Source organism: Kribbella pratensis (assembly GCF_004366075.1).
Classification (GTDB): domain Bacteria; phylum Actinomycetota; class Actinomycetes; order Propionibacteriales; family Kribbellaceae; genus Kribbella; species Kribbella pratensis.
Map to the genome: position 1 here is coordinate 2,657,840 of NZ_SODU01000001.1, position 226,813 is coordinate 2,884,652.

The following is a 226,813-nucleotide window of genomic DNA, read 5'->3' on the forward strand; positions in this document are numbered from 1 at the left end:
TCCGCATCCGCGTGATCGCGCCCTCCAGCAGCGCCGGCGGTACGTCGAGGTCGACCAGACCGATCCGCCCGAAACACCCCCGCCAGCCGGGCGGGTCCGTGGACTCGGCGACCTCGGCGACCGCGAGCGCGCTGTCGGTGCCGACCGGGCCGCCCATGAACAGCACCCCGGGCTCGTCGACCGCGGACGACCAGTTCGGCAGCACCTGCCCCACGGACAGGTCGGCGGCGCGGTTCACCACCACCCCGAGCGCGCCGTCGTCGTCGTGATCCAGCAGCAGGATCACCGACCGGCGGAAGGGCGGCTCGTCGAGCAACGGCGTGGCCACCAGCAGCGAACCGGTCAGGGTCGAGGCCGTCATACCCCCATCATGGCGTACGACGGCCCACCCGGCTCGGCCCGTACCTGGCCAGCCAGGCCCCCAGCGCGACCCCGGCCACGTCGGCGAGCGCGTCGAACGGATCGCCGTCGCGCCGCGGCAGCAGCCAATGCTGCACCAGTTCGCTGACGACCGCGTTCGCGACCAGGGCCCCGAGCAACCAGCGGGCCGGCAGCCCGACCTTCGTCCCGGTGAACGCGACCGCCGCGAACAGGAAGCAGTGCGCGACCTTGTCGATCTGCGGGATCCCCACGTGCGGACCCGCCTCGCGCGGCGCGTAGACGCCGTACAGCTGCAACGCCACCGCCGCGACGAAGGCGATCCGCCAGGCCCAGACCCGCACCCGCGAGCCGGTGTCCGCCGAAACCGTTCCGGTCACAGAGTCACTCACAGCGCCAGTCACAGTGCCGGGGTGTCGTCCGGGAAGCTCTCGTGCGCGGGGGCCTTGCCGCCGGCCGCGTCGCGGACGGCGTGCGCGACGCGCGTGTGCACCTCCGGGTGGAAGACGCTCGGCACGATGTAGTCGGCGTTCAGCTCGTCGTCGGTGACGACACTGGCCAGGGCCTTCGCCGCAGCCAGTTCCATGTCGATCGACACCTTCGACGACTGCGCGTCGAGCAGACCGCGGAAGACACCGGGGAAGACCAGCACGTTGTTGATCTGGTTCGGGAAGTCGCTGCGTCCGGTCGCCACCACGGCCGCGTGCTCGTGCGCCGCGGCCGGGTCGACCTCCGGGTCCGGGTTGGCCAGCGCGAAGACGATCGCGTCCTTGTTCATGGTGGCGATGTCGGCGCCGTTCAGGATGTTCGGCGCGGAGACGCCGATGAACACGTCCGCCCCGCTCAGCGCGCCCTTCAGGTCACCGCTGTACTTCGCCGCGTTGGTGTTCTCCGCGATCCAGCGCAGCTCCGGCGACAGGCCCTCGCGCTCCGGGTGGATGACACCTCCGATGTCGGCGACGCAGGTGTCCTTGACGCCGGCCTTGATCAGCAGCTTCAGGATCGCCGTACCGGCCGCGCCCGCGCCGGACAGCACGATCCGCACGGCACCGATGTCCTTGCCGACCACCCGCAGCGCGTTGTAGAGCGCCGCCAGCACCACGACCGCCGTACCGTGCTGGTCGTCGTGGAAGACCGGGATGTCGAGCTCCTCGCGCAGCCGGGCCTCGATCTCGAAGCAGCGCGGCGCGGAGATGTCCTCCAGGTTGATCCCGGCGAAGCCCGGCGCGATCGCCTTCACGATCGAGACGATCTCGTCCGGGTCCTGGGTGTCCAGGCACAGCGGCCAGGCGTCGATCCCGGCGAACCGCTTGAACAGCGCGGCCTTGCCCTCCATCACCGGCAGCGCGGCCTTCGGGCCGATATTGCCCAGGCCCAGTACGGCGGAACCGTCCGTGACGACCGCGACGCTGTTGCGCTTGATCGTCAGCCGGCGCGCGTCGTCCGGGTTGGCCGCGATCGCCAGGCAGACCCGCGCGACACCCGGCGTGTAGATCATCGACAGGTCGTCACGGTTGCGGATCGGGTGCTTGGCCTCCATCGAGATCTTGCCGCCGAGGTGCATCAGGAAGGTCCGGTCCGACACCCGGCCGATCTCGACGCCCGGTACGGCGCGCATCGCCTCGACCAGGCGGCCGGCGTGCTCGGTGTCGGCCGCGGCGCAGGTGACGTCGATCCGCAGCCGCTCGTGGCCGGACGCGGTCACGTCGAGCGCGGTGACCAGACCGCCGGCCTGCTCGACCGCGGTCGTCAGCTTGCTCACCGTCGAGCCACCCGCGGGCACCTCGAGGCGAACGGTGATGGAGTACGAAACACTCGGCAAGGCAGTCACGCGGGTGATCCTCTCATGTCACTGGTAATGCCCGGAGGTTCCGTAAGTAAAGTGCATGACAGAGCTCTGGGTAATCCATTACTCGACCGGTTACTGTTCCGTCAGGAAGGGAGCCAGAGTGCCGACTGTCAGCGACGTGGCCGCGCGCGCCGGGGTGTCGACGGCGACCGTGTCGCGGGCGCTGAACGGCAAGCCGACCGTCGATCCGGACCTCGCCGCGCGGGTGCGGCAAGCGGCCGACGAGCTCGGGTACCAGCCGAACGGCCCGGCCCGGAACCTGCGCCGCCAGGAGGCCGCGGTCGTGGCGCTGATCATCTCGGACGTGGAGAACCCGTTCTTCACCGCGATCGCGCGCGGGGTCGAGGACGTCGCGCACGAGGTCGGGTACTCCGTGGTGCTCTGCAACTCCGACGAGAGCGTGGAGAAGGAGAACCGCTACCTCGACATCGCCATCCAGGAACGGGTCGCGGGCGTCATCCTGTCCCCGAGCGGCCCGACGTCCACGGTCGCGAAACTGGCGGCGCGCGGTACGGCGTACGTCGCAGTGGACCGGCCGCTGCCCGGACAGGACAGTGACGTCGTCCTGGTCGACACCCGGCTCGCGGCCCGCGAGGCGACCGCCCATTTGATTGCCCAAGGCTACGAACGGATCGGCTGCGTCACCGGACCGGCCGGCGTACGGACGGCCGACGACCGCCTCGCCGGGTACCGCGACGCCCTCAAGGCTGCGCGCCGCCGTACGTCGAAGCTCGTCCGGCGGACCGAGTACAAGGCCGCCGGGGCGCACCGGGCCGCCCTCGACCTCCTCGCCCAGCCCGAACCGCCGGACGCGCTCCTGATCGCGAACAGCGCGATGGCGGTCGGTGTCCTGCAAGCCCTGCAGGAGCGTGGTGTGCGCCCCGGCCGCGACGTCGGGCTGGTCGCCTTCGACGACGCCCCCTGGGCCGCCCTCGTCGACCCGCCGCTGTCCGTGGTCGCGCAACCGGCGTACGAGCTAGGCGCCGTCGCCGCCCGCCTCCTCCTCGCGCGCATCGCCGACCCCGCCCGCCCACCAACCGCAACCACCCTCGGCGCCCGCCTCATCAAGCGAGCGAGCTCCCGCCGCCCCTGACCCACCCCAAACCAGTTCGGGGCGGCGAACCGCCCGATTTAGGCGGGCAAACCTCCCCAAACCAATTTGGGGAGGCCAACCACCCGATTTAGGCGGGCAAACCTCCCCAAACCAATTTGGGGAGGCCAACCACCCGACTTAGGCGGGCAAACCTCCCCAAACCAATTTGGGGAGGCCAACCACCCGACTTGGGCGGGCAAACCTCCCCAAACCAGTTTGGGGAGGTTGTCGAGGGGTGGGTCAGCCGGTCGGGTTTTCCTCGGCGTAGATCTTGGCCGCGTTGGAGGCGTCGATGAGGCGCGTGGGGAGGATCTGGGACTTCTCGATGGTGCCGCAGTCGACCAGGATCTTCTTGGCGGCGGCGATCGCTTCCTTGCCGTTCGTCGGGTACGTGAAGGTGGCGGACAGCCGGCCCTGTTCGACGGCCTTGATACCGCCGGACGGGATCGGCAGCGCGTCGATGCCGGTGAACTTCATCTCCTTCTCGCGGCCGACCGCCTTCGCGGCCAGGTACGCGCCCTCGGCCATCGGGTCGTTGTGCGAGTACACGACGTCGATCTTCGGGTTCGCCTTCAGCAGCGCGTCCATCTGCGCCTGCCCCTTCTCCCGCAGCCAGTCGCCACTCGCGCTCGCGATCACCTTGACCTTCGGGTTGCCCTTGATCCCCTCGACGAATCCCTCGTGCCGTTCGGCCTGCGGCGTCGCGCCGGCCAGCCCCTTGAGCTCGACCACGTTCCCGCCCTGCGGCAGCAGCTTCTCGGCGATGTACTTGCCTGCCTCGCGCCCGATCTGCACGTTGTCGCCGCCGATGAACCCGGTGTAGGCGTCGCCCTCGACCTTCCGGTCCAGCACGATCACCGGGATGCCCTTGTCGTAGGCCTTCTTCACCACCGCGGTCAGCGGCTTCGCCTCGTTCGGGCTGATGATCAGCAGGTCGATCTGCTGGGTGATGTAGTTCTCCACGTCCGCGACCTGCTTGGCGTTGTCCTGCGCCGCGTCCGCGAACTTCACGTCGAACTGCGGCACGTCCTTCGCCGCGGCCCGGATGTCGTCGTCCATCCGCTGCCGGTACGGCTCGGCGACGTTCGCCTGGCTCATCCCGATCGTGTACTTGCCGTCGGTGCCCTTGCAGGACTTGGACGACCCCGGCGACGCACTGCCCGAGGTCCGTTCGCTGGTCGTCCCGCAACCGGCCAGCACGAGTGCGGCCATGACAAACGGAGCCGCTGCGGCCAGGGAGATTCGTACAGAGCGCATGACGAAGCCTTCCTTACGAGGTGGGGCGGAGTCGCTGCAGCGCGGCGGCGGCAACGATCACCAGGCCCTTGATCAGGAGCTGGATGTTGGAGTCGATGTTGTTCAGGGCAAGGATGTTGTTCAGTACGCCGAGCAGCAGCGCACCCGCTACCGTTCCGGCGACCGAACCACGGCCGCCCGCCAGGCTGGTGCCACCGATCACCACCGCGGCGATCGCGTCCAGCTCGTAGCCGATGCCGTCGTTCGGGCTGCCCTGGTTGAGCTGGACGGCGTGCACGATGCCGGCCAGCGAGGCGAGCAGTCCGCAGATCGCGAACACCGCGATCTTGACCCGGACCACGGGTACGCCGGACAACCGTGCGGCCTTCTCGTTGCCGCCGACGGCGTACAGGTGCCGGGAGAACGCACTGACCCGGAGGAACACCACCGCGGCGATCGCGACCACCGCGAAGATGATCACCGGGATCGGCACCAGGCCGCCGAAGGTGCGTTCACCGAGCAGCGCGAACGAGGTCGGCGCCTCCTTGGGACCGTCGCCGTACGCGATCGCGACGCCCTGGCCGCCGGACCAGATCCGGGCCAGGCCGCGGGCTATCTGCAGGCCCGCGAGCGTGACGATGAACGACTGGATCCCGATCATCGCGGTCGCGACACCCTGCAGGGCACCGAAGACCAGGCCGATCGCCAGCACCAGCACGACCGACGGCAGGAAGCCCCAGTCGTTCTCGACCATCAGGACGGCGGACCCGACCGCGGCGAGCCCGAGCACCGCGCCGACCGAGAGGTCGATCCCGCCGATCAGGATCACGAACGTCATCCCGACCGCGATGATCCCGATCTCGGAGACCGCGCGGACCACGTTCGCCAGGTTGTCCGCGCTGACGAACAGAATCTCGCCGTTCTTGCGCGGCGAGAAGATGATCGCCGCGACGAAGACCGCGATCAGCCCGAACACGCTCTGGAACCGGAACAGCGTGGCGGCCACCCCGCCGGACGACTGGGCCACCGGGGTCGCCGCCCCGACGGTCCCGTCCGGGATCTTGTCCTGTACGTCGGTCACTGCGCTCCTCCGGAACCGTCGAAAGCCTCTTCGAACACTTCGCCCTGTCCCATCGCCGCCGCGAGCAGATCGCCCTCGCCGGAGTCCGCCGTACTGAAGGACGCGACGTCGCGGCCGTCCCGCAGTACGACGACGCGGTCGCAGACCCCGACCAGCTCGGGAAGCTCCGACGACGCCAGCAGTACGCCGAGGCCCTGCGCCGCGAGTTCACCGAGCAACCGATAGATCTCCGCCTTCGCGCCGACATCGACGCCCCGCGTGGGCTCGTCGAGAAGCAGCAGCTTGGGCTCGGTGAGCAGCATCCGGCCGAACACGACCTTCTGCTGGTTCCCACCGGACAACGTGCCGACCTCGTCCTGCAGGCGGCCGAACTTCAGCCGCAGCCGATCGGCCATCCGCACCGACGCGGTTCGCTCCATCCGGCGCGCGATCACCCCGAGCCGGCCGTACGACGGGAGACTCGAGACGACCGTGTTGGCGAGGATCGAGTGGAACAGCACGAGCCCCGACGCGCGCCGGTCCTCCGGGACGAATCCGATGCCGTGGGCCAGCGCCTGACGCGGCCCGCGTGGTCGGATCGGCTTGCCCTGCAGGAGAACCCGGCCCGTGCGGGTGCCGCCGGGCGCGACGCCGTACAGGGTCTCGAGGAGTTCGGTGCGGCCCGCGCCGAGCAGGCCGGCGAGGCCGACGATCTCGCCGGAGCGGACGGTCAGCGAGATCCCGTCGGGGTCGCGGCGGCCTGGACGTGGGCGGCGGGCCTTGAGGCTCAGGTTCTCGACGCGGAGCAGTTCGTCGCCGGTGTCGGTGTCGGGGGTCGTGAACATGGTCTGCACCGGACGGCCGACCATTGCCTGGACGACTTCCGCCGTACTGAGTTTGCGCGGGTCGAAGCTGGTGACGATCTTGCCGTTGCGGAGGACGGTCGCACGGTCGGCGACCTTGGCGATCTCCTCCATCCGGTGCGAGATGTAGACGATGCCGACGCCGCTGCTCCGCAGTTCGCGGATCACGTCGAAGAGCCGCTCGACCTCGGAGCTGGTGAGCGCGGAGGTCGGCTCGTCCATGATCAGCACCCGGGCGTCGAGCGAGATCGCCTTCGCGATCGTGACGAGTTGCTGCTCGCCTACGCGGAGCTCGCCGACCGGCCGGCGCGGGTCGAGGCTGACACCGCTGCGGTCGAGGAGCTCGCGGGCCTCGCGTTCCATCCGGCGGCGGTCGACCGTGCGCAGCGTCGTCCGTAGTTCGCGACCGAGGAAGATGTTGTCCGCGACCGACAGGCCGGGGACCAGGTCGAGCTCCTGGTGGATCATCGCGATCCCCGCGGCCTGCGCGTCGGTCGGGCCGCTGAACCGCACCGGGGTGCCGTTGATCGCGATGCTGCCCGCGTACTCCGTGACGTCGCCGGAGAGGATCTTCATCAGCGTGCTCTTGCCGGCGCCGTTCTCGCCGAGCAGGGCGTGCACCTCGCCGGCGCCGAGCACGAAGTCCACCTCGTGACACGCCTGCACCCCGCCGTACCGCTTCCCGATCGCAGCCATCCTGACAAGGTCGGCCATCACATCTCCGATCGGGCGAGTAATCGATTTCCCGGACGCTAGACCGCGCCCCTCCGACCCGTCAACCCCTTACCGCGTCAACGGTAAGAACCGTGACCCAGCTTCGGTGCCGAACGGGTGGGAGGGGCAGCTGTTCGATCTGGATGGAAAGGTGTCAGCTTCCGGACACGCTCACCTTGGCGAAGAGCGGGCGGCCGCTCGGGGGCATCACGAAGCCCTGGACGCGGGAACGGACGGCGGAGTTGGAGGCCAGTTCGGCGGGGAAGATCCCGACGGCGTCGTCCCAGATCGTCTGGCCGGCCTGCTGGTAGAGCTTGGGACGGGCCGCTTGGTCGACCGATGAGCGGGCGTCGAGCAGGAGCTTGTCGAGCGCCGGATTGCAGTAGCCGTTGCGCTTGGCAGTGCACACGTAAAGGCGGGCCAGTGTGTAGTCGGCGTCACCAGTGCCGGTCACGTTGGTCTGCAGGTTCATGTCCCAGTTCAGCTTGCCGAAGTCCTCGAGCCACTGCGCACGTTCCTTCTCCAGCGGCTTGACCGTGACGCCGATCTTCGCCCAGTCCGAGATCATCGCCTGCGCCAGCGCCCGGATGTTCGGCCCGCCTTCGAGCGGCCACTGCATCGACGTGGTGAACCCGTTCGGGTAGCCGGCCTCGGTGAGCAGCTGCTTCGCTTTCGCCGGGTCATAGGTGTACGGCGAGAGCTTGGGCGCACCGATCACACCCTGGGCCAGCGGCGCCTGTGCGACCGACGCGAGATCGCCGAAGAGGTCCTTCACGGTGCCTTCGAGGTTGAGCGCGTGCCACATCGCCTGCCGGACCCGCTTGTCGTTGAACGGTTTCCGGTTGGAGTTGAACCAGTCGAAGTAGTACGTCCAGCTGGGCGTCGTCTCGTACTTGATCTGGTCGCTGCCCTTGACCGACCCGACCTGGTCGGGCGGGATCTGCGTCAGTACGTCGACCTCGCCGTTCTCCAGCCCGGTGATCCGCCCGGCGACCTCCGGGATGTTCACGAACTCGAGCTTGCTCAGCTTCGGCGCGCCGTCCCAGTACGTCGGGTTCGCGGCCAGCTCGAGCTTCTCGTCGGGCTTGAACGAGGAGACCGTGAACGGCCCGGTCCCGATCGGCTTGGTGAAGAACCCGTCGGTGTTGATCTTTCCGGCCGGCCCGATGAACAGCAGCGTCAGCGAACTCAGCAACGTGCCGAGCGGCTTGCTGGTCTTCACCGTGACGGTCTGGTCGTCGGTGGCCGCGAACGACGTCACCGTCGAGTAGAGCGGTACGAGCGGGCCGTCGAGCTTCTTGTGCCGTTCGTACGACGCCACCACGTCCTTCGCGGTGAACGGCGTACCGTCGGAGAACTTCACGCCGGAGCGGAGTTCGAACACCCACGTGTTCGGGTCCGGGTTCTCCCACGAGGTGGCCAGGACCGGGACGATCCTGCCGTCGTCGACGCGGACCAGCGGCTCCATGATCTGCTGGATCGCGGTCTGCACCGCCTCCTCGCCGGCGTACTTGTGGGTGTCCAGCGACACCGGGAACATCGCCGGCGCGTACCGCAGGACCTGCTCGCCGCTGCTCGGTTCACTGGCCGGCGAGCACGCGGCCACACCTAGGGTGACGGCGACCAGCGCCGCCACAGGTCCTAATCGCTTCCTCAGCACAGGGGTTCTCCTCAGAGCGTGTAGGTGGCGACGACCGGGTAGTGGTCGGAGGGGGCGCGGCCGTCGTGGAAGAAGTCGACGACCTCGCTGGACCGGGCGGCGAGTGGGCCGCGGGCGAAGATCCAGTCGATCGCCTTGGGTGGTGAGGCGAGCGGTGACAGCCGGGTCCGGATCGGACCGGTCGCGACCGTCGGCACGACCGGATGGGTCACCGGTGAGTGCCGGCCGAGGGCGGTGAAACTGTCCAGGAACCCGGCGTTCCCGAGCTCCCACTGCGGTGGGCCGATGTCGTTGATGTCGACGGTGAACAGGCAGGCGCCGTCGCCGGCCAATCGTTCGAGGGCCTCCCCGATCGCGCGGGCCTGGGCGATCCGGCGGTTGACGTGATCGGTCCGCTCGTCGGAGTGGCCGGGCCAGGTGAGGTGCGCCGTACTGAAGATCAGCTCGGTGTCGTCGGGCGTGCGCAGCCGGACCCAGAACAGGTGCGCGTCGGGCGAGAGGATGCCGACGTCCTCGGCCCCGTGCTCGACGTACGTGAACAGGTCACGTCGCCACCACAGGTTGCTCTGGGTCTCCCAGCCTGCGGTCCCGTCGATGCGGTCGTGGTCGGGCAGGACGTCGTCGAGCAGCTTGCGAGTCGCCGGCCGGAGCTCCTGTACGGCGAGCAGGTCGGGCGGCCGCGTCGTGAAGAGGCTCGCGATCGCGTCCCGGCGCTGGTCGAGATAGAACTCGGACCACAGGTTGTAGGTCATCGCCACGAAGGTGAAAGTCATCGGTCCATCCCGGTCGGCACGTTGTACGACGTGAGTCCGTCGAGCCGGAGGGTGGTGAGCGAGCAGTTCCCCGGCGGATCCAGCAACATCTCGTCCCCCGCCGGCAGCCCGAGCGCCGACGCCGCCGCGACGCGAATCGGTCCACCGTGCGTCACCACCAGCACCCGCCGTACGCCGGACCTCGTGATGTCCTGCGCCGCTTCCCACACACGTGCTCGCAACTGCCGGAAGGTCTCGCCGCCCCCGCGAGCAACGTCCTCACCACGCGCGAAGGCCTCGACGACGTCCGGCTCCTCGGCAGCGACGTCCGCGATCATCCGCCCGCCCCACGTCCCGACGTCGATCTCTCGCCATCGCCTGTCGACGCGGACCTCGAGGTGATCCTGGCTGTCCAGGTAGGGCTGCAACGTCTCAGTCACCCGCTGCAGGTCGCTCGCGACAATCGCGTCGAACTCGAACGACTGCAGGTATTCCGCGGCCTGCTTCGCCTGCTGCCGGCCGAGTGCACTCAGGCCCGTACCTTGCTGACCTTGGTAGCGGTGCTCGGCATTCCATACCGACTCGCCATGGCGGAGGAGAACCAGTTCGGTCACGAGACGGCTCCTTCCAGTTCGGCGGCGAAGTGGCACGCAGCGGGGTGCAGGTCGAGGCGGGTGATCAGCTCGGGAACGTCGTGCGCGCAGCGGTCCATGGCCTTCCAGCAGCGGGTCCGGAAACCGCACCCGGACGGCGGATCAGCGGGCGACGGCACATCGCCGCCGATGATGATCTGCTCGCGGGCCGGCTTGTCCCACGGCTTCGGATCCGGCACCGCGGACAACAGCGCCTGCGTGTACGGGTGCAACGGCCGGGTGAACAGCTCGTCCTGGGACGCGGTCTCGACGATCCGCCCGAGGTACATCACCGCGACGCGGTCGGAGATGTGCCGTACGACGGACAGGTCGTGGGCGATGAACAGATACGCGAGCCCGAGGTCGCGGCGCAGATCGTCGAGCAGGTTGAGGACCTGTGCCTGCACCGACACGTCCAGTGCGGAGACCGCTTCGTCGCAGATCACCAGCTTCGGGCGGAGCGCGAGCGCGCGGGCGATGCCGATGCGCTGCCGTTGCCCGCCGGAGAACTGGTGCGGGTACCGCTCCGCGTGGTCGGGGTTGAGACCGACCCGCTCGAGCAGGTCGCGGACCTCGGCGCGGTGCCGGTTCCGGGGTACGACGTCGGGGTGGATCTGCCAGGCCTCGGCGATGATCTGCTCGACGGTCGCGCGCGGGTTGAGCGACGCGTACGGGTCCTGGAAGATCATCTGCAGCTGCCGGCGGACCCGGCGCATCGATGCCTTGGGCAACGAGGTCAGCTCGTCACCGTCGAAGACGATGCTCCCCGACTGCGCCTTCTCCAGCCCGATGATGGTCCGCGCGACGGTCGACTTCCCCGACCCCGACTCCCCTACCAGCCCCAGCGTCCCACCGGCCGGGATGTCGAAGGAGACGCCCGCGACAGCTTGGATCTGCCCGACGATACGCCGGAGCACAGCCGACCGCATGGGGAACGAGGTCTGCAGGTCACGCACCGAAAGCAAGGGAGACTCAGTGGACATCGGTGAGGACTCCTTCCGGGTGGTGGCAGGCGGCCTGGTGGGTGCTGGGGCGGTCGGGCAACTGACGGAGAACGGGCTCGACCTCGGCGCACTGTTCGTCGGCGTACCGGCAGCGGGGGCGGAACGAGCAGCCGGAGGGCAGGGCCAGCAGGTCGGGTGGTGAACCCTGGATGGGGACGAGGCGCTCGCGCGGGCCTTCGAGCTCGGGGATCGACGCCATCAAGCCGGAGGTGTACGGGTGGCCGCTGTGTTCGTAGACCTCGCGCAGCGGGCCGGTCTCGACGACGCGTCCGGCGTACATCAGGATCACCCGGTCGGCCACGCCGGCGACGACGCCGAGGTCGTGGGTGATCAGGACCAGCGACATGCCTTCCTCGGCCTGCAGCCGGGCGAGGAGGTCCATGATCTGCGCCTGGACCGTGACGTCCAGCGCGGTCGTCGGCTCGTCCGCGATCAGCAGCCGCGGCGACAACGCGAGCGCCATCGCGATCATCACCCGCTGCCGCATCCCGCCGGAGAACTGATGTGGGTAATCGTCCAGCCGTTTGGAGGCGGCCGGGATCCCGACCCGCTTCATCAGGTCCAACGCGGCGGCCCGTGCCTCCCGGCGAGAGGCGCCACGATGCCGGCGGAACATCTCGCCGATCTGCGCACCGACCCGGAACACCGGGTTCAGCGAGCTCAACGGGTCCTGGAAGACCATCGCGATCTCCCGCCCGCGCAGGCCTTTCGCGACACCCGGTGCGAGCAGGTCGCGGTCGTCGTACGTGATCGACCCACCGCACACCCGGCCGGCCGGTTTCGGCACGATCCCCATCACGGCCTGTGCGGTGACGCTCTTGCCGCTGCCCGATTCGCCGAGCAGGGCAACGGTTTCACCGGCGCCGACCTCGAACGACGCCCCGTCGACGGCCGTCACCACTCCACCAGAGGTGGCGAACTCGACCCGCAGGTCGCGCACACTCAGCAGCGCCATCACAGACTCCTCAGCCGTGGGTCGTAGCGGTCGCGGAGGGCGTCACCGAGGACGCCGAGCGAGATCACCAGGAAGGCCAGCGCGATGCCTGGGATCGTCGAGATCCACCACGCGTCGGCGAGATAGTTGCGTCCGTTCGCGATCGTCACACCCCAACTGGGTGTCGAAGCCGGCGTACCGAGACCGAGGAAGCTCAGCGACGCCTCGGCCAGGATCACGTGACCGATCTCGACCGTCGCCACGACCAGCACCGGCGCGACACACGCCGGCAGCACGCAACGGGTGATCAGCCGCCAGGTCCCGGCCCCCAACGTCCGCGACGCATCGACGAATTCCCGCCGCCGCGTCGCCAGCGCCTGCCCGCGAGCAACCCGCGCGAACGTCACCCAGTTCGCCACCGCGAGCACGATCACCACGTTCACCACCGACGGACCGAGAAGCGCGGCGATGAAGATCGCCAGCAGGATCGACGGGAACGCCAACTGGATGTCCGCGAGCCGCATCAGTACGCCGTCCAGCCAGCCGCCGAAGTACCCCGCGGCGAGACCGATGGTCACGCCAATGGTCCCGGCCAGCACCAGCGTCGCCAGACCGACCGCGATCGAGATCCTTGCCCCTTGCAACATCTGCGCGAACAGGTCCTGCCCGACCTGGTCGGTGCCGAAGATCGCGAACGACCCGTCGGACAACCGGGTGAACGGCGGCTTCAGCCGGTCCGCGGTCCGGGTGTCGACCGGGTTGTACCGGAACAGCCACGGCCCGATCGCCGCGGCCACGACGTACACCGCGATCACCGCGAACCCGAACCGGATCCGGGCCGACCCGGCCCGGGTACGACGGCGCGCGGCCACCGGAGCCGCCAAGGAAATCCCTGCATCCCTCGCTTCGCTCGGGGTGGGGAAGGAAGTCATCGTTCAGTCACCAGCCAGACGGACCCGCGGGTCCAGGAAGCCGTACAAGAGGTCCACGAGCAGATTGATCAGCACGAAGATCGTTGCCACCAGCAAGATCGAGGCCTGGACGACGCCGTAGTCGCGGCGCCCGATCGAGTCGATCAGCAACCGCCCGACCCCCGGCCAGGCGAACACCGTCTCGACGATCACCGTGCCGCCGAGCAACGCGCCGAACTGCAGGCCGACGACGGTCACGATCGGGATCAGCGCGTTCCGCATCGCGTGCACGAGGACGACGATCGCCTCGCTGAGACCCTTCGCGCGCGCGGTCTGCACGTAGCCCTCGTGCACGACCTCGAGCAGTCCACTGCGTGTCAGCCGCACCAGGATCGCCAGGAACGGCAACGCCAGCGTGATCGTCGGCAGCACCAGATGCGCCCAGGACCCCGAGCCCGCACTCGGCAGCACCTTCAGCCCGCGGGCGAACACCAGGATCAGCACGATCCCCAGCCAGAACGACGGTGTCGACTGGCCCATCAGCGAGAACACCGAGATCGCCCGGTCCACCCAGCTGTGCGCCCGCAACGCCGCGATCACACCGAGCGGCAGACCGATCAGCAACGACAGCAGCAACGCGGTCGTCGCGAGCTGGATGGTGGCCGGAACCCGTTGCAGTACAAGGCTCATCGAGTCCGCGTTCAGCCGGAAGGACTCGCCGAAGTCCAGATGCACGACGTTCGCCAGGTACGTCGCGTACTGCTGGATCAGCGACTGGTCGAGCCCGAGTTGCGCCCGCAAGGCCGCCACCTGCGCCTGGTCCGCATCGGGCCCGAGCATGATGTACGCCGGGTCGCCGGGCACGAGCCGCAGTACGACGAAGATGATCGTGACCGCGCCCCACAGCACGAAGAGCGAGAAGAACAACCGCCGGACGACGTACGCCCCCATCAGACGCCGCTCCGCAGTACGGAGACCACGCGCCGGACCTCGTCGACAGAGCCGGGCTGGACGAGTTCGGCGCCCAGCGCGCCGGCGCATGAGCCGTCGGGTCCCCGCACCGGCACGGCGACCATCCGCGGGAGCGAGGCGACCGGCCGGGAGTTGTGCGCGAAGCCCGACACCCGGATGCGCTGCAGCGTGTCGAGGAGATCGGGCGTGCCCGTCACCTGGTCGGCGGGAAGCCCCGACAAGTAGGCCCGGCCGAGAGCGCTGCGATGCAGCGAAACGGCGTGGCCCGGCTGAACGCGGAGACTGCCGGACGACGCCGGGGTGCCGCTCGGCCCGCCCTGCGGCCGAGCGCCACGCACTCCGCCGTGCGTGCCGGCGCCCGCGACTGCTGCTACCTGCAGCACCGTCCCGCCGGTCTTCGATAGCGGCTTCGCCAGCACGACCAGCCGACCGAGGCGGTCGCCGAGGTCGGTCAGCGTGTGCTCGGGACCCACGCGGCGCTGCGACGTCAGGCGGAGCGCGGCGAGGCCGTCGCGGGCCGTGTAGCGGTGGTCGTCGACGCGGTCGGCCAGGCCGTGGGCGCAGAACGTGGCGAGGATGCGGTGCACGGTGCTCTTGTGCAGGCCGACGGTGACGGCCAGCTCGGTCACTCCGTACGCGCGGTCCTCGCGGTTGAGCTCGGCCAGGACGGTGAGGGCACGGCTCAGCGACTGCATTGGTGCCTCCCGGCGGAATCAGAGGGAAGCTACCGTGAACGTTAACGGTAGCGTTAATGCACCGTAGAAGTGTGGGATTTACGTGTCAATAGACCACCGTTGCTGAGGATGAAACGGCCCGTTGACGGTCAATTCCCGTGAACGTTAACTTCACACCACATCCACCTAACCCGCCCTGGGAGGCACTGCGTGACGACATCCGACGTGCGCGCCGCGCTACTGTCCGCCGATCCCCGGCTGTCCAAGTTCTCACCGTTGCCGCGGATCCTGGCCTTCGACGAGTTCGACAGCGGGACGCACGGCTGGACCGAGCTGCTCGGCAACTACAACGGCCGCGGCGACCTCAGCACGGTCGACGACCACATGCGCGACTTCCGGCCGCCACAACTGTCGGCCTGCAACTTCTTCGACATCGGTACGCACGGAGCGCTCAGCGGCACGTACGCGCTCAAGCTCGCCACCCGCCCGTACAAGGGCCACACAGCGGTCGCGATCCGCCGGCTCACGATGAGCGGCCGCGGCCTCGTCCAGCTCGAGACGTACTTCGCCTTCAAGTCCGAGGCGACCCTCGGGGGCGGCGCCGAGCTGGACAACTTCGGCGACGTCCAGTGGGACGGCAACACCCACCCGTCCGAGGCGCAGTTCGGTGCGTTCACCGTCGCCACCGACCTGTGCGGTGACGGCGGCCTGCGCTACCACACGGTCGCGCGCTACCAGAACACCGACCTGGACAACCACTTCACCCGGCAGTGGATGGCACCGACCGTCCCCGAGCCCACGCCGCGCGAGCACTTCGAGGGCAAGGTGAAGCTGGAGTACGCCGCCGACTTCACCGCGCCGAACCCGGAGGACTGGCATGCGTTCGGCGAGCCGCAGGAGCTCTGCTACAACGAGGTCCCGACGAAGGTGAACTGGCACTACCTGCGCTGGCTGATCGACACCGACAAGCGGCGCAATGTGGAGCTGCAGGTCAACGACCGGGTGATGGACATGCGCGACGTCCCGGTTCCGCCGTACGAGGAACGCTACGAGACGCTCGAGAACCTGCTGAACTTCTACTTCTCGGTCCGCACGCACAGCTCGGTGCGCAACTTCCTCTTCCTCGACTCCGTCCTCATCTCGGTTGATTGGTAGGCCCATGCGACAGTCCATGACGGCGGTGCTGGAACGCGACACGACGTTCGACACCCGCTTCGCGACCGAGCCCTACGAGGTCGCCTGGGCCGGTGAGGCGCGCTGGTTCGTGCAGCACGTCGGCGGCGACGGTACGGCGACGTACGTCACCCAGGTCTCCCCCGACGGGCTCACCTGGTGCGACCTGGACGACCTGGGACATGTGGTCGAGCCCGGCGCACTGGTGAGCTGGCCGGCCACCGGGTTCGGTCACTGGCTGCGGCTTCGCGCTAAGGTCGAAGGCTCGGTGCAGGTACGGATCCACCTGGCCGTGAAGGCGTAAGAGAGGTTCGGATGACGGAGGGCCCACGGCCGCGGCCGACGTTGCGGGACATCGCGACGGCGCTCGGCCTGTCGGTGAACACCGTGTCGCGCGCGCTCGGCGACAAGGACAGCGTCAGCGCGAGCACGCGAGCCGCCGTCCAGGCCGAGGCCGCGCGGATCGGGTACGTCCCGAACACGCTGGCGCGGTCACTGGTGCTCGGCTCCGCGATGACACTGGGCCTCGTCATCACGAACCCCTCGAACCCGTTCTACGCGCAGCTGATCAGCAGCATCGAGCTCCGGGTCCGCGCCCAGGGGTACTCGTTGCTGCTGCTCGTCACCGACGAGAGCGTGGAGAACGAGCAGCGCGCCACCGAGGCGTTGCTGCGCTCCGCGGTCGACGGCGCCGTGGTCGTACCGGTGCAAGCCGAGTGGGACCACTGGCGCCGCGTCCGGGACAGCGGGATCCCACTGGTGTTCGTCAACCGTGACGTGCCCGAGCTCGACTGCGACATGGTCGGAGTCGACTACGAACGCGGGTCGTACGAGGCCACCAGCCACCTGATCGCGGGCGGTGCGCGCCGCCTGCTCCTGTTGGAAGAAGACCTGCCGATCACCACCACGGCCGACCGGATCACAGGATTCCGCCGAGCCATGGCCGACGGCGGGCTCGAGGTCTCCGACGACCTGATCCGCACGGTCCCGACGCGACGGTACGACTCGTTGGCGCTGCCCTGGCAGCCGGAGGAGGCGTACCGTTTCGCGCAGTCGCTCGCCCTGCCGGACGCGATCGTCACCGGCAACGACTACTTCGCGCTCGGCCTGCTCCGGATCCTCGCCGAACGCGGCCTGCAGGTCCCGCGCGACCTGGCGATCACCGGGTACGGCGACCACCCCTACGCGGCGTACCTGCAGACGCCTCTCACCAGTGTCCGGCTGCCGGCCGCCGAGGTCGGTACGACGGCAGTTGACCTGCTCCTGCAACGGCTGAAGCGGGATGCGAACGAGCGCCCGCGCAAGACGCTGATCCGTCCGGAGCTGGTGGTTCGCGCGTCTACTCGGACTCCAGCCAGGCTCTGACCGACTCGTTGTGCTCGCCGAGCCGCGGCGGCGGGAGGTGGGTCTCGCGCGCACCGGCGTACTGGTTGTCGTCGAAGCGCAACGGCGGGCCGGGGAGCTGGATGGCACCAAGCGTCGGGTGCTGGACGTCGATCAGCAGCCCTTGTGAGCGGGTCTGCTCCCAGTCGTACACCTGCTGGAAGTCGCGGACCTTGCCGGCCGGGATCCCCTTGTCCGCAAGGCGTTGCAGCCACACGTCGGCGTGATCGGTGGCGAACGCTCCCTCGATCGCGGCCGTCAGTTCGTCGCGGTGTGCGACCCGCTGGGAATTCGTGGCGAAGCGCTCGTCGGCCGGGTCGAGTGCCACGATCGGCGCGAACAACCGCCAGAGGCCTTCGCTGCCGATCGCGACCTGCACGATGTCGTCCTGGGTCCGATAGAGCCCGTACGGCGCGATTTGCGCGTGATGATTGCCGACGCGTTCGGGCAGCTCGTGGGCGACCGTCCACTTCGTGCCGTGGAACGCGTGCACGCCGACGACCGAGGCGAGCAGGCTGGTCCGGACGACCCGGCCCTTGCCGGTGATCGATCGCTCGTGGAGTGCGGCCAGGGCGCCGTACGCGCCGTACATCCCGGCCAGCAGGTCGGCGATCGGGGGGCCGACCTTCGTCGGCTCGGTCTCGCCGGTGATGCTCATCAGGCCGCCCTCGCCCTGGGCGATCTGGTCGTACCCGGCGCGGCCGCCCTCCGGGCCGTCGTGCCCGAACCCGGTGATCGACAGGATCACCAGGCCGGGGTTGAGCTCGTGCAGCCGGTCAACCGGGAACCCGAGCCGGTCCAGCACACCCGGCCGGAAGTTCTCGATCAGGACGTCGGCCCTGCGGACCAGCTTGGTCAGGAACTCCTTGCCCTCGTCCGACTTCAGGTCGGCGGTCACCGATTCCTTGTTGCGGTTCGCCGACAGGTAGTACGTCGACTCGCCGTCCACGAACGGCGGCCCCCAGCCGCGGCTGTCGTCGCCGCCGTTCGGTGTCTCGACCTTGATCACCCGCGCCCCGAGATCCCCCAGCATCATCGCCGCATGCGGCCCGGCCAGCGCACGGGTCAGATCCACCACGACGACGTCCGAGAGAAGGTTCTGCACGAGGTCGAGGGTAGGCGAGACAGCGGCGGCCGGCAGTGACGCCGTTCTCACCCGGGCGGCTCGACGACGCTGCGAACGGCGGCCAGCAACGCTGAGCGGTGCTCGCTCAGGCGCCGGGCGGACGAGGCTTCGTCCTCGACCGCGGCACGCAGCCCCGCCGGCGCACTCAACCAGCTCTCGGTCATCCGCAGCACGATCGCGAACAGGTCCGCGGCCGGGATGTCGGCGCGCAGCCTGCCGTCGCGCTGCGCCGCGGCGACCACGTCGAGACGTTCGCGATAACTGGCCAGCTCCGCGTCGGTCGGTTCGGCGCGTTCGAACGCGCGCCAAATGGCGATCCGCCTGGCTTCCGGATTGGCCAGCACGTAGTCGAACCGGCTCGCGGCGAACTGCGTGAGGTCGCCGTCCTCGAGCGGTACGGCCTTGACGACCGCCTGCGCCTGGTCGTCCACGACCGCGTCGAACAAGGCGTCCTTGTCGCCGAAGTACACGTAGATCAGGCGCTTGTTGACACCCGCGCGGTCGGCGATCCGGTCGATCCGGGCACCCGCGAGCCCGTACTCCGCGAACTCCTCCGTCGCGGCGCGCAACAGCAACGCCTTCGTGGCCGCTGCATCGCGTGGGCGCCGGGTGCTGCGGTCGGACATGTAGCTCACCCTCTCATCCAGGTCAGGCACCGACGACGGCGGTCAACTCGTCCAGCCGCCGGGCGCCGTCGATCGCGCGTTCGACGACGGTGCGCGCCTGGTTACCGAGGGCGTCGACGGCACCGCTGAACAGCTGCATGTCAAGGAGTTCGAGCGGTTGCAGGTGGTGCACGTTCTCCGAGGTGATCGAGGGACCGATGGCTTGCAGGGCGAAGCTGGTCGCCGATCCGGAGCGCAGTACGTCGAGCAGCGGCCGGGTCGGCAACTCGAGGGACCGCGCCAGATCGAGCACCTCGATGACGTTTTGGTGGTTCATCATCATCAGGGCGTTGTTGAACAGCTTGCCGTACTGCCCCGAGCGGGCCGGGCCGACGTGGATGACCTCCTTGGAGAAGGTCCGGAAGACCGGAGTCAGGCGCTCGACGACCTGCGTCCGGCCGCCGACGATCGTGGTGAGCTGCCGCGCCAAGGCGACGGCGCGGCCGCCACTGACCGGGGCATCCAGCACCTCGACGCCGTACGGTTCGGCGAGCCGGGCGAGCTCGCGCGCTGCTTGCGGCAGACCGGTGCCGTGATTGACCAGGACAGCGCCGCGACGCATGTTCTCCAGCAGGCGACCCTCGACCGCGACCTGGAGGTTGTCGGAGTCCTCGCGGAGGCACAGCCCGACGATGTCGCTGACCGCCGCCAGCTCGGAAACGCTCGAGTGGGTTGTGAAAGCGTGGCCTTCCAAGGCCATCAGCGACTCGGGGCGCCGCGCCCAGACGTGCAGCGGATAGCCGCCGTCGGCGATCGCCTGCGCGATCGGGGCGCCCTGGTCGCCGAATCCGATGAAGCCGACCGTGGGCTTGTTGTCAGACATTGCAGATCCCCCTACCACGCCAGCTTGCCGGCAGCGTCGAAGAACTCGCCGCTCGGTCCGTCCGGAGCGACCTGCGCCAGCCTGACGATGACCTCGGCGCCTTGCTCGACGGTCTGAGTCCCGGCGTGGTGGTTCAGGTCGGTGGCCGTGAAGCCTGGGTCGGCGGCGTTGATCCGGACGCCTGGGAACGCCTTCGCGTACTGCACCGTGACCATGTTGACAGCGGCCTTCGAGGCCGGGTACTCGACACCCGGGTAGAAGTGCGACGGCGACTGCTGGTCCACGAGGTCGCGCACCAGGGAGAGGCCACTGCTGACGTTGACGACAACGGGAGCCGCGGAGCGCTGCAGCAGCGGCAGAAAGGCGTGCAGCGTCCGGACCTGACCGAACACGTTGGTCTCGAACACGGTGCGCATGCTGTCGGCTGTTACGTCGCCGACGGCGAGGAAACCGCCGTCGTCCGCGCGCGGCTCGATGCCGGCGTTGTTGACCAGCACGTCGAGACCTCCGTCGGCCTCGACGGACTTGGCCGCGGCCTCGACGGACGCGTCGTCGGTCACGTCGATCTGGACGAACCGGGCCCCGAGGGCTTCGGCGGCGGTGCGGCCGCGCTCGGCGTCGCGGGCGCCGACGTACACGGTGTGTCCGGCGGCGATCAACCGGCGGGCCGTCTCGAAGCCGATGCCCTTGTTCGCGCCGGTGATCAGGATGGTGGACATGATCTACTCCGTTCGATGAAGTAACTAACTGGATATATACAGCATGCACCGCGCACGGAAGTAAGTCAACAGTTAGTTACATGTGCGCCGGCGCTCTCGATCGAACCACTCACGGTTTCCGGACGTGTCCCGACCAGGGGGACGACCGAGCACCCCATGGACCAGGAGGAATCATGTCCGTACGCACGACCATCGCGGCCACGGCCGCCGTTCTCGCGGCAGCTGCCTTCGGGATGCCGGCCGCGAGCGCCGCACCGGCCATCCCGCTGAACGGCGGGCAGGAGGCCGCGGCCGCCGACCCGGACGGCCACGGGTTCTTCACCTACACCATCGAGGGCACCACGTTCTGCTGGACCCTGAGCTGGCACGACATCGAGCCCGCCACGGCCGCACACGTCCACCTCGCCCCGCGCAACGTCGCCGGACCGGTCGTCATCCCGCTGTCCGTGGCCGCGAACCCCGGATCGGGTTGCACCCCGATCAGTGCCGACCTCGCCGCCGGCATCACCGCCGACCCGAAGGCGTACTACGTCAACATCCACACCGCGACGTTCCCGGCAGGCGCCATCCGCGGCCAGCTGAAGTAGCTCAGCTCACCTTGCGGGCCAGGGACGCGAGCCGATGGGTCACGTCCCTGGGCCGCTCCTGCATGAGCATGTGACCGGCGCCCGGGTAGATCCACAGGCGTGCGCTCGGGAGCTCTGCGGCGATGCGGTTTGCGTGCCGCGGCGGGAGGAGGCGGTCGCGGGTGCCGTGCATGATCTCGACCGGCAGTTGGTCGAGCACTTTCAGCGCGTGTCCGCGATCGTGCTCCAGCATCGTCTCGAAGAATCCGCCGTACGACGCCCCGGGCACCACAGCCAGGTCCGCCATGAACAGCTCGACCTCGGCCGGATCCGGGTTCTTCCCGAACACCACCCGTCGTAGAGCCGGCCGTTGCAGGGCGGCGGCGAGAACCGCGGCACCGTGCGCCGCGCCGGCGACGCGCCCTCGATCGGCCAGCTCCGCCGCACGCGCTTCCGCCGCGGCCACACGCGCCTCCGCCTCGGCGGCACGGGCTTGCGCTCGGCGCGCGTCGCGGCGATCGATTCTTTTACCGACCGCGTTCAGCACGCGTGGTGCGATCCGGGTGGCTGCGGGGTCGAACCTCGCGGGGAGGCCGAGGGCGCCTTCGGTCAGGCGGCCCGAGGTGGTGCTGACGAGGGCCGCCGCGCGGATGCGGGAGCCGAAGAGTTCCGGGTGCCGGTCGGCGGCCGCCATCAGGGTCATGCCACCCATCGAGTGCCCGGCGTACACGACCGGGCCGTCGCCGACGACCTCGTCGAGGACCGTGACCAGGTCGTCGGCCAGCTGATCGAGCCGCGTCGTACCGGCAGGCGCAGCGTCCGAACGACCGTGTCCGCGATGGTCGTACGTGACGACCCGCACGGCATCCGGCCCGAGGATCTGCGGCAGGCCCTCCACCTGGTTGTGCCAGGAGCGCGTCGAGCAGGTCCACCCGTGCACGAGCAGCACCGTCACCGGCGCGTCGGCCGGCCCGGTCATCTCGACGTTCAGCCGTACTCCGTCCGCGGTCGTCACCCCGGACCGCTCCAACTGGATCGTCACGCAGTCTCCCGTTCCCGTTCGCCGGCGGCGAGATGAGCCGCCCGCATCCGTCCGCCGCGGGCGCCGCGCCCGACCAGCCAGGCGATCCCGATCACCTCGAGCAGCCCGACGACCGCGAGCAGCGCGTAGCCGGCGTTCCACATCCATCGTGGCACGTCGGTCCGTTCCTCGCGGCGCAGCGTCTGCTGTTCGTTCACGAACTCGACCGTCTGCCCGTTCGACACCTGGATCGCGGGCTTCGCGATCGCCAGGTCCTCCGGCGCGTACACCCAGGCCGCCACCATGTCCCGCGGCCCCTGGTGCAGCCGGATCATCGACTTCCACTTCCCGTACATCGGCAGCGGGTCCGCCGACCGGTACGTGCCGTCGGCAACCTTCTGCATCGGGTGGTACACCAGCCCGCCGCCCTGCCAGGCAAGCGCCTCGAACCAGCGCGCCCCGTCGACATGGGCCGCCGCGTCAGCAGGCGTGAGCGTGATGGTGACGTACGCCGTCGGCTCGGCCCCCGTGGCCACCCGCTCCAACGACACGACCCCGGACACACCCGCATCCGCTGTCCGCGGCACGCAGAAGAACACCGTCGCCACCACCGCGACCAGTCCGACCGCACCCAGTTGATGAGTACGCCGGACCGCGACCGGGCGGATGTGCTTGATCCCGATCGCGCGCTCCTCGCCGGCCACCTCGGCGTATCGGGTCGCGAGCCAGGCCCCGACCAGGCCGGCGCCGGCTCCGACGATCACGCCGTACCCGATCGCGGACGGCAGCATCGACGACGGCCACGCGATCGGCATCCAGACCTGGCTCCAGGCGTACTCCGCGACCACGCCGACGGTCCCGATCAGGACCCCGGAGACGAGCCCCAGCCGGAAGCGGTTCTTGTTGCCGAGGGCAAACGCCACGACCTCGACCAGCAGTGCCTCGACGATCAGCAACGGGAAATGCCCGACGATCTCACCGAGCGGCTCGGCGACCGCCCACGCGATGCCGCCGCGGATCACCAGGTACACGGCCAAGGCGGCGAACGTCGTCCCGGGACCGCGGCGCGCCCGCAGGATCGTGAACGCCATCGCCGAGCCGAACACGATCAGCAGCGGCTGGAGGATCAGCGGGAACTGCGGTACGCCGTAGTTGAACTCGGTGCTGAACAGGTCCCACGCGATCAGCAGTGCGCCGACCGACACGAGCTCCTGGAACAGCCGGCGCTTGTTGATACCCATCAGTTGCTCGACCTCGGCGATCGCCAGCAGCCGCGCGAAGATCGAGAAGACCACGCCTCCGATCATCAGCAGGTGCGTCGGCCCCCAGAGCGTGACGTCCTCACCGAACAGGTGGTGCCAGACGTCGTCGAGCGGGAACCCGACCAGCGCGAACGTGCCGCAGACCGTGATCAGCGCGGCGCTGCACGGGATCCGCCAGCCCTTGGTGAGCTTGATGGTCCTGGCCGGCAGTGGCTTCCGCGCGAGTGCGATCGGCAGTACGCCGGAGACGATCACACCGAGGATCCCGAAGAAGATCGGGTAGTGCGCCGGCGTCCCGAACGGTCCGGTGTCGCGGCCCTTGTCGATGTGCACCGCGATGTCCCACCAGACCCCGAACGCGCAGGCAAGCAGCGAGACCGCGTGCAGGTACGGCGTGAGCGCGGCCCATCGGGGGACTCCGTCCAGTCTCCCGATGGTGTCCGCGAACCTGCCTACCAGCGTGACGCGGCCGGTGCGTTCGCGCCACAACAGCCCGGCGAGTGCGACGTACAGCAGCCCGACCACGCCGGTGACGATGGCGATCTGGTCGAACGTCGCCGTACCGGTGGTCGCCAGCGGGATGACCATGGGACTCCTTCGGGACACTGCGTCGTTTCCAACACAGAGTATGCGCCATGGGTGATGTTACATCAGCTATGTAACGTGAAGTCTGGAAGACTGTCAAGGGTGGATGCACAGGACGAGGAGCTCACCGTCGACCAGCTCGCCGCGAAGGTGGGCATGACGGTGCGGAACGTACGCGCGTACGCCGGGCGCGGCCTGATCCCGCCGCCGCGGCTGGTCGGCCGGACCGGGTACTACGGCCAGGACCACGTCGCCCGGCTGACGCTCGTCCGCGAACTGCTCGCCAAGGGGTACACGCTGGCCGCGGTCGAGCGGATGCTGGGCGAACTGCCCGACGGCGCGATGGCGCTCGGTGTCTTCGAAACCCTGGTGAATCCGTGGACCCCGGCCGAGCCGGAGGTGCTCGACGAGTTCCAACTGGCCGAGCGGGCCGGCGTACCGCACGATCCCGCGGTGATCGAGCGGCTGGTCGAGCTCGGGATCGCCGAGCGGCTGGACGACGGGCGGCTCCGGATCGCGAACTCGGACCTGCTGCGGACAGGCCTCGAGGTGATCAAGCTCGGCGTACCGATGCAGGCGATCTTCGAGATGCTGCCGAAGCTCTTCGCGCAGGCCGACGCGGTCGCCAAGACGTACGTCGAACTGTTCCGCTCGACCGTCTGGCGCGACTTCACCAACGCCGGCATGCCTACGGAGGGATGGCCCGAGATCCAGCGCACGCTCGAGGGCATCATCCCGCTGGCCGGACAGGCGCTGGTCGCGGCGTTCCGGGAGGCGATGTCCCGCGAGATCGAGATCGTCGCCTACGAAGAGCTCGGACTCGACCCGAAGACGCTGCCCTCGACCGGCTAGACGCTACCGGCGCTCACTCGCCCAGTCATCCACTCTGCGCAGACGTTCGACTCGGTCGGCGAGGTTCTCGGCGGTGATCTGTCCGTCGACGTACCGCCCGTACCAGTGCACGAAACTTGTTGCCTCGCGCATCAGTTCGAGCTCGCGGAGCGCGGACAGCTCCGCATCCGTCAGCGGGAACGCGTCGAGGAACCCGCGCTGGAACGCCGCACTCGGGTGGCCGACCTCACCGAAGAAGAACCGGCCGACCGCGAGATCCATCGCCCGGAAGCCGAGGCCCGCGGACTCGAAGTCCAGGATCGCGGTGACCCGGCCGCCGGCCATCAGCACGTTCGTCATCGCGAAATCGCCGTGGATGATCTGCCGCGGCAGGTCGGACCGCGGGCCGATGCCGGTGAGGATCCGGGCGACGTCGTCCCGGTCCTCCGCGGACACGCCGTCGATGACCCGATCGATGCTCGGCACCCGCGGGTGGACGGTGGTCAGGTCGCCGTCCCACACGAACGGCGGCGGCAGCTCGGCCGGGTCAAGCCGAGCGAGTGCATGGTCCAACTCGGCCAGTGCACGTCCGCACGCCTCCGCGCTCGCGGTATCGCCGCGCACCGGGTGCTCGCCGGGGATGCGGCGACTCAGACTCGCCAGGACCGTCTGGCCGTTGAGTTCGCCACGTAGTGCGGTTTCTCCGTCAGCGGGCACGGGCGCCGGTACGGCGAAGGACAGTCCGCTCAAGGCCCGCAGTACCGCATGCTCGTACGTTGGAGCGATCGCATTGCGGTGGATGCGCAGCACGAACTCGTCGCCGACGTAGTACCCGGTGTTGTTCGTGCCTTCGGTGAGCGGGCGTACGTCGTACGCCTGAAGTCCCCAGCGCTTCAGCAGACTGTCCACCCCTGCATCCTCCCTGAGGGAAGGTCCGGGGGCAGATAGGTAATCCTCCGCATGCCTGAACCGGTCCTCATGCGCGAGCGTATAGCTACCAGGACACACCAGGCAGGAGGAAGAGGATGCGCCAGATCCAGATCCGCCGGCGGCCCCGCACCACCACGACCCGTCGGCAGACTCAGACCCTCGATCTCCGGACCCCGTCCGGACGTCCCCTGCCGTTCTGAAAGCTGACTGCAATGAAACTCCGACTGCATGTCCACCGCGTCCGCTCCGGCGGCTGGTGTGCCGACATCGACGACGACAACGACCGGCAGCCCGACGACCCCTACTGGTGCGTCGACGCGTGGCCGACCCTCGAGTCCGCCCTCGCCGCCGGCTGCGCCAGGCTCGCCGAACTGTCCCGCACGACCGCCCCGTCCCGCGTCAGCGGGTACTACGAACCGGCTCTGGCCGCCTGAACCAACGGGGATTGAGGCCCGGCGAACCGCAGGGGGTTTGCCGGGCCTCACTTACTTATTCCCCGGGTGAGGTCCTATTTCTTGGTGAGGTCGCGCCGGTCGGGAAGATCACCTAGATCGGAGTTCCAGTCGTCCTCGTCGTCGGGGAGGTTCGCGTCGTTGCGGCGGGCGATGCGGACGAAGGCGAGGATCAGCAGGATCGGGCCGAGGACCATCGCGGTCTCGGGAATCCCGCCCAGGTGCAGCGTGATCATTTCGCCGATCATGACGCCGTCACCAGAGCGATTCCGCCGGCCGTGAAGGCGACCATCGCGGCCAGCATCGGGTACTGCGCCCTGCGCAACTGCCGGCGCCGGAACAGCTCGGCAGCGCGATCATGCGCGGACACGACCCCGAGTACGTGCCCGAGCACGATCGCACCGATCTGGACCCCCGCGATCAGCCCGGTCCCGAGGAACGCGTAGTCGATCCGGGTACCGCTCGTCCCGAGCAGGTCCCAACCGCGCCCGAACGGGTCGGATGCGAGCAGCCAGCCCTCCTGACCCTGGAACATCGCGAACGAGAAGTAGTGCGCGACGGCGTACCCGATCGCGATCGGCACCAGCGAGTGCGCGAACGCACCCGGCAACCCGGCGGGACCAATTGCGGCAGGTCGGATCTGCGCCGCGCCGGTTGCCCGTGCGGCCAGCAGGAAGAGGGCCGTCACGATCGCGACCGCGGCGATCAACCCCGACGTGTACACAGGGATGTGGCCCAGCGCACCTGTCAGCCGCGTCCACACCGACCAGCGGGAGATTCCGTCGAAGGCCGTCGACCCGAGCAGCAGACACAGCAGCCCGACGATTCCCGGCTGCTGCGGCATCGTCGCGAGTCCGGCGAGCGGATTCCGCAGTTCGAGCCGGCCACTCGCGCCGCGGCCGAGAGGGCTCAGTCGGCCGAGCGTCTCGGCATACACCTCGAAGCTGTCCCCGATTGCGAACCAGGACGGGCCGTAAACGATGCCTGCGGCAACATTCAGGACGGCGTACGTCGTGGTGAAGATCGCGACCACCCGCGGGTCGGAGCCTTCCGGGTACACCAGTTCGAGCCAGAGGAAGCCGGCCAGACCGGCCACTGCAGGCCAGTACGCGATCCCGTGCGGGAGGGGCCGGTACGACGTACGCCGTACCAGGCCCGCGATCGTCCGCAACGGGTTCGCCAGCCGCCAGATCGGTCCGCAGAGCAGCGAGAGCGGGATGATGCCGACCCAGATCCAGACATACAGCCAGGTCGGCGCCGGGTTCAGGGACGGCTCGGGGTTGCCTAACCATGCGGCCCCGAGCAGGAGTGCCAGCGCCGCTAGCCCGGCCAGCTTCAGTACGACGCGCGTCGCCGGGTGGTCGACGATCCGGGTCAGGACCTGGAGCGGCCGGCCCACGGCCCGCTCGAACCGCGGGCGCGACCAGAACGCGGCGAGCGCGAAGAACGACACCGCGACGGCGGCGCCGGCGGAGTAGATCGCCAGCCACAACGGCACCGGCAGGTCCCCTCGACCGCCGATCCCATGCAGTGGCAGCACCGCGTACTCCGATCCACCGGACTATTCGACCGATTGAATGTAACACGACTGATGTCACATAGCGAGGGTCTGATATTCGGCGGGATCGAAGCGCCGGGTGAGCTGCCGGAACCGGAACGTGAACGACGGCCACAGGGTCGTGTTGCGTCCCTCCGAGTCCAGGTACCAACTGGTGCAGCCGCCGCGGGTCCAGATCGTGTTCCGCATCGACGATCGGACCCCGGCGACGAACGCGCGCTGCACATCCCGCCGTACCTCGACCTCTCGCAACCCCTGGGCATCCATGGTCTTGAGCGCGTCGAGGATGTACGCGATCTGGGACTCGATCATGAACACCATCGAGCTGTGCCCGAGACCGGTGTTCGGGCCGATCAGCATGAAGAAGTTCGGGAAGCCGGCGATCGCCGTACCGAGATGAGCCTCCATGCCGTCGGCCCACGCCTCGCGCAGCGAGACACCGTCGCGACCGTGCACCATGTCCATCACCGGCAGGTCCGTGACCTTGAAACCGGTGCCGTAGATGATCGTGTCGACCTCGTGCTTCACGCCCTCGGTCGTGACGATGCCGGTCGGCGTCACCTCGGCGATCCCGTCGGTGACCACCTCGACGTTCGGCCGCGCCAGCGCCGGGTAGTAGTCGTCGGAGATCAGCACGCGCTTGCAGCCGAGGGTGAAGTCCGGCGTCAGCTTGGCCCGCAGCAGCGGGTCGCGGACCTGGTGCGCGAGGTGCGTCTCGGCGATCTTCTGCGCCTGCTTCATGATCGCGGGCAGCTTGGTGAACCCGAGCACCATCGACTCGCGACCCCAGTAGATCCCGGCCCGGACAGCCTTCTGCACCAGCGGGAACCGCCGGTAGATCGCCTTCTCCGCAGCGGTGATCTTGCGGTCGGGTCGCGGCATCACCCACGGCGGCGTCCGCTGGAACAGATGCAGTTCCTCGACCTCGGGCTGGATCGCCGGCACGAACTGGATCGCCGACGCGCCGGTCCCGATCACGGCGACCTTGCGACCGCTGAGGTTCAGGTCGTGATTCCAGCGCGCCGAGTGGAACACCTCGCCCTCGAAGTCCTCGATCCCGGGCAGCTTCGGGTACGACGGTTCCGCCAGCGGACCCATCCCGGACAGCAGGATGTCCGCGGTGAACGTCTGCTGGTTCGTGGTGATCTGCCAGGCGCCGTCCACCCAGCGCGCGGATTCGACCGTGTTGCCGAAGCGGATGTGCGGGCGCACGCCGTACGACTCGGTGACGTTCCGCAGGTAGTCCTCGATCTCGGGCTGCGGCGAGAACGTCGACGACCAGTCAGGGTTCGGGGCGAACGAGAACGAGTACAGGTGCGACGGCACGTCACACCGGCAGCCCGGGTACGTGTTGTCCCGCCAGGTGCCGCCGACGTCCTCGGCGCGCTCCAGTACGACGAAGTCGTCGTACCCGGCCTGCTTCAGCCGGACCGCCATCCCGATGCCCGCGAACCCGGTGCCGATCACCACGATCCGATGCCGCTCGCTCATGCGGTTTCTCCAGCCCGTCGGTAGTTACTCGTGCGGAACTTACTCGTAGTAAGTTACTCGGAGTCAGTTAGACTGCGCAAGTGACCTCGACCACTGTTCCCCCGGGCCCGCCGAAGCGCCGTCGCGACCGGGCCGCGCGGGAACGGGAGATCCTCGAGGCGGCCGAGCGGATCTTCGGCGAGCGCGGGTACCAGGGCACGTCGATGGACGACGTCGCCGCGCAGGTCGGGGTGTCGAAACCGCTGATCTACCAGTACTACGGCTCGAAGGACGGCCTGTTCCTCGCCTGTCTCGCCCGGCTCCGCGGCCAACTCCTGGACACCGTCGCCGACGCGGTGCTGGCGGCGCCGGACGCCGAGGACGCCCTGTACGCCGGGTTCCTGGCCTGGTTCCGTTTCCTCGATGAGCATCCGCAGGCGTGGTCCGTCCTGGTCGACGAGGGCATGCTGAGCGCCGGCCCCGCCGCGGAAGCCACCGACGAGGTCCGCGCGGCCTTCATCGAACTGATCGCCACGATGGTCCGGATGAACCTCCCCGCCGGTCGCCCCGTCGACGACGACGAGGTCCAGATCGTTGCCCAGAGCATCTCCGGCGCCACCGAACGCCTCGCCATCTGGCGCACCCGCGCCGCCACGCCGCCCACCCCCGAAAAGGTCGCGCGTACCCTCCAAGACCTCCTCTGGCAGGGCCTCCACACCCTCAAGACCACTTGATCACTGGCGACCGCGTCGAGGATCCGGCCGTGGCTCCGACGTACCCGGCAACTCGACGAAAGGATCCTCAGATGCCCAAGGTGTACGCGCAGGCGTCGGTCTCGTTGGACGGTTTCATCGCCGGCCCGAACGGAACCGGCTTCGACCGTCTGTTCGCCTGGTGCACCGCTGGAGACGTCGAAACCCCGACCAGCCAGCCCGACCGGCTGACGTACCGCACGAACGCAGCCACCGCCGCCTACCTCCGCGACCTGCTCGAAGGCACCGGCGCGCTCGTCGTCGGCCGCCGCCTCTTCGATGCCACCAATGGCTGGAACGGCTCACACCCACTCGGCAAACCCGTCTTCGTCGTCACCCACGAACCACCCACCGACTGGGTCGACACCGATACGCCGTACACCTTCGTCACCGACGGCGTCACCGCAGCCATCGCCCAGGCGCAGTCCGCCGCTGGCTCACTCGACGTCGGCGTCGGGCCCGGCACAACGGTCGTCCAGGCGCTCGACGCCGGGCTCCTCGACGAACTCCGCCTCGACCTCGTCCCCACTACCCTGGGCTCCGGCACCGCCATGCTCGAAGGCCTCACCAAGTCACACACCTTCGCCGACCCCCAAATCATCAACGGAACCGGCGTCACCCACCTCATCTACAAACTTCCCTGACCCCGGGTGTCGGATCGGGGTCGAGGAGGTCGTAGTAGTGGTGAGGCGCCGCCGAAGGCGCCCACCAAACAGGGAGAACAACATGACCGCCAGCTACACCTTCGACATCTTCTCGAGCCTGGACGGCTACTCGAACAGCAGGACGTTCGGTGGCTACTTCGGGAAGCAAGGTCCGGAGTTTCTCGAGCACCGCTTCAACCAGTTCGGTGAGGAGCAGCGGCTGGTCCTCGGAGCCAACACCTTTCGGGGGATGGCGGCGATGCTGGCCTCGAGCTCCGAAGGGTCCGAGGTCCGGGACCCATGGGTGACCCGAATGCGGAACCTGCCGACAACGGTGGTGTCGAACACCCTCGAAGGACCACTCGACTGGCCGGACGCCACTGTCCTGAACGGCGACCCCATCGAAGCCATCGCCCGTCTCAAGAAAGAGTCGGACGTACCGCTGCGCTCCCACGGCAGCCTGACCCTGAACCGCGCCCTCCTGGCCGCCGGCCTAGTCGACCGCGTCCAGGTCACGATCTTCCCCGTGATCACCGGCCAGAGCGGCCTGGGCCGCATCTTCGACAACACACCCGACCTCGACCTGCAACTGATCGAATCCCACACCCTCGACGACAACACCCAAGAACTCACCTACCGCCCCACCCTCCACCCCTAATCCCACCACCCCACCCCACCCGCCTCTGACCAACAGGCGCAAACCCCCAACGCCAGCAGACGCCAACCCCGAACGCCACCACAACCACCACCACGCCAGACAGCGAATCCGCCAACAGAACCACACACCAGACCGCCGGTCCGCCGGTCCCCCGACACAACCGCCACCACATCCACCGCCAAACGCGCCGAGCTCGCGAACATCACCACAACCCACCACACCAGACAGCGCGTCCCCCGACACAACCGACCACCGCACCCACCGCCACACACGAAGAGCGTCGCGAAGAGCACTACAACCCACCACCCACACCAGACAGCGGATCCGCCGACACGACCGACCACACCGGACAGCGGGTTCGCCGACACAGCCGCCCACCACACCCACTGCCGCACACGGCGGGCTCGCGAAGGTCGGCACATGTGACCACCGGACCGGCCGCGACGGTGACAGCCGATGGCCGGAGTCACCACCCTGGGCCGCGACGCCGGCAACCACCCGGGACATACTGGGCTGGCTGGCAGCCGCACCTCGGCAACTAGCGCGACGGTGAACCCGTCCTACCGCTGATCGGTCAACTCGACCTCAACGACGACCAGCACCCCGACCGGCTCCGGCGGCCCCGCTGCCCTGTGTCGGCGTTCTGCTTGCCGCTCTACTTGCCGCTCTACTTGCCGCTCTGCTTGCCGCTCTACTTGCCGCTGTGCTTGCCGTTCTGCTTGGCGAGATCGGGTGACCGGTTATCGATGGCGGCATTCAGCCGCATCATCCGCCCGCGGATCTGGCCAGCTCGTGACGACCCACAGGGCGTCACAGAGGCACGCGTCCGGCGCAGCCGGGTCTGCGCCGCATGTACCGCTTGACAGCCAGCGCTAGCCGCAGCCAGCCACGCATCCTGTTCGTTCAGCGCCGGGTGGGCTGGTGTTTGCTTTCAGCAACGTTCTTTGACCACGGTCAGGCGCATCGGGGCGGCTGCCGTGGCTCAGCTGGCTTCGGCGGTATCGCCCCATGGGTCGAACGGCCTGACTTCGGCGGTATCGCCCCATGGGTCAAACGGCCTGGCTTCGGCGGTATCGCCCCATGGGTCGAACGGCGTCCTGTCCGAGGCGCGACGCGCCGACTCCTCCCTACGTTCGGCCGGAGGGTCGTCGCCCCAGATCGCCAGGTACGTCGCGTCGCGTGAGCCACTGGCTGATGAGTCGCAGACCCGTGCCCCTCCGGCCCGCGGGTGACTGCCCCGCGACTCGCCGGGCGCTGAGTGATCGGCTCGCGAAGTCTCGGGCAACAGGCGATCGGCCACCGAGTCCCCGCCCGGCGACGAATCCGCCGACGAATCGTTCGGCTGTAGGTTGCCGGTCGGTGAGTGGTCGCCCCGTGAGCGATCAGCGCGCGTGCCCTCGGGCGCTAGATGATCAGCACGCGCATGGTTAGCCCATGAATGTTCGGCTGGTGAGTCTTCAGGCAACAGGCGATTAACCCGCGACGCGCCAGGCGGTGAATTGTCGGGCGTGGAGCGCTCCCCCGGCGGTTCGAGGACCCGGGAGGCGGCCTCCGGAAAGGCCGAGGACGTGGGTCGCTCACCCGACGGCTTGTATACCCGGGACGCGGCCTCTGGTAGACGCGAGGGCATGGGGTGTTCACCCGTTGGTTCGTGTGCCCGGGAGGCGTCGTCCGACGGCCCTGAGGGCGTGGGGTACTCACCTGGCGGGCCGGGTGCCCAGGGTGCGTCATCCGGTGGTTCGTGTGTCCAGGAGGCGTCGTCCGATGGACCTCCAGACGTCGGGTACTCACCCGGCCGCCCGGGTGCCCAGGGTGCGTCATCCGGCGGTTCGTGTGTCCAGGAGGCATCGTCCGATGGACCCGCAGGCGTGGCGTGATCACCCGGCGACTCGTTTACCCGGAAGGGGTCGTCCGGGAGGCCCGCAGGCGTGGGGTGATCACCCGGCGACTCGTTTACCCGGAAGGGGTCGTCCGGGAGGCCCGCAGGCGTGGGGTGATCACCCGGCGACTCGTTTGCCCGGAAGGGGTCGTCCGGGAGGCCCGCAGGCGTGGGGTGATCACCCGGTGGCTTGGGTGCTCCGGATGCGTGGGCCGGTGGTTTGTGTGGGTGGCGGGGTGGTGGGTCGGCCCAGGTGGGTCTGGTGACGTGGACTTGGCCGTTGGTGATGGTGATGGTCCAGTGGCCGTGGTGCAGGTCGGTGTGGTCGCGGCGGCAGACCAGGGCGAGGTTGTCGAGCTTGGTGTGGCCGCCGTCGATCCAGGAGATCAGATGATGTGCGTCGCACATGACCGGTGGCGCGTTGCAGATGACGCAGCCGCGGTCGCGGGTGTTGAGGGCGCGGCGGAGGGCTTTGGTGACGAGGCGTTCGCGGCGGCCGACGTCGAGGGGTTCGGAGTTGGAGCCGAGCACGATCGGGATGACGTTGGCGTCGCAGGCGAGGCGGCGGATGGTGGCGGCGGACAGCCCGTTGCTGTAGACGGTGTGCCCGATCGCATCGGCGGTGGCCGCCTTCAGGTCTTCCAGGTCGATCGTGACCGTGAGGTTCGCCTTCGCCCCGAACCCGGGCACCACGTCACCACCCACACCAGCCACCGCACCAGCACTCGCACCACCGCTCGGACCTGCTACGACACCAGCAGCGACACCGGCAGCGACACCAGGCTGTTGGCCGTCTCCTGCAGCAGCACCCGAGCCATCATCCGCGCGAACGTCCGCGCCACTCGGCGCGTCGACCGTCGTCTCCGCCGTCGAGGCTTGCGCCATGGAGCCTGTCTCTGTTGAACCAGTGTCTGTGGAGCCAGCGGACCCGGAACCAGCCTCGGTGGAATCGGTCGCGATGGAGTCAGCCGTCGGGGAGGCAGCCTGCGGGGAGCTGGCTGGTTTGTTGGTGGGGCGGGGCATGGTGGGTGAGGGGGTGCCGGCGTCCAGGGCGGTGGCGGCGAGGGTCAATGTGGTGGTGAGGGCGTCGGCTTGGCGTTTTTCGCGGGAGCGGGGGTCTCGCTCGCCGTCGAGGGTTTTGTGGGGGCGGGCGCCGGTGACGATCAGGGTGCGGAACAGTTCGGCGTTCTCGTTGGCAAGGTAGCCCTTGAACTTCACGCCGCGGTCGGCGGTCGTCAGGGTGAGGGATTCGCGGGCGGCCGCCTTGTGTTCTTCGGGTTCGGGGCCGTCGGTGTCGAGGATGTCGCGGGATTGTTCGGCGGCCTTGCGCAGGTCGGTCGGACACAGGTGCCGGGCGAGGCGGACGAGTTCTTGTTCGGCGAACTCCAGATCGGCCACCGGCACCGTCGTCGGCACCTTTTCCAGCGCGGTGACGATTGCTTCGGCTTGTGCCGGCCGCAACACCACCTCAGGAATCTCCCCGTCCCGGTCGTCTGCCACATCGGCCACATCGGGGAGGGCGGCGGTGACGGCCGGGTACTTGGGGAGTGCGCGGGCCAGGCGGACGTCGCGGTAGGCGCGGGAGTGGTCGAGGCGGTAGCGGAACTCCAGGTACTGCACCATGTCACGCGCACCGACCCGTTCGGCATACCCGGAGGAGTCCATCGCCGCGACCAGCCGCAACCGGCGCGTCTCAAGCCGCGCCAACTCGGCATCGGCCTCGTCGAGAGCACGCGCCAACTCCGCATCGCTCAGCAACTCGGCCGGCTTGTCCGTATCGAGAGCACACGCCAGTTCGGCGTCGCTCATCAACTCGGCCGGCTTGTCCATGTAGCAAAGCCTAGACACCGCCACCGACAATTTCCGAAGCCAGATCCCCTTGTTTCCAAGGGATTCTGTTATCCACAGATCTCCACCGGCCCTTGCGCGGAAGGCAGCTAGTGTGCAGTGAAGTCGGTGAGGATGTCGGCGACCGAGGCCTGGCCGTTGGGGAGGGTGTCAGGGAAACGGCCCATGTAGTAAGGGATTGCGATGATCACGAGGGAGAGCGCCCAGCCGCGGGCGCGGAGCCAGGTGGCATTGTCGACCTCGAGCGCTTCGCGGTAGGCCTTTCTGGACTCGCCTTCGAAGATCCACCACGCGGGCAGTACGTCGCCTGCAGGGTCGGCGGCGCGCGCCGTGGCGAAGTCGATCACTGCCGAAAGCTTGCTGTCAGCAACTAGCAAATTGCCCGACATCAGATCGCCGTGGATCCACCTCGGCGTACCGTCCCAGGTGTCGGCCGCCAGGGACTCCTCCCACGCTGCCAACACGCGCTCGGTGTCGAAGTGCTCACGCAGCTCGTCCAGCGCCACGCGGAACATTTCGTCCCGCGGTGCCAGCGGCGTACCGCGGCTGAACGGATCGTCGTCCGGGACCGGTGCGCCGGTCGTGTCGACTTCTCGCAGAGTCCGGACGAAACCGGCCAGATCGTGCGCGGCCTGCGTTCTGTCGACAGGCTCCGGTGCGAATGGTGCCCCAGGCAACCAACGGTATACGCCCCAGGTGAAGGGATAGACCTCTGACGGCTGACCGAGTTCGAGTGGTTCCGGAATCGGCAGCGAGACGTACGGCGCCAGGCGTGGCATCCAGGTCAGATCCATCTCGACCTGCCCCTGGTTCCGCGACGTCCTCGGCAAGCGAACCGACAGATCGTCGCCCACGCGGAAGGTCACGTTGTCGGTGCCCGACCGCTCGACCACCCGCACCGGCAGCCCTGCCCAGCGCGGGAACTGCTCCGCCAGCAGTCGCTCTACCACCGCGGAGTCGATTTCCACCTCGTCGTCATGCAGCTTCGGAACACCCGTCACGGCGCGACCCTCACACCCGGACGACGCACGGTCAACCGATTTCGAGCGGCGCGCGTGCGCGAGAATGATTCCATGACGAGTCCCCCGCTCCCCGAGGCGTGGCAGCGCGCCGAGGTTCCCCCGCTGCCGGCCATCGGACCTGAGGTCGTCGACGAGTTCGCCCGTACGATCTACGGCCGTACGCCGGAAGGTGGGCGACTGACCGAGCTGGTATTGCGTTCGCGGGAGAACGGCGTCCTCGACGGGGCAGCCGACCGCTTGCGTCACCACGCGGTGATCGCCTGCCCACTGGGCGACCTCGAACTCGACACCGTCACCCACCTCCCGGCCGGAGCGAGCGCCGAACACCCCGTACCGGTCGTCGTCGCCCTCAACTTCAAGAGCGACGAGGTGCCCTCCGCGAAGGTGATGAAGGCCGGGTACGCCGTACTAGCGGTCGACTACCAACAGATCGAGCCCGACGACCCGGCACCGCCCGCACCCGGCGTACGCGCGCTGTTCCCAACCCAAACGACCGAGTCGACCGAGACGACCGAGACAAGCGATACAACCGAGCCATGGGGAGCGGTCGCGGCCTGGGCGTGGGGACTGTCCCGCCTCCTCGACATCGCGGACGGAATCGAAGGCGTGGATCCCGCGGAGCCGGTCGTGCTCGGGCATTCCCGGCTGGGCAAGGCCGCGCTGTGGGCGGGGGCGCAGGACGAGCGGTTCGCGGTCACGGTCGCCAACGGGTCCGGTTGCTGCGGCGCGTCGTTGTTCCGGCATCCGGGTGGCGAGGACATCGCCGCGATCACCACGAAGTTCCCGCACTGGTTCGTCCCGTCGTTCTCGACGTACGCCGGTAACGAGAGCAGCCTGCCCGTGGATCAGCACCAGCTGCTCGCGAGCATCGCCTCGCGCCGCGTGTACGTCGCCAGCGCCGAGGACGACGCGTGGGCCGACCCGGTCGGCGAGTACCTGGCCGTGGTCGCCGCCCGGCCGGCCTTCGGCCCGAACGGCATCGGCTACCACGTCCGCCCCGGCACCCACGATCTCCTCGAAGAGGACTGGCTGCACGCCCTGGCCTTCGCGAAACGGTGACTCCCGTCAGTTCCCGAACAGCTCGTGGATGGCGGCTTCCTGGTCGTCGGTCAGGTCGGTGTGGATGAGCTTGGCCCGGAGTCCGGTCCTCCGGAAGGTTTCGCGGACCTTGTCCGCCACCTCGTCGCTGGACAGCAGGAACAGCGCCGACGTCCCCGGCGTGACCTGGGCGCGTACCTCCTTGATGAAGTCGTCGTCGATCCCGACGTCGATCAGGGAGCCCGCCACCGCTCCGGCCGCCGCGCCGATCGCAGCTCCCGCCCAGGGCATCAGGAAGATCGTTCCGAACAGCATCCCCCAGAACATCCCACCGACCGCTCCCGGACCGGTCATGTTCCGCACCTGCCGGGTCCGCGGCCGCCGCTTCTCCGGCTGCCACGACACCGAGGCCGCGTCATGGATCCGGATCAGCTTCTGCTTCGCCAGACTCTCCAACGTGCCGATCGCCTGGTTGGCCCCGTCCCAGGTCTCGAACTTCCACACCGTCAACGTCGCCATCGCACCGCTCTCCTCGCGCCCATCCGCCGACTCCCGCGTAGCGCGTGCCTGCTGGGGTACGCCGATCCGCACCCGAACCCCCGCCGCCAGTCCACCCCGCGTCCGCCGCACACCGACCCTGCCGTGCACGATTCCCGCCGCACCGCGCGCTCCAGTACCCACGTCACCCACCCCGATCGCAATCCCTGCCTCAACACTTCACTGGACGCTCCCTCTCACCCGTCAGTTGCCGACTTTCTCCCCAGATCACGAGTCCACCACCGCAAGCCATCCGGTGCCAGGTCTCACCCGCACCCGGCTGACGGATGTCATGGGTGGGTCGTGACGAGCGATCCAGGGGTGCGACGGCCCGCTTCAGCAGGCTCTAGGTATGACGACAACGACTGCGGTCAGCCTGCGGGGTGTGACCAAGAAGTATGCGGATGTGCAGGCCGTCGCCGGGGTGGATCTGACCATCCGGGCCGGTGAGGTGGTGGCGTTGCTGGGGCCGAACGGCGCCGGTAAGTCGACCACGATCGAGATGCTGCTCGGCCTGGTGAAGCCGGACCAGGGCACGGTGCAGGTGTACGGCGGTACGCCGACCGACGCGATCGCCCAGGGGCAGGTCGGCGTGATGCTGCAGAGCGGCGGGATCATCGAGGACGCCAAGGTCGGCGAACTCCTGAACCTGGTGGCCGGACTGCACAACGACCCGATGCCGGTCGAGGAGGCACTCGAGCGGGCCGGGATCGCCGACCTCACCAAGCGGACCATGAAGGGTCTGTCCGGCGGCCAGAAGCAGCGGGTGCGGTTCGCGATGGCGATCATCCCGCAGCCCGACCTGATCGTGCTGGACGAGCCGACGACCGGTATGGACGTCGAGTCCCGTCGCGACTTCTGGGCGTCGATGCACGCCGAGACCGCCCGCGGCCGCACGGTGCTGTTCGCGACCCACTATCTCGAAGAGGCGGATTCGTACGCCGACCGCGTGGTGCTGATGCGCAACGGCAAGGTCGTTGCCGACGGCACCGCCGCGCAGATCAAGGCGAGCGTCTCCGGCCGGACCATCCGCGCCACGATCCCCGGCGCCGATCTGGCCGCGCTCGCCTCGCTGCCCGGCGTACGCAACGTCGAGACGCGCGGCGATGTGGTCCTGCTGCAGTGCGCCGACTCCGACAGCACGCTTCGGCACCTGCTGGGCAACACCAAGGCCCACGACATCGAAGTCACCTCGGCCGACCTCGAGGACGCGGTCCTCGCGATCACCGACCAGAACAAGGCCGACCAGAACAAGGCACAGGAGACCCTGGCATGAACCGCGACTACCTGATCTTCGACATCCGCCGCACCCTGCGGAACCGGCGGGTGCTGATCTTCTCGATCCTGATGCCGCTGGTGCTGTTCCTGATCTTCGGCCTGACGATCCCGCAGGACGCCAACGAGGCCGGGATCTCCGCGATCGCGTACGTGATGGTCAGTATGGCGATGTTCGGCTCGATGTCCGCGGCGATGAGCAGCGGCGGCGTGATCGCGGCCGAACGCGACGGCGGCTGGAACCGGACGCTGCGGCTGACCCCGCTGAAGCCGCAGGCGTACGTCGTGAACAAGGTCATCCTGAGCCTGCTACTGGCGGTCCCGCCGCTGCTGGTCGTGTTCGTCACCGGCATGGTGTTCGGGCACGTGCACCTGAGCGCCACCCAGTGGCTGACGGTCGCGCTGGTGTCGTGGCTCGGCGCGCTGCCGTTCGCGGCGATCGGCCTGGTCATCGGGTACATCGCGAAGCCGGACAGCGTGCAGCCGATCACCGGCCTGAGCACGATGCTGATCGCGGCCTTCGGCGGCCTGTGGCTGCCGGTCGACCAGATGCCGTCGATCATGAAGCACATCGCCCAAGTCACGCCGGCGTACTGGACCGGCCAGACCTCGCGGAGTGCGCTGACGGCGAGCGGCGTGGACACCCACGCGCTGCTGGTGGTGATCGGCTGGACCGTCGTCCTCGGGCTCATCGGACTCCGCCGGTACCGCGCGGACACCGCCCGCGCCTGAACCACCCGTGACTGAGCAACCGGGCGATAGCGTGACCACCGTGAAGACTTCGCCGACCCTGATGGACGCGCTCGCCGAGCGCGGAGGCCGCCCAGGACCTGGGCGGTGGGGCTGGCTGGCCGCCGGGGTCTGGCTGTTCTACCTGAACCAGCCGTTCGAGGAGATCATCCACCGGGAGGGGACGACCCGGGTCCTCGGGCTGGTCACGCTCGCTCTCTTCGGACTGTCGTACCTCGGGTTCTTCGGGTGGATCCGCTGGGTCGGCATCGGCCCCCAGGGCATGCCGACCTGGCAGCGCCTGGCCTACCTCGGCGGGATGCTCGCGCTGAGCCTCCTGCTGCTGCCCTCGGCGGGTCAGCAGGCGCTGACCTGCCTGGTGTACATCTCCGCGGTCGCGATGATGGCGCTCGACCTGCGGATCGCGATCGGCGTCGTCGCGCTGCTGCTCGGCGGCGTCGAGTTGGCGATGCGGGTGGTGCCGGGCTGGACCGACAACGGCAGCTTCGGCTTCGCGATCTTCCTCGGCGCCTTGGCCGTGTTCGGCATGCGGCGGGCGATCCAGCGCAGTATCGAGCTGACCGCGGCGCGCAAGGACATGGCCGAGCTGGCCGTGCAGGAGGAGCGGAACCGGTTCGCCCGCGACCTGCACGACATCCTCGGCCACTCGCTCACCGTCATCACAGTGAAGGCGGAGCTGGCCGGCAAGCTGATCGAGGCGAACCCGGAGCGGGCGGCCGCCGAGGTCGCGGACGTCGAGAGCCTGGCGCGGGCCGCGCTGGCCGACGTACGGGCCGCTGTCGCCGGGTACCGCGAGCTGAGCCTGGCCGGTGAGCTCGTCTCCGCGCGGGCCGCGCTGCAGGCCGCGGAGATCAAGGCGGACCTGCCGACCACGGTCGACGAAGTACCGGAGGAGAACCGCGAACTGTTCGCCTGGGTGGTGCGGGAAGGCGTCACGAACGTCGTACGGCACTCCGGCGCGAAGCGCTGCACGATCCGGATCACGGCGGCGCAGATCGAAGTACTCGACGACGGCAAGGGGCCGACGCCGGGCGGACGCACGTCGGGCCACGGGCTGATCGGGCTCCGGGAACGGGCGGACCAGGCCGACGCGTATGTGCAGGTCGGCGAGGCACCCGGCGGCGGGTTCCGGCTGGCCGTGAAGGTCGGCCTGTGAGGATGGGGTTGTGACCATCCGACTGCTGATCGCCGACGACCAGGCGCTGGTGCGCGGTGCCCTCGCCGCCCTGCTCGACCTCGAGCCCGACCTGGAGGTCGTGTCCGAGGTCGGCCGCGGTGACGAGGTGATCGAGGCCGCGAGGAACGCCCGGCCGGACGTCGCGCTCCTCGACGTGGAGATGCCCGGGCTGGACGGCATCGAGGCGGCCGCCGCGCTGCGGACCGCCGTACCAGGGGTGCGGGTGCTGATGGTGACCACGTTCGGCCGGCCCGGGTACCTGCGGCGCGCGATGGAGGCCGGCGCGGCCGGGTTCGTCGTCAAGGACACGCCCGCGACTCAGCTGGCGGACGCCGTACGGCGGGTGCATCAGGGGCTCCGCGTGGTCGACCCGTCGCTCGCCGCCGAGACCCTGGTGGCCGGGACCAGCCCGCTGACGGGCCGCGAGTCCGACGTACTGCGGGCCGCCCGGGAGGGAGGCACCGTCGCCGACATCGCCAAGGAACTGCACCTGTCCGAAGGCACCGTACGCAACCACCTCTCCGCCGCCATCGGCAAGACCGGCGCCCGCACCCGAGCCGAAGCCGCCCGCATCGCCCTCGACAACGGCTGGTTGTAGCCGGTCTCTACCTCTAGGGTTGACCCCAGGGGAGGGATCTGTGATGTCGATCGAGGATTTCAGTGTGCGGGGTCGGTTGGCGGACACGGGTGAGGGGATTACGCCCGACGAGCTGCAACTGGCGGCGCGGAACCACGGGATGCCGCTGGAGGGGCTGCGGTACGACGTGACTCCGCCGGGACTGCACTACGTGCTGGTGCATTACGACATCCCCGCAACGAACGCGGGCGACTGGCTGCTGAGCGTGGACGGGTGCGTCGAGCAACCGTTGGCGTTCGGGCTGACCGAGTTGCGCGCGATGGGACGCCGTACGGTCCGCGTCACGTTGGAGTGCGCCGGCAACGGCCGGGCGACGCTGCAGCCGCGGCCGATCAGTCAGCCGTGGTTGTCGGAGGCGGTCGGTACGGCGGAGTGGACGGGCGTGCTGTTGTCCGATCTGCTCCGGCTGGCCGGGCTGCGCTCCGACGCCGTGGATGTGGTCTTCACCGGCGCCGACCACGGTGTGGAGCGCGGCGTCGAACAGGACTACCAGCGTGGGCTGTCGGTGGAGGAGGCGATCGACTCCGGCGCGCTCGTCGCGTGGGAGATGAACGGTGCGCCGCTGCCGCCGCAGCACGGGTATCCGTTGCGTCTCGTCGTACCCGGTTGGTACGGGATGGCGAGCGTGAAGTGGCTGCGGTCGATCGAGGTCATCGACCACACGTTCGACGGGTTCCAGAACGCGGTCGCGTACCGGATCCGCACGGACGCCGACGACCAAGGTGTCGCGGTCACCCGGATCGAGCCGCGGGCGCTGCTGATCCCACCCGGTTTCCCGGACTTCATGAGTCGCCACCGCTTCGTTGCCGCCGGCCCCGTTCCGTTGTTCGGCCGGGCCTGGTCCGGCTGGGCGCCGATCGAGCGGGTCGAGGTCAGCACCGACGCCGGCGTGAACTGGCACGAGGCCACGTTGGGTGCCCCTGGCAACGAAGACGAGCTGGCCTGGCGCGGTTTCGCCTACGACTGGGAGGCGACACCCGGCGAGCACGTCCTCACCGTCCGCGCCTACGACGCCAGCGGCCGCGAACAACCCATCGAGGCACCGTGGAACCGCGGCGGCTTCAGCAACAACACCGCCCAGCGCATCACGGTCCTCGTCACCTGATCCGGTCACCTGAAACCCGCGTGTCGTTCGCGTGTTCCGGCGTACCGCAGTCACATTCTGGAGACGTACACGGTTCTCACTTCCAGGAGTGATGCGGTGAACGCCAACCAGCTGCACGCGCGGGTCTTCCGAACAGCCGGCGAGTGGTACGCCGATGTCGACGACGAGCTCGATCCACAACCGGACAACCCGGTCTGGTGGGGCTCGTACCCCACCCAGCCGGCCGCTATCGAAGCCGCCTGCACCCACCTCGCGGAGCTCCAGCAAGCGTCCTAGAAAAAGAACAGGGCAACCACCGCGGCCCCGGCGAGCGCGCCGAGCACGAAGAGCGCGTAGACGTACCAGTGCACCGTCCAGTCGGCGTCGGCGGCGAGTACGTTCGACGGGTCGTCCGGGTCGATCTGCACATCGAGCCGATCGCCTACTGCGGGGAGCGGCTCGAGCTGGTCGGCGCCGTCGATCTCCACCGTCGACCCGTCGCCGGGATGGGTCACGGTGATCGTGACGTCGTGGTTCTTCGACCACTTGTCGACGTGGACCGACAGCACTACGGCCGACCGCACCGGAGCCGAGCGCGCGACCTGCTGCTCGTGGCGGGCATCCGCGATCCCGAGCGGGGCGATCGCGAAACAGCCCAGCACCAGCACACCGCCCACGATCGGCCGGACACCACCGCCTAGCCGGCCGAGCCAGCTGAACCGGCCGAGCCAGTCGGGCCGACCGCGGCCCGCTCGCCGATGCCTGCCGCCGTCCGCCGGGCTCTCGCTCTCGCCCTCGACCAGCCGCGCCTGGGCCGCCTCGCGTGCCTCGGCAAGATCGCGTTCGCGGGCACGTTCGCGGCGGCGCTGGGTGCGTTTGCTCGGCTGCTCGAGGCGGCTCCACCAGGCGAACTGTTCGACGAGGAAGCGGGCGGGGTAGCAGGCCCCGCCCGCGATCGCGGCGCACACGAGCGGGTTGTTGTAGAAGAAACTCGGGCGGGTCAGCCAGCCGAGGAAGTACAACCCGCCGCCGACCGTGCCGAAGAACAGCAGCAACAGGAGCAGCTGCCGGCCGTGGAGGTCGTCGTCGGGGTCGGTCACCGGAACATCATGTGCGATGGACGCAGCTCGGCGCCGCGCGGTTTCATTCCGGTTCGTTGTGCGAGTCGCCACCGACCCGGTACGGCGTCGTCACGCCCTCGTACATGAGGTGGGTCATCAGGCCTTCGGAGGCGTGGGGGAGGTTGTGGCAGTGGTCCATCCAGAGGCCGGGATTGTCGGCGACGAAGGCGATCTCGTAGGTCTCCTTGTTGCCGACCTCGAGGGTGTCGACCCACCACGGTGAACCGGTCGCCGCGATGCCGTTGCGAGACAGGACGACGGCGTGGTGGCCGTGCAGGTGCATGGGGTGGGCCTGCCCGCTGGTGTTGGAGATCTTCATCCGGACCACGTCCCCCTCGGCGACCATGTACATCGGCACGTCGGGGAACTTGTGGCCGTTGATCGTCCACCACAACCCCGGCATACCGTCCAGGAACCCCGGCCGCCGCCCGATCCGGTACTCGAAGTTCCGGTCCGCCTTCGCCGGGTCGAACCCGATCGGCGCCGGCGTCCCGTACTTCAGCAGATCGACACTGTCACCCGGCAGGTCACCGCCCGGTGGCTCGGCGCCCGCGGGCCCGATCCCGAGCGACAACGCCGACGTACCGGCCACCAGCCGCATCCCGCCCGCCGGGACCACCGCCTCGAGATCCACACGTCCACCAGCAGGCAGCGGATAGGCAGCCGTCACGGCCGTCGGCCCGTGGACGTCGCGACCGTCGACGGCAACCACCCTGTACGGCGTCCCGATCAGCCCGACCCGCAGGATCGCGTTGTCGGTGTTGATCACCCGCACGCGCGCCGTCGTACCGGCGGGCACGTCGGCCCGCCCGGTCCCGGTGCGCCCGTTGATCGTCCGTTTCCCGTCGTACGTGTGGATCGCGGCCACCACCTCGCCAGGTGAAGGAGACGCGATCACGATCGGGCCGAACAGACCGCCCTTGACCTCGTCGCTCGACACCTGATGCGAGTGGTACCAGTACGTCCCCGCCTCCGGCGCCTTGAACCGGTACACATGCTTCCCACCCACCGGTACGGCGTCCTGCGTCACCCCGGCGACCCCGTCCTCGGCATTCGGTACGTCGATCCCGTGCCAGTGCAACGTGGCGCCGTCCTTCACGGACTCGTTCACGAACGTGACCTGCACCAGATCGCCCACCCGCGCGCGGATCAACGGCCCGGGCGACGTCCCGTTCACCGTGTACCCGTCGATCGTCTCGCCCGACGCGAGCTGGAACTTCTGCTTCCGCGCCACGAGCGTCACGTCCACGTTCGGCGTACCCGTCTTGGGCCCCGCCAGGTCGTCGACGCTCATGCCCGGGTGATGGTGCTCGTGGTCCATCGACGGTCCGCCGCCGTGGTCGGCGTACCCCATCTCCGCCGGGTTGTACTCCCCCGGGACCAGGCTGGTCGCCCAGAGGTACCCGAGCGGTACGAGTACCGCCAGGGTCACCCCGAGAGCGACCAGCCGGCCCCATCGACGGTTCTTGACGTCAGCCACTGGTCACAGGCTGATTCGGTACGACGGCCCGTCGCGCACCCGCACTCGCCACACCGGCGATCGCGAGCCCGTTGATCCCGTGCAGCACGCCCAGCGCCGGAAGCCCGAAGGACACCACGGCGAGCAGGAACTGCACGACCACCAGACCGACTACGATCCCGGCCAGCACGCGGCCACGCGGTACGTCGGTCAGGAACGACACGATCAGGAACACCAGCGCGAGCAGCGCGATCACCGAACCGGCGATGCTGTGGTAGCTCTGCCCGAAGTTGCTGTAGTCGGCACCGATCGAGGTGCCGTCGTCGGCGTCCTTCGCGATCGTGAACCCGGCCAGCGCGATCGAGGCGACCTGCAGCACGACCGCGATCGCGATCAGCATCCCCACGACCCGGTACACGTTCCTCATGCCCGCCCCTCCATCCGGCGCTTCCGCACGAACAGGACCGCGGCCACGATCAGCAGGAGCGGCAGGACGGGCGGATGCCCACCGATCACCGTGCAGCCGATCGACAGCATCACCGCGGCCACACCCAGCAGGATGAGCAACGGGAACGGAATGCGGCCCAGCGGCCCGCGAGCCGCCCACTGAGGCCGCTGACCGCCGGCACCCGGCCCACTGGTCGCTCCACGCCAACCCGCGCCCGATGCCCCGCCCGGTCCCGCCGCTCCCGCTGCGTTCTCCGGTGCGGTCCACGGCGGCCGCCGCCAGCCCCACGGACCGGCCCAGCCCTCGTTGTCGTCACCGGTCGTGGCCTGGTGTGCTCCCGGCAGGTCCGCGAACAGACCCTCCAGGTCGGCGCCGGTCCTCGCCTTCAGCGCCCGCTCGACGCGCTCGGAGTGTTCGTCCGCGCTCAGCCGGCCGGCTTCGTAATGCTCGCCCAGACGCCTGACGGCGTCCTCACGCTCACTGTCGCCGATACGGATCGATCCGCCCGGCCTCTCGTCGTTCATGACACTCCTCGGTGCTCGTAGTTCTTCCAACGGCACCAAGACTGTCTTTCAAACCGCTTTCACCGCGTCGCCTCAGCGGCGACACCTCCCCTACCCCCGGAGGAGCACACTGCACCGCTGGACGCAGTACGACGTACTCCCCCGGGCGTAGACCAGCCCAGGGTGAACCCCTAAGCGTTGGCGGAGAGGATCTTGTTCACATCGTTGTTGGCCTTGCTCAGCGAAGCGGGATCGGCCTCGAAGGACATCACCGCGTCCATCGCCGGTGTCATCACCGCGGTCACGTCCGCGGCGTTCGGGTTGGCCGGGTACGGGAAGACGTCACCGGCCTCGACCGGCTCGAGGAACGGTGTCACGTCCCAACCGCTCTTCGCGAACGCCGCCTTCGCCGCCGGCATACTCGCCGCCACTGCCGGGAACACCACGCCCGCCTTGGCGACGATGTCCTGGGCGGTCTGCGACCCGAGGAACTTCACCCAGGCCCAGGACGCATCCCGCCGGGTGGTTCCGGCCCAGATGGTGTCCGCGAGCCCGTTCATCATCGACATCCGCTTCCCGATCGGTCCGATCGGCAACCGCGCGAGCTTCGTCTTCACCTGCTTCAGCGTCCCGTACGTCCCGAGCATCCAGGAGCCGTTCGGGGTGATCGCGTACTTCCCCGCACCGAAGGAGGTCGTCACGTCCACCCCGGACTTCGCCTGCGCGTACGTCGGCATGTACCCCTTGGTGATGAGCCCGCGCCACCACCCGATGGTCTCGGTGAACTTCGGGTCGCCGTAGAAGAACTTCGTCCCCCACGGTTCGCCCTCGGAGTACTTCCAGCCGTTGCTCGCGGCGTACCAACTCCAACTGGTCTGCCCGTCGCCACCGCCGGCGTCGGCGTACCCGAGCCCGTAGACCTTCACGTTGTTCTTGTCGAACCCGGGTTGGTCACCGCGACGCCCCTTGGAGTCGACCGTGAGCCGCCGGACGATCTGCTCGAACGTGCCGCCGTCCTGCGGGTTCCACGTCATCGAGTTGAGCTGCTCGGGACTGATCCCGGCCGCCTCGGTGAGCGCGCTGTTGTAGAAGTAGACCTCGGTGTCCCAGTCCTTCGGCAGGCCGTACCGCTTGCCGTCGGCCCCGATCCAGCGGTCCGCCAGACCCTTCTGGTAGATGCTCAGATCGACGTTGTCCCTGGCAACGTAGTCGTCGATCGGCAGCACCTGACCCTTGTCCGCGAACAGCGGGTACTTCGACGAGTGCCCGGTGAACACGTCCGGCGCGGTGTCCGAGATGAACCCGGTCACGAGCTTCGACCAGTAGTCGTTCCACCCGTACTGCTCGATCTTCACCGAGTACTGCGGGTTCTGTTCGTGGAACACCTTGGCGCACTCGGTGTACATCGGCAGCTGCGCGGAGTCCCACAGCCAGTAGATGATCTCGCCGTCGCCACGCGCCGCGGCGCCGTTGTTGCAGGCGGCAACAGCCGGTACGGCGAGCGCGGCCAGTCCTGTCTTCAGCAGGGTCCTTCGTGAGAGGTTCATCATTTGATCCCGGAGAAGCCGATGGAATTGGTGATCCGCTTGGCGAACGCGAGGAACAGGATGATCATCGGCAGCGCCGCGATCAGCGTGGCCGCCATCAGCCCGGCCCAGTCCGGACCGCCCTGCGGCGTCTGCGACCGGAACACGCCCAGCGCGACCGTCAGCACCCGCACGTTCTCCTGCTGACCGACGAGCAACGGCCAGAAGTAGTCGTTCCAGGAGTTGATGTAGGTCAGGATCGCCAGCGTCGTGATCGGCGCGGCGCTCATCGGGATGATCAGCCCGAAGAAGATCCGCCGGTGCCCGGCACCGTCGATCATCGCCGCCTCCTCGAGCTCCCGGTTGATGCTGAGGAAGAACTGCCGGAGGAAGAAGATCGCGAACGGCGTCATGAACGCACCCGGCAGGATGATGCCGGCGAAGCTGTTCAGCAGCCCGAGGTTCTTGATCAGCACGAAGTTCGGCAGCGTGGTGAAGATCGGCGGCACCATCAGCGCGGCCAGAAACAACGCGAACACCTTGTCCCGGCCGGGCCAGCGCAGCCGGGCGAACGCGTACGCCGCCATCGCGCTGAAGAACACCTGGCACACCGTCGTGATGGTTGCCACCACCAACGAGTTGCGCAGGTACAGCCAGAAGTTCACGGCCGCGCCGGAGCCGCCCTGTGCCTGCGCCTCCTCGATCGACGACAGTCCGAGCACCCGCTTGAACGCGCCGAGCGTGGTCTCCACGGGCAACAGCGAATCCGGGTGACCGGGCAGCTGCGTGTTGTCCGAGAACGCCGTACGCAGCATCCAGTAGAACGGGAACAGGGTGACGATCAACAAGATGAACAACAGGACCCAGGCGACCGTACGCCCGACACTCACCTGCCGCCTCATGCGAGATCACTCTCCTTCGCCCGCAGCAGCCGCAACTGGAGCAGCGACACGACCGCGAGGATCGCGAACAGCACCAGCGCCATCGCCGACGCGTACCCGAAGTCGAACCGGGTGAACGCCCGTTCGTAGATGTAGTAGTAGATGACCCGGGTCGCGTTGATCGGACCGCCCTGCGTGGTCACGGCGACCGTGTCGAAGATCTGGAACGACCCGATCATGGTGACCACCAGGACCATCACCAGAACGGGCCGCAGCAGCGGCAGCGTGATCCGCCAGAACGTCTTCCACTCGGTCGACCCGTCCACCTCGGCGGCCTCGTAGACGTACGCCGGGATGGTCTGCAGCCCCGCGAACACGAGCAGCGCGGTGTACCCCATGTGCCGCCAGACGTTGATCCCCGCGACCGTCGGGATCGCCCAGTGGGAGTCGCCGAAGAACGCCACCGGGTCGATTCCGACCCAGCCCAGGAACGTGTTCACGACGCCGACCTGCACGTCGAGCATCCAGTACCAGACCAGCGCGACGACGACGTTCGCGACCAGGTACGGCGCGAGAATGACGGCGCGGACCGTGATCGACTTCGTCAACCGGTACATCAGCATCGCGATCCCGACCGCCAGCACGGTCTGCACCCCGATGTTGATCACGACGTACTCGACCGTGACCCCGAGCGCGTTCCAGAAGAAGCTGTCCTGGATCATCCGCTCGTAGTTGGCCAGACCGTTGAACTTCGGCGCCGAGAGCAGGCTGTATTCGGTGAAGCTCAGGTACGCGCCGCGCAGTGTCGGCCAGATGTAGAACACGACGAACCCGAGGGTCGCCGGGGCCAGGAAGATCATCGCGACCTTCAGGTCCCCCAGGCGTCGCCGTTTCCCTGGTGGTGCTGCGGAGACCCCGTGACTTCGTTTCCTGGTAGGTGGTGCGTTGGTGGTGGCGGTCACGGGGATCTCCTTCTCTGTCCGGCGGTCGGACGGCCTTATCCGATCGCTGTCACGTCCAGCAAGATCGCGCTCTCGGGCCATTGAGCAGGCATGAGTACTCCGACCGAGGCGAGCGTGGCGCCGTTCAGTTCCACGCTTCCACCGTCGGCCAACCATGCCGTCGACCGCGACTCCGGCCCGGGTGTCGCGACCTTGCTGATCCGGTACGTCCGCTGCGGGTCCAGTCCGGGCAGCCGCACCCGGCCGACGGCCGAGGTCACCGACTGCGCGACCTGTACGACGCTGAACACGCCACGAGAACCGTCCTGGGCCACGACGCCGTGGACGAGCACGTCCTCCGGCCCGCGGTCGGCGCGGACAACCGTCCCGGTGTGCAACAGCGGTCGCAACTCCTTGTGCAGGGCGACCCAGCCTTTGAGTTCCTGGCGTTCCTCGGGGGTGGCCGACGCGATGTCCCACTCGATGCCGAAGTGGCCGAACAGCGCGGTGATCGCGCGGAACGACAGCGTCTGGGTGCGGCCGGTGGTGTGCGCCCGCGGCGGGCCGACGTGGCAGCCGATCAGCTCCGGCGGCAGCAGGAGCTGCGTGTAGCGCTGGATGGTCTGCCGCTCGAGCGCATCGTTGCTGTCACTGCCCCAGATCCGGTCGGTGCGCTCCAGGATGCCGAGGTCGACCCGCGCGCCGCCGGACGAGCAGGACTCGATCTCCAGCCCCGGGTGCCGGCGCTTCAGCTCGTCGATCAGCCGGTACACCGCCACGGTCTGCTCGTGAATGCCCGCCGTACCCGTGTGCTGGTTGCCGCCGTCAACGAAGTCGCGGTTGTGGTCCCACTTCAGGTACGCGATGTCGTACTCGCTGAGGATGCTGTCCAACCGCTCGAGGATGTAGTCGTACGCCTCCGGGACGCCCAGGTTCAGGCCCTGCTGGTGGCGTGCGGTCGGCGGCATCCGGTTGCCGGTCGCGAGGATCCAGTCCGGGTGCTCGCGTGCCAGGTCCGAGTCCGGGTTCACCATCTCGGGCTCGACCCACAGGCCGAACTGCAGGCCGAGGCCCTTCACGTGGTCCACCAGCGGGTGCAGGCCCTTCGGCCAGATTCCCTCGTCGACGTACCAGTCACCGAGGCCGGCGTGGTCGTCGCGGCGGCCGCGGAACCAGCCGTCGTCCAGGACGAACCGCTCGGCCCCGACCTCGGCGGCCGCGTTCGCAAGCGCCTTCAGCTTGTCCAGGTCGAGGTCGAAGTACACGGCCTCCCAGGTGTTCAGTACGACGGGACGCTCGGTCTTCGGGTGGTTGGGACGCGCGCGCAGGAAGTCGTGGAAGCGGTGCGAGACCTGGTCGAGGCCGACGCCGTACGAGCCGTAGATCCACGGCGTGCTGTAGGCGCCGGCGGGCTCGAGGCGACCTTCGCCCGGGAGGAGCAGTTCGCCGCCGCCGATCACGCCGTACCCACTCATGCCGCGCTCGGCATAGGTTCGGTGGTTGCCGCTCCAGGCGGTGTGCACGGCCCAGATCTCGCCGGCGCGGAAGCCGAAGCCGGGGGTGCCGGCGAGCAGCAACAGGGTCGCGTCGGCGCCGGTGCGGCCACGGCGGTTGTCGCGAATGTGGGCGCCCTGCGTGAACGCGTGCCGCTGCGGGTGCCGCTCGCCGATGTGCCGGCCCGTCATGTCGAGCAGCTCGGTCGCCTCGGTCGGCACCGGCAGCGCGAGGTACAGCCCGTCGACCGTGTACGGCGTCTCGCCGGTGTTGGTCAGGTCGGCCTTGCTCCGCACCAGACCCGAGTCCGTCAGCTCGACGGTGAGCCGGAGCTCGAGCCCGGCCTCGCTGTCCGAGGCGTCGATCTGCACGGTGGTGTCGGTCTGGGCGACGCTGTTCAGGGTGAAGCTCGCCGAGAAGTCCTGACCGTCGCGGTGGCCGTTCAGGCCGGGGAGGCCGAACCAGCCGGCCGAGTATTCGGGCACGATCGCGATCGGACGGTTCTCGTCCAGGCCACTGCCTTCCTGGACCGCGCCCGCGCCACGGCGCAGTTCCAGCAGAGCGTTCTCGGTCAGCTCACCGAGGTCCGCACCCCAGTGCAGGACGGACGGAAGGGCCGGACCGGAGCAGTCGAGCACCAGGCTGACGCCACCGGCGCGGAGCTGCAGAATCTCGATGTTCGACACTGTTGATTCACTCTGCTTTCTGATTGATTTCAGGACGGAACTATTTACCCCGTCAGGCCGGTTGTCAATGCTTCACGAAGTTAAGTAAATACCCTAGAGCGTTACAACGAGGGAAAGGGTGAGATCAGCGGCCGAGCCGGGCCTTGAGGAGCAGCTCGTGCAGTCCAGGCTCGGCGGACGGCCGGTCCGGCAGGTCGCTCGCTGCCTCCGCTTCGTCCAGCACTTTCTGTAGCTCCAGTACGTCCGTGGCAAGCCGCTCGAAGGTCGGCCCTTCGAGGGGCGCATGCTCGGCCTCGGCCTTCGCCGCCATCAACTCCGGCAGGTACGACGGTCCGCCCGGAAGCTCCCGCAGATCCGCCTGGACCACACCGGTCCGCATCAGGTTGATGCCCGTCAGCAGCACCCGGAACGTGTAGAGCAGTGGCTTCAGCTCACGCTTCTTCTCGAAGAACTCCCACTGGGTGCGCGCGAACCCGCGGTAGTGGTGCGCGTGCCACCTGGTGATGCAGCCCTTGGCGAGCGCGACGAGCTCGGCGTGTTCCGGCGTACTGACGACGACGAGCGGTGACAGGACCTGTTCGAGGACGTAGCCGTTGCGGCGGAGCATCAGGCGGGCGAACTTGGCCAGGTCGTGAGTGACCAGATCGACCTCGGCCTCGTTCTCGAACCAGGTACGGTCCAGGGTCTCCGGTCCGTGACGCAGGCCGACCACCTCGGCGGCCGGCAGCACGTGTACGCCGCGCAGGTCGACGTCGGAGTCGCGGGACGGAAAGCCGTACAGGTGGGCGCCGGAGACTGTTGCGAAGAGCAACGGGTACGGCTGCTCCCCCATGATGGTTCGGAGCTCGGTGTAGTCGAGTTGCCGCATGTCACGTGTCACCGAGACTCCTCTGTCGGACGGACCGGAGCCAGGTGTCGACGGTTGCGACGTCTGGCGTTGCCGGGAGGACTGTGTGCTGCAGTGCCTTGTCGAGTTCCTCGTGGAGGTTGAGGCGCCAGCGCTCGACCTCGTCCCACGGCAGTTCACCGCGCTTGACGGCGAGGAGGCGTTCGCGGTGCGGGCCGACGTCGACGACTAGCGTTGCTTCGAGCAACAGTTCGCGGGCCGAGAGCAGCAGCCGGATCAGGTGCATGACGTGCTTCCACTTCGGCGTACCGTCGCGGCGGAAGTCGGTTTCGAGCTTCTTGAACTGGCTGAGCACGTAGCCGGAGTACGTCTGGTAGGCCAGTTGGGACAGGAACGCAGTACGGAGTCCGACGAGCTCCTCACCGAGGGGCGTCTGGCGGACGACGAGGGGTGAGTGCAGGACCTCGAGGAGGTTCGGGTTGGACCTCAGCGCGAGTTCGCAGAAGCGCTCGACCTCCCACGAGAACCACTCCGGCTCCGGACCGTCGACGTGCGTCGGCGGTTTCGCGAGCGACCAGAAGGCCTCGGTCGGGGCGACGTACACACCACGCGTGTCGGTATCCGACTCGTCGGTGTCCAGGCCGAAGGCGCGTGACCCGACGACCGCGGCGTAGATCGTGTGCTCGCGGACGAGTCGGTCGCCGTCCGGCTGGTCGAGTTCGATCGCCTCGTCCTGGTACGCCGTCCGCAGGCTGAGCTGATCGCGCCGGGCCAGGGTCTGGCGACCGTCCACGAGGCGCACCGTGTACCGGCCGTCCGGGGTCACGCCGGCGACCCGCCCGGTCGCCCCACGCTGCGCCGTACCGCCCCGATCGTCGGGCGCCGCAACCCGAACCACCACCTGCGTACCCACCGGCAACTGCGGACCCTGAACACCCACCCGCCCCATGCTGCCCGACCCACGGGCCACGCCACCATCCACACTCGCCCCATCCGCGCCGGCCGAGCCCGGACGCCCAGGCCATCACAATTGCGCCGCCCGAGCCCATCCCCGCGTGGCGGACCCGGCCGCGGCCAATTGTGATGGCCTGGGCGTTCAGCATTCTCTTGACAAATTTTCCTGTCAAGTGGAGATTGAGGGGATGCTGCGGTACGTCGAGGAGCCCGAGAAGGTGCGGTTGGCGTTGTCGCCGATCCGGCGGAGGCTGCTCGAACTGCTGCGGGAGCCGTCGTCGGCGACCCAGCTCGCGGCCGCGCTCGACCTGCCGCGGCAGCGCGTGAACTACCACCTTCGCGAACTGGAGAAGGCCGGCCTGCTCGAGCTCGTCGAGGAGCGCCGACGGCGCGGATTCACCGAGCGGATCCTGCGCGCGTCGGCCGATCTGGTCGTCGATCCGGGCGTCATGGGCCGCGCGTTCACGCAGATCCAGGACCAGTACGCCGCCGAGCACCTGATCGAGGTCGCCGCGGGCACGGTGCGGGACGTCGCGCGGATGCAGACCGCGGCCGACGCGGACGGGAAGCGGCTGCTGACGTTCACGCTCGAGACCGAGGTGCGGTTCGCGGAGCCGGGCGACGTGCACCGGTTCACCGACGCGTTGACCGCCGCGATGCAGCAGGTGGTCGAGGAGTTCGACAGCGAGGGCGGGCGGCCGTACCGGCTGATCGCCGGCGGACATCCCGCACCGCGCCGTACCGAGGGAGAGACATGAAGATCGTGGTGACGGTGGCCGCCCCGGTGGAAACGGTGTGGGACGCGCTGCGGAACAAGGAGAAGATCCGGCACTGGCACGGCTGGGAGTACGAAGGCGGTCTCGACGAAGAGATCGACCTCATCTACTTCACCGAGACCGTCGAGGACGGTACGACGCTGCGGCTCGGAAACGGCGACGAGTTCGCCGTCGAGGCGGTCGAGGGTGGATCCCGCATCACGCTGACCCGCGCGCCACTGGGCGCCGACCCCGAGTGGGACGCGTATTACGACGACGTCACCGAGGGCTGGATCACGTTCCTCCACCAACTCCGCTTCGCCGTCGAACGGCACCCGGGCGATCCCCGCCGTACCTTGTTCTACTCGGGTACCGGCGCCGTCTCCCCCGTCGACGAACTGCGGATTCCGGCCGGCGACGCATTCGACCTCGACCTGATCGGCGAGGACGTCAAGTGCGAGGTCTGGTACCGCTCCGACCATCAGCTCGGTCTCACGGTAGATGCCTGGGGCAACGGCCTGCTGGTGCTCAGCCACGTACCGCCCGGCGATCAGAAGCCGGAGGGCGCCACGATGGCGATCCTGTCGGTGTACGGCGACACCGACCGCGGCGAGCTCGAGACCCGCTGGCGCGCATGGTGGACCGAACGCTACCCACAGGAACTCAAGCTTCCCGAGTGACAAGGCCGGCCGCCGCACCCCCGAAGGTGCGGCGGCCGGGTTCTCTTCAGTGCGTCAGCTCAGGTTCAGGCCCGTGTCGTCGATGACGAACGAGGTCTGCAGCGAGCTGTCCTCGGTGCCGGTGAAGCTGATCGACACCGTCTGGCCGGCGAACGACGAAAGGTTGAACGACTTGAGCGAGTAGCCGCTCGCCTTGTTCAGGTTCGAGTACGTCGCCAGCGTGGTCGAGCCCGCCTTCACCGTCAGCTTGTCGTACTGCGTCGACGAAGTGGTCTCCGCAGAGTCGATGTGCAGGTAGAAGGAGAGCGTTGCCGAGCAACCGGCCGGGATCGCGACCGACTGGCTCAGCGTGTCGGTGTGGGTCGAGCCGTAGCCGTCCAGCCAGGCCTTCCAGGTGCCGCTGCGCGCGGGCTGGGAGGTGCTGTTGTCGATCACTCCGGACGACGCCGACCACGGCGCCGCCGTACCGGTCTCGAAGCCCGGGTTGCCGAGCTTCTGGCCGGAGCAGCCGCCGGTGCCGCCGATGGTGAAGGTGAACGACGTGCTGCCCGAGCCGCCGGCACTCGCGGTCGCCGTCGCAGTGACGTTGAACGTGCCGCTCGCGGTCGGCGTACCGGACACGGTGCCGGTCGACGAGCCGATGGTGATGCCGGCCGGCAGACCGGACGCCGACCAGGTGTACGGCGCGGTGCCGCCGGACGCGGTGAGCGTGAACGGCGAGATCGCCGTACCGACCGTGCCGGTCTTGTTGCCCGGGTTCGTGACCGTGACACCACCCGACGTGGAGCAGGTCGGGTCGGCCGTCTGAGCCGGCACGCTGACCGCGTCCCAGGCCGCCTTCACGGTGTTGAACTCGGTGCAGCTGCCCGGGTACAGGTTCTTGGCCGCGGTCAGCGTCCAGGTCCGGTACTTCAGGTACGAGCTGCTGCTGGTCTTCATCAGCATCGCGTTGTACATGATCCGGATCGCCTTCTGGATGCCGATCCCGGTCACGGTCGAGCTGTTGCAGGTCGGGCTCGACGGGGAGCCGTTGCTGCCCTGCGAGAGCAGGTAGAACCAGTGGTTGCCCGGACCGGCGGCCGCGTGCACCTCGGTGCCCGGGATCGAGCTCGAGTAGCAGTTCGGGTCGCCGAGCGCCGACGGGTTGTACATGTTGCGGATCGGGCCCTGGCCGACCAGGTTGACCTCTTCACCGACCAGGAAGTCCGGCGGGTCGTACGACGCCGACTGGTTGCTGTAGTACTCGGTGGCCGCGCCGAACGTGTCGGCGACGAACTCCTGGGTGCCGCTGCCGGAGATGCCACCCGGCGTGTGGTCGTCGATCCCGTGACCCATCTCGTGGGCCAGGACGTCGATCGAGCCGATCCAGCCGCCGGCCGTGTTGTGACCGATCTGCACCTGCGAGCCGTCGTAGTACGCGTTCTCGTCGTTCAGGCCGACACGGATCGGCCAGGCGCCGCCGTTACCGTCCATGCCGTTGCGGCCGAGCCAGTCGGTCAGCATCTTCTTCTCGGTCTGGGCGGCGAACAGCGCGTCCACGCAGCCGGTTTCCTTGTTGGTCGCCGTACCGTTGCCCCAGTTGTCGTCCGGACCGGAGAACGTGGTGTTGTTCGCCGCGTCCTGGCAGGACAGGTTGGTGGTGTTGGGGTCCTTCATCGAGTACGTACTGCCGGACAGGGTGGTGTCCAGGTGGACCGGGTTCGGGCCGCTGTACGCCGCCGTACCGTTGCCGGCCATCACGTGTTCCTTGGTACCGAGCACCTTGCCGCTCTGCGCGTCGACGTACACCGACAGACTCGACGGGTCGTGGCCGTTGCTGCCGCTGACCCGCGACTGCCACACGAGCTTCGGGGTGCCGTTCAGGGCGTAGACGGCGAGCGTCGGCGTGGTCGCCGAGTCGACCTTCTTGAGCTGCGTCTTCGCCGTCTTCTGCGCGGCCGCGGGGGTCACCTTCGCGGTCGTCGACAGCTCCGGTACGGCGGTGGTCTGGGCGACCGAGGTGTACTTCACGGCACCCTTCGCATCGGTGACCACGACGAAGTCACCACCGACGACCGGGAGGCCCTTGTACGAACGCTCGTACGGAACGTACTGCAGACCGGACTGCTCCGAGATCACCGGCTTCGCGGTGAACTTGTCGTCCTTCGAGGCGTGCAGGGCGCTCGGGCGCCCCGCCACGAGGGAGGAAGCGGAGTCGGCGGCGAACGCCTTCGACTGCGCCTGTGAGGGCCGCGGCGGAGGCGCCGCACCCGTCGCCGCGCCGGCCGACGAACCGAACCCGGCGAGTGCTGCCGCGGCGAGGCCGGTCACCCCGAGAACGACCGCAACTTTGCGGGAACGCTGAAACAAGACCATGGATGTGGTCCCTTCGCGATGTGGTGCTTGGGCGGGTTGCGCCTCGCCGGACTGCAGGCGGTGCACCACTCCGCCTGGAACCTCCGGCCTACCCATCGGCACGGCTGTCCGGAAGACCCCTTTCCATCCAGCCCCGATAGATCGCGCGGACGGACACTATGTCCGCACCCCCACCCGGGCAAGGCGCTGTCGTGCCGTTGGCACCCCCAAGACAACTGACCGCGTTGTCATCACTACTAAGCGCTGACAAACCCTCCCGAATCCTGAGATTCATCACGCCCGCAGCCGGGATGTGGTGGGTGGGGTGAGGAGGTCATCGCGGACCGTGATGGGGGCGGGTGAGAGGTGCGTCGCGGATCGTGGGGGTGCTGAGCGGTTGCGTCGCGGATCGTGGTGGGGGTGGTGAGCGGTTGCGTCGCGGATCGTGGTGGGGGTAGGTGAGCGGTGCGTCGCGGACCGTGGTGGGAGGTCGGTGAGCGGGTTGTCGCGGAGGGTGGCGGCGTTGCGGTGGGGTGGGACTGCTGGTGGTCTGGGGCTGGTCCGAATGGCAGAATCGCCCAGACGGGTTGGCTGCCGCGGGGTGCGACACCCCGGCGGCGGAACCGGATCGCGATCAGGACGACGCCGGCTGGGGTGTGAGTGGAAACCGAATTCGTGCTGTCGCTCGGCGAACAGCAGTGGACGCTGCAGGCCGGGACCGACACGATCACCATCGGCCGCGCCTCCAACGCCGACATCCGGCTGCAGGCGGACGACCAGATCTCCCGCATCCACGCCCGCCTGAACCGCGACGGCGGCACCTGGACCCTCCACGACGAGTCCCGCAACGGCACCGGCCTCAACGGCCGCCGCCTCACCGCCCCCACTCCCCTCACCAACGGCGACCGAATCCAAATCGGCCGCTCGGTCCTCACCTTCCACAAATCCACCACCCCCAGCCCCCACTCCACAGACACGCCCCCCACCGCACCCCCGGCACCTCCCGCCGCCTCCGCCCCGGCGTCCGAGCCGCCACCAGCCGCACCCTCTCCTGCACCCCCGCAGGCGGACCCCACACGGGAACCCGAGGCGCCGTACGCCGACCCACCACGTCCACCCGAGTACGCCGCCCCCACCTCAGTCACCCCGGACGAACCGAACCCGTTCCCCCCACCCAACCAACCCCCCACCACCAACTCCCTCCAGACAGCCCCGCCCCCCGCAGCCAGCCCATTCGCGCAAAACGAGCAACTGCACGCCCCCAGCCCGTTCGCGCAGAACGAGCAACCGCACGCCACCAGCCCCTTTGCGCAAGACGAGCAACCGCACCCCGCCAGCCCGTTCACGCAGAACGAGCAGGCACACGCCACCAGCCCCTTTGCGCAGGACCAGCAGCCGCACCCCGCCAGCCCGTTCACGCAAGAAGACCAAGCGCACGCCGCTGGGCCGTTCGCACAGAACGAGCAACCGCACCCCGCCAGCCCCTTCGCGCAAGACGAGCAGGCACACACCTCCAGCCCTTTCGCGCAGGACCAGCAACCGCACCCCGCCAGCCCCTTTGCGCAGGACCAGCAGGCACACGCCGCCAGCCCGTTCACGCAGGACCAGCAGGCACACGCCGCCAGCCCGTTCACGCAGGACCAGCAGGCACACGCCGCCGGGCCGTTCGCGCAGGATGAGCAGTCGGCCGCTGCCGGGCCGTTTGTGTCGGGTGAGGTGGTATCCGGTGACGGCCGCCCGTTTGAGCCTGAGGGTAGGCAGGGGGCGGATGTCGATGAGTACATGGTGGGCGCAGAGGCTGGTGGGTCTGGGGCTGCGGGCGTGGTTCCTGGGTTTGAGGGGGGAACCTGGGCGGCCTATCCGTCGGCGGACAACCCGGAGCCGGTGCGGTCGCCGGCGGAGATCTCCGCCCAGATCGATCAGTCGGAAGCGAACTGGAACCCATCCGCCGGCTGGCCCGACCCGACCGATCGGCGGGCGTCGACCGCGGACCAGTTGCCCGGCGCGGACGACCGGCTCCCGAGGTCGGAACGACGCTTGCCCGGCGCGGACCATCGACTCCCCCGCTCGGAGCGGTTGCCCGGGTCGGAACGGTTGCCCGGGTCGGAACGGTTGCCCGGGTCGGAACGGTTGCCCGGGTCGGAACGGTTGCCCGGAGCGGAGCGCCGTACAGCCGACAGCGATGACGCCGTGGGGACGGTGCGGTTGTCGCGGGTGCTGATCGTGGCCGGGGCCGTGATCGTGCTCGGGATGGTTGTGAACCTGATCGTCACGTTCCTCGCCGACGGCCCCGGCGGCGTGCTCAGGTGGTTGGTCGCGCCGGGTATCGCGCTCGTGGCAGCGATGGTCCTGGCGCTGCTCGATGCGGCAGCCCCGAAGGACCACCGGCCGGGCCGTCTCACCGTGTCGGTTCTCGTCGCGATCGCCGTGGTGCTCGTCGGCGTCGGGATCGGCGGGTTCGCGCTGACGGCGGGCGCGCAGTACGTCGGCGGCTACCTGACGGGCAACGAGACCGGCGAAGACCGGCTGATCAAACCGGTCTCGAAGCCCGGCACGGGTGTCACGATGACCGTCGAGAACGTCACGTACACGAGCCATTTCACGCGCGTCGAGGTCAAGCTCGTCAACACCGCCAAGGAAGCGATCACGGTTCCGATCGACGGTACGACGTTCACCGCCGCCGACGGTACCGCCCTGCGCGCCGACCCCGGCCGCAGCTCCTGGCCGAAGCGGATCGCGACCGGCGGCACCGAACACGGCACGCTCACGTTCAAGGGTCACCTCCCGGACAGCGCCACCACGGCAGTGCTCACGTTCAAGTCCGGCAGCACGTCCTTCGCCATCTCCAATATCGCCCTGAGCAACTGACCTCGAGCACCCTCCCGGCCGACTTACATCGAAAATTGATATAGTCGCCGTAACCCACCGCCGCGGTGGGCCCGGAGGGAGCGGCGGCATGCTGGACGTCGACCGGTTGACCACGGTCATCGAGGACTTCAACACGATCTTCATCCGCCTCCCGTCGGTCCGCCGGCTCAACTTCTCGGCGCTCTCGGTCCTGCACACGCTCCACCGGCGCGGGCCGTTGCGGCTCACCGACCTGCTGGCGACCGAGCAGCTGAAGCAACCCGCCCTGACCAGCCTGATCGCGAAACTCGAGCAGGACGGCCTCGTCCAGCGCCGCCCCGACCCCGCCGACGGCCGCGCCAGCCTGCTCTCCCTGACCCACACCGGCCAGGAGCTCGTCCGATCCCGGCACACGAACCGGGTCGCGAAACTGACCGCGCTCGTCGAGCAACTCACTCCCGACGAGCGCGCAGTACTCGCAGGCTCGATCGACGTACTCCACCGCCTGACCGAACTCGCTGAGGACACCCCATGATCCCCACCCCCATCGTCGTACCCGACGAGGTTCTCGACGACCTCCGCCGCCGCCTGCGTGCGACGAAGTGGCCGCGCGACGCCGGCAACGACGACGGCTTCTACGGCGTACGACGTACCCGCCTGCAACCGCTCGTCGAGTACTGGGCGGACGGTTTCGACTGGCGCGCCGCCGAGAAGGCGATCAACGCGTACGACCACTACCGCGTCGACGTCGGCGACGTACCGGTGCACTTCCTGCGCCGGCCGGGCATCGGCCCGCGGCCGATCCCGCTGATCCTGAGTCACGGCTGGCCGTGGACGTTCTGGCACTGGTCGAAGGTGATCGACCGGCTCGCCGACCCCGCGTCGTACGGCGGTGATCCGGCCGACGCGTTCGACGTGATCGTCCCGTCGCTGCCCGGGTTCGGCTTCTCGACGCCGACCCGGCCGGACATGAACTTCTGGAAGATGGCCGACGTCTGGCACGAGCTGATGACGGGCGTCCTCGGATTCCCGAAGTACGCCGCGGCCGGCTGTGACGTCGGCGCGCTGGTGACGGGGCAGCTCGGCCACAAGTACGCCGATGAGCTCTACGGGATCCACATCGGGTCGGCGCTGAAACTCACGTTCTTCAACGGCGACCGCGGCTGGGACCTGAGCGGCGGCAACCCGATCCCGGAAGGGCTGCCGCCCGCGATCCACGCCCGCATCATCGAGCTCGAACGCCGCTTCGCCGCGCACCTCGCCACGCACGTCCTCGACCCGAGCACCCTCGCCTTCGGGCTCGCCGACTCCCCCGCCGGCATGCTCGCGTGGATCCTGGAACGCTGGCAGAGCTGGTCGGAGGGCGACGAGGCGTTCACCGACGACGACCTGCTCACCCACGCGACGATCTACTGGGCGGGCAACGCGATCGACACTTCGATCCGCACGTACGCCAACAACAACCGCTACCCGTGGACTCCGTCCCACGACCGTACGCCGGTGATCGAGGCCCCGACCGGCATCACTTTCGTCGGCCACGAGGACCCGCCCGGCGTGCACACTCCCGAGGAACGCGTACAGAACTTCCTCGCGAGCGACCGCGCCGCCTGGTACAACCACACCAACATCACCGCCCACCCCAACGGCGGGCACTTCATCCCGTGGGAGCTCCCCACCGAGTGGACCGATGACCTCCGGCGAACGTTCCGTCCCTTGCGCTGATCCGGCCTGGCTTGACCTCGACGTACGGTGGAGATCGTGCAGACGATTCTGATCACCGGTGCGACAGATGGCCTGGGGCGCGAACTGGCACTCCGACTGGGTACGGCGGGAGCTCGCGTACTGATCCACGGACGGGACGCGGCCCGCGCCGAACGTGTGCGGGCCGATATCCGCGCCGCGGGCGGTCCCGAACCAGAGATCCTGCTGGCCGATCTGGCTGATCTCCACCATGTCGACAAGCTTGCCGACAGCATCGACAGCGAACTCGACGTGCTGGTCAACAATGCGGGCATCGGCGGCGGCAGGCCCGGTACGGGGCGTGAGGTGAGTGCCGACGGCATCGAACTGAGATTCGCGGTCAACTACCTCGCCGGCTACCACCTGACGCGGCGCCTGCTCCCGCAACTGGCGCCCACCGGCCGGATCGTCAACGTGGCGTCGGCCGGTCAGCAGGCGATCGACTTCGAGGATCCGATGATGGAGCGCGGCTGGGACGGGTTCTCGGCGTACCAGCGGAGCAAGCTGGCGCAGATCATGTTCACCATCGACCTCGCCGCGGAACAGTCCGTCGTGGTCAATGCGTTGCACCCGGCAACGTTCATGGCCACCACGATGGTGACCGAGAGCGGCGTCAGCCCGATCAGCAGCGTCGCCGAGGGCGCCGACGCGACGATGCGCCTGATCACCGCACCGGACGTGCCGACCGGACGCTACTTCAACGGCCTCCGCGAGGCCCGCGCCAACGAGCAGGCGTACGACGCCCGCGCCCGCGAACGCCTCCGCACCCTCTCGGACAACCTCATCACAACCGCCCTCCGGTAAGCATCAGCGCCGGAAGAACTCGGTGGTTGTGGGGTCGGCCGGGAGGTAGGTTTCGACGGCGATCTCCTCGAGGGTGATGTCGAAGGCGGCGCCGAACGTGGTGACGGTGCTGAGGAACGCGAGGTCGAGGCCGCGGTGCTGAATGTGGATCGGGAGTGCGATGTCGGCGGGGTCTGGCGGCGTGGTGTCGACGGGGCCGTGGGCAACGAGTTCGTCGTACAGCTGATGGAGTTCGGGGTCACCGGAGGCCGCGGCCTGGCGGGCGAGGCGGGGCAGGAGGTACCCGCGAACCTGCTCCAGATTGCGGATCCGGGACGCCAGACCGTCCGGGTGCAGGCCGAGGCGCATCAGGTTGATCGGTGCTGTGAGCAACTTCTTGTCAACACCGGCCAGGAAGACGTTGAAGGAGTCGTTCGCGAGCAGGAGGTTCCAGCGGCGGTCGACGGCGACGGCCGGGTACGGCGCGTGCGCCCGGACGAACTGTTCGAGGGCCGCGCGGACCCGCGTCATGTCCGGGTCGTCCAGCGGCATCTGCCGGTACACGGGAGCGTGGCCGGCCGCGACCAGGAGCCGGTTGCGTTCCCGCAGCGGCACGTCGAGCTGCTCGGCGAGGTGCAGCACCATCGCACTGCTCGGAATCGTCCGCCCGGTCTCGACGAAACTCACGTGCCGCGACGACACGTCCGCCTGGATCGCGAGGTCGAGCTGACTCAACTTCCTCCGCCGCCGCCACTCCCGCAACAGCTCGCCCACCGGCCTGTCGTCATTCACAGCTCGAGTATCCAGGGCCGCGCCATGACACGTCAGGTAATCGACAGCGCCGCAGCGGCCGGCGCATCGTCGTACGCATGACGATCAAGCAGCTCACCCTGCACGCCTTCCAGGAATTCGCCAACGGCAACCTCGAACCGCTCCGCCCGCTCCTGCACGAGAACTTCGTCGAGCACAGCCCCGGCAACCCCTCCGGCCGCGACGCCTTCCTCGAGTTCATCGCCCAGGCCCCGGTCGCCGGCGCCGAGCTCGCCCTCCAACGCGTGATCGCCGACGAAACCCACGTAGTCGTCCACTACCTGATGACCACCCCCGAAACCACCCAGGCCGTGGTCGACATCTGGCGCTTCGAGAACAACCAGATCGTCGAACACTGGGACGTCGTACAACCCACGTGACTCCACGAGGCTAGCGGTCGTGCAGCGTGTCGTGGTGGTGGCGTTCGCCGCGGACCAGGTGCAGGCGGAGCTCCTGGGCGATCGTGTCCGGCGCATTCTCGTCGGGCGCGTTGTGGTCCAGGTCCGGGAGGATCCGGAACTCGGCGTTGGGCATGATCGTGGCGAGGCGCGGCAGTACGCCGGTCAGGTACGCGGGCGACCTGGCCCCACCGAGGAGCAGTGTCCTCGACGCGATCCCGGCGTACCGGCTGCCGTCGGAGTCGAGGCGGAGGATCTCCGCGATCTCGCCGGGCGTCGTCGGCATCATGTCACGCGTCTCGCGACTGCCGGGTCCGCGGACGAGCAGCAAGGAGATTGCCCACAGCAAAGGTACGGCGCGGAACGGCAACAGGTCCGTGCCTTTGAGGAACGTCGTCATCGCGGCAACGCGCCGGCCTGCGTCGAGTTGCCGCGTGAACCCGCCCAGCCAACTCCCGTCGAACGACCCGTCGATACTCACGCCCGGCTCGTATGCGATCAACGCATCCAACTGCCGCCGCAAACCCACATGCAGCGCGACCAGCCCGCCATAACTGTGCCCGAACGCCACCCGCGCGCCCGTCTGCTCGAGCACCGCGAGTACGTCGTCGACATCGGTCTCCACGCTGTACGCCGGACCTCGCGCCGCACTCGCCCCACGCCCACGCCGCTCGATCACATGCACCGTGTGAGCCCCGGAGAGCCCTCGCGCCAACGCCTCGTAGTGATGTGCTCGCCGGTTGTTCCCCGGCACCACGACAAGCCCCGGCCCGGTCCCCGTGGTCAACACCTGAATCCCCGAGACCAGCTGCCGCCGCCAAACGTCCGCGTCCTGCATCGCCGCCCCCTCCTTCGATCACGCCCCTAGACTCCCCAACGCCGCTGACACCGCTCTGTCTTCCCGCTGGCACGCGAAAACTCGGGCATCTGGACGCGAGGCGCCGTGAAGTGGTCGTGAAACGACGAAGTGCCTGGTCGGTGTTGCTCTGACCAGGCACTTCTCGAGGGGTGGAGGTGGCGGGAATCGAACCCGCGTCCTTCGGCGTCGCTTCAAGGCTTCTCCGGGCGCAGTCTGAATGGCGCTTTTCTCAGCCCCAGCGTTTGTACAGACATCTCGCTGACAGGCTCAGTCACTGTAAATGTCCCGTGCTAACCCCGTGACCGGGCTAGCAAAGCAAGCTCTCTAGATGAGGCCAGGAACCGGGGCGAGAGCATCCCCGGGCTGACCGCTTCTTTAGGTGCTCAGGCCGTCAGGCGGCGAGAGCGAAGCTACTGCGCTTGGAATCGGCAGTTATTGGTTTCCAGAGATCGTTAACGAGATAACCCTGGATCCTCGGCCCGCTTCCCTTGGAACGTACGTCCAAAGTCGAAACCGTTCACCCCCTGTTGAGTTGTCAAACTCCCACCCGTACCGCGGTGGAAGCTCCACACTATCAAGTCCAACAAGCCGCTCGCACCTCACATTCCCCCCGCGGGACCTACTTGATCAGGCGCAGGGTGAACGGATAGCGGAACTTGCTGCCCGCCGCGGTGGCCAGGCCGCCGATGCCGGTCAGGAGGAACCAGAGGATCCCGAGCACCGGGAACAGGAACGACAGGAACCCGTGGGTGAAGCCGGTCGCGATCCCCAGCAGCGCGAACGCCCCGAACGCGGTCAGCTGGAAGTTCAGCGCCTCGACGGCGTGCCGGCGTACGGCGGGGTTCTTCTGGCCGGCCGTCGCGACGACCAGGGCCGGGCCGACGAACGACGTCGGGTACCCGAGCCAGTGCGCGATCGTGCCCATCCCGCGCCCGTCGCCACGGTAGGTCTGCAGCGGCGCCGGCCGGGTGAAGGCGGCCGGGGCGAACGTCGGGACCGGGCGGGAGACCAGCCCGTCGAACGAGCTGTTCAGCTCGGCCCGGGTCCGTGCCTTCAGGGCCTTCTCCAAACGGAGGTCGAACTCCATGTGGTCGAGGCGCCCGTCGGCGTACATTTCCTTGAGGATCTCGACGGCCCGGTCCCGCTGCGCCGTCGTCACCAGCAGCTCTGAAGTGGACATGCTTCCACTGTGCGCGCCACCGGCCTCGCACCCCATCGGGTTCGCCCCGGATGCACCCCTGACCGGACCCGGAAGGCCCGGCTACTGGCGTCTGCGGTCCGACAGGGCGCGTTGGGCCTCGCGATTGGCCTGACGCTCGGCGAGAGCGTGGCGTTTGTCGTAGTCCTTCTTGCCGCGGCCGGTGGCGAGCTCGACCTTCGCGTAGCCGTCCTTGAAGTACAGCGACAGCGGGATCAGCGACACCCCTTGCTGCTCGACCTCGCGGATCAGTTTCTGTACTTCGTCCTTGTGCAGCAGCAGCTTCCGCGTACGGCGGGGCTCGTGGTTCGTCCACGTGCCGTGTTTGTACTCCGGGATGTGCATGCCCTGCAGCCAGAGTTCGTTCCCGCGGACGGCGGCGAACGCGTCGACGAGGGAGGCCCGGCCCTGCCGGAGGGACTTGACCTCGGTCCCCGTCAGCACCAGCCCGGCCTCCACCACGTCCTCGATGTGGTAGTCGTGTCGCGCCTTACGGTTCTGCGCGATCGGCTTCTCCCGGCCGGACTGTTTCACCATCCAGCCAGTATCTCAGACCGTCTACAACCACTTCATCGGATTAACCACGCGGCCGTCCTGGTAGACCATGAAGTGCAGGTGGCAACCGGTGGAGTAGCCCGTGGTCCCGGCGTACCCGATGATCTCGCCCCTTCGGACGCGTTCACCGACGCCGGCCTTGTACCGCGACAGGTGGTTGTAGACGGTGGTGATCGACGATCCGCCCATCACACCGTGTGAAACGAACAGACGATTTCCGTAGCCACCGTTGTAGTACTTGTCCGACACCACCCCGTCGGCCGCGGCGCGGATCGGCGTACCGCACGGAGCGCGGAAGTCGGTCCCGTCGTGCAGCTTCCAGTAGTGCAGAACCGGGTGAAAACGCATTCCGTACGGCGACGTGATGTAGCTGCTGACCGGGTAGGCCAGCCGCCCGCCGCCGGACGACGGCGGATCGTCCGGAATGTTCCGCGGTTTCCGGTGCTCCTTGCGCGCCTTCGCCCGCTCCGCCTTCTCGGCTGCCGCCTTCCGGCGCGCTGCGGCCGCCTTCTCGGCCTTCGCCCGCGCGATCAGGAGCTGTTCGACCCGGTTCCGCTCACGCAGCAGCGAGTTGTACTGCGCCAGCTCGGCGTTCTTCTCCTTCTCGGCGGCCTTGAACGCGGTCAGCTTGACCTTCGCGATGGCCGCGGCCTCGGCACGGTCGGCCGCGACCTGCTTGGTCAGCTCCGTGACCCGCTTGACCGTTGCGGCGGCCTCGGCGCGAGCGACCTCGGACTCCTTCTCCGCGGCCGCGACCTTGACCCGCTTGCTGGCGAGCTGCGCCTGCGCGTTGTTCAGGTTGGTGATCGCATTGCTCTGGATGCCGAACACGTTCCGCTGGACCTGCATCCCGGTCGCGATATCGGCCGGGGCGGCACCCCGCAGCGCGATCGACAGGCCCACCAGGCCGTTCTGCTGCTGGTACGCCGACCGTACGGCGCGACCCGCGACAGCCCGCTTCTCCGCGATCAGCTTCTCGCCGGCCTCGACGTCGGACACCGCCGTACGCAACGCCGCCTCGGCCGCGGCGAGCTTGCCCGCGGCGACCGCGTCGGCGGCCTTCGCGGCGGCGAGCTGCCCCTGCGCGGCGGCGTACCGGACCTGGACGGCCTGGTACTTCACGACGGCTTGGTTGTACGCGGCAACGGACTTGCCGAGCTGGTCGGACGCGTCGTCGAGATCAGCCTTCTGCTGACCGAGCTGCGCGTCGAGTTGCTTCTTCTTGGCGACTGGATCCGGCGGTTTCGCCTCCGCGGACGGAGTGGACGGAACCGCGGCCAGGACACCGGCGGACAGGGACAGGACAAGGCAGCAAGCGGCGACCGCCGTCTGCCGGCCCGGCGGTCGCTTGCGTGATCGCTGGTACGGCGCGGTGGAGGTGCCGGTGCTGTCGTCTCGCTTGATGCTCCCCCGCTCGCGCGGGTTCGCACCGGGGAAGTGCGGGACCACAGGTCGACCCCTTGCTCTGGATGAAATTGTGCGGTACGGGAGTGACTGCTGTTACTCCTGTTACTGCACGATAGGTCACCCGGGTCAGACTTTGAGGTATTTCCGCGTTGTCAGGAATGTCGGGATGACGGCCAGGACCAGGCCGACCACGACCATGATCAGCGTGGCGCGGAAGGTTTCGGTCGCGCCGACCCACTGCCAGACGCGGAACGTCTCCTGGGCCCGCTGCATGACCACGAAGTACACGCCGACCCACAAGGTGCCGCAGGCAAAGACCGCGCCGATCAGGGCCGCCAGCACCGCTTCCAGGAGGAACGGTAGCTGGATGTAGAAGTTCGAGGCGCCCACCAGGCGCATGATGCCTATCTCCCGTCTCCGGGCGTACGCCGCCAGCCGGATCGTGTTGGAGATCTGCATCAGAGCCGCGACCAGCAGCAAGCCGGCCGAGATCAGCGCCCCGACCTGCAAGCCGTTGAGGGCCTTGAACAGTGGATCGAGGTACTGGCGAAGGTCCTGGACGGTGTCGACGCCGGGGAGGCCGGCGACGGCGCTGACCAGGTTCTGATAGCGCGTCGGATCTCGGAGCTTGACCCGGAAGGACTCCTGCATCTGGTCCTCGGTGACCGTGCTGACGATCGGCGAGTCCTTGTACAGCTTCTTGAACGACTCGAACGCTTCCTTCTTCGACTCCGAGAACACGCCGTCGGGGGCGGTGTCCGGGTTCGTCTGGATGACCTGCTGGATCCGGTTCTTCTGCTCCTGGGTCACCTCGGCGCCGGAGCAGCCGCGGCCGCCGGAGTCCTTGGTGCACAGGAACACCGAGATCTGGATCTTGTCGTACCAGTTCCCCTTCATCAGGTCGACCTGCTCGCGGGCGAGCAGCGCGCTGCCGAACAGCGACAGCGAGACCCAGATGGTCACGACGACCGCGATCGTCATCGAGAGGTTCCGCTTCAGACCGATCCCGAGGTCGGAGAGGATGTAGTTCAAGCGCATCAGTCAGTCAGTCCCCTGGTCAGTGCTGGTAGCCGTAGACGCCGCGCGACTCGTCGCGGACGACATGGCCGTTCTCCAGCTCGATCACGCGCTTGCGCATCTGGTCGACGATCGAGACGTCGTGGGTGGCCATCACCACGGTCGTCCCGGTCCGGTTGATCCGGTCCAGCAGCTTCATGATGCCGACCGACGTACCGGGGTCGAGGTTTCCGGTGGGCTCGTCGGCGATCAGGATCATCGGCCGGTTCACGAACGCGCGGGCGATCGCGACGCGCTGCTGCTCGCCGCCGGACAGCTCGTCCGGCATCCGGTCCTCCTTGCCGTCCAGACCGACCAGCTCGAGGACCTCGGGCACCGTCTTGCGGATGTGCGCGCGAGGCTTGCCGATCACCTGCAGCGCGAACGCCACGTTCTCGGCCACGGTCTTGTTCGGCAGCAGCCGGAAGTCCTGGAACACGGTGCCGATCTGGCGCCGCATCTGCGGGATCCGCCAGCTGGCCAGCCGGTTCAGATCCTTGCCGGCGACCATGATGTGACCTCTGGTCGTCCGGTGCTCACGCAGGACCAGACGGAGGAACGTCGACTTGCCGGACCCGGAGGTTCCGACCAGGAAGACGAACTCGCCCTTCTCGATCTCGACGTTGACGTTCAGCAGAGCGGCCTTGGACTGGCCCTCGTACGTCTTGGACACATTCTCGAAGCGGATCACGGGTTCATCCGGCCGTGGTCGGGAACAGGGAGCGACGCGACGGTAACCACGAAGTGCACCGTACGCCACCGGAGCGGCCGGCGATCAGTCTAGGCGCTCCACGGCGTGCCGCCGACCAGACGTGCCGGTCCGTACACCCGCGTCCGATACCCGGTGCGTTTGAAACAGCCGTACGAGAAGGTCAGGCTGGGGACGGGCTCGGCGTGCCGTTGCCGTTGTCGGGGCGGGCGCCGGCTATGCGGGCTACGCCGGCGTCGGGTTTGCGGCCGGCGCGGCGGGCGGCCTCGACGTGCAACCGGGCCAGCTCGACAGCCTGGCGCGAGACCTTCACGGTCTTCTTCTCAGCCATGGTCACTGTCTCCCTCGACGACCTCGATGTCGGTGTCCGCGATATCAGCGTACGCGGACGCGCCGATGCGGTCGATCGCTACGGCGGCGGTCAGCGCGGCGACCAGATCGTAGTCCTCGGGTTGTAACAGCTCCGACCTCATCAGTGAACGCAGCGTCACAACACCGGCGTCCGTCCCGGCGTCCTCGCCCTCGAGAATCTGCTCCACGGCCCACCGGACCATCCGCATGGTCTCCTCACGGTGCCGCCAGGTGTCGAGCTCGCGGTCGGACTTCCGCGTCAGGTACGCCCCCAGGGACACGCCACCGAGCGCGAGCAGCGGACTCAGAACCGTCATCACCACCCCGACGATCGAGATCCAGGTAGGGATCACGGACACACCCCGACGCTCATACCCGTCCTCCCAATTCCGTGGTCTTGACCGGTCGATGATGCTACGAAGGAGCATTCCACCCACCACCGACATACCAGGATGACAAGGGGCGGTGTCACCGTGACGGACGAGCAGGACCGCTACGACGTGTTCGTGCAGGGGACGGTGTTCCTCGACATCGTCATGACCGGTCTGGCGTCCGCCCCGACCACCGGTACGGAGATCTTCGCCGAGGGCATGGGATCGTGCCCGGGCGGTGTCGCGAACTTCGCGATCGCGGCCGCGCGGCTCGGACTGCAGACAGGACTCGCGTCGGTCTTCGGTGACGACGCGTACGCCGACTTCTGCTGGCGGACCCTCGCGGACCAGGAGGGCGTGGACCTGTCGCACTCGCGGCGGATCGGCCACTGGCACTCGCCGGTCACGGTGTCGATGTCGATCGACCGGGACCGGGCGATGGTCACGCACGCGCACGAGGCGCCGGGCGATCCGAGCAAACTGGTGGGGCCAGGCCTGAAGACGCGGTCCGCGATCGTGCCGGTGGCGGAGGAGCTGCCGGGCTGGACGGTCGAGGCGCGGCAGTCCGGTGCGCTGTTGTTCGGCGACGTCGGCTGGGATCCGACCGACGAGTGGTCGCCCGCGGTGCTCGACGTACTCGAAGGGTTCCACGCGTTCACGCCGAACGCGGGTGAGGCGATGGCCTACACCCGCACCGACACCCCCAAGGCCGCGCTGCACAAGCTGGCCGACCGCGTACCGCTCGCGGTGGTGACGAACGGCGCGGACGGCGTACTGGCGATCGACTCGGCGACCGGTGAGGAGGAGCAGGTGCCGGCGCTGCCGGTGCGTTCGTACGACCCGACCGGCGCCGGCGACGTGTTCCTCGCCTCACTCGTGCTCGGCACGCTCCGCGGCTGGCCGCTCGCCCACCGCCTGGCGTTCAGCAACCTGTGCGCCGGCCTCTCGGTCCAGCACTTCGGCGGCTCCCTCGCGGCGCCCGGCTGGGGCGACATCATCGACTGGGTGCGCGACCACAGCCGGCACCGCCCCGGCGACGTCGACCCCGCCGTACTCCAGCACTACGCCTTCATCGGCGACGTCCTCCCGGCCGGTCCCGTCCCGATCGTCCGTCGGGCCTCAGCCACGATCGCGCGCCTGTCGGACGCCTGACGCGCCTACCGTCACCGCGACCAGGACGAGCAGTACGCCGCCGCCCAGGAAGCCCCAGGACGGCGCGGCATGTTCGAGCACCAGCCCGGCGGTCGCCGATCCGGCGGCCGAGCCGAGGTTGTTGGCGGTGTTGATCCAGGTGCTCGCCTCGGTCCGTTGGTACGGCGGAGTGACGTCGTCGGCGGCCAGGTACGAGACCACGAACAGCGGGGCTACTGCGGCACCGGCAAAGCCCAACACACTCCCGAGCACGACCAGGTCGGTCACGAACGACGCCGCGAGCAGTCCGGCGGCCAGTACGGCGATCAGCCCGCCGAGATGGGTCGACCAGGACCGGGTATGACGCCGGCGCGCCCAGAGCATCCCGCCGATCACACTGCCCGCCGCGATCGCTGCCTCGACGTACCCGGCCGCTCCGGGACGTCCCGCGTGCTGCGCGACACCTGCCACGCAGACGTACGCCGCGCTGATCCCGGACGCCGTGACCGTGATGACGAGCAGGATCCGTCGCAGACCGGGGATCACCAACGGCCCCAACGGATGCCGAGTGGGCGCCGACGCTGACGTCGAGGTCGTCACCGGACTCGTCACCATCGCGAACGTGCCGACGACCATCACGGCGGCCGAGCAGCCGAGCGCGGCTGGTGCGGATACGAGACCGATCAGGGTGCCTGCGATCAGTGGCCCGCCGAGGAACAGGCACTCCTCGGAGACCGCGTCGAGAGCGTACGCGCGTTCCTTCAGCACAGAGCCCTCGGTGAGCAGTCGCCAGTTCGACCGCATCGACGGCCCCAACGGCGGCGCCAGCAACCCGGTCGCGCCGACGAGGAGCAGTACGGCGGCATCCGGCGTACCGAATGCTGCGATGGCGACCAGACCGGCGGATGCACCGAGTGCGAGGGGTGGCAGGACGCGGCGCTGGCTGTAGCGGTCGACGAGCCGCGCTTTGTACGGCATCGACAACGAGGCGAACCCGAACACCGCGACCGCGGCGCCGGCCGTGGCGAAGGAACGGGTGGACTGCTGGACGGTGAAGAGCAAAGACAACGGGAGCAGACCGTACGACAGCCGGCCGAGCAACGCAGGCACGAATGTGCGCAGCGCCGACGGCAGCAGCAGCAGGACGTCACGGTAGCTCCCGGCACGAGTTGTGCCGGACACGAGAATTCTCCTAGAGAGACGGGATGAGGCTCGATACCACGCAAGGCGTGGGAGCCGTCTCTAGTCACGGGGGGAGAACATGCGGGCGAGCCTACAGCTCGTTCTCGGCGGCTGGAAATGTCGGCTTACTGGGCTCCACCGGTCGTAGGGTCTGGGGTGGTGCGCGGGCTGTGGGACCGCGCTGGACGGAGAGGTGCAGGCGATGACGATCAGTCGGCGGCAGGTACTCGGGCTCGGGACCGGACTGGCTGCGATGGCCGTGGCGGGATGCGGGTCGAACTCCGGGCGGCCGTCGTCCGGTGGGTCGGACGGGTCGAAGCCGGCGCTGCAGCAGTGGTACCACCAGTACGGCGAGGCGGGCACGCAGCAGGCGGTGGAGAAGTACGCGAAGGCGTACCCGGATGCGACCGTGACGATCCAGTGGTCGCCGGGTGACTACGAGAAGAAGGCCGCGACTGCGCTGCTCACCGACCAGGGCCCGGACGTGTTCGAGTACCCGAACGGGCCCACGATCGACATGATCAAGGGCAAGCAGGTCGTCGAGCTGACCGATCTGCTGGGCGATGCGAAGAGCGACTTCAACGGTGCGCTGCTCGAGCGGATGTCGTACCAGGGCAAGCTGTACGGGATCCCGCAGGTGATCGACATGCAGCTGCTCGTGTACCGCAAGAGCCTGCTGAGCGCGGCCGGCGTACAGCCGCCGCAGACCGTCGACGAACTGCTCGCCGCCGCGAAGAAGCTCACCAACAACAAGACCAAGGGGCTGTTCGTCGGCAACGACGGCGGCGTCGGCGTGCTCGGCGGGCCGGCGCTCTGGTCGGCCGGTGTCGACTACCTGACCAAGGACAACCAGTTCGGTTTCGACGACCCGGCCGCGTTCGAGTCGCTGCGCAAACTGCGGGAGTTCTGGACGTCGAAGGTGTTGTTGCTCGGGGCACCGACCGACTGGTCCGACCCGGCCGCGTTCACGCAGGGCCTGACCGCAATGCAGTTCACCGGCCTGTGGACGCTCCCCGTGATCGAGAAGGCGCTGCCCGGCGACTACGGCGTACTCCCCTGGCCGAAGCTGAACGCCACCACCGGCGCGCCGAGTGTCCCGGTCGGGGCGTACGGCGCCTGCGTGAACGCCAAGTCGAAGAACCTCGACGCCGCGAAGAAGTTCGCCAAGTGGCTGTGGGTGGACCAGACCGACGACCAGCTCGACTTCGCGCAGGCGTACGGCTTCCACGTACCCGCCCGCAAGAGCCTGTCGGAGAAGGCGGACAAGCTGAAATCCGGCCCGGCCGCGGACGCCGTCAAGCTGCTGAACGAGAACGGCCGCCCGCAGAACCCGATGCTCTGGTCGCCGAAGGCCAGCTCGGCGTACTCCGACGCGCTGAACAAGATCATCCGCAGCGGCGCCGACCCGGCCGCGGAGATCAAGACCGTCAAGTCGGTCACCGAGGCCGAACTCAAGCGCATCACCGGCTGACACGACAAGGCCGCGGCCCCACACCGTTCGGTGCGGGGCCGCGGCTGCGCCGGCTCAGACGACCTTGACGTACTCCGCCTGCTGACCCTTCGGGCCCTGGGCGATGTCGAACTCGACGCGCTGGTTCTCCTCGAGGCTACGGAAGCCGTCGGTCTGGATGGCGGAGAAGTGGACGAACACGTCCGCACCGCCCCCGTCGACGGTGATGAAGCCGAAGCCCTTGTCGGCGTTGAACCATTTCACAGTTCCCTGTGCCATGTTGTTGCTCCTTCGTGGAGATGGGTGCGCACCGCGGACGCGGTGGGCCCGGCCGTTGTCGCACCGGCGGCAGACCATCTCTCGCGAGGAAAGATCGGGATAAACCACAGCTACTAAAACTTGACCTACCCCATAGAACCACGAACTCGCAGGATTCATTCCCTCGGGCTGCGCCGGGCGTGGCAGGGTGGGGCACATGGCGACCCTGCAACCGCTGACCGACGACGACCGCGAGCTGATCGAGCTGGCCCGCCGGACGGTCGACGCGAACACCGACGGACCCGACGGCGTCTACACGATGGGCGCCGCGGTCCGCGGTGCCGACGGCCGGATGTACGCCGGTATCAACCTGTACCACTTCACCGGCGGCCCCTGCGCCGAACTGGTCGCCCTCGGCCGCGCCCGCGCCGACGGGGCCCGCGAGCTCACCACCATCGTGGCCGTAGGCAACGAAGGCCGTGGCGTGGTCGCGCCGTGCGGCCGCGACCGCCAGATCCTCGTCGACTACCACCCCACGATCCGCGTCATCCTGCCGACTGAGGACGGTCCTGCCTCGGCCCTGGCCACCGACCTCCTACCCGGCGCCTACCGCTGGACCCCTTGAAAAGCTGGGATGATGTCCTTGCCGTACGACGCCAGGGTTTCCTCCTTGGCGTCATGCTGGAGGTAGAGGGCGAACTGGTCGACGCCGAGTTCCTTCAGTTCGGCCAGCCGGGCGAGGTGGTTCTCGACAGGGCCGAGGATGCAGAACCGGTCCACGACCTCGTCCGGCACGAAGTCGGTGTGGGTGTTCCCGGCGCGCCCGTGCTCGGCGTAGTCGTATCCCTTGCGCCCCTCGATGTAGTCGGTCAGCGCCTGCGGCACGGCGCCTGACGTCCCGTACCGCGCGACGATGTCCGCGACGTGGTTCCCGACCATCCCGCCGAACCAGCGGGTCTGTTCGCGTTGGTGATCCAGGTCGTCCCCGACGTACGCCGGTGCCGCGACGCAGAACTTGATCGCCATCGGATCGCGGCCGGCCTGTTCCGCGGACCGTCGTACCGCGGTGATCATCCACTCCGCGATGTCCGGATCGGCCAGCTGCAGGATGTACCCGTCGCCGACCTCGCCGGTGGCCTTGAGCGCGCGTGGGCCGTACGCCGCGACCCACACGTCGAGCGCGCCGTCGTCGACCCACGCGAACTTCAGCTGCTGCCCGCGGTACTCGACGGTCTCGCCGCGTGCCAGGGATCGCACGACTTCGACGCACTGCTTCATCTCCGCGATCGTCCCCGGCTGCGCGCCGAGCGTCCGCAACGCCGAGTCCCCGCGCCCGATCCCGCAGATCGTCCGGTTGCCGAACATCTCGTTCAAGGTGGCGAACTGGGACGCGATCACCGTCCAGTCCCGCGTTCCCGGATTCGTCACCATCGGCCCGACGATCACGCGGCGCGTGGCCGCGAGAATCTGGCTGTAGATCACGAACGGCTCCTGCCAGAGCAGGTGCGAGTCGAACGTCCACACGTACGAGAACCCGGCGTCCTCCGCCTTCCGGGCCAGCTCCACGACCGTGGACGCGGGCGGATCACACTGAAACACCACACCGAAGTCCACGTCATCCCCCTACATGAGATAAGACGACAGGCCGCGCTTCAGGAACTTGCCCCGGCCTTTCCGGCCATGGTAGTTGCCGTCAGCCACGATCACCTCGCCGCGGGACACGACGGTGCCCACCCGGCCCTTGATCTCGACCCCTTCGTACGCCGAGTGGTCCATGTTCATGTGGTGCGTCTCGACGCCGATCCGCGTCGTACCGTTCGGGTCGTAGATCACCAGGTCGGCGTCCGATCCCGGCTGCACGATCCCCTTCTGCGGATACAGCCCGAACATCCGGGCCGGCGTGGTCGCGATCGTCTCCACCCAGCGCTCCAGCGACAGCTTCCCGTCCACCACACCCTGGAACACCAGGTCGACGCGGTGCTCGACGCCGCCGATCCCGTTCGGGATCTTGGAGAAGTCGCCGAGCCCGAGTTCCTTCTGGTCCTTCATGCAGAACGGGCAGTGGTCGGTCGACACGATCGCGAGCTCGTTGTTCCGCAGGCCCTTCCACAGATCCCGCTGGTGCGGCTCGTGCTTGCTGCGCAGCGGCGTCGAGCAGACCCATTTCGCGCCCTCGAACCCGGGCGCCCCGAGCTGGTCCTCGAGTGTCAGGTACAGGTACTGCGGGCAGGTCTCGGCGAACACGTTGCGGCCCGCGTGCCGCGCCTCGGCGACCTTCTCGAGCGCCTGGCTCGCGGACAGGTGGACGATGTACAGCGGGCAGTCCTGCGCGACCTCGGCGAGCGCGATCGCGCGGTTCGTCGCCTCCGCCTCGAGCGCGGCCGGGCGGGTGATGCCGTGGTAGATCGGGTCGGTCTGGCCCTTGGCGAGCGCCTGCTGCACGAGGACGTCGATCGCGATGCCGTTCTCGGCGTGCATCATGATCATCGCGCCGTTCTCGCGCGCGGTCTGCATCGCGCGGAGGATCTGCCCGTCGTCGGAGTAGAAGACGCCCGGGTAGGCCATGAACAGCTTGAAACTCGTGATGCCCTCGTCGGCAACCAGCTGGTCCATCGCCTTCAGCGCGTCGGCGTCGACACCGCCGAGGATCATGTGGAACGCGTAGTCGATGTGGCACTCGCCCTCGGCCTTCGCATGCCACGCGGCGAGCCCGTCCTGCACGACCTCGCCGGTACGTTGGACCGCGAAGTCGATGATCGTCGTGGTCCCGCCGTACGCCGCCGCCCGCGTGCCGGTGTCGAACGTGTCGCTGGCCGCGGTGCCGCCGAACGGCAACTCCATGTGCGTGTGCGCGTCGATCCCGCCCGGAATCACATACTTGCCGGAGGCATCGAGTACCTCGTCGACCGTGATCGTCGGGCTGAACGACGGATCGAGGACCGCGACGATCTTCTCGCCCTCGATCAGCACGTCCGCGACCCGGGTCCCGGTCGGTCCGACGACGGTTCCACCCTTGACGAGCAAAGACATCTACGCCACTCCCCTTTGAGCGGTCGGCATTTACGGTTTCGTCAGGTCTCCGTACGCGTCGGGCCGGCGGTCGCGGTAGAACTGCCAGCGGTCCCGGACGGTGTCCAGCAGGCCGAGGTCCAGATCGCGGACGATCAGCTCCGGATCGTGGTCGTGCCCGACGTCGCCGACGAACTTCCCCTCCGGGTCGACGAAGTACGACGTACCGTAGAAGTCGTTGTCGCCGAACTCGGACTCGATGCCGACCCGGTTGATCGCGCCGATGAAGTACTCGTTCGCGACCGCGGAGGCCGGCTGCTCGAGCTTCCACAGGTACGCCGACAGTCCGCGGCTGGTCGCCGACGGGTTGAAGACGATCTTCGCGCCGGCCAGGCCGAGCGCCCGCCAGCCCTCGGGGAAGTGCCGGTCGTAGCAGATGTAGACGCCGATCCGGCCGACCGCGGTGTCGAAGATCGGATACCCGAGGTTGCCCGGCCGGAAGTAGAACTTCTCCCAGAAACCCTTCACCTGCGGGATGTGGTTCTTCCGGTACTTGCCCAGATAGGTGCCGTCGGCATCGATGACCGCGGCGGTGTTGTACAGCACGCCCGGCTGCTCCTGCTCGTACACCGGGAGCACCATCACCATCCCGAGCTCCTGCGCCAGCGCGGCGAACCGCTCGGTGGTCGGGCCTGGCACGGATTCGGCGTACTCGTAGTACTCGGCGTCCTGTTTCTGGCAGAAGTACGGCCCATAGAACAACTCCTGGAAACAGATCACCTTCGCACCCGCAGCGGCCGCCTGCCGCGCGTAGTCCTCGTGCACCTTGATCATGGACTCCTTGTCACCCGTCCACGACGTCTGAACGAGCGCAGCCCTGACAACCTCCGCCACAAGACCTCCCCAAGTAGAGGTCCCATGCTCCATCCGCCCAGCCCACCCGTCAACGGATACCGGAGATCGCGGTCAGAACGTGAAGGTGCGTGGTTCGGCTGGGAGGACGTGGCCGCCTACGGTGGCGTGGGTCGGGGGATCGTAGGTCGTGTAGAGGTGGGAGCCGGCGCCCTGGATCACGTGGAGGTTGCGGGCGAGTTGGGCGGTTAGTTGGGTGACCGCGGAGCCGGTGGCCTCGTCTTCGGTCACGTTCATTGCGGGGGCGAAGGCTCGGGCTCGGATGATGCCGGCGGGTTCGTCCTGCCAGGACCAGAGGAAGGTGTGGCCGGCGGTGTACGTGGTGGGGTCGGCGGCCAGGACCTCCTCGGGTGAGGAGAGTTGGCGCCAGTCCCAGGGGCTGCCCCAGGTCGTGTCGGCTCGGACGGCGAAGAGGTCGCCGGAGCGGGTGACGGGGATCGGGCCGGCGGGGACGTGCAGGGTGTCGACCGGGTGGCCGTGGGCGTGGAGCCAGGCGGCGGCGCCGACGTTGGGGTGGCCGGCGAAGGCCATCTCGCGGGTGGCGGTATAGATACGGAGCGTACCGGTGGCGGCGTCGTCGACGTACACCGTCTCGCTGTAGCCGAGCTCGGCGGCCACGCGCTGCCGGTCGCGCTCGCCGACGAGGCGGCCGTCGACGATGCCCAGTGGGTTGCCGAACCGGCCGTCCGGGTCGGTGAAGACCCTGACGACCTCGACTCTCAGGTCGGTCAAGTCAGAGAACGGCGATCGCGGCGATGATCGCGATCAGCAGCACCGCGCCACCGACGATCGCCAGGACCCGGCCGTTGACCTTCGGTTCGCTGGTGGCCTCGGCCTGGCCCTCGTTGACGAAGGCGCGGAACATCTGCGTGTTCGCGCCCGGGTCCTGCTCGTTCTCCACGTTCTGCGGGACGTTCTGGTCAGCCATGGCCCAAGACCCTACCTGCCGCCGCTGCGCACCCAGCAGACCGCCCGCCGAAGTCTCACACAGACCTGATGTACCATTTGGTACATGCGCTTCGATCACTCCAGCACGATCCAGGCACCGGCCGACCGGGTCTGGGAGGTTTTCAGCGACGTCGAGCGGTGGCCCGACTGGACCCCGACCGTCGATTCCGTCGAGCGGCTGGACGCGGGCCGGATCCACGTCGGCGCCCGCACCCGGATCCGCCAGCCCAAGCTCCCGGCCGCCGTCTGGGAGGTGACCGAGCTCAAGGAGGGCGAGTACTTCGAATGGGTCTCGAAGGCCCCCGGGATCAAGACCACCGGCGGCCACCGCGTCATCAGCACGCCGGAAGGAACCGTCGCGACCGCGACCATCGTCCAGGAGGGCCCGCTCGGCTGGCTCTTCGGCCGGCTCTACGCGAAGCTCACCCGGGACTACATCGCCACGGAGACCGCCAAGCTGAAGGAAGTCAGTGAGTCGAGCAAGCCTGCTGGGTGAGGCGGTTGAGCATTTCGCGAAGAACGGGATCGGGGACGCGAGCCTGCGCAGTATCGCGACCTCGATCGGCACCAGTCACCGGATGCTGATCTACCACTTCGGTTCCCGCGAGGGCCTGCTCGCCGAGGTGGTCCGCACGGTCGAGCAACAGCAACGCGACCTCCTCGCCGACCTGAGCGAGTCGCAGCGACCGATCGCGGAGCAGGCCGAGGAGTTCTGGCGCCGCGTCACCGAGGCCGCGCTCGTCTACGGTCCGCTGTTCTTCGAGCTCAGCGCGCACGCGATGCAGGACCTGCCGCACACCGAGTCCCTCAAGGCCGACCTGATCAACGTCTGGCTGCCGCCGTTGATCGAGCTCTGCGTACGTGCGGGCCTCCCGCCGGCCGAGGCCCCGGCGTACGCGCGGCTCGGTCTGGCCGCCTCGCGCGGCCTGCTCTTCGATCTCTTGCTGACCGGCGATCGCGCGGGCGTCGACGAGGCGTCCGCGCTGCTCAACCGGCTGTTCACGCTCCCGGTTCAGTAGGCCTCTCGACCCGGCCCGCCACGATCGGCAGCCGCGAGTCCCGCAGTACGGCGATGAACGCGAACGGCCTGTCCAACGTGAGCTCCAGGCGACGCTCCTGCCGGGTGACCATCGCGGCCCGAGTCATCGCGACAGCGGTCACCGCGGCAGCCTCGAACCCGGTCGCGAAGAACCGCGCGAGCACCTTCTGCTTCGCCTGCCCGACCTGGAGCGGCGTCGGGCTGAGCGCGCTGAAATGCCCGTGCGCCCCCGGGTCCGACGTAACCGCTGTCAGCCCGAACAGCTCACGGGACGCGAGCAGATCGTGCTCGACCTCGATGCTGAACGACGGCAGCGACACCTTCACCTCCGGCCGCGACGCAGTGGTCCGCCCGATCCGCAACCCCGGCCCGGGGTCGTCCTCAGAGATGAGCTGACTTCCAGGTACGCCGTCCGTGGGCCGAGACGCAGCGTCCAGCAGCCGCGGGAGTACGTCGTCACCGTCGCCGATCCCCAGCAGTACGTCGACATCCTCGTCGCCGCGCACCGTGACCACGGTCAGGTCGTCGTACCGCCGTACCGAATCCAGGTCGGAATCCGTGCGCTCGAGCCAGTGCCACGAACCGGACCACGGACCGGCGGCGACCCGACGGATCTGTTCGGTGAACGGGCGGACCCAGGTGGTGCGGAGCAGCAGCGCCGAGGCGAGGACGAGCATCATGTCGCCGTCGAGGTCCACCGGCAGCTCGCGGATCAGGTCGTCGGTGTGCTCGGCGGCCCAGGCGTCGAGTTTCGCCTTGTCGACGGCCGGGTTGCCGGTCAGCAGGCCGACGAGCGGCGCGGGCATCACGCTGTCGAACGATTCGGCGAGCTTGAGCTGCTCGCTGACCCACACGCCGAGCGCGGCGTTCAGGTCGGCGGAGGCTTCGATCGTCTCGATCAGGCGGATCGCGTCGGTGGCCCCGGTCGAGGGGTCCACGCCGGCGGCTGCGGCGAGTTCGGCGCGGCCGGGCTCGTCGGCGCCGCTCGCGAGGATCGCCAGCAGCGGCCAGAGGCCGAGGCCGGCCACGACGGTGTTCTCCGCCGGCAGTGTCCGGGCCCAGCGGGTGGTGAGGTCATTGACTGCGCGCACCACGTCGGCATCCATGTCCCCAGCCTGCCACGCACGGACGCCCAGGCCATCACAATCGCCCCCGACACCGCCCGCTGAGCGTGCATCCGACGGCGAGCCGCGGATTGTGATGGCCTGGGCGTCCGGACCCGACACGCGACATGACTGTGATTTTCATTTCCAGGCGATTTCTGCCAGCATTCCGCCCATGACAACGGCCGAGCAGCACACCGCGGAGTCGCCTGAGTCGTCTGAGTCGTCTGAGTCGTCTGAATCCTCGGAGTCGCCTGGCTCGTCGATCGCGTTCACGGCGACGCTGGTGCTGCTGGTCGGTGCGGCGTTGTTCGGGCGGCGGGTCTTCGCCGGCTGGTTCACCGACGACGGGATCCGGACCTGGGCGACGATGTTCGTCGGCGTGACCGTGCAGGCGCTGCCGTTCCTGGTGCTCGGCGTACTGCTCTCGGCCGCCCTCACCGCGTTCGTCCCGGCGTCGTTCTTCGCGAAGGCCCTCCCGAAGCATCCCGCCCTCGCCGTACCGGTGGCCAGCGCGTCCGGGGTCGTGCTCCCGGGCTGCGAGTGCGCCTCGGTCCCGGTGTCCGCGGCGTTGATGAACCGCGGCGTCACCCCGGCCGCGGCGATCGCGTTCCTGCTGTCCGCGCCGGCGATCAACCCGGTCGTACTGGCTTCGACCGCGGTGGCGTTCCCGGGTCAGCCGAAGGTGGTGGTCGCCCGCGCAGTGACCTCGCTCGCGGTATCGATGATCCTCGGCTGGCTGTGGCTGCTGACCGGCAAGGGCGGGTCGTGGCTGAAGATGCCGAAGAACCGGCACGCGCACGACGACCCCAAGTTCGACGTGTTCCGGTCCGCGATGCTCCACGACTTCCTGCACGCCGGCGGGTTCCTGGTGGTCGGCGCGGCGGCCGCGGCCACGTTGAACGTCGTCGTCCCGCGGGCCTGGCTCGATCACGTCGCCGGGAATCTCCTGCTGTCGGTGGTGATCCTCGGGCTGCTCGCCGTACTGCTGGCGATCTGTTCCGAGGCGGACGCGTTCGTGGCGGCGAGCCTGACGCAGTTCTCCCTCACCGCGCGGCTCGCGTTCATGGTGGTCGGCCCGATCGTCGACGTGAAGCTGATCGCCTTGCAGACCGGAACGTTCGGCCCGAAGTTCGCCGTACGTTTCGCACCCGCCACCTTCGTGGTCGCCCTCCTCGCCAGCCTGCTGATCGGATGGTGGTTGTTTTGAAGCGCAACGTTGCCGGGTTGGTGATTGTGTTCGTCGGGGCTGCGATGGTGCAGCTCACGACGTCCGGGACGTACTTGCGGTACGTGAAACCCGGGATGCGGTGGATGCTGCTCGCGGCCGGTGTCGTGCTGATCGCGCTCGCGGTGACCGATGTGGTCGTGCGGTCCCGCCAGACCCATGACCACGGTCTGCCCCGCGCCGCCTGGCTGCTCCTCGTCCCGGTCTTCGCGCTGCTCGTCGTGGATCCGCCCGCGCTCGGTGCGGATGCCGCACAACGGCAGTCACCGGTCGCCGCGAAACCGGCCAAACCGGCCGAGCCGCAGGGCAACGCGTACTGGGGTGACGAGTCGCACGGCCCCAAGCCCATCGCGGTCCGCGACTACTCGGTCTGGGCGGTGTGGGAGAAGGAGACGATGCAGGGCCGGTCGTTCCAGCTGACCGGTTTCGTCACGCCGGCGAAGAACGGCGTCTGGTACGTGACCCGTATCGGCCTGACCTGCTGCGTCGCGGACGGTACGGCGTTCATGGTCGAGGCACGCGGTCACGCCGCGCCGCCGAAGAACCAATGGATCATGGTGACCGGCAAGTGGGCCGAGCCGACCAAGCGCGTCGACGGTGACGTCGCCGCGCTCACGGTCGACACGGTCAAACCGGTCACCGCGCCGGTCAACCCCTACGAGTAGTTCACCCAACCCGCAACGACGGGCACACCGGTCGGTCGATGTACGGCGATGAAGCCGAACGGCCGCTCGAGGTTCACGTACAGCGACTTGGCGCCCAACGCCGCGCCCGCGGCCATGGCCATCGCGGTGACCGCGGCCGCCTCGAATCCGGTCGCCGAGAAGCGCGCCATCACCGCCTGTCGCGCCTGGCCGATCGCCAACGGCTGCGGGCTCAGCCCCGGGAAGTGCCCGCTGCTCGCGTCCGACGCCGACGCCAGCCCGAACACCTCGGGATGCTGCAGCAGATCATGCTCCGCCTCGATCTCGAAGTACGGCATCGACAGTACGACGGTCGGCTGCATGGACTCGATGACCTCAACACCGGGCGCCGACCGCTCCGCGGCGAGCACCTCGGAGCCGCACACCCCTTCCCCGTCGAGCTCCAACGCAGCGGACAGAACAGACGCACGCCCACCATCACCGACCACGAGCCGTACGTCGAACTCGCCGGTGCCGCGCACTGTCACCACGGTCAACGGACCCGCCGCGCTGTCGTGCACCCGCAAGCTGTCGAGGTCCGTATCCGCCCGGCTCAACCACCGCCGATCGTTTCGCGGGTACTCGTCGAACGGCAACGCCCACTCCGTCTTCAGCACCAATGCCGACGCGAGCACCAGCAACACCTCAGGCGTGAGCTGGACCGGCATCCGCTGGAGCAGCCCGTCCGTCTGCTCGACCACCCACGCGTCGAGTGCGGCGCGATCGGTCAGCGTCCCGCGCACCTCCGGCGGCAGGAACCGGTCCACGCCGGGCTGCAGCTCGACCTCCGGTCGCGTCCACAGCCCCAGCGCCATCCGAAGCTCGGGAGCCTCCAGCAGACCGCCGTACCGTCCGCCCGCGGCCTCGGCCAGCTCGGTGTGAGCAGGCTCGTCCGCGACCTCGGCCAGCATCGCGAGCAACGGCTGGACGCCGAGACCGGAGATCACGGTGCTGTCCTCGCCGGGCAGTTCGGCGATCCATCGAGCGGTCAGGCGACCGACTTGAGATGCGTCCACTCACACATCCTGGCCTATCACCGTTTCATTCGCATGAAACGCACAGTCGAGCCCAAGGTCCTGTACTTCGGTACGCCGGTAGTCCTGATCAGCTCCTGCAACCCCGACGGCACCACGAACCTCGCCCCGATGTCGTCCGCCTGGTGGCTCGGATACACCACGATGCTCGGCATGGGGACGAGCGCCCAAACTGTGAAGAATCTCGTCGAGCGGCCGGAGATCGTGCTGAACCTGGTCGATCCGGACATGGTCGCCGCGCTCGACCGGATCGCGCTGCTGACCGGGTCGGAGGAGATGTCCGAGTCGAAACGGGCACGCGGGTACCGGTACGTGCCGGACAAGTTCGCCGCCGGCGGCCTGACCCGCGAGCCGAGTGAGCTGTCCGGCCTGGATTCCGTCCAGGAGAGCCCGATCAACCTCGAGGGCCGGATCGAGGCGATCAACGAGATCGGTGGACCGGATTCGCACCTGTGCGCGCTGGAGATGAAGGTCGAGCGGGTCCGGGTTCGCGAGGACCTGCTGATGAGCAACGACCGCTACATCGACCCGCTGCGGTGGGATCCGCTGATCATGAAGTTCACCGAGTACTTCGCGGGCGGCGCTCCGGCGTACCCCTCATCACTCGCGCGCGGGTGGCAGATGCCCCCGATGGTCAGCCTGACTTCGCCAGGACCAGGGACTCCGTAGTCAGCGGAGTCGAACGCCGCCTGATGATCGTGCAGGCCATGCCGCCGATCACCAGTGCGGCGGCGATCGCCTGCTGCAGGCCGACCGCCTCACCGCGCAGCACCCACGCGGCGGACATGCCGACGACCGGAACCAGCAGCGAGAACGGTGCGACGGTGCTGGCGTCGTACTGCCGGAGCAGGTAGCCCCAGACGCCGAACCCGAACAGGGTCGCCCCGAAGGCGAGGTACGCGATCGCGCCGATACCGCTCAGGTCGATCGCGCGAATCGCATCGACATCGGTCTTCGGGCCCTCGGTGAGAAGGGACAGGACCAGCAACGGTACGACGGCGACGGCGCTGACCCACACCATGAAGCGCAAGGTGTCCGGCGGCTTCGCGTACCGGGTGATCGTGTTGGCCACACCCCAGAACCCGGCCGCGACGATCACCAGCACCAGTGCTGCCAGCGGCGCCGACAGCTTGCGGTCGAGGACGATCAGCAGGATCCCGACACAGGCGATGACGATGCCGAGGAGCTGCGCGGGCCGCGGCCGCTCCCGCAGTACGGCGATCGCGAACAGGACCGTGAAGATCACCTGACTCTGCAGCACGAGCGACGACAGGCCGGCCGGTACGCCGTGGTCCATCGCGATGAACAGCAACCCGAACTTCGCGACGCCGAGAGCGAGGCCGACGCCCACGACGTACCGCCAGGCGACGCGTGGTTTACCGAGCAGGAAGATCGCGGGGACGGCCGCGAAGAAGAACCGGAGCGCGGACAGCAGGAGCGGCGGCATGCCTTCGAGACCGACCTCGATCACGACGAAGTTGATGCCCCAGACAACGACGACGGCGAGGGCGAGGAGCAGGTCACGAGGCTTCATACGGTCCAGTGTCGGCCGGAGTACACTTAAGGACCAGCACTGATTGCTACCGCTAACGATGTAGGAGCGCTACATGATCGATCTCGCTCGGCTCAAGGCACTGCACGCGGTGGCGCAGTACGGATCGGTCAATCGGGCGGCCGAGGTGCTCGGCTACACGCCGTCCGCGGTGTCGCAGCAGCTGGCGAAGCTGGAACGGGAGACCAGGACAACGCTGATCGAGCGGCAGGGGCGCGGGATCGTGCTGACCGACGCGGCCCAGCAACTGGCGTCGACGGCGGCGCGGATTCTCGAGCTGGTCGAGGACGCCGAGCTCACGCTGGAAGAGCAACGCGGTCAGGCCATTGGGACGCTGAGCATCGCTGCGTTCCCGACCGCGGCGCGCGGACTGTTGCCGCCCGCTCTTGCGCGATTGGTCGACGAGCACCAGCAACTGGATGTCCGGGTGCTCGAGACCGACCCGTTCGAGGCAGTGGCCGCCGTCAACCGCGGCGAGATCGACATCGCGATCGTCCACGACTGGCACAACACCCCACTCGGTCTGCCCGACGGCTTGTCGCGGGTGAAGCTCGGCTCTGATCCCGCCGACGTACTGGTGCCGGCGACGCATCGCCTGGCGGGCAAGGAGTTCGTCCGCGCGGAGGACCTCGTCGGCGAGCGGTGGATCTGCCAGCCGGTCGGGTCGATCTGCCACGAGTGGCTGATCCGGACGATGCGCCGCGCGGGCGTCGAGCCGGAGGTCGCGTACTCCGTCGCGGAGTACCAGACCCAGCTGGCGATGCTCGCCCGCGGCCTCGGCATCGGCCTGCTCCCCCGGCTCGGCCGCGGCCCGCTCCCCGACGGCGTGGTCGTCGTACCGCTGCAACCCGCACCGAGCCGCCGCCTGTACGCCGTTTGGCGCACAACCACGTCCCGCCGCCCGGCGATCACCGTCACGCTCGCGACCCTCAAAGCAGCCTGGCCGGATCGCGACACGGCCTGATCACTATTGATCACCTTGCGCGACCGATTGACAGCGTTCCGCGCTTGCCGCTACGTTCACCTGAACTATTAGGAAACCTTCCTAATCATCCTCCCCGACGCCCCCTCGGAGGAAGTTCATGATCCACTCTCTCGTGGCCGGCGCCCTGCTGGCCGTATCGACCCTGGTGCCGACACCAGCGCAGACCCAGGCCGTTGCCGACGACACTCCGGTCGGCCGCAACGGCCAACTGCACGTCTGCGGCACCAAGCTCTGCAACGAGCGCAACGAGCCCGTCCAGCTGCGCGGCATGAGCACCCACGGCCTGCAGTGGTACGCCAACTGCGTCAAGACCGCCTCGCTGGACGCCCTGGCGAACGACTGGAAAGCCGACATCCTGCGCATCTCCATGTACGTGCAGGAGGACGGTTACGAGACCGACCCGGAGAAGTTCACCAACCTGGTCAACACCTACATCGAGGAGGCGACCAAGCGCGGTCTGTACGCGCTGGTCGACTGGCACCAACTCGACCCGGGCGACCCGAACGAGAACCTCGGCCTGGCGAAAACCTTCTTCACCGAGATCGCCGAACGGCACAAGGACAAGAAGAACATCATCTACGACATCGCCAACGAGCCGAACGGTGTCAGCTGGGCCGGCATCAAGTCGTACGCCGAGCAGATGGTGCCGGTGATCCGGGCCAAGGACCCCGACGGCGTGATCTTCGTCGGCACCCACGGCTGGGCGTCGCTCGGCGTCTCCGACGGCGGCAGCGAGGCCGACGTCATCGACGACCCGGTGAACGCGACGAACCTGATGTACACGTTCCACTTCTACGCCGCGTCGCACCAGCAGGAGTACTTCGACGCCCTGTCCCGCGCCGCGGACCGGATCCCGTTGTTCGTCACCGAGTTCGGCACCCAGACGTACACCGGTGACGGCGGCAACGACTTCACCTGGTCGCAGAAGTACCTGGACTTCCTGGAGAGCAAGCAGATCGGCTGGACCAACTGGAACTTCTCCGACGACTTCCGCTCCGGCGCGGTCTTCAAGGAAGGCACCTGCAGCGGCGAAGACTTCACCGGTACGACGATGCTCAAACCGGCCGGTGTGTGGATCCGCGACCACATCCGCAACCGGACCGCCTCCACCGTCACTACCGACGTCAGCACGTCCGCCGAGCTCAAGGCAGCGCTGACCGCCGCCAAGCCCGGTGACACGATCAAGCTTGCCGACGGCACCTACACCGGCAACTTCAAAACCACGGTCGACGGCACCTCGTCGGCGCCGATCACGCTGACCGGCTCGTCGAACGCCGTACTGCAGGCCGGCGGCGGTTACGGCCTGCATCTCGACGGCGCGTCGTACTGGAACGTCAAGGGCATCACGGTGACCGGCGGCCAGAAGGGCATCATGATCGACGGTGCCACCCACGTCACGATCGACGGCGTGACAGTGCACGGGCTGGACATGGAAGGCGTGCACTTCCGCAACAGCAGCACGTACGGCGTGATCAAGAACTCGCGCATCTACGACACCGGCAACGACGGCCGCGGGATGGGCGAGGGCGTGTACGTCGGCAGCGCGGGCGGCACCTCGGACAAGTCCGACCGCGTGCAGATCCTCGGCAACACGATCGGCCCGGACGTTGGTGGCGAGGCGGTCGACGTCAAGGAGGGCACGACCGGCGGACTCGTCTCCGGCAACAGCTTCGACGGCCGCGGCCTCACCGGCGCGAACTACGACGACAGCTGGATCGATGTCAAGGGCAACAACTATGTGATCGAGAACAACACCGGCAAGAACACCACGAACAACGGGTACGAGACGCACACCCAGCAGTCCGGCTGGGGGTGCGGGACCGTTTTCCGCGGGAACACGTCCGACCTGACCGGCGCCACCGGGAGCGGACGGTACGCGTTCAACATCACCAACTACAGCGCCTCCAGCTGCAAGGTCACCATCGACCGCAGCAACACGATGACCGGCGGGAAGGCACTGGCCAACCCAGGGATCCCGGTCACCTGACGAGCTCCCCGGCCGTCCCTGCCCGGGCGGCCGGGGCCAGGTCCGGCTGGCCCGCCCCGTCAGCCGGGCCGCCTGTCCGCCGGGCCGCCTGTCCGGCAGGTACGCCGCCTGGCCAGCGCTTCAGCGGGGCCGGCCGGCGGGGTGCTTGGCCGGGGCGGCGACGATCTGGCGGAGTTTGCCCTCGGTCTCGTCGTCGAGCGCGGTGTACACGGTCGCCCGGGTCGGCCCGAGTTGCGACAGCCACAGGTTGACCGGCTCGATCCGGAGGATGCCGTACCCGTCGATCTCCAGCATTTTCGTCCGCGTGCTCGGCGCCGCCACGTCGTACCGCTCCCAGAGCTCCGCGAAGTACGGCGAGCTGTTGAGCAGACCTTGGATCAGGTCCTGCCAGAGCGCTTCGCCGACGTGCTCCGCGGACGCTGCGCGGAACGCCGCGACCATGTGGTGCTTGGTCATCTCCGCATCGACGAAACTGCACATCCAGTCGTCGGAGACGAAATTCAGCCAGAGCAGGTTCCGCTCTTCGACCGGCACTTCGTTGAGGTCGAGGACCACTTTGCAGTACGCGTCGTTGAACGCGAGGATGTCGTACCGCGTGTTCAGCACCAGCGCCGGGTACGGCGAGACCGCGTCGAGCGTCTTCTGGACCGACGAGGGCAGCGCCGTACACACGCCCGGCGACGGGCCGAGCTGGAGCCCGGCCAGCCGGTACAGGTGGTTGCGCTCCTGCCGGTCGAACCGCAGCGCCGTCGCGATCGCGTCCAGGACCTGGGCGGACACGTTGATGTCGCGGCCTTGCTCGAGCCACGTGTACCAGGTGACGCCGACTCCCGCCAGCAGCGCGACCTCCTCGCGCCGCAGTCCCGGCGTACGGCGGCGGCCGCCCGGAGCGAACCCGACCTCGTCGGGCCGGATGCGCTCTCGCCGGCTGCGCAGGAACACCCCGAGCTCCCGCCGCTGCGCCGTGGCGGTTCTGTCGGTGGCTGCTGGGACAGTGGTCATGGTTCCATCATGGACACAGGCACAACCGGGTGCCAGGTGCTGCGAGTAATAGGATAAGCAGGCTCTCACCACCAGGCTCTGAGTGCGCGCAGGCTGGGGCCATGACAGACCAGCTCCAGGCTGCCACCTCTCCGGTCACCCCCCGGCCGCAGGCCGCTGCGGTGCCGCTGAAGCCGGTGGCACTCACGACTCTCATCTTCGGCGCGTTCCTGCCGATGCTCTCCTTCTTCGTCATCAACGTCGCCCTGCCCGCGATCGGCTCCGACCTGCGCGCGTCTTCCGGCGAGCTCCAGCTCGTCGTCGGCAGCTACGGGATCGCCGTGGCGACCCTGCTGGTGGTTGGCGGTCGCCTCGGTGACACGTTCGGCCGCAAACGACTCTTCCTGATCGGCCTGATCGGCTTCACCGTCATGTCGCTCATCTGCGCCATCGCCCCGACCATCGGCGTACTGCTCGTCGCACGGGTCGTCCAGGGCGCCGCGGGTGCTGCTGTCACTCCGCAGGTGCTGGCCACGATCACCAGCCTGCTCACCGGCCAGCACCGCGCCCGCGCAATGGCCATGTACGGCGTGGCGGGCGGTGCGGCGGCAGCGTTCGGACAGATCCTCGGTGGCGTACTGGTCGAGGCAAACGTGTTCGACCTCGGCTGGCGGGCCGTGTTCCTCGTCAACGTGCCGGTCGGCATCGTGGGCGTGGCTGCGGCGGTCCGGCTGATCCCGGAAACCAAGGCAGCCAAGGCGCAGCGCGTGGACCTCGTGGGAGCTGCGCTACTCGCGCTGACTCTGGTCCTCCTGCTGCTGCCGCTCACCGAGGGCCGACCGCTCGGCTGGCCGCTCTGGACGTGGCTCTGCCTCGCAGCAACGATTCCGGCCGTCGTGCTCCTCGGTGTGCATCAGCACCGGTCTGAGCGGTCCGGTGCGGCTCCACTGATCCCGCCCACGGTGCTGCGGCTGAAGGCGATGCGGATCGGCCTCCTGCTCGCAGTGGCGTTCTTCACTACGTTCGGCGGCTTCATGTTCGTCTTCGCGCTCGCCACTCAGGGCGAGGCGCGCATGTCTCCGCTGGAAGGCGGTCTGAGCCTGCTGCCGATGGCCGTCGGCTTCCTGATCACCTCGATCTACGGGCCTCGGCTGCAGGTCAAGTACGGCGCGGGCCTCATCGTCCGCGGCTGGATCATCCAGGGCGTCGGGTACGCCGTACTCGCGGTCGTCGCCCTCACCCTCTGGCCGCACGTGAGCCCGTTGAAGCTCGCCGTACCCATGTTGATCGCCGGCTTCGGCTCCGGTCTCGTCATGGTCCCGCTGATGGGCGTTGTCCTCAGTCAGGTCCCACCGGCCCAGGCAGGCCTCGGCAGCGGCATCCTGCTCACCAGCCAGCAGACCTGCCTGGCACTGGGAGCCGCCACTGTCGGTACGGCGTACCTGGCCCTAGCCGGCACCTCCTGGGATCAGGGCGGCGCACTGGCTGCCGTAGCTCTGGCAATCACCGCAATCTCGCTACTCATGACCCCGGTGACCCACCAGCTGCGGTCGGGGAAGCAGTAAGCGACTGGTCCGCTCGACGGTTCCAGAATTGGACCTTACCGGCGGACCAGCTCGCACCTAACGTCGTCGGCAGACACTGTCGCCGAGGATCAGCGAGGTACTGATGAAGCTCAACGATCGCCTGCAGGACTTGGACACACTCGTTGGCGAGTGGGACATGGAGGCCTCGATCGACGGCCGGTCGATGGGTCGATCGACCGCGACCTTCAGCTGGCACGACAGTCGCGGCTTTCTGCTGATGCAGGTCGACCCACCCGCCGAGATCGCCCCCGAATGGCAGCAGAATTCGCCGCTTCCTATCTCCGCCGCGATCGGCCTCGACGACCACAGCGAGGGCTTCGCGATGCTGTACACCGATGCGCGGGGCGTCTGCCGGATCTATCGGATGACCTTCGAGGCCGGGCGATGGGAGATGCAGGGGCAAGCCGGGCCTGGATTCCACCAGCGCTTCGAAGCCACCGTCGACAGCGCCGGCGGCCGGATCAACGGACGATGGCTCGACTCCGCTGATGGAGAGGTCTGGAAGACAGACTTCGACGTTGCCTACATCAGGACCAATGCGGAGGTGGGGTAAGTGCGGACGGGACCCGGGTGGTCTGGTCGCCTCGGGCGGCGTTGATCTGGGACTGGGTGAGGAACAGGGCACCGGTCAGGTCAGCGCCGCTCAGGTCCGCGTCGCGGAGGTCGGCGCCGATCAGGTCTGCTTGCCGGAGATCGGCGCCGCGCAGGTCGGCTCCGATCAGGTAGGCGCCGCGGAGGTTGGCTTTCGCGAAGTCGGCGCCGCGGAGGCGGGCCCCGATGAGGTCCGCGCCACGACGCTCCTTCTTCTTGCTCTGCTTGCCGCGTAGGCGTTGGCTGGTCTTGAGAAGCAGTTCGTTGACCGCTGCGCGCTCGGCGTTCACGTCGACGGTGGTGAGATCCGGCGTACGACTCACGTCTTCGATGCGGGCGATCGCCGCCCGCGCCGCCTCGTCGTACTCGAGGACCTCGGTGAGATACCAGAGCAGCTCGTGCAACTGGCGGAGGATCGGCAGCGCTGCGAACATCTCAGCGGCCGATTGCCCTCGTCTGGTGATCTCCTGCCCGGCACCGAAGCAGTCGTACACCGTGCAGCCCTGGAAACCCTTGGTGCGCAGGTCTTTGTGGATGGAGCAACGGAAGTCGTCGCGGAGATTCCGGCACGGCTCACCCGCCGGCTTGTCCAGAGCGAAGTCCGCCGACTTGGTAAAGGTCAGCGCGATGCAGCAGAGGCCGACGCAATTACCGCAGTCAGCCTGCAGATCAGTTCTGTTCGGCAACCGTGTGGCCGGTGCGGCGCCAGCGGATGCCGGCCTCGATGAAGTCGTCGATCTCACCGTCGAAGACGCCGGACGTGTTACCGGACTCGTACTGCGTGCGCAGGTCCTTCACCATCTGGTACGGGTGCAGCACGTAGGACCGCATCTGGTCGCCCCACGAGCCCTGCACGTCCCCGCGCAGCGCGTCGATCTGGGCCCGCTCCTCGGCCTTCTTCAGCGCGAGCAGCTTGGCCTTCAGGATGACCATCGCGCTGGCCTTGTTCTGCAGCTGCGACTTCTCGTTCTGGCAGGAGACCACGGTGCCGGTCGGGAGGTGCGTGATCCGGACCGCGGAGTCGGTGGTGTTGACGCTCTGACCACCCGGACCGGACGACCGGTACACGTCGATCCGCAGCTCTTCTTCCGGTACGTCGATCTCGTCGGTCTGCTCGAGCACCGGGACCACCTCGACCGCGGCGAACGAGGTCTGCCGGCGGCCCTGGTTGTCGAACGGCGAGATCCGCACCAGCCGGTGCGTGCCCGACTCCACACTCAACGTGCCATAGGCGTACGGCGCCTTGACCCCGAACGTGGTCGACTTGAGCCCGGCCTCTTCGGCGTAGGACGTGTCGTAGACCTCGGTCGGGTAGCCGTGCCGCTCGGCCCAGCGCAGGTACATCCGCTGCAGCATCTCGGCGAAGTCCGCGGCGTCCACACCGCCCGCGCCGGAGCGGATCGTCACCAGCGCCTCGCGCTCGTCATACTCACCGGACAGCAGCGTGCGGACCTCGAGGGACTGGATCGCCTTGGCGACCGAGCCCATCTCCTTCTCGGCCTCGACCAGGCTGTCCGCGTCGTTCTCCTCGCGGCCCAGCTCCACCAGCGCGCCGATATCGTCGAGCCGGCCGCGCAGGTTGGTCACCCGCTCGACGTCGGACTGCAGGCTGGACAGCCGCGATGTCACCTTCTGCGCGTTCGCCTGGTCGTCCCAGAGATCGGGCGCAGCGACCTGCTCGCCGAGCTCGTCGATCTCCTTGCGCAACGCAGGAAGGTCGAGCACTTTCTCGATCGAGGTCATCGTCGCGTCGAGCTGCTTCAGCTCCGCGTCAAAATCCAGTCCAGCCACAACTAAGCAGCTTAGCTCAGGCGAGCCCACGACGAAGAACGGCGAAGACCTGGGCGATCGCGTTCTCCAGCGCCGCCTGTGCCTTCTCGAGCTCGTCGGGTGACGGATCGTCGGGCAGCGTGCGCATCAACTGCTCCTCGAGGACCTTCTGTGCGGCGGCGTACAGGGCCGCGATCAGCCGGTTGCGCAGGTGGTCCGGCGACCGCTCGTCGAGGGCCTGCGTGAGCGACGTCTCCAGCTCGTCGGCGGCCAGCCGGCGGCGGGCGAGCAGTGCGGGGCTGCCCTCGATCGTGCGGACGAACTGCTTCCAGGTGGCCAGATGACCGACCTCGAGCCGATCACGCGTCCCCGCCAGGTACTGCGCCTCCAGCACGTCCACCGGATCCGCCTCCGGCGGCGCCTCACGGACGGCCAGCGCAGGCCCCGTCCACCACCCCGGCTCGTCGAAGAACAGATCCTCCTTGGCCGGGAAGTGGTTGAACACCGTCTGTACGGCGACATCCGCGGCCCGCGCCACCTCGGCGACGGTGACCGCGTCGAAACCGCGCTCGAGGAACAGCGTGGTGGCCACATCCGAGATGGCCTGCCGCGTCTGCTGCTTCTTGCGTTCCCGCCGCCCGAGCTCCATTGCACCGACCCTAGCGGATCTGCTTTACTGATTCCATTGTTGTAGTCACTCTAATTTTGGAGCACCACCAATGACTGTTCTCGTCACCGGCGGTCGCGGCGCGATCGCCCGCGCCGTCACCGCCGGCCTGATCGCGGCCGGACAGGACGTCCGCGTCGCCAGCCGCGAACCCTCCGCCCTCCCGTCGGCCGTCGCCTACGACCCGGCCGACCCGTCCTCCGCGCTCCGCGACATCAGCCAGGTCTTCCTGTACTCCTCCCCGTCGACAGCGCCCGCGTTCGTTGCCGCAGCCGAAGCGGCCGGCGTGAAGCAGGTGGTCCTTCTCTCGTCGTTGTCGTCGCTGGGCGGTCCCGAGGATCCCCACGCGAAGACCGAGCACGTGATCGCTGACGCGTCGTACGCGACCACCCGGCTGCAGCCGGGCGCGTTCATGAGCAACGCGAGGTACTGGGCTCACCAGGTCCGGGCGACCGGTCAGATCCGGCTGCCCTACCTGGAAGCCGAGGAAGCGCCGATCCACGAGCAGGACATCGCCGACGCGGCGGTGCGGGTCCTGCTCGACGGGCCGGGCAACGGGCACGACGGTCGCGGGTACCCGATGACCGGGCCGGAGTCGATGACGCGCCGGCACCAGATCGGGCTCGTCACCGAGGTCACCGGCGTACCGATCGAGGCCGTCGACCTCACCCCCGACGAGGCTCGCGCCGAGATGGGGATGCGCGACGAAGGCCAGCGCGAGACCCTGCTGGCCTACTGGGCGTCCCGCGTCGGGACGCCGGCCACCATCGAGCCCGGCGTCGAACTCCTCACCGGCCACACCGGCCGAACCTTCACCACCTGGCTCACCGACAACCCCGGCCTCTTCACCTGACCTTGGTAGGAGGGTTTTCGGCTCGTGTGTGGCATGTGCGGGTGGGTTGAGCTGCTCCGGCGACCTCTCGACCCCCGCGCCAACCCCAACCAGGCCTCACACCCGAGGTTGCCCCCTCAACTGCAGGGTTGCCTGTCGAAAATCCGAGGGGGCATCCCACCACTTCAAGGGGCAACCCGGCCTGTTGGGAAACAAATGTGCACATGCCGACGATTTCTTTCCCATCACCGAGGTTGACGGCCGGCCCACGCCACTAACTGAACGGCATTGGGGTTCTCCCCTCGCGTACAGGGTTCTCCCCTCGCCTATCAGTAGAGAACCCCCCACGCGAAGGGCCAACCAGTCGTCTGCCGCCGGCGATAGCTCACCAGCGAGGCGGCGGGGCGCCAGAAACCTCCACTGACGTACGGAAAACTTCCAGTCAGCGGATCGGGACGATGGCGGCGGCCTCGGAGGCGACGTCGGCCGTGCCCGGGAAGCCGGGCGGCTGGAAGGGGAGGTCGGCGGTGGAGGTGAGCCGGACCGTCACCGTCGTACCCTCGACGTCCACGGACCAGTCGAGGTTGTCGAACCTGTTGCCTGCGGCAACGTCGTCGAGGTAGTCCGCGGTCAAACGGCGCGCCTGGTCGGGGTCGATCGCCGCGTTGCCGCCCGCACCGGGCTGGGCGTAGACGGCGGCGAGGCCGTTCGCGGCCGCGAGCACGGCGCCGTCCGCAGTGGCATCGAGGTCACGGCGGACCAGGAACGCCTTCGAGATATCGGTGACCACGACAACCATCAACAGGATCACCACGGTGAACCCGACGATCAGCACGGTCATCTGCCCCTCTTCACCCCGCCTGCCCCGCGTCATCCGGTGCCCTTGGCCTGGCGGTAGTCGCCGAATGCCTCGGTGTGCGAGGAGCTGATCCGGATCGCGGGCGGCTCTCCGCCGAGCGCATCCGGGATCAGCGGCAGCCGGACCTTCGTCTCCAGGGTGACCGTGACGGTCGAGCCCGGCTGCAGACAGGCCGGACTGCAACTGATCGTGAGCTCGTCCGAGCTGAGCTCCATCCCCTGGTCTTTCATCGCCAGCTCCGCGGCGTCGAACGCCCGCGCCCGCGCCTCGTCCTCGGACACCCCGTCCGGCACGATCACGAACGCCCGTCCGGCCGCGCGGGTCGCCGCGGTCGCGCCGTACGACGCTCGCTGTACGTCGAACACGCCGAGCATCATGTACACCAGCGGAACCATCAGCAGGATCGCCAGCCAGGAGAACTCCACGACGGCGCTCCCGCGTTCGTCCCGGCGGCGCCTCACTCGCCCGTCTCCTTCACGGCATGTCCCTCGACGGTGAACGAGAGGCCCGGTCCCCACAGCCCGAGCGGCGGCATGTGCGCGTGGACGGACACCTCGACGCCGGGCTGCCCGTCGATGTCGGTCTCCTCCGCGGACACCGAGTCGATCAGCCCGTCCGTCACCACGCCGCTGACCAACTCCCGGGTGCGTGCCGCACCGTCGGCCGGCGCCCGGTTGAGCACGGCCGCGTAGTGCGCACCTTCGGAGGCCGCGGCGGTCACCGTGTTGCGCACGTACAGGAACAGACCGACCTGGAGGATGCCGAGGAACAACGGCACCAGGATCGTCGAGACCAGCACGAAGTCGACGACCGCCGATCCCCGCTCGCCGCGCGCACGCATCACTTGTTGGACACGGAGTCCAAGGCGCTCTGCAGCATCTCGGCGAGTTGCTTGCCGGCCAGTTTCCAGATCGCGACGACCAGGCCGGCCGTCATCACGGTGATCAGCACCCAGCCGGGTACGTCGCCGCGCTCGGTCCGCGCCGGACGTGGCTTCAGCAGCAACGTCAGGAACAGCCTCGTCAGGTACAGGGACATGACCTCTCCTCAGTTCATCCGGCGATCAGCCGGATTCCGACAGCGCCCGGGTAGAAGGCGAACGCGATGGTCACCGGAAGGACCAGGAAGACCACCGGGACCATCATCGCGACCTCGCGCCGGGCGCCCGACTCGATCAGTTCGCGGCGCCCGGCTTCCCGGATGTCACCGGCCTGCGCCCGCAGTACGTCGGCCAGCGGGGTGCCGCGCTCGAGCGCCACCGCCAGCCCGTCCGCGAAGCGCGAGAGCGCCAGCAACCCAGTGCGATCCGCCAGCGCGTCGAGCGCGCGGACCAATGTCTCTCCCGCCCTGGTCTCCGACAGGACCCGTTTCAGCTCGTTGGCCAGCTCACCCCGGGACGACCGCGCGACGCGGTCGAGGGCAGCAGCCGGACCTTCACCGGCCGCGACCGACAACGCGAGCAACTCGGCCACGGTCGGCAACTCGGCCAGCAGGCGCCGCTCACGCCGCCGTACCTGTGAAGTCAGGTAGGTGTCGCGACCGAGGATCGCGGTGATCCCGAGCACCAGGCAGAACACCAGCAGCGCCACCGGGTCCCCGAGGCCGACCATGGCGGCGACGACCGAGATCACCAGCCCGGCACCGAAGGCGATCGCTCCCCAGAGCAACTGCTCGATCCGGAACTCCTCGACCGTCCGGTCCAGCCCGGCCCGCTGCAGGCGCCGACGAATCGTGTTCGCGCCGCCGAGGATCCGCTCCAGCCGTTGCGCCGCGGACCGCAGCGACGGACCGAACAACCGCAGGATCGCGTAGAACGGCGACCGCGAGTCGATCACGCCGACAAAGACGTCGGGCGCACCGAGATCCCGCAGGTACGGCGAGATCCGCTCGTCCACTGTGGGTTTGCGCAGGAAAGGCAATCGCAGTACGACGATCAGCAGCCCGGCGCCGAGCACCGCGCCGAGGAAGCCGCCGAGCAGCATCGGGCTCATCGCAGCACCCGCTCGGGCTCGGGCAGCCGGCCGATCCGCAGCATCACCCGGTACGCGATCACACAGATCACGGCACCCACGGCGATGATCAGCGCACCGACCGGAGAGTTGTACCGCTGGATGACGTCGCCCTGGAAGGACAGCAACAGCAGCACCAGCCACGGCGCCGCGACCGCGACCCGTGCGCCGTTGACCGACCACGACTGCCGGGACTCGAGCTCGGACCGGGTCCGCGCGTCGTCGCGCAAGAATGACGACAGCGACCGCAGCAACCGGCCGAGGTCGCCACCACCGACCTCGCGCGCGATCCGCAGCGCTTCGACGACACGGTCCCCGACCGGGTCGGCCAGCCGCGCCTTCAAGCGGTCCAGCGACTCGGCGAACCGGCCGGTGGAGGCGTAGTCCGCACCGAACCGCCGGAACGGCTCGCGCAACGGCATCGGCCCGCGCTCGCCTACCTGAGCCAGCGCCTCCGACAACGACAGCCCTGCACGGACCGCCGACGCGATGTTGTCGACCACGTCCGGCCACAGCTCGCGGAACTCGGTCAGCCGCTTCCGGGCCCGCGACCGCACCAGCGCGATCGGCACCCAGCCGGCCATCAGCCCGAACACGACACCGACCGGCAACGTCTTGGACACCGCGAACATCAGCAGGAACGCGACCAGCGCCATGATCACGCAGGCGCCGATGAATGCACCCGGCGTCAACCCTTCGATCCCTGCGCTCGCGAGCAGGTCCCGGCTCTTGCCGCGCAGCCGCCCGTCCGAGCCGGGCACGGACTCGAGCGGCGCCACGAACGCCGCGATGATCAGCAGCAGGCCGACACCGAAGAACAGCCCGATCACGAGCCCCATCAGCTCGCCGCCCCGCGCGGCAACTCGGTGAGCAGCCCGGCCACGTTGTACCCGGCCTGCTGGAACCGCTCCGGATGCGGCAACTGCCCCTCGGCACGCCGCAGGTACCCGTCGTACGTGCTGAACAGGGTCTCGGTCTCGATCGCCTGCTCCTCCAGCCGCCCGGTGACGGCAACGATCTCGCGCACCCGCCGGCGCCCGTCCGCCGCGATACCGAGGTGTACGACGAGATCGACGCAGCCGGCCACCGTCGGCAGCACGAACCGGGAGCCGATGTTCTCGCCGGCCAGCAGCGGCAGCGTGCACATCTTGGTCAGCGCCTCACGCGCCGAGTTCGCATGGATCGTGCACATCCCGGGAAGGCCGCTGTTCAGAGCGAGCAGCAGGTCGAGGCATTCCTCGCCGCGCACCTCGCCGACGATCACCCGGGACGGCCGCATCCGCAGCGACTCCTTCACCAGGTCACGCAGCCGCACCTCACCGGTGCCTTCGAGTCCGGCCTGCCGGGTCTGCATCGACACCCAGTCGGGGATCGGCAGCTTGATCTCGAAGACCTCCTCGCAGCTGATCACCCGCTCGCTGCCGGGGATCGAACCGGCCAATGCGTTCAGCATCGTGGTCTTGCCGGCCTGCGTGCCGCCGGAGACCAGCACATTGAGGCCGACGGCAACCGACGCCTCCAGCACCGCGGCCGCGTGCGGTGTCAGCGAACCGAGCTGGACCAGGTCGGTCAGCCGGGTCGCGCGGACGGTGAACTTGCGGATGTTGATCGCCGCATACCGCTGGGTGATGCCGCCGAGGACGATGTGGACGCGGCTTCCGTCCGGCAGCCGGGCGTCGGTGAACGGCTGCGAGACGTCGATCCGGCGGCCGGTGGTCTTCAGCATCCGCTCGACGAGGTCGCTGACCTCTTCCTCGGTCAGCACGGTCGTGGTCAGCTCGTGCCGGCCTTCGCGGGCGATGAACACCCGGCTGGGCTCGTTGATCCAGATCTCCTCGACGGACGGGTCGTCCAGGTAGCGCTGCAGCGGCCCGAAGCCGGCGACCCGGTCGTGGACCTCGCGGCTGACCGCCTCCAGGTCGCCGATCGGCGGCACCACGCCGCTCAGACTGCGCTCGTCGTACTCCCGGACGACGGTGGCGACGATCGAGTTCACCGCGCCCGGGTCGCGGAGCGGGTCGATGCCTTCGCGGCGCACCACGTCGCGCACCTGGGCGTCGATCAGCTCGATGGCGCCGTTCCAGCTCGAGCGGTGCGCGTCGAGCCTGTCCGCAGTCATCGATCTCCCCGTGTGAGTCCCGTCCGGCGACCACGCTCGGTCACCATGCGGGGACCATCCTTTCAACTCCTGCGCGCCCGGCGCCACCTGTGTCTGCTGCCCTGTGGACAACCGTGACACGCCGTTGGCTCACTCACCGTATCGATCGGGTCACGGCCAGGTCCAGAAAATTGCAGCTTGTTGCAATTCCAGAGTGTTAGCGGTGGACGAGCGTGTGCTCGAAGGAGTAGCGGCTCGCGCGGTACAGGTGGGAGCCGTACTCGACCGGCTGGCCGTGGTCGTCGTACGTGATCCGCGTGGTCGCCAGCAGCGGAGAGCCCGGCTCCTCCGACAGGAGCTTCGCCTGCTCGGGTGTTGCCGGTACGGCGGAGATGGTCTGGTGCGCCACCTTCAGCCGGACTCCCTCAGCTCGCAGCAGCTGGTAGAGACCACGCTCGGCCAGTGTGGCCGGGTCGGTCTCCAGGATCTCCGGCGGCAGCCAGTTGCGCATCAGAGCGAGCGGTTCGCCGTCTGCCCGCCGCAGTCGCTCCAGCCGCAGTACCCGGTCGCCCAGCTCGCATTGCAGTGCAGTGGCAACCTCTGCGGTCGCAGGTGAGATTCCGAAGCGCAGTACGTCGGTTTCGGGCTTACGGTGCGCTGAGGTGAGGTCGTCGTACAGGCTGGTCAGTTCGAGCGAACGGCGTACCTGTCCGGAATTGCCGACCACCTGGGTGCCGACACCGCGTTTGCGGACCAGGAGGCCCTGGTCGACCAGACGGGCGATCGCCTGGCGGACGGTCGGCCGGCTCAGTCCATAGGCCTCGGCCAGATCCACCTCGTTGCTCAGCCGGGACCCGACAGGCAACTCGCCGCCCTGGATGGCCGCCTCCAGCTGCTGCGCCAGCTGCACGTGCAACGGCGTACGGCTGTTCCGATCGACCTGGACCTGGACGGTACTCATGGGCTCATCCTGAAGGGTGGACCGGAATCCGTCGAGCCGGTACCCGAATTTGATCAGACCCGCCCGCCGTAGCGGCGGACGCTGAACAAGGGCCTGACGCCAGGTGAACTTTGCGATCCTGGCGGTCCGGATCGCGGGCACCGGGTTTGGAGCCGTGGTGTGCTGGGGCAGGATGACGGCTTCGCCCACGCCGCCCCGGATCGCTGTCAGCAAGGGAGAACGCATGGAACCGCTTCGCATCGGCATCCTCGGTGCCGCTCGGATCGCCGGCCGGGCCATCGTCGAGCCCGCCAAGCTGACCGGCGCGCGGCTGGTCGCGGTCGCCGCGCGCGACATCGGCCGGGCCGAAGCGTTCGCCGCCGAGCACGGCGTCGAACGGGTCCACGCGTCGTACCAGCAACTGCTGGACGATCCCGAGATCGAAGCGATCTACAACCCGTTGGCGAACGGTCTGCACGGGCCGTGGAACCTGCGGGCCCTTGCCGCAGGCAAGCACGTGCTGACCGAGAAGCCGTCGACCAGCAACGCCACCGAGGCTCTGGAGGTCCGGGACGCCGTCCACTCATCCGGTCTGGTGTTCATGGAGGCGTTCCACTACGCGTACCACCCGGTGATGCGACGGCTGCAGGAGCTCGTCGCCAAGGGCGAGCTGGGCGACCTGCAGACGGTCGAGGCGACCATGGTGATGCCCCCGCCGCCGGAGGACGACCCGCGCTGGTCCCTGCCACTCGCCGGGGGTGCCGTGATGGACGTCGGCTGCTACGCGCTGCACGCACAGCGGATGTTCGCGCCGTACGCCGGTGGCGCGCCGAAGCTCATCAGTGCACGCGCCGGTGAGCGAAAGCGGCTGCCGGGCGTGGACGAATGGCTCAACGCCGACCTGGAGTTCCCGAACGGTGCGACCGGTGTGGTGCGGACCAGCATGGCGGCCGAGAACGTCGAGTTCAGCCTCAAGGTCGTCGGCAGCCGTGGCGAGGCGTTCGCCCCGTTCTACGTGCTTCCGCAGAACGACGACCGGGTGGTCGTGACGACCAAGGAAGACACGTGGGTCGAGCACCTCGGCACACGGACGTCGTACACGTACCAGTTGGAGGCCTTCGCCGGGGCGATCCGCAACGGCGCTCCGCTCCTCACCGACGCCGACGACGCGCTGGCGACGATGGAGCTCATCGACGCCTGCTACGTCGCCGCGGGTATGGCCCCGCGACCGGTCTCCGCGATCTGATCGCTGCGGCCGGCGACCGCGTGTGCGAACGCCTGGATGAACGGGTGTGGGCGTCTGCCGTCGCCGGCCAGCTCCGGCTGGAACAGGCTGGCCAGGTAGAACGGGTGACCCGGCAGCTCGGCGATGCGCGGTTCACCTGCGTCGTCGTACCCGCTGAAGACCATGCCGTGCTCACGCAGTAGGTCGAGCTTGCTGCTGTCCAGGCCGTAGGAGCAGTGGTACCTCTCCATGGAGCGCTCTACACCGAGTAGCTCGGCAGCACGGGTTCCTGGCCGCACCTGCACTCCGCCCTCGTGTCCGTCGAGCGAACACTGCAACGGCACGATCAGGAGCTCGTCAGCATCCGGCGTACTCTCGCCATGCTGTACGCCGGTTGCGCCGCAGACGTTGCGCGCGAACTCGAGCATCGCGTGCTGGAACCCGCCACACGTACCCAGGAACGGGATTTCCTGCTCGCGGGCGATCCGGACCGCGGTCACTGCACCGGCCTCGCTCCGGTACGGGCTGCCGGGCAGCAGCCAGATCCCGTCGAAGCCTTCGAGCGCATCGTCCACGTCATCGCTCGGGACCCAGTAGACGTCGAGATCCAGGTGATCGCGTTCCTCGAGTTCCTTGAGCAGACCGGGGATGCGGGCGTGCGAACGAACATGCGGTGAGCGGTCCCCGACCAGGGCGAGGCGTCCGGAGTAGGCGTTCATGGGTCCATCCTCGGGTCGCGGCGAGCATCAGCGCCAACGATGATCTCTGCATGGTCGATCAGAGATACTGATGCATGTGGATCCTCATCTGCTGCGGACCTTCGTCACCGTCGCCGAGTGCGGATCGTTCTCCGCGGCGGCCTCGCGACTCGGCTACACCCAGTCCGCGGTGTCCCAGCACATCGCCACCCTGGAGAGCGACCTCGGTACGCCGTTGCTCCGCCGACGGCCCGTCGTACCGACACCAGCGGGCGAGCGCCTGCTCGAACACGCCGGTCCGATCCTGCTCCGGCTGGACGCGGCCCGCGCCGACGTACGCCGTACTGTCGCGGATCCGCCCAGCACCCTCACGCTCGCCGCGTCTCCCCTGGCGGCCCGGTCACTTGCGACGGCGTTGGCCGAGGTACGACGTGCTTATCCCGGCACCGAGACCTCGCTGACCGTCTGCGGGCGCGACGAGGTCGTCGCGGGTATCGCCGCCGGCAGCTTCACGCTCGGTCTCGTGGACGGCATCGCCACTCCCACCGATCCTCTCAACCTGACCAACGCCGTACAGCTCCGCACCACTTCGGTGGCCCACGACACCCTGGTCGTAGCCCTGCCCACTACCCACCCACTGGCCCGCCATGGTCGTGGCCTCTCGCTTGGCGATCTCGCAGACGCGCGGTGGATCGACGCCCCCGACCTCGCCGCCCCACTGGCGACATTGCGCGCCGCGGCCGGCTCCGACGCGCTACGCCCGGCCTTCACCTACAACGGCACCGACCTCCACACGCTCCTCACCCTGATCGGCTCCGGCCACGGCCTAGCGGTCCTCCCCCGCTCAGCAGTCACACCGGACCTCGCGGCCGTCCCACTCGCCACGCCACGCCTGGTGCATCGAACCGAGCTCCTGCACGGCCATCTCTCCGACCCCGCAGCAGAAGCCGTGGCCACCGCCCTCTCAGACCACGAGTAGTTGCTCCAGGCCACCACGCGTCATCATCCGATCAAGCACCCCGACAGCTTCCCGCTCGGCAAAGACCGCATGGTCGGCATCCTCCGGGTCGATCGCCTCACAGATCGCGTTGTACGTCCAGTTGAGCCAGCCGGTGATCGCGACCGCGAACGACTCCAGCCCCAGCTTCGGCCACTCCCGCACCTCGCCGTACCCGTCCCGGAAGGCCAACAGCCCACGCTGGTTGACTTCCGGCCGCATCAGCCAGTGCGTCAGCACTGAGCCGAGCTCTAGCTCGGGGCTGAGCGATCCGGCGAAGTCCCACTCCATCACGGTGAGCTGTCCGTCGCGTCCCTGGCGAACACTCTCCGGGTTCAGGTTGCGGTTGCAGAGCATCAGTTCGTCGGGCGCGTCGAGCTCGATCGCCAGCAGCTCGCGGATCGCCGGCAGGCGTGCGTCGAGTTGCTCGGCCCATGGTTTGCGGGCCGCACGCGCACGACCGAGCAGGTGCTGCCAGTCGTCCTCTGAGCGGCGGAACGCCAGGTAGCCGTGGATAGGCTCGGCGCTCGGGATGGCCAACGCGTGCAACGTCCCGAACAGAGCACCCGCTCGACGAGCCATCGCCGTCGACACCGGCAGCACTGGCGCCGTTCCGACCTCGAGCCACTCGTGTACGCGCCAGTTCTCGCCACGCACCTTCTCGATCAGGCGTCCGTGCGGACTGATCGCCGCGGCCGGCGCGGCTACTCCCGCCGCGACAGCAGCCTCACGGAGCCGGGCGCCGAGCTGGGCTTGCTCGTTCGTGATCCAGTCGTAGACGGTGACGGCCAGCCACCGCCCGCGGTCGGTGGTGAGGTCCCAGCAGCGCCCCATCGCAGTGAACAACACGGGTTTCGCCGGCCCGGTCAACGTCCCCAGGTCGAACGCTTCGGCAAGCTCCTCGGCCAGGCCGGCAGGAGCCGTGGGCGCGTCCGCGACCCGGCGCTCGACCTCGGCTTTCAACGCCGGCCAGTCGCGTACGCCGTACTCCGCGGCCAGCGCGCGTTGCGCTTCCGCGAGCGAGGCGTCCGGCTTGGACTCCCGCAGTACCGCGAGGAGATCCTTCGCTTCCTTGCGCAGGTACTCGATGCTGGGCCGATCAGGCAGCAGTCTCACAATGCGTCCTCTCGCACCCGGACTCGCACGGGTCTCAAGAGAGCGTCATCGACCGCACTCAGCTTCGGAAATCGAGGTGGCTTCCAGCCTTCCGGCGAGTCTCGGCGCGCCCTCGAACGCACCAGCGAGGCTACCCAGCTCCGACCCCGACGGTCAACGGTGACGGTGACCTACGTCGGCCCGCCCGGGACCGCAGTCCCCGGGGAACTGCGGTCCGGACGCTACTTCTGCCCGTGCTTGGTGGACGGGATGGTCGAACTGTCGCTCGGGTTGGGTTTCGGCCGTTTGGGTTGCTTGGGCTTGCGGACTTCACGTCCGCCTTTGTTCTTGGACATGACGCACACTCCGGGGCTTCACGATCGCGAGCTGAGGACGGGCCGACGGCCCTGCTACGCCGCGGTACTCCTCATGCCCCGGGGGTCACCTTCGACGCTACACCCAATGCGCCGATCAGTCGTGGGTCGGGAAGCCCAGGTTGATCCCGCCGTGGGACGGGTCCAGCCAGCGCGACGTGACCACCTTGCCGCGGGTGAAGAAGTGCACCCCTTCGGTCCCGTGGGCGTGGGTGTCACCGAACAGCGAGTTCTTCCAGCCGCCGAACGAGTAGTACGCCATCGGCACCGGGATCGGGACGTTGATCCCGACCATCCCGACCTCCACCTCGTTCTGGAACCGGCGCGCCGCTCCGCCGTCGTTGGTGAAGATCGCCGTCCCGTTCCCGTACGGGTTCGAGTTCACCAGCTCGAGCGCTTCGTCGTACGACGGCGTACGCAGCACCGAGAGCACCGGGCCGAAGATCTCGTCGGTGTAGATCGACATCTCGGGCGTCACCTTGTCGAACAGCGTCGGGCCTAGCCAGAAGCCGTCGGCCGCCCCGTCGAAGTCACCCCCGCGACCGTCGACCACCAACTCCGCGCCGGCCTCGACCCCGGCCGCGACGTACCCGGCGACCTTGTCCCGGTGCTCGCCGGTCACCAAGGGGCCCATGTCGCAACCGCGCGTGCCGTCGCCGGTCTTCAGCTTGCCCATCCGCTCCTTGATCTTGCCGATCAGCTCGTCCGCGATCGGCTCGACCGCGACCAGAGCGGAGATCGCCATGCACCGCTCACCCGCCGACCCGAACCCGGCGTTCACGGCGGCATCGGCCGCGAGGTCCAGGTCCGCGTCCGGCAGCACGATCATGTGGTTCTTCGCGCCGCCGAGGGCCTGCACACGCTTGCCGTTGCGGGTGCCGTTCTCGTAGACGTACTTCGCGATCGGCGTCGACCCGACGAACGACACCGACTTGACGTCCGGGTGCTCGAGCAGCCGGTCGACCGCCTCCTTGTCACCGTGCACGACGTTCACGACGCCGTCCGGCATTCCGGCCTCCTTCCACAGCTCGGCCATCGCGTTCGCCGCGGACGGGTCCTTCTCGGACGGTTTGATCACCACACTGTTGCCACAGGCAACCGCGATCGGAACGAACCACATCGGCACCATGGCCGGGAAGTTGAACGGCGAGATCACCGCGCTGACGCCGAGCGGCTGCCGGATCGAGTACACGTCGACCTTGGTCGAGACGCCCTCGCTGTACCCGCCCTTGAGCAGATGCGGGATCCCGCAGGCGAACTCGATCACCTCGAGGCCGCGGGTCACCTCGCCGATCGCGTCGGACAGCACCTTGCCGTGCTCGGCGGTGATCAGCTGCGCGATCCGCTCCTTGTCGCGGTTCACCAGCTCGCGGTAGGCGAACAGGACCTGGGCGCGCTTCGTCAGCGACGTCTGCCCCCAGGCCTTCGACGCCTCGTGAGCGACCTTGACGACCTCGTCGACCGTGGCCGCCGACGCCAGATCCAGCTCGCCCGTGACCTGGCCGGTCGCGGGGTTGTAGACCTTGCTGGTCCGCTCGGCCACGCCGGTCCACGAGCTGCCGCCGACGAGGTGGGTGATGCGCTTGCTGTCAGTACTCACGATGTTTCCTCACTGCTGGTGGTGTTTCCTGCTTCATCCGAGGACCTCGCCGCGGTCGGCCAAGGCAACGTCGACGGGCTTGCCGGTGCCCAACGACTCCAGCCCGGCCTCGCAGACGGCCGCCGCGGCGTAGCCGTCCCAGGCGCTCGGGCCGTCGATCTCACCGCGCACGGTGGCGTCGACCCAGCGTTGCACCTCGATGTCGTACGCCTGCTCGAACCGAACCCGGAAGTCGGCCGGCATTGTGCCGCCCCACTGCTGGCCGGCTCGGGTGAAGACGCCGGACCCGAGACCGATCGTCGCGCTGCCGCGCTCGGCCACCGCCTCACACCTGACCTCGTACCCGACCTGGAAGTTCACGAACACCTCCACGTCGGCCAGCGCCCCGTTCGCCAGCTCGAACACGGCCAGCTGCGGATCGAGTACGCCGTCCGCGACGAGACTCGTCGGCGTCGGGGTGTGCACGGTGATCCGGGTGATCTCCTCGCCGAACAGCCACCGCGCGACGTCGACCTCGTGCACCATCGAGTCCCGGACGATCATCTCGCTCCGGAACGTCGGCGAGGCCGACTTGTTCCGGTGCACGTTGTGCAGCAGCAGCGTCCGCCCGAGGTCGCCGGAGTCGAGCAGTTGCTTCAAAGCGGCGTACTCCGGGTCGAATCGCCGCATGAACCCGACCTGGATCAGCTGTCGTCCGAGCTTGTGTTCGGCCTCGACCACGCGCAACGCCGACGCCGCGTCCATCGTCAACGGCTTCTCGCACAGCACGGGCTTCCCGTGCTCCAGACAGGCGAACAACTGGTCCGCATGTGCGAACCCCGGCGACGCCAGGATCACCGCGTCGACGTCGTCGGCCGCGATCAGCTCCATCGGATCCTCGACCACGCGAACAGTCTCCGCGTACGCCGTACCGCCCGAGTGTCTCGCCGTACTGGCAGACCCGGCTGTCGACCTTTCCGAGAGCCTGCCGGCGAGCGCCTCGGCCCGGCCCGTATCCGCATCGGAGACCGCGGCCAGGCGTGCACCCGCCGTCTTCCGCACAATGCGTTCGGCGTGGTCGGCGCCCATCACTCCGACGCCGACGATCCCGACCCGCAGCTCGGTCATGTCCCCTCCTGCCCCTTCCGCACATCATCCACGACGACCTCGGGGTTGATCTCCCGCAGCTCGTGGCTCAGCGCTTCCAGCTCGGAACCGCCGGCCATCTCGGTCGTCAGCTCCTCCAGCGTGATGTCCGACCGGTGCGTGTCGAGCGCCACCCGGCCGAGCTTCAGGACGACGAAGTGGTTGCCGACCAGGTACGCGTGGTGCGGGTTGTGGGTGATGAAGATGACCCCGATCCCGGCGTCGCGGGCCTTCACGACATACTTCAGCACCACCCCCGACTGGTTCACGCCGAGCGCGGCGGTCGGCTCGTCGAGGATGAGGACCTTGGCGCCGAAGTGAATCGCCCGCGCAATCGCCACACACTGCCGCTGACCGCCGGACAGCTTGCCGACCGGCTGCTCGAGATCGGGGATCGAGATCCCCATCTTGGTCAGCTCCTCCTGCGCGATCCGTTTCATCTTCGCCGCGTCCAGCTGCCGGAACGGCCCCTTGGTGAGCTCGTTGCCGAGGAAGAAGTTCCGCCAGACCGACATCAGCGGAGCCAGCGCCAGGTCCTGGTAGACGGTCGCGATACCGCTGTCGAGGGACTCGCGCGGCGAGCCGAAGTGCCGCTCCTCGCCGTTCACCGACATCCGGCCGGAGGTGTAGTCGTGCAGCCCGGCGATGATCTTGATCAGCGTCGACTTGCCCGCCCCGTTGTCACCGAGCACGCAGGTGATCTCACCCTGCCGCACCGACAGCGACACCCCGCGCAGCGCCTGGATGTTGCCGTAGCTCTTGCCGACGTCCTCGAGCAGCACGATCGGTGTGTTCGGACTGGTCGTCGCGTCGTCCGCGAACGATTCCGTGGTGGTCATCGTGCCTCCGCCCTGTTCTTGACGACGAGATTGACGATGGTGGCCAGCAGCAACATCGCACCCAGGAACGCCTTGAACCAGTCCGGGTTCCAGCCGGCGTACACGACACCGAGCTGGACCATTCCGAAGATCAGCGCGCCGACCGCGCCGCCCACGACGGACCCGTAGCCACCGGTGAGCAGGCATCCGCCGACGACCGCCGCGATGATGTAGAGGAACTCCTTGCCGACGCCTTCACCGGACTGCACGACACCGTTGGAGTTGAACAACAGCTGCATGCCGGTGAACCAGGCAAAGAATCCGACCACCATGAACAGCCCGATCTTGACCTTCTTGACCGGTACGCCGACGGCCCGCGCGGCCGCCGCGTCGCCGCCGACCGCGAAGATCCAGTTGCCGATCTGGGTCTTCAGCAGCACCCAGGCGGCGATCGCGACGAACACGATCCACCAGACGACGATGATCTTGGTCGTCACGCCGCCGATCTTGAACTCCGACGCGAAGATCGACTTCGCCGCGCCGAACCCGTCCATGTCGCTGATCGAGTTCGACGCGACGGCGCCGGAGGCGAGCCGGGTGACCGCGATGTTCAGGCCCTGCAGGATGAAGAACGTACCCAGCGTCACCAGGAAGCTGGGCAGGCCCGTCCGCATCAGCAGCCAGCCGTTGAACGCGCCGATCGCCAGCGAGAACGCCAGGGCGACGACCATGCCGACCCAGACGTTCACGCTGAACTGGTAGGCGAACAGGCCCGCGGTCAGGCCTGAGGTCGTCACCGCGACGCCGGCCGAGAGGTCGAACTCGCCGCCGATCATCAGCAGCGACACCGGCACCGCCATCACACCGATCAGAGCAGCCTGGTACAGGATCGTGCCGGTGTTGTTGATGTCGCGGAACGGCGGCGCTGCGATCAGGAAGAACACCAGGATCACGGCCGCGCCGACCAGCGACCCGATCTCCGGCCGGCTGAGCAGCCGGGCGCCGAGGGACCGGGCGGAGACGCGGTCGTCAGCCGAGGCGGGTGAGGTGATGGTCGATGCCATGGCGCTACCTCAGCGCGTCCCGGCTTCGGCGTACTTCTGGACCGCCGCGATGTTCGACTTGTCGATGAACGCCGGCCCGGTCAGCGTGGCCTCGCCGCCGCCGATCGTGTCGCCGTTGGTCTTGTAGAGCCAGATCGCGTCGATCGCGAGGTACCCCTGCAGGTACGGCTGCTGGTCGACGGCGAACTGCACGGTGCCGTCCGCGACCGCCTTGGCCATCTCCTTGCTCATGTCGAAGCTGCCGATCTTCGCCGACGACCCGGCGTCCTTGGCCGCCTGGACCGCGGTCAGCGCGATCCCCGCGTTGAGCGCGACCACGTAGTCGGCGCTCTTGTCCGCCTGCAGCTTCGAGGTCAGGGTCGCCTGCGTACCCGGCTGGTCGGTGCCGTTCACGTTGACGTTCTCGGTGCTTGGCAGCTTGTCCTTGATGCCCTGGCAGCGGGCCTCCAGGCTGACGTTGCCCTGCTCGTGGATGACGCAGATGACCTTTTTCGCGCCGAGCTGCTTGAGCTTGTCACCGGTCGCCTGGCCGGCGATCCGCTCGTCCTGACCGAAGTACCCGAGCGCGCCGGTGGTCTTCCACTGGTCCAGCCCGCCGTTGAGGATCGTCACCGGAATACCGGCCGCGATCGCCTTCTTGACGTTCGGGATCACGGCGTCCGGCTTGTTCAGCGTGACGGCGATGCCGTCGACCTTGGAGTCGATCGCGGTCTGCACGAGGTTCGCCTGGGCCGCGCCGTCCGGGTCGGCGGAGTACTGCAGCTCGATGTTGTCCTTCTTCGCGGCCGCCTCGGCCCCGCGCCGCACGATGTCCCAGAAGGTGTCGCCGGGACCCGAGTGGGTGATCATGGCGACCTTCATCCGCGGCGTGTCCGCGACGTTGCCGCCGCTGTTGCCGGAGCTTTCCTCCTTCTGCTTGCCGCCGGAGGAGCTGCACGCGGCCAGAGCCGCGGCGAGCGCGACAGCCGCGACCGCGGCCCCCGCCTTCTTCTGCCACCGAACCATGACTTGCTACCAGCCTTTCAGGTGTTCCGCGACTCCGCGGACTTGCGTGGGACCCGAGAGTGTCACACTCCCGTGGCCGTCATCTCGATGAAGCACCCCCAGACGCAGTGAGATACGCCAACGTCCGCGCCGCGATCGGCAGCGGTACGTCGGGCGCACACGGGTACATGTCCTGCTCGACGATCGCGAACACGTCGGCGTCGAGCGCGGCCAGCGCATCGAGGACCGGCGGCAGCTCGGGTACGCCGTTGGGCGGCTCGCACATCACGCCCCGCCGTACCGCCTCGTCCATGCTCAGGCCCTCGGCCTCGACCTCCGCCAGGATCTTCGGATCGACCTGCTTCAGGTGGACGTAGCCGATCCGGTCCGGGTACTTCCGGATCAGCTCGAGGTTGTCGCCGCCGCAGTAGCTGATGTGGCCGGTGTCGAGGCACAGGTTCACGAAGTCGCTGTCGGTCTCCTCGAGGAAGCGCTCGACGGTGTCCTGCGTGTCGACATGTCCGTCCGCGTGCGGGTGGTACTGCGTCAGCAGCCCGAACTCCTCCGCCAGGCGGCGACCCAGCTCGGTCACCGCCAGCCCGTGTCTGGCCTGCCCCTCGTGGTCCAGCCGCTCCTCGACGATCTTGCCGTTGTCACCACGCCACATCGACGGCATCACGACGAGGTGCTTCGCGCCCATCGCGGCCGTCAACTCGGCTGTCTTGGCGACATCGCGCCACGTCGCCTCCCACCCGTCGGGGCGATGCAACTGCTCGAACGTCGTACCGGCGGTCATCGTCAGACCACGCTGGTCGAGCTCGTCCTTCAACCTGACCGGGTCGGTCGGGAGGTACCCGTACGGACCGAGCTCGATCCGCGTGTACCCGGCCTCGGCCACCTCGTCGAGGAACTGCGTCCACGGCGTCTGCCGCGGGTCGTCGGCGAACCAGACTCCCCACGAGTCAGGCGCCGTACCGATGTCGACTCTGCCCATCAGCGATCCCCTTCGGCCGGAGTCAGGTACGGACGCTGGGCCTTCTTGCTCTCCTCGTACGTCGCGGCCGCGGCCTGTGTGGACTGCAGCTCCGACACCTCGCTGACCGGAACGTCCCACCAGGAGTCGCTGTCCGGACCGCCGACCAACGGGTCGGTCGTGACCTGGATCGCGATCGGTCCGGTGGCTGCCTTCGCGGTCTGGATCGCCTTCTCCAGCTCGGGCCGGCTGTGCACGTCGATCACGTCGACACCGAAGCTGCGCACATTCGCCGCGAGGTCGACCGGCAGGTAGTCGCCGTCGAGCCGGCCGTCGCCGGTGCGCTTGCGGTACGCCGTCCCGAAGCGCTGGGAACCGAGCGACTCCGAGAGCGCGCCGATCGACGCGAAGCCGTGGTTCTGCACCAGGACCACGATGATTTTGATGTTCTCCTGGACTGCGGTGGCCAGCTCGCTGGACATCATCAGGTACGACCCGTCGCCGACCAAGACGAACACGTCGCGATCCGGTGCGCCGAGCCGCACACCGAGCCCGCCGGCGATCTCGTATCCCATGCAGGAGAAGCCATATTCGACGTGGTATCCCTTCGGATCGCGCGGCCGCCACAGTTTGTGGAGGTCACCCGGCATCGAGCCGGCCGCGCAGACAACCACATCAGACGCCGCCGACAATTCGTTGACGGCGCCGATCACCTCGCCCTGGGTGAGCAGTCCTTCGGCCAGTTTCGCGGTCACCTCAGCGGAGGGCCGGAAAACTGCGTCTACAGTTCCGTTCCAGTTCCTTGTGAGTTCCTGTGCCTCGGCTGTGTACTGGTCGTCCACGGACCACTCGCCGAGCGCAGATCCCAACGAAACAAGGGCTTCCCGCGCATCGGCCACCACCGGGAGGCCGGCATGCTTACCACTGTCGAATCGCGCCACGTTGATGTTCAGGAACCGGACCCGCGGATTCTGGAAGGCTGTCCGCGACGCCGTCGTGAAGTCGCTGTAGCGGGTGCCGATCCCGATCACCAGGTCCGCGTCACGAGCCAGCGCGTTGGCTGCCGTGGTCCCGGTCGACCCCACCGCGCCGACCGCCTGCGGGTGATCGTAGGCCAGAGAGCCCTTACCTGCTTGGGTTTCCGACACCGGGATGCCGGTACGTTCGGCAAACTCGCGCAGCGCTTCCTCTGCTCCCGAATAGTGCACACCGCCGCCGGCGACGATCAGCGGTCGCTGCGCGGACCGTAGGAGATCTGCCGCCTTGTCGACAATTGATGCCTCCGGCAAGGGGCGTGCAACGTACCAGGTGCGCTCGACGAAGAGCTCTTCCGGCCAGTCGTACGCCTCGGCCTGGACGTCCTGCGGCAAGGCCAGCGTCACCGCGCCAGTCTCGACCGGATCGGTCAGCACCCGCATCGCGTTCATCAGTGCCGAGGGCAACTGTTCGGGCCGCCAGATGCGGTCGAAGTACTTCGACACCGGGCGGAACGCGTCGTTGACCGACACGTCACCGGCGCCGAAGCTCTCCAGCTCCTGCAGCACGGGTGTCGCCACCCGGGTCGCGAACACATCCGAAGGGAGGATCAGCACCGGTAGCCGGTTGATCGTCGCGAGGGCCGCACCGGTCACCATGTTGGTCGAGCCCGGGCCGATGCTTGCCGTGCAGGCATAGGTCTGGAGTCGGTCACGGGTCCGCGCGAAGGCGACGGCGGTGTGCACCATCGCCTGCTCGTTGCGGGCCAGGATGTACGGCAACGCCTTCGGGTCCTCGAGCTCGGACTGCAGCAACGCCTGGCCGACCCCGGCCACGTTGCCGTGGCCGAAGATGCCCAGTGACCCGGCGATCAACCGCTGCCGACGGCCGTCACGCTCCGAGTACTGGACGCTCAGGAATCGCACCAGGGCCTGCGCGACCGTGAGACGCACCGTCATGACTCATCTCCTGTTCGTCCGAAAGGTAGGCGCGGATCAAGATGCTGGGAGTTCCACAGGTCGCGGACCCAGGCGTGCTGCGGATCGTCGGTGATCAGCCACTGACGCTCGGTGCCGGGTCCGGCCATCACATTGAGGTAGTACATGTCGTAGCCGGGCGGGGCCATCGCCGGGCCGTGCCAGCCGTGCGGGACGAGCACCACGTCACCGCTGCGGACCTCCGCCAGTACGTCGATCGGACGTTCATCGGTTCCGTAGACCCGTTGGTAGCCGATCGGATCATTGCCCTTGACACCTTCCGGGACGTCGTCCGACAGCTGCAGCTCGAAGTAGTAGATCTCCTCGAGCTCGCTCTCCTTCCCCGGCTTGTGCTCGTCATGCTTGTGCGGTGGGTACGACGACCAGTTGCCGGCCGGCGTGATCACCTCGCAGGCGATGATCGAGTCCGCCTCGAGAACTCCCGGCGTACCGAAGTTGCGGACCTGGCGGGATGCGACACCGGCGCCCCGGAGCTCAGTCTCGACCTCGTCGGGGCCGATCCGCCGGAACGGATGGTCCGTCGCGGCCTTGGCGTGCGGGAACGCGATCCGCGCGCCACCTGCGCTGACCACCGCGAACGTCGAGTTCCGGGGCACGTACGCGAGATCCGTCGGGCCCGCGAACACATCCGCCCGTCCGCCGAGCGGGACGGCTTCGCCGTCGACGATCACCTCGGCCGACCCACTCAACGGAAGGACGATGTACTCACAGTCCCCGGTGTCGATCTCCACCGACTGCCCAGGAAGCAGGGTCCGAACCAGCAAGCCACTGTGATGCCACTCCGCCTCGCCCGGCCGGACCACGAGCTCGAACCCATCGCTCGCGGCGGTCCCGGCCGGCCGAACCCATTCAGTCATTCCAACTGTCCTTCCTCAGAACCTCAGCGGTCCGGGTCATACGGTGTCGCCGTGGACGAGGGCGGCGGCGTGGTCGACAGCCGCTGCCACGTCGCCGTCCGGTGGGAACAGCAGCGCCCGCCCGACCACGAGTCCGCGGACCGAGGGCAGCTCCAGCGCCTTGCCCCACGAGGCGTAGGTCGCCTGCGGCTCCGCGGTCGGATCGCCGCCGAGCAACAGCGTCGGCAGGGTCGTTGCCTCCATCACCCGATCGAGCTCGTCCACGACCGGCAGCTTGAGCCACGTGTACGCACTCGTCGCGCCGAGACCGGACGCGATCTGGATCGACTTGATGACCGAGTCGGGATCGAGCAGGTTCGCGACCCGCCCGTCCTCGCCGCGCGTCGACCAGAACGGCTCGACCATCGCCATCAGCTTGTGCTCGGCCAACCCGGTCACCGCCGCGGCGCTGCTCTCCAACGTCGCCACCGTCCCCGGATCGCCGAGGTCGATCCGCGTCAGCATCTTGCCGCCGTCGAGCCGCCGCGCGGCGATCTCGTCAGCAGTCCGGTACGCCGTGAACCGGTCGTCCAACTCGAACGCCGCGCCCTGCAAGCCGCCCCGGTTCATCGATCCGATGACGACCTTGCCTTCCAAGGCACCGAGCAGCAGGAGGTCTTCCAGCACGTCCGGAGTGGCCAGTACTCCGTCCACACCTGGCCGCTGCAACGCGATCAGCAACCGGGCGATGAGATCAGCGCGGCTGCCCATCGCCATCCGATCGCCCCGCACCCCCAACGCACCACGCGCCGGATGGTCAGCAGCCACGATCAACAGCCGTCCGTCATCCCCCACCAACGCCCGAGTACGCCGCTGCAACCATCCCTCAGCCACCCGCTCCGGGTGCCGAACCCGAACCTCCGTCAACTCCCTCAACCGCTCAGCAACTCCCCGAACCAACCCCACCTGCTCGGCTCCCCGCTCCACTACCGGGGAGCCCGCGCCGGTGGTTTGATCCTCAACCGAAGCTTCCCGGTCAACCACACCAACCTGCCCGGCAACTTCCTCCGCGTCCTCACCACCGCGCGCCAGGTCGGCAGTGCCGGAAGCATCAGCCCGCTCGGTTGGATCGGTCAGGGCTTCCGGGACGCTTGGCTGGTCTTCGCGCAGCTGGCCGGTGGCTTGCTCCCGACCTGGAGCGCTCGCTTCATAGGCCGGCTCGGATACACCGGGTTCAAACGCAACGGTCGGCTCGTCGGCAGACTGGTCCGGCAGTGGGACGTTCGGGCTGGCTGACGGTGGGGTTGCGGGTAGTTGAGCTGCGGCAGTGGGTGCCTGCTCGGTTGAGGTCGGCGTGCCGGAGGATTCGGCCTCGGCGAGGAGCGATTCTCTGTCTGCGTCCGCGGGCCCGTTGGTCTGCCGGTCCGCCGGAGGTGCGGGCAAAGTCGCTCGTTGCTCTCCACGGACCGTTTGACCGCTCACCTGGTGCCCCGGTGAAGCCTCCACGCTGCCCAGCCGCTGCTCACGCCAAGCCGGCCCACTCACTGCTTGCCCACCCGGCGCCTGCCCAACCGGCGCCTGCCCACCTGGTGCCTGCCCACCTGGTGCCTGCCCAACCGCTGCCTGCCCACCTGGTGCCTGCTCAACCGCTGCCTGCCCAACCGGCGCCTGCTCAACGGGCGCCTGCTCAACGGGTGCCTGCTCAACGGGTGCCTGCTCAACGAGTGCCTGCTCAACGAGTGCCTGCTCGACGGGTGATGCCTGTTGGGGTGTGGGGTGGTCGGGGGCGAGGTTCAGGTTTCCGATGACGGTTGTCTGGCCGTCGGGGGTTGCGGGAGTCGTCTCGTGCGAGGCGTCCATCAGCACCGTCAGGTCGTCGGCGCCGGGTGCGTCGGGGCGACGTACGACAACCGTCGGATCGTTCAGACCTGCGGTCGGAGCGTCCGGATCGACGTACGGTCGCGCACCCGCGACGGGTTCCGCCGGAACGCGCGGTTGGGGCGGGGTAGGGCGGTTGGCGGTGACTGTTGGTTCGTTGGCGCCAGGTGTGAGGACGGTGGGGTCGTTGGACCAGTCGGCCTGGTCTGCGGCGGCGTCCTGGCGCGCGTCGCGGACCGCGCGGTCATCGGGCCGACGGGCGATGACTGTTGGGTCGTTGGGGCCTGGGGTCAGGGTGGTGGGGTCCGGGTCTTCGTGGGGGCGGTGGATGGGGATGGGGCGGGCGTTTTCGGAGTACTGGTCTTCGTCGTGGGGGGTCATGCTTCGGCTCCCAGGTGGGAGAGGACTTCTTCGGTCGTGGGCATCGCGGTGGAGCATTCGAGGCGGGAGGCGACGATCGCGCCGGCGGTGTTGGCGAACCGGATGATCTTCTCCAGCGGCCAGCCGGCCAGGAGCCCGTGGCAGAGCGCTCCACCGAAGCCGTCGCCGGCGCCGAGGCCGTTGACCACCTCGACCGGGTACGGCGGGACCTCGACGCGTTCGTCCCGGGTCCGGGCGAGCGTGCCGCGGGGGCCCTGCTTGACCACAGCCAGGTCGAGGCCGCGGTCGAGGAGGGCCTGCGCGGCCTTGTCAGGATCGGTCTCGCCGACGGCCACCTCGCACTCCTCACGGTTGCCGACAGCAACCGTGCAGTACTCGAGCGCGCGCGACACCTGCGAGTGCGCCTCGCTCGGGTCGGCCCAGAACATCGGCCGGTAGTCCAGGTCGAGCACCGTGATCGGACGCCGCCCGCGGGCTTCCCAGGCGGCGAAGTGCGCGGACCGCGACGGTTCGGCGGACAGCCCGGTCACCGTGGACCAGTAGATGCGCGCGTCGCGGATCGCGTCCAGGTCGAGCTCCGACGGGTTGATGACCAGGTCGGGCGCCGTCGGGAAGCGGTAGAAGTACAGCGGGAAGCTGTCCGGCGGGAAGATCTCGCAGAACGTGATCGGCGTCGGCAGGCCGTCGACTCCGGAGACGAAGCGGTCGTCGACCCCGAGTTCGCCGAGCGTGCGGTGGATGAACACACCGAACGGGTCGTTCCCCGTCCGGCTGATCACCGCCGACTTGCGCCCGTGCCGCGCCGCCGCCACCGCCACGTTCGTCGCGCTCCCACCGAGGAACTTGCCGAACGAGGTGACATCTTCCAGATGCGTCCCGGTCTGCAGCGGGTACAGGTCGACCCCGATGCGCCCGATCGTCAGTACGTCGTCCACCATCAGACCATCCCATTCCCACGGGTCCCGGGGGCGGTCATTCGAGCCCCGCCGCGATCGACTGCAGGTGCGCGATGCTCGCCCGTACGTCGGCCACGGGCCCGTCGTCCACCGGGCGCGCGCGCAGGATCGTGTCCTGTTCGAGGACGTACCACCCGTCGTACCCGGACTTCTCGAGCGTGCTGACGATCGTGGTGATGTCGATGTCGCCGGCACCCAACGGGCGGTACATCCCGGAGCGTACGGCGTCGGTGTACCCGACCTCGCCGGACTGGACCCGCGCGGCCCACGCGGCGTCGACGTCCTTCAGGTGGGTGTGGCGGATCCGAGCCGTGTGCTCGACCGCCAGCGCCACGGGGTCGACCCCGCCGATCAGCAGGTGACCGGTGTCGAGCGTGAGGCCGATCGACGACCCGTCGAGTACCTGCGAGACGTCGGCAGCGTTCTCGACCATCGTGCCGACATGCGGATGGACGGTCGCCAGCACGCCCCGGGAGGCCGCCAGCTCGGACAGCTTGTCCAGGTTGGCGAGCAAGGTGCTCCAACCAGCGGAGTCCAGCGCCGGGCGGTCGTCGTACCCGTCCTGGCCGGTGGCTGCGGCGAGGACGAGGGTCCCGGCGCCGGCCGCGACGAAGCCCTCGAGTGCGGCGGCAACCTCCGGCGCGGGATCGTGCGACGGGTCGTGCAGGACGACCGGTACGAATCCGCCGACGGCCCGAAGTCCTACGTCTGCCAGGGTTTTGGCCTTGTCCGCCGGGTCGTCGGGCAGGAACCCGTCCGGGCCGAACTCGGTCGCCGCGAGCCCGACCGCGCGCATCTCGGCGAGCACCGTCGCGGCGTCGTACTGCCAGCCCCAGCCCGGCACCTCGCACACGCCCCACGAGATGGGAGCACCGGCGATACGGGTAGCAATCTCTGTCATATGAGCGGCTCTCCTCAGAGCGTGACGATGCGGTTCTCGTGGCGGGACAGTTCGCAGGCGTCGGCGATCCGGAACGCCGCGAGCGCGTCCCGGACCGTGCACGGCACCTCGCGGGTCCCAGCGACGACCTCGGTGAAAGCGGTCAGTTCAGCGACGTACGCGGGCTGGAAGCGGTCCATGAACGTCATGTGCGGCGGGCCCTCCGGGAAGCTGACGCCCGGCTCGGCAGATCGCAGCGCGGTGTGCGAGTCGAGGCCGACCGCGATGGAGCCGAGGCTGCCGTGCAATTCCATCCGTACGTCGTGCCCGGCGCCGTTGTACCGCGTCCCGCTGACTGCGACGAAGGTGCTGTCGTCCAACGTCAGCAACGCGGCGGCCGAATCCACGTCGCCGGACTCGGCGAAGAACGTCTCGCCGCGGTTCGCGCCCGTGGCGTAGACGCTGACGACCTCGCGACCGGTGACGTAGCGGATGATGTCGAAGTCGTGCACGGTGCAGTCGCGGAAGAAGCCGCCGCTCTGCGGGATGTACTCGCGGTGCGGCGGGAAAGCGTCGTTCGTGTTCGCCCGGATGTGGTGCACGAACCCGAGCTCGCCCGACTCCACGGCCGCCCGCGCCGCCTGGTACCCGGCGTCGAACCGGCGCTGGAAACCGATGTGTACCGGGACGCTCGCCGCCTCCACCAACGCCAGTACCCGCTCGGTCTCGGCCAGGTCGAGCGCGACCGGCTTCTCACAGAACGTCGGTACGCCGGCCGCGATCCCTGCCTCGATCAACGAGGCGTGCGCGGATGTCGCCGCCGCGATGACGAAACCGTCCAGGCCGGACGCGAGCAGTGCCGGTACGTCGGGGACCGACGAGACGCCCAGCTCCTTCGCGACCGCCTGGGCCCGGGCGGGGTCCGCGTCGGCGACGACCACCTGATCCACCGCCGGCAACTCCTTCAGCGTCGCGGCGTGGAACGCCCCGATCCGCCCGACCCCGACCAACCCGATCCGCATCCGCGCGCCCCTCTCGTGAACGGCGCGCCACAACCCCTGTGGCGCGCTGGTTGCCGTCAGCTTTCCGGGCCGGTGCCAGGGGTGTCAATACTTTGTTAACACATTCTCACGTACGCACATGACCAGGTAGCATCCGCCTATGAATGCGTTGCCGATCCAGCTCGATCGGAGCAGCCCGGTGCCGCTGTACCACCAGCTGGCCGAGCAACTCACTGCCGCCATCACGGACGGCCGGCTGCGTCCGGGCGACCCGTTCGAGAACGAGATCGGCATGTCCGACCGGCTGAACCTGTCCCGCCCGACGGTCCGGCGGGCGATCTCCGAACTGGTCAACCAGGGCCTGCTGGTCCGCCGCCGCGGCATCGGCACCACGGTCGCGAACCAGATGGTGCACCGCAAGGCCGAGCTGACCAGCCTGTACGACGACCTCGCCCGCGAGGGCCGGACGCCGCGGACCGAGGTGCTCGCGCTGGACTGCGCGGCGCAGGACGACCGCGCCGCCGCCGTACTCGAGGTCCCGCCCGGCACTCCACTGGTCGGGATCGTCCGGCTCCGGTACGCCGACGACCTGCCGCTCGCGATCATGCGCAACTGGCTGCCGCCGGCCCTCAACGACCTGACCCTGGACGAGCTCACGACCGACGGGCTGTACGCCGTCCTGCGGGCCCGCGGTATCCGGCCGACGGTCGCGCGGCAGCGGATCGGCGCCCGCAACGCGACCGCCGAGGAACGCCGTACCTTGCACATGTCGAAGGCGGAGCCGCTCATCACCATGACCCGCTCCGCCTACGCCGCCGACGGCTCCCCCGTCGAGTACGGAAATCACTGCTACCGCGCCGACCAGTACTCCGTCGATGTAGTCGTCTCCGAACGCTGAGACGCGGACTAGGCCTGGTTGGCGATCAACGTCCGGACCAGGCGGAGGCCTACAGACAGGTGGGCCAGTTCAGGGCCTTCGGTTTCGACGATCTCCTCCAGCATGGTGGCGGCTCGGGCCAGCGCCGTCGCGTTCTGGTCCTGCCAGGTGGCGACGCGCTCCTCGGGGTCGGCCGCCGGATCGGTGGTGGCGAGGACCTGACGGGTGAGGCGGGCGTGCACGGCGTGCAGGTCGTCGCGCAGGGCGGCGCGGGCCATGGTCTGCCAGCGGTCGGTGCGCGGCAGGCCGATGATCCGCTCCAGGAAGCGGCCCAGCTGCAGCCGCTCGCCGAGGGCGAAGTGGACCTTGGCGACCTCGAAGATGTCGATGTCCTCGCGCGACGCGGTCTCCACGATCCCGAGCCCGCCGTACGCCGGCGGCAGCACCGCGATCCGGGTCGCGAAGTCCTCCGAGACTCCCTTCCGCACCAGCGCTTCCCGGCGCTGCTCGAACAGCGCCAGCTCGCGACCGCGCAGTACGTCGGGCAACGCCGCCGTCAGCTTCGCGATCCCCGGTCCGAAGAACTCGATGAGCTCCTCGATGTCGACCGGAGGCCGCCGGGTGCTGACGAGCCAGCGCGTCGCGCGCTCGACCAGCGTCCGCGTTTCGAGCCGCATGTGCGTCTGCGTCTCGGCGTCGACCACGTTGTCGAGCTCGGCGTTGCTCGACAGCAGTTCGGGCTGCGCGAAGATCCGCGACGCGGCCAGGTTCGCCCGGACCACGTCCTCGACCGTCCCGCCGGTCTCCAGCGAGAGCCGGTGGTACGCCGTGATGCCCGACGTGTTGATGAACTCGTTGACCACCTGTGTCGTGATGATCTCGCGGCGCAGCTGGTGACTCTGGATCTGGTCGGTGAACCGCTCCTGGATCGCCTTCGGGAAGTAGCTGGCGAGCTTGTGCGCCAGGTACGGGTCGTCCGGCAGCGACGTCTTCAGCAGCTCGGCGTCGAGGACGATCTTGGTGTACGCGATCAGCACCGACAGCTCGGGCGACGTCAGCCCACGCCCCTCGGCCTTGCGCTTCTTGAACTCGGTGATGCTCGGCAGGAACTCCAGCTGCCGGTCCAGCAGCCCTTCCTTCTCGAGCCGCCGGACCCAGTCCTGGTGGACGTGCATCAGCGCCGGCGCCTGCGCGGCCGCGTTCGCCAGCGCGATGTTCTGCCGGTAGTTGCTCTTCAGCACCAGCGCCCCGACCTCGTCGGTCATCGACGCGATGATGTCGTTGCGCTGCTTCTCGGTCAGGTCACCGTCCGCGACCACCGTGTCCAGCAGGATCTTGATGTTCACCTCGTGGTCGGAGGTGTCCACACCGGCCACGTTGTCGATGAAGTCGGTGTTGATCCGGCCGCCGGCCGCGGCGTACTCGATCCGGCCGAGCTGGGTGAAGCCGAGGTTGCCGCCCTCGCCGACCGCGCGGGCGCGCAGCTCGGACCCGTTGATCCGGATCGTGTCGTTCGCCTTGTCGCCGACGTCCGCGTTCGACTCGGCGGACGATTTCACGTAGGTGCCGATGCCGCCGTTCCAGAACAGGTCGACCGGCGCCTTCAGGATCGCGTTCATCAGCTCGCCCGGCGTCAGCGTCGCCGGACTGCCTTCGAGACCGAGGGCCTCGCGGACCTCGGCGGAGATCGGGATCGCCTTGTCGGTCCGCGGGAACACGCCGCCGCCGGCGGAGATCAGGGACCTGTCGTAGTCCGCCCACGACGACCGCGGCAGCTCGAACAGCCGCCGCCGTTCCGCGAACGACGAGGCCGCGTCGGGCGTCGGGTCGAGGAAGATGTGCCGGTGGTCGAACGCGGCGACCAGCCGGATGTGCTCGGACAGCAGCATCCCGTTGCCGAACACGTCACCGGACATGTCGCCGACGCCGACGACCGTGAAGTCCTCGCTCTGGCAGTCGTGCCCCATCTCGCGGAAGTGCCGCTTGACCGACTCCCACGCACCGCGGGCGGTGATGCCCATCGCCTTGTGGTCGTACCCGACCGAGCCGCCGGACGCGAACGCGTCGCCGAGCCAGAACCCGTACTCCTTGGCGACACCGTTCGCGATGTCCGAGAACGTCGCCGTACCCTTGTCCGCGGCAACGACCAGGTACGCGTCGTCACCGTCGTACCGGACCACGTCGCGCGGCGGAACGATGTCCCCGGCAACGATGTTGTCGGTGATGTCGAGCAGCCCGGAGATGAAGGTCTTGTACGACGCGATGCCTTCGGCCAGCCAGGCGTCCCGATCCGCGGCCGGGTCGGGCAGCTGCTTGGCGTAGAACCCGCCCTTCGCGCCGACCGGCACGATCACCGAGTTCTTCACCATCTGCGCCTTCACCAGGCCGAGCACCTCGGTGCGGAAGTCCTCCCGCCGGTCCGACCAGCGCAGACCGCCGCGCGCGACCGCGCCGAACCGCAGGTGCACACCTTCGACCCGCGGCGAGTACACGAAGATCTCGTACTTCGGCCGCGGCTGCGGCAGGTCCGGGATCGCCTTCGGCTCCAGCTTCAGCGAGATGTACGACCGCGGCTTCCCGTCGGCGCCCGGCTGGAAGTAGTTCGTCCGCAGCGTCGCCTTCATGACGGTCAGGTACGAGCGCAGGATGCGGTCCTCGTCCAGGCTCTGCACCGTGTCCAGCGCGGCCAGGATCTCCTTCTCCAGCTGGTCCGTGCGCATGGTCCGGTCCGGGTCGTCGGCCGGTCCGCGCGCGGGGTCGAAGCTGGTCTCGAACAGCTGCACCAGCAGGTTCGCGACGTCCACGTGGTTCAGGAAGGTGTTCTCGATGTAGTCCTGGCTGAACGGCGTACCGCCCTGGCGGATGTAGCGCTGGTACGCGCGCAGAATCGACACCTGCCGCCAGCTGAGGCTGCCGCGCAGCACCAGCGCGTTGAGCTTGTCCGACTCGGCCCGACCCTCCCAGACCGCCTGGAACGTGTCGGAGAACAGGGTGCGCAGTTCCTCGCGCTCTTCGGTGTCCTCCGGTGCCCGCAGGCCGAAGTCGTAGATGTAGGCCATCGTGCCGTCGTCGCAGCGGATCTCGTACGGGCGCTCGTCGACGACCTCCACGCCCATCGCGCTCAGGTGGGGCAGCACCTGCGACAGCGACAGCGACGACCCGGTGCGGTACACCTTGAAGCGCCGTTCGCCCTCCCACTCCTCGTCGAGCGGGGTGTAGAGCGACATGGCCAGCCCGTTGTCGGACGACAGCCCTTCGAGGACGTGTACGTCGTTGACCGCGACGCGCGCGTCGAAGTCCTCCTTGTACGCCTCCGGGAACGCGTTGGCGTACCGGCGCGACAGCTTGGTGACCGCGCCGTCGCCGCCCTTCGCGTGCAGCGCGGCGTTGAAGTCGTCCTGCCAGGCTCTGGTCGCCTCGATCACCTGCTGCTCGAGCAGCTCGGAGTCGTACTCGCCGACCGTCCGGCCCTGCTTCATCCGCACCACGAAGTGCACGCGGGCCAGCACGGACTCGGTGACGTACGCGGCGTACGTGACGGTCTCGGCGCCGATCGCGTCCTTCAGGATCTGTTGCATCTTCAGCCGGACCGCGGTGGTGTAGCGGTCACGTGGCAGGTACACCAGGCAGGACAGGTACCGGTTGTAGACGTCACGCCGTACGAAAAGCTTGACCGCACGCCGCTCCTGCAGGTGCAGCACTGACTGCACGATCGGCAGCAGGTCCTCCACAGGTGCCTGCAGCAGCTCGTCGCGCGGGTAGGTCTCCAGCACGTCGAGCAGGCCCTTGCCGCTGTGGCTGTTCGGGTCGAAGCCGGTCAGACGGAACAGCTCCAGCGCCTTGCGGCGCAGCACCGGCACCTGCATGACGCTCTCGGTGTACGCCGTCGACGACAGCAGACCGATGAACCGGCACTCGCTTACCGGGTTACCGCTCTCGTCGAACTGCTTGATACCGACGTAGTCCAGGAAGGTCGATCTGTGCACCGTCGAGCGGGAGTTCGCCTTGGTGAGGATCAGCAGCTTCCGCTCCTGCGCCTTGGCGCTCACCTCCGGCGGCAGCTTGCCGGAACCCGGCTTCGGATCCGGCCGGAGGATGCCCAGGCCGGTGCCTGCGCGACCGCGCAGGATGCCCTGCTCGCCCTCCATGGTGAAGTCGTACTCGCGGTAGCCCAGGAAGGTGAAGTGCTCGTCGGCCAGCCACTCCAGCAGCTCGCGGGCCTCCTCCACCTCGCTCTCGGAGACCGGCAACTCGGCGGCGTTCAGGCCGGCGGCGATGGTGACGGCCTTCTCGTGCATCTTCGGCCAGTCCTCGACCGCCTCGCGGACGTCGTTCAGCACCTTCTGCAGGTCCTGCTCGAGTGCGCGGTGCTCGGCGACGTCCGCGATCCGCTCGATCTCCAGGTGCATCCAGCTCTCGCGGACCAGGTCGTGCCCGTCCGCGCTCGCGCTGTCGTCGAGGACCTCCCGCAAGGTGCCGGCGACATCGCGGCGCACCACGAACGTCGGGTGGACCAGCAACTGGAGCTCGAGGTTGCGTTCGGTGATCGCCATCGAGGCGCTGTCCACCAGGAACGGCATGTCGTCGCTGACGATCTCGACCACGGTCCGCCCGCTCGCGGACCAGCCGTGGTCCTCGATCGTCGGCGTGAAGACGTGCACCTTCGCCGTCCCCTGCGGGCGGGACATCGCAGACTTGTAGTGGTGCCGCGCGGCGCCCAGGCAGTCGTTCGGCTGGCGCTCGGCGACGTCCTCGGCGGCGACGTGCCGGTAGTACTGCTCGAGGAACGTCTTCAGCTTGCCCGGGTCGGCCGACTTGTCGTGACCGTGTGTTCCCGCGGCCACCGCCTTGGCGAGCACATCCGCCTTCTGGACGTCCAGCTTGCTCTGCATTCCCCACCGTCTCCACACGTGACTTCGGCGTCGCTCGCGCCGGACCGCACCACGTTGTGCGGTCACTCAGAGATTAGTCCACCTTTGTCACTGGTGTGGTGTTGGGACGGGCCTGTCATCGACTGGTGAGGCGTAGTGCGAGGGCCGGGCAGGCGAGGATTGCGCGGCGCGCGTCCGGGAGCTCACCGGTGGTGATTTCGCGGCCGCGGAGGACGGGGAATCCCCACTCGTCGAGGACGATGTCATCAGGCATCAGACCTGCGCAAAGGCCGTGCCCGTCGCACCTGGTCCAGTCGATCTCCACCTTGTTCATCGGGTACCTCCAGGGACGGGCAGAACTCCGAGAGCCGGCCGGCCGCAGCCCTGACCGGACAGGTGACGCCGTACGTCGTCGTCGAACACTTCGAGCGCCGATGTGAGGAACCTCGCAGCCCCGTCCGGGTGCGCGCAGGCGCCCCTGCCCGGAATCAGACCGAGGTGCCGCTGGGCGTCGTACCAGCCCTGCCGGTCGCCGATGGTCAGCCGGGCGAAGTCGTCGACGAGCGCCGCGAGGCCGAAGACGCAGGGGCCGCACTGGCCGGCCGACTGACTCCTCAGCCACTCAGCGACCCTGGTGACCTCACCGAGCGGACAGGTGGCGGAGCCGAGCGCCAGGATGATGCCGGCGGAGACCTCTGGTCGCTGCAGCGTCACGCCGTCGGTCCGCGGCAGCCAGCGGCCGTGGTACCCACCCAGCAGGACAGGTCCCGGTTCTGCGCCGGCGTACTGCAGGACGGTGTCCAGCAGGACACCGGTCGGTGTCTCGATCACACCGGGTCGTTGGACCGCCCCGTCGATCGTCAGCAGCTGCGTACCCGGCTCCCTGATCAGACCGGTGCTGCTGAACCCGCGGGACCCGAGCCGCGCGAGTACGGCGAGCTGGGCGAACGTCTCCACGTTCGACAGGAACGTCGGCCGCCTGTGAACCCCAGACCGCGTCGGGAGCACGCGTCGACCCGGTGGGACTGCGGCACGCCCTTCGAGCGCGCTCAGCAGTGCACGGGCCTCACCTGCGACGAACCGACCCGGGGTGTCACGCACCTCGATCGCCAGGTGGTCGTCCCGCTCCATCAATGCCTCTCGGAGGGACGTGGCCGCGGCCGTGTCGTGTACGCCGATCAGCACGTGCGGCGCGCGCAGTGCGTGCGCGAGACCGACTGCGCCGTCCAGAACGAGGTGTGGCGATCGGGTGAGCAGCAGACGGTCCTTCCGGCTCACGGGCTCGCTCTCCGAGCCGTTGACCACCACGGCCTCCACACCGCGAGCTGGGAGGTCCTGCAGCTTCAGTGCGACCGGAAACGCCGCACCACCACGCCCCCTGAGTCCTACGGCTTCGCAGAGCTGCACGTAGTCCTCACGGGTCAGCTGGGGTAGCGGACCATACGTCGACAGATGGTGGTGGAGGTCCTGGTCGAGTCCAGCCAGCAGTCTGGCCTCACCGATGACTCTGGTGTCATCCATTGTGATCATTGGGTTCTCCAGGAACGGGTGGGTTTAGCGGCCGGGTTGAGCCGGTACGCCCCGGCAGTGGCCACAGCGGCCAGGCAGCCGAGCGTGATGCCGAGCATCCACGGCGTACTGCGATCGGTACCTGCCAGCAATGCGTGGCCAATGGACAGCAGCCACCCCACCGACCCAGCGATGTGCAGCTTGCGCCAGTGCCTCGTGAACGTTGCGGACGCGGCCAACCGACCACGGGCTGCTCCGACGAGAGACGCCAGTACCAGGCTGTAGAGAGCGAGCGCACCAACAACCATGGCGAACGGCCGGTAGCCGGCACCGAACGGCCACACCAGAACGGTCGGACTGATATCCACGTAGCTGTCGGCGATCACGGCAACCACGTGTGTCGCCAGCAGGACCAGGCCGGTCACAGCTGCCGAGCGGTGCACGTACTGGAGCCAGAACCTCCGCTCCGGTCGACGTACGCCGGGCATAACCATCCCGAGTACGGCGGACAGCGTGAACATGATCATCGTGACCACGCCGGCCGCACGGGCCAGGTACCACAGGGTCATCAGGCGGCCCTGCTCGCAGTCGGCCACCCACACAGCTCGGTGATCTCACCGTCGTCGGCAACCAGCCGCGCCGGGTGCCCCGAGAGCTTCAGCCGCCCGACAGCTGCCTCGCCAGTCGCGATGAGCGCAGTGCTGAAGGTGTTCGCCCGTACGGCGGTCGGCGCCCAGACGGAAGCAGTCCGGTACAGACCCTCCGCGGGACGGCCGGTGCGCGGGTCGATGACGTGGTGCCCGTAGCCGGTCGGTGTCTGCCAGCGCCGTACGGTCCGGGTCGACGTGGTCAGTCCGCCGTGGGCGAGTGTCACGAGGACACCATCATCACCGGCGCGCTCAGCGACGGTGATGACCCACGGCTTCGTCGGCGTACCCGCTGCGCGCAGGTCTCCGCCGATCTCGACGAGGACCGCGCAGCCGTAGCGCTTGCTGATCACGTTGGCCGCCCGGTCCGCGGTCCAGGCCTTGGCAGTGGCGCCAAGGTCGAGCGAGCAGTCCTTCGGTACCCCTAGCAGCGCTAGCTTCCGGTTGAGGCGCACCTCCTGCCAGCCGGCGACCTGCGTCGGGTCGTCGGGTGCCTTGGGGAAGCGCCGCCGTACCGCTTCAATGTCGGTGTCGTACCCGGCCGCGATCACCGCCGGGCCGACGGTCGGGTCGACCGCACCGCCGCTCATCTGGGCCGCGACCAGGCTGACGTCGACCAGGTCGACGAGCAGACGCGACACCGGTACGAGCGCACCGGCCCTCGTGTTGACGATCGACAGCTCGGAGTCCGGGCGGAACCGGCTCGCGGCCTTGTCGACGCGGTCCATCAGTGCCTTGAGCTCACCGCACGCCGCTCCGAGTACGGCGGGATCGTCGACAGTCAAACGGACCGTGCAACTCCACGCGTTCCACGTGCGGGAGGCGGTCATGACCCGTTGCTCCCGCCCTGCGAGGTCGAGCCGGAGTTCGTGGACCCGAGTCCGCTCGAGCTGCCGCTGTCGCCGGACCCGGAGCTCGAGCCGGAACCGCTGCCCGAACTGCTGCCCGAACTGCTGCCCGAGCTGCTGTCGTCGTCCGAGCTGCTGGACGTCGCCGTCGTACCGGTGCTGCTGCCGGAGTGCTTCGCCGACACGACCGCGACCGAGATCCCGGTCGCGCCGACGCCGAGGACGGCAGTGGCTATCGCGGCCGCGGACGCGCGATGCAGCCAGCGCCGGCGGTTGGGGTGGGATTCGTCTGTGGTGACCATGCCGTAAGCCTCGTGCGAGGCCCGTCAGCCGCACTCCAAGAGAAGATCAAGCCACGGTCAAGTTCTGCTGAAAGCTCTCTGAGAACAGCTCTCAGGAGCGGACCTCCAGCGGGCAGTCGGTCTCGCAGTGCTTGCCGATCGTGCCGACGATCTCGTCGGCGACCTCACCGAGAACAGCGAGGCGGTCGGGGCCGAACACATCGACGAAGAACTCCCGCACCCGTGCGGCCTGTGCCGGCGCACACTCCTTGATCGCCGCCAGACCTTCCTCGGTGATGGCGATCTCCGGATACCGCGATTCGCAGGCCTCCTTGCGGATCAGCCCGCGTTTCTCCATCCGGGTCAAGTGGTGCGACAACCGGCTCTTCTCCCACTGCGTCGCGCGACTGAGCTCGAATGCGCGCATCCGGCCGGATTCCGACTCGGACAGGTTCACCAGGATCTCGAAGTCCGACTTGGACAGGCCGAAGTCGCGCTGGAGGTGCCGCTCCAGGTGCGTCTCCAGCGTGCGGTTCATCAGCAAGTAGCTGCGCCACGCCTTCTGCTCGTCGTCGTCGAGCCACGGTCCCTTGCTCACGAGAACCATCCTACCCGCTTGGGTTGACACATCAACCAATCGCGCTACGATCGGTCGAGTTGACACATCAACCTAACTCTTGGAGTGAACGCTATGAGCAAGCTGATCGCCGTCGTCGGAGCGACCGGAGCACAGGGCGGAGCGCTGGTCCGCGCGATCCTGACGGATCCGTCCGGCGAGTTCGCTGTCCGCGCACTGACCCGGAACCCGGACTCCGCCGCCGCGAAGAACCTCGCCGCAGCGGGCGCCGAGGTGGTCGCCGCCGATCTCGACGACGAGGCGAGCATCCGGTCCGCTTTCGACGGCGCGTACGGCGCTTTCGTGGTGACGAACTACTGGGCGCCGCTGACCCCGGACGAGGAGGCGGTGCGGACCCGCGCCGAGATGGAGCTCGCCCAGGCCGAGACCGCCGCGCGGGCCGCCCGCGACGCCGGCGTACAGCACCTGGTCTGGTCGACGCTCGAGGACACCCGCCTGTTCTTCGGTGCGCGCGACGACGTCCCGAGCCTGGACGACGGGCGCTACAAGGTCCCGCACTTCGACGCGAAGGGCGAGGCCGACGACCTGTTCGCGAAGTACGGCGTACCGACGACGTTCCTGCGGACCACGTTCTACTTCGACGCGTTCATCACCACCATGCGGCCGACCCGCAACGCCGACGGCACACTGACCATCACGCTCCCGATGGGCGAGAAGCGGCTGTCCGGCATCGCCTCCGAGGACATCGGCCGCAGCGCGCTGGCGATCCTCAAGCGCCCCGACCTCATCGGCCGGACCGTCAGCGTCGCCGGCGACCACCTCACCGGCGACCAGTACGCCGCCGCCCTCACCGAAGCCCTCGGCGAAAAGGTCACCTACAACTCCCCGACCCTCGACGAGTACCGCCAATACCCCTTCCCCATGGCCGTCGAAATGGCCAACATGTTCCAGTTCTACGCCGAGAACCACGAACAGTTCACCGGCAACCGCAACCTCGACAAGGTCCGCGAGCTCAATCCCGCCCTGGAATCCTTCGAAACCTGGCTTGACCTGCACAAAGAAGACCTACGGGCCGCCACTAAGTGACCCATCGTGTTGGGCGGCTCTGCCCTGAGCCGCCCGCATCAATGAGCAACGATTCGCGCTTTTGACCGCCGATTGCCAAGGTCTCACGGAACAGCGACGGAACAGAACCGGAGCCCGAGGCACGCCAGACACGGGTTCGTATTCTAGCCCCGGCTCGCACCGAGCCGGGGCTGATCGGTCTCGCTGCTGCCTTGCCTCGTGGATCGTCCACGCGGAGCGTTCGGCTGCGACCGCAAGCTTCAACCTGGGGAGCTACGCCTCGAACCGGGCACCGGCATGAGCGTGTTGTGGCGCGACCACTGCCGCCGCCACATGAACAGCCTGATGAACCTCCCGGCACCTTCAGCAAGTGCCCTCGAAGGCCACCACCACAACGGCAACGGCCTTGAACCGTTGCCCTGGGCTACCCCCCGGCCGAACTGTACGACACACTCACCTGGGGCGCCTGACAACGCGTTGCCTTGCTCGCGGCTCCACCGGCGACCGGAAACCCGTCTCCGGTGTGACCTGCGGAAACGCAGGCCGGTTGACGAGATGACGCCGCCGGGGCGACCGTCGTACTAAGTCGCAAGCCACCAAGCGGCAGGAGGCGGCCGATGGCAAATGAAGTGCAGGCGATCAACGTGATCTTCGACGGCCCGCCGGCGCCAGACGCTGGGCGCTTCGTGGAAGTCGAAGACGATCGCGGCCGAAGCCTGAGCATCGGCGAATGGATCGAGCGGCCTGACGGGCTTTGGGCGCTCCGAATCCCGGGAGTTCTGGCTCCACCGCAGCCAGAGCGGGAAGGCTAACGCGCTACCCCAAGTCCGCCCGCGGGGTCAGGTCGACCAGATGTCATCGGCAAGCGAGGAATCATTTCCCGGCCCCGGCCTCCGGCGATCGCGGAGATACTCGCCGACGTCGCCGCCGCAGTCGGTGATGCAGTCCCGACCTTCAACCGTCAGCCGAGGCGCGATCCAGCCTCCAGTGAACTCCTCGAGGTGCACCGCGTCGATCAGCGAGTGGCGCAGAAGGAGCTCGGCGGCGCCGCGTAGTTCACGCTCACTGAAGGCCAGCGGGGATACCAACTGGTCAGCGAACTCCTGGAAGCTGCCAGGGTGCACACCCTGCTCCTCCTGGGCGTCGAGCCATGTGATCATCTCCGTTCGCAGCACGGCCGAGCGGACCTTCGGATTGGCGCGGTCCGCGACCAGCTGCTGCATCGCTTGGATCCCCGCCGGCGTGATCATTGCCCTCGGAGTGCCGAACGTCGAGTACGGCTTGACCAGACCGAGACTGGCGAGAAGATCCACCAGCTGGAAGCCGTAGTCGACATCGTGCCCGGCGCGCTGCAGGTAGTCGCTGATCGCCTCGTCCGGATCCCTTCCTGCTCGCCCAGCTTCGTAGATCGCTTCGAGCAGGTCGGTAGCGTGCTGATCGATGTCGGTGGCCACTCTTGTTTCCCTTCCGTTCGGGGATGCGCTCGCCCCCGACCCCATCCTCCGCCAGGGCATGAGGTGTTGAGAATCGATCGTTCATGAGACGCACCGGACGGCAGGTGTCGGCACCGCGAGGGACTGCTGCGAGTACGGCGATGCGGCCTGCTAGCTCTTATGGCCATGGCTGGGCATCGCCCACCTAGATGCCAGCTGCGTGCGGGATTGGATGAAGGTCAACCTCGACCGCGCCAATATCTACGTGGGCCCAGAAGGCCTCGATCGACGGTGTGCTGTTGGTGCGGCGCTGGCAGGACGTCGACCTCGTAGATCAGCGGTGGCATACCGAGTGTGGCCGCGGCTGCATCGAAGTTTTGGAGTGCGGGACGCAGGTGCTCGAAGGCCATGGTTCGCAAGCTACCGCCGGGTGCCCGAAGATCTGTAGATGGAACTGGATCCGGAGCTGCAATGGGCACCGTGGCTGTTGTTCGAGGAGGCCGCGGGCATCGCGCCGCGCGAGCCTGGGGTCTACGTTGCCCGCGAACGACCCACGGGGCAGATTGTCTACATCGGCATGGCGGGCGAGCGCCGTGGCCAGGGAATCCGAGGCCGGCTGCGCATCTACCTCACCGGCAAGGCGGCCGTCAGCGGCTTGGGCGAAGCAGCTCTCGATCGCGCGTTGGCCGACCCGGCGTGGCTCGACCACATGATCGAACGGACTCGGACCGAAGGTCCTCTGCGAGCCAAGCAGTGGGCGCAGGCCGCTCTCACGCGAGCAGACCTCGAGCTGACGTGGACCGTCAGTCCGGACCGCACGTCGGCCGCGATCATCGAACAACGCCTCATCGCTGCAGCAACGCACCAGCTCTGGAACCGACGACGCTGAGCTGGCAGGGGCAGGAGTTTGATGAGCCGGGAGTAGCCGCGTGCGCGACGTCCTGATCGCGGCAGTTGAGGTACCCCCACTATGTGGGACACTCACGAAGATCAGGAAGGTGCGCCATGATTGCTCGCGTAGCTGTCTGGGAACCGATGCCTGACGACGATCGCCAGTGGGTCATCGACGCGGCCAGAACGGTTCCTGGGGTGCTTGACGCCTACCACCTGCTCGACACCGACACGGGTAACGGCCTCTCGATCGCCTTCTTTGATGATGGCGTGGACATCGCCGAGGTCAAGGCGGCCATCTCTCTGAAGGCTGAGGAGATCCTGGCATGACGTGCCGCGGCCGGTGCCGAGATCAGAAACCATCTACAGAGTCGTGCGCCAGGGGTAGGTGACCGTCGCGGCCGCATGCTCACTCAACGGCATTAGCGCTGCGACACCTACCCGCACCACTGAACAGACGCGGGAATCGGCACAGCTGAGGGGGACGGCTATGTACGCAGTACTAGGTGTATGGGAAATGGACCCAGCCCGGGATGAGGCACAACAGTCTGCCTTGGAGGGGATCGTTGCCGGCGTGAGCCAGCTGCCCGGCCTGGTGAAGGGCTATTGGAGCGACTATGAGGACCCGGGGCGGTCACACACGTTCATCGTCTTCTCCGACCGCGATGCGGCAGTGGCCTTCGCGGACAATGTTCGTGGCAACGCCGAGAACCAGACCCGCTCCGGAGTCCGAAACATCAGCCTGGACATCGTGGCTGTCAAGGCCACGACCTGAATTCTGCGGCGTGCAACCCTGTTGTTGACTGGCAGGCACGGGAGTTGATGGGTTGGGAGCAGTCGGAGCGTCATCGGTTTCTGGTTGCCCCAATTCCGCCGCCGGTAGGCACAGACGGTCGGACGCTCTCAAGGTTCCAGTCGAAGTCGCACGACGATTCCTTGATCGCTGGACGTCGTCCAGATGCTGCCGAAGGCTACGAGCAGGCTCCCGGCAGTCAGCGGTTGCTCCGGCGTGATCCGTTCGACGACACGGCCGCTGGCGAGATCGACTTTCGTGATCGCGCCGTCGGACCCGCGCACCCACACCGCGCCCGCAGCCGCGATGAGGTCACCGCCGGAGCCTGCACCGAGATTGGTGTACACGGAGCGCGTGACGAGACCGCGCGTCACACGCGCCACGCCCGCCTCGGTGTCGATCCAGAGGTCGGTTCCCGCCAAGGCGGCCATACCTGGTTTAGGCAGGGACATCCGACCGACGACTGCGCCGTTCGCAGCGTCGAGCACGACCACCGCATTCTCCGTCGCTGAGGTTGCCACGACTCGATCGGCCAGCGCGGCCAACTGCAGGTACCGGGAACCAAGTGGGTACGCCGTAACTCGGCCTGTCGCCGGCTCGACGACGCTCGCCCTGGTCCCGTCAGCGGTCAGCACCCAGACGCCGCGCCCCGCGGACGGGAGCGCGAGCTGATCGAAGACCTTGCCAACCGACACGCGGCGTAGGACCCGCCGCGCCTTTGGGTCGATCTGCGCCAACCCCGTGCCGTCATCTGCCGTCGCACAGGCCCAGACCGACAAGCCGTCGGTACCGATGCCCTGGCAGTACTGGCTCTCGTCCGCCACCGTGTCGAGCTTGAGCTCGTCGGTCACCCGGTTCGTCGCGGGGTCAATACGCACGGCGCGACCGTCGTCAGTCTTCACCCAGACGGCGCCTGCGGCTGCGACAAGCCCATCGCCATTCATGACCGCGATGGTTGCCTGACGCCGCGCAGAATACTTGACCGATACATCAGGTACCGCAGAGGTCGTCACCGGCACGCTCGGCGAAGTGCGCTCGACCGGCGCGGATGAGCAGCCTCCAAGCATCACCAGAGCGGCCAGGATCAAGACCTGTCCGCGTGACCTGGCCCCGCACGTCAACATGCCACCATCATCCGCCGCAGAACACATTTCAGGGGCCGCAGCATCTCCCGTTGTTTCGGAGCCGATAAGCTGCCGTATGTAAGGTCCAATTGATCACTTTGAACATCACAGGACCCGTAGCAGCCGGAGCGGACGACTCGTCGGCGATGCCGTGACGAGCAGGCGTTCCGGCCTCCAGCTTCAGTCAAGCTGCAGGCGCGGGGCCGTGTAGAAGGCGTGTGTCCCGTCGGGCCCGAACTCGACGCCGATGAACGGCGCGTGCTCCCCGAACGGCGACAGGATCCGGATCACCGTGCCATCGGGATCCGGTACGTCGAGTTGCACTCCACCTCCCGGCCCACGGTCGAACAGCGGGCCGTGCTCCACATCGAGTTCGTCGAAACGCTCGGCCAACGCCCTCAATACGTCGACGGACGGCACGCCGAGGCTGACGACGTCGAAGCCGGCCAGTGACGGCTCGCCGGGCACGGTGTCGAGCCGTCGCAGACCGATGAGAAACCGCTCGGCGTCATCGGTCAGGACCGCGCCAGTGACGACATCGGGCCCACCGAACTCCCAGGCCAGCCGCAGCCCGAACACCCGCCGGTACCAGTTGACACTGCGCTGGAGATCCGTCACCGGGATCTTCACCTGCAATATCCGCTCGAAGCCCAGGTTCATTGCGATTCCCCCTCGAAGTCGGCCTCCCCCGAGGATGACGGCCACCCGGCCGACTCGTCCACCGTGCCAACCCGGAATCCTCCCGCCCGCAACCGACGCCCTTCTCCGAGCCAAGCAGTGGGCGTACGCCGCACTCGTACGAGTGGACCTCGAGCTGACCTCGCGGCCGGTCGACGGATCGTTTTGCTGCGAGCTAACGCCTCGCCGACGTGCTGGCTTGGGAACCACTCCCGAGCCTGCGGCTCCAAGCTGCGCCCGCCGCATGATGTCCGGATCTGCCGCGGTTGGTGACGCGCGGTCATGAAGAGGCGGACGGTGCCAAGGCAAGCAGACTCCTTTGATCCGGCCCTGGCAGGCTAGGCGCCATGACTGACCGAGATGGGTCCGGTTGGTACGCGGTGCGGTGTGTCTTCCGTTGCGGTTGGCCACCCAAGTTCGCAGGCAGGGCATTTGAGGAGCGCATCACGTTGTGGCGCGCTGATTCCTCGATCACGCCATACAACGCGCAGAAGCTGAGGCTCGCGAGTACGCGGTGACCATCACCGACTCCCAGGATTCGTACTTGGGCCTTGCGCAGGCGTACCGGCTGTCGGACGTGCCAGGTGACGGTGCCGAGGTGTTCTCCCTGGTGCGAGCGAGCAAGCGCACGCCCAAGGCGTACGTCGACCGGTTCTTCGACACCGGCAAGGAACGGCAGCAGCAATTGTGACCCGCCGCAAGGTTCGCGGATTCTGCCGGGACCCGCGCCGCGTCAAGTTGGACGTTTGGGACTACCCGAGGGGCCGGGAGCGCCTCGTTCCACGTCACGCACGACTGGCGTATCCGAAGGTGAACCACTACTAGCGATGGCACTCCTAGCATTCGTGACAACATGGCTGATCTACCTCGTACTCGCGGCGGTCAAGTCTCGGACCAGCCGCATAGGTGCGGCTGGCGCGATCAGTGGTGTACTGCTGGCCACAGTGACCTTCTTCATTCGCGGCCTGGCCGTCGGTACCAGTCTCGACGGCATGCTGTACGGCGCAGCGCTGCTGTCCATCGTCATCCTCTTGATAACGGGTGGCGATCCATCACTGATGTTCGATATTCATCACATGAAGGGAAAGCAGTTCCGTCGGCTGTCCAAGCAGGAGCGAGCAAGGGTCAAAGCCCGCGACCGGCGCTCGGGCACCGCGCAATTCGCCTTCATAGCCATTGTTATCGTCGGCGCATCCCTGTACGTCGGATTGGGATGGACCTTCCTGGACTAGTACGCGCCGCACGCCTTGGAGCACAGATCGGGCGGCCCTGTGATCTGTCGGATCATCCGCGACAAATCTGCCGGTCGATGGGCGACAGGTCTAGCAGTCTGCCGACGACTTGACGGGATCGCCGACGCACGAATCTGCCGATGAGCGGATTGTGCTCGAAGGTTGCCCAGGTGATCGCGAGTTCATCGCCAGCCTGGTCATCAGTCGACATCTCAGCTGATCCAGACAGCTCGCCCGACTGAAGTTCGACCGGACGCGATAGCTCTTGCCAATACTCGAGGCGCGGAGGACTGTCGATTATAGGCACGCGACTCCCGCTGGCCATGTCTAGCGGAGCGTGCGCCATGAGGAACCGTTCGATCCTGAGATGCCTGGTCGTCGGAGTTGTTTCCGCCGCCGCCTTATTCGCGTCGGCTGGAGTCGCCTCAGCCACGATCGACTACCGAGAGCGCGGTCCGCTGACAGACACCGACCAGCACCCAAACATCTGCGGGTGGCCCGCGACCTTCAGCGACAGCGGTCAGTATCAACTGATCGTGCAGGAGACCACGGCTGGGACCTTGCATGTGAACTACCGAGACATCCTTCACGGCAGCCTGACCTTCAGTGATAGCACTGAGGTCCCCGCGTCCCTCCGTGGAGTCACCTGGCAAGACAGGAACGTGGAGGTATCCGTCTTCAACACTGACATCTCTGGTGACCGACAAGTCGTCCTGGAACGGCATACGTCCTTCGAGGGGCCGTTCAAGGGCTTGCTGACCACGGCCACCTTCGTCGTCGATCCGAGTGGCACTGTGACGGTTGATCGCGAACTCACTGTTGGAGATGTGGACTGCTCGACGTTCCTCTGACAGAGCCCGCCGTCCGGCATGATCCTAAGGGCTTGCTACGAACGACCCCGGTACTCGCGGCATCCTCGAACGTCCGGAACTGCCGCGATGCGCTGTAGAGTTCGCAGGGTCGGCAGTTGCGCCTGCCGCTCTCCGAGCTCGCCCGGTGGCCTACGCACCTCGAGCATCCGAGGACAAGCCGTCTCCGACGCAGCGCTCCGCGACCATGCATCGAGGTGACCTCGCGGAGCTCGTAGGCGGCTCCGCCGGCGGAGGAACCCGATGAGCAACACCAGCGACTCCGAGTCCGCGGCGCCAGGCAAGGGCCGAGCCCGCATCCGCGCCATCCGCGCCATCCGCGCCCAGATGGCGGCGACCGGCGAATCCTGGACCACAGCTGCCCGCAACCACGACACCACCAGAGCTGGAACCGGCATTGACTCGCTCAGTGCGTCGGCTGAGGACCGGCTTCCGTACAGGGTCGTCGACCGGCACAACCAAGGCTGGCTCGGTCGCTCCGATCCCCGTGGCTGGGTCTCGCTACACCGCCGACTACGGCTGGAAGCGCGACCTGCCCGACCGCACCTATCCCGAGCTGATCGCGAGCCGCGGACCACTGCGGCCAGTGCTGCCGATCACCGACCCCGACGCAGCCCAGCTGCGCGAACTGTTCACAGCCGCCGGCCGCCGCACCGTCACCACACTCGCCGCCGCGCTCGAGCACGTCTTCCACGAGCTCCGCGTCAGCAAAGAAGGCGCTACCGGCGCCACCGGGTGGGACTACGCCAAGCTCACGATCACCGCCGGACGGGAAGGATCATGGGAGTCGGAGGCCCTGATCCAGCGTGCTCTTCGGCAACGGCCTGAACCTCGCCAAACCAACAGGAGCCCGCAGGCGCGGACTCCTCGACGACATCGCCGCCCGCCGCGCCGCAGGGCCATCGAAACGGGTCGACCCCGACGTACGCGCCGCGCTCGCCGCGATGTCACCCGCTGGGTCACCGGACCGGACCGCTACACCGAGGTCGCCGAAACCCTTGCCTGGCAGGTCTCCCGGTACTGCGACGAGACGGCCGGCCCCGAGGGATGGCGCGCGGTCGCCGACCAATGGCTGCAGCCCGGAGGCATGGCCGTCACCGACTTCCACAACTGTTACCGGCTGTTCTACTCACTGAGCGAACACCTCGACAGCGGCAGACTCTGATCCGGTCTCCGCGGCATCGAGGTGTCGGCACACGCCGTTATCGTCGGCGCCATGCCTGCCGCAGATGTCGGCGCCGCGGCGATCAGCACCACACCGGCCGCGGCGTACCCGTTCGCCGGCTGCCGGATCGTGAGTTCGTTGGTTGCCTACAGCACCCGGTACCCATCCGGGTGCGGGCCAGCGGCCTGCTCATGCCGACCTGGTCCGGCGCGGCCAGTGAGCCGCGTTTCGGCCGCGTTCGGGCGTCGGCGTGGCAGGCTGGCATACATGTGTGGTCGATACGCATCTGTGGCCAGCCGCGCCGAGCTCCTCGAGCGTTTCGTCGTCGACGAGAGCAACGCCGACGAGCTGCGCGGCCAGGACTTCAATGTGGCCCCGACCAAGGACAACCCAGTCGTGATCGCCCGCGTCCCGCGAGCCGCCGCCGATGACGCGGAACCAGCGCGCGAGCTCCGCGCGTTCCGCTGGGGCCTTTTACCGGACTTGGCGCTTTCTGCCTCAGTTTGGCTGAGGCCTGTCCGCCGGAGATGACTTAACCGCCGCCGAACGGACCCCGGCGGTCTAATGGCATCCCCAGCGAACGTCATGCGGACCCCTCGAAGACGCTCCCGATCCTTGCTCGGACCTACATTTCCAACGGAGCCAGAACCAGTGGCGAGGTGGCCGGTACGTAGATGTGCAGCCGGTCGAGATTGGCGAGCATCCAGTCCTTGACGGTCGCGGGGCCCAAGCGGTCTATCCCCAGCCAGGGCCACACAATCGAGTGGGTGAGCAAGCTTTTGGCCAATGTCGAGCCGGCCGAGGTCGGGCTGTAGTGCTGGTAACGGAATCGGGGTTCGCTGTTTGGCCCAACCTTGCCGACCTTGAGAACCATGCCGCCCCCGCCTCTGAGGTAGTCGACGAACTGAGGGCGAACGCGTACACGGCGCCGTACCCCGGCGGTAGCCTCGGCTGCCGATAAGGCGCGCGCATCAATTCGGTGCGAAGTTCGCAGGGCCAACCATCAAGCCGCAGGGCCGTGACGGCCGATGCGAAGTCGCTGACTAGGATTCCTGGCTCGATGAGCATGTCGCGATCTCGAGCCTATGTGCCCGCTGCTTCGATATCTGCGGACTCGTACTCGCTCCTGATGGAGTCGAGTCGCCGCTGACCATGCGGGGTGTCGGCCAGCCAGAACGTCCAGCCGTTGGCGGGCGCACCGGTAACGGCCACTGCCGCCGCGGATGGGGTGTCGTAAGCGACTTCCTCGTACATGATCCGCCCTTGCTCATCGATCTCGGCAACGCCATCGATGTCCTGCTTCGCAGGGGTTAGGACTGTCCCGGCGTGCAAGAGACCCGCCTGGAAAAGGTCCATGATTCGGACCCTGGCGCCGGCGCTGTCCCCGGGGAAGGGCGAGGGGTCGGGCGCTAGTGCGGTCACCGGTGGATACTGCGGCTCGTAGTCGGAGCGAGAGAGCATCTCGAACGCCCGGCGGACGACGTCGGCCATCAGCCGGCGGCGTTGCGCGAGGAAGTCGCTGAACGGCAGTTCGGTCCATCCCGCTGGGAGTGCGTGCAGTTCGACCTGCCGTTTGAGCCGATCCGGATCAAGGTGAGGCTTGGACGAAAGCTGCTCGGGCCAGTAGTCGGCAGGCGGTTTGTCGGAGATGGCGATGTTGTCGTTCCACTCGACGAGCGCCATGTTCGCGATCTGGTTGATCTGGCGGTTGTCCGTCACGCCGAGCGTGGAGCGGAGATAGGCCCGCGGGAATAAGTGGTGTCGCTCTATGCCCTTCCTGGCGACGATTGCGGGGTCCAAACGCTCACGGACCTTACCGGTGGCAAGGAGCGCGTCGGCGTCGAGGATGTTCAGGGCGGCCATGTACGCGAACAGGGCGGGGCTGCGGGCCGCAGATGTGGCCAGTTCGTTGGGGAGGGTGATGGCCCAGAAGTCTGTAGTCAGGATGTCGTCGACGATCCGGATGAGCGCGTTCACAAACCCGTCCGCGTCGTGGGCGGCGATGTCGGCAATGGCTGCGAAGTCCTTCTCGACCTGGGATTCGAAGGAGCCGGAGTACCGGGAGGTGGTGTGGGCCATGAAGAACCACCGTGCGATGACCTCGCGCAGTCGGTCGAGCGGCACGCCGTAGTCGACGCGGCCGAGCAGCCAGATGGCGTAGCTGTACAGAATGGCGTTCTGGCTGGAGATCATCTTCGCCCCTCGGTATCCGGCCCGCTCGAGGCAGCGGATGAACTCGTGCCAGTTAGTCAGGTCGAGGACCTTCTCCTGTGCGGCCTGGAGCCGGGCGAACTGCTCGTTACGACGCTCAGTGCTGGTCGCGCCGGTTTCGAGGTCCTTCCCGCGCAGCACCGAGTAGGCGTGCTTGAGGACCGCGCGGCGGAAGGCCAGCGCGATCGACACCCGCAGCATCTGATCCGGCTGAGGTGCGATGAACCAGTTGAACGGAGACGCACCGGACAATGAGGGGATCTTGCATCCACGAGCGAAGTCCTCGAGTTGCTTGCGGCCCTTCTCCCAGAAGACGCTCATTAGGGTGATGATGAAGTCGGCCTGGTTCAGCGTCACTCCCTCGGAGTTGATCCGGACGAAGACCTCGGCGACTTGCTCCTCCTGAACCGCGGAGTCGAGCTCGACGACGTTGAAGGGATAGTTCTGGAGGTCCCGGACCCGGTCGAACGCGTCCTCGAGCTCGTTCCGGTTCGGAGTCGCCAGGTCGCCCCGCGCGGACTCAAGCCTGTTGAAGTATCCTGTGACCGTGGAGCGGTAGTCCCGCCAGAGCTCTGTGACGTCAGGTAGGAACTCCGGGTTCTTCTCGATCGCCGCATCCGAGACGGCGAAGTGCTCGTCTCGCGGCCGGAAGGCGAGACGCACCCGCGACTCGCTGTAGTCCTGTCGCACAACGACCTCGCCGGTCAGTACCGAGTACAGAGACGTAAGCCTCTGTTGCCCGTCCACGATCAGCCACCGGGCGACGCGCGCGTCCTTGTCGTCTACCCCGATCTGCCGCGCCCCGACCTCGGCGCCGGTCTCCCAGAACAGCAGATATCCAACTGGGAAGCCCCGGTACATCGAGTCGAACAGATCGCGTACCTTGCTGTTTGACCACACGAAGGGTCGCTGCAGCTCCGGGAGTGCAATGTCACCTCGGTTGATGTTGTCAACCAGATGCCTCAGTTGGAATGAAGTGCTGTGAAACACCGTGCGTGCCACGAGCGGCTCCCCTCATCGACCAGCTGGCCTCAGCCTCTCAGACGGCACCGAGATTCGTACTGGCTGACGACGCTGACGCTTCGGCCGTCGTCGGTCCCGAGCTCGATGAATTGCCCGCTGGTGTGGGAGGCGGGTCCGTCGAAGACCCAACTTGATCGCCTCCACGGATTCGTTCATGGGTCCAGAGTGCGCCCGATCAGATGCTCGCGTCACCGATCAAGTCCGCCGACCTGCAGCAAAACTGCGAACTGCTGGTCGGCCAACTCAGACGGTCGCTACTCTCAGAACGGGCCTATACCGGATTTGTACTGAGGCTGGGAATCTAACGATCAGCGGTGGCAACGTCGGCCCCTGGGAACGCCGACAGACGACACTCCCTGCCGGGCCACCTGTCCCCGACAGAACCGGCGCCATCACCAACCAGGCGACAACCTCACACGTGCGGGCGGGGCACGGTCGATCTCCACTACACCCGCCCGCTCGAGGACCACTGCGACCCACCCAGCTGTCGCCCGTGACAGGAACCTCTTCAGGTGTGCGTCAAGGGTGCCCTCCACCGCATCCGTCGAATAAGTCATACCGATAGGCACCCACGACCGGCCGCGCAGCACGGCTGGAACTTCCTCTACTGCTCTCCACGGCAGAGGGGTCCACGCCTCCTGCTGACCGAGCAGCAGCACCAATCCCTCGCTGGTGTATCGCGCCACGGAGAACCGTCCCCGACCGGTGGGAGTGCTCAGCGGCTCGCCAGGTTTGACGGCTGCCCTGATCGCGGCTTCAACGCGGCCTGCCATGAATCCATCATCAGGTGTCCGCATCGTGCGCGTCGATCGGCCCTGCCGCATACGTGCCCGCACCTAGCTCGACGCCTCGTAGCTTCGACCAGCCGCGTCGTGGACTGGCGTGAGGTGCGCCTGTCGTTCGTTAGTCCGGTCAACAGACTGCTGCCCTTCTGGGCCAAGGACATCAAGGTCGGCGCGAAGATTCTCTGCACTAGTCAAGTCCCGTGATGGTCGAGTGGCGCCGACAGTGTTCTGTGACGTCAGATCTCCGTGAATTGTGACGGCACCTGCTGGTTGGGCCGGAAGTTGTCAGCGAATTTTGGCGTCACTGACGGGTTTGTGGTGGGAGGATCGTTGTGCTCAGTGAGGGGGCGCAACCGATGCGGCCACGTCAGTCGAAGGTCGAGTTGTATGCCGGCCTGCGCCGTGATTCGCAGGCGGGTCTGTCGAACAGGGCTTTGGAGCGCAAGTACGGCGTAGGCTGGCGCACCGTTCGGCAGGCGCCGAGTTCGGCGTGGCCGCCGCCGCGGCAGCCGTACGCGCCTCGGCGCTCGAAGCTGGATCCGTTCAAGGCCTTGCGGACATGGAGAATGCGGATATGTGTTCTCGTCGCGATCGGAGTACTCTGTTCGGCCTGCGGCAACCAGGTCCCAACGAGTCATTCGGCCGCGGAGGTGACGGACTGCGTGGTGCTGGAACGTTTGAACGCTCCAGCCTACTCCCTCGCCTTCGACAAGGTGAAGGACGCGTTATGGTTCCCGGTCATGGAAATCGGAGGCAAATCAGGCCTCCATCGCTATGATCTCGCGACTGGACAACAGCGTCAGTATCCGTTGCCGGACTCCGGCGACAATGGCCTCGTCGCGACCACTGCTATTACCAGCGATGGCGCTGTATGGGTCAATCTGCCGTACGCTGTCGCGCGCTGGGATCCAATCCGAGAGACGATCACCACAACGTCGATCTCTGCGGATGCCGAAGGTCGGCTCCCTGGAGCAGTTGACACGGCCCAGCCCCTGGCTGGAACCTGGATTTCAACCCTCATTGCGGACGGCGACGGGGTGCTGATCGCCCGTCTCAACGTTCCCTATCTCCAACGGGTGTCCAGCGACGGCACAACGGCGAGAGCCTTTGACTTGCCCAATGGGTACGAGGGTACGAAGAGAATCGCTCGAATGGGTAGTGCACTGATCGTGGCACCAGGTTGGTTATCTAACGAGTCGGCAACAGACGTCATAGCAATTGCGTCGAGCACAACGAAGCACACGGACATTATCCCATTGAACGGTCTCTTCGATCTTGGCGGGACCATCGCCGCGCTGACTCAGAACGGTTTGGTAAAGGCCGACACTGGCGAACCCCTGTCGACGGCGCTCGTACCGGATCCCTCCGCGCATGCCTTGTTGGCACACAACGGTGAAGCCGAGGTCGCGTACAGCCCATCCAGGCACACTCTGGAACGTGCCGTAGGAACCGAGGTCGCGACCCTTCAGTTGAACAGTCGCGAGGCACCTGCCGCTGGAGGAACTGGGACTGCAGTGAAAGCTTGGGAAGGCGTTACGGCGTTGGCACCAGGCCCCGATGCCACCGTGTTCGCCCTTCGCGCCAATGGGACCGAGCTGTGCGAATGGAGATCCGGGTGATCGTGGGCCTGGCTGCGGCAGCGGTCACGGCCGTGATCCTCGCCGATGACGGGGCAGCGCCTCACCCGGCTGTCGCCGGCCAGAGCAGATGCCGACGCAGATGACTCCGACACCCGGCAGGCCCTCGGGTGGTGATCCGGTGCGCCGACTCCACGTCGACTACGTGAAGCACTACACGACGTTCGCGGAGTTGCGCGCTGACAGTTTCGCTGTCGTCAAGGTCATCGCCGGGGAACAAGTCTTAGGCGAGATCGCGCGGCTTCCGACAACGGTGACGAGTGCGACGGTGACGAAGGTTCTCTGGGGAGAAGTTGCGTCAGCGACGGCTATTGAGATCAGGCAGCTTGGCACCGCCGAGATGGTCGGCAACATGTCGAAGGTCCTTGAACCAGGTGCTGAGTACTTGGTCTTTCTCACTCCGAGCACCGGTGCCGATGATGCTGCCCCTAACCGCTACCTGATCGCGGGCGACGTCGGCGTGTATCAGTTGCAAGGCGATCAGTACGTGCTCCGCGGGGGCGACGTGCCGCCCAAGGGGGCCAACTCACTCCCGCCGAAGCTCCAGGCCACCTCTGCGGAAGCAATCGTCATTTCTTAGCCCCCGCCGCGATGCCTGGCATGCCGAGGTCGACCACACAGTTTGCGGCGCTGTTCGCGGTGATGCGTTCGGCGGTGGCTTGCTTCTCGCGGAGGAGCCGCAGGGTGAGGTCGATGCCTTCGATCTCTCCGAGCCAGCCCTCGGCTGACGCTCGGTCTCGGCGTGCCTGGAGTCTGTCTCGAGCTCTGTCAGTCGCGGAAGCATCGCTGGATTGATGCGGAGCATCGGGCAGCGGATGCAGGCGTGCTCGTGTTGGCAGGGACTGCCATACGGGCGGTCGCAGTCGCCGAGTTCGACCTTGCGTTTGTCGAAGCGCTCCTCGAACTTCGACCACTCATCGGCGTTTACCGGGCCGTACTCGTCGTCCGGTCGCAGGGCGCGGCGGCGGGCCAGGAAGTGCTGGTAGTGCCGCACGGTGTCCTCCTCGAACACCGCGACGTAGCCCTGGGTAGTGGCCAGGTCGAGGTGTCCGAGGAGTTTGGCGCCGATGCGGATTGGCAGACCGTTGTTGACCAGTTCGGGCGCGAACAGGCGCCGGAAGTCGTGCGGGGTGAACCGGAGGCCGGTGAACGCTGGGTTCGTCGCGGCGATTTGTTCGCATTGCCGGGTGATTGTCTCCCTGACGCTTTGAAAGCTCATCGCTCCAGCGCTGATCAGCGGGCGTTAGAACAGGAACGGCATCGGCGCGGACCAGACCCGTTCGTGGGGGACCAGCGAGGGGGATCTGTGAAGAACTGCGAAACATGTATGACCGAGTTGGTTGATGTGATGGCCCAGGTCGCAGAGTCCCTGCGGTTTCCAGCCGACATCCAGGAGGCCTTGGACGCGGCGACCGTCGGTGCGGCCCGGTCGACACCGACGATCTCTGCCGCCACCGCGGCCGAGACCCACTCACTCCCCGACGTGCGTGGTGGTCGAGAACCCAAAACACCTCCAGACATGAAAGAGCAGCCTCCCAGATCAGGTGATGTACCGCTTGATGGCCAAGGGCCGCATCCCGACGTACGGCGAACCGCACTCTTACAACCAGATCCGGGGTCGCGACGCCGAAGAGCTGCGTGACCGCGGTGAGCGGATCCCGTTGTCCGAGGCGGCCCGGATCCTGAAGCGGCCGATCCAGTTCGGCCGGGAACTCGTCGCCGCTGGCGAGCTCTATTCGTGGCCGGGCGCACTACGCCCGGTCTTCCGCGACGAGGTCGAGCGGTACGCGGACAGACTGCCGCCGGGCGCCCGAGGTTTGCCCGCTCGGAGCGGCCGGTTGTCGACGTCTTCGGCGGCGGAGCGGATTGGTCTGAGTCGTTCGCGCGTCTACGGCCTGGCAAGGGACGGTCTGCTCCCCGCCGTCCAGGACAAGGCCGGGCGGTACTGGATCGACGAACACCACCTCGACATGTACCTACGGGCCAAAGAGGCCGAGGCTGCGGCGGAGTCGCTGCCGTGACGGAGGCGGGGCTCGATGGCCAAGAACCACGAGTGCCAGACACGCCCTACGGCTTCACGGCGGCGACGAAGTCGGCACCGCCCGGCCGCAGGCTGGCGCTGCAGGACGGGTCCGGCAGCGCGATCAGCATGGGTCGTCGATCAGTCGTCTTTCTGGTCCTTGGTCAAGGCGATGTCGACGCTGTCGGACAGTAGAACGGTGTCCACGACGTCGGCGAGTTCAGTGGCCGTCGGCAACTCTGCTGGGTCGCGGGTGGCGAAGGTGTACTCCGCGACGGCGATCGGGTGTGCAGCGCTGGCCAGGGCGTACCGTACGACGCGGTCGCTCCGTTCCGCGCACAGCAGGATGCCGACAGTCCGTGCGTGGCGGTCACGGCGGCGCAGCTGATCCTCGACCAGGGAGACGTAGAAGCCGAGCTGGCCGGCGTACTGCGGCTCGAAGGAGCCGATCTTGAGCTCGACGACGACCTAGCGAACTTGGTCGGCGTGGAAGAACAGATGTTCCCTTAAGCTCAAATTCCGAGATCAGGGGTGTGACCTGGGGGTCTGCATCGTGGACGGTGTTCGCGAGGCAGACCCAAGGGGCCCTCAGTTGCAGCCTGTGCTGGCTTCCCGAATTGGGCATTGCGGTTCGACCACCACGTTGTCAGGGTCGTCGGAGCCGACCTGGAGTTGGCGGTGAACGCCGGAGGACTCGATGCTGCGTTGTTGGAGGGGACGTACATTGTTGGCAGGCGTCGGCGATTTCGCTCGCGGGTCCGCGGTGGGTCACCGATACCGCTTGAGGTTCGGTGGGCTGGTCGCCGAGTTCGAGTCTGTCTATCGACTCGATGCCGAGCCACTGCGGCGTATCGCGGTCGCCGATAATCGCAATTGTGGACTTGGGGCTCCTCTTGCCGGCGGATCTCACGAAGCTGTCCGTCAGCCTGTCTTGATGTGTAGCGTCCCATTGAAGGTTGCAATATCGGTATCTGCGTAGCTAGCCCAATACTCCGTGAAACAGGTTCCTTGAGACCCGTCGAATCCAGGGTGTCGACCAGGCGCACAGTACGGTGACCGGCCCCATCCGCCTGCCGACAGGAAACCGTCCACTAGGTAGTAGCTTGACCCGCGGACAATCGGGCTGCCGGAATCTGAGTTCTGAACCCAGCCAGTAGCTGGATAGAGGTCGCAGTAGGGTTCGTGGTTGACGCAGCGGTCCGGATATTCTTCGACGTAAAAACCAGGTCCCACTCGACGGCCGCGGACCGTCCAATAGTCGTTGTCATGGATAATGTACTGGTAATGGCCGTTTCCGGAGGCGCCGCAGCTACATGCCACCGGGCCTGTTGACGCAGACTCGGGGTGCTCCACGCCTGCCACTCGTACCGAGGTTGTTGTTTTCCAGTCCCCGTACCAGATCCTCCCGAGGTTTGACGCTGTTCCGATAATCATGAAGTCATGGTCGGCCTTGATGTGAGTGTTGTCCTTCACTGTCCCGATGGTGCTGCTGCTGTCGTATCCCACCCATGTGCCGCTGCCGTCAGCGCTGCAGTGCCAGGCCGTGGACATGTAGTTGTAGCTGCCTGCGTAGAGAGATGCACCGTTCGAACAGGCCGAGTTCGACACGCCCTGGATACGCATCAGGCCGCCGCCGAAGAAGGGGGCCCAGTCTCCGCATCGCGCCGGACTTGGGCAGCCATTCGCTGTCGTGGCACGGCTATCCGTCGTAGCGCGGCCATCCAGCGGTGTGGGGTCGCCGATCCAGCGGAGGGTGACGGGGACGCTGCCGGTCGCCTTGAGTTGGGCGAAGGCGTTCGCTGGGGCTTTGGCGCTCACGACGACGCTGATGCCGGAGTAGTCGGGCTCGCTTCCGGCGGCGGACACAACCCCGGGATTGTTGTCCATCACGGCGATCGAGGCCGCGGTGAGTTCGGCGCGCGAATATGCGGCCGGCTGGAAGGTCACCGGTACTGCCTGGCTGGCTGCCAGCCTCTGGAGACCGTCGGGTACTACACCCTTCCAATAGACCAGGACGGTCTTGCGATCCTTCAGGACCCGGACGCCGCCCGCGCCGGGGTCGTCCCGGTGATCATGGATCCAGTTCCCCAACGCTCGCCCAACCGTCTCGGCCGCCGTCGGCACCGACTCGGCAGGGAACGGACCAACTGGGTCTTTCGGATCACCACCCTGTCTGATCGGTCCTGCTGCATTCGCGGTCGCCGCGCAAGTGATCGCGACAACGGCGACGGCGGTGATCAACATTGCTCTGACTGGCTTGACTCTAGACATCTAACCCACCCCCGCTGCCGACGGTAGACAGGTCTAGCCCGGATGTGTAGGCCTCGATCGTTGCAGCTTCCTGCAAGGCGTTAGGCAATCAACTGCTGATGCCCTGCTCGGCTGCAGTGTTGCTAAGCGGTGTGGGGTCGCCGATCCAGCGGAGGGTGACGGGGACGCTGCCGGTCGCCTTGAGTTGGGCGAAGGCGTTCGCTGGGGCTTTGGCGCTCACGACGACGCTGATGCCGGAGTAGTCGGGCTCGCTTCCGGCGGCGGACACAACCCCGGGATTGTTGTCCATCACGGCGATCGAGGCCGCGGTGAGTTCGGCGCGCGAATATGCGGCCGGCTGGAAGGTCACCGGTACTGCCTGGCTGGCTGCCAGCCTCTGGAGACCGTCGGGTACTACACCCTTCCAATAGACCAGGACGGTCTTGCGATCCTTCAGGACCCGGACGCCGCCCGCGCCGGGGTCGTCCCGGTGATCATGGATCCAGTTCCCCAACGCTCGCCCAACCGTCTCGGCCGCCGTCGGCAGCGACATGGCATCAGGGTCACAACTTGACCGGGCGCTAGGCGCGTCATGCCTGTCCATAGCGAGACCCCCTTGGAGTTGCATGGCGGGCCGCCCACGTCTGTTATCTCCGGTGCCTGCGGGACGCTGCCGCGTCGCGGTTGACAGAACCGGGTGCAAGTTGCAGCCAATTCTCATTCAACGCTACAGACGATCCCAGCGCCAGAGGTTCAAGCAGCCGCCACTGGCGTCATCGGCTCACCCCGATCGCGCCGTCCGCTCACGCCGCGTCGACAACACCCCGGATCACAGCAGTCAGTAACCATCGTTCAAACGGTGTCTCCATGTGGACTACGTCGTGGACATGGTTGCGAAGGCTTAAGGGAACAACAGATCGATGTAGAAGTCTTTCCCGTCGACGTCGAGGTGCACCTCCCGGACCCACAAAGCTGAAGCCGCGGCCGAACTCGGACAGGGTCTGCTGCAAGTTGTCGATGAGGCCGTGCTCGAGGTCCCGCTCGTGTGCGGCCGCGGTGAGGGGTCTCGGGTCGTGTCCTGCTTCGGCGAAAGTCGCCCACTCTCTCTACCTATTGCTCAGCGACCGGACCGTTGGTGTGCTTGAAGCCGAGACGCAGCTGCACAGCCAATTGTCGGCTGACCACCGGGCCATCGGTCTCGGAGACCCGCGCCGTGGCTGGCCTCGTGGGACGTCTCGACGTCATACTCGGAGAGGAAGCCTCTAACCTTCTGAACCAGGGCAGGGCGCAGAGACAGCACCCACCCGATCCGTCGGCGCGTACCGGAACACTGGTCTTCTCATCAATCGTGACCGCGCACCATTTCGGGTGCACCGCCGCACTCCCTCCGAGCGGGGTTACACGAGTCGGAGCTGTGGCCGTGAGTCTTCCTGTCCGAGCAGGAGGCGCAGCCGCGGCAGTTTGATTTTCAGTTCGTCGGCTAGGTCGCGCAGGCTCAGTCCGTTGGCTTCTGCGAGTTCGAAAGCTCGCCGCAGTAGCGTGGGGACCTCGCCTGGATACCCGGAGATCGGCTCGGCCCCGAAGAGGTTGAGTTGCCGAAGCTGGTTGAGACGCTGGAACGCGCGTCTGTAAGCCGGCTCGGAGATGGCGCCGACTTCCCTGCATCGGTAGATCAGGGACTCGACCGCGACGCCCCACTCCTTGCTGAGCACTAGCCGCGCCGAAGTGTCCATCTCCGGGCGCTCCCCCATCGAGGCGGCCCGATGAGACGGCGCCGACAGGCCCGACAGGCGGCTGGTCGCGCGTTACTTACCGACTCCAATGCACCGACGAAAGATCGTTAACCCAGGTGCCTTCACCCTCGTGATCGGATCACGTCCGCTGCACCTGCGGGCCAGCAGGTACAGCGGACGTGGCTCAACAGCTGGCGCCCTGGTCAACCTTCCGTAGCACAACAGTGATGAACGCTCCCAGACAGCTCAGGAAAACAACTCCGATCCATCCGGCGACAGTCTGAGTGCCGGCGCCCCCTCCGAGCGCGACGTATCCGGACAGTGCGACGCCCACCAGGAAGATTCCACCTAGAAGCAGGAGCCCCCAGAGCGGCGGTCGCTGCAGCGGCATTTTTCCGGTTCCCGGGCGAACCTGAGGTGGTACAAGCTGACCGACGGCAAAGGCAGCTCCAGCTGCTACGACAGTCAGCAACAGGAACGACTGGATGAACAGCAAGAGGACCAATGCGAGGACGCTGATCGCGACCACGATCAGGACTGAGCGCCGTGAGATAGACATACACGTTCCTGTCAGAGGCCTGGTAACTTCGGCCAGACACAGTAGTCGTAGTGCCGCCATATTGCGACGAGCGGGTCGATGATCGCGAAGACCAACACGAACAGCTTCCATCATCGGTTCAGACTGATCACGCGCCCGGTTCGCCGTGTTTCGCCCATTGCGTGATTTGGTAGGCCACGCTGTCAGGAGTTGCTGCGCCACCGCTCCACTCGGTCGAACTCATTTTGGGAAGCATCCTCGCCCGGGCGATGCCTCCGTCACGTAGATGGATGAGTAGCCAACTGGTCGTGAATTCAGCATATTCCACCTGGTCTCGAGGGATCCGGTGGCTTCCGACCAGGCCACGAATCACGAGTTCGTCCGAAGTTACCCGAACTTCCGGCCGTAGGAAGACGATGGTGGAGAGGCCAATAATGGCGAGGACTGGCCACATCTCGCGGATCGGCCAATTTTCACTGTCAATGAGCGTCCAGGCTGTAGCAGCGCAGAAGGGTAGACACAGGAGTGATCCTCCGAGCAGTCCAACTCTCCAGACCCGAGCGTCCGCTGTGTTCCCGTTGCGGGGAGGTGATTTCCGGCGATGTATCACACGGGTCACTCCTTCGGAATTCCTGACACGATCTACAGATGACAGCGACGCTGTATTCACGCTCAGACTTTCCCTTTCCAGTCTGGCCGCCCGGAAGGCAGATCCCAGATCCCGGCCGAGGGTGAGGTCCAGCCAATTCTTGTCGTACCCACTCTGTCGCGGGCACCGCGAAGCCACCGCAAAGTGTCGTCCGGTAAATGCTATCGAAGCCATAGTAAATTGCCCGGCTACGAACAAAATCGTTCCAGGAACGAATGCATGCTCGCTCGCCCCACCCATTTGATTGAGCAGGATCCAAACGACGTCCAGCGTCATGCAAGGAAAGGCGATGAGATACGCAAATGCCAGGAATCTCCACCTTGAACTTGAAATCCATTTCATTGCAGCCGCCCGACCGCCGCGTCACCAGTCAAACCATCTGAACCGTGACTGCAGTCTCCTGCCGCCCACCCCACGCTCCCCCCGCTTTAAGTGCATAGTCGAACTCGGGCGATGGCCCCTTGCGCCTTGCCTTCAACCGCATCCATACAAGCCTACTCCTCTGAATGCTGCACCCTCCCGTACAAGCCTTTCCACGATCTCCGACTCGGAGATTTGAATAGCCGACGCTGACGTCACCTACCACCGAGGGTCATCTCCGGTCTCATCCAGTTCCGACTGCGGGGATGACACCTCGCGCGCGGACGCATGCGTCGGACGTAACCTCCCTCCCTGTTGCAGGCCGCGCAGCCGGGGTGTGCCCGAGCAAACAGCCAACTGCAAAGGGACGCTCTCGGTGACCCGTGCCTATATGGGCTTCGACTCGTCTTCCTTCAGGGTGTCGGGTCTTCGTCGGTCACGATATTTGAGGAACAAGCTAATCAGGACGACAGCGCCACAGGCGACTGCAGCTACCAACCCCCTTTGCCGAGATCCTGAATTTGCGTAGAACATGGCCTGCGCCACGCCTACTAGCGCGAGAATTGCGAAGACCACGATGACGCTCCAATTTGAGGGCTTCGATCCAAAGAACCGGTTGCCGCTCCTCACTATTCACGCACATAGAGCCAGAAGCCCCCGAGCGTCGGGATGCCTTGCCCATACGAACCGTAACCGCAGCTTGTGGCCCTCAGCATAGGCGTTCGAGATAACATCGAGCATGTAACCCGCATAGATGCCTATTATTGCCGCAATCAATGATGCGGCCACCGGGTTTGTGTAGCTGCACCGTCGTCGAGGCCGTGGATCCGGTCGGTCCTGTGCTCGCCGTGATCCGACTGTCGGCTACTCGGCGCCGCCCTGGCCGGGGGGCGCGGGTGCTGGGGCCTGATCTCGCGAGCCGGTCGTCGCGGAGTTCCTGGTACACCGGCTGGTGGGCCTTGCTCGTCGAGGACGGCGTACTTGATTGGAGGCTAACGGGCGATCCTGTCGTGGTCGGAACTGAGCCACCGAGGCGTTGCTCGCAGCAGGGCGAGGCGACATGGACAACGCATTGACCGTACTTCGCCACCTTGGGAATCAAATGGCATCCGAGTACCCGTTCGAGGCGGTGCGGACTCAGCTGGTCCTGGGACAGGTCTGCCGTCGCGTCGGCCACAAGGCCTTGGCCAACAGAGATTGAATGTGGCCGCCGGAGCCTTCGCTGCGTTGGACACAACACGTACGGCGGAGCGAGCTCGGGACGAGGACGACCCCCTCTGACTGCACCCATACGAGTTCGGTGCTCGCGGCAACGGAATGCCGAGTGGCTGAGCTCGTCGCCGCGGGTCACTCCAATCGAGAGGTCGCGGCAGAGCTCTTCAGGTCCGCCAAGACGTCCGCTCGAGCGCGGAACTCGCGAACCAGCTGAAGAGTCCTTGATGCCAGCGGCCTGGCTTGACCTTGACGTTGCGTCAACCCTCCACCCTGTTGGGTGCAGCTACTTCAAGGAGGAGGCAAGTGGTGACGACATTGATCGAGAAGCTCGTCGGCGATCTTGGCGACAAGCGGCGGTGGCGGCGGTACAAGGGGCGGGTGAAGGCGCTTCCCGGCAACTACCGGACGGCGGCCGAGGGGCTGGAGCGGTATCTGACGTACTTCGGGGCGATCACGAAGGGAGATCTCCCGGTGGACGTCGTGATGCCGATGCTCGAGGATCTGGCCGGGCTGGTCGAGCGGGCCGCGGCGGACGGTACGCCGGTCCGGGCGGTAGTCGGGGAGGCTCCGGTGGAGTTCGCCGAGGCGTTCTTCCGGAACTACTCGGACGGTCGGTGGATCAGTCGCGAGCGGGACGAGTCGATCAGTGCGATCGAGCGCGGGTTCTACAAAGAAGTCGAGCGCGAGATCACCAGGGAGCGGGAGCGGCTGGTCAAGGCCATCGGCCGCGCCGAAGCAGACGGCAGGGGGATACGGTCATGACCGCACGACCGAACACCGGTCCGGCGATTCGCGTGCAGGGTCTGGAGAAGTCGTACGGCGAGCTCAAGGTACTGCGCGGCGTGGACTTCGATGTGGCGCCGGGCAGCATCTTCGCGCTGCTCGGATCCAACGGAGCGGGGAAGACCACGGTTGTGAGGATCCTGGCCACGCTTCTGAAAGCGGACGCGGGCACTGCGAGCGTCAACGGCTTCGACGTCGCCACTCAGCCGTCGGACGTGCGAGAGTTGATCAGCCTCACCGGGCAGTTCGCCGCCGTCGACGAGATCCTCAGCGGCCGTGAGAACCTCGTGCTGATCGCCAAGCTCCGTCACCTCAAGGATCCGGGCGCGATCGCGGACGATCTACTGCGGCGTTTCTCGCTGACGGACGCCGGCGCGCGGCGAGTGTCGACGTACTCGGGTGGTATGCGCCGCCGTCTGGACATTGCGATGAGCCTGATCGGGAACCCGCCGGTCATTTTCCTGGACGAGCCGACGACCGGGCTCGATCCGGAGGCGCGACTGGAGGTGTGGGAGACCGTGAAGGGCCTGGCCGGGCGCGGCACGAGCGTACTGCTCACGACGCAGACGCTGGACGAGGCCGAGCAGCTCGCCGACCGGATCGCGATCCTGCACCAGGGCCGGATCATCGTGAACGGCACGCTCGCGGAGCTCAAGCAGTTGTTGCCGCCCGCCGAGGTCGAGTACGTCGAGAAGCAGCCGACCCTCGAAGACGTGTTCCTCGCCGTCGTCGGATCAAAGAAGTAGGGAGTACCCATGGCTACGCAGTTCTTCGGCGACACCGCCGTACTGACAGGACGGACGTTGCGCCACGTGACGCGCAGCGTGGACACCATCATCACGACGGCGATCATGCCGATCGCGCTGATGCTGATGTTCGTCTATGTGTTCGGCGGCGCGATCGACACCGGCTCGACCAAGTACATCAACTACATGCTGCCCGGCATCTTGCTGATCACGATTGCGTCGGGTATCTCGTACACCGCGTTCCGGCTGTTCATGGATATGACGAGCGGGATCTTCGAGCGGTTCCAGTCCATGCCGATCGCGAGGTCGGGCGTCTTGTGGGCGCATGTGCTGACCTCGATGGTCGCCAATGTGATCTCGTTGGTGATTGTCGTGGGCGTCGCCTTCCTGATGGGATTCCGCTCGGGTGCCGGGGTTCCGGCCTGGCTCGGCGTCGCAGGCATCCTCTTGCTGTTCACTCTGGCGCTGACCTGGATCGCTGTGATCCCGGGCCTGTCCGCAGGGTCGGTCGAGGGCGCGAGCGTGTTCTCCTATCCGCTCATCTTCCTGCCGTTCCTCAGCTCGGCGTTCGTGCCCACCGCAACGATGCCTGGCCCGGTGCGCTGGTTCGCCGAGAACCAACCGGTCACGTCGATCGTGAACACCATCCGGAACCTGTTCACCGAGCAGCCGGTAGGCAACGACATCTGGATCGCCCTCGCCTGGTGCGCCGGCATTCTCGTGGTCGCGTACGGCTTCGCCCTGGTCACCTATCGCCGGAAGATCGCCTGAGGCAGGCTGGGACCCATGCTCACTATCAGTCAGCTAGCGGGGTACGCCGGGGTCACGGTGCGGGCCGTGCGCCACTATCACCAGATCGGGCTGCTGGTGGAGCCTGAGCGCGACCATTCGGGATACCGGACGTACGACGCCGGCGCGGTCGTGCGACTGATCCGGATCCATACGCTGGCCGATGCCGGCGTACCGCTGGCCCGGGTGCAGGAGCTGCTCGACGCCGGCCCGGAGGAGTTCGCCGAGGGCGTCCAGGAGATCGACAAGACGCTGCGGGCTGAGATTCGGCGGTTGCAGAACAATCGCAAGCGGATCGCACGGCTCGCTGCTGGGGAGCAGCTGGCACTCCCGGCCAGTGTGGTGGGTTATCTCGACCGGCTGCGCGGTCTGGGCATCGATGAGCGGTACATCGCGCTGGAGCGGGACGCCTGGATCATGATCGCCGCCCAGGTGCCGCACCTGATCGATACCGTCATCGCCAAGAAGCACGAGGATCTCGACGACCCCGACATGGTGCAGCTCTACCGACTGCTGAGCACCGTGGTCGACTGGCCGCCCGACGATCCACGAGTTGTCGAACTCGCCGACATCATGGACCGCCTCATGACTCGCGCCTTCGAGGCCGATGAGATGGGTGACGACTTCTTCGACGACCAGTTCGTCGACCTGCTCGACGCGACCGCGGCCAATTCCTCACCGGTCGCCGAGCGGCTGCGAGCGATCCTGGAGGAGCGAGGTTGGAGGGGCTGGACCCGGGTCGAGCGCGTCCCTGCCCGCCGCACGTGAGGACAGCTTTGACCTTTACGCAGCGTCAATGCTGGACCATGAGGTCATGACGAACTGGGATGTCTTGCGGGCCTTGGCCGACGAGGGAAACGAGAAGGCGCAGAACAAGCTTGCGGACCTGGCCGAGGAGCGCGGCGATGTCGAAGCGCTGAACGAGTTGCTGGACGAGGGTTGCGAACGGGCCGGCGAGTATCTGACGCGCCGGGCGGTGGCCGCGGGCGATCTGCTCGAGCTGCAGCGGATCCGGGACGCCGGGTACGACGAAGCGGGGGAAGCGCTCGACCGCCTCCTCGACTAGCTCCTGGCCGCGTCTTCACGGACAGCCGGTCAGGTTTGGAAGCGATAGCCCATGCCGGGTTCGGTGAGGAGATGCCTGGGCCGGGAAGGATCGGGCTCGAGTTTGCGCCGGAGCTGCGCGATGTAGACGCGCAGGTAGTTGGTCTCGGTCTCGTACGACGGTCCCCACACCTCGTGGAGCAGGTGCCGCTGACTGACGAGCTTGCCGGGGTTGCGGACAAGGATCTCCAGAAGATGCCATTCGGTCGGGGTGAGGCGGACCTCGCCTTCACCGGTGGTCAGTCGTTTCGCGGCGAGGTCGATGGTGAAGGCGTCCGTGCGGATGATCGGTGCGGTGTCGGCCGGGGCGGCGCGGCGGAGCGCGGAGCGGATGCGAGCGAGCAGTTCGTCCATGCCGAACGGTTTGGTGACGTAGTCGTCGGCACCGGCGTCGAGCGCGGTGACCTTCTCCGCCTGTGCGCCACGAGCGGACAGCACCAGGATCGGGGCCGAGGACCAGCCGCGCAGAGAGTGCACGACCTCGATCCCGTCCATGTCCGGCAGGCCGAGGTCCAGGATGACCAGGTCGGGAGGGAACCGGGCTGCGACGGTCAGCGCGGTCGCCGCGTCGGGAGCGGTGTCGACGTCGTACTGCCGGGCGCGCAGGTTGATCCTGAGGGCCCTCAGCAACTGCGTGTCGTCGTCGACGACCAGAAGCCGAGTCATGGTGCCGCCGGCAATGACAAGGTCATGGTGAGTCCTCCGCCGGGTGTTTCCGAGGGTGTGATGCGGCCTCCCATCGCCTCGGTGAAGCCGCGGGCAAGGGCAAGTCCGAGACCGACACCGCCTGCGGACCGGTCGTCGAGCCGCTGGAACGGCGCGAACATCCGGTCCCGGGCCTCGGCGGCCACGCCGGGGCCGGAGTCGGCGATACGCAGGACAACCCAGCCTGGCGTCTCGGCCGACCCGTGAACCTGGATGGCGGCGCCTGGCGGTGAGTAGCGGCGTGCGTTGTCGAACAGGTTGGCGATGACGCGCTCGAGCAGTCCGGCATCGATCAGTGCGAGCGGCAGATCGTCGGGTACGTCGATCTGTACGGCGCCGCCGTGGACGTGGATCAGCGCGCGTGCGACCACCTCGTCGAGAGCTGTCGGGACGAGGTCGACGGAGAGCGCACCGGCCTGCAGGCGGCTCATCGCGAGCAGGTTCGAGATCAGATCGTCGAGCCGGTCGGCGGAGTCCTCGATCGTCTCGTACAGCTCGGCCTGCTCCGCCTCGGACCAGGTGATGTCCTTTTGCCGCAGCGTCGAGACGGCTGCCTTGATTCCTGCCAGCGGCGTGCGAAGGTCGTGCCCGACCGCGGCGAGCAGCGCCGTACGGAGGCGGTCGACCTCGGCCAGTCCGCGCGCCTCGCCGGCGAGCTGCTGCGTGTCCCAGGCCCGTGCCGCCGCGATCGCGAACCTGTTCAGCAGTCCGCGGTCCTCGGCGAACAGTTCGGGGCCTTCGGCAACGAGACGCAGGCCCGGGCCGGCGGCCGCGGTGATGGTGGGATGACCTTGCAGGGGCGGGCCGACGATGGCGCCGATCTGGTCGTGTTCGCCGCGGCGTACCAGCAACGCCACCGACGTCATGGCGAAGGTCTCGCGGACCTGTTCCAGGACGCCTTCCAGCGATCGTTCCGTCACCGGACGGGCGGCGAGGTCGGAGAGCATCTGTGCTTCCATCCCGCTACGGACGGCGGCCACCCGCCGGCGTGCGGCGAGATCGACCGTGATGCTGACGGTGAGTGCGACGAGCACGAACACGACCAGGGCGACCACGCTGTCGCGTTGTTCCACGAAAAGGGTGTGGAACGGCGGGGTGAAGAAATAGTTGGCCAGCAGGACCGACAGGACCGCGGCGACGACAGCGGGCAGGATGCCACCGATGACGGCGACGAGGACGACCGCGAGCAGGTACAGCAGGAGCACGCTTTCGAGGGCCAGTTGCGAGCGCAGGCCGACGAGGACGACCGTGACGATGGGCAGCCCGAGGGCAGCCACGGCGAGGCCGGCCGATCGCCGTACCGGGGAAAGGCCGGTGGCCGGGCGCGGCAAGGCCCTGCGGCCGGCCGCGGAATGGGGACTCTCCCTGTGCGCCACATTGGCTAGCGTGACACAGCGGGCTTCGGCGTGTCCTCGGCCAGGTCGTTCTTGGTGGGGCTCACCCGGCCGCTTGGTCCCGAAGGTCCTTGAACGGCCTCCGACGAGCCCATCTGCCACGGAACGTTGGTGACCATCACACCGGGCTGGAACAGCAGGCGTGCTTTTAGCCTGAGCGCGCTCTGGTTGTGCAGTAGTTGCTCCCACCAATGGCCGACGACGTACTCGGGGATGAACACGCACACCACGTCGCGCGGGCTCTTCGTGCCGATGTCCTTGACATAGGCAAGCACCGGCCCGGTGATGTCGCGGTACGGAGAGTTGAGGATCTTGAGCGGGACCGGGATGCGCCGCTCGTCCCACTCCCGGACCAGGGCCTCGGTCTCGTCCGGGTTCTGGTCCACTGTCACTGCCGTCAGGGTGGTCGGGCGGGTCGCGCGCGCGAACGCCAGGGCGCGCAGTGTGGGCTCGTGCAGCCTCGACACCAGGACGACGCCGTGGATCCGCGCCGGCAGCGTGACGCCGCCGGGCCGCGGCCGGGTCTCGACGGCGATCCGGCCGTAGTGGCGGTGGATCCCGCGCATCAGGAGGTACAGCGACGGCATCGCGATCACCACGATGTACGCGCCGTGGCTGAACTTGGTGATGAGTACGACGATCAGCACCAGGCCGGTGAAGACCGCGCCGACACCGTTGATGAGCCGGGCGCGGTGCATCGATCGCCGGGCCGCCCCGCTCGGTGCGAGCGCGCCGTCGGACGGCCTCAATCGGGTCGTCCAGTGCCGGACCATGCCCCATTGGCTGAGCGTGAACGACACGAACACGCCGATGATGTACAGCTGGATCAATCGCGTCGTACTGGCGTCGAAGGCCCAGATCAGCAGGCCCGCGAGGGCGGCGAGGATAACGATGCCGTTGCTGAACACCAATCGGTCGCCGCGCCGGTGCAACTGCCGCGGCAGATAGCCGTCGCCGCCCAGGATCGAGGCGAGGATCGGGAACCCGTTGAACGCGGTGTTCGCCGCAAGCACGAGGATCGCCGCGGTGAACACCTGGACGACGTAGAAGAGGATCGAGTCGCCGCCGAATACCGCGGCGCCCAGTTGGGCGATGACGGTGCGTTGCGCGTAGCCGTCGGGTGCGCCGATCAGGCGGGCGGTGTCGTCGACGACGTGTACGTGACTGGCGAGTGCGAGTGCGGTCAGTCCGGCGAACATGGTCACAGTCAGCCCGCCCATGATCGCCAGGGTGTTGGCGGCGTTGTCGCTCTTGGGCTTCTTGAAGTGGGGTACGCCGTTGCTCACCGCCTCCACGCCGGTCAACGCCGTACAGCCGGACGCGAACGCCCGCAGAACCAGGGCGACCAGCAGTAGCCCGGTCGCCTGGTGATCCGGCCGGATCCCGTACGACGCCGATTCCGCGGCCGGAGCATCGCCACCGACCATCCGGGCCAGGCCGACCGCGATCATGATGAAGACGCTGACCACGAAGCCGTACGTCGGGATCGCGAACACCGTCCCCGACTCGCGGACCCCGCGCAGGTTCACCAACGCCAGTACGGCGACCAACCCGACCGACACGCTCACAGCGTGCGGCACCAGCGCCGGGAACGCCGACACGATGTTCGCGACCCCGGCCGCCACCGACACCGCGACAGTGAGCACATAGTCCACCAGGAGCGCGCTGGCCGCGATCAACGACGCGTCCCGGCCTAGGTTCGCGCCGGCCACCGCATAGGCGCCGCCGCCGTTCGGGTAGGCGTGGCAGGTCTGCCGGTACGACGCGACCACCACGAGGAGCAGCACGATGACGGCGCCTGCTACCCACCAGGTCAGGTGGAACAGCGCCAGCCCGCCGAGGCTGAGCATCAGCAGGATCTCTTCGGTCGCGTAGGCGTTCGACGACAGCGGGTCGCTGCAGAAGACCGGCAGAGCGAGCCTCTTCGGCAGCAGCTGATCGCTCATCAGCTCACTGCGAATCGGGCGACCTACCAGAAGACGCTTGGGCACCTGAAGAATCCGGCTACTCACAACCCCAAGCCAAGCCGACCCCGATGCGACGCAGTTCCCGTCTTGACGCCCTTCTAACAGCGGACCCGTCGACCTTGACGCAGCCTTGACGCACGTCGTCAAATAGCCGAAGCGACCGCTGCCAAACCGAAGGCGCCTTCGCTGCCGGGGCCAAGGGCCAACCGGTGACATCCCGCCGGCATCGGCAAACGTCGATAGTTGTCACTGCCACCTGAAGCGGGCCGTTTCGCGTGATGCCTGCGCGCTACAGTGCGTGAAGAGATGCTTAACGTGTGCTTCTCGGTAGCAAGAATCCGGCCGTGGGACCACACGGATTTCGTGCGCATCGCTGCTCGCTAGGCGTCGGACTCCTAGCCCTTGGACCGGTTCGCGCGGTTTGTCAGGAGCCGGTAAAGCCGCCACCCGGAGACAAGCGCAACGGAACCCCATCCGGCACTGGCCCAGATATCGCGGTCAATGATCCCGAGCACAGCAATAACGGATCCTGCCACGAATAGGACAGCTGCAGTTGCGATTATGATCGTACGTGGCACGCTCATCCGAACGACAATCCTCTTTCCATGCGAATACGTTGACATCAGCAGCGTGTTGACCCAGCGGGTCACCGAAACGTACTCACAGCGCTAGCGATGATGGCCAAGCATCGATTATGCCTGTCAGCAAAAAGCACCACCGGCTGAGATGTGCTGCCCCCTGTGAGATCCAAGTGGAGTCCTCCGGCTGACGACTCATCGTGCATGACCCGCCACCGCAGGACTAACAGGCCTCACTCCGTGGGCGAACAGGAGGTCTACTTTGCGTGCCGGGAACAGCTTCAGGAGTTCTCGGCCTTGACGGTCAGTCAGCCGACGTGGACCCAGGGGCGGTTCGAGCGTTTGGGTTCGGCGCGGCGGAGGACCTCGCGGGTGACCGGCGGTACGTCGCCCTCGCCGGAGATCAGGTAGCGGAACAGGAAGTAGAACGGGTTGCCCTCGGCCCAGGCGAAGTAGATGTGCGGCATCACGTGCCAGTCGTCGCGGATCTTCAGCAGCAGCGCGGCGATCGCGTTCGCGACGCTGGGGCTGTCGACGCGCAGGATCTTGTAGCCGAACCGTTCCTCGCCGCGCACGTCCAGTTCGGTCTCGAACTGTGAGGCGTCGGTGAGCGTGACCTCGAGGAACAGGATCGGCAGGCCCTCGGGCAGGTTGCGCACCTCGCGCTGCTCGGCCTCCTTCTCCTGGTACTCCGTCTCGTCCCGGGCGTCCGGCTCGTTCGCGATGATCCGCAGTTCACCGTGCTTGGCGGCCGAGGCGATCAGCCGGCACGCCTCCTCGTCGAACCGGACCTCGGTGGCGCGCAGCTCCAGCGACCGGGTGGCACGGGAGATCAGCGAGGTCAGAATGATCGCGACGATGAAGAACGAGGCGATCTGCACGCCGTCCGGCCGCTCGATGATGTTCGCGACGGTCGTGTAGAGCAGCACCATGCTGATCGCGCCGAACCCGACGGTCTTGGCCTTCTCCCCCTTCCGCCGGGCTGACAGCGTGACCGCGATCGACGCGGACATGATCAGCACCAGTACGCCGGTCGCGTACGCACCGCCCTGCGCGTCGACGTCGGCCTTGAACAGGATCGTGATCACGAACGCGATCACCCCGAACACGATCACCAGCGGCCGGGTTGCCCGGGCCCAGTCCGGGACCATGCCGTAGCGCGGCAGGTAGCGCGGGACGATGTTCAGCAGGCCGGCCATCGCCGACGCCCCGGCGAACCACAGGATCAGGATGGTGCTGATGTCGTACACCGTCCCGAAGATGTTGCCGAGGTGCTCGTGAGCAAGGTAGGCGAGCGCTCTCCCGCTGGCTTCGCCACCGTCCTTGAACTCGTCCTCGGGGATCAGCACGATCGTCGTGAAGCTGCTGGTGATCAGGAAACCGCTCATGATCAACGCGGCCGTGGTGAGCAGCTTGCGGGTGTTCCGGATCCGGGCCTCCGGGTGGGCCGGATCGTCGTCGGCCGCGCCGTCGACCTGTGGCATCACCGCGACGCCGGTCTCGAAGCCTGACAGGCCGAGGGCGAGCTTCGGGAACACGACCAGCGAGATGCCGATCATCACCCAGATGTTCGAGTGCTCGGTGGTCAGCATGCCGCGCCAGTTCGTGACCAGCTCCGGCGCGGTGATCACGTTCCAGAGCGCGTTCCCGACGACGACCAGGTTCAGTCCGAGGTACACGACGACCAGGGCGACCGCGATGCCGATCGCCTCGCCGAAGCCGCGCAGGAACACGCCCGCCAGCAGTGCTAGCAGGACGAGGGTGATGACGACTTCCTTGCCTTCGAACCAGTGCGGCACGTACGGGTTCTCGATCACGTGCGCGGTGGCGTCGGCCGCGGACAGCGTCATCGTGATGATGAAGTCGGTGGCCATGAAGCCGAGCAGGACCAGGATCGTGAACTTGCCCTTCCAGCGGCCGAGCAGCCGGTCGAGCATCGCGATAGAGCCCTCCCCGTGCGGGCTCTCGGCCGCCACCCGGCGGTACACCGGCAGGGCGCCCAGCAGCGTCAGGAGGACGAGGATCAAGGTCGCTACGGGTGACAGCAGCCCGACCGCGGCCGCGGCGATCGCAGGCTGGTAACCGAGCGTCGAGAAGTAGTCGACACCGGTCAGGCACATCACCTTCCACCAGCGGTGGGTCGGGTGCGGCGCCGGCCGATGCGGGCCAGGGTGCCCGGCCGGACGGTCGTGCAGCAACCAACCGACCACCCGCCCATGGGTAGGCGGCGGCACGCCGACCGTGTCGCTCTCACGCGTTTCTGTCACCGCCCGGAGCCTAGCCACGCGGCAGGGCGCGATCCGGAGTTTCTAACACGTCTCTAACGAGCGAGTGCCACAGGTCGCCGATATCCTTCAAACTGAACTTAGTTCAATGAGCGGAGGGTGACGTGGTGATTGGGATTGCGGTGATCGTGCTGGTGTTGCTCGGACTCACGTTCTGCGTGATCCCCGTGGTTGCGCATCGCTTCGGCGAAGCGGCCGAGCGCGCCGCGGAGACGGAGGCGATCGCTCAAGGTGCGCGTGGCGGAGTGCTGGCCGAGCATCGCGTCCGATTCAAGGAGTCGGCCGCGGAGATGGCGATTCCGTTCGGTATCGCAGCGGTGCTCTTCGCGCTCGCGGCCTGTGATGCCGCCGGTGTCGGTGCCGCCAGGGTGCTGACCTGGATCGTCGCCGCAGTACTTCTGGTGATTGGCGGGTTCGTGACCTCGGGCCAACTGCGCGCCGCGCAATGGACCGCCGCCGCGTTTCGTCGGTCGAGCGATCCGGTGGTGCGCGGGCTGGACACAGAGGCCATCGTCTCCGCGGCTGCGCGTGAGTTTCCGGCGTGGCTGCGGCCGCTGCAGGTTGTCCGGTTTCTGCTGACGACCGTGGGTCTACTGGTGGTCATCGTGGCGCTGATCACGCCGTCGGCGGCCGCGCATTTTCGTTGAGCAGTTCGACTTCCAGGCCACTGAGAACGGCGTTCAGACCGGTCATGAACGGGTCCTGCTCAGCCGTTATCGCCGCGGTTGGAAGTTGGCGCGTGCGCAGGCGTGGGAACTCTTGTGCGACCGCGGCGATCTGGTCGATCGTCGATCGGAGTTCGTCAGCCTGGTCCGCGCCGGACCGTCTGAGGCGGGCGTTCCAGGCGCGCTCGGCGGCATCGCCGTGAGCGGCGCCGATGACGAACATCAGCACGGTCGCCGCCGCTTGATCCGCCTGCACAGCGCTGAACCCGGCCGACTCGTAGATTCCGAGACTGTGATCGTCGACGCGCGCCTTCCCGGGTCCGTAGATCACGTGTGTGCTCATGGCCGTGACCAGCCAGAAGTGCCGGGCCAGCATGTCGCGGATGCCACCCGCCAGCCCGACTGTGGCAGCCCGCCAGCCCAGGCGATCGGCGTCGGGCAGGTCGACCTCGTTCCAGACGTAGTCGCCGGCCAGAACCACCAGGTCGTCCTTGTTCCGGACATGCCAGTACAACGCCGACGGCGCCACCCCGAGTTCCACCCCGAGCCGACGAAGGTTCAAGCCGCCGAGCCCGTCGGCGTCCAGCACCCCAACCGCACAACGAACGATCTGCTCCAAAGACAGCTTCTCGTGCGGCACAACCCTGAGCCTACGACGTTCCCTGCGCCTCCACCCACGGCACACAGTCGACGCTAAGCCAATCGTGACTTTGGAGCGGGCGTCCGACGGTGAGGATTCCATAAACGGCGATGGGTGAGACATCAGATATCTCAGTCCAGGCAGTTGGAGTCACCCGGAACGACAAAGTCAGTGGCACATCGAGAGATGCCGCCGCCAAAACCCCGGGACGGCTAGATCTTTAAGGTTCAAGCCGCCATAACTTGGAAGCCCGTTGATCGATCCACGATACCGGAAAGCTCAGATCTTGAAGGGCACGGAGAATGTTGTCGATTTTGGCCGCTTTTGAAGTAATACTCGCGACCGTCGGGGCGTCTGAATCCCACTCCACGGAAACTAATCCTCGACCGGATGGGAAAGGCTTCGCTGAGGTCGGTTGGCTTTGCGCGTAGGGTTTCTGCGCGTGTCAATCTCGGGAGTAGGCCGCGGAGCCTCAGCTCGACCCAGTTCTCTTCAAGGAGGAGTTCGGCGAGGAACTCCGAGGCGTGAACCCGCCATCCGCCAGTGGTCGGTAGGCTAGCCCCTCCGATCCACCGCAGGCGCAGAGGCCGACTGCCGACTGTTTCGTCGTTGCCCATGCCATTCCTTACCGTGATGGGAATAGACCAGTGTAGGTGCGACCGGCCCTCGGCGGTGAACGGCAAGACGCTCACGCCCAGCGCCCACCCTGCGGTGGCGACGCCGACAGGTTGCCCGCCCGTGCCCTTGCCGTATTGCACCTGTGCGCCGACCGTCGACAACCCGTCCCCCACGCTGCCTCCGCCACACCAAAATGGACCACCCAGATCAGACACTCCTCGAGCGTTCCTGACGCTTGGGTGGATCAGTAACCCTGCACCGACCGGTCGGCCCGCGCACCCTCCCTGTCGCGAGCGCTGATGCACGACGCGAGCGCATCCCGCGCGACGTCGATCAGCACGTCCATCGGCTCGGCGGGCCGCGAAGGTCGGTCATCCTCAATCGAGTTTGTTGAGTCGCTGGTTCTCGGTGTCACGGCGCTTCTTGATGGCGGCGGCGGCGTTGCGGGCGGCCTGGTTGAAGGCAGACTGCAGGCGCGATGTCTGTTTGCGGGCTTGGCGGAGAACCTCGCGGGTCTGTTCGAGCTGGTCGTTGAGCCGCACGAGGTCGGCTTCGAGGTCGCAATGCGATGCTGGTGCGCGTCCAACACCAGTACGGCCTGCTCGCGCTCAGCCTCAGCCGCCACGTAGTCCTCCTCGGCTTGATCGACCCGTTTACGCTGCGCGTTCCGGCGATCTTGAAGAGTTCTGTCCACGGTCGTGCGACGCTCCCCGGTCCGTCCGGGACGCGGCGCGGTGTTGGTTGCCACTCGCCCCGGGCAGGGTACGCAGAGGTTCCTGATGGGGTACCAGAATGCCGGGGCGCGGCATCGGCCGTGCCATGAGGGCGGGGCGGTGGACGCGATGATGAATCAGCACGACGGGCCCCACGTCGAGGCGACATCAACGCGGCCAGACTACGATCCGGACGTTGCTCGGGCGCCGGTCGAACAGCAACAGGTCGAGCAGCATCATGAAGTGCCGCCGTACCAGCACGATGGTGGGGCGCCGGTTCCAGGGGACGGGGCGCCGGCGACTGCCCGGGTCGAGCCGATGGTGGTGCCGCGCTGGGTGCAGGCGATCCTGATCGCTGCCGCTTTGTTCGCCGTGACGGTCCTGGCGAGGGCAGCAGCCCCGGTGCTGATGGTCTTCTTGATCGCAGCCGTGGTGGCGCTGATCGTCAACCCGATGGTCACGTTGCTGGAACGGGTCAGAGTCCCGCGCGGGTTGGCGATCGGCGTGGTGTTCGTGGTGTTCTTCGGCGCTCTGAGCGGCGCCGTGGCGCTGCTGGTGCGGCCGGTCGCCGCACAGGTGTCGGAGTTCCAGGCCGATCTGCCCCGACTCATCGCCTCGGCGAACGCATCGCTTGCCAACCTGCAGCAGTGGCTCGACCACAGGCACATCGGCATCCAGCTCAAACGGCCCGGAGAAACCGCGCTCGACACTTTGCAGGCCTCGATCCTGCGCGGCTCCGGCGACGTGATCGCGTTCACCCGCGACCTCGTCACGCTGATCGCCGAGGCCGGCTTCATGCTGATCCTGATCCTGGTGATCGCGATCTACATGCTCCTGTACGGCCGGCAGATCGGCGACCTGGTACGACGGTGGATGCCTCCCGGCGACGGCAGCGTCGAGGACGACTACCCGACCCGGGTACAGCGTGCGGTCTCCGGCTACGTCCGCGGACAGTTCACCTTCAGCTTCACCATGGGCCTGTCCGCAGGGGTCGCGCTGTGGCTGTTCGGGGCGTTCGGGATCTTCCCCGCCGGGAAGACCTACGCGGTGTTCTTCGGCGTGTTCTACGGCCTGATGGAACTGATCCCCTACCTCGGCCCGGTGCTTGGCGCGGCACCCGCGCTGCTGGTGGCACTGTTCCAGGGCCAGCCGTGGACCGCGCTGTGGCTGCTGATCCTGTTCGTCGTGCTGCAGCAACTCGAAGGCCACATCGTCGCCCCACAGGTGTTCGGGCACAGCCTGCGGATCAACCCGCTGGTCGTGCTGTTCGCTCTCCTGCTCGGCGGCCACTTGCAAGGCATTATTGGCGCCCTGGTCGCATTGCCTCTGGCGGCGGTCGCCCGCGAAACCGCGCTCTATCTCCGCCGCCACCTAATGATGGAACCCTGGGGCACCCCTACCGCCGCAGTGCTCCGCGCAAACCCGCCCGGCAGCTCAGCCGTAACGGCCGCGACACCGCCCACCGCCAAGGCGTCGCCCCTCAGCCTCGCGTGGGCAGCTCGTGCCAGCCGGCAACTGCGGCGCCGGTTACCCGGCCGAGCAGGCAAATCGGCCGAACAGGAATCTCCAGATGCTGATGCTGGCTCACCACCGATCCCACCTTCCCCGCCGCAGTAGGAACCCTGGCACGATGCACCCGGTGACTTCGGTACGGCGGTTCGCCGCGCACCAGCGTGGCCGTACAGCGCGCGGCGCGCACCGCATCCTCCAGACACTGCGGCTGTTCTGGTCTCGCCGGACCCTGTGGAGCCAGCCGCCGGTGGCGTGGACACGCCGGGCCGCGTCTGCTACATACGATCTCACCCGGCGGGCCGCGGTGAGCGCCTGGCGGCACCGCGTCCTGGGCTTGGCGGCGGAGACCGGGTTCTGGACGCTGCTGTCGATGCCGCCGCTGCTGCTGTGCCTGCTCGGCCTGGTGGGCTACCTGGCTACGCCGTTCAGCCCCGCCCTGGTGCCAGCCGTCGAACAGCAACTGCTCGACGTCGCCGATCGCATCGTCACCCGAGACGCCGTCACGACCCTGATCCAGCCAGTCGTGCACAACGTGCTGACCATCGGCCGTGCGGACGTCGCCTCGCTCGGCTTCGTGATTGCGCTGTTCTCCGGGTCGACCGCGATGAGCAGCTACGTCAACGCTCTCGCCCTCGCCTACGGCCAACGCAGCCACCGCGGCGCCGTGCACAGCCGGCTACTTGCAATCGGCCTCTACCTGGCCGCACTGATCGTCGGGGCGCTGCTGCTGCCGCTGCTGGTGGCTGGGCCACAACTCCTGCTGAAGATCACCCCCACCGGCACCCACGACCTCATGCAGGCCGCCCTCACTGTGGCCTACTGGCCCGTCATCGCCGCCCTGTCCGTCCTGCTCCTCACCACCATGTACCACCTCGCCATACCGACCCGCACGCGCTGGCGAGCACACCTGCCCGGCGCGATGGTCGCGATGTCGCTGTGGCTGATCGGCAGCATCGCACTGCGCGCCTACGTCACCTTCGCATTCCGCACCGTCAGCGTCTACGGACCGGTCGCCACCCCGATCGCCGCATTGCTGTTCTTCTACCTGTCAGCGCTCGCCGTACTCGTCGGCGCCGAGATCAACGCACAACGCCGGCCACCCGCGGCGCCGACCACCGCGACACAGCCGCAATCAGGCACCAGCCCCCGACCACCGGGGCCGTCGATCCGACGACGGTCATCGAGATCTCCAAACGAGCGACCCAGCGAGGGCCGCCCTTCTCCAAGAGGTCACACCACGTATGACAACCAACCCGTGGTCCGGCGATCCGAGGCCGGGCCGCCCGCGGCCAGCGAGGGGGACGAGCGCTAAGCGCGGGCGGCTCCGAAATCAAGGGTGCTGTCTGCTTAACGCCCTTGATTGGCATCGTTGTCTTAAGCAACCCGTTCCCGACAGATCGAAGCACCAAACCTCACCGAAAGGCTGCGCATTACGCCGGACGAGGATCACGCGGTAGCGGCATCCTCGTCTACGACGACCGCAAGCATCGGGGAATGAGGTACCCCACCAGTGCAGGTACTGCGCTCCACGCTCGGATCCAGCCAGATTGCGGCACCGCTCGACGGATCCGCGGCGGTCCAGGCGGCAGGGCACCGCAGCGGCACGCGGAACCCCGCTCTCCTGACCTGGAACTCAGCGCCGCGATTTGATGCCGGGCGTGCAGGGCACCTGGTCACCAGCCACCCGGCCCGAGGAGGTAACTGTCATGGCGACCACTGGGCGGGACCTGATGACACCGAGCGCCACCTCCGGCGCCGCCGGAACCTCCCGACCGGCGGCCGTGCAACTCGCTGCCGCCAGGTCTGTCAGCGGGAGGAATCCTGAACGAGCGCGTCGATCGGGTGACTACTCGATAAAGCCGGCATCGTGATCTGCGGCCGCGATCTGGTCATGGAACCGTCGGTGGACCCAATGACGCTGGCCCAGCAGGGTCACCTGGCTCCAGCGGCCGGATGCCGGGCCGAGCCGTGTGTGGCGAGGCATGGCACCCAGCAGATGTTGCGGGCTCGCCCCTCCGGAGAGTCTGCTGCTCTCCAGCACATAGATGGCCTCGGGCGTGATCGCGACACAGCGGTACTTGATCCAGAACATCGTGAGCCCGGTGAGATAGGTGATCACAAAGAAGAGGAAACTAGGTGCAGCCTGACAGATGAGGGCCTGGCGAATCTCGCTGCCCTCGGGAAGGAACGGCGCGGAACGTTCCACCAGGTCTTTCCGTGGTTCGACCCGGCTCGATCGACCAGTCATCGGCACGTTCCCTTCCCGGGTCCGGCACCACGGTCCAACGCCATGATCCAACGCAAAGGGGTCGCTGATGCGGGACCGCGGGCACGCCCTCAGACAGAGGCAACTGGCTACTCGACGAGTTCGTCATCTGGTCCACCCCTTGCAAGCGCGGCCCGGCCGTATCAGGTCTGAAGTTGGCGACCGATCCGTGCTTCGGGCATCGGCTGCGGGGTACCGCAGGAGTGCGGCAACACGGCCGGAATCGCCTTGCGTGAGGAAGGAAGAGGATCATGAGCATGTTCGATCCGTGGAACTACCGGAAGGACTCCGGCTACAGCGAGGGCACCGACATCACCGGCTACAAGATCGCGGCGGTCGACGGGGACATCGGCAAGGTTGACGAAGCGACGTACGACGTCGGCGCGGCCTCGATCGTGGTCGACACCGGGCCCTGGATCCTCGGGCGCAAGGTTCTGCTGCCCGCGGGCGTCGTACAGCGCGTCGACACCGAGGACGAGAAGGTCTACGTCGACCGGACGAAGGATCAGATCAAGGACTCCCCGGAGTACGACCCCAGCACCGGCGACCACGACGATCGGGAATACCGCGAACGCCTAGGCAACTACTACGGCGAGTACTACGACCGCGGATTGTGACCCCGATCCACAGGCGCAAGGAGCTGCTCGAGGCGTTTCGCGGATGGGTACCGAATGGCTCGGAGAGGTACCGCCATGAGCGAATCTCACACTGCACAGCCGGCTCCTCTGAAGCCGGGCCCCTGCACCGTCGGCAGACTGCCGCTACCCAGCCACGTCCTGGTCTGGGCGGACGATTGCTGGCGACGAGCATGGCTGATCGGCAGATCTCACGAAGACGTCGGCTGGATGGGACTTGTCCAGTACGACGACCATCGCGGCAACGAGGTCACCCGACAGATGCCTGCCGAACTGATCGCAGCGGCCGACTGCCGGCCCCGCGACGACTGACATCCTGCTGCCGCGAGAAGTCACACATTCAGGCCATCCCGGCTAGTAGGCGTCGGCCTTGCATATGTCCGATCGGCGTCACCAATTGACGGACCAGCGCCTAGAAGAGGGCCTTCGATGATCATGTCGCCTAGGAGGCGACATGGCAGGCGTTCATGCCCACCTTCTATCGATGCGTTGGAGGCCTAACTGCGGATGGTCTGAGCGACGCCAGATCCCCTTTGCCTGCCGGCGCCTGGCGACACCCGCCTACGTCAGCAACACAAGGCACATCCTCACACCTCACCTCAAGACGCCGCGCGCTGAAGAACTCAGACAACCAGCCGGGGCGGCGCTGTGTGCCGCGACGGCAAGGTGCTACTGGTCAACCGTCGAGCTTGTTGAGTCGTTGGTTCTCGGTGTCACGGCGCTTCTTGATGGCGGCGGCGTTGCGGGCGGCCTGGTTGAAGGCAGACTGCAGGCGCGATGTCTGTTTGCGGACTTGGCGCAATGTCTCGCGAGTCTGTTCGAGCTGATCGTTGAGTCGCACGAGGTCGGCTTCGAGGTCGGCAGTGCGATGCTGGTGCGCGTCCAACACCCGTTCGGCCTGCTCGCGCTCAGCCTCAGCCGCCGCGTAGTCCTCCTCGGCTTGATCGACCCGTTTACGCTGCGCGTTCCGGCGATCTTGAAGAGTTCTGTCCACGGTCGTGCGACGCTCCGCGGTCCGGCCAGGACGCGACGTGATCCTCCTTGATTCCGCTCTGTCAGGTGGGTTCGAGCGTCTGACGACCCGGGGCCGAACGGCGGCGAGCTGGGCCGGGTCGCCGCTCTCGTCGACGATGCCGAACCCGACGTGGCGCAGCCCGCTGGTCAACTGTCCGGTCCGCAGCAGTTGCGCAGCGCCGGAGTCGACCAGCGCGGCATCGAGGGTCTCGATCAAACGCTCAGCGGTCTGCGCGGACACACGTCGCCCGCCGGCCGCTCGTTCTCGGGCCGTGCGTACGAGTCCGCTCACGAGCTCATGCCGCAGACGGGTGAGTTCGCGTCGCCGTGCAGCGTCGGCCGAGAGGTACGTCTGGCGAAGCTCCTCCCCCAGTTCGGTCAGTGCGTGGATGCCATCTGGGTCGGTGCGGACAAGTTGGTTGACCAGCCATGCTGTGATCGTAGGTTTCCGCAGCGCCATGATTGCCGAAGCGGTCCTCTCGGCACCGGCCGCGCGCGCGGACATTGCGAACTGATTGCGGGCCGCGGTGAACTGCTCGGGCTCCAACCCGTAGAGCTCCACCGCAGCCTCGACCGTGTCCACCCATCCACCATGCCCACATGGATGCGGCACGGGCAACGTCGCCCGCGTCGCCGAGCCACAACGCCACTCGCAGTGCGCCCGCGCTCACGGACATGGACTCGGATCGAATACTGGTTGTATCGGGCAACGAGCCCGGTGTGTTCACCGCCGCGCCTGGGCCGAAGCAAGAAGAGCACCCAACGAACGCTCTTGAACGGCCACGGAACCACGCAGACCTCGCTGGTCGATGGGTCGCTAACCCGCCTGGGCGGGAGCCGAGGCGCGCCCCGAGCAACAGGTCTCAGCACCCACGCCAAGCAGAACGTGCACGCGCTCGACGGCGGCCCCGTACCGTCCCCGAGCACAGCGAACCGTCATAGGCCGCGGTCGAGCTCTCGGCTCTCCGTGTCGAAAGAGGTCGGCTCGCTGCGTGCCTTGCCGGGCGGCATCTGCAGCCTAGGCAAGTGCCGCTCCACGACCCCAATCATGCGTCCCGCAGCAGCAACAACCCGACCACCTACCGTCTCGACAAGCCGCACGGCGGGACTTCGGCCGAGCACTGCCGAGGCACTAGGCATCCGGTGCGCCGGGGGGACACCGAATCTTGCGAGCGTCATGTAGGCGACGGCCTCCGCCTCCAGCCTGATCAGACCGTGGCAGCCTGAGTCACGAGACAGCTTGTGCATGCGAAGGTGAGCGAGTTCATGAGCGAGGCTCATCGCGGCGATGGAGCCGTCGAGTTCGTCGCTCACGATGACTCGCCGCCGTCGTCGATCAGTCATCGCGCCATCGATTGCATCCGGCAACGGCCCTCGCTCGACGCGATACCTCGCATCGAGCGCAACTCCCGCCAACACGGCAAGGACATCCCTCGGTTGCACATTCGCAGCCGTCCGTTTGCGCCGACTGAGGCAGGGAAATCGTTGGCCGCAAGAATGTTGTCGATCGCGATCGTCACAATCTGGCTGCACGCCACGACGACCCCCGTAAAGACTGCCAGCGGCCGATTCCTGTGCCTAGAGGTGCTCGACGGGTGATTCGACGTCGTCGTAGACGCGAACCGCGGCGAGCAGTCCGTCCGGTCCGCGTTCGTAGACCCCGACTCCCGCCTGGGGCGGTACGTCGTGGCTGCCCCAGCGGACGCAGTTGTACTCCAAGGCGCAGCGCATGCCGTCATCGGTTATGGTGCAGGGCTGGAGGCCGATGCCGCCGCCCGCGCTGAAGGTCTTGGTGAAGAACGAGCGGAGCTCAGTGGTTCCGCGGTGCGTGTAGTTGGGGCCGATGGGCTCGCGGAAGTACCCCTCCGGGGCGAAGGTGTTCACGATCGCTTCGACGTCACCGGCGGCCAGTGCGACCTGGTAGCGGCCGGCAACACCATCGGCCTGGGCGGGCCCGGGCTTGAGCACGGGAGATCTGACATGGCGACGTCCGTCGACCGGCCATTGGCTGCAGTAGGTGCGGAACACCACCGCGCGATCGTTGGGGCATTCGGCAACAACCGCCATCGGCCACGCCACTTCCCGCCCGTCATGGGCCAAATGCGCCAGTAGTTCTACAACAGCCCGTCCGCCGACACACGTGGAGGCCACGGTCTCGATACGGGCATGGCGCTCGGCCAGCCAGGATTGATTCTGTTTGACGAACCGCCGCAGGTGCCTGTGGCCGCGAACCTCGCCTGCGCGAGGATCATGGATCACCACCTCGCCGGGCCATACAGTCTCCAGAGCGTCGGTATCGCCTTTGTTCAGTGCGGTGAAGTACTGCGAGACCGGATCAGCCTGACCTGCGGCGCGGGTCTCCCGGCGCGCCAGCTCTGCTGCGCTACTGAATTCCGGAAACCATGGCATCTCAGCCCCCACGCTCCGCTGCCGACCACCGTCTCTGTCAACGGCAACTGGCCCCGGCAACCTCCGACCTCCTCAGCCTGCCGTATGGATAATGTACTGGCAACAGCCATCACAATCGGCCACTGCTGAGGCGAACGCTCCTTCACCAGCCCCTGGCGTAGCGCCGACCAGGGATATCGAGCCGACCCAGCTCAGCCACCGCATAGAGTCAACTCAGTCCACGTTCAGCAGCTCAGCGTGGGAACAAACAGGCATCGATTCAGTGCCCGGACTCAAGACCGACTGAACCGGAGTGGTCTACACACGCTTGGCGAAGGTGTACGTCGCGGGCTACAGCACGGCGAAGAGTGCCAGCAGGTTGTTACGGCGGCGGCCTTCGCGGTGATCGCGTGCACCGGGCGGGCCTCCGTCCGGTTGGAGACGCAGCGTCTGGGCCCGGCCTGGTGGGCGGCCTGCGCCGCCGCTGGCGTCAACCCCGACCACTACCGGTTCTGGGTGCACGAGGGCCCGGAGGCGACCGCCGGCTCAACGGTCGCAGAGACGGAAGGGGGCGTCGAACCCCGTCGCAGCAGTTCGCCCTTCCTAAAGACTCCGCCCCCCGGCGCCGCTGACGCCGGGGCAGAACCGCCAGGCCGTTCTTGCGCGGCTGTGTTCCACGAGGCCGAGCGTGGGCCGGTATGGTTTGGTGGCCGATCCCGGACTCCGCCGAGGAGGGCATCGTCGGCTGGACGGAGGCGGGGGTATCCGTCGCGAACAGTGCGGCCGCGGCGCTGCTGGGCCCTGGGCGCCGACCAACTGGCCGGGCAGGGGTTCCTCAAGGGGCACAGTTGCCTGGTCCCGACTGCGACCAGTCCCGCAGGCGGCGGATCCGGTCGCCTCGGCGTTGGCCGATGTCGAGGTGTACGCGCTCACTGACGCGATCTGCCGGCCGCCCAGGGTGTCGAGTTCACGGCCTTCTGGCCGGGCGGCAGCGAGTGCGAGTTGTATCTGAAGACTGTCGGCGCTTGGTGGAATCGTGTTGTACGTCCGGGGCACGACCAAGTTGGCCCGGAGCCTGGCCGATCCCGAAAGTCCCAGTCGCTGACGCGTTGAGCTTGGTCAATCGTGCGTCGGCTGGGAGGTCTTCTGGTGGCGTTTGTGAAGGATTTGTGGACTACGGCGGTTGAGCAGGCTGATGGGTCGGTCAAGCGGGAGCGGAACGCGAAGCGGTGGGGGCGGGGAAAGCGGTGGCTGGCGGTTTGGATCGGGCCTGACGGGAGGGAGAAGTCGCGGACGTTCGACACCAAGGTCAGGGCTAGTCGGTTTGCGTCCGAGATGGAGACGGACGTCGCCCGCGGTGAGTACGTCGACCCGCAGGCCGGTACGGTGCGGTTCGAGGTTGTCGCGAAGAGTTGGCTGGGGTCGCGGGTTGTCGATCCGACGACGGAGATCCGCCATGAGACAGCGTGGCGGCTGCATGTGCTTCCGGTGTTCGGCAAGCGACAGGTCAAGAGCATCAAGCCGTCGGAGGTGGCGAACTGGCTTGCCGACCTCGAGCGGCGAAAGGGACCGGCGACGGCGCGGACGGCGTTCGTTGTGCTGCACGGGACCCTTGAGCTGGCGGTGGACGACGACACGATCAAACGAAATCCGGCCAAGGCCGGGGTGGTCACGGTACCGGTCCCGAAGAACCGGAGGATCGTCACCTGGAGCGATGCGACTGTCGAGCGCATTGTTGAGTGCCACCCGGTGCAGTATCGGGCGATTCCGACTATCGGCGCGGCGGCCGGCTTGCGTCAGGGAGAGCTCTTCGGGCTCGCCAAGGACGACATCGACTTCGACGCGATGGTCATCCATGTGCGACGGCAGGTGAAGAAGATCGGGAAGTACTTCGTGTTCGCGCTTCCGAAGAACGACTTGGAGCGCACCGTGCCGATGTCGGAGGGAGCCGCGCTGACTCTCATGCGGCACATGGAGTCCTTCGAACCGCGGCCATACAGCCTGCCGTGGGAGCGGCCGAACGGCGAGCCGCATGAGGTCAAGATCCTCTTCCGATGGCGCAACGATCGGCACATTCCCGCACGTAGCTACGACAAGGCCATGTGGCATCCGGCTCTGGCAGCAGCCGGTGTGATCCCACAGCCGACCAGGAACGCGCGAGGAGCTCTCCAGTACGTCACCAACCGCGACACCGGGATGCACGCCCTGCGCCATTACTATGCAAGCGTCGCGCTGGCCGACGGAGTCAACATCAAGGAACTCGCCGAGTACCTCGGTCACGGCGACCCCGGCTTCACGCTGCGCCTCTATACCCACATGCTGCCGTCGTCGCATGACCGAGCCCGCAAGGCGATCGACTCGCGACTCGGGCGGATCTTCTCGGTGGCGGCTCACGGAACAGCGACGGAACAGGCCGCTAGAGCACACCTGGTAGAACTCGCCGAGCAACAGCTCGACGCAGGTCCCGAATTGGGGCTCTGACCTGCGGAAACGGCGCCTGCGGTCACGGCATCGAGTGGGCCGACCGGCCCCGTGGTAGCGCCGGGCAGCGTACATGTTCCAGTTCTACGCCGAGAACCACGACGACTTCAGCGGCGACCGCGACCTGGCGAAGGTCCGCGAGCTGAACCCGGACCTGCAGTCCTTCACGACCTGGCTCGAGAACCACCGCGACGAGCTCAAAGCCACGCAATCTGACTGAAACTCAGGCGCACCCGCCGCGGCCCGGGGCCCGGGCCGCGGCCCGTCGTGCGGGCGACCCCGGCTGTACCGATGCCCGAGTTGGCGGACTGCACCGTGCCCACGGGCTGCTCGGCGCCGCGGCGTACCGGGTGGCGGAGCTGATCGCCGAATCATCGGCCCCGGCAGTCGCTCTGGCACAGCTTCAGCAGCTGGTCGCGGACCGGACGGCTGATGCGCCCGGCGAAGATCCCGTGATCCGCGAGCTGGTGATGCAGCTGATGCCGGGCCGGGCCGGCAACCTGGCCGCGTTGCCTTCGCACCTCGGGATCTCGGAGCTGACCCAGCGCCACCCGCGGAAGCATGCCTACCTGAGGACCCACGGGTCCTCGGGATAGGGAGGATTTCCGATGCCCGCGCCCACCTCAGACCAGCAGATTCGGTGGTCAGCAAGTCGTGAGAGAGGAAGCCACGGTGTCCGACCACGTCGTCTCCACCAGCCAACGGTCCTCGGCGGTCACCGCCGCACGGCCTCGCGTCCTGGTCATCGGCGGCAAGCTCGACCATGTGCGCAAGGCCCGCGAGCTTGGCCTGGACGTGGTGCACGTCCAGTTCCCCGACGAGTACGACCGCGGTCACTGGCCGTACGTCGACCAGGCGCTGCTGCTCGACTACGGCGACGTCGACCGGCTGCTGCCGCTGGTCCGCGCCCTGCACGAGGCGTACCCGTTCCAGGCGGCGGTGTCGCTGTACGAGCTCGGGCTGTTGCCGGCGGCACGAGTCAACGAGGCGCTCGGCCTCGGCGGCGAGTCCGTCGCCACTGTGGAATTGCTGCTGGACAAGTGGCGGATGCGCCAGCAGTTGGCCGCCAGTGGCGTGAGCCCGGTAGCCGCTGCGGTCGGCCGCTCCGCGCGGGACATCCAGGAGTTCGTCGAGGCGCACGGACTGCCGGTCATCGTGAAGCCGATCCGCGAATCGGGCAGCCTGGGAGTCTTCCGCATCCGCGACCAGGACGAGGTGGACTCCGTCACCGAGCGGTTCCGGGCCCTCGACGACGGACATTGGACCGCGAAGGACCTGTCCTTCGCCGACTCGTTCAGCGAGTTCCTCATCGAGGAGTACCTGGACGGCGCGGAGATCAGCGTGGAGACCCTGAGCTTCGACGGCCGGCATGTTGTCGTCGCGCTGACCGACAAGGAGACCGGTCCGGGGTTCGTCGAGCTCGGACACTCGCAGCCCAGCGACTGCTCGCCCGAGACCTTGGACGAGGTCAGGCAGTTGGTGACGGACTTCCTCGACGCAGTGGGGCTGCGCAACGGTGCAGCGCACACCGAGGTCAAGCTGACCTCGCGTGGCCCGCGGATCGTCGAGTCGCACAACCGCATCGGCGGCGACAGGATCAACGACCTGACCGAGATCGCCTACGGCGTCGACATGGAGCGGTACGCGCTCGGCGCCGGGTTCGACGTCGTGGAGCCGCTGACCGCGGCACCCCGACCTCGCGGCGGAGCAGCCATCCGATTCCTCACTCCGGAGCCGGGACGGATCGTGGAGGTGACCGGACTCGACGCCGTCCGAGCCGACCCGGCGTACGTCGACCTTCAGCTGAAGGTGGGACCTGGCGACGACGTACCGCCCCTGACCTGGAACGAGGACAAGGTCGGTCACATCCTCGCCCGCGGCGCCACTCGCACCGAAGCGGTCGCCCACGCCAGGCGGCTGGCCGCGGCGGTCGACATACGCACAGAGCCGCTTGCATGAATACGGATCAGCGGGGCGTCGACGAGTCCCGGTTCCGTGACGCGCTCCGAGGCCTGCCGGCGCGGGTCTGGATCATCAGTCTCGGCATCCTGGTCAACCGGGTCGGCAACTTCCTGCCCGTGTTCATCGTGCTCTACCTGACCGAGCGCGGCTATTCCGCCGGTGCCGCGGGTCTCGTGCTGGGCGTGGCCGGTCTGGGCAACGTTCTCGGCAGCGCGTTCGGTGGTTACCTCGCCGACCGGATCGGCCGGCGCTGGACCATCGTGCTGTCCGCCGTGACCACCGCCGGGCTGACCGCGGTCGTGCCGTTCCTCGGACCGTTCCCGATCATCACCGCAGTGGTCGGGCTCATCGGCGTGACGTCGCAGGTCTACCGGCCGGCCGCGGCCGCGGCGCTGCTCGACTCCGTGAGGACGAGCCAGCAACGACTAGCCGCGTTCGCCGTGTTCCGGTTCGCGATGAACGTCGGCGCTGCCCTGGGCGGCGTCATCGGCGGTGTGCTGGCCAGCACCTCATATGTGGAGCTCTTCGTCGGCAATGCCGTCGCGTGTCTGCTCTTCGGGGTCGTCGTGGCAGTGTTGCTGCGGGACGCACCTCGGCAGCAGACCGATCCGGACGACGCGGACTCGCCGGCAGACACGGCGGTTGGATACCGGCGGGCGCTCGCCGACCGCCGGCTGGTGCGATTCCTGCTGATGACCGTGGTCGGGGAGTTCGTCTACATCCAGTCGACCGTCGGCCTGCCCCTGCACGTCACCGAAGTGGGCCTGAGCGCGCGCGACTTCGGTCTGCTCATCGGGTTGAACGGTCTGGTGGTGCTGGCGCTGGAGTTGCCCATCACCGGCGCGGTCTCCCGGTACCGACCGGAGTACGTCCTTGCCATCGGCAACCTGCTCATCGGTGCCGGCCTCGCGCTGACCGGCTTGATGACGGGGATGGTGCTGCTTTCGGTCACGGTGCTGATCTGGACCCTCGGCGAGATGATGTCCAGCTCGGTCGCCGCGGCGTACCTGGGAAGCCTGGCGCCGCCACGGCTCGTCGGCCGCTATCAGGGCCTGTACGGCGTCGCGTACACGGCCGGCACGGGCGCCGGCCCCCTCATCGGCGGAGCGCTCTACGCGATCGGTCCCTGGACACTGTGGGCCGTGGTCGCCGCAGCCGGCCTCCTGGCCGCGCAACTCTGCCTCCCCCGCCGCGGCGCTGCTTGACCGACCAGGTCCATCACGACTCCAAAATGCGGTCGAGGGTTCGGCGGCCCATTTTGCTCATCGTCGGGTTGGTCTCGACGTAGTACCAGACGACGCCCATCGCCTGTTCGAACGCCCAGGCCTTGCCGCGCTCCCACTCCAGATCGTCAGAGCCCAGCGCCCGTCGGAGCACTTCCCGCGGGCCTGGCTCTAGCAGGTGCCAGGCACTGACCAGATCCAGCGCGGGGTCGGCCGGGCCGAAGCCGCCGGTGTCGAGTACGCCGCTGAGCCGGTCTCCCGCGACCAGTACGTTGCCGGGAATCAAGTCACCATGGCTCATCACGTCCGGAGCCGTGCGTGGCAACTCCCGAAAATGGCTCCACACCTGGCGCAGCCGAGGTACGTCGAGCAGCCCCTTGCTCTCCTCGAAGCACTTCGCCATCCAGTCGTCGTGGTGAGCGAGAACGCCGCCACGACCTTCGCCGCTGAACAGCCGCCCCCGCGTCTCCACGTCCCGCAGGGCCGCGATGAAGGCCGCAAGGTCCTCGGCAAAAGCGTCCGACGTACTCGGGTCGGCATCGAAGGCGATCGTTCCCGGCAGCCAGGTCTGGACCGCCCACGGCATGGGGTAATCCGCTCCAGGTTGTCCGAAGGCGACGGGTTCCGGAACGGGGAAGCGAGACACCTGCGCCAGCTCCGCGCTCGCCTCGGCTTCCTGTTCCAGAACCGCCAACGCCTCGGCAGCATCGACCAGACGCAATGGGAAACGCGCAGAGAGGTCGTTCCCGATGCGAAAGATGGCGTTGACCGTCCCGGTCGAGGGCACGGGTCGAATCGCCTCGCCCTTCCACTGAGGGAACTGTTGCTGGATCAAGGACGCAACGGTTTCGGTCGTCACGTCCACCTGGTCGTCGTGCACAGGCCCATACCTACACGACAGTCACCACAAACAGCACTCATTTTGACTCGGCAGGTAGTGGGTACTGGCGCGGGACGATGAGCGAAGCTGCGGCCCGCCCTGGGGCATCGGTACGAAACGGGCACGTTCTGCGGACCGTCGTGCCTGGTGTCGCGATGATCGCGGTCACTTTCGGGTTCGCACGCTACGGATACGGGCTCCTGTTGCCACAGATGCAGGCCGACCTGGGCATCACACCGCGCGCCGCGGGGCTGACCGCTTCGGCCGGGTACGCGTCGTACCTGATCGCGAATCTTTCCGTGATCTGGATGACCGTCAGGCTGGGACCGCGATGGCCGATCGGACTCGCGGCGGCACTCGCGGCCATCGGGATGACGATCGTCGCGGCAGCCGGCACCTCGTTGGCCGCACAGGTCGGCGTGGTCGTCGCCGGCACCGCGGCCGGTCTGGCATTCCCGCCGTACGCCGACATCGTGGATCAGCACGTGCCTGCGGCTCGGCGTGCCCTTGTGTGGTCGACGATCAGTTCAGGAACCGGTTGGGGAGTCGCGATCGGAGGACCGGTCGCGATCGGCTTGGGAGAGGACTGGCGGCTCGCCTGGCTGGTGTTCGTCGTCCTGGCGGTCGGCGCGGGAGTCCTCGCGACGGTGTGCGCACCATCGCGAGGTCGAGACTCGCGCCGGCCCCAGGTGCCACAGCTGAGTTGGACCTGGTTCGTCTGCCCGAAGTCCCGCCCCTTGCTGCTCTCCTCCGTCCTCATCGGGGCGGGCAGCGCTGTGTGGTGGACCTTCAGTGTCGAGGCCCTGCACACAGCCGGGCTTGCAGCCGGAGAAGCCAAGAGTGCCTACGCGGTGTGCGGTGCCGCCAGCCTCCTCGCCTCGCTCAGCGGATCGGTCGTCGACCGCATCGGCCTGCGGAACAGCTACCTCGGCGCATGCGCACTACTCACCGCAGCACTGGTCCTGATCGCGGTCGGAGCCCGCCAGTTCATCATCGCCCTGCTGGCCGCGGCGTTGTTCGGTGCTTTCTACAGTGCGGTGGTCGCGACCCAGGGCATCTGGAGTGCCCACGTCTTCGCCTCACGCCCCTCAGCCGGGCTCGCCGCAGTCAACACCGCACTCACCATCGGCACCATCGCCGGTCCAGCCGCGGCGGGACTCCTGATCAACCGATCCGGCTACCCCGCCACGCTGCTCGCGGCGGCCTCAGTGGTCGCGATCTCCGTCGTCTTCTGCCCGCCATCGGCACGCCGCCGCGAGATCCTGGCAGCGCACCGATGCCGAGCCACACCGATCCGCGACTGACAACCAGCAGGTGCCCTACGATCGTCAGGTGCTGATCTTGAACTTCGGCGAGGTCGCCAGTTCGGCCAACTGGCGGGCAGTGAACACCGGTTGGGTCAGCGGCGATCGCTCCGTGCGGTCGCTCTTCTTGGCCTGTGCGAAATACACGACGGTGCCGTCGTCGTACCGGTAAGCTGCCCACTGGTCATAGCTGCCGCGTCCCTTGGCGGTCAGTACGCCGACCTTCTTGCCGCCGACGTCCACGAGGTCGCAGGTGCCGGTCCCGCCCCAGAAGCCCTTCGCCAACGTGCATGGGTCGGTCGCCGGTTTGCCGTTGGGCGTGGTCGACAGCACCAGCAACTTGCCGACCCGGTTGTCTTTCTGCACCGGGATAGAGGCCGAGTACTCCCAGTAGTCCGGCTCCCCGTCACTGGACGCGTACTGGCTCTGCGGCCATCTCATCGGACCGCCGCCCGGGTACTTCAGGTCCGGCGAAGTGAACCCCGGTGGTAGTGACGAGGTCAGGTCGTTCATGAGTTTCACGGCCCGGTCGGCGCGAGGACCCGCGCTCGCCGTGCGGTCCGCCTGGCCCTCCGGCCACGGGTCGCCAGTCTTCCGGGTCTTCGGCGCAGTCGTCGGCGCCACTGTGGAGACTGGCTGCGACGCGGATGCCGACGGCGGGAATGCCGACGGTGTACCCGGCCCGCCCGCCACCATTTGGCCCACCGACCGGTGACCGGTGTAGTTCGTGAACAGTGCGGGACCGGCCGTGACGCCAACCACCAGCGGTACGACGGCGAGCCCGGCCCATGTCGCCCTGCGCCGCTTGCGCGCCCGGCGGGCCTGCTCGAGAGCGTGCGCAGGATCCATCGACGGCGGTGGGCTGCTCCGCACGATCACGTCGTGCAGTGCCTCGTTGAGATCCTCTTCGTTCATCGAACCCTCTCCTCTTCCAGCAGTCCACGCAGTGTCGCCAGCCCGCGCGCGGCCTGGCTTTTGACAGTTCCGGCCGAGCAGTCGAGCAGCTCAGCCGTCTGCTCGACGGACTGGTCCTCCCAGTAGCGCAGGACCAGTACGGCACGTTGCCTCGGCGGCACCTTCACGAGTGCCTCCAGCAACACGAGCCGTTCGTCGGCGAAGTCGGCCGACGGCGCCGCCCGATCGGTCGCCTCGGACGCGACCGACTCGTGCCGGAACCACCCCCGGCGCCGCTCGGACAGGAAGGTACGGATGAGTGTCTGCCGGGTGTAGCTGTCCATCGCCTCGTGCCGCTGGATCCGCCGCCACACCAGGTAGATCTTCGTGAACGTCTGCTGCACCAGGTCTTCCGCACGATGCCAGTCGCCACAGAGCAGGTACGCCGTGCCGCGCATGGCATCGGAACGTGCCGCGAAATACGCCTCGAACGCCGCGTCCCGATCACTCATCCGATCTCCCATCCTCGATACCGGGTTAGACACGCCTCCGGGGCGGAAGTTGGTTGCATCCGCAGGTGGAACCTCGCACACGCGCTAGGGTCACAACCATGTTCGGTGTGCGAGGCAGGACGGCTCATCTGGCGTGGTACCGGACCGATGAGGCGCCGGCCGAGGTCTTGTTCCTGCACGGGTTCTCGGACTCTGCGCAGTGCTGGGAGCCGGTGATCCGCGCGATGCCCGGGATCCGCGCGCTCGCGATCGATGCGCGCGGGCACGGTGAGTCCGGGCTCCCGGACGAACCTGTTCGCTACGAGGCACACCGCGACGATGCCGCCCTCGTGCTGTCGAGCCAGCCCCAGGACGGCGGGATCGTCGTGGTCGGCCACTCGATGGGCGCGATGGCAGCCGCGCACCTTGCCGCGTCCCGGCCGGACCTGGTCCGTGCGGTCGTGCTGGAAGACCCGCCGACCGGAACCCCTGGCGACCGGTCCGACCAACCGTGGTCCGAGCCGAACTGGCTCGCGGAGGTCCGGGCACTCGACCTGCCGTCACGGATCGCGAAGGGCCGATCCAACGACCCCGACTGGCCCGACGACGAACTCGAGCCCTGGGCCGTGTCCAAGGCGCAGGTCAACCCGCACCTGTTCGATCTGACGTTCCGCGACGCCGGCCCGTTGACCGACCTGCTCGCCGAGATCACTTGCCCGGTCCTGCTGATCCACGGCGACACCGAACGCGGCTCACTGATCTCCACCGAGTACGCGGACCGCTGCGCCCAAGTAGCAGCCGGCGAGTTCCGCGCGGCACATATCGCCGGCGCCGGCCACTCGGTACGCCGCGACAAGCGTCCGCAGTACCTCGCAGAACTCACCGCGTTCCTCGACCGATACCGCTAGTGGAGGGTGTAGCCGCCGTCGATCACCACTACTGAGCCGGTCATGAAGCTGGAGGCCGGCGAGGCCAGGAAGACGACGGTGGGCGCGATTTCTTCGGGTACGGCGTACCGCCGCATCGGGGCGTCGTCGATCCAGCGGGCCTTGAACTCTGGCTCGTCGACCGGCGCCATCTCGGTCTTCACGTAGCCCGGGGCGACGGCGTTCACGCGGATGTTCAACGGCGCCCACTCCGCGGCCAGGGACTTGGTCAGCTGATGGACCGCGGCCTTGGAGGCGTTGTACGCCGGTTGCCACTGCGGACGGTTCACGATCTGCGCGGAGATCGACCCGATGTTGACGATGGTGCCGCCGCCGACCGTCGTGAAATGCCGGGCCGCCTCCTGGCTGAGCTTCCACAAGCCGTCGACGTTCGTGGCGAAGACCGCGTCCCATTCGTCGTCGGGTACGTCGAGCGCCGGCCGGTGAACGCACGCCCCGGCGTTGTTGACCAGGATGTCGAACCGCCCGGTCGCGTCCAGTGCCGCCTGGATCGCCGCCCGGCCGGAGGCCCGGTCGTTCACGTCGAGGCCGACACCGACCACCGTCCGTCCGGTGTCGCCCGCCAGCGCTTCGGCCGCCTGCTGCGAGGCCGCGGCGTCGCGCGCTCCGATCACCACATCCGCACCGGCCTCGGCCAACCCGGTCGCGAACGCACGACCGAGCCCGCGATACCCACCCGTCACGAGAGCCGTCCGCCCGACCAGCGAGAACTTGTCGAGAACCCCCATCACACAACAACCGCTTCGATAGTCATCCCGACATTGTCACCGGTCCCCGCGGCTGACCATGGCACCCCAGCCCGAGCCCGCTTCCGGTAGTGCGTCTGTGGTCTTAGGCTGTTGCGGGTCGGGGAGACTGCGATGGGCCTGAGGTCGGGCGCACCGCTGGAGGGCGGCGGACTGTGGAACGTGGAGACGGCGTCCGCGGCCAGGAGGCGGAGCGAACTCGACCTGCAAGACTGCTCGGTCGGCGGGCCGAGCGGGCCGTCCTCGACCGCCTGCTCGCCGAGGTCCGCAACGGCACCAGCCGGGTACTCGTCGTCCGGGGCGAGGCCGGGGTCGGGAAGACCGCGTTGCTGACCTACGCGACCGACTCCGCAGCGGACCTCAGCACGCTGCGGGCGGCCGGCGTCCAGTCGGAGATGGAGCTGGCGTTCGCGGCACTCCATCAGCTGTGCGCGCCGCTGCTCGATCGCCTGCATCGGATCCCGGAGCCGCAGCGCCGGGCGCTCGCGACGGTGTTCGGGCTGGCGCCAGGTCCCGCTCCGGACCGCTTCATGGTCGGACTCGCAGTGCTGAGCCTGATCTCCGATCTGGCCGGAGAACAGCCGGTCCTGGTCGTCGTCGACGATGCGCAATGGCTCGACACGGCGACGGCGCAGACGCTCGGGTTCGTCGCCCGCAGGATCGGCGCCGAATCGGTCGGGTTGTTGTTCGGCGCCCGCGAGATCGGAGTGGACCTGCACGGTCTCCCTGAGGTCCAGGTCGAGGGGTTGCCGGCTGACGAGGCACACGCGCTGCTGGGATCAGCTGTCGAGTTCCTGCTCGACGAACCGGTCCGCAAGCGGATCGTGGCCGAGACCGGCGGTAACCCGCTGGCCTTGCTCGAACTGCCCCGCGGCCTGACGGCCACGCAGCTCGCGGCAGGGTTCGGCCTGCTCGGCGGACAGGGTCTGCCCGGACGCATCGAGCAGAGCTTCCTGCGGCAGGCCGATGCCCTGCCCGCACCGACCCGGCAGCTGCTTCTGGTCGCGGCGGCCGAGCCGATCGGCGATCCGGTGCTCGTCCGGCGGGCCGCAGACCACCTAGGCATCGATGCGGCCTTCGCCGAGATCGACGGACTCCTCAGCCTGGGCGAGCGGGTGACGTTCCGCCACCCGCTGGTCCGGTCAGCGCTGTACGGATCGGCCTCCGAGACAGACCGCCGCGCAGTGCACCTGGCGCTGGCCGGCGCGACGGACTCGGCAGCAGACCCGGACCGGCGCGCCTGGCATCTGGCCGCAGCCGCGATCGGACCTGACGAGGACGTCGCTCTGGAGTTGGAGCGGTCCGCCGACCGCGCTCAGGCCAGAGGCGGATTCGCTGCCGCGGCTGCGTTCCTGCAGCGCGCGGTAGCCCTCACCCGTGATCCGGTCCGGCGGACCGAGCGCGCGCTGGCCGGCGCGCACGCCAGTCTGCAGGCCGGCGCATTCGAAACCGCGTGGGCGTTGCTGGCGACGGCCGAGGCAGGGAAGCTCGACGACCTGGGGCGGGCCCGGATCGATCTGCTCCGCGCCGAGGCGGCGTACGCGCAACAGCGTGGCCGGGACGCGCCTGGCCTGCTCCTGCGTGCCGCCAAGACCCTCGAAACACTCGACGTACAGCTCGCTCGCGACACCTACCTCGATGCCTGGAGCGCCGCCCTGTTCGCAGGTCAGCTGGCCGCGGGCACCGGTCTGCGCGAGGTGTCGCTGGCAGCCGAGGCAGCGCCGCGGTCCGGCAGCTCCACGCGAAGTTCTGATCTGCTGCTGGACGGTTTCGCGTTGCTGTTCGCCGAGGGCCGGTCTCGTGCGGTGCCGCTGCTCAAGCAGGCTGCCACCGCGTTCGGTGAGCAGAAGGCCTCGACCGAGGAGGTGCTGCGCTGGGGATGGATGGCCACCGCGGCGGCCGCGACCGCGTGGGACTTCGAAGCATGCCGGTCCACCGCCACCCGGCAGGTGGAAGTGGCACGTGGCGCCGGTGCGCTCGCGGTCCTGGCTGTCGGTGTCAACGTGCTCGGCCAGGTCGTCGCCCTGGCCGGCGACTTCGCCGAAGCCACCTCGCTCCGGGCCGAGGCCGACGCGGTCCGAGAGGCCACCGGCACGCACGTGCTGCCGTACGGCGGACTGGTGCTGGCAGCACTGCGCGGACGCCCGGACGAGGCGTTCCCGTTGATCGACGAGACCATCGCGAGCGCGACCGCCGAAGGGCAGGGTACGGCGGCGCAGTACGCGCGCTGGGCGAGGTCCGTCGTACTCAATGGTCTCGGCCGCCACGACGAGGCGTTGCCGTGGGCGATCTCGGCGAGCGAGGACACGCCGGAGCTGTTCGTGTCGTCGTGGGCGCTCAGTGAGCAGATCGAGGCGGCCGCACGAAGCGGACGTCAACGCGAGGCAGCTGCCGCACTCGAGCAGCTGCAGGCGAAGACGCTGGACACCGACGAGCGCTGGGGCCGCGGTATCGAGGCTCGCGCGCGGGGTTTGCTGGACGACGGCGCGACCGCCGAGGGTGCGTACCTCGAGGCGATCGAGCAACTGACCGGCACCCGGCTGCGCCCGGACCTGGGACGTGCCCATCTGCTGTACGGCGAATGGCTGCGGCGTCGTACTCGCAGGGGGGAGGCACGGGCGGAACTGCGCAACGCGTACGACCTGTTCACGTCGATCGGCATGGCTGCGTTCGCCGAGCGGGCGCGTCGCGAGTTGCAGGCGACCGGAGAGACGGTACGCCGACGAGCGAGCGGACCGGCCGCGGGTAGCCGGCTCACTCCGCAGGAACTCCAGATCGCCTCGCTGGTCCGCGACGGACTGTCGAACCCCGAAGTGGGCGCCCGGCTGTTCCTGAGTCCCCGCACGGTCGAGTGGCACCTCCGCAAGATCTTCGACAAGCTCTCGATCAGCTCGCGCAGACAGCTGCGCGAGGCGCTGCCCGAGACCGGCCACGAGGCGACCTAGTTCCGGAGCAGTTGCTGACCGCCGTCGACGTCGTACGTCGCACCGGTGAGTGCTGTGTTCGTCATCAGGTGGATGATCAGCGCGGCCACGTCGTCCGGACCGACCACCCGCCGGATCGGAAGCGTGTCGCGCAGCTCCGCCCGCCGCTGTTCGAGCTGATCTCCGAGCAGCCGCGCCGACAACGGTGTGTCGACGAACCCAGCCGCGACGGCGTTCACGCGGACCGGGGCAAGTTCCAGTGCGGCGTTGGCGGCGATCGCCTGCAGTCCGACGGTTCCGATCGCGGCGAGACTCAGGCCGACGCCTGGCCGGCGGGCGCCGGTGCCGCTGATGAGCGTGAGGGAACCGCCGGGACGAACGCGCCCGATGCAGAGCCGGGCGATCCGCAGAGCTCCGAGCAGATCCTCGTCGAGGAGGCGCAGCGCCCGTTCGAAGTCCAGCTCGGCGATCGGTGCGTAGAACGGTCCGCCGCCGCTCACCAGGACATGGTCGAGCTCTGCGGGCAGGTCGGCGAAGACCTGCTCGAGACGCTCCGGATCGCCCAGGTCCAGGGTCGGCGCACTCTCGGCGCCGACCTCGGCGGCGGCCTTGGCGAGTCGTTCGGGATCGCGGCCGGTGACAACAATCCGGGCGCCGGCCGCGTGGGCCTGGTGGGCGGCGGCCAGTCCGATCCCCGAACTTCCGCCGATCACGACCACAAGCTGCCCGTCGAGTCTGTCGCTCATCGTGTTCTCCAGTTCATCAGGTCAGTTGGACACCGGTACCGCACAGCCGTGCACGCGCGGCGTCGCCGGCAGTTGGGTGGCGGGCGGGCGGCCGCGTGCGACGTACAGGAAGGTGATCAGCGCGGCAACGACGCTCAGGCCGGCCATCACGAGCATCGCCGTCTGGTACCGGTGCGCGAGGGGCTGGACGAGGTCGTCCGAGCCGCCGACGCCGAGCAGGGCCGGGACGAGCGCGATCAGCACGACGCCGCCGACACGGGAGGCGGCGTCGTTGATCGCGGATGCCTCGCCCAGGTCGGTGTCGTCGACAGCAGCCAGTACGCCGGCCGTGAGCGGTGCGACGGTCAGACCGATACCGAGACCCCACAGCAAAGCGCCCGGCAGGATCGCGTGCAGGTAACTCTCGCCGGGGCTCGCCGCCGACAACCACGCGAATCCACCGGCCACGATCAGGATGCCGACAGCCATCGGCCCACGAACGCCCACGCGAGCCACGAGGCCACCGACGAACGGCGAGACGAGCAGGAAGACGGCTGACTCCGGGATCAACGCCGCACCTGCCTCGGTGGCGCTGTACCCCAGCTGTAGCTGGCACTGCAGGACGACCAGGTAGCTCGCCGCCGACAGGGCTCCGTAAAAGAGGAGAGTCGCGGCATTGATCGCGACGAACTGCTTGATCCGGAAGAGCGCCGTACGCACCATGGGCGCCGGCCGCCGTTGCTCCACCGGAATGAGTACGACCAGGCAGACCACGCCGACGCCGGCCGGCACCAGCACCTTGGCGCTCCCCCATCCGGCGGCTGGACCTGCTGTCAGCGCGTAAATCACACCGCCCAGGCCGAGGATGGTCAGCAGAGCTCCCGTCACGTCGACCGAGAGCTCCCGGCGTGGGCGGCTGACTTCCGGTACGCCGTGAAGTACCCACAACGCTGCTGCGATCAGCGGAACGTTCAGCAGGAACACGTAGCGCCAGGAGCCATGGTCGATCAACCACCCGCCGCCGTACGGACCGAGCGTCGTACCGAGAGTCGACAGCCCTGCCCAGATGCCGATCCCCTTGGCGCGGTCCGCCGGGCGCAAGGTGCCGTTGAGCAAGGCCAGGCTGCTGGGCACGACCATTGCTCCACCGGCTCCTTGCACGACCCGCGCGGCGATCAGCGCCGCGGTGTTCGGCGCTGCCGCGCAGCACAGCGACCCGATCAGCATCACGACCAGACCGGTGATCAGGATCCGGCGCCAGCCGAAGTGGTCGGCCAACGCACCGGCGAGCAGAAGCAGGGCGGCGACGGTCACCAAGTAGCCCGTCAGAACCCATTGCAGCCCACTCACCCCGGTCCCGAGGTCGCGACCGATCGCCGGAATCGCGACGTTGACCATGTACGCGTCGATGAAGCCGACCATCGAGGCGAGCACCGTCGCCGCGATCAGCAGCGCCCCGGCCCGCCCACGCACCGCGACCCCCGAGTACGCCGCCCGCTCGTCGCTGGCTGTCATCTCACACCCTCCCGTCAGCCGCGGCCGGATCGTTCGGGTGCGGCGACAGCGGGGTCACCTCGTCGGTCCGCCAGATGCGCAACGGCATCGAGGCCAGGACCGTCTCCAGGTCCGCGGCGTCGGTGGTTCCGTCCGGCACCCGGGTGGTCATCGTGACGAGGAATTCCATCTCCGCCTCCGGCTCGTGGATGTTCTCGCGTCCACGATGTGGCTTCGGCGGCGGGGATCACCCCCGTGACTGTCACTGGTTGCCGGGGACCAGGGACACTCACTGGCCCGACGGGCGCGTGGTCCGGGTGAATCTGAACCCGAGCGAAAGGAGTCCGCGATGGACAGGAAGCACGAGTACGACGTGATCGTGCTCGGGGCCGGCGCCCCGGGAGAACACTGCGCCGCAACGTTGGCCAAGGGTGGGGCGCGCGTCGCCGTCGTCGAGCGGGAACTGCTCGGCGGCGAGTGCTCGTACTGGGCCTGCATCCCGTCGAAGACCCTGCTGCGCCCGGGCGAGGCGCTGGCCGAGGCCCTCGACGCGCCCGGTGCCCGGGAGGCCGTCACCGGTTCCCTCGACGTCGCCGCGGCCCTGGCGTGGCGGGACTTCATGGTGTCCGGCTACGACGACTCCGGGCAGGTCTCGTGGGCCAAGGGCGCCGGAATCGAGGTACTGCGCGGACACGGCCGGCTCGCGGGACCGCACACGGTCGCGGTGGACGACCGGACCTTTACCGCCGACGCGATCGTGGTCGCGACCGGCGCCGACCCGATGATCCCGCCGGTCCCCGGGCTGGCGGATCTTCCCGGCGTGTGGACGAATCGCGACGTCACCGGGATGGTCGAGGTACCGGACCGGCTGCTCGTCCTCGGCGGCGGCGCCACCGGCGTCGAGATGAGTCAGGCGCTGGCCCGGATGGGCACGGCCGTGACGCTCCTCGAGCGCGGCGAACACCTGCTGACCCGCGAGCCGCGAGCGGTCGGCGAGGCGATCGCCACCGCACTCGCCGCCGACAACGTGGACGTCCGGGTCGGCATCGGCGCGGAACGAGCCGCGCTCGCGGGATCGACGTACGTCGTCGACCTCAGCGACGGGACCCAGGTGACAGGTGACCGGATCCTGGTCGCGACCGGTCGCCGGCCGCGCGTCGACGGCATCGGACTGGACACCGTCGGCATCGATCCCGACCCACGCGGCATCCCGGTCGACGACACACTCCAGGCAGCTCCGGGCATCTGGGCGATCGGCGACGTCACCGGGCTCTGGCAGCTGACCCACGTCGGCGAGTACCAAGGCCGTGTTGCCGCGAGCAACATCCTTGGAACCCCACGTACGGCGAGCTACGAAGCGGTGCCGCGCGTCGTGTACAGCTACCCGCAGGCCGCGTCCGTCGGCGCCGCGGACGGCGCGTTCGTGGCGACCGTCCAGCTGTCCGGGGTGCCGCGAACCTCGACGTACCTGCGCTCGTACGATACGCAGCCGGGCTTCCTCACCCTCGTCTCCGACGGCACCGTGATCACCGGCGCGTACGCCGTCGGCCCGGAAGCCGGCGAATGGCTGCAACAAGCGACCCTCGCCGTTCGCGCGAAGGTCCCGCTCCCCGTGCTCCTCGACGTCATCCAGCCGTTCCCGACGTTCTCCGAAGCCTTCCTGCACGCGCTGCGCGACCTCGAAACCCAGATCGCCGCCCGCTGACTACCCGGTAGTCAGGGACCGAGGAGTCCGACGGCGAAGGAGACGACCAGGACCGAGAGCATCAGGGCCGAGACCGATTCGACCGCCATCAGCAGCTTGGCCCGAACGGTCAGCGGCATGGTGTCGGTGGGGCTGAAGGCCGACGAGTTGGTGACGGACACGAACAGGTAGTCGATGAATCCCGGGGTCCAGCCGGACCTGGCCGAGGACCGCCGCGCCACTTCACTGATCGCGTCGTGGTCCTCGTCCTGGGGAAACCGGAAGTCGGCAGCAGGCAATCCCGGCCGGTCGACCCGAAAGCGCGAGACCGGACCGCCCCGATCAAGCTCCCAGTACGCGAGCGCGAACACGAGAACGTTCGTCAGCCACACCTGGCCGGCGGCTGCCAGCAACTGACCACCCGCTGTCGCCTCCCCTGCAACCAGCGACCGGATCAGCAGCACGAGGGCAGTCGTGTTGGACAGCGCGATCAGCAGCACGAGGCCGATCGACAGCCGTCGCAGCAAGCGGTTCTCCTTGCTCATCCGGCGCGGGTTGGCCAGGACCAGGGGAACGAACAGCAGCAGTTCCAGCGCCGGGATCACGAACCGTGGCCCGATCTGCAGAGCGCTGGGCAGTACGGCGTACAGCCCGATCGCCGCCATCACCGCGACAGCAGCCGGCAATCGGGGCTCGGCCGGACGGGTCTGCCGCGTCCGTTCATCATTCATGCGAGCCACCCTGGCACAAGAGTCGCGGGGCACCGCGCAGGCGGCGTCGGTCGGTAGCCGGCGGTCCGTTCTTTGTCAGGCCAGGTACGGGCGGCCGGCGCCGTCCCACTTGAGGACACCGGTGTAGGCCTGGCGCTTGCTCGAGTCCTTCACGCCGTTGTGGTTCGCGTCGACGTACGCATGGAAGGCGATCCGGGTGGTCGCGCCGACGTTGATGACGGTGGCGCCGCCCGGTCCGCAGAGGCGGGTCGACTTGGTGGTCATCAGGGTCTTGACTCGGGTGAAGCGACCGCCCCAGAAGGTGCTCGCGGACCAGACGTCGGTGTTGTAGGAGCAGTTGATGTAGTCGCCGCGGGAGGCGAACAGCCACACCTTGCCGCCGTGCGCGATCACCGACGGGCCCTCGATCTTCGTCGAGCTGACGATCTTGGCGATGCTCTTGCCGACCACGCGCGTCCCCGTCTGCGTGTCCATCTGGACCGCGCGGATCTGGAAGCCGGACGCGTTGCGGTAGTCGCTCTTGTAGATCAGGTACCGCTTGCCGTCCTTGGCCCGGTACGCCGCCGGGTCGATCGCCTCGTAGCCGCGCGAAACCCACGGCGAGCAGACGACCGGCTTGGCACCCGGGGTGTAGTTCCCTGCCGGACGACGGGAGGTCGCGACGCCGATGCAGTGCACGTGCCGCGACGCGGACTCGCCGGTGAAGTACATGACGTACAACGCGCCGCGGCTGTCCGAACTCTGGAAGACCTCCGGCGCCCACAGCAGCGGCTTGCCGTGGTCGACCCAGGCCGGGATCGTCGCCATCGACTTGTGGATCGCCGACCAGCCACTGCTCGTCGTCCAGCGCGTGCCGTATCCAGCGCCGGTCCGGAACAGGTAGTACTTCGAGCCAAGGTGCGCGAACCCGGGATCGGCGAAGTCCTCACTTCCAACCCGCCGCACACTACTCGGCCCAGCCGCCTGCGCAGCCCCCGGCTGCACAACAATCAGCCCCACGAGGGCCATCACAACAGCCAGCACAATACGACGCACGAGAACCTCCACAAACCCTGGGCGGACGAGGCCCCCGCAATCTAACCCGCCGGCCGGGCCACCTGGAGTTCTACGAGGTCTACGGCGCCGTCGGTGACGAAGAGGCCGAGGTGGCCTGGGCCCAGTTCGTAGCGGCGGAAGGTCAGGGCTACTCGGTTGTCTACGATGGCCTGACCGGTGGTGCCGTCCAGGAGGATCTGCACCGCGTGCCGACCGGGTGGGAGCGGACAGGCCCGTTCGAGTTCCACGACGTACGGGACGTCGCCGTCGACCTGCCATTGGGCGGGACCCGTTCGCCCGCGGGGCCAGCGGTCGAGGACGATGCGGTTGCGCTGCGGCTCGAGTCGTACGACGGTGGCCTCCTCCCCGTCGGCGCTGGCGTGCAACAGCAACCCGAAAGCCTGCGTGCCGGCCTCGACGTCAACGGTCAGCGTGATCAGACACCGCTCCGGCGCGACCTCCCCGACCCACGCTGCGTACCGATCAAGAGCAGGCTCGACGTCGAGTTTCACCTGCTGTACGTCGGAATACGTCGCCACGACCTCCGCAGGAAGTCCGAACGCCAACGTCCCGTCGTCCTCCTGATGCGCCTCGAGTACGGCGAGATCACCGGCCCACTCCCACCGGCCGGCATCGGAATCGCCTTGTTTTGTGGGGATCCAGCCGATGAAGAACCGGCGCCCCTCGTGCTCGACCGACTTGGCCGCGTAGAACGCCCGCCCGTCGACAGTGTCACGCCCCGGCGCGAGCCACGGACCATCCGGCCCGCGCGCGATCCGATAACGGGTCTGGAACGCGTCGGTGAACTCGGAGTACACCAGGTACCACCAGTCGCCCCACTGGAACACGTCCGGGCACTCCTGCGTGACGAACCGGTGCGGCTCCCACAACGGCTCCGCGATCGTCCACTGCTCCAGGTCGGTCGACGTCAATCGCGCGACAACTCCACACCGGCGATCCGGCGCATCGGCGTACCGTGCCGCCAGGATCATCTGCCACGGCTGATCGGCTGCGGTCCGGTACACGAACGGATCCCGCCAGTCCTGCGGCACAAGGCCTGCAGGCGCACCGAAAGAAAGCTCGGGCAGCTTGGTCCATCGCGTCGGATCCCCGTCGCTGATCGCGTGACAGACGACTTGGTACGAGCCGTTCGCGTCCCCGCGCCGCGGATTGTGCCCGGTGTAGAAGAGATGCAGCTGAGAGCCATCGGCAACCACACTGCCCGTGTAGCAGTCGAAATCGACCGCGTCCCGATCCCCGGCCGGCAGTACGACGCCGTGGTCCGTGTACTGCACGAAGTCCGTGGTGGACACCAACGCCCACGGCATCCCACTCGCACCGGCGGTCGGGTCCTCCGGACGCTCGTCCAGCAGGTAGAACAGCCAGATCCGGCCGGCGTGACTGAACGGGATCACATCACCGACGAAGCCCGACGACGGGCGCCAGTGGCTCATTTCGCAGTAACCCGTGGTCGCCGGCGCGGCGGATCACCGACCGACTCACGCTCGATCAGTGGGCAGTCGACGATCACCCGCTCGGGTGCATCGTCCGGGCCGGCCACCACGAGCTCGCCTGCCCGTCGGCCCAGCATCAGGTGCGGCAGCTCGGCGGTCGTGAGGCCCGGACGGACCTGGTCCGCGACATCGGGCTGATTGTCGAAGCCGACGATGCTGACGTCCCGCGGGCACTCCAGCCCGAGCGCATGCAGGGCAAGCAGCGCGCCGATCGCCATTCGATCGTTCCCGCAGACCAAGGCTGTCGGCGCATGCTCGGTGATCACCTCGGTCGCGAGGTCGTACCCGTTCCCGATCTGGTAGGTGCCGTACCGATGGACGAGGTCGGCCGGACGCAGACCGGCCGCCCGCGCGGCGTCGTCGAATCCGCGCCGGCGTTCCTTGCAGGCATAGTCGTTCCGCATGCCGCCGAGGAACGCGACCTCGCGATGCCCGCGCTCGAAGACGGACGCCGCCGCGGCGCGCCCACCGGCGTACTCGTCGGCCAGCAGGATCGTGTCGGCGTGCCCCTCCTCGGGCCAGCAGTTGACGAAGATCGTCCGGATCCCGTCGAGGCGCGGGCTGCGGTGCAGCGGCTTGGGCGAGAGCGAGGCGTACACGATCGCGGCGACTCCTTGCCCGACCAGGCTCGCCACCGCGTCGTCGCCCTGCCCCGGGTCGTCTGTCGTGTCGACGACCATGCACACGTAGCCCGCCGGCTGGACGACCTGTTGCAGGCCGAGCACGATCAGACCGGCGTACGGCTGGGACACGATCCCACTGGTCACGACGCCGACAGTGAACGACTTGTTCGACCGCAGCAGCTGGGCCGCCCGGTTGGGGACGAAGTCGAGCTCGGCCGCGGCCTGGAGCACGCGCCGCCTGGTCTCCTCGGCCACCGCGACGTCGCGGCGGTCGTTGAGCACGAACGAGACGGTCGGCTGGGACACCCCCGCGCGTCGGGCGACGTCGGTCATCGTGACGCGTTTCGGCCGGCCGTCCGACTGCTTCGCCATTGGCCCCTCCTTAACGATGCGCGGCCTGTCAACCGCAGCCATTAACTATCACGAATCGGCCCAATACGTATTGCGCCCCACCGTACACCGCTGCTACCGTCCCGGGTCAATACGTATTGGGCGGCGCGCCGGGCCGCCCGAGCGGTCAAGGAGGAACCCTCATGACAGGTATGAATCCGCCCGGAGGCTCGCTCGCCCGCCGTACGCTGCTGAAGGCCGGAGCCGGTGGGCTCGGGCTCGCCGCACTGGCCGACCTGGCCGCCTGCAGCAAGGACGGCGGCGGCTCGTCGAAGTCGCTGAAGATGCTGTACTTCGGCGAGCAGGCACAGGCGACCCAGCTGCAGAACCGGTTGCAGCCGCAGATCTCCAAGCTGGACGCGAGCATCAAGTTCGAGATCTCCGCCATCAACGGCACCGACTGGAACGACTTCCTGGCCAAGGTGCTGACCCAGATCGCGGCCGGGACCCCGCCGGACATCATCAGCGTCGCCACCGAGGGCCTGCAGCTGATGGCGTCGAAGGAGCTCGCGGTCCCGCTCGACGACTACGTCACCAAGGACCTGGATGCGCTGAAGGAGTACTTCGCCGACATCCACCCGGCCCTGGTCGAGTCGATGATGTACCAGGGCCACCTGTGGGAGCTCCCGGACAGCTTCAACGCCGGGAACATGTTCTACAGCACGGGCCTCTTCCAGCGCGCCGGCGTCGTACCACCGAGTGCGGACTGGACCCTCGACGACTTCGAGACCGCGGCCACCAAGATCGCCAAGTTCAAGGGCATCAACGCCTTCGGCTGGGTGGTCCGGCTGTGGGGTAGTTGGACGTCCTTCATGTACGCGAACAACGCCAACCTGCTCGAGGAGGGCAAGTACGACGGCGGCGACTGGCTGTGGAACAAGGCATACGCCGGTGACGCTGCCGCCGCGGGCCGCAAGGGCGGCTGGAAGTGGGGCGCACCGACGGCGAACTCGGACGCCACCGTCGAGGCGCTGAACTACATGATCGAGCTGACCAAGAAGGGTCTGTCACCGTCGCCCGATGTCGGCGGTGGCGGCACCCTGCAGGGCCTGTTCGCGTCGAACCGGATCGGGATGTCGATCGGCGGCGGGTTCTGGGCCGGCGGCCTGACCAACGCCGGGATGAAGAACGGCAGCTTCGACGTCACGATGTTCCCGAAGTGGAAGAGCCAGCGGCACCTGTTCGGCGCCGGCGGGTACGCGATCTTCAAGTCGTCGAAGAAGAAGGACCTGGCCTGGGAGGTCCTGAAGCTGCTGGTGAAGCCGGAGACCTTCGACCTGGTCTTCCCGGGCAACGTGACCACGCCCGGCCGCAAGTCCCTGGTGACGGCCGCGCGGTACGCCAAGACCGGCCCGAAGCACTGGTCGGTCTTCTACGACACGCTGACCAAGCACCCGGACACCGCCCCGATCCCCGCCCCGCCGTACTACAACGCGCTCGCGACCGCGCTGAACCAGCGCACCACGCAGGCGATCTCGTCCGGTAACGCGAAGGCGGCTCTGGACGGGCTGCAGTCCGACCTCGAGAAAGCAGCAGGAGCGAGCTGATGGCTGCCGTCACCGCGGAGGTGCGCGAAGCCGTCGTGAAGCGGCGCGGTCACCCGTCCTCGCACGGACAGGCGCGGTTCGGGTTCGCGATGATCGGGCTGTCGGTGCTGTTCGTCGCAGTCTTCACCGCGATCCCGATCGTCGCCTCGCTGGGTCTGTCGTTCTTCTCCTGGGACGTCATCTCGACACCGGAGTACGTCGGCCTCGAGAACTACCAGCGGCTGTTCACCGACGGGCCGGTGCTCAAGTCGTTCGGCGTGACGCTGGGGATGGCGCTCGCGATCGTCGTACTGCAGTTGACCATCGGGCTCGGGCTCGCCGTCCTGGTCAACCAGCGCAAGCTGGTCTGGGTACGGACGTTGTTCCGTACGGCGTTCTACCTGCCGCTGCTCGCATCCACGGCGGCCGTGTCGATCTTCATGGGCTACCTGTTCGACTACAAGTTCGGGGTCGTGAACTACTACCTCAACCTGCCCGGGATCTCGAACGTGCCGTGGCTGACCAGCGGGTTCGGGGCGGCCGCGACGATCGTGCTGATCGCTGTGTGGCAGCAGATCGGGTTCACGTTCGTCCTGTTCGTCGCGTCGCTGATGTCGGTCCCCACCGACGTACTGGAGGCCGCGCAGATCGACGGCGCCGGGGGGTTCCGGACGCTGTTCCGGATCAAGATCCCGTTGATCAGCCCGACGATCCTGTTCGCCGCGGTCGTTGCCCTGATCAACGCGATGCAGCTGTTCGACCAGCCGTACATCATGACCAAGGGCGGCCCGGGGTCGGCGACCACGACGGTGACGATCCAGATGTACCAGAAGGGCTTCCAGAACCTGCAGTTCGGGTACGGCTCGGCGATCGCGATCGTGCTGCTGGCGGCGATCCTGGTCATCACCGGGCTGCAGTTCCTCGCGGCACGAAAGCTGGTGTTCTACCAATGACAGAATCCACCGGAACGCTGGCCCGGATCGGCCGGATCACCGGCGTCGCGGTGCTGGTGATCGCCGCGATGATTGCCCTCGGCCCGTTGTTGTGGACCGTCACCACGTCGCTGCGGACGCCGGCCGAGGCGTTCAGCAATCCACCGCAGTGGATCCCGCTGCATCCGGATTTCTCGAACTACGGCGCGGTCTTCGACCGGATCCCGATCGGCCGGTTCTTCTTCAACAGTGTGATCGTCACCGGGCTGATCGTGGTCGGGCAGACCGTCACCTGCACGCTGTCCGGGTACGCGTTCGCGATGGTCAGCTTCCCGGGGCGCTCGGTGATCTTCGGGATCTTCCTGGCCACCATGATGGTGCCGCTGCAGACGATCATCATCCCGGTGTTCGTGATCATCCGGTACCTCGGACTCTCCGACAGCCCGTTGTCGCTGGTGGTCTCCGCACTCGGCAGCGCGTTCGGAACCTTCCTGATGCGGCAGTACTTCATGCAGATGCCTCGCGAACTGGGCGAGGCGGCAAGGATCGACGGCGCCGGTCACTTCCAGACGTTCCTGATGATCTACGCCAAGATGGCCGGTCCGGCGATCGCCACGCTCGCGATCCTGAACTTCTCCGGCTTCTGGGCGGAGTTCTACCGGCCGCTGATCTTCCTGCAGTCGCAGGACAACTTCACGCTGCCGCTCGGGCTGGTCGGTCTGCAGGGGAACCTCGGCACCGGCTCGATCTCGGTCGTGCTGGCCGGCGTCGTACTGGCGATCCTGCCGAGCGTGCTGCTGTTCATCTTCGCCCAGAGATACTTCATCGCAGGCATCACGGCAGGAGCATCACGGTGACCCAGACCCAGTCCGCAGCTCGATCACCTCACCAGGACCCTGGAGCGGTCGCGCACCTCCGCCCCGCGTTCCACATCCGGCCGCCGCGCGGATACCTCAACGACCCGAACGGGCCGATCGAGGTGGGCGACGACGTACACCTGTACTTCCAGTCGCGGCCCACGCTCGATCACCACGTACCGGTCGAGTGGGGGCACGCGACCTCGCCCGACTACGTGCGCTGGACGTTGCACCGGCCCGCGATGGCGCCGCAACCGGGCGGGCCGGACACCGACGGCTGCTGGTCCGGCAACACGGTCCTGGACGACGGACGGGTCCGCGCGTTCTACTCGGGCCACATCGAGGGACGCCCGTACCAGTCGGTGCTCACCGCCGTGTCCGACGACAGCGGCGTGTCGTTCGGGCCGCCGCATCAGGTGGTGCCTGACCCGTCGGACGCGATCATGTTCCGCGATCCCTTTGTCTGGCAGGAGAACGGCAGCTGGTGGATGGTCGTCGGCGCCGGGTACGTCGACCGTGGGGCGAGCATCCCGTCGTACCGCTCGACCGACCTCGAGAACTGGACGTACGCCGGTCCGCTCGCCGACCTGCCCCGCGGCGTCGTGGACGGTTACGACACCGGGGCCGCGTGGGAATGCCCGCAGATGCTCACGATCGACGGCCGCCGGATCGCGGTGGTCGGGTCGTGGTCGCCGGAAGGTGGGCCCGCTGACGTGCTGTCGTTCGATGTCGACGTACCGGTGGTTCCGCGGCGCGTCGATCACGGGACCAACTTCTACGCGGCGTCGGCCTTGCGGGACAGCCGATTCGGGCCGCTGCTGTTCGGCTGGCTGACCGAGGGACGGGACCGGCCGGGTTGGACCGACGACTGGGCCGGGGTCATCTCGCTGCCCCGGGTCGTCTGGCTCGGCTCGGACTCGTCACTACGCAGCGCGCCCGTACCGACGCTCGACACCCTCCGCGTCGGCGATGGCTCACCCGCCAACGGTGCGTCGACAGGCGCACAGTGCGAAATCGTCGTACCGGAAGGCTCCGGGCAGGTCGTCATCCATTTCAGCGAGCAGGAACGCCTGGTGATCGAACTCGACGCCGACACCCTCACCATCGACCGCACCCAAGCCAGTCTCAGCCCCCACGCCCACGGCGGCCGCATGCAGGTCACGGACGCCTTCGACTCCGAATCCGACCGCCCAGCGGCCCGAATCATCCTCGACGGCTCAACCCTCGAGGTCTTCACCAGCGCCGGCCGCGTCCTCAGCACCCGCGTGTACCCGACCGCGTCGCCCAGGTGGCGAGTCGAAGCTCCGGCCAACGCCCGCTACTGGACACTCGCCCGCTGACAGAAGCAGAAGTGCTGGCCGAGGCACACGGCCTCGGCCAGCACTTGAGCGGATGTGACTACTCGCCGACCAGCTGGTCGTAGTGCGTGGTGATCGAGACCGCGTCGACGCCGTTGAACGTGGCGGGGACCTTGCCGTACGAGAGGAAGGCAGTCTTGGAACCGTTCGCCTTGCTCATGCCGTACAGGTAGCCGGACTTCGTGTCGCGGTCCACGCCGACGACCAGCGAACCGCCACGGGTACCGCAGCCGTAGACGACCAGCGACTCGTACGCCGACCAGCCGGAGGAGCGGATCAGCTTCATCACCGGCTTGGCCCCGGCCGCGACCGGGATGTGGGCGGTCCACAGCGCACCGGCGTTGGTGGTCATCAGCAGTGTGTCGTACGTCGCGTTCTCGCTGAGGACGGTCATCGCCTTGAAGCCGCGGAAGCCCGGGATCGGGCCGAGCGCCTTGAAGCCGGCGCCGACCATCGAGTACCGGTACAGGCTGCCGTTGGTGTTCAGGCCGTACAGGTACGCGTGCCGCGGCAGGCCGACGCTGTAGTTCGACGTGGCGATCGACTTGAAGCTGGTCCAGCCCGAACCGACCTTCTTGAAGGTCGCCACCGGCGGCTTGCTGTCCGGAATGTACGTCGTGTGCCGGTACAGGTTCCCGCCCTGCAGCATCAGGCCGTAGAAGTAGAACTGGGTCGCCGCGGCGTTCGCCGCCAGGTACCAGGTCGCGTTGGCGCGGGTCCCGACGAACTTGATCGGGTCACCGTACGGGTAGACCTTCACGGGGCGGCTGGCCTCGACGTCCACGCCGTCCACCATCCCGGCCGCGCTGGGCGACGCGATCGAGGTCAGGCAAGCGTCGACGGTCGCCGCCTTGGTCGTCGGCGCGGTCTTGGCAGCCCAGGAGTGCGTGCCGTCCGGTGTGGCCGCAGTAGCCGGGGCGGATGCGGCCACAGCCGAAATCAGGCCGACACCGGCCAGAGAGAGCGCAAGGCGCTGCAACTTCATAAGGAGTCCCCCTCCACAAACGTCTCGAAGAGCTCGAGATCGCGCCGACTATAGCCGAGCCTGCGGGTCTCTGACGAGAAAGTTGCAGCTACCTGCAATCGCCTGCGCTCAGGACTCCGGGACCAGACACACCCGCTGACCTGGGCCGGATGGCGTAGTGGTTCTCGTGCGGCGGGGGGATGCCTCGGCCCGGGCGTGCCGGGAGCCTGGTGACATGAGTGAGCCGATGGTCACTGCGCTGGGGCATGCCGGATTGCGGATCGACGGACCAGGGGTCCGGGTGCTTGCCGACCCCTGGTTGTCGCCGGGAGGGGCGTTCCTCGGGTCGTGGTTCCAGTTCCCGGACAACGCCCATCTGCTCACGCGCGAGCTCCTGGACGTCGACGTGGTCGTCGTGTCGCACGAGCACCTGGACCACCTCGATCTCGACCTGATCGCCGGCCTCCCCGAGGCCGTGCCGGTCGTGGTTCCGCGCTATCCGTCCACGATCATGCAGCGGCGGCTGCGAGCGGTCGGCCGGACGCGGATCGTCGTCCTCGACGCCTGGGAGCGCCACGCGCTGAACGACCGGGACTGGCTGACGGTGATTCCCGAGCAGTGCCCGATGAGCCACGACTCCGCCGTACTGTTCAAGATCGGTGACCGCAGTGTGATGCACACCAACGACGCGCGGATCTCACTCAGCCAGACCAGGCGGGCCGTCACCGAGGTCGGCGGTCCGCTCGACGTCATGGGTGTGCAGATGTCCGGTGCGAGCTGGCACCCGGTTCGCTACGAGTACGACGAGGTCGAGCGGGAGCGGATCGCCACGATCAAGCGGATCGGCAAGTTCAAGGCCGTCACCCGCCTGGTCCGGCAGGTCCAGCCCCGGCTGGTGATGCCGTACGCGGGCCCGCCGTGCTTCCTCGACGACGACCTCTTCGAACTGAACAGCGGCCTGCACCCCGGCGGGATCTTTCCCGATCAGGGTGAGGCGGTCGCCTGGCTCGCCGACCGGATCCCGGAGCAGGACGCCGTCTGCCTCCTGCCCGGAGACCGGATACTGCTCGAGGACCTGTCCGTCGTTCGCGATCCGCACTGGAACGGCTTCGCGCTGGACGCCGGACCGGACGAGCGCCGCCGCTACCTGAAGGAGTACGCCGCGCGCCGTCGGCCGGCCGTCGATGCCGCCTGGGCCGCGAATCCCGAGCCGCAACCGGGACTGGCGAAGCGGTTCAAGGAACATGTGGAGTCGCTCGGGACGCTGTCGGAGTACTTCCTCGCCCGGATCGGCATGACGCTGCGGTTCCAGGTCATGGGCCCGAACGGTGGCCTGTGGGACGCCCACATCGGTCCGGACCGGGTCTGGGTGGATCTCGACGGCGGCAACGGACACGCTGACTATCGGCTGACGCTGGACGGGCGCTGGCTCGACGGTGTGGTGTCCGGCCGGACCCGGTGGGAGGAACTGCTGCTCTCGCTGCGCTTCACCGCACGCCGGCAACCCGATCGCTACAACGACTACCTGGTCGGCCTGTTCAAGCACGCGGACCGCGCGGCGTTGCGAGCGGTCGAGCTGTTCGAGACCGCCCGGGATCCGGAGGAGACGATCGAGATCAATTCCGGTGGCAAGCAACTGTCGGTGAGCCGGTACTGCCCGCACGCGGGCGAGGATCTCGCCGAGACCGGTGTCGTGCTGAACGGCGTACTGCGCTGCCTCGGGCACAACTTCGAGTTCGACCTGGCCAGCGGACAGTGCCTCAACGCCCGCTGCGACCCGATCGTGGTCCGGTCCGCCGACGTGGCCTACGAGGACTACGAGGACGCAGCCGTCTGACCCGCCACCGGCCGCTGCAGATCGGCGAGGCCGACCACGAACAGCGCGGTCACGACGAGGTAGTACAGCGTCCGCCGGAGCGTCGGGCGGTCCAGGTACTCGCGGTCGGCCGCGACACGGAGCGGGACGAGCACCTCGAGATACCAGCGTTCCACGTCGGTCCGGCCGTCCGGAGGTACGGCGGACCGCTCGCGATACCGCAGCTGCGCCGGTCCCGTGAGCCCCGGGCGAGCGAGCAGCACCGGGCGGCAGTCGGCGGGATACCGGGCGGCCAGTACGGCGCTCTCCGGCCGCGGACCGACCAGGGTCATCTGTCCACGGACCACGTGCCACAGTTGCGGTAGCTCGTCGATCGCCGTACGCCGGAGGAAGACGCCCACCCTGGTGATCCGCGGGTCCGCGGCAGCGGTGACTTCGGGGCCAGAGGCAAACATTCGCATGGTGCGGAACTTGTACAGCGAGAACAGCCGGCCGTTCTCACCGACGCGGGCCTGGCGGAAGAACACCGGCCGCCCGCTCGTGCAAAGGACCAACGCGGCGACGACGGCGAGCAGCGGCGAAACCAGCACCAGCAGGAGGCCGCCGACCACGACGTCCAGCAGTCGCCGCACCGGGCCGACTGTCTCGCGGGAGGCTGCGTGCCGTCCTGGCACTCGGATACTCGATGCCATTGCTTCTCCTCTCGACTAACCCGTGCCGGCGGCGACGAAGACCGCCGTGAACGCCTCGGCGGCACGATCGCACTCGCGGCCGAATCCGGCTGAGTCCGTGGGCAGCGACGAAGGCGTCATGTGGGTGAGCAACTGAACGCCGTCCTGCTTGCGCCGGACCAGCGCTGTCCACAAGGTGTTCCCGCCCAGGTCTGGAGCGAGGAGGCTGACCACCTGTCCCTGATAACGCTGCCGCCAGGTCCAGACGTCGACCGCCTTCGCGCCCGCGCCGACCGGGACATCGATGTACGTGCTCGCGTCGGACGCTGCCTGATCGGCCGACCCTTGATAGCCGTTGGCCGCGGCAAGCGCCTTGCGGGCCTGCAGGACGGTCAGCGAACCCCATCCCTGTGCCACCACGCGCTTCCACGCGGCGGACTGCGCATCCCGCCGGTCGGTCCCCCACTTGGCATAGATGTCGTCCTCCAGCAGACCGGTGCTGAGATCCAGATGGTCGATCAGCCCCGCGTGCAGGTAACTCTCGACGGCGGCAGCTGTTGCTGCCGGATACTTCCTCCGGACTCGTTGCGCACACGACTCCTGGTTGGCACCTCGCCAGGGCAGGCAGCCGAGCTCCGGCACCACGGCGTCGACGAGAATTTGTTTGCCGGGGGCAACCTCGGCCAGCCGGCTCCGGGCCTGGCCGAGGAAGTCGGTGGCCTGCGCCATCGAGGTCAGTCCGTCCCCGTAGCCGATCTCGTCGGAAACCTTGAACCCGACGGTTCCCGGCACTTTCGCCAGCTCGCTCAGGCGTGCGACGGCCTGGTCGAAGGCGGCCGGGCCCTCGAGCCAGCGAGCGACGAGATCGGTCTCCCACCACACCGCCACCCCGCGTCGATGCAGTGCGCCGGCGAGAGCGACGTACCGATCGCCTGCCAGATCCGGACCGGCGGCGGTTGTGGTCGATCCGGCGGCCGGCCGGCTCGGCGGGGGCGTAGGAGTCACCGAGCTTCCGGTGCCGGCGGACCGCGCCGCCGGGTCGGGCTCCGTCTTGGCACCGGAACATCCAGCGACAACCATCAGCCCGGCCATCACCAGGGCCACTGTCCTCATGGCGTGACCTCACCGATCGCGACCGAAGCCCGGCCGTGCGCCGGCTGCCGGCTGAGGCGCAGCAGCAGACCGATCAGCAACGCGTCGGTGGACAGGTACGCCGCCGTGGACGCGACCGCGGCACCGAGCGCACCGAAACGTGGGATGAGCGAGATGTCGAGGACAACGGTGATCGCCAGCCCGACACCGAGGACGAGTGAGTTCAGCCCGGGTGTGCCCCGGCCGTAGAGGTACGCACTGGCCACTCCGGACGCGCCGGCCAGGACCATTCCGGCGACGAGGACGCGGGCAGGTGTCACGGCCGGCCCGAACGAGGCGCCGTACAGGATCCGCAGTACGGGCGACGCGAGCAGCGCGACCGGGATCGCGGCGGCAGCGATGCCGATCAGCGCCGGCCCGACCATCCGCCTGGCCACCCGAGCCGCCTCGGCCTGATCGATCTTGGCCAGACGTGGATAGAAGACCCAGGTCAACGCCGTCCCGGGCAGCCGCAGCAGTTCGGCGTACTTCGAGGCAACCGCGTAGCCACCGAGGACTGCGGGACCGGCCATCGCACCCAGGATCGCGACGTCCAGCCGGAGGTTGAGCAACGTGATGAGCCCACCCACCTGACCCCGCAGTCCGTACGACGCCACCCGCCGGCCGAGCTGCCTGTCCGGCCTGCCCCACCAGCCGAACGCGCCGCCGGCCAGACCGAGCCGACGCCAACCGAGGCGGCGGCTGACCCGGCGCCACGCGTCGACCGCGACGACCAGATCGGCGAGGCCGAGCCCGACGACGACAGCCGCGATCCCGTGGATTCCCGCGGCCAACGGCACCAGGAAGCAGGGCAGGAACGCGAGCTCCTCCGCGGCGATGACCAGGTCGCCACCCCGCCGGTCCTCCAGTCCCTGGAGCGCGGTCTTGCCGAGGGTCAGGACCAGCTGGGACGCGACGGTCGCGCCCGCGGCCGCGATCAGCCACGGCGGCTCGTCGGGAAAGAAGACCTTGGCGATCACTGGAGAGGCAGCAACCCACAAGACCGTACCGAGAATGGCGCCGGCGCCGCCGATCGCCATCAGCGTCGGCCACAGCCGGGGTAGTCCGCGGCGCGGCTCGGCGAGGAAGAACGCCAGCGCACCAGGCAGTCCCAGCACGCACAGCACGCCGACCAGGCCTGGCAGCATCCGGAGCAGGGCATACTCACCGACCTCGGCCGGGCCGCCGATCCGGGCGACCAGGACGGTGGCCAGCGTCAGTCCCAGAATCGCGAGCAGCCGGGCCGAACAGTTCGCGAGCACGGTCCGGACAGGCCCACCCGAGCGCAGCGTCGACCGGATCATGAGGACTCTTCCCGCTGGTCGTGCATCGCCAGCACCAAGGCGGCGACGAGACCCAGCCAGGTCCACAGATGCCGGAAGTGGAGCACTTCGTAGAAACCTCCCGCGGTCGCCATCACCGGGCCGATGACGACGAGCAGCCAGGGTCTGGGCACGAGTTCGGCGTACGCCTTCGGCAGGTTGCCGACCACGAGCCGCAGACAGCGGACGAAGACGGCCACACCGAGCAGCAGCAGGCCGATCGCGCCGATCAGGCCGCGCTCGAGCAGTGTCGCAAGATAGTCGTTGTGCGCCTCTTTCACGTACGGCGCCTGGGTCGCGGCGAGCGTGGCCTTCGTCCGGGCCGGACCGAAGCCGGCCGCATCACCCTCGAGGAACAGGTTCGTGCCCTCCCGGACGATCGTTGCCCGTTCACCGCTGGAGTTCGCACTGCGCCCGAACGAGTCCCGCAGCAGCGGCACGCTGCCCGCGGCCCGCTCGCGGATCTGGCCCAGGTCGACCCGAGGCATCACGAACCCGGCCATCAGCCCGCCGACCAGAGCAGCGATCGCGAGCGTCGCGACTCCGGCGACCGCGCCCTGACGGCGATACCTGGTCACCGCGAAGGCGAAGACGAGTCCCACCAGCAGCGTGAGCATCGCCCCGTTCGAACCGGTGAAGCCGATCGCCATCAGCACCAGGACGTAGGCGATCCGGCGGACGCCGGGGGACCGGGGATGCCGGCACGCGGCCATCAGGAACAACGAGACGACGAGATAGTTGCCGGCCAGGTTCGGGTCGCCGAACGTGTACGACGCCCGGACGCCGTCCTTCGCCGAGACACCGGTCAGTGCGTTGATGCCCACCAGATAAGCGATGGCCATCACGCCGGAGTAGATGGCGGCCGTGCGGCACCAGGCCATGGTGACCGCGCCGACGATCGCGGGATTGTGCCGGCCGAGCGCCAGTGACGCGCTCCAGGCCAGCAGCAGGACGTCCTGGGCCAGCACGAGGCCGACGCCCAACGGCGCAGCTGACACGAACGCTGCGAATGCCCCGCCGAGGATCAGTCCGCCGACTCCCACGAGATAGGGCAGCTTGATCGGAAGGTGTGCGCGAGCGACCCAGAGGACGGCGAGCACGATGCTGAGCACGATTCCGACATCCGCGGCCGCGGTGTTCGCCGGCCCGGCCGGTACCAGGAACGGCAACAGGCAGGTCGTCAGTCCCATCACGGCCGCGACTACGTCGCCCCGGGGGCGGGCAGACCAGCCGACGATGCCGCCGGGCTGAGTGGGAGCAGTGGGAGCCGTCGTCGTCATGGAGTCAGCTCCGTCGCAGTTCGTCGGCGAGCGGCCGGTACGGAAGTTCGGCCAGCAGCGCGAGGTGGTGCTCGGCGAACTCGTCGTCGTTCGCGCCCGCCGCGATCTCGCCCAGTCCCGCGAGGGCAGCGCCGTACCAGAGTCCGGCCGGCAGCCCGAGGCTGTCGATCCCGGTGCGCAGCGAGAGCCGGACCAGATCCGGCAACCAGCCTGCTTCCAGGAGGCCGTACCTGATCCCGCCGCCGAAGCCCCGGCGGCGCAGACCGCGATGCCCGCGCACCGCGCGGCCCTCGCGCGTATGGCGGTCGAGATACAGGCAGTAGGTCAGCGCGAACCGGACCAGGTCGCGCAACGGCCAGCCCCGGCGTACGCCGCTCTCCCAGTCGACAACCCCGGAGATCCGGCCCTCGTCGACCAGGAGATTCCCGAACCAGTAGTCGCCGTGAACCATGGTCCGTGCCACCCGCTGACGCCGCAGCTGCCGGTCCGCTGCAGCCAGTCTCACCTGGGCTGCCTCGAGGCGGGGATTGCCCGCCCACCGGTCGCGCACAGCGGCCGCGACCTCCGCGGCCCAGGTGATCCGGGAAGGTTCGCCGGCGGTCGCCGACTGGAACCGCTGGAGCCAGTCTCCGGCCAGGGCGAAGTCCGTCGCCACCGCGCGCCGCCGGGCGGTATGCATCCAGCGGTGGTACGTCACACTCATCGGCGTTCCCCGCAGAACCGTCGTCACGACGGCGGGCAGTCCGTCGCTGTCGAGAGTGTGGAGGTAGCGGGGAACGGTCCGCTCGAGGTCGCCCAGATCCGCCTCGAGCAACGCGAGCAGCATCCGGATCTCCCGGTTGATCGCGCCGGCCGCCGCCACGGTGACCGGAATCTTGATCGCCGCCGGGCCGGCCGGGCCGTCCACGTAGTTGCCCGCGGGCGGCGTCACGATGAACGTTCGCTTCGCGTCCGGGTCGCGCGACGTGGCGATCAGGATGCCGCGACTCCCGGGCGCGAAGAGCAGGTCGTGGACAGATCCGGCACGTGGCAGGAACTGCGTGGTCTCGCTCATGGTCGCCGCCCGACGACGACCCGACCCGGTGCCGCCGCACCGGTCAGACGCCAAGGCAGCAGCCGGACCAGACCGAGCAGGGCGGACGCGGGCAGGGCGGTGACGGCCACCCCCGGCGGCACCGTCGCCACCGCGGTCCAGAAGTGCCGGATCGCCTCCGCCGTGTCGTCGATCACCACCATCGGGCGCTCGATGCTCGGCAGTACGACGAACTCTCGCTCGACCACGACTCCGAGCTCGCGGGCCGTCTTCCGGAGCCGTCGCCGGCTGAAGAGCCGTTGATCCGCCAGCACGACAGGCAACTCGCCGGACGCGAGCTCCGCCCTCACCGAATCTGTCCGGACGTCGATCGTCACCGTGCCCGGCGGGCACAACAGCAGCCACGGCGATCCCGGCCGCGCGACCCGGCCGACAGACTTCGCGCTGGTCACGAGGTCACCGATCCGAGGACGCGGTGCGCGGAGTACACCTGGTCGAGCACGGCGCCCAGGCTTTCCGCATCGAACGTACTGCCCGCCGCCGCCCGGCCGGCGTCGGCCAGCCGATCGGCCTTCGCCCGGTCGTCGAGGAGATCGTCGATCGCCTCGGCCAGCAGTCCCGGCCGCCCTGGCGGAACCAGAACGCCGGTCTCCCCCGGGACGACCAGGTCCGGCACGGAGTTGACGGCGGTCGCGACGACCGGAATGCCGCAGCGCATCGCCTCGACAACGGCACAGGGAAGGCCCTCGTAGCGGCTGGCCATCGCGAAGACGTCGAACGCCGGCAGGAGCTGTGGGACATCGGATCGTTCGCCCAGGAAGACGAAGCGGTCAGTGAGGCCGGCACGCCGTACCAGTGCGGCCGCTTCCCGGTCTCCGGGACCGGACCCGACCCAGACAGCTGTCGCAGCGGTGTGCCGGAGGCCGGCGACCGCGGCGATCAGGTGTTCCGGTGCCTTCTGGTAGTCGATCCGGCCGACCGTGCCGATCAGCGCGATGCGGTCGGCGATCCCCAGCTCGGCCCGGGCGGCCGCCCTCGACTCGGCGGTGCGCGGGACCGTCACCGCCTCCACCACGGGAGCGACAGTGCGCAGATTGGACGGCTTGGCCAGTCCACGCCGCAAGGCCTCCGTGGCAACCCCGCTGCCGATCGCCAGCACGCTGTCAGTGATACCGGCCAACCGCCGCTCGATCGCCACGTACGCCGCTCTCCGCAACGGATTCTGGAACTCGTGGAACGGGAACCCGTGGTACGTGTGCACGATGCGCGGAACCGAGGCCCGGTGAGCCGCCAGCCGCCCCAGCGCGCCGGCCTTCGCACTGTGCGTGTGCACCACGTCGTACCTGCCCTCGCGGCACAGCTCGGTGAGCCGGCGCAACGCGCGCCGATCGTCTCGCGGTGACAGCGGTGAGACCAACGACGGTTCGATCACCACCCGCATCCCCGCTGCCTCGGCCCGATCGGTGAGCGGACCGCCCTGCCCGGTGATGATGGTGACCCGGTAGCGATCGGGATCAAGGCAGAGCGCACCTCGCAAGGCCACGCCACCCGCACCCGCGATGAACCTCGTGACGATCTGGGCGACCTCGATCCGTCCCTCGGGGGCCATCAGCCGGCCCTCCCGGTACGAACCGCGGCCAGCGGTTGCCTGAGCAGTTCTGTCAGCCCGGCTCCCGGTTCGCGTGCAAGTCGCACCTCCACGCAGGGCAGCCGATCGGCCAGGCCTGCGGCCACTCGCTCAATCGGTGGATGAACCGGACCACAGCCGGTCGCCGAGGCAAGAACGGCGGCGAGCGGCCAGAATCGCCGGAGCTCACCGGCGGCGTAGGTGCCCGCAACGATCCGCCGAGCCGCCTCCGTCGCGTCCAGCTGTCGCAGCTGAGGCTCGGCCTGCGTTCCGCGCCGAAGCACCACAACCAGCTCAGGTGGAAGCGAGCGCACCCGATGCGGCCAGGCCTGCTCGCGCCGGCCGTGGAACGATCGTCGGCCGTCACCGGTCAGCAGCCGCAACGGTTCGGCCACACCGTACGCCGTTTCTCCGTCGCAGACGGCGAGGTTGTCGCAGCTCGCTCGTGCCCCGTCGGCCAGCGCACGCGCCACCAATGTCGACTTGCCGACGCCACCCGGCCCGGCCAGGAGAACCGCGACGCCGCCTACCTCGACCATCGACACGTGCAGGGGTACGAGGCGGCGCTGCAGTGCGAACCAGAGCGCCGGATAGTGCAGCAGGACCTGGCTGCTCAACGCACGATGCCTCGCCGGGAGCAGTCGTGCCGCGGCCGACGCCTGGGAGGACGGACGCCAACGACTGGCGACTCGCAGGCCGTCCACGTCGATCGACCACCGCTGATCGAATCCGGAGCCGCCGATGCTCTCCAGGACCACTTCGCCGCTGTCGCTCGCCCAGACGCCCCTGGTGACGAGCTCGAACCCGTGGACGTTGAACGGTCGCCGGTCGGACTCGATCGCCAGCACGACATTGGGCTGCTCGGTCGTCAAGATGCCCGTGCGCTCCGGACCACCGGCCGACTCGACCACAGACCGTACGACGGCGTCCGAACCGTGCAGGGCCACACACTGTCCGGCGGTGTGCACCAGAGCCGTGGTCACGCCAACCTGCCGAACCGGCGCCGGGCCGGGCCGTGGACGATGCCCAGCACCGGCCACCGGACAGCCTTCAGCACGTCGTCGAGATCATCGAGACTTCGCAACAACACGGTCCCGCCCGACACCACGACCACGCCCGCCGTCATCTCGTCCTGTGGCGTCACAGCGGAGAGTCCGGTGAAGCGGACGTCGGAGAAGCCCGCCAGGTCCGGAACGTCGACGTCGTACGGCGGTTCGTCCGCTGCGCGGCCGGCCGGGCTGTTCGCTCCCTTTCTCAGCTTGGGTCGCGGGGACGAGTGTCCCGACAGGGCGAACAGCAGTGTGCTGACAGTCTCGGCATCGCCGTCGTCGGCACCCATCAGGACGACGGCGTCCACGCCCTGACGGCGTGCGGCCAGCGCCATCGTGTTGCGCAGCGATCCGATGTGCTCGGTCGACTTGCCGAGAACGGGTGCCTGCAGCAGGCGAGCGAGCGCCCGGATGCTGTTCACCCGCGGGCGGAACGTCTCGAGGATGGTCGCCGCGGTCAGCCCGAGGACCAGGCCGAGCAACAGGGCGAGCGCCAGTTGCGGAAGCATCGAGGTGTGGACCTGGCGGATGTCCGGCTTGTTTCCGACCAGCACGACCTGATCCCTCGTCGCCTCGTCGGCCACCAGCGTCGCCCGCTGGCTGCTCAGTTGGGACACCAGCAGGTTCGCCGACTGGATCTGGACCTGCAGATCCTGTCGTGCGGTCACATCGGCGATGCCCTTCAGCTGGGCGACCAGCTGGTTGCGCTGAATCGTCGCGTCTGTGATCTGGTCGGCCAGATCGGCCAGCGTGTCCCTGAACGCCGCCTGGTCGCCCTGATTCATGAACATCACGACGCGGGCAGCCAGCTCGGAGGCGATCGGACCCGCAGCCAGCGGATCGTCGTCGGAGACACTCAGCTCGACGATCGGCGACTCTCCGAGCCGCTGCGCCGTCACGTTGGTCGCGGCGAACTCCTGGACGTCGCGAGGCGCGCCGGCCGCCCCGAGCGCCGCACCGAGCAGACTCGGCGTCGTCGCGAGCGCCAACACCCGGCTGCTCATCCCCTCGGCCTCGGTCGCCGACTTCGGCGCACCCGAGATCACCTGCAGCCGGAGCGAGGCGATGGTCGGGTCGGGCCGGTCCACGGCCAGCGCCGCCGCCACCGCGACCGGTAGCAGCATGCATACCAGGATGACCCCCAGGTGGGCCCGCACGATCCGGCGGAACATCTCTTCGATCGTCATCGTCGCGCCCTTCGTCCGTTCCTCTGCCTCATGGCGTGACCTGAACCGTCTTGGAGGCGGACGCGGACGACCCGATCGTGTCCGCAACCGTCACGCGGACCACATAGGTCCCGGTCGCGGTGTAGCTGCAGGTCGTGGTCGGACCGGCCTGCGGCGGCTTGACGGCGCCGCTGCCACAGTCGAACGTGTAGGTCACGATCGGCGTCTTGTCGGGGTCGGTCGACTTGGAGGCGTCGACCTGGACGGCCTGCTTCACCTTGATCGAGGACCTGTTCAGCGTCAGCACCGCGGTCGGCGGCACATCGGCGAGGATGCTGACCTGGGCCGTCGTCCGGCTGGTCAGCCCACCGGTGTCGGTGACCGTCACCGCCGCGGTGAACGTGCCGGCGCTCTGGTAGTTGCAGGTTGCCTTGGCTGTCGTGAGCGCACCGGCCGCCTGCCCGTTGCCACAGTCGAACACGTAGCTGACCAGCGGCCTGCCGTCGGCATCGGACGACGTGGACGCGTCCAGCACGACCTGCTGCGGAACGTAGGCCTGCACGGGCGTAGCGGTCAGCCGTGCTGTTGGTACGCCGTTGGGCTGTACGACGATCGGCGCATTCGTCCAGGTGTCGCTCAACCCGGCCGTGTCGGTCACGGTGAGCGTCGGGGTGAAGGAACCCGCGCTGGGATACGAACAGGTCCCACTCGCCTGGGCGATCGTCGTACCGTTGCCGCAGGCAATCAGGTACGACGCGATCGGCGCACCCAGACCGACACTGGTGGAGCCGTCCACGCGCACGTCCATCGGCGCGAAGCCACCGGCCGGCGACGCGGTTGCGCGAGCGACCGGACCGACGTATTCGTAGGCTCCCAGGTCCGCGTAGGTGGTGGGGCCGACGCCGGTGTTCGCAACCGCGGGATCGTCGACCGGCAGCACGCCGTCGCGGTCGCGGTCGGTCGAACCGGTGGTCGCCGTGTCGGCTGCGTCGATCGCCGGGGACGCACCGGTCAGATGCAGGTCGCGGGCGGTGAGGCCGGCGAACCGCGGGTCGGCGGCCTTGCCGGACGGCTCCTGGCCGCTGGCGGTCTGGTAGGCGGCCAGTGTGGTGTAGGGCTGCGACGCCCACTCGAACAGCGGGCCGCCGTTGCTCTTGTGGACCAGGTCGCGGTCCAGCGTCGTACCCGCGGCGGAACTCTCGTCGACCCGGATCTCACCGATCGTGCGGGTGCTGCCGACGGCGTTGTCCGTCGTCACGTTGTTCCGGCTGGTCGCGCCGCTGGAGCCGCCTTCGAAGTTGATCCCGGCGGTGGCGTTGCCGACCACGGTGTTGCCGACCACGATCGACCCAGGCGCGGAGAAGTCGTCGATACCGTGGTCGCCGTTGTCGTATGCGATGTTGCGCCGGATGATCGTCCCGGTGGCGCCGGTGTACGCCTCGATCCCGGAGTCGTCGTTGCCGTAGACCAGGTTCTGTTCCACGACGGTCTGCCGGCTCGAGAGGCTGACGTCGATGCCGGTCGCGATCCGGGAGGCGAGCCGCTTGTTCCGGTAACTGGTCACACCGGCCACCGTGACCCGGGCGCCGCCTTGCACGCTGACGCCGTGGAAGTTGTTGTCGTGGGTGGCCGAGGCCCGGACCTCACTGTCGGTGGAGCCGGCGAACCGGACGCCGATCGACAGGTTGGCCGACGCCTGGATGCCACTCAGCGCGACGTGGTCCGACCCGTCGACGGTCACGCCCTGCGCGCCTGCCTGCCCGGTGTCGATGGTGCCGAGCGACACTCGCTGGACCCGGTCGAAGTACACGCCGCTCAGGTTGGTCTGCCGGACCGTCAAGCCCGTGACGTTCACGTCGGTGACCTGGCGGAGCAGCAGACCGAAACTCCGGGCGCCCGCGGCGACGGTGTGGCCGGAGGCGGGGTTGGCTCCGCCGGTGTCGACGTAGAGCGTGGCCGTCGGAGTGTCGTAGTACCAGCTGTTCGCGCTCGTCGTCGTACTGCTGGTGGCCTTGGGCAACGATTGTCCGTCGAGGAAGACCTGGCTCGGGACCGGCGTGAACGCGTGCTTCCATGCGGTCGTCGAGGTCGCTGTCCAGCCGGCCGCGTCGGAGACGTCGTCGGAGCCGACGATCACCGCCGACGGGGAGGTCGCGCGCAGCGTGATCGGCGCACCAGGCTCGCCACTGGCAGTGAGCAGTACCTGCTCGCGGTACTGACCGGCTCCGACCAGCGTAGTGTCCCCGGCCAGCATCTTCTTTGCGGCCGCACTGATTGTGCAGAACGGGGCGGCGACCGTGCCTGGGCCGGTGTCGCTGCAGGACGGGTTGGTCTGCTCGACCGAGTACGTCTGCACCGTTCGGTTGCTGACGACTTCCTGCCCGCTCGCGATGTCGGTCAGTCCGGCGGCGTCGGTGACTGTCACCGTGATGGTGTACGTGCCGGTCGCGGTGTACTTGTGCGTCGCGGTGGCGGCCGGCTGCGGACCGACGACCGTGCCGTCGCCGAAGTCGAAGGTGTACGACGTGATGCCGTTCAGATCGGCGTCGCTCGAACCACTCGCGTCGACGGTCACCGGGGGCGACGGCGGCATGTTCACCGCCGCCGGGTCGACCACTGCCGTGGCGTGTGGCGGGTAGTTGGTGACACCGGCTACCGGCTGGAATTCCAGCGCACCTCGGTCGGTGTACGCCGGGCTGCCGCTGCCCGAGTCAGGCACGATCGGGTCGTCGGCGAGCGGGTTGCCGGCCTGGTCGGCCGACGCGAACCCGGTGACCCCGGCGTTGGCCGAGTCGACGGCCGCCGAGCCACCGGTCAGCCGGAAGTCGGCGGATCCCGCGCCGGCGAAGTCCGGATCCACCGATTGCCCGTGGCTCTCCTGGCCGGTCGCGGTCGCGAACGCGGCCAGCGTCTTGTAGATCGTGCCGTTGACCTTGGTCGACGACGCGGTGGCGTGGTTGTGCGCCGTGTCGTAGTCGCCGGTGAAGCCGGAGTACGACCCGGCGTCGACGTACAGGTCGTACTCGGTCGCCGTCGTCCCGTTGTCGACCAGCAGGTTGTTGGCGATGGTCGCTCCGGTCGAGTTGCCCTCGATCGAGAGGCCGTCGCGCCGGTTCCCGTACGACGTGTTGTTCAGGTACCGCACACCGGTCGAAGCCAGCGTGTCGAGGCCGTGGTCGCCGTTGCCGTAGGAGATGTTGCGGGCCACCAGTGCGCGGTGGCTGGAGCTGTAGACCTGGATCCCACTGTCCTGGTTCTGGTAGGTGACGTTGCGGGTGATCGTGTTGTCCGGCGAGCTGGTGTTCACGTCGATACCGACCGAGGTGGCGTTCGGGTTGACAGAGGTGTTCGCGTACGTCGTGTTGCCGGTGATCAGGTTGTTCGTCGAAGTGGACAGACCGATCCCGTGCAGACCGTTGTGGTGACTGGCGGATGCCGTGACAATGACACCGCTGGACGCGGACAGCCGGATGCCGGTGGACAGCGAGTCGTCGACAGCCGCCGCCCGGATCGTGATCGAGCTGTTCGGGCAGGTATCGACGAGGATGCCGTTGCTCGCGGACTGCGACGCCGTCACGTGGTCCACGGTGATCGCGGACGACGACAGCAGGCGGACACCGGCGAAGTTCTGTCCGCCGAACTGAAGGTTGCTGATGACAATGTTTTGACGGCTCGTGGTGGTGACGCCGAACGACTGCGCGCCGGCCTCGATCTGGTGACCGTCGCCCGGGTTGGTCCCGCCTGCGTCGACGTACAAGACCTTGGCGGTGGCGTCGTAGTACCAGCTGTTCGCTGTGGTCGTGGCGGCAGACGCGGCCGCGGCCAGACGCCGGCCGTCGAGGAACACCTGGCGCGGAGGCGACGGCGGCGCGTACGGCGAGCTCCAGGCGGTCGTACTCGTCGCGGTCCAGAGGGCCGCACCGCCGAGAGCTCGGGTCCCGAGGACGACCACACCCGGACCGTCACCCGTCACGGTGATCGGATCCGTCGACGTGCCCGAGGCACCGACGGTGATCTGCTCGCGATACGTGCCGGGAGAGATGTGCACGGTGTCACCGGGCAGGACGGCCTTCTTGGTGCCCTGGGCAATCGTGCAGAACGGTGCGGCTTGCGTCCCAGCGCCCACATCACTGCAGGCGACTGTGTTGTTGACCCAGTAGCCGGTGCCGGCCGCCATCGCGGGACCGCCGGTGGCCACCAGGGCCAGGGACGCGGTCACGGTCATCACCGTTCCGGCTGCCAGGTTCCGTAGCCGCTGCCTCATGAACTCTCCCGTGTTCGGACCATCAGTGCAGAACTGCGATGGGTCGCATCCGCGCGACCGGCTTGACCAGGCCATTACGGACCAGGACATCCAGTGCCGCGTTCACACCGCGGTCGTCGAAGTGATGGGCGTCGGTGGGCGCGCCGTCGTCGTAGCGGTACCGGCGCGTCTTCCGCTTCAGCGGGTCGTCGCCGGAGACGCCGCGAGCCACCAGATCCGACACGACGGTGCCGGCGCCGTGACAGGCGGAGTACAGGCTGGTGGCCGCATCGTCGCCGGCCACCGCGAGGTAGCTGGACGTGCGATGCGTACCGGGCAGCAGGACGGCTTGCCCGGTGTCCGCGAAGGTGGTGCCTGCCCGCATCATCGAAGCCGGGAAGGCCCTGCACGAGTTGTGCCGGTGGACGACGCCCATCCGGTCGCCGACCGGCTCCTCGTAGATGCTGTTGTGCGGCGAGTCCACGACCAGCCGTCCGGTCGCGCCGCCGAACGAGTCGGCCGCGATCCGGCGCAGTGCGGCATACGTCGCCGTACGGAAGGCGAAGCCGTAGTTCATCGCGGCCGCGGTCGCGAGCATCAGTCGTTGGCCTTCGTCACTGGACAGCGCGAGCGGTGTGCAGCCTGCGGTGAAGTACAGGCCGAGCCGTGCCCTGAGCTGAGCGAAGGACCGCGCTGTGCGCAGGTGGAACCAGGGCTTCAGGGCGGCGTTCACGGCCTTGATCTGGGCCGGGTAGTCCTTGCGCCGGAAGAACAGGCGGCCGATCTCACCGGTGAACACACCACCGCCGCCGTGGTACTGGATCGTCAGCTGTCCCTCGGTCACGCCGAGCTTGCCGGCACGCTCGGGATCGAGGATCTCCTCGACCCGCTGCAGTTCGACGAAATGGTTGGAGGGCCCAACGGTGCCGAAGCGGTAGCGGGCCAGCTGGAACGCGAGCGCCGGGAGTTCCGACCGGATCCGGTCGACACCGCCGTACCGCTCGAGGTCGATCCGGCCGCCCTCCTCGATCCGTTCGAGGTCGTCGGCCGGCGCGTCCCAGCGGTCCACGCTGAACTCGGAACCGTCCCGGACCGCCTTCACCACTTCCTGGCGGCTCAGCTCGGCCGTGCCGCGGGTGGGATACGGGTAGCGCTCGCGCACCGCACGCATGAACACGTCCACGGCCTTGTCGTCCGGCATCTCCGAGTCCACGGCGATCAGCGCCATTCCGCAGTTCACCGACGAACTGGTCAGCTCCGGCCGGATCGTGCCATTGGTCGCAACCGCGACACTCGAAGGCAGCTCCATCTTCGACTTGTGGTGGAAGTCCGGCAGAACGACCGCCGGAGCGGCCAGGTCCGCGCCCTCGACGCGATGACCGAGCGACGCGAGCGTCTCCGGGTCGGCCGGCAGCAGGGAGCTGTCGTCGAAGACCGTCGGGGGGTGTTGACGGTTTCCGTCGAGGACGCGGACGTCCAGTGGTGGCCTGGCCTCAGTGCTCATGCTCTACTCGCAGTCGTCGTCGTGGAGGTGCGGATCAGTAGTCGTCCGGGTACGGCGATCCCGCACGCACCAGGCCCGGCGCCGGGCTGTACTCCGGGACGAGGTGGCGCAGATGCCGGAAGACCTCGTCGGACCGGTTGTGCGCCGCAGCGTCGTACAGTTCCCGCAGCCCGGCCCGGAATCCGGGCACGGTGCACGGCGGCCGGGTCATCGAGATCCGCGGATGCTCGGTCGGCAGTGCCTCCTCGCCCGCTCCGAACAGCTCCTCGGTGAGCTTCTCCCCGGGACGCAGCCCGGTGTACTTGAAGTCCACCTCGCGGATGTTCAGCAGCGTCGCGAAGTTGCGCACCAGATCGACGATCCGTACCGGCTCACCCATGTCCAGCACGTACGTCGCGGAGCCGTCGGACATCCGCACCGCCTCGAGGACCAGCCCGACCGCCTCCTCGATGGTCATGAAGAACCGGCTCACATCCGGATGAGTGACGGTCACCGGCGAGCCGCTGGCCAGCTGGTCCCGGACCACATGCAGCAGCGAACCGCGGCTGCCCAGCACGTTGCCGAACCGCACCGCGGTCAGCACCGTGCGCGTCGGCTGATGCGCGTCCAGCACCAGCTCGGCCAGCCGCTTGGTTGCCCCAAGCACCGATGCCGGGTTGGCGGCCTTGTCGGTCGAGATCAGCACGAACCGCTCCACGTCGTGGGCCACAGCGGCCTCGACCAGGTTCTCCGTACCACGGACGTTGGACTTCACGCCTTCACACGGATGGCGTTCCAGGACCGGCAGGTGTTTCAGCGCCGCCGCATGGAAGACGATCTGCGGCCGGTAGTCACGGAACAGCTGGAACAGCCGCTCCGTGTCCCGGATGTCGGCGACCACTGTGTTCTCGGTGTCCAGCAGGGCCTCACCCCACAGCTCGAGCTGGGTGCGGTGCAGATTGGACTCGTCGTGGTCCAGCATGATCAGCTCGGCCGGCCCGAACCCATGGACCTGGCGGCACAGCTCACTGCCGATCGATCCTCCGGCACCGGTGACCAGGACCCGTTTGCCGGCGATGGCGTCCCGCGCGTGCCGGCTGACGACGTGCATTTCTGACCGGCCGATCAGCGGCCCGACCTGGAGTGCGCGCATGTCGGTCCCCGCGATCTGGCGCTGCAGCGCCGACAGGAACGGCGGCAGGTGCAGCACCGTGACGCCCTGGCCGGCGGCTCGCAGACCGAGCTGCTTCACTTCGTGCGACGGCATCGACGGAATGGCGACTACGACGACGTCAACCTGTTTCCACTCGAGCACCTGCTCGAGATCGGCCAGGGTGCCGAGGACCTGACGTCCGCCGTACCGCCGGCCTTGCTTGGCCGGGTCGTCGTCCAGGAAGCCGACCGGATCCAGGCCGAACGAGCTGACCCGGTGCAGGTCGCGGGCCAGCGCAAGCCCGGCCTCGCCGGCCCCGACCACGATGGCCCGCAGCAGGGTCCGCTCGCTCTGACGTAGCAGCACAGGCTGAGTCATTCCGTTCCCTTTCCGGTGAGTCCCTGGTGTGCGAGGTCGGCGATCGCCGTACAGACCGCGTCGATCTGCCGATCGGTCAGCCGTGGGTAGATCGGCAGCGACAGCAGCTGTTCGAACAGCACGTCCGCGCCGGGCAGCCCCATCGACGGGATCAGCGCGGCCTGGCTGAAGTAGGCCAGACGATGGACGGGGATGAAATGGACCGACGTACCGATCGCACGTTCGGACAGGCAGGCGATGACCTCGTCGCGATCGATCCCACCGTTCAGCTGCACCCGGATCGGGTAGAGGTGCCACGCGTGGGTGCCGGTGCCCGGATCCGGTCGGTGCGGCAGCCGGACGCCGGGGAGGCCGGCGAGCTGGTCGTCGTAGCGCGCCGCGATCTGCGCGCGCCGGCGCTGCCAGGACGGGAGGTGGGCCAACTGCGCCCGTCCCATTGCCGCCTGGAGGTCGGTCATGTTGGCCTTCAGGCCTGCCTCCGCGACGTTGTAGCGCCAGCCTCCGCCAGGCAGGTACCTCCGCCACGCGTCGGCCGTCATGCCGTGCAGCCGCGCCTTCCGCAACCACTCCGCTCGTGCCGGGTCGTCCGTGGTGACCATGCCGCCCTCACCGAGCGGAAGGTTCTTGGTGGCGTAGAAGCTGAAGCAGGTAGCACCGCAGCCCGAGCCGATCGGCGTACTTCCGGCGTACGTTCCGAGGGCGTGCGCCGCGTCCACCACCACGCGGTCCAGCGGCAGCTCGGCAGCGTCTGCCAGCCCCGGTACGTCGGCGACGTCACCGGCCCAGTGCACCAGCGTCATCGCGGCGGGCGGGCCGAAGGACCGGACAGCGTTTCGCACGGTCGATCGCGTAGGCATGCCGGTCACCGGGTCCACGTCGACCAGAACGGGCTGGAGGCCGGCGTGGACGATCGCCTGGACAGCGCCGCAGAAAGTCATCGTCGAGCTCAGCACCAGCGATCCCGGCGGCAGACCGAGAGACCGCAGCGCGAGTTCGATGCCCTGGGTGCAGGACGAGACGGCAACCGCGCACTCGGCGCCGACCGAGGTCGCGAACTCGCTCTCGAAGGCGGCCACCTCGCGGCCGGTGGTCACCCAACCGGACCGCAGAACACGCAGTGCGGCCGTCTGTGCCTCGGTGCTGATGTGGCAGTCCGCGAACGGTACGGCGGCCTCTTCGGCCGGTACGGCGTGCGGCACCGCATTGATCCGGGTGGTCATCCCGATTGCCCCCTCAGTGCGCCCGACTGGGCCGCTGATTTCCACCGACGTTACGGGCCGTTACCGCTGCCCGCGCCCGACGACGAGACGAGAACGGCTACGTCAAGAGGGTGATCCGGGCGGGCGAAGAATTTCGGACTCTTCCGTCTCGTCGATACCAGCCACTCCCAGTGAGCGGGCAAAGGCGACGAGTGCGAGCGCCGAGTGCTGCCCCGAACGGCGCAGCAGACTCTGGATGTGGGTCCGCACGGTGTTGGTGGAGACGAAGAGGTGCTGGGCGACCTCGCCCCGCGTCATGCCGGACACCAGGCAGCGCAGCACATCGAGCTCGCGGGGCGTCAATTGGTCCAGGAAATCGGCTGCGGCGCGCTGCCGATGCAGGTCCGTCAGGAGATGCGTGAGCACGGGTTCCAACGTCGAAGGCGTCAGGTACATGTGTCCTTCGACGACCTGCCAGATCGCCGCGACCAGAGCACTCCATGGGGTGGTCTTCGTCAGCCAGCCGCGCGCGCCGGCCTCCAGCGCGCGGACGATCAACCGTGCTTCGGTGCTGCCCGACAGCACCATCACAGGCGGCGAATCCGGTCTGTCACCGAGCTCGCCGAGCAGCTCGTACCCGGACTCCTCCGCCAAGGCCAGATCGAGCAACACGAGGTCGGGCCGATCCGTGCCGAGCAAGGCCCTGGCACCGTCGAGCGTCGCGGCCCGACTGACCCGGCTGATGCCCGGCTCGGTCTCGAGCAGACTCGCGAGCGCCTCGGTGAAGACACGGTGGTCGTCGACCAGCACGACAGCGACACCACCTTCGCCGGTCACCGGTGGTCACCCGTGGCCAGCTCTCCGACGTCGACCAGTCCAGCGGCGACAGCAGCCCGGGCGAGTTTTCCGCGTCCATGGACGTCGAGTTTGCGCAGGACCTGCTGAACGTGCGTCCGGATGGTGTGCCGGCTGACACCGAGCCGCTCCGCGATCTGCTGGGTCGACAGCCCCCGCACCACCAGGTGCAAGACCTCCAGTTCTCTGGTCGTCAGCGTCTCGACGAGGGTGTGCTGCCTGCGCTGACCTCCGACCAGCCAGCCTTCGGAGACCCTCGACCCGCGGCCCACGGCTCCGATCGCAGCGGTGAGCGTGTGCAGCCCGCAGGCCTTGTTGACCAGTCCGTCCGCGCGACCACTGTCGTAGGTGTCCCAGGCCTCGTCATCACGCGAGTCCACCAGCAGAACGACACGAGGTGCGGGCTGCAATCCCTTCAGGCGCCGGCAGACCTGTGCGGTCGTCAACGGCCCTCCGAGGAAGTCGATCACGGCCAGCTCCACCCGGGACCGAGCGACGGAGTCGAGCAACTCGGCCGCATCGTCGGTCACGAGTACGACGTCGTGACCACGACCGCCGAGTGCCGCCGCGAGGACCGAGGCGAACAGCCATTGCTCGTCACAGATCGCCAGCCTCATGCCGACCTCACCGGGCGGTGGCCGGCAGGCAGGCAGATCCGGACCGTCGTCCCGGCGCCAGGTGTACTGCGGATCTCCATCCGGCCCGCGCACGCACGCACGGCCTCGGCGACCACCCGCAGACCGAGACCGGTGCCCGAGGCAACATCACCGAACCCGGGACCGTCGTCGGAGACCTCGACCCAGGCCTCGCCGTCGACGATGTCCACGTGAACCTGAACCGTGCCCGCGCCACCTGCCGCGCGGCAGGCGTTGTCGAGCAGATTCCCGATCGCCCGGCGCAGCAGGGCCTGGTCACCGACCACTGTCACGCGCGCGGGGCGCTCGAAGATCACCGCCGCCCGGTGGGTCACGCGGACGACGTCCGCGCACTCGCCCGCGAGCCGGCTCAGGTTCACCCCGCCGATCCGGCGAGCGTCCTGCTCGACCTCCAGCAGCTCGGCGATCGCGGCGAACTGCTGGCGGATCAGACTCATCCTGCCCAGCACCGCGGCCTCGTCGATCGTCGCGGACGACTGTTCGGACAGCAGCAGACCTGCCGCGACGTACTGCCGCAGGTCGTGGCAGAGCCGCACCAGCGGCGCGTCGTCGGCCGACAGCCCGTTCTTGTCCCATGGCGCATTGATGACGCCCATTGGTGACCCCCCTCAGGTCCCGTCCGAGCCGGCGCCCATCGCAGTCCCCGTGCCAAGCATCTGTATGACCACGGACTGTTACGTTCGCCCGCACTCTCCTGGTCAAGCCTCCGGGCACTCACGTCTCGGTCCAGGACACCAGTAGAGGCCTGACCAGCGTGATTGTGGGGGTTTTCGCCCATCCGTCATGATTCGGTCATTTTCACGTCATCTTGTGTCCACCGGTCTCGGACGGTGATCGATCACGGATCGTGACTCGATGTCAAGGCTGATATTCGTACGCGCCCAGGTCGTCGTACTGTCGCGGCCCTTCGGCGAACGCGTTGCTGGTCGCCGGGTCGTCAGCGCGTGGCAGCCCCTCGAAGTCGGCGGTCTGCGCACCGGAGACACCGGAATCGCCGCGGTCGATCGCGGCCGAACCGGCCAGCAGTCGCAGGTCCCACGAGGCCGGGGCGACGAACCGGGGATCGGCCTGCACGCCATGGGCCTCCTGTTGGGTCGCCGCCTGCATGGCGGCCAAGGACGTGTACGTCGAGCCGAACGCGTACATCTTGCCGCTCGTGGTCAACCAGACCAGGTTGTGGTCCACCACCGTACTCGACGGGGCCGAGTCCCAGATGCCGATGTTGCCGGCACGCCGGGCGCAGGCGATGCCGTCGTAGGCCGGATAGACAGCGTTGTCCACCGCGACGTTGTCGATGACCTGGTAGCCGCCGGACGTACCCTCGACGTTGATCCCCGACGTGCAGTTGCGGTAGACCGTGTTGCCGATCAGCCGGCCACCGGTGACGTTGAGGTTGTCGATGCCGTGGTCGCCGTTGTTGTACGTGACGTTCAGCGCGGCCAGGTTGTCGTTGCCGCCGGTGTAGAACTGGATGCCGGAGTCCTCGTTGTCGTGGGTGACGTTGCGGAGCACGGTGTTGCCGGGACTGACCACGTTGATTCCGTTGGCGTTGCGCCGGTACCCCTCGGCGTTGAAGCCGGCGGAGTTGCCGGCGATCAGGATCCCGGTGGAGCCGGAGGTGACCAGGATGCCGGTGCCGTTGTTGTGGTGCACGTCGTTGCTGCTGACAACGGACTGGCTGGATCCGCGAACGCTGATCCCCGGCGCGGTCTGGCCCGACACCTGGTGCCCCGCACCCGTCACCGAGTTGCCGGTGACGGTGATGTTGTTGCTGTTGGAGACGTAGACGCCGTCGTACCTGGTGCCGCTGAAGGTGAGGCCCGAGACGGTGATGTACCCGCGGGACGAGATGTTCGCGCCGTAACTGGTGGGGTTCAGGACCGGATGGCGGCCGGGCCACGAGGTGATCGTGATCGGGGCGGCCGCAGTGCCGGAGACGATCGGCTTGATCGTCTCGGCGTAGGTCCCGTCCCCGATATAGAGCGTGTCGCCGGCCGCGAGCTTGCTGACACCCTTGACGACCGTGCAGTACGGCGCCGACGCCGTGCCCGGGCCGGTGTCCGAGCACGCGGACACGGACCCGTCGACGTACAGCGTCGTCGTGGCACCGCGCGCGACGAGCGGACTCGCGAGCAGGACGCCGCTCACCACGAGGGCTGCCGAAACTCTCCCGATGCGCCTCATGCCTCTCAGCGTGGACCGGTACGGCCGCGGGCACATCACACAATCGACGTATCCTCCGCCCGTCCGCGGGATGAGAGCAGACTGCGTACGCCGGTCCGGGCTGGTCGTGAGACGGCCTCGGCGAGGGGGTGCCGACGGCCGGGACCTCCCGGCTCCGGAGCCTGTGGGGGCTGCTTCCGGATTCGTATCGCGGCGTACGCAGCGTGGCTCCCCCCAGCAGGTTGCGCCGAGCGTCCTGGGAAGGCAAGGAACATGACGCCGATGTCATCGAGCAGTCAGGTTGACAGCGGCCTGCCTGCCGGGAGAGTCAGCTCGAAGATCGCACCGCCATCGGGCCCGTTCCGCACGGACAGGTCACCGCCGTGAGCCGTCGTCACCGACCTGGCCATGGACAGGCCGAGCCCGGTACCCATCCGGCCGGACGGTGGCAACCGATGCCAGAACCGGTCGAACACATGAGGCAGGTCCTCGGCGGCGACGCCCGGTCCCGAGTCGATGACCGCGACCGTGCACCGGCGACTGCCCGTCCACCCACAGCGCACGGTGATCGCGGCTCCGTCGGGGGTGTGGTGTACCGCGTTCTCGACGAGTGCGTCGACCGCCATCGCGATCCACTCCGGATCCATCATGATCAGGCCTGTGGGTGCGCTGTCGATCCGCCAGTCCCGCTCGGCTGCGGCCGACCAGTTGACGGCGATCTCACCGACGAGCTCGCCGAGATCGACCGGCTGCTTGGTCAGGGCCTCGCCTGCGTCGAGTCGCGCGCACGCGAGGAGACGGTTGGCCAGTGCCGACATCCGCCCGAGCTGTCGCAGGGCGACGTACACGTCCGACCGGGTTTCGCTGTCCAGAGCCTGCCCCACCACCAGCTCCAGATGACCGCGCGCGATCGTCACGGGTGTCCGGATCGCGTGCGATGCCTCGCGGAAGAATTCGAGTTCGCGGTCGACCGCCTCGAGTTGACCCGCGGCCATCCTCTCCAGCTCTTCGACAGCCGCGGCCCGGCGGCGGGCATGCCACACCATGACCAGCACCACGAGGGGTAACAGCGGGACTTCGGCGAGCTCGGCGGGAGCCAACACGCCCTCGGACGTACGGGCGATGATCACCCAGCCACTGATCACGGTGATCACGACGGTGACCGCGACCGTGGGCACCACCGGCCAGATCCGGAAGCCGTAGGCGACCGCGAGTCCGAGGAACAGGACGTGGTACGGCCCGCTCTCATGACCGGGCAGGGCGATCATGAGCCCCACCATCAACACGATGAACACGGCCACCGCGACGTCGGTAACCAGCCCGCCCGGCTGTCGGGGCCGGACGCCGAGGGCCCGGGACACCGGTAGGTCAGGCACTTTGGAGCTGATAGCCGACGTTGCGAACCGTCAGGATGAGATCCGGTCCCACCTTCGACCGGAGCCGGCCGACACAGACGTCGACGACGTTCGTCGACGGGTCGAAGTCGTACCCCCAGACCTCCGACAGCAGTTCCTGCCGCGAGCACACGGCATCTGGGTTGGTCATCAGGTGGCGAAGCAGCAGGAACTCGCGCTTCGCCAGCAGCGTCGGCCGACCGTCGACCACAAGCTGGCGGGCCTCCAGGTCCAGCACGATGTCTCCGACCCGGAGCCGGTTCTTCCGCCGGTTCGCGGCGTCCTCACCGAGCCTGCCCCGGGCTCGGGCGATCAGCTCCCGGACCGCGAACGGCTTCGCGACGAAGTCGACCGCTCCCTGCTCCAGGCAGGCGATCCGGAGCTGAACGTCCGCCGTGGCTGACAGGATCAGGACCCGGTACGA

General features: G+C 68.0%; 219 protein-coding genes, 1 other RNA gene and 1 pseudogene (2 of these 221 cut by a window edge). 81 read left to right on the forward strand and 140 right to left on the reverse strand.

The genetic code is table 11. The features are described from left to right. The 3 genes in view from EV137_RS12735 to EV137_RS12745 are tightly spaced (at most 8 nt apart) and all read right to left on the reverse strand, a layout consistent with a single transcriptional unit that may run on beyond the window. Nucleotides 1–361, reverse strand: the 5' portion of a protein-coding gene (locus EV137_RS12735) for a YqgE/AlgH family protein (protein WP_134001340.1). Its footprint begins 197 nt before the window's first position; the window shows 361 of its 558 coding nt (coding positions 1–361); the start codon lies at nucleotides 359–361; its stop codon lies beyond the left edge, outside the window. 7 nt (nucleotides 362–368) lie between these two features. Continuing rightward, on the reverse strand, nucleotides 369–770 hold the full coding sequence (locus EV137_RS12740; protein ID WP_238175257.1) for a VanZ family protein: 402 nt from the start codon (nucleotides 768–770) through the stop codon (nucleotides 369–371). Between the two features lie 8 nt (nucleotides 771–778). Beyond that, nucleotides 779–2,209: an NAD-dependent malic enzyme gene (locus tag EV137_RS12745; RefSeq protein ID WP_134001342.1), complete on the reverse strand. Its 1,431-nt coding sequence runs from the start codon at nucleotides 2,207–2,209 to the stop codon at nucleotides 779–781. Nucleotides 2,210–2,327: 118 nt separating this feature from the next. Between EV137_RS12745 and EV137_RS12750 the strand changes: the two genes are divergently transcribed. Next, a complete protein-coding gene (locus EV137_RS12750) occupies nucleotides 2,328–3,320 on the forward strand; it encodes a LacI family DNA-binding transcriptional regulator (RefSeq protein WP_134128712.1) in 993 nt (330 codons plus the stop codon). Between the two features lie 240 nt (nucleotides 3,321–3,560). On the opposite strand, the gene EV137_RS12755 is transcribed toward EV137_RS12750, so the two are convergent. The 11 genes from EV137_RS12755 to EV137_RS12805 form a co-directional block, all read right to left on the reverse strand. Beyond that, a complete protein-coding gene (locus EV137_RS12755; protein ID WP_134001346.1) occupies nucleotides 3,561–4,577 on the reverse strand; it encodes a substrate-binding domain-containing protein in 1,017 nt (338 codons plus the stop codon). A gap of 13 nt (nucleotides 4,578–4,590) precedes the next feature. Next, the gene (locus EV137_RS12760; RefSeq protein ID WP_134001348.1) at nucleotides 4,591–5,637 is read right to left on the reverse strand and encodes an ABC transporter permease; all 1,047 of its coding nucleotides are present in this window, start codon (nucleotides 5,635–5,637) and stop codon (nucleotides 4,591–4,593) included. Further along, nucleotides 5,634–7,175 (reverse strand): sugar ABC transporter ATP-binding protein, encoded by a 1,542-nt coding sequence (locus tag EV137_RS12765; RefSeq protein ID WP_238175258.1) that lies wholly within the window; start codon nucleotides 7,173–7,175, stop codon nucleotides 5,634–5,636. Before EV137_RS12765 ends, EV137_RS12760 begins: the two co-directional genes overlap by 4 nt. Before the next feature lie 172 nt (nucleotides 7,176–7,347). After that, a complete protein-coding gene (locus EV137_RS12770) occupies nucleotides 7,348–8,853 on the reverse strand; it encodes an ABC transporter substrate-binding protein (protein WP_134128716.1) in 1,506 nt (501 codons plus the stop codon). Nucleotides 8,854–8,864: 11 nt separating this feature from the next. Further along, nucleotides 8,865–9,626 carry an endonuclease/exonuclease/phosphatase family protein gene (locus EV137_RS12775; RefSeq protein WP_134001354.1) on the reverse strand — a complete coding sequence of 254 codons (762 nt, stop codon included), beginning with the start codon at nucleotides 9,624–9,626 and terminating at the stop codon, nucleotides 8,865–8,867. Beyond that, nucleotides 9,623–10,219, reverse strand: a complete 597-nt coding sequence (locus EV137_RS12780) for a histidine phosphatase family protein (protein WP_166679848.1) — start codon at nucleotides 10,217–10,219, stop codon at nucleotides 9,623–9,625. Before EV137_RS12780 ends, EV137_RS12775 begins: the two co-directional genes overlap by 4 nt. After that, nucleotides 10,216–11,220, reverse strand: coding sequence for an ABC transporter ATP-binding protein (locus EV137_RS12785; protein WP_134128720.1), 1,005 nt, complete (start codon nucleotides 11,218–11,220; stop codon nucleotides 10,216–10,218). Before EV137_RS12785 ends, EV137_RS12780 begins: the two co-directional genes overlap by 4 nt. Further along, nucleotides 11,210–12,196 carry an ABC transporter ATP-binding protein gene (locus EV137_RS12790; RefSeq protein WP_134128722.1) on the reverse strand — a complete coding sequence of 329 codons (987 nt, stop codon included), beginning with the start codon at nucleotides 12,194–12,196 and terminating at the stop codon, nucleotides 11,210–11,212. Before EV137_RS12790 ends, EV137_RS12785 begins: the two co-directional genes overlap by 11 nt. Further along, complete coding sequence (locus EV137_RS12795) at nucleotides 12,196–13,059, reverse strand: ABC transporter permease (RefSeq protein ID WP_202870904.1); 864 nt, start codon at nucleotides 13,057–13,059, stop codon at nucleotides 12,196–12,198. Before EV137_RS12795 ends, EV137_RS12790 begins: the two co-directional genes overlap by 1 nt. A gap of 51 nt (nucleotides 13,060–13,110) precedes the next feature. Further along, nucleotides 13,111–14,037 (reverse strand): nickel ABC transporter permease, encoded by a 927-nt coding sequence (gene nikB / locus EV137_RS12800; RefSeq protein WP_134128725.1) that lies wholly within the window; start codon nucleotides 14,035–14,037, stop codon nucleotides 13,111–13,113. Next, a complete protein-coding gene (locus tag EV137_RS12805) occupies nucleotides 14,037–14,753 on the reverse strand; it encodes a helix-turn-helix domain-containing protein (RefSeq protein WP_134128727.1) in 717 nt (238 codons plus the stop codon). The genes nikB and EV137_RS12805 overlap by 1 nt, the downstream gene beginning before the upstream one ends. Nucleotides 14,754–14,942: 189 nt before the next feature. On the opposite strand from EV137_RS12805, the gene EV137_RS12810 reads away from it, so the two are divergent. The 3 genes from EV137_RS12810 to EV137_RS12820 are packed head-to-tail and all read left to right on the forward strand — an operon-like array spanning nucleotide 14,943 to nucleotide 17,270. Then, nucleotides 14,943–15,887, forward strand: coding sequence for a DUF6772 family protein (locus EV137_RS12810; RefSeq protein ID WP_134128729.1), 945 nt, complete (start codon nucleotides 14,943–14,945; stop codon nucleotides 15,885–15,887). 4 nt (nucleotides 15,888–15,891) lie between these two features. Further along, nucleotides 15,892–16,209, forward strand: coding sequence for a hypothetical protein (locus tag EV137_RS12815; protein WP_134128731.1), 318 nt, complete (start codon nucleotides 15,892–15,894; stop codon nucleotides 16,207–16,209). A gap of 11 nt (nucleotides 16,210–16,220) precedes the next feature. Further along, on the forward strand, nucleotides 16,221–17,270 hold the full coding sequence (locus tag EV137_RS12820; protein ID WP_134001368.1) for a LacI family DNA-binding transcriptional regulator: 1,050 nt from the start codon (nucleotides 16,221–16,223) through the stop codon (nucleotides 17,268–17,270). Here EV137_RS12820 and EV137_RS12825 read toward each other — a convergent pair. The 4 genes from EV137_RS12825 to EV137_RS12840 are packed head-to-tail and all read right to left on the reverse strand — an operon-like array spanning nucleotide 17,245 to nucleotide 20,621. Further along, a complete protein-coding gene (locus EV137_RS12825) occupies nucleotides 17,245–18,393 on the reverse strand; it encodes a CaiB/BaiF CoA transferase family protein (RefSeq protein ID WP_134128733.1) in 1,149 nt (382 codons plus the stop codon). The genes EV137_RS12820 and EV137_RS12825 overlap by 26 nt on opposite strands. A 47-nt stretch (nucleotides 18,394–18,440) precedes the next feature. Continuing rightward, a complete protein-coding gene (locus tag EV137_RS12830; RefSeq protein WP_134001372.1) occupies nucleotides 18,441–19,040 on the reverse strand; it encodes a TetR/AcrR family transcriptional regulator in 600 nt (199 codons plus the stop codon). Between the two features lie 22 nt (nucleotides 19,041–19,062). Continuing rightward, nucleotides 19,063–19,902 (reverse strand): NAD(P)-dependent oxidoreductase, encoded by an 840-nt coding sequence (locus tag EV137_RS12835; protein WP_134128735.1) that lies wholly within the window; start codon nucleotides 19,900–19,902, stop codon nucleotides 19,063–19,065. An 11-nt stretch (nucleotides 19,903–19,913) separates the two neighbouring features. Beyond that, a complete protein-coding gene (locus tag EV137_RS12840; protein WP_134001376.1) occupies nucleotides 19,914–20,621 on the reverse strand; it encodes an SDR family NAD(P)-dependent oxidoreductase in 708 nt (235 codons plus the stop codon). Between the two features lie 173 nt (nucleotides 20,622–20,794). On the opposite strand from EV137_RS12840, the gene EV137_RS12845 reads away from it, so the two are divergent. After that, nucleotides 20,795–21,208, forward strand: coding sequence for a CHRD domain-containing protein (locus tag EV137_RS12845; protein ID WP_166679849.1), 414 nt, complete (start codon nucleotides 20,795–20,797; stop codon nucleotides 21,206–21,208). Nucleotide 21,209: 1 nt separating this feature from the next. Here EV137_RS12845 and EV137_RS12850 read toward each other — a convergent pair whose 3' ends face one another. Both EV137_RS12850 and EV137_RS12855 read right to left on the reverse strand, forming a co-directional pair. Beyond that, nucleotides 21,210–22,229, reverse strand: coding sequence for an alpha/beta fold hydrolase (locus EV137_RS12850; protein ID WP_238175259.1), 1,020 nt, complete (start codon nucleotides 22,227–22,229; stop codon nucleotides 21,210–21,212). Next, the gene (locus EV137_RS12855; RefSeq protein WP_134128739.1) at nucleotides 22,226–24,058 is read right to left on the reverse strand and encodes a hypothetical protein; all 1,833 of its coding nucleotides are present in this window, start codon (nucleotides 24,056–24,058) and stop codon (nucleotides 22,226–22,228) included. Before EV137_RS12855 ends, EV137_RS12850 begins: the two co-directional genes overlap by 4 nt. A 99-nt stretch (nucleotides 24,059–24,157) precedes the next feature. On the opposite strand from EV137_RS12855, the gene EV137_RS12860 reads away from it, so the two are divergent. Beyond that, nucleotides 24,158–24,907: a MerR family transcriptional regulator gene (locus EV137_RS12860; protein ID WP_238175260.1), complete on the forward strand. Its 750-nt coding sequence runs from the start codon at nucleotides 24,158–24,160 to the stop codon at nucleotides 24,905–24,907. 3 nt (nucleotides 24,908–24,910) lie between these two features. Here EV137_RS12860 and EV137_RS12865 read toward each other — a convergent pair whose 3' ends face one another. Continuing rightward, nucleotides 24,911–25,795, reverse strand: coding sequence for a phosphotransferase (locus EV137_RS12865; RefSeq protein ID WP_166679850.1), 885 nt, complete (start codon nucleotides 25,793–25,795; stop codon nucleotides 24,911–24,913). Between the two features lie 233 nt (nucleotides 25,796–26,028). On the opposite strand from EV137_RS12865, the gene EV137_RS12870 reads away from it, so the two are divergent. Then, nucleotides 26,029–26,250, forward strand: a complete 222-nt coding sequence (locus EV137_RS12870; RefSeq protein WP_134001386.1) for a hypothetical protein — start codon at nucleotides 26,029–26,031, stop codon at nucleotides 26,248–26,250. Between the two features lie 74 nt (nucleotides 26,251–26,324). On the opposite strand, the gene EV137_RS12875 is transcribed toward EV137_RS12870, so the two are convergent. From EV137_RS12875 to EV137_RS12885, 3 genes are read right to left on the reverse strand one after another with little or no spacing between them, the layout of a single operon-like run. Further along, entirely contained in the window at nucleotides 26,325–26,516 is a 192-nt protein-coding gene (locus tag EV137_RS12875; RefSeq protein ID WP_238175340.1) for a hypothetical protein, read from the reverse strand. After that, nucleotides 26,513–27,808 carry a hypothetical protein gene (locus tag EV137_RS12880; protein ID WP_134128743.1) on the reverse strand — a complete coding sequence of 432 codons (1,296 nt, stop codon included), beginning with the start codon at nucleotides 27,806–27,808 and terminating at the stop codon, nucleotides 26,513–26,515. The genes EV137_RS12875 and EV137_RS12880 overlap by 4 nt, the downstream gene beginning before the upstream one ends. A 54-nt stretch (nucleotides 27,809–27,862) precedes the next feature. Continuing rightward, nucleotides 27,863–29,317 carry a flavin-containing monooxygenase gene (locus EV137_RS12885; RefSeq protein ID WP_134128745.1) on the reverse strand — a complete coding sequence of 485 codons (1,455 nt, stop codon included), beginning with the start codon at nucleotides 29,315–29,317 and terminating at the stop codon, nucleotides 27,863–27,865. Between the two features lie 80 nt (nucleotides 29,318–29,397). On the opposite strand from EV137_RS12885, the gene EV137_RS12890 reads away from it, so the two are divergent. From EV137_RS12890 to EV137_RS12900, 3 genes are all read left to right on the forward strand, one after another. Next, on the forward strand, nucleotides 29,398–30,030 hold the full coding sequence (locus tag EV137_RS12890) for a TetR/AcrR family transcriptional regulator (RefSeq protein ID WP_134001394.1): 633 nt from the start codon (nucleotides 29,398–29,400) through the stop codon (nucleotides 30,028–30,030). Nucleotides 30,031–30,101: 71 nt separating this feature from the next. After that, nucleotides 30,102–30,692 carry a dihydrofolate reductase family protein gene (locus tag EV137_RS12895; RefSeq protein ID WP_134128747.1) on the forward strand — a complete coding sequence of 197 codons (591 nt, stop codon included), beginning with the start codon at nucleotides 30,102–30,104 and terminating at the stop codon, nucleotides 30,690–30,692. Between the two features lie 82 nt (nucleotides 30,693–30,774). Next, nucleotides 30,775–31,350 carry a dihydrofolate reductase family protein gene (locus EV137_RS12900; protein WP_134001398.1) on the forward strand — a complete coding sequence of 192 codons (576 nt, stop codon included), beginning with the start codon at nucleotides 30,775–30,777 and terminating at the stop codon, nucleotides 31,348–31,350. Between the two features lie 982 nt (nucleotides 31,351–32,332). Here the strand turns inward: EV137_RS12900 and EV137_RS12905 are convergent. Both EV137_RS12905 and EV137_RS12910 read right to left on the reverse strand, forming a co-directional pair. After that, nucleotides 32,333–35,059, reverse strand: a complete 2,727-nt coding sequence (locus EV137_RS12905; RefSeq protein WP_134128749.1) for an HNH endonuclease — start codon at nucleotides 35,057–35,059, stop codon at nucleotides 32,333–32,335. A gap of 107 nt (nucleotides 35,060–35,166) precedes the next feature. Beyond that, nucleotides 35,167–36,078: an aminoglycoside phosphotransferase family protein gene (locus EV137_RS12910; RefSeq protein WP_238175261.1), complete on the reverse strand. Its 912-nt coding sequence runs from the start codon at nucleotides 36,076–36,078 to the stop codon at nucleotides 35,167–35,169. 72 nt (nucleotides 36,079–36,150) lie between these two features. On the opposite strand from EV137_RS12910, the gene EV137_RS12915 reads away from it, so the two are divergent. Next, the gene (locus EV137_RS12915; RefSeq protein WP_166679733.1) at nucleotides 36,151–37,158 is read left to right on the forward strand and encodes a glucuronyl esterase domain-containing protein; all 1,008 of its coding nucleotides are present in this window, start codon (nucleotides 36,151–36,153) and stop codon (nucleotides 37,156–37,158) included. A 6-nt stretch (nucleotides 37,159–37,164) separates the two neighbouring features. On the opposite strand, the gene EV137_RS12920 is transcribed toward EV137_RS12915, so the two are convergent. After that, a complete protein-coding gene (locus tag EV137_RS12920; RefSeq protein ID WP_238175262.1) occupies nucleotides 37,165–37,818 on the reverse strand; it encodes a DUF1269 domain-containing protein in 654 nt (217 codons plus the stop codon). A gap of 208 nt (nucleotides 37,819–38,026) precedes the next feature. On the opposite strand from EV137_RS12920, the gene EV137_RS12925 reads away from it, so the two are divergent. The 6 genes from EV137_RS12925 to EV137_RS12950 all read left to right on the forward strand — a co-directional run bounded on the left by EV137_RS12925 (nucleotide 38,027) and on the right by EV137_RS12950 (nucleotide 42,894). Next, on the forward strand, nucleotides 38,027–38,950 hold the full coding sequence (locus tag EV137_RS12925; RefSeq protein WP_134001408.1) for an ABC transporter ATP-binding protein: 924 nt from the start codon (nucleotides 38,027–38,029) through the stop codon (nucleotides 38,948–38,950). Continuing rightward, nucleotides 38,947–39,681, forward strand: a complete 735-nt coding sequence (locus tag EV137_RS12930) for an ABC transporter permease (protein WP_134001410.1) — start codon at nucleotides 38,947–38,949, stop codon at nucleotides 39,679–39,681. The genes EV137_RS12925 and EV137_RS12930 overlap by 4 nt, the downstream gene beginning before the upstream one ends. A gap of 40 nt (nucleotides 39,682–39,721) precedes the next feature. Then, the gene (locus EV137_RS12935; protein WP_134128755.1) at nucleotides 39,722–40,855 is read left to right on the forward strand and encodes a sensor histidine kinase; all 1,134 of its coding nucleotides are present in this window, start codon (nucleotides 39,722–39,724) and stop codon (nucleotides 40,853–40,855) included. A 10-nt stretch (nucleotides 40,856–40,865) separates the two neighbouring features. After that, nucleotides 40,866–41,474, forward strand: coding sequence for a response regulator transcription factor (locus tag EV137_RS12940; RefSeq protein ID WP_134128757.1), 609 nt, complete (start codon nucleotides 40,866–40,868; stop codon nucleotides 41,472–41,474). Between the two features lie 43 nt (nucleotides 41,475–41,517). Then, nucleotides 41,518–42,618: a sulfite oxidase gene (locus EV137_RS12945; RefSeq protein WP_134001414.1), complete on the forward strand. Its 1,101-nt coding sequence runs from the start codon at nucleotides 41,518–41,520 to the stop codon at nucleotides 42,616–42,618. Between the two features lie 96 nt (nucleotides 42,619–42,714). After that, nucleotides 42,715–42,894 (forward strand): hypothetical protein, encoded by a 180-nt coding sequence (locus tag EV137_RS12950; RefSeq protein ID WP_134001416.1) that lies wholly within the window; start codon nucleotides 42,715–42,717, stop codon nucleotides 42,892–42,894. Here the strand turns inward: EV137_RS12950 and EV137_RS12955 are convergent. From EV137_RS12955 to EV137_RS13000, 10 genes are all read right to left on the reverse strand, one after another. Further along, nucleotides 42,891–43,697: a hypothetical protein gene (locus tag EV137_RS12955; protein ID WP_134128759.1), complete on the reverse strand. Its 807-nt coding sequence runs from the start codon at nucleotides 43,695–43,697 to the stop codon at nucleotides 42,891–42,893. The genes EV137_RS12950 and EV137_RS12955 overlap by 4 nt on opposite strands. Before the next feature lie 43 nt (nucleotides 43,698–43,740). Next, the gene (locus EV137_RS12960) at nucleotides 43,741–45,198 is read right to left on the reverse strand and encodes a multicopper oxidase family protein (RefSeq protein WP_238175263.1); all 1,458 of its coding nucleotides are present in this window, start codon (nucleotides 45,196–45,198) and stop codon (nucleotides 43,741–43,743) included. Continuing rightward, nucleotides 45,191–45,604 (reverse strand): hypothetical protein, encoded by a 414-nt coding sequence (locus tag EV137_RS12965; protein ID WP_134001419.1) that lies wholly within the window; start codon nucleotides 45,602–45,604, stop codon nucleotides 45,191–45,193. The genes EV137_RS12960 and EV137_RS12965 overlap by 8 nt, the downstream gene beginning before the upstream one ends. Continuing rightward, the gene (locus tag EV137_RS12970; protein WP_134128761.1) at nucleotides 45,601–46,149 is read right to left on the reverse strand and encodes a DUF1707 SHOCT-like domain-containing protein; all 549 of its coding nucleotides are present in this window, start codon (nucleotides 46,147–46,149) and stop codon (nucleotides 45,601–45,603) included. The genes EV137_RS12965 and EV137_RS12970 overlap by 4 nt, the downstream gene beginning before the upstream one ends. Nucleotides 46,150–46,319: 170 nt before the next feature. Further along, nucleotides 46,320–47,675, reverse strand: coding sequence for an ABC transporter substrate-binding protein (locus EV137_RS12975; protein WP_134128763.1), 1,356 nt, complete (start codon nucleotides 47,673–47,675; stop codon nucleotides 46,320–46,322). After that, on the reverse strand, nucleotides 47,675–48,556 hold the full coding sequence (locus EV137_RS12980; protein WP_134001425.1) for a carbohydrate ABC transporter permease: 882 nt from the start codon (nucleotides 48,554–48,556) through the stop codon (nucleotides 47,675–47,677). Before EV137_RS12980 ends, EV137_RS12975 begins: the two co-directional genes overlap by 1 nt. After that, nucleotides 48,553–49,497 carry a carbohydrate ABC transporter permease gene (locus EV137_RS12985; RefSeq protein WP_238175264.1) on the reverse strand — a complete coding sequence of 315 codons (945 nt, stop codon included), beginning with the start codon at nucleotides 49,495–49,497 and terminating at the stop codon, nucleotides 48,553–48,555. The genes EV137_RS12980 and EV137_RS12985 overlap by 4 nt, the downstream gene beginning before the upstream one ends. Nucleotides 49,498–49,532: 35 nt before the next feature. Then, entirely contained in the window at nucleotides 49,533–51,656 is a 2,124-nt protein-coding gene (locus EV137_RS12990) for an alpha-galactosidase (RefSeq protein WP_134128765.1), read from the reverse strand. Nucleotides 51,657–51,780: 124 nt separating this feature from the next. Then, entirely contained in the window at nucleotides 51,781–52,536 is a 756-nt protein-coding gene (locus EV137_RS12995; RefSeq protein ID WP_238175265.1) for a nucleotidyltransferase domain-containing protein, read from the reverse strand. Further along, entirely contained in the window at nucleotides 52,526–53,443 is a 918-nt protein-coding gene (locus tag EV137_RS13000) for a nucleotidyltransferase domain-containing protein (RefSeq protein ID WP_134128767.1), read from the reverse strand. The genes EV137_RS12995 and EV137_RS13000 overlap by 11 nt, the downstream gene beginning before the upstream one ends. A gap of 187 nt (nucleotides 53,444–53,630) precedes the next feature. Here EV137_RS13000 and EV137_RS13005 point away from each other — a divergent pair, with 187 nt between their 5' ends. Beyond that, complete coding sequence (locus EV137_RS13005) at nucleotides 53,631–54,215, forward strand: winged helix-turn-helix domain-containing protein (protein WP_238175266.1); 585 nt, start codon at nucleotides 53,631–53,633, stop codon at nucleotides 54,213–54,215. Continuing rightward, nucleotides 54,212–54,892: an SRPBCC family protein gene (locus EV137_RS13010; protein ID WP_134128769.1), complete on the forward strand. Its 681-nt coding sequence runs from the start codon at nucleotides 54,212–54,214 to the stop codon at nucleotides 54,890–54,892. Before EV137_RS13005 ends, EV137_RS13010 begins: the two co-directional genes overlap by 4 nt. A 54-nt stretch (nucleotides 54,893–54,946) precedes the next feature. Here EV137_RS13010 and EV137_RS13015 read toward each other — a convergent pair whose 3' ends face one another. Next, nucleotides 54,947–57,247 (reverse strand): M4 family metallopeptidase, encoded by a 2,301-nt coding sequence (locus EV137_RS13015; RefSeq protein ID WP_134128771.1) that lies wholly within the window; start codon nucleotides 57,245–57,247, stop codon nucleotides 54,947–54,949. A gap of 639 nt (nucleotides 57,248–57,886) precedes the next feature. On the opposite strand from EV137_RS13015, the gene EV137_RS13020 reads away from it, so the two are divergent. From EV137_RS13020 to EV137_RS13035, 4 genes are all read left to right on the forward strand, one after another. Continuing rightward, nucleotides 57,887–60,094 carry an FHA domain-containing protein gene (locus tag EV137_RS13020; RefSeq protein ID WP_134128773.1) on the forward strand — a complete coding sequence of 736 codons (2,208 nt, stop codon included), beginning with the start codon at nucleotides 57,887–57,889 and terminating at the stop codon, nucleotides 60,092–60,094. Between the two features lie 88 nt (nucleotides 60,095–60,182). Then, entirely contained in the window at nucleotides 60,183–60,608 is a 426-nt protein-coding gene (locus EV137_RS13025; RefSeq protein WP_134128775.1) for a MarR family winged helix-turn-helix transcriptional regulator, read from the forward strand. Beyond that, nucleotides 60,605–61,795 carry an epoxide hydrolase family protein gene (locus EV137_RS13030; protein WP_134128777.1) on the forward strand — a complete coding sequence of 397 codons (1,191 nt, stop codon included), beginning with the start codon at nucleotides 60,605–60,607 and terminating at the stop codon, nucleotides 61,793–61,795. Before EV137_RS13025 ends, EV137_RS13030 begins: the two co-directional genes overlap by 4 nt. A gap of 36 nt (nucleotides 61,796–61,831) precedes the next feature. Then, on the forward strand, nucleotides 61,832–62,617 hold the full coding sequence (locus EV137_RS13035; protein ID WP_238175267.1) for an SDR family NAD(P)-dependent oxidoreductase: 786 nt from the start codon (nucleotides 61,832–61,834) through the stop codon (nucleotides 62,615–62,617). Nucleotides 62,618–62,620: 3 nt separating this feature from the next. On the opposite strand, the gene EV137_RS13040 is transcribed toward EV137_RS13035, so the two are convergent. Next, nucleotides 62,621–63,388 (reverse strand): helix-turn-helix domain-containing protein, encoded by a 768-nt coding sequence (locus EV137_RS13040; RefSeq protein ID WP_238175268.1) that lies wholly within the window; start codon nucleotides 63,386–63,388, stop codon nucleotides 62,621–62,623. A 77-nt stretch (nucleotides 63,389–63,465) separates the two neighbouring features. Here EV137_RS13040 and EV137_RS13045 point away from each other — a divergent pair, with 77 nt between their 5' ends. Beyond that, on the forward strand, nucleotides 63,466–63,786 hold the full coding sequence (locus tag EV137_RS13045) for a nuclear transport factor 2 family protein (protein WP_134001443.1): 321 nt from the start codon (nucleotides 63,466–63,468) through the stop codon (nucleotides 63,784–63,786). 10 nt (nucleotides 63,787–63,796) lie between these two features. Here EV137_RS13045 and EV137_RS13050 read toward each other — a convergent pair whose 3' ends face one another. From EV137_RS13050 to EV137_RS13085, 9 genes are all read right to left on the reverse strand, one after another. After that, the gene (locus EV137_RS13050) at nucleotides 63,797–64,642 is read right to left on the reverse strand and encodes an alpha/beta fold hydrolase (RefSeq protein ID WP_134128781.1); all 846 of its coding nucleotides are present in this window, start codon (nucleotides 64,640–64,642) and stop codon (nucleotides 63,797–63,799) included. Nucleotides 64,643–64,810: 168 nt separating this feature from the next. Continuing rightward, nucleotides 64,811–65,188, reverse strand: a transfer-messenger RNA (tmRNA) gene (gene ssrA / locus EV137_RS13055). A gap of 94 nt (nucleotides 65,189–65,282) precedes the next feature. Further along, the gene (locus EV137_RS13060; protein ID WP_134128783.1) at nucleotides 65,283–65,843 is read right to left on the reverse strand and encodes a DUF1707 and DUF4870 domain-containing protein; all 561 of its coding nucleotides are present in this window, start codon (nucleotides 65,841–65,843) and stop codon (nucleotides 65,283–65,285) included. A gap of 81 nt (nucleotides 65,844–65,924) precedes the next feature. Further along, a complete protein-coding gene (gene smpB, locus EV137_RS13065; RefSeq protein WP_130382146.1) occupies nucleotides 65,925–66,398 on the reverse strand; it encodes an SsrA-binding protein SmpB in 474 nt (157 codons plus the stop codon). Nucleotides 66,399–66,419: 21 nt separating this feature from the next. Beyond that, nucleotides 66,420–67,865, reverse strand: a complete 1,446-nt coding sequence (locus tag EV137_RS13070; protein WP_134128785.1) for a M23 family metallopeptidase — start codon at nucleotides 67,863–67,865, stop codon at nucleotides 66,420–66,422. 84 nt (nucleotides 67,866–67,949) lie between these two features. Continuing rightward, nucleotides 67,950–68,861 carry a permease-like cell division protein FtsX gene (gene ftsX, locus EV137_RS13075; protein WP_130382150.1) on the reverse strand — a complete coding sequence of 304 codons (912 nt, stop codon included), beginning with the start codon at nucleotides 68,859–68,861 and terminating at the stop codon, nucleotides 67,950–67,952. Between the two features lie 19 nt (nucleotides 68,862–68,880). Continuing rightward, on the reverse strand, nucleotides 68,881–69,570 hold the full coding sequence (gene ftsE / locus EV137_RS13080) for a cell division ATP-binding protein FtsE (protein WP_130382152.1): 690 nt from the start codon (nucleotides 69,568–69,570) through the stop codon (nucleotides 68,881–68,883). Nucleotides 69,571–69,751: 181 nt separating this feature from the next. After that, entirely contained in the window at nucleotides 69,752–69,919 is a 168-nt protein-coding gene (locus EV137_RS40505; protein WP_166679851.1) for a hypothetical protein, read from the reverse strand. Then, nucleotides 69,912–70,298, reverse strand: coding sequence for a hypothetical protein (locus tag EV137_RS13085; protein ID WP_134001451.1), 387 nt, complete (start codon nucleotides 70,296–70,298; stop codon nucleotides 69,912–69,914). Before EV137_RS13085 ends, EV137_RS40505 begins: the two co-directional genes overlap by 8 nt. Before the next feature lie 114 nt (nucleotides 70,299–70,412). Here EV137_RS13085 and EV137_RS13090 point away from each other — a divergent pair, with 114 nt between their 5' ends. After that, the gene (locus EV137_RS13090) at nucleotides 70,413–71,462 is read left to right on the forward strand and encodes a carbohydrate kinase family protein (RefSeq protein ID WP_238175269.1); all 1,050 of its coding nucleotides are present in this window, start codon (nucleotides 70,413–70,415) and stop codon (nucleotides 71,460–71,462) included. On the opposite strand, the gene EV137_RS13095 is transcribed toward EV137_RS13090, so the two are convergent. Beyond that, nucleotides 71,430–72,623, reverse strand: coding sequence for an MFS transporter (locus tag EV137_RS13095; RefSeq protein WP_134128787.1), 1,194 nt, complete (start codon nucleotides 72,621–72,623; stop codon nucleotides 71,430–71,432). The genes EV137_RS13090 and EV137_RS13095 overlap by 33 nt on opposite strands. Nucleotides 72,624–72,825: 202 nt before the next feature. On the opposite strand from EV137_RS13095, the gene EV137_RS13100 reads away from it, so the two are divergent. Next, nucleotides 72,826–74,094: an ABC transporter substrate-binding protein gene (locus EV137_RS13100; RefSeq protein ID WP_134128788.1), complete on the forward strand. Its 1,269-nt coding sequence runs from the start codon at nucleotides 72,826–72,828 to the stop codon at nucleotides 74,092–74,094. Nucleotides 74,095–74,148: 54 nt separating this feature from the next. Here the strand turns inward: EV137_RS13100 and EV137_RS13105 are convergent, their stop codons facing one another. Beyond that, nucleotides 74,149–74,352, reverse strand: coding sequence for a cold-shock protein (locus EV137_RS13105; RefSeq protein ID WP_133789754.1), 204 nt, complete (start codon nucleotides 74,350–74,352; stop codon nucleotides 74,149–74,151). A gap of 196 nt (nucleotides 74,353–74,548) precedes the next feature. Here EV137_RS13105 and EV137_RS13110 point away from each other — a divergent pair, with 196 nt between their 5' ends. Next, nucleotides 74,549–74,956, forward strand: a complete 408-nt coding sequence (locus EV137_RS13110) for a cytidine deaminase family protein (protein WP_134128790.1) — start codon at nucleotides 74,549–74,551, stop codon at nucleotides 74,954–74,956. Here EV137_RS13110 and EV137_RS13115 read toward each other — a convergent pair. Genes EV137_RS13115 through EV137_RS13135 form a run of 5 tightly spaced genes read right to left on the reverse strand, consistent with a single transcriptional unit; the run spans nucleotide 74,938 to nucleotide 79,180 of the window. Beyond that, entirely contained in the window at nucleotides 74,938–75,933 is a 996-nt protein-coding gene (locus tag EV137_RS13115; protein ID WP_238175270.1) for a TIGR03842 family LLM class F420-dependent oxidoreductase, read from the reverse strand. The two genes, EV137_RS13110 and EV137_RS13115, sit on opposite strands and share 19 nt — an antisense overlap. 21 nt (nucleotides 75,934–75,954) lie before the next feature. Then, entirely contained in the window at nucleotides 75,955–77,361 is a 1,407-nt protein-coding gene (gene hydA / locus EV137_RS13120; protein WP_134128792.1) for a dihydropyrimidinase, read from the reverse strand. A gap of 30 nt (nucleotides 77,362–77,391) precedes the next feature. Continuing rightward, entirely contained in the window at nucleotides 77,392–78,267 is an 876-nt protein-coding gene (locus tag EV137_RS13125) for a nitrilase-related carbon-nitrogen hydrolase (RefSeq protein WP_134128794.1), read from the reverse strand. Nucleotides 78,268–78,306: 39 nt separating this feature from the next. Further along, complete coding sequence (locus tag EV137_RS13130; RefSeq protein WP_134128796.1) at nucleotides 78,307–78,984, reverse strand: PhzF family protein; 678 nt, start codon at nucleotides 78,982–78,984, stop codon at nucleotides 78,307–78,309. Nucleotide 78,985: 1 nt separating this feature from the next. Continuing rightward, on the reverse strand, nucleotides 78,986–79,180 hold the full coding sequence (locus tag EV137_RS13135) for a hypothetical protein (RefSeq protein WP_134001467.1): 195 nt from the start codon (nucleotides 79,178–79,180) through the stop codon (nucleotides 78,986–78,988). Between the two features lie 84 nt (nucleotides 79,181–79,264). On the opposite strand from EV137_RS13135, the gene EV137_RS13140 reads away from it, so the two are divergent. Beyond that, entirely contained in the window at nucleotides 79,265–79,696 is a 432-nt protein-coding gene (locus EV137_RS13140) for an SRPBCC family protein (RefSeq protein ID WP_134001469.1), read from the forward strand. After that, nucleotides 79,671–80,219 (forward strand): TetR/AcrR family transcriptional regulator, encoded by a 549-nt coding sequence (locus EV137_RS13145; protein WP_134128798.1) that lies wholly within the window; start codon nucleotides 79,671–79,673, stop codon nucleotides 80,217–80,219. Before EV137_RS13140 ends, EV137_RS13145 begins: the two co-directional genes overlap by 26 nt. Here EV137_RS13145 and EV137_RS13150 read toward each other — a convergent pair. Then, complete coding sequence (locus tag EV137_RS13150; protein ID WP_134128800.1) at nucleotides 80,200–81,345, reverse strand: serpin family protein; 1,146 nt, start codon at nucleotides 81,343–81,345, stop codon at nucleotides 80,200–80,202. The genes EV137_RS13145 and EV137_RS13150 overlap by 20 nt on opposite strands. Nucleotides 81,346–81,517: 172 nt before the next feature. Here EV137_RS13150 and EV137_RS13155 point away from each other — a divergent pair, with 172 nt between their 5' ends. Both EV137_RS13155 and EV137_RS13160 read left to right on the forward strand, forming a co-directional pair. Further along, a complete protein-coding gene (locus tag EV137_RS13155) occupies nucleotides 81,518–82,552 on the forward strand; it encodes a permease (protein ID WP_238175272.1) in 1,035 nt (344 codons plus the stop codon). Beyond that, a complete protein-coding gene (locus tag EV137_RS13160) occupies nucleotides 82,540–83,235 on the forward strand; it encodes a TIGR03943 family putative permease subunit (protein WP_238175337.1) in 696 nt (231 codons plus the stop codon). Before EV137_RS13155 ends, EV137_RS13160 begins: the two co-directional genes overlap by 13 nt. On the opposite strand, the gene EV137_RS13165 is transcribed toward EV137_RS13160, so the two are convergent. After that, nucleotides 83,226–84,269 (reverse strand): serpin family protein, encoded by a 1,044-nt coding sequence (locus EV137_RS13165; protein WP_238175273.1) that lies wholly within the window; start codon nucleotides 84,267–84,269, stop codon nucleotides 83,226–83,228. The genes EV137_RS13160 and EV137_RS13165 overlap by 10 nt on opposite strands. A gap of 33 nt (nucleotides 84,270–84,302) precedes the next feature. On the opposite strand from EV137_RS13165, the gene EV137_RS13170 reads away from it, so the two are divergent. Then, the gene (locus EV137_RS13170) at nucleotides 84,303–84,956 is read left to right on the forward strand and encodes a flavin reductase family protein (RefSeq protein WP_134128804.1); all 654 of its coding nucleotides are present in this window, start codon (nucleotides 84,303–84,305) and stop codon (nucleotides 84,954–84,956) included. Here EV137_RS13170 and EV137_RS13175 read toward each other — a convergent pair. Next, nucleotides 84,922–85,821, reverse strand: a complete 900-nt coding sequence (locus tag EV137_RS13175; protein ID WP_134001481.1) for an EamA family transporter — start codon at nucleotides 85,819–85,821, stop codon at nucleotides 84,922–84,924. The two genes, EV137_RS13170 and EV137_RS13175, sit on opposite strands and share 35 nt — an antisense overlap. A 73-nt stretch (nucleotides 85,822–85,894) precedes the next feature. Here EV137_RS13175 and EV137_RS13180 point away from each other — a divergent pair, with 73 nt between their 5' ends. Together EV137_RS13180 and EV137_RS13185 are read left to right on the forward strand one after the other, a co-directional pair. After that, nucleotides 85,895–86,803, forward strand: a complete 909-nt coding sequence (locus EV137_RS13180) for a LysR family transcriptional regulator (protein ID WP_134128806.1) — start codon at nucleotides 85,895–85,897, stop codon at nucleotides 86,801–86,803. A 118-nt stretch (nucleotides 86,804–86,921) separates the two neighbouring features. Next, nucleotides 86,922–88,811, forward strand: a complete 1,890-nt coding sequence (locus tag EV137_RS13185) for a cellulase family glycosylhydrolase (RefSeq protein WP_134128808.1) — start codon at nucleotides 86,922–86,924, stop codon at nucleotides 88,809–88,811. 120 nt (nucleotides 88,812–88,931) lie between these two features. Here the strand turns inward: EV137_RS13185 and EV137_RS13190 are convergent, their stop codons facing one another. Continuing rightward, nucleotides 88,932–89,813: a helix-turn-helix transcriptional regulator gene (locus EV137_RS13190; RefSeq protein ID WP_134128810.1), complete on the reverse strand. Its 882-nt coding sequence runs from the start codon at nucleotides 89,811–89,813 to the stop codon at nucleotides 88,932–88,934. 101 nt (nucleotides 89,814–89,914) lie between these two features. Between EV137_RS13190 and EV137_RS13195 the strand changes: the two genes are divergently transcribed. Both EV137_RS13195 and EV137_RS13200 read left to right on the forward strand, forming a co-directional pair. Then, nucleotides 89,915–91,357 (forward strand): MFS transporter, encoded by a 1,443-nt coding sequence (locus EV137_RS13195; RefSeq protein WP_134128812.1) that lies wholly within the window; start codon nucleotides 89,915–89,917, stop codon nucleotides 91,355–91,357. A 103-nt stretch (nucleotides 91,358–91,460) separates the two neighbouring features. Further along, nucleotides 91,461–91,931, forward strand: coding sequence for a hypothetical protein (locus EV137_RS13200; protein ID WP_134128814.1), 471 nt, complete (start codon nucleotides 91,461–91,463; stop codon nucleotides 91,929–91,931). Here the strand turns inward: EV137_RS13200 and EV137_RS13205 are convergent. From EV137_RS13205 to EV137_RS13215, 3 genes are read right to left on the reverse strand one after another with little or no spacing between them, the layout of a single operon-like run. After that, complete coding sequence (locus EV137_RS13205) at nucleotides 91,906–92,655, reverse strand: pentapeptide repeat-containing protein (RefSeq protein WP_134128816.1); 750 nt, start codon at nucleotides 92,653–92,655, stop codon at nucleotides 91,906–91,908. The genes EV137_RS13200 and EV137_RS13205 overlap by 26 nt on opposite strands. After that, nucleotides 92,639–93,760 carry a peptide chain release factor 2 gene (gene prfB, locus EV137_RS13210; protein WP_134001495.1) on the reverse strand — a complete coding sequence of 374 codons (1,122 nt, stop codon included), beginning with the start codon at nucleotides 93,758–93,760 and terminating at the stop codon, nucleotides 92,639–92,641. Before prfB ends, EV137_RS13205 begins: the two co-directional genes overlap by 17 nt. Before the next feature lie 16 nt (nucleotides 93,761–93,776). Continuing rightward, entirely contained in the window at nucleotides 93,777–94,388 is a 612-nt protein-coding gene (locus EV137_RS13215) for a TetR/AcrR family transcriptional regulator (protein WP_134128818.1), read from the reverse strand. A gap of 70 nt (nucleotides 94,389–94,458) precedes the next feature. Here EV137_RS13215 and EV137_RS13220 point away from each other — a divergent pair, with 70 nt between their 5' ends. Further along, on the forward strand, nucleotides 94,459–95,259 hold the full coding sequence (locus EV137_RS13220) for a Rossmann-fold NAD(P)-binding domain-containing protein (RefSeq protein WP_134001499.1): 801 nt from the start codon (nucleotides 94,459–94,461) through the stop codon (nucleotides 95,257–95,259). A 421-nt stretch (nucleotides 95,260–95,680) separates the two neighbouring features. Here the strand turns inward: EV137_RS13220 and EV137_RS13225 are convergent, their stop codons facing one another. From EV137_RS13225 to EV137_RS13260, 8 genes are all read right to left on the reverse strand, one after another. Continuing rightward, complete coding sequence (locus tag EV137_RS13225) at nucleotides 95,681–96,079, reverse strand: pilus assembly protein TadG-related protein (protein WP_130382204.1); 399 nt, start codon at nucleotides 96,077–96,079, stop codon at nucleotides 95,681–95,683. A gap of 29 nt (nucleotides 96,080–96,108) precedes the next feature. Continuing rightward, nucleotides 96,109–96,558, reverse strand: coding sequence for a TadE/TadG family type IV pilus assembly protein (locus EV137_RS13230; RefSeq protein ID WP_131348043.1), 450 nt, complete (start codon nucleotides 96,556–96,558; stop codon nucleotides 96,109–96,111). After that, nucleotides 96,555–96,938: a TadE/TadG family type IV pilus assembly protein gene (locus tag EV137_RS13235; protein WP_134001502.1), complete on the reverse strand. Its 384-nt coding sequence runs from the start codon at nucleotides 96,936–96,938 to the stop codon at nucleotides 96,555–96,557. The genes EV137_RS13230 and EV137_RS13235 overlap by 4 nt, the downstream gene beginning before the upstream one ends. Then, complete coding sequence (locus EV137_RS13240; protein ID WP_134001504.1) at nucleotides 96,938–97,135, reverse strand: hypothetical protein; 198 nt, start codon at nucleotides 97,133–97,135, stop codon at nucleotides 96,938–96,940. The genes EV137_RS13235 and EV137_RS13240 overlap by 1 nt, the downstream gene beginning before the upstream one ends. A gap of 14 nt (nucleotides 97,136–97,149) precedes the next feature. Continuing rightward, nucleotides 97,150–98,088: a type II secretion system F family protein gene (locus EV137_RS13245; RefSeq protein ID WP_134001506.1), complete on the reverse strand. Its 939-nt coding sequence runs from the start codon at nucleotides 98,086–98,088 to the stop codon at nucleotides 97,150–97,152. Then, complete coding sequence (locus EV137_RS13250; protein ID WP_134128820.1) at nucleotides 98,085–98,945, reverse strand: type II secretion system F family protein; 861 nt, start codon at nucleotides 98,943–98,945, stop codon at nucleotides 98,085–98,087. The genes EV137_RS13245 and EV137_RS13250 overlap by 4 nt, the downstream gene beginning before the upstream one ends. Next, the gene (locus EV137_RS13255) at nucleotides 98,945–100,225 is read right to left on the reverse strand and encodes a TadA family conjugal transfer-associated ATPase (protein WP_133789801.1); all 1,281 of its coding nucleotides are present in this window, start codon (nucleotides 100,223–100,225) and stop codon (nucleotides 98,945–98,947) included. The genes EV137_RS13250 and EV137_RS13255 overlap by 1 nt, the downstream gene beginning before the upstream one ends. Before the next feature lie 196 nt (nucleotides 100,226–100,421). Continuing rightward, a complete protein-coding gene (locus EV137_RS13260; RefSeq protein WP_134001512.1) occupies nucleotides 100,422–101,165 on the reverse strand; it encodes a GntR family transcriptional regulator in 744 nt (247 codons plus the stop codon). Nucleotides 101,166–101,388: 223 nt separating this feature from the next. Here EV137_RS13260 and EV137_RS13265 point away from each other — a divergent pair, with 223 nt between their 5' ends. Then, complete coding sequence (locus tag EV137_RS13265; RefSeq protein ID WP_134128822.1) at nucleotides 101,389–102,390, forward strand: Gfo/Idh/MocA family protein; 1,002 nt, start codon at nucleotides 101,389–101,391, stop codon at nucleotides 102,388–102,390. Here the strand turns inward: EV137_RS13265 and EV137_RS13270 are convergent. Continuing rightward, nucleotides 102,345–103,088, reverse strand: a complete 744-nt coding sequence (locus tag EV137_RS13270) for a CTP synthase C-terminal region-related (seleno)protein (protein ID WP_134128824.1) — start codon at nucleotides 103,086–103,088, stop codon at nucleotides 102,345–102,347. The two genes, EV137_RS13265 and EV137_RS13270, sit on opposite strands and share 46 nt — an antisense overlap. 76 nt (nucleotides 103,089–103,164) lie before the next feature. Between EV137_RS13270 and EV137_RS13275 the strand changes: the two genes are divergently transcribed. Continuing rightward, nucleotides 103,165–104,046 (forward strand): LysR family transcriptional regulator, encoded by an 882-nt coding sequence (locus EV137_RS13275; protein WP_202870906.1) that lies wholly within the window; start codon nucleotides 103,165–103,167, stop codon nucleotides 104,044–104,046. Here the strand turns inward: EV137_RS13275 and EV137_RS13280 are convergent. The 10 genes from EV137_RS13280 to EV137_RS13325 all read right to left on the reverse strand — a co-directional run bounded on the left by EV137_RS13280 (nucleotide 104,032) and on the right by EV137_RS13325 (nucleotide 115,842). After that, on the reverse strand, nucleotides 104,032–105,180 hold the full coding sequence (locus tag EV137_RS13280; RefSeq protein WP_134128828.1) for a hypothetical protein: 1,149 nt from the start codon (nucleotides 105,178–105,180) through the stop codon (nucleotides 104,032–104,034). The two genes, EV137_RS13275 and EV137_RS13280, sit on opposite strands and share 15 nt — an antisense overlap. Before the next feature lie 450 nt (nucleotides 105,181–105,630). Further along, nucleotides 105,631–107,133 carry a CoA-acylating methylmalonate-semialdehyde dehydrogenase gene (locus EV137_RS13285; RefSeq protein ID WP_134128830.1) on the reverse strand — a complete coding sequence of 501 codons (1,503 nt, stop codon included), beginning with the start codon at nucleotides 107,131–107,133 and terminating at the stop codon, nucleotides 105,631–105,633. 33 nt (nucleotides 107,134–107,166) lie between these two features. After that, the gene (locus EV137_RS13290) at nucleotides 107,167–108,240 is read right to left on the reverse strand and encodes a Gfo/Idh/MocA family protein (RefSeq protein ID WP_134128832.1); all 1,074 of its coding nucleotides are present in this window, start codon (nucleotides 108,238–108,240) and stop codon (nucleotides 107,167–107,169) included. After that, nucleotides 108,237–109,097 carry an ATP-binding cassette domain-containing protein gene (locus EV137_RS13295; protein ID WP_134128834.1) on the reverse strand — a complete coding sequence of 287 codons (861 nt, stop codon included), beginning with the start codon at nucleotides 109,095–109,097 and terminating at the stop codon, nucleotides 108,237–108,239. Before EV137_RS13295 ends, EV137_RS13290 begins: the two co-directional genes overlap by 4 nt. Next, nucleotides 109,094–110,140 carry an ABC transporter permease gene (locus EV137_RS13300; RefSeq protein ID WP_134128836.1) on the reverse strand — a complete coding sequence of 349 codons (1,047 nt, stop codon included), beginning with the start codon at nucleotides 110,138–110,140 and terminating at the stop codon, nucleotides 109,094–109,096. The genes EV137_RS13295 and EV137_RS13300 overlap by 4 nt, the downstream gene beginning before the upstream one ends. 9 nt (nucleotides 110,141–110,149) lie before the next feature. Beyond that, a complete protein-coding gene (locus EV137_RS13305) occupies nucleotides 110,150–111,145 on the reverse strand; it encodes a sugar ABC transporter substrate-binding protein (protein WP_134001530.1) in 996 nt (331 codons plus the stop codon). Between the two features lie 79 nt (nucleotides 111,146–111,224). Continuing rightward, complete coding sequence (locus tag EV137_RS13310) at nucleotides 111,225–112,118, reverse strand: TIM barrel protein (RefSeq protein WP_134128838.1); 894 nt, start codon at nucleotides 112,116–112,118, stop codon at nucleotides 111,225–111,227. Beyond that, nucleotides 112,118–114,031, reverse strand: a complete 1,914-nt coding sequence (gene iolD / locus EV137_RS13315; protein ID WP_134128840.1) for a 3D-(3,5/4)-trihydroxycyclohexane-1,2-dione acylhydrolase (decyclizing) — start codon at nucleotides 114,029–114,031, stop codon at nucleotides 112,118–112,120. The genes EV137_RS13310 and iolD overlap by 1 nt, the downstream gene beginning before the upstream one ends. Further along, nucleotides 114,028–114,927, reverse strand: a complete 900-nt coding sequence (gene iolB, locus EV137_RS13320; RefSeq protein ID WP_134128842.1) for a 5-deoxy-glucuronate isomerase — start codon at nucleotides 114,925–114,927, stop codon at nucleotides 114,028–114,030. The genes iolD and iolB overlap by 4 nt, the downstream gene beginning before the upstream one ends. A 36-nt stretch (nucleotides 114,928–114,963) precedes the next feature. Further along, complete coding sequence (locus tag EV137_RS13325) at nucleotides 114,964–115,842, reverse strand: Cgl0159 family (beta/alpha)8-fold protein (protein WP_134001537.1); 879 nt, start codon at nucleotides 115,840–115,842, stop codon at nucleotides 114,964–114,966. Nucleotides 115,843–115,917: 75 nt separating this feature from the next. Here EV137_RS13325 and EV137_RS13330 point away from each other — a divergent pair, with 75 nt between their 5' ends. Together EV137_RS13330 and EV137_RS13335 are read left to right on the forward strand one after the other, a co-directional pair. Continuing rightward, nucleotides 115,918–116,202: a hypothetical protein gene (locus EV137_RS13330; protein ID WP_134128844.1), complete on the forward strand. Its 285-nt coding sequence runs from the start codon at nucleotides 115,918–115,920 to the stop codon at nucleotides 116,200–116,202. A gap of 252 nt (nucleotides 116,203–116,454) precedes the next feature. Beyond that, complete coding sequence (locus tag EV137_RS13335) at nucleotides 116,455–116,664, forward strand: hypothetical protein (RefSeq protein ID WP_134128846.1); 210 nt, start codon at nucleotides 116,455–116,457, stop codon at nucleotides 116,662–116,664. 497 nt (nucleotides 116,665–117,161) lie between these two features. Here EV137_RS13335 and iolC read toward each other — a convergent pair whose 3' ends face one another. The 3 genes from iolC to EV137_RS13350 are packed head-to-tail and all read right to left on the reverse strand — an operon-like array spanning nucleotide 117,162 to nucleotide 120,023. Further along, complete coding sequence (iolC, locus tag EV137_RS13340; RefSeq protein ID WP_134128848.1) at nucleotides 117,162–118,103, reverse strand: 5-dehydro-2-deoxygluconokinase; 942 nt, start codon at nucleotides 118,101–118,103, stop codon at nucleotides 117,162–117,164. A 34-nt stretch (nucleotides 118,104–118,137) separates the two neighbouring features. Then, a complete protein-coding gene (locus tag EV137_RS13345; protein ID WP_202870907.1) occupies nucleotides 118,138–119,022 on the reverse strand; it encodes a sugar phosphate isomerase/epimerase family protein in 885 nt (294 codons plus the stop codon). A gap of 14 nt (nucleotides 119,023–119,036) precedes the next feature. Then, nucleotides 119,037–120,023, reverse strand: coding sequence for a Gfo/Idh/MocA family protein (locus EV137_RS13350; RefSeq protein WP_134001543.1), 987 nt, complete (start codon nucleotides 120,021–120,023; stop codon nucleotides 119,037–119,039). A gap of 139 nt (nucleotides 120,024–120,162) precedes the next feature. Between EV137_RS13350 and EV137_RS13355 the strand changes: the two genes are divergently transcribed. Continuing rightward, nucleotides 120,163–120,900: a GntR family transcriptional regulator gene (locus EV137_RS13355; RefSeq protein WP_134001545.1), complete on the forward strand. Its 738-nt coding sequence runs from the start codon at nucleotides 120,163–120,165 to the stop codon at nucleotides 120,898–120,900. Nucleotides 120,901–120,908: 8 nt separating this feature from the next. On the opposite strand, the gene EV137_RS13360 is transcribed toward EV137_RS13355, so the two are convergent. The 5 genes from EV137_RS13360 to EV137_RS13380 all read right to left on the reverse strand — a co-directional run bounded on the left by EV137_RS13360 (nucleotide 120,909) and on the right by EV137_RS13380 (nucleotide 128,736). Next, nucleotides 120,909–125,771 (reverse strand): NAD-glutamate dehydrogenase, encoded by a 4,863-nt coding sequence (locus EV137_RS13360; RefSeq protein WP_134128850.1) that lies wholly within the window; start codon nucleotides 125,769–125,771, stop codon nucleotides 120,909–120,911. A gap of 115 nt (nucleotides 125,772–125,886) precedes the next feature. Next, nucleotides 125,887–126,084 (reverse strand): ferredoxin, encoded by a 198-nt coding sequence (locus EV137_RS13365; protein ID WP_133789839.1) that lies wholly within the window; start codon nucleotides 126,082–126,084, stop codon nucleotides 125,887–125,889. Beyond that, nucleotides 126,081–127,280 carry an NADH-ubiquinone oxidoreductase-F iron-sulfur binding region domain-containing protein gene (locus EV137_RS13370; protein ID WP_134128852.1) on the reverse strand — a complete coding sequence of 400 codons (1,200 nt, stop codon included), beginning with the start codon at nucleotides 127,278–127,280 and terminating at the stop codon, nucleotides 126,081–126,083. Before EV137_RS13370 ends, EV137_RS13365 begins: the two co-directional genes overlap by 4 nt. Then, nucleotides 127,277–127,828 carry a hypothetical protein gene (locus EV137_RS13375; RefSeq protein ID WP_134128854.1) on the reverse strand — a complete coding sequence of 184 codons (552 nt, stop codon included), beginning with the start codon at nucleotides 127,826–127,828 and terminating at the stop codon, nucleotides 127,277–127,279. Before EV137_RS13375 ends, EV137_RS13370 begins: the two co-directional genes overlap by 4 nt. Beyond that, nucleotides 127,828–128,736 carry an FAD:protein FMN transferase gene (locus tag EV137_RS13380; RefSeq protein WP_134128856.1) on the reverse strand — a complete coding sequence of 303 codons (909 nt, stop codon included), beginning with the start codon at nucleotides 128,734–128,736 and terminating at the stop codon, nucleotides 127,828–127,830. The genes EV137_RS13375 and EV137_RS13380 overlap by 1 nt, the downstream gene beginning before the upstream one ends. A 6-nt stretch (nucleotides 128,737–128,742) precedes the next feature. Here EV137_RS13380 and EV137_RS13385 point away from each other — a divergent pair, with 6 nt between their 5' ends. After that, complete coding sequence (locus EV137_RS13385) at nucleotides 128,743–129,063, forward strand: hypothetical protein (protein WP_134128858.1); 321 nt, start codon at nucleotides 128,743–128,745, stop codon at nucleotides 129,061–129,063. 84 nt (nucleotides 129,064–129,147) lie between these two features. Here the strand turns inward: EV137_RS13385 and EV137_RS13390 are convergent, their stop codons facing one another. Beyond that, on the reverse strand, nucleotides 129,148–129,642 hold the full coding sequence (locus tag EV137_RS13390) for a MarR family winged helix-turn-helix transcriptional regulator (protein WP_202870908.1): 495 nt from the start codon (nucleotides 129,640–129,642) through the stop codon (nucleotides 129,148–129,150). Nucleotides 129,643–129,726: 84 nt separating this feature from the next. Here EV137_RS13390 and EV137_RS13395 point away from each other — a divergent pair, with 84 nt between their 5' ends. Continuing rightward, the gene (locus tag EV137_RS13395; RefSeq protein ID WP_134128862.1) at nucleotides 129,727–130,698 is read left to right on the forward strand and encodes an NmrA/HSCARG family protein; all 972 of its coding nucleotides are present in this window, start codon (nucleotides 129,727–129,729) and stop codon (nucleotides 130,696–130,698) included. 596 nt (nucleotides 130,699–131,294) lie between these two features. After that, complete coding sequence (locus EV137_RS13405) at nucleotides 131,295–131,489, forward strand: hypothetical protein (protein ID WP_134001561.1); 195 nt, start codon at nucleotides 131,295–131,297, stop codon at nucleotides 131,487–131,489. A gap of 27 nt (nucleotides 131,490–131,516) precedes the next feature. Here the strand turns inward: EV137_RS13405 and EV137_RS13410 are convergent, their stop codons facing one another. Beyond that, nucleotides 131,517–132,131, reverse strand: coding sequence for a hypothetical protein (locus EV137_RS13410; RefSeq protein ID WP_134128866.1), 615 nt, complete (start codon nucleotides 132,129–132,131; stop codon nucleotides 131,517–131,519). A gap of 427 nt (nucleotides 132,132–132,558) precedes the next feature. On the opposite strand from EV137_RS13410, the gene EV137_RS13415 reads away from it, so the two are divergent. The 3 genes from EV137_RS13415 to EV137_RS13425 all read left to right on the forward strand — a co-directional run bounded on the left by EV137_RS13415 (nucleotide 132,559) and on the right by EV137_RS13425 (nucleotide 133,776). Then, nucleotides 132,559–132,999: a hypothetical protein gene (locus EV137_RS13415; RefSeq protein ID WP_202870909.1), complete on the forward strand. Its 441-nt coding sequence runs from the start codon at nucleotides 132,559–132,561 to the stop codon at nucleotides 132,997–132,999. 116 nt (nucleotides 133,000–133,115) lie between these two features. Then, on the forward strand, nucleotides 133,116–133,331 hold the full coding sequence (locus EV137_RS13420) for a hypothetical protein (protein WP_202870910.1): 216 nt from the start codon (nucleotides 133,116–133,118) through the stop codon (nucleotides 133,329–133,331). A gap of 244 nt (nucleotides 133,332–133,575) precedes the next feature. Then, nucleotides 133,576–133,776 carry a hypothetical protein gene (locus tag EV137_RS13425; protein ID WP_134001573.1) on the forward strand — a complete coding sequence of 67 codons (201 nt, stop codon included), beginning with the start codon at nucleotides 133,576–133,578 and terminating at the stop codon, nucleotides 133,774–133,776. Nucleotides 133,777–133,904: 128 nt separating this feature from the next. Here the strand turns inward: EV137_RS13425 and EV137_RS13430 are convergent, their stop codons facing one another. Together EV137_RS13430 and EV137_RS40510 are read right to left on the reverse strand one after the other, a co-directional pair. Continuing rightward, entirely contained in the window at nucleotides 133,905–134,882 is a 978-nt protein-coding gene (locus EV137_RS13430; RefSeq protein WP_134128868.1) for an NHL repeat-containing protein, read from the reverse strand. Between the two features lie 216 nt (nucleotides 134,883–135,098). Continuing rightward, nucleotides 135,099–135,578 carry a VOC family protein gene (locus EV137_RS40510; RefSeq protein WP_166679852.1) on the reverse strand — a complete coding sequence of 160 codons (480 nt, stop codon included), beginning with the start codon at nucleotides 135,576–135,578 and terminating at the stop codon, nucleotides 135,099–135,101. Between the two features lie 532 nt (nucleotides 135,579–136,110). Between EV137_RS40510 and EV137_RS40515 the strand changes: the two genes are divergently transcribed. From EV137_RS40515 to EV137_RS41990, 5 genes are all read left to right on the forward strand, one after another. Beyond that, on the forward strand, nucleotides 136,111–136,287 hold the full coding sequence (locus EV137_RS40515; RefSeq protein WP_166679853.1) for a hypothetical protein: 177 nt from the start codon (nucleotides 136,111–136,113) through the stop codon (nucleotides 136,285–136,287). A gap of 154 nt (nucleotides 136,288–136,441) precedes the next feature. Beyond that, nucleotides 136,442–136,828 carry a hypothetical protein gene (locus EV137_RS13440; RefSeq protein WP_134128872.1) on the forward strand — a complete coding sequence of 129 codons (387 nt, stop codon included), beginning with the start codon at nucleotides 136,442–136,444 and terminating at the stop codon, nucleotides 136,826–136,828. 344 nt (nucleotides 136,829–137,172) lie between these two features. After that, the gene (locus EV137_RS13445) at nucleotides 137,173–137,679 is read left to right on the forward strand and encodes a hypothetical protein (protein WP_134128874.1); all 507 of its coding nucleotides are present in this window, start codon (nucleotides 137,173–137,175) and stop codon (nucleotides 137,677–137,679) included. Nucleotides 137,680–138,184: 505 nt separating this feature from the next. Further along, complete coding sequence (locus tag EV137_RS13450) at nucleotides 138,185–138,862, forward strand: hypothetical protein (RefSeq protein ID WP_134128876.1); 678 nt, start codon at nucleotides 138,185–138,187, stop codon at nucleotides 138,860–138,862. A 267-nt stretch (nucleotides 138,863–139,129) separates the two neighbouring features. After that, entirely contained in the window at nucleotides 139,130–139,393 is a 264-nt protein-coding gene (locus EV137_RS41990; RefSeq protein ID WP_375372031.1) for an SOS response-associated peptidase family protein, read from the forward strand. Between the two features lie 94 nt (nucleotides 139,394–139,487). Here the strand turns inward: EV137_RS41990 and EV137_RS13460 are convergent, their stop codons facing one another. Continuing rightward, complete coding sequence (locus EV137_RS13460) at nucleotides 139,488–139,736, reverse strand: hypothetical protein (protein ID WP_134128880.1); 249 nt, start codon at nucleotides 139,734–139,736, stop codon at nucleotides 139,488–139,490. Nucleotides 139,737–139,945: 209 nt separating this feature from the next. Then, entirely contained in the window at nucleotides 139,946–142,075 is a 2,130-nt protein-coding gene (locus EV137_RS13465; protein WP_134128882.1) for a GmrSD restriction endonuclease domain-containing protein, read from the reverse strand. Between the two features lie 1,468 nt (nucleotides 142,076–143,543). On the opposite strand from EV137_RS13465, the gene EV137_RS13470 reads away from it, so the two are divergent. Together EV137_RS13470 and EV137_RS13475 are read left to right on the forward strand one after the other, a co-directional pair. Continuing rightward, nucleotides 143,544–144,500: a hypothetical protein gene (locus EV137_RS13470; RefSeq protein WP_134128884.1), complete on the forward strand. Its 957-nt coding sequence runs from the start codon at nucleotides 143,544–143,546 to the stop codon at nucleotides 144,498–144,500. Between the two features lie 88 nt (nucleotides 144,501–144,588). Beyond that, complete coding sequence (locus EV137_RS13475) at nucleotides 144,589–145,098, forward strand: hypothetical protein (protein WP_134128886.1); 510 nt, start codon at nucleotides 144,589–144,591, stop codon at nucleotides 145,096–145,098. Here EV137_RS13475 and EV137_RS13480 read toward each other — a convergent pair. Continuing rightward, nucleotides 145,045–145,737 carry a tyrosine-type recombinase/integrase gene (locus EV137_RS13480; protein WP_202870911.1) on the reverse strand — a complete coding sequence of 231 codons (693 nt, stop codon included), beginning with the start codon at nucleotides 145,735–145,737 and terminating at the stop codon, nucleotides 145,045–145,047. The genes EV137_RS13475 and EV137_RS13480 overlap by 54 nt on opposite strands. A 328-nt stretch (nucleotides 145,738–146,065) precedes the next feature. On the opposite strand from EV137_RS13480, the gene EV137_RS13485 reads away from it, so the two are divergent. Further along, nucleotides 146,066–146,539, forward strand: a complete 474-nt coding sequence (locus EV137_RS13485; protein WP_134128888.1) for a helix-turn-helix domain-containing protein — start codon at nucleotides 146,066–146,068, stop codon at nucleotides 146,537–146,539. Nucleotides 146,540–146,832: 293 nt separating this feature from the next. Here the strand turns inward: EV137_RS13485 and EV137_RS41995 are convergent. The 4 genes and pseudogenes from EV137_RS41995 to EV137_RS13510 all read right to left on the reverse strand — a co-directional run. Then, nucleotides 146,833–146,988: pseudogene (locus tag EV137_RS41995) on the reverse strand (PDDEXK nuclease domain-containing protein); the annotation flags it as partial. A 471-nt stretch (nucleotides 146,989–147,459) separates the two neighbouring features. Continuing rightward, entirely contained in the window at nucleotides 147,460–148,809 is a 1,350-nt protein-coding gene (locus tag EV137_RS13495; RefSeq protein ID WP_134128890.1) for a chymotrypsin family serine protease, read from the reverse strand. Nucleotides 148,810–148,897: 88 nt separating this feature from the next. Further along, the gene (locus EV137_RS13500) at nucleotides 148,898–149,341 is read right to left on the reverse strand and encodes a hypothetical protein (protein WP_134128892.1); all 444 of its coding nucleotides are present in this window, start codon (nucleotides 149,339–149,341) and stop codon (nucleotides 148,898–148,900) included. 844 nt (nucleotides 149,342–150,185) lie between these two features. Next, entirely contained in the window at nucleotides 150,186–150,521 is a 336-nt protein-coding gene (locus tag EV137_RS13510; RefSeq protein WP_202870912.1) for a hypothetical protein, read from the reverse strand. Between the two features lie 2,748 nt (nucleotides 150,522–153,269). On the opposite strand from EV137_RS13510, the gene EV137_RS42000 reads away from it, so the two are divergent. The 6 genes from EV137_RS42000 to EV137_RS13545 all read left to right on the forward strand — a co-directional run bounded on the left by EV137_RS42000 (nucleotide 153,270) and on the right by EV137_RS13545 (nucleotide 156,667). After that, on the forward strand, nucleotides 153,270–153,497 hold the full coding sequence (locus EV137_RS42000) for a LuxR C-terminal-related transcriptional regulator (RefSeq protein ID WP_134128896.1): 228 nt from the start codon (nucleotides 153,270–153,272) through the stop codon (nucleotides 153,495–153,497). Nucleotides 153,498–153,589: 92 nt separating this feature from the next. Then, nucleotides 153,590–154,045, forward strand: coding sequence for a DUF1048 domain-containing protein (locus EV137_RS13525; RefSeq protein WP_134128898.1), 456 nt, complete (start codon nucleotides 153,590–153,592; stop codon nucleotides 154,043–154,045). Further along, nucleotides 154,042–154,812 (forward strand): ABC transporter ATP-binding protein, encoded by a 771-nt coding sequence (locus EV137_RS13530; protein ID WP_134128900.1) that lies wholly within the window; start codon nucleotides 154,042–154,044, stop codon nucleotides 154,810–154,812. Before EV137_RS13525 ends, EV137_RS13530 begins: the two co-directional genes overlap by 4 nt. 9 nt (nucleotides 154,813–154,821) lie before the next feature. Further along, entirely contained in the window at nucleotides 154,822–155,583 is a 762-nt protein-coding gene (locus EV137_RS13535; protein ID WP_134128902.1) for an ABC transporter permease, read from the forward strand. Between the two features lie 15 nt (nucleotides 155,584–155,598). Next, on the forward strand, nucleotides 155,599–156,369 hold the full coding sequence (locus EV137_RS13540) for a MerR family transcriptional regulator (RefSeq protein ID WP_134128904.1): 771 nt from the start codon (nucleotides 155,599–155,601) through the stop codon (nucleotides 156,367–156,369). A 46-nt stretch (nucleotides 156,370–156,415) separates the two neighbouring features. Further along, complete coding sequence (locus EV137_RS13545; RefSeq protein ID WP_134128906.1) at nucleotides 156,416–156,667, forward strand: hypothetical protein; 252 nt, start codon at nucleotides 156,416–156,418, stop codon at nucleotides 156,665–156,667. Between the two features lie 29 nt (nucleotides 156,668–156,696). Here EV137_RS13545 and EV137_RS13550 read toward each other — a convergent pair whose 3' ends face one another. The 4 genes from EV137_RS13550 to EV137_RS13565 all read right to left on the reverse strand — a co-directional run bounded on the left by EV137_RS13550 (nucleotide 156,697) and on the right by EV137_RS13565 (nucleotide 163,616). Next, entirely contained in the window at nucleotides 156,697–157,371 is a 675-nt protein-coding gene (locus tag EV137_RS13550; RefSeq protein WP_134128908.1) for a response regulator, read from the reverse strand. Continuing rightward, nucleotides 157,368–158,786 (reverse strand): sensor histidine kinase, encoded by a 1,419-nt coding sequence (locus tag EV137_RS13555; RefSeq protein ID WP_166679856.1) that lies wholly within the window; start codon nucleotides 158,784–158,786, stop codon nucleotides 157,368–157,370. The genes EV137_RS13550 and EV137_RS13555 overlap by 4 nt, the downstream gene beginning before the upstream one ends. A gap of 5 nt (nucleotides 158,787–158,791) precedes the next feature. After that, entirely contained in the window at nucleotides 158,792–160,750 is a 1,959-nt protein-coding gene (locus EV137_RS13560; RefSeq protein ID WP_134128912.1) for an APC family permease, read from the reverse strand. Between the two features lie 907 nt (nucleotides 160,751–161,657). Continuing rightward, nucleotides 161,658–163,616: an APC family permease gene (locus EV137_RS13565; RefSeq protein ID WP_311136374.1), complete on the reverse strand. Its 1,959-nt coding sequence runs from the start codon at nucleotides 163,614–163,616 to the stop codon at nucleotides 161,658–161,660. A 140-nt stretch (nucleotides 163,617–163,756) separates the two neighbouring features. Between EV137_RS13565 and EV137_RS13570 the strand changes: the two genes are divergently transcribed. Then, on the forward strand, nucleotides 163,757–164,281 hold the full coding sequence (locus EV137_RS13570; RefSeq protein WP_134128914.1) for a hypothetical protein: 525 nt from the start codon (nucleotides 163,757–163,759) through the stop codon (nucleotides 164,279–164,281). Here the strand turns inward: EV137_RS13570 and EV137_RS13575 are convergent. Next, nucleotides 164,250–164,939: a TetR/AcrR family transcriptional regulator C-terminal domain-containing protein gene (locus EV137_RS13575; protein ID WP_134128916.1), complete on the reverse strand. Its 690-nt coding sequence runs from the start codon at nucleotides 164,937–164,939 to the stop codon at nucleotides 164,250–164,252. The two genes, EV137_RS13570 and EV137_RS13575, sit on opposite strands and share 32 nt — an antisense overlap. A 995-nt stretch (nucleotides 164,940–165,934) precedes the next feature. Continuing rightward, complete coding sequence (locus EV137_RS40525) at nucleotides 165,935–166,099, reverse strand: hypothetical protein (protein WP_166679857.1); 165 nt, start codon at nucleotides 166,097–166,099, stop codon at nucleotides 165,935–165,937. Nucleotides 166,100–166,336: 237 nt separating this feature from the next. Between EV137_RS40525 and EV137_RS13580 the strand changes: the two genes are divergently transcribed. Together EV137_RS13580 and EV137_RS13585 are read left to right on the forward strand one after the other, a co-directional pair. After that, the gene (locus tag EV137_RS13580) at nucleotides 166,337–167,887 is read left to right on the forward strand and encodes an AI-2E family transporter (protein ID WP_134128918.1); all 1,551 of its coding nucleotides are present in this window, start codon (nucleotides 166,337–166,339) and stop codon (nucleotides 167,885–167,887) included. Nucleotides 167,888–167,900: 13 nt separating this feature from the next. Then, nucleotides 167,901–169,094, forward strand: coding sequence for a YihY/virulence factor BrkB family protein (locus EV137_RS13585; RefSeq protein ID WP_166679858.1), 1,194 nt, complete (start codon nucleotides 167,901–167,903; stop codon nucleotides 169,092–169,094). A gap of 534 nt (nucleotides 169,095–169,628) precedes the next feature. Here the strand turns inward: EV137_RS13585 and EV137_RS13590 are convergent. Then, entirely contained in the window at nucleotides 169,629–170,030 is a 402-nt protein-coding gene (locus EV137_RS13590) for a hypothetical protein (RefSeq protein WP_238175275.1), read from the reverse strand. Between the two features lie 269 nt (nucleotides 170,031–170,299). Here EV137_RS13590 and EV137_RS13595 point away from each other — a divergent pair, with 269 nt between their 5' ends. Further along, entirely contained in the window at nucleotides 170,300–170,665 is a 366-nt protein-coding gene (locus EV137_RS13595; protein WP_134128924.1) for a PRC-barrel domain-containing protein, read from the forward strand. 694 nt (nucleotides 170,666–171,359) lie between these two features. Here the strand turns inward: EV137_RS13595 and EV137_RS13605 are convergent. Then, nucleotides 171,360–172,280 carry a hypothetical protein gene (locus EV137_RS13605; RefSeq protein WP_134128928.1) on the reverse strand — a complete coding sequence of 307 codons (921 nt, stop codon included), beginning with the start codon at nucleotides 172,278–172,280 and terminating at the stop codon, nucleotides 171,360–171,362. A 671-nt stretch (nucleotides 172,281–172,951) separates the two neighbouring features. Here EV137_RS13605 and EV137_RS13610 point away from each other — a divergent pair. Then, on the forward strand, nucleotides 172,952–173,296 hold the full coding sequence (locus EV137_RS13610) for a hypothetical protein (protein ID WP_134128930.1): 345 nt from the start codon (nucleotides 172,952–172,954) through the stop codon (nucleotides 173,294–173,296). On the opposite strand, the gene EV137_RS13615 is transcribed toward EV137_RS13610, so the two are convergent. Continuing rightward, nucleotides 173,276–174,106 (reverse strand): nuclear transport factor 2 family protein, encoded by an 831-nt coding sequence (locus EV137_RS13615; protein ID WP_134128932.1) that lies wholly within the window; start codon nucleotides 174,104–174,106, stop codon nucleotides 173,276–173,278. The two genes, EV137_RS13610 and EV137_RS13615, sit on opposite strands and share 21 nt — an antisense overlap. 1,314 nt (nucleotides 174,107–175,420) lie before the next feature. Here EV137_RS13615 and EV137_RS13620 point away from each other — a divergent pair. The 5 genes from EV137_RS13620 to EV137_RS13635 all read left to right on the forward strand — a co-directional run bounded on the left by EV137_RS13620 (nucleotide 175,421) and on the right by EV137_RS13635 (nucleotide 179,733). Continuing rightward, nucleotides 175,421–176,566 carry a tyrosine-type recombinase/integrase gene (locus EV137_RS13620; protein ID WP_134128934.1) on the forward strand — a complete coding sequence of 382 codons (1,146 nt, stop codon included), beginning with the start codon at nucleotides 175,421–175,423 and terminating at the stop codon, nucleotides 176,564–176,566. A gap of 73 nt (nucleotides 176,567–176,639) precedes the next feature. Further along, on the forward strand, nucleotides 176,640–176,786 hold the full coding sequence (locus tag EV137_RS40530; protein WP_166679859.1) for a hypothetical protein: 147 nt from the start codon (nucleotides 176,640–176,642) through the stop codon (nucleotides 176,784–176,786). 130 nt (nucleotides 176,787–176,916) lie between these two features. Next, complete coding sequence (locus EV137_RS13625; RefSeq protein ID WP_134128936.1) at nucleotides 176,917–177,162, forward strand: hypothetical protein; 246 nt, start codon at nucleotides 176,917–176,919, stop codon at nucleotides 177,160–177,162. Between the two features lie 58 nt (nucleotides 177,163–177,220). Then, the gene (locus tag EV137_RS13630) at nucleotides 177,221–178,525 is read left to right on the forward strand and encodes an ATP-grasp domain-containing protein (RefSeq protein ID WP_238175277.1); all 1,305 of its coding nucleotides are present in this window, start codon (nucleotides 177,221–177,223) and stop codon (nucleotides 178,523–178,525) included. Then, nucleotides 178,522–179,733, forward strand: a complete 1,212-nt coding sequence (locus tag EV137_RS13635) for an MFS transporter (RefSeq protein WP_134128939.1) — start codon at nucleotides 178,522–178,524, stop codon at nucleotides 179,731–179,733. Before EV137_RS13630 ends, EV137_RS13635 begins: the two co-directional genes overlap by 4 nt. A gap of 13 nt (nucleotides 179,734–179,746) precedes the next feature. Here EV137_RS13635 and EV137_RS13640 read toward each other — a convergent pair whose 3' ends face one another. Then, a complete protein-coding gene (locus EV137_RS13640; protein ID WP_134128941.1) occupies nucleotides 179,747–180,631 on the reverse strand; it encodes an aminoglycoside phosphotransferase family protein in 885 nt (294 codons plus the stop codon). Nucleotides 180,632–180,786: 155 nt separating this feature from the next. Here EV137_RS13640 and EV137_RS13645 point away from each other — a divergent pair, with 155 nt between their 5' ends. Then, complete coding sequence (locus tag EV137_RS13645) at nucleotides 180,787–181,935, forward strand: MFS transporter (RefSeq protein WP_166679860.1); 1,149 nt, start codon at nucleotides 180,787–180,789, stop codon at nucleotides 181,933–181,935. Nucleotides 181,936–181,959: 24 nt separating this feature from the next. Here the strand turns inward: EV137_RS13645 and EV137_RS13650 are convergent, their stop codons facing one another. Both EV137_RS13650 and EV137_RS13655 read right to left on the reverse strand, forming a co-directional pair. After that, on the reverse strand, nucleotides 181,960–182,850 hold the full coding sequence (locus EV137_RS13650; RefSeq protein WP_134128945.1) for a hypothetical protein: 891 nt from the start codon (nucleotides 182,848–182,850) through the stop codon (nucleotides 181,960–181,962). Beyond that, nucleotides 182,847–183,341: a SigE family RNA polymerase sigma factor gene (locus EV137_RS13655; RefSeq protein ID WP_133997322.1), complete on the reverse strand. Its 495-nt coding sequence runs from the start codon at nucleotides 183,339–183,341 to the stop codon at nucleotides 182,847–182,849. Before EV137_RS13655 ends, EV137_RS13650 begins: the two co-directional genes overlap by 4 nt. Nucleotides 183,342–183,439: 98 nt before the next feature. Between EV137_RS13655 and EV137_RS13660 the strand changes: the two genes are divergently transcribed. Next, the gene (locus tag EV137_RS13660) at nucleotides 183,440–184,228 is read left to right on the forward strand and encodes an alpha/beta fold hydrolase (RefSeq protein ID WP_134128947.1); all 789 of its coding nucleotides are present in this window, start codon (nucleotides 183,440–183,442) and stop codon (nucleotides 184,226–184,228) included. Here the strand turns inward: EV137_RS13660 and EV137_RS13665 are convergent. Continuing rightward, nucleotides 184,225–184,995, reverse strand: coding sequence for an SDR family NAD(P)-dependent oxidoreductase (locus tag EV137_RS13665; RefSeq protein WP_134128949.1), 771 nt, complete (start codon nucleotides 184,993–184,995; stop codon nucleotides 184,225–184,227). The genes EV137_RS13660 and EV137_RS13665 overlap by 4 nt on opposite strands. Before the next feature lie 173 nt (nucleotides 184,996–185,168). Between EV137_RS13665 and EV137_RS13670 the strand changes: the two genes are divergently transcribed. After that, the gene (locus tag EV137_RS13670) at nucleotides 185,169–187,958 is read left to right on the forward strand and encodes an ATP-binding protein (protein WP_202870913.1); all 2,790 of its coding nucleotides are present in this window, start codon (nucleotides 185,169–185,171) and stop codon (nucleotides 187,956–187,958) included. Here the strand turns inward: EV137_RS13670 and EV137_RS13675 are convergent. From EV137_RS13675 to EV137_RS13685, 3 genes are read right to left on the reverse strand one after another with little or no spacing between them, the layout of a single operon-like run. Further along, entirely contained in the window at nucleotides 187,955–188,683 is a 729-nt protein-coding gene (locus tag EV137_RS13675) for an SDR family oxidoreductase (RefSeq protein WP_133997334.1), read from the reverse strand. The genes EV137_RS13670 and EV137_RS13675 overlap by 4 nt on opposite strands. A 21-nt stretch (nucleotides 188,684–188,704) precedes the next feature. Beyond that, nucleotides 188,705–190,177, reverse strand: coding sequence for a DHA2 family efflux MFS transporter permease subunit (locus EV137_RS13680; RefSeq protein WP_134128951.1), 1,473 nt, complete (start codon nucleotides 190,175–190,177; stop codon nucleotides 188,705–188,707). A 1-nt stretch (nucleotide 190,178) separates the two neighbouring features. Then, nucleotides 190,179–190,346 carry a muconolactone Delta-isomerase family protein gene (locus tag EV137_RS13685; protein ID WP_133997340.1) on the reverse strand — a complete coding sequence of 56 codons (168 nt, stop codon included), beginning with the start codon at nucleotides 190,344–190,346 and terminating at the stop codon, nucleotides 190,179–190,181. Nucleotides 190,347–190,505: 159 nt separating this feature from the next. Here EV137_RS13685 and EV137_RS13690 point away from each other — a divergent pair, with 159 nt between their 5' ends. Continuing rightward, a complete protein-coding gene (locus EV137_RS13690; protein ID WP_133997343.1) occupies nucleotides 190,506–191,861 on the forward strand; it encodes a dihydrolipoyl dehydrogenase family protein in 1,356 nt (451 codons plus the stop codon). A gap of 11 nt (nucleotides 191,862–191,872) precedes the next feature. On the opposite strand, the gene EV137_RS13695 is transcribed toward EV137_RS13690, so the two are convergent. The 4 genes from EV137_RS13695 to EV137_RS13710 form a co-directional block, all read right to left on the reverse strand. After that, entirely contained in the window at nucleotides 191,873–192,571 is a 699-nt protein-coding gene (locus EV137_RS13695) for a hypothetical protein (protein ID WP_133997347.1), read from the reverse strand. A 75-nt stretch (nucleotides 192,572–192,646) separates the two neighbouring features. Further along, nucleotides 192,647–193,606 carry a family 43 glycosylhydrolase gene (locus tag EV137_RS13700; RefSeq protein WP_134128953.1) on the reverse strand — a complete coding sequence of 320 codons (960 nt, stop codon included), beginning with the start codon at nucleotides 193,604–193,606 and terminating at the stop codon, nucleotides 192,647–192,649. Nucleotides 193,607–193,647: 41 nt separating this feature from the next. After that, a complete protein-coding gene (locus tag EV137_RS13705) occupies nucleotides 193,648–195,060 on the reverse strand; it encodes a glycoside hydrolase family 32 protein (protein WP_134128955.1) in 1,413 nt (470 codons plus the stop codon). Then, a complete protein-coding gene (locus EV137_RS13710) occupies nucleotides 195,057–196,115 on the reverse strand; it encodes a LacI family DNA-binding transcriptional regulator (protein ID WP_133997358.1) in 1,059 nt (352 codons plus the stop codon). Before EV137_RS13710 ends, EV137_RS13705 begins: the two co-directional genes overlap by 4 nt. Before the next feature lie 161 nt (nucleotides 196,116–196,276). Between EV137_RS13710 and EV137_RS13715 the strand changes: the two genes are divergently transcribed. Genes EV137_RS13715 through EV137_RS13730 form a run of 4 tightly spaced genes read left to right on the forward strand, consistent with a single transcriptional unit; the run spans nucleotide 196,277 to nucleotide 200,788 of the window. Beyond that, entirely contained in the window at nucleotides 196,277–197,680 is a 1,404-nt protein-coding gene (locus EV137_RS13715; protein ID WP_133997361.1) for an ABC transporter substrate-binding protein, read from the forward strand. Beyond that, nucleotides 197,680–198,612, forward strand: a complete 933-nt coding sequence (locus EV137_RS13720; protein ID WP_238175278.1) for a carbohydrate ABC transporter permease — start codon at nucleotides 197,680–197,682, stop codon at nucleotides 198,610–198,612. The genes EV137_RS13715 and EV137_RS13720 overlap by 1 nt, the downstream gene beginning before the upstream one ends. Next, nucleotides 198,609–199,448 (forward strand): carbohydrate ABC transporter permease, encoded by an 840-nt coding sequence (locus EV137_RS13725; RefSeq protein WP_134128957.1) that lies wholly within the window; start codon nucleotides 198,609–198,611, stop codon nucleotides 199,446–199,448. Before EV137_RS13720 ends, EV137_RS13725 begins: the two co-directional genes overlap by 4 nt. Continuing rightward, the gene (locus EV137_RS13730) at nucleotides 199,445–200,788 is read left to right on the forward strand and encodes a glycoside hydrolase family 32 protein (RefSeq protein ID WP_166679861.1); all 1,344 of its coding nucleotides are present in this window, start codon (nucleotides 199,445–199,447) and stop codon (nucleotides 200,786–200,788) included. The genes EV137_RS13725 and EV137_RS13730 overlap by 4 nt, the downstream gene beginning before the upstream one ends. 58 nt (nucleotides 200,789–200,846) lie before the next feature. On the opposite strand, the gene EV137_RS13735 is transcribed toward EV137_RS13730, so the two are convergent. After that, nucleotides 200,847–201,791, reverse strand: coding sequence for a hypothetical protein (locus EV137_RS13735; RefSeq protein ID WP_133997367.1), 945 nt, complete (start codon nucleotides 201,789–201,791; stop codon nucleotides 200,847–200,849). A 214-nt stretch (nucleotides 201,792–202,005) separates the two neighbouring features. Between EV137_RS13735 and EV137_RS13740 the strand changes: the two genes are divergently transcribed. Next, nucleotides 202,006–203,607, forward strand: a complete 1,602-nt coding sequence (locus EV137_RS13740; RefSeq protein ID WP_134128959.1) for an MBL fold metallo-hydrolase — start codon at nucleotides 202,006–202,008, stop codon at nucleotides 203,605–203,607. Here the strand turns inward: EV137_RS13740 and EV137_RS13745 are convergent. The 19 genes from EV137_RS13745 to EV137_RS13835 form a co-directional block, all read right to left on the reverse strand. Then, nucleotides 203,586–204,278 (reverse strand): sugar transferase, encoded by a 693-nt coding sequence (locus EV137_RS13745; RefSeq protein WP_133997374.1) that lies wholly within the window; start codon nucleotides 204,276–204,278, stop codon nucleotides 203,586–203,588. The genes EV137_RS13740 and EV137_RS13745 overlap by 22 nt on opposite strands. A gap of 15 nt (nucleotides 204,279–204,293) precedes the next feature. Further along, on the reverse strand, nucleotides 204,294–205,370 hold the full coding sequence (locus tag EV137_RS13750; protein ID WP_133997377.1) for a hypothetical protein: 1,077 nt from the start codon (nucleotides 205,368–205,370) through the stop codon (nucleotides 204,294–204,296). Next, entirely contained in the window at nucleotides 205,367–206,692 is a 1,326-nt protein-coding gene (locus EV137_RS13755) for a lipopolysaccharide biosynthesis protein (protein WP_134128961.1), read from the reverse strand. The genes EV137_RS13750 and EV137_RS13755 overlap by 4 nt, the downstream gene beginning before the upstream one ends. Next, nucleotides 206,689–207,990: an O-antigen ligase family protein gene (locus tag EV137_RS13760; protein WP_134128963.1), complete on the reverse strand. Its 1,302-nt coding sequence runs from the start codon at nucleotides 207,988–207,990 to the stop codon at nucleotides 206,689–206,691. Before EV137_RS13760 ends, EV137_RS13755 begins: the two co-directional genes overlap by 4 nt. Before the next feature lie 4 nt (nucleotides 207,991–207,994). After that, nucleotides 207,995–209,044, reverse strand: a complete 1,050-nt coding sequence (locus tag EV137_RS13765; protein WP_134128965.1) for an aminoglycoside phosphotransferase family protein — start codon at nucleotides 209,042–209,044, stop codon at nucleotides 207,995–207,997. Then, the gene (locus EV137_RS13770; protein WP_134128967.1) at nucleotides 209,041–209,475 is read right to left on the reverse strand and encodes a hypothetical protein; all 435 of its coding nucleotides are present in this window, start codon (nucleotides 209,473–209,475) and stop codon (nucleotides 209,041–209,043) included. Before EV137_RS13770 ends, EV137_RS13765 begins: the two co-directional genes overlap by 4 nt. Continuing rightward, a complete protein-coding gene (locus tag EV137_RS13775; RefSeq protein WP_134128969.1) occupies nucleotides 209,472–210,632 on the reverse strand; it encodes a glycosyltransferase in 1,161 nt (386 codons plus the stop codon). Before EV137_RS13775 ends, EV137_RS13770 begins: the two co-directional genes overlap by 4 nt. Continuing rightward, nucleotides 210,632–211,633 (reverse strand): hypothetical protein, encoded by a 1,002-nt coding sequence (locus EV137_RS13780; protein ID WP_133997396.1) that lies wholly within the window; start codon nucleotides 211,631–211,633, stop codon nucleotides 210,632–210,634. Before EV137_RS13780 ends, EV137_RS13775 begins: the two co-directional genes overlap by 1 nt. Then, complete coding sequence (locus EV137_RS13785) at nucleotides 211,630–212,886, reverse strand: hypothetical protein (RefSeq protein WP_134128971.1); 1,257 nt, start codon at nucleotides 212,884–212,886, stop codon at nucleotides 211,630–211,632. Before EV137_RS13785 ends, EV137_RS13780 begins: the two co-directional genes overlap by 4 nt. A gap of 28 nt (nucleotides 212,887–212,914) precedes the next feature. Then, entirely contained in the window at nucleotides 212,915–217,129 is a 4,215-nt protein-coding gene (locus EV137_RS13790) for a right-handed parallel beta-helix repeat-containing protein (RefSeq protein ID WP_166679862.1), read from the reverse strand. A 22-nt stretch (nucleotides 217,130–217,151) separates the two neighbouring features. After that, entirely contained in the window at nucleotides 217,152–218,612 is a 1,461-nt protein-coding gene (locus EV137_RS13795; protein WP_134128975.1) for an RtcB family protein, read from the reverse strand. Nucleotides 218,613–218,646: 34 nt separating this feature from the next. Further along, nucleotides 218,647–220,122 (reverse strand): polysaccharide biosynthesis protein, encoded by a 1,476-nt coding sequence (locus EV137_RS13800; RefSeq protein WP_238175279.1) that lies wholly within the window; start codon nucleotides 220,120–220,122, stop codon nucleotides 218,647–218,649. Then, nucleotides 220,119–221,342 carry a DegT/DnrJ/EryC1/StrS family aminotransferase gene (locus EV137_RS13805; RefSeq protein ID WP_134128977.1) on the reverse strand — a complete coding sequence of 408 codons (1,224 nt, stop codon included), beginning with the start codon at nucleotides 221,340–221,342 and terminating at the stop codon, nucleotides 220,119–220,121. Before EV137_RS13805 ends, EV137_RS13800 begins: the two co-directional genes overlap by 4 nt. 102 nt (nucleotides 221,343–221,444) lie before the next feature. Further along, nucleotides 221,445–222,158 (reverse strand): response regulator, encoded by a 714-nt coding sequence (locus tag EV137_RS13810; protein ID WP_133997412.1) that lies wholly within the window; start codon nucleotides 222,156–222,158, stop codon nucleotides 221,445–221,447. Next, entirely contained in the window at nucleotides 222,155–222,793 is a 639-nt protein-coding gene (locus tag EV137_RS40535) for a helix-turn-helix transcriptional regulator (protein ID WP_166679863.1), read from the reverse strand. The genes EV137_RS13810 and EV137_RS40535 overlap by 4 nt, the downstream gene beginning before the upstream one ends. Continuing rightward, nucleotides 222,790–223,428: a sensor histidine kinase gene (locus EV137_RS13820; RefSeq protein ID WP_133997415.1), complete on the reverse strand. Its 639-nt coding sequence runs from the start codon at nucleotides 223,426–223,428 to the stop codon at nucleotides 222,790–222,792. The genes EV137_RS40535 and EV137_RS13820 overlap by 4 nt, the downstream gene beginning before the upstream one ends. A gap of 262 nt (nucleotides 223,429–223,690) precedes the next feature. Continuing rightward, nucleotides 223,691–225,016 carry a right-handed parallel beta-helix repeat-containing protein gene (locus tag EV137_RS13825; RefSeq protein ID WP_133997418.1) on the reverse strand — a complete coding sequence of 442 codons (1,326 nt, stop codon included), beginning with the start codon at nucleotides 225,014–225,016 and terminating at the stop codon, nucleotides 223,691–223,693. Between the two features lie 275 nt (nucleotides 225,017–225,291). Beyond that, the gene (locus tag EV137_RS13830) at nucleotides 225,292–226,371 is read right to left on the reverse strand and encodes a sensor histidine kinase (RefSeq protein WP_133997421.1); all 1,080 of its coding nucleotides are present in this window, start codon (nucleotides 226,369–226,371) and stop codon (nucleotides 225,292–225,294) included. Then, nucleotides 226,364–226,813: the 3' portion of a response regulator transcription factor gene (locus tag EV137_RS13835; RefSeq protein WP_133997424.1), read on the reverse strand. 216 nt of this gene lie beyond the right edge of the window; 450 of the gene's 666 nt are visible here — the last part of the coding sequence; its start codon lies off the right edge, out of view; its stop codon occupies nucleotides 226,364–226,366. Before EV137_RS13835 ends, EV137_RS13830 begins: the two co-directional genes overlap by 8 nt.

Bases quoted from the DNA above. Each gene is read 5' to 3' on its own strand.
- EV137_RS12790 (WP_134128722.1), bottom strand. From the start codon at position 12,196: ATGGCGCTGCTGAGTGTGCGCGACCTGCGGGTCGAGTTCGCCACCTCT.
- EV137_RS13240 (WP_134001504.1), bottom strand. From the start codon at position 97,135: ATGTCCCTGTACCTGACGAGGCTGTTCCTGACGTTGCTGCTGAAGCCA.
- EV137_RS12765 (WP_238175258.1), bottom strand. From the start codon at position 7,175: ATGGCTGCGATCGGGAAGCGGTACGGCGGGGTGCAGGCGTGTCACGAG.
- EV137_RS13530 (WP_134128900.1), top strand. From the start codon at position 154,042: ATGACCGCACGACCGAACACCGGTCCGGCGATTCGCGTGCAGGGTCTG.
- EV137_RS12805 (WP_134128727.1), bottom strand. From the start codon at position 14,753: ATGCAGTCGCTGAGCCGTGCCCTCACCGTCCTGGCCGAGCTCAACCGC.
- EV137_RS12815 (WP_134128731.1), top strand. From the start codon at position 15,892: ATGCGACAGTCCATGACGGCGGTGCTGGAACGCGACACGACGTTCGAC.
- EV137_RS13350 (WP_134001543.1), bottom strand. From the start codon at position 120,023: ATGCGGATCGGGTTGGTCGGGGTCGGGCGGATCGGGGCGTTCCACGCC.
- EV137_RS12885 (WP_134128745.1), bottom strand. From the start codon at position 29,317: ATGAGCGAGCGGCATCGGATCGTGGTGATCGGCACCGGGTTCGCGGGC.
- EV137_RS12835 (WP_134128735.1), bottom strand. From the start codon at position 19,902: ATGTCTGACAACAAGCCCACGGTCGGCTTCATCGGATTCGGCGACCAG.
- EV137_RS13545 (WP_134128906.1), top strand. From the start codon at position 156,416: ATGACGAACTGGGATGTCTTGCGGGCCTTGGCCGACGAGGGAAACGAG.
- EV137_RS12965 (WP_134001419.1), bottom strand. From the start codon at position 45,604: ATGAGGAACGTGTACCGGGTCGTGGGGATGCTGATCGCGATCGCGGTC.
- EV137_RS12915 (WP_166679733.1), top strand. From the start codon at position 36,151: ATGACGAGTCCCCCGCTCCCCGAGGCGTGGCAGCGCGCCGAGGTTCCC.
- EV137_RS12975 (WP_134128763.1), bottom strand. From the start codon at position 47,675: ATGAACCTCTCACGAAGGACCCTGCTGAAGACAGGACTGGCCGCGCTC.
- EV137_RS13685 (WP_133997340.1), bottom strand. From the start codon at position 190,346: ATGGAATTCCTCGTCACGATGACCACCCGGGTGCCGGACGGAACCACC.
- EV137_RS13150 (WP_134128800.1), bottom strand. From the start codon at position 81,345: ATGGATGCCGACGTGGTGCGCGCAGTCAATGACCTCACCACCCGCTGG.
- EV137_RS13695 (WP_133997347.1), bottom strand. From the start codon at position 192,571: ATGAATGATGAACGGACGCGGCAGACCCGTCCGGCCGAGCCCCGATTG.
- iolD (WP_134128840.1), bottom strand. From the start codon at position 114,031: ATGACGGTGCGTCTCACGGTCGCGCAGGCCCTGGTGCGATTCCTGAGC.
- EV137_RS13595 (WP_134128924.1), top strand. From the start codon at position 170,300: ATGAGCATGTTCGATCCGTGGAACTACCGGAAGGACTCCGGCTACAGC.
- EV137_RS13765 (WP_134128965.1), bottom strand. From the start codon at position 209,044: ATGAGCGAGACCACGCAGTTCCTGCCACGTGCCGGATCTGTCCACGAC.
- EV137_RS13245 (WP_134001506.1), bottom strand. From the start codon at position 98,088: ATGAGCCCGATGCTGCTCGGCGGCTTCCTCGGCGCGGTGCTCGGCGCC.
- EV137_RS13445 (WP_134128874.1), top strand. From the start codon at position 137,173: ATGAGGAACCGTTCGATCCTGAGATGCCTGGTCGTCGGAGTTGTTTCC.
- EV137_RS13305 (WP_134001530.1), bottom strand. From the start codon at position 111,145: ATGGTTCGGTGGCAGAAGAAGGCGGGGGCCGCGGTCGCGGCTGTCGCG.
- EV137_RS12755 (WP_134001346.1), bottom strand. From the start codon at position 4,577: ATGCGCTCTGTACGAATCTCCCTGGCCGCAGCGGCTCCGTTTGTCATG.
- EV137_RS13185 (WP_134128808.1), top strand. From the start codon at position 86,922: ATGATCCACTCTCTCGTGGCCGGCGCCCTGCTGGCCGTATCGACCCTG.
- EV137_RS13375 (WP_134128854.1), bottom strand. From the start codon at position 127,828: ATGACCCTGTGGTACCTGGCCCGTGCGGCCGGCGTGGTCACGATGATC.
- EV137_RS41990 (WP_375372031.1), top strand. From the start codon at position 139,130: ATGTGTGGTCGATACGCATCTGTGGCCAGCCGCGCCGAGCTCCTCGAG.
- EV137_RS13175 (WP_134001481.1), bottom strand. From the start codon at position 85,821: ATGAAGCCTCGTGACCTGCTCCTCGCCCTCGCCGTCGTCGTTGTCTGG.
- EV137_RS13500 (WP_134128892.1), bottom strand. From the start codon at position 149,341: ATGTCGCTGCCGACGGCGGCCGAGACGGTTGGGCGAGCGTTGGGGAAC.
- EV137_RS12820 (WP_134001368.1), top strand. From the start codon at position 16,221: ATGACGGAGGGCCCACGGCCGCGGCCGACGTTGCGGGACATCGCGACG.
- EV137_RS13395 (WP_134128862.1), top strand. From the start codon at position 129,727: ATGAGCAAGCTGATCGCCGTCGTCGGAGCGACCGGAGCACAGGGCGGA.
- EV137_RS13590 (WP_238175275.1), bottom strand. From the start codon at position 170,030: ATGACTGGTCGATCGAGCCGGGTCGAACCACGGAAAGACCTGGTGGAA.
- EV137_RS12830 (WP_134001372.1), bottom strand. From the start codon at position 19,040: ATGTCCGACCGCAGCACCCGGCGCCCACGCGATGCAGCGGCCACGAAG.
- EV137_RS13725 (WP_134128957.1), top strand. From the start codon at position 198,609: ATGACAGAATCCACCGGAACGCTGGCCCGGATCGGCCGGATCACCGGC.
- EV137_RS13495 (WP_134128890.1), bottom strand. From the start codon at position 148,809: ATGTCTAGAGTCAAGCCAGTCAGAGCAATGTTGATCACCGCCGTCGCC.
- EV137_RS13615 (WP_134128932.1), bottom strand. From the start codon at position 174,106: ATGCCATGGTTTCCGGAATTCAGTAGCGCAGCAGAGCTGGCGCGCCGG.
- EV137_RS13265 (WP_134128822.1), top strand. From the start codon at position 101,389: ATGGAACCGCTTCGCATCGGCATCCTCGGTGCCGCTCGGATCGCCGGC.
- EV137_RS13180 (WP_134128806.1), top strand. From the start codon at position 85,895: ATGATCGATCTCGCTCGGCTCAAGGCACTGCACGCGGTGGCGCAGTAC.
- EV137_RS40535 (WP_166679863.1), bottom strand. From the start codon at position 222,793: ATGAGGCTGGCGATCTGTGACGAGCAATGGCTGTTCGCCTCGGTCCTC.
- smpB (WP_130382146.1), bottom strand. From the start codon at position 66,398: ATGGTGAAACAGTCCGGCCGGGAGAAGCCGATCGCGCAGAACCGTAAG.
- EV137_RS13580 (WP_134128918.1), top strand. From the start codon at position 166,337: ATGGGGTACCAGAATGCCGGGGCGCGGCATCGGCCGTGCCATGAGGGC.
- EV137_RS13485 (WP_134128888.1), top strand. From the start codon at position 146,066: ATGTACCGCTTGATGGCCAAGGGCCGCATCCCGACGTACGGCGAACCG.
- EV137_RS13655 (WP_133997322.1), bottom strand. From the start codon at position 183,341: ATGAGTGATCGGGACGCGGCGTTCGAGGCGTATTTCGCGGCACGTTCC.
- EV137_RS13635 (WP_134128939.1), top strand. From the start codon at position 178,522: ATGAATACGGATCAGCGGGGCGTCGACGAGTCCCGGTTCCGTGACGCG.
- EV137_RS13125 (WP_134128794.1), bottom strand. From the start codon at position 78,267: ATGGAGCATGGGACCTCTACTTGGGGAGGTCTTGTGGCGGAGGTTGTC.
- EV137_RS13260 (WP_134001512.1), bottom strand. From the start codon at position 101,165: ATGAGTACCGTCCAGGTCCAGGTCGATCGGAACAGCCGTACGCCGTTG.
- EV137_RS13155 (WP_238175272.1), top strand. From the start codon at position 81,518: ATGACAACGGCCGAGCAGCACACCGCGGAGTCGCCTGAGTCGTCTGAG.
- EV137_RS12970 (WP_134128761.1), bottom strand. From the start codon at position 46,149: ATGAACGACGAGAGGCCGGGCGGATCGATCCGTATCGGCGACAGTGAG.
- EV137_RS40505 (WP_166679851.1), bottom strand. From the start codon at position 69,919: ATGGCTGAGAAGAAGACCGTGAAGGTCTCGCGCCAGGCTGTCGAGCTG.
- hydA (WP_134128792.1), bottom strand. From the start codon at position 77,361: ATGTCTTTGCTCGTCAAGGGTGGAACCGTCGTCGGACCGACCGGGACC.
- EV137_RS13200 (WP_134128814.1), top strand. From the start codon at position 91,461: ATGAAGCTCAACGATCGCCTGCAGGACTTGGACACACTCGTTGGCGAG.
- EV137_RS13370 (WP_134128852.1), bottom strand. From the start codon at position 127,280: ATGATCACAATGGATGACACCAGAGTCATCGGTGAGGCCAGACTGCTG.
- EV137_RS12945 (WP_134001414.1), top strand. From the start codon at position 41,518: ATGTCGATCGAGGATTTCAGTGTGCGGGGTCGGTTGGCGGACACGGGT.
- EV137_RS13405 (WP_134001561.1), top strand. From the start codon at position 131,295: ATGGCAAATGAAGTGCAGGCGATCAACGTGATCTTCGACGGCCCGCCG.
- EV137_RS13785 (WP_134128971.1), bottom strand. From the start codon at position 212,886: ATGACGATCGAAGAGATGTTCCGCCGGATCGTGCGGGCCCACCTGGGG.
- EV137_RS13805 (WP_134128977.1), bottom strand. From the start codon at position 221,342: ATGACCACCCGGATCAATGCGGTGCCGCACGCCGTACCGGCCGAAGAG.
- EV137_RS13010 (WP_134128769.1), top strand. From the start codon at position 54,212: ATGAAGATCGTGGTGACGGTGGCCGCCCCGGTGGAAACGGTGTGGGAC.
- EV137_RS13250 (WP_134128820.1), bottom strand. From the start codon at position 98,945: ATGGGGCTCGTGATCGGGCTGTTCTTCGGTGTCGGCCTGCTGCTGATC.
- EV137_RS13390 (WP_202870908.1), bottom strand. From the start codon at position 129,642: ATGGTTCTCGTGAGCAAGGGACCGTGGCTCGACGACGACGAGCAGAAG.
- EV137_RS13235 (WP_134001502.1), bottom strand. From the start codon at position 96,938: ATGCGTGCGCGCGGCGAGCGGGGATCGGCGGTCGTCGACTTCGTGCTG.
- EV137_RS13800 (WP_238175279.1), bottom strand. From the start codon at position 220,122: ATGACTCAGCCTGTGCTGCTACGTCAGAGCGAGCGGACCCTGCTGCGG.
- EV137_RS13560 (WP_134128912.1), bottom strand. From the start codon at position 160,750: ATGAGCGATCAGCTGCTGCCGAAGAGGCTCGCTCTGCCGGTCTTCTGC.
- EV137_RS12845 (WP_166679849.1), top strand. From the start codon at position 20,795: ATGTCCGTACGCACGACCATCGCGGCCACGGCCGCCGTTCTCGCGGCA.
- EV137_RS13740 (WP_134128959.1), top strand. From the start codon at position 202,006: ATGAGTGAGCCGATGGTCACTGCGCTGGGGCATGCCGGATTGCGGATC.
- EV137_RS13170 (WP_134128804.1), top strand. From the start codon at position 84,303: ATGAAACGCACAGTCGAGCCCAAGGTCCTGTACTTCGGTACGCCGGTA.
- EV137_RS12775 (WP_134001354.1), bottom strand. From the start codon at position 9,626: ATGACTTTCACCTTCGTGGCGATGACCTACAACCTGTGGTCCGAGTTC.
- EV137_RS13420 (WP_202870910.1), top strand. From the start codon at position 133,116: ATGATTGCTCGCGTAGCTGTCTGGGAACCGATGCCTGACGACGATCGC.
- EV137_RS13345 (WP_202870907.1), bottom strand. From the start codon at position 119,022: ATGACAGAGATTGCTACCCGTATCGCCGGTGCTCCCATCTCGTGGGGC.
- EV137_RS13190 (WP_134128810.1), bottom strand. From the start codon at position 89,813: ATGACCACTGTCCCAGCAGCCACCGACAGAACCGCCACGGCGCAGCGG.
- EV137_RS13660 (WP_134128947.1), top strand. From the start codon at position 183,440: ATGTTCGGTGTGCGAGGCAGGACGGCTCATCTGGCGTGGTACCGGACC.
- EV137_RS13025 (WP_134128775.1), top strand. From the start codon at position 60,183: ATGCTGGACGTCGACCGGTTGACCACGGTCATCGAGGACTTCAACACG.
- EV137_RS12900 (WP_134001398.1), top strand. From the start codon at position 30,775: ATGACCGCCAGCTACACCTTCGACATCTTCTCGAGCCTGGACGGCTAC.
- EV137_RS13820 (WP_133997415.1), bottom strand. From the start codon at position 223,428: ATGGGCGTCATCAATGCGCCATGGGACAAGAACGGGCTGTCGGCCGAC.
- EV137_RS13255 (WP_133789801.1), bottom strand. From the start codon at position 100,225: ATGACTGCGGACAGGCTCGACGCGCACCGCTCGAGCTGGAACGGCGCC.
- EV137_RS40530 (WP_166679859.1), top strand. From the start codon at position 176,640: ATGTTCCAGTTCTACGCCGAGAACCACGACGACTTCAGCGGCGACCGC.
- EV137_RS13735 (WP_133997367.1), bottom strand. From the start codon at position 201,791: ATGAAGTTGCAGCGCCTTGCGCTCTCTCTGGCCGGTGTCGGCCTGATT.
- EV137_RS13030 (WP_134128777.1), top strand. From the start codon at position 60,605: ATGATCCCCACCCCCATCGTCGTACCCGACGAGGTTCTCGACGACCTC.
- EV137_RS42000 (WP_134128896.1), top strand. From the start codon at position 153,270: ATGTGGCCGCCGGAGCCTTCGCTGCGTTGGACACAACACGTACGGCGG.
- EV137_RS13705 (WP_134128955.1), bottom strand. From the start codon at position 195,060: ATGAGCCACTGGCGCCCGTCGTCGGGCTTCGTCGGTGATGTGATCCCG.
- EV137_RS13745 (WP_133997374.1), bottom strand. From the start codon at position 204,278: ATGGCATCGAGTATCCGAGTGCCAGGACGGCACGCAGCCTCCCGCGAG.
- EV137_RS13355 (WP_134001545.1), top strand. From the start codon at position 120,163: ATGAATGCGTTGCCGATCCAGCTCGATCGGAGCAGCCCGGTGCCGCTG.
- EV137_RS13585 (WP_166679858.1), top strand. From the start codon at position 167,901: ATGCACCCGGTGACTTCGGTACGGCGGTTCGCCGCGCACCAGCGTGGC.
- EV137_RS13535 (WP_134128902.1), top strand. From the start codon at position 154,822: ATGGCTACGCAGTTCTTCGGCGACACCGCCGTACTGACAGGACGGACG.
- EV137_RS13750 (WP_133997377.1), bottom strand. From the start codon at position 205,370: ATGAGGACAGTGGCCCTGGTGATGGCCGGGCTGATGGTTGTCGCTGGA.
- EV137_RS13480 (WP_202870911.1), bottom strand. From the start codon at position 145,737: ATGAGCTTTCAAAGCGTCAGGGAGACAATCACCCGGCAATGCGAACAA.
- EV137_RS13140 (WP_134001469.1), top strand. From the start codon at position 79,265: ATGCGCTTCGATCACTCCAGCACGATCCAGGCACCGGCCGACCGGGTC.
- EV137_RS13540 (WP_134128904.1), top strand. From the start codon at position 155,599: ATGCTCACTATCAGTCAGCTAGCGGGGTACGCCGGGGTCACGGTGCGG.
- iolC (WP_134128848.1), bottom strand. From the start codon at position 118,103: ATGGTGGACGACGTACTGACGATCGGGCGCATCGGGGTCGACCTGTAC.
- EV137_RS13100 (WP_134128788.1), top strand. From the start codon at position 72,826: ATGACGATCAGTCGGCGGCAGGTACTCGGGCTCGGGACCGGACTGGCT.
- EV137_RS13415 (WP_202870909.1), top strand. From the start codon at position 132,559: ATGGAACTGGATCCGGAGCTGCAATGGGCACCGTGGCTGTTGTTCGAG.
- EV137_RS13380 (WP_134128856.1), bottom strand. From the start codon at position 128,736: ATGACCGCCTCCCGCACGTGGAACGCGTGGAGTTGCACGGTCCGTTTG.
- EV137_RS13225 (WP_130382204.1), bottom strand. From the start codon at position 96,079: ATGACCGTGCTGATCGTCGGGTTCACCGTGGTGATCCTGTTGATGGTT.
- EV137_RS13045 (WP_134001443.1), top strand. From the start codon at position 63,466: ATGACGATCAAGCAGCTCACCCTGCACGCCTTCCAGGAATTCGCCAAC.
- EV137_RS13365 (WP_133789839.1), bottom strand. From the start codon at position 126,084: ATGAACAAGGTGGAGATCGACTGGACCAGGTGCGACGGGCACGGCCTT.
- EV137_RS13135 (WP_134001467.1), bottom strand. From the start codon at position 79,180: ATGGCTGACCAGAACGTCCCGCAGAACGTGGAGAACGAGCAGGACCCG.
- EV137_RS13665 (WP_134128949.1), bottom strand. From the start codon at position 184,995: ATGGGGGTTCTCGACAAGTTCTCGCTGGTCGGGCGGACGGCTCTCGTG.
- EV137_RS13675 (WP_133997334.1), bottom strand. From the start codon at position 188,683: ATGAGCGACAGACTCGACGGGCAGCTTGTGGTCGTGATCGGCGGAAGT.
- EV137_RS12785 (WP_134128720.1), bottom strand. From the start codon at position 11,220: ATGTCCACTGAGTCTCCCTTGCTTTCGGTGCGTGACCTGCAGACCTCG.
- EV137_RS12925 (WP_134001408.1), top strand. From the start codon at position 38,027: ATGACGACAACGACTGCGGTCAGCCTGCGGGGTGTGACCAAGAAGTAT.
- EV137_RS13110 (WP_134128790.1), top strand. From the start codon at position 74,549: ATGGCGACCCTGCAACCGCTGACCGACGACGACCGCGAGCTGATCGAG.
- EV137_RS13710 (WP_133997358.1), bottom strand. From the start codon at position 196,115: ATGGCGAAGCAGTCGGACGGCCGGCCGAAACGCGTCACGATGACCGAC.
- EV137_RS13510 (WP_202870912.1), bottom strand. From the start codon at position 150,521: ATGGACACTTCGGCGCGGCTAGTGCTCAGCAAGGAGTGGGGCGTCGCG.
- EV137_RS13755 (WP_134128961.1), bottom strand. From the start codon at position 206,692: ATGATCCGGTCGACGCTGCGCTCGGGTGGGCCTGTCCGGACCGTGCTC.
- EV137_RS12855 (WP_134128739.1), bottom strand. From the start codon at position 24,058: ATGGTCATCCCGCTGGCGACCACCGGTACGGCGACGTTCGACCAGATC.
- EV137_RS13295 (WP_134128834.1), bottom strand. From the start codon at position 109,097: ATGACCACCACGGAATCGTTCGCGGACGACGCGACGACCAGTCCGAAC.
- EV137_RS13215 (WP_134128818.1), bottom strand. From the start codon at position 94,388: ATGGAGCTCGGGCGGCGGGAACGCAAGAAGCAGCAGACGCGGCAGGCC.
- EV137_RS13790 (WP_166679862.1), bottom strand. From the start codon at position 217,129: ATGAGGCAGCGGCTACGGAACCTGGCAGCCGGAACGGTGATGACCGTG.
- EV137_RS13760 (WP_134128963.1), bottom strand. From the start codon at position 207,990: ATGACGACGACGGCTCCCACTGCTCCCACTCAGCCCGGCGGCATCGTC.
- EV137_RS13310 (WP_134128838.1), bottom strand. From the start codon at position 112,118: ATGGGCAGAGTCGACATCGGTACGGCGCCTGACTCGTGGGGAGTCTGG.
- EV137_RS13460 (WP_134128880.1), bottom strand. From the start codon at position 139,736: ATGGTTCTCAAGGTCGGCAAGGTTGGGCCAAACAGCGAACCCCGATTC.
- EV137_RS13290 (WP_134128832.1), bottom strand. From the start codon at position 108,240: ATGACCGAGCTGCGGGTCGGGATCGTCGGCGTCGGAGTGATGGGCGCC.
- EV137_RS13720 (WP_238175278.1), top strand. From the start codon at position 197,680: ATGGCTGCCGTCACCGCGGAGGTGCGCGAAGCCGTCGTGAAGCGGCGC.
- EV137_RS12980 (WP_134001425.1), bottom strand. From the start codon at position 48,556: ATGAGGCGGCAGGTGAGTGTCGGGCGTACGGTCGCCTGGGTCCTGTTG.
- EV137_RS13270 (WP_134128824.1), bottom strand. From the start codon at position 103,088: ATGAACGCCTACTCCGGACGCCTCGCCCTGGTCGGGGACCGCTCACCG.
- EV137_RS40510 (WP_166679852.1), bottom strand. From the start codon at position 135,578: ATGAACCTGGGCTTCGAGCGGATATTGCAGGTGAAGATCCCGGTGACG.
- EV137_RS13825 (WP_133997418.1), bottom strand. From the start codon at position 225,016: ATGAGGCGCATCGGGAGAGTTTCGGCAGCCCTCGTGGTGAGCGGCGTC.
- EV137_RS13050 (WP_134128781.1), bottom strand. From the start codon at position 64,642: ATGCAGGACGCGGACGTTTGGCGGCGGCAGCTGGTCTCGGGGATTCAG.
- EV137_RS13360 (WP_134128850.1), bottom strand. From the start codon at position 125,771: ATGCAGAGCAAGCTGGACGTCCAGAAGGCGGATGTGCTCGCCAAGGCG.
- EV137_RS13475 (WP_134128886.1), top strand. From the start codon at position 144,589: ATGCCGACGCAGATGACTCCGACACCCGGCAGGCCCTCGGGTGGTGAT.
- EV137_RS13645 (WP_166679860.1), top strand. From the start codon at position 180,787: ATGATCGCGGTCACTTTCGGGTTCGCACGCTACGGATACGGGCTCCTG.
- EV137_RS13105 (WP_133789754.1), bottom strand. From the start codon at position 74,352: ATGGCACAGGGAACTGTGAAATGGTTCAACGCCGACAAGGGCTTCGGC.
- EV137_RS12870 (WP_134001386.1), top strand. From the start codon at position 26,029: ATGAAACTCCGACTGCATGTCCACCGCGTCCGCTCCGGCGGCTGGTGT.
- EV137_RS13680 (WP_134128951.1), bottom strand. From the start codon at position 190,177: ATGACAGCCAGCGACGAGCGGGCGGCGTACTCGGGGGTCGCGGTGCGT.
- EV137_RS13795 (WP_134128975.1), bottom strand. From the start codon at position 218,612: ATGAGCACTGAGGCCAGGCCACCACTGGACGTCCGCGTCCTCGACGGA.
- EV137_RS13060 (WP_134128783.1), bottom strand. From the start codon at position 65,843: ATGTCCACTTCAGAGCTGCTGGTGACGACGGCGCAGCGGGACCGGGCC.
- EV137_RS13300 (WP_134128836.1), bottom strand. From the start codon at position 110,140: ATGGCATCGACCATCACCTCACCCGCCTCGGCTGACGACCGCGTCTCC.
- EV137_RS12930 (WP_134001410.1), top strand. From the start codon at position 38,947: ATGAACCGCGACTACCTGATCTTCGACATCCGCCGCACCCTGCGGAAC.
- ftsX (WP_130382150.1), bottom strand. From the start codon at position 68,861: ATGCGCTTGAACTACATCCTCTCCGACCTCGGGATCGGTCTGAAGCGG.
- EV137_RS12905 (WP_134128749.1), bottom strand. From the start codon at position 35,059: ATGGACAAGCCGGCCGAGTTGATGAGCGACGCCGAACTGGCGTGTGCT.
- EV137_RS13690 (WP_133997343.1), top strand. From the start codon at position 190,506: ATGGACAGGAAGCACGAGTACGACGTGATCGTGCTCGGGGCCGGCGCC.
- EV137_RS12840 (WP_134001376.1), bottom strand. From the start codon at position 20,621: ATGTCCACCATCCTGATCACCGGCGCGAACAAGGGCATCGGCTTCGAG.
- EV137_RS13620 (WP_134128934.1), top strand. From the start codon at position 175,421: ATGGAGACGGACGTCGCCCGCGGTGAGTACGTCGACCCGCAGGCCGGT.
- EV137_RS13775 (WP_134128969.1), bottom strand. From the start codon at position 210,632: ATGGCCCCCGAGGGACGGATCGAGGTCGCCCAGATCGTCACGAGGTTC.
- EV137_RS13650 (WP_134128945.1), bottom strand. From the start codon at position 182,850: ATGAACGAAGAGGATCTCAACGAGGCACTGCACGACGTGATCGTGCGG.
- iolB (WP_134128842.1), bottom strand. From the start codon at position 114,927: ATGACTGAATGGGTTCGGCCGGCCGGGACCGCCGCGAGCGATGGGTTC.
- EV137_RS13550 (WP_134128908.1), bottom strand. From the start codon at position 157,371: ATGACTCGGCTTCTGGTCGTCGACGACGACACGCAGTTGCTGAGGGCC.
- EV137_RS13220 (WP_134001499.1), top strand. From the start codon at position 94,459: ATGACTGTTCTCGTCACCGGCGGTCGCGGCGCGATCGCCCGCGCCGTC.
- nikB (WP_134128725.1), bottom strand. From the start codon at position 14,037: ATGGGGGCGTACGTCGTCCGGCGGTTGTTCTTCTCGCTCTTCGTGCTG.
- EV137_RS12895 (WP_134128747.1), top strand. From the start codon at position 30,102: ATGCCCAAGGTGTACGCGCAGGCGTCGGTCTCGTTGGACGGTTTCATC.
- EV137_RS13015 (WP_134128771.1), bottom strand. From the start codon at position 57,247: ATGGTCTTGTTTCAGCGTTCCCGCAAAGTTGCGGTCGTTCTCGGGGTG.
- EV137_RS12875 (WP_238175340.1), bottom strand. From the start codon at position 26,516: ATGATCGGCGAAATGATCACGCTGCACCTGGGCGGGATTCCCGAGACC.
- EV137_RS13195 (WP_134128812.1), top strand. From the start codon at position 89,915: ATGACAGACCAGCTCCAGGCTGCCACCTCTCCGGTCACCCCCCGGCCG.
- EV137_RS13715 (WP_133997361.1), top strand. From the start codon at position 196,277: ATGACAGGTATGAATCCGCCCGGAGGCTCGCTCGCCCGCCGTACGCTG.